This window comes from Chryseobacterium sp. GW823-FHT05E08 (assembly GCF_058795655.1).
Genome location: NZ_JBXAHY010000003.1, coordinates 604,567 through 790,173, shown reverse-complemented (window position 1 = coordinate 790,173; position 185,607 = coordinate 604,567). Strand labels below are relative to the sequence as shown.

The 185,607-nt window shown below is 34.3% G+C and carries 193 protein-coding genes, 1 tRNA gene, 1 rRNA gene and 1 pseudogene (1 of these 196 only partly in view); 61 read left to right on the top strand and 135 right to left on the bottom strand.

Going from position 1 to position 185,607, the window contains the following annotated elements; genetic code table 11:
• Positions 1–71 (top strand): 5S ribosomal RNA (gene rrf / locus AC1Q7L_RS14190); the annotation flags it as partial.
• Positions 72–385: 314 nt separating this feature from the next.
• Here the strand turns inward: rrf and AC1Q7L_RS14185 are convergent.
• Complete coding sequence (locus tag AC1Q7L_RS14185; RefSeq protein ID WP_492306486.1) at positions 386–844, bottom strand: VanZ family protein; 459 nt, start codon at positions 842–844, stop codon at positions 386–388.
• A 187-nt stretch (positions 845–1,031) separates the two neighbouring features.
• Positions 1,032–2,660, bottom strand: a complete 1,629-nt coding sequence (locus AC1Q7L_RS14180; protein WP_492306485.1) for an acyl-CoA carboxylase subunit beta — start codon at positions 2,658–2,660, stop codon at positions 1,032–1,034.
• A gap of 414 nt (positions 2,661–3,074) precedes the next feature.
• On the opposite strand from AC1Q7L_RS14180, the gene AC1Q7L_RS14175 reads away from it, so the two are divergent.
• Genes AC1Q7L_RS14175 through AC1Q7L_RS14165 form a run of 3 tightly spaced genes read left to right on the top strand, consistent with a single transcriptional unit; the run spans position 3,075 to position 5,804 of the window.
• Positions 3,075–3,950 carry a DMT family transporter gene (locus tag AC1Q7L_RS14175; protein ID WP_492306484.1) on the top strand — a complete coding sequence of 292 codons (876 nt, stop codon included), beginning with the start codon at positions 3,075–3,077 and terminating at the stop codon, positions 3,948–3,950.
• A gap of 17 nt (positions 3,951–3,967) precedes the next feature.
• Positions 3,968–5,050 (top strand): putative type IX sorting system protein PorV2, encoded by a 1,083-nt coding sequence (locus AC1Q7L_RS14170; RefSeq protein ID WP_410692687.1) that lies wholly within the window; start codon positions 3,968–3,970, stop codon positions 5,048–5,050.
• Positions 5,051–5,060: 10 nt separating this feature from the next.
• Positions 5,061–5,804 (top strand): hypothetical protein, encoded by a 744-nt coding sequence (locus AC1Q7L_RS14165; protein ID WP_492306483.1) that lies wholly within the window; start codon positions 5,061–5,063, stop codon positions 5,802–5,804.
• A gap of 89 nt (positions 5,805–5,893) precedes the next feature.
• Here the strand turns inward: AC1Q7L_RS14165 and AC1Q7L_RS14160 are convergent, their stop codons facing one another.
• On the bottom strand, positions 5,894–6,460 hold the full coding sequence (locus AC1Q7L_RS14160) for a fasciclin domain-containing protein (RefSeq protein ID WP_492306482.1): 567 nt from the start codon (positions 6,458–6,460) through the stop codon (positions 5,894–5,896).
• A gap of 265 nt (positions 6,461–6,725) precedes the next feature.
• On the opposite strand from AC1Q7L_RS14160, the gene AC1Q7L_RS14155 reads away from it, so the two are divergent.
• Both AC1Q7L_RS14155 and AC1Q7L_RS14150 read left to right on the top strand, forming a co-directional pair.
• Positions 6,726–7,235 carry an RNA polymerase sigma factor gene (locus AC1Q7L_RS14155; RefSeq protein ID WP_410692689.1) on the top strand — a complete coding sequence of 170 codons (510 nt, stop codon included), beginning with the start codon at positions 6,726–6,728 and terminating at the stop codon, positions 7,233–7,235.
• Position 7,236: 1 nt separating this feature from the next.
• Positions 7,237–8,055 (top strand): anti-sigma factor, encoded by an 819-nt coding sequence (locus AC1Q7L_RS14150; RefSeq protein WP_492306481.1) that lies wholly within the window; start codon positions 7,237–7,239, stop codon positions 8,053–8,055.
• 81 nt (positions 8,056–8,136) lie between these two features.
• Here AC1Q7L_RS14150 and AC1Q7L_RS14145 read toward each other — a convergent pair whose 3' ends face one another.
• The 4 genes from AC1Q7L_RS14145 to AC1Q7L_RS14130 all read right to left on the bottom strand — a co-directional run bounded on the left by AC1Q7L_RS14145 (position 8,137) and on the right by AC1Q7L_RS14130 (position 12,644).
• Positions 8,137–8,928 (bottom strand): T9SS type A sorting domain-containing protein, encoded by a 792-nt coding sequence (locus AC1Q7L_RS14145; protein WP_492306480.1) that lies wholly within the window; start codon positions 8,926–8,928, stop codon positions 8,137–8,139.
• A gap of 136 nt (positions 8,929–9,064) precedes the next feature.
• Positions 9,065–10,855: an excinuclease ABC subunit UvrC gene (gene uvrC, locus AC1Q7L_RS14140; protein ID WP_492306479.1), complete on the bottom strand. Its 1,791-nt coding sequence runs from the start codon at positions 10,853–10,855 to the stop codon at positions 9,065–9,067.
• Between the two features lie 59 nt (positions 10,856–10,914).
• Positions 10,915–11,778, bottom strand: coding sequence for a hypothetical protein (locus tag AC1Q7L_RS14135; RefSeq protein ID WP_492306478.1), 864 nt, complete (start codon positions 11,776–11,778; stop codon positions 10,915–10,917).
• A 101-nt stretch (positions 11,779–11,879) separates the two neighbouring features.
• Entirely contained in the window at positions 11,880–12,644 is a 765-nt protein-coding gene (locus AC1Q7L_RS14130) for a hypothetical protein (protein WP_492306477.1), read from the bottom strand.
• 128 nt (positions 12,645–12,772) lie between these two features.
• Between AC1Q7L_RS14130 and hutH the strand changes: the two genes are divergently transcribed.
• The 3 genes from hutH (at position 12,773) to AC1Q7L_RS14115 (ending at position 16,605) form a co-directional block, all read left to right on the top strand.
• Positions 12,773–14,260, top strand: coding sequence for a histidine ammonia-lyase (gene hutH, locus AC1Q7L_RS14125; RefSeq protein WP_492306476.1), 1,488 nt, complete (start codon positions 12,773–12,775; stop codon positions 14,258–14,260).
• A 266-nt stretch (positions 14,261–14,526) separates the two neighbouring features.
• On the top strand, positions 14,527–14,973 hold the full coding sequence (locus AC1Q7L_RS14120; protein WP_492306475.1) for a GNAT family N-acetyltransferase: 447 nt from the start codon (positions 14,527–14,529) through the stop codon (positions 14,971–14,973).
• Between the two features lie 123 nt (positions 14,974–15,096).
• The gene (locus AC1Q7L_RS14115) at positions 15,097–16,605 is read left to right on the top strand and encodes a S8 family peptidase (RefSeq protein ID WP_492306474.1); all 1,509 of its coding nucleotides are present in this window, start codon (positions 15,097–15,099) and stop codon (positions 16,603–16,605) included.
• Between the two features lie 208 nt (positions 16,606–16,813).
• Here AC1Q7L_RS14115 and AC1Q7L_RS14110 read toward each other — a convergent pair whose 3' ends face one another.
• The 3 genes from AC1Q7L_RS14110 to AC1Q7L_RS14100 all read right to left on the bottom strand — a co-directional run bounded on the left by AC1Q7L_RS14110 (position 16,814) and on the right by AC1Q7L_RS14100 (position 19,556).
• The gene (locus AC1Q7L_RS14110) at positions 16,814–17,983 is read right to left on the bottom strand and encodes a carboxypeptidase-like regulatory domain-containing protein (RefSeq protein WP_492306473.1); all 1,170 of its coding nucleotides are present in this window, start codon (positions 17,981–17,983) and stop codon (positions 16,814–16,816) included.
• Positions 17,984–18,054: 71 nt separating this feature from the next.
• The gene (gene ygiD / locus AC1Q7L_RS14105; protein WP_492306472.1) at positions 18,055–18,882 is read right to left on the bottom strand and encodes a 4,5-DOPA-extradiol-dioxygenase; all 828 of its coding nucleotides are present in this window, start codon (positions 18,880–18,882) and stop codon (positions 18,055–18,057) included.
• A 161-nt stretch (positions 18,883–19,043) separates the two neighbouring features.
• Complete coding sequence (locus AC1Q7L_RS14100) at positions 19,044–19,556, bottom strand: YceI family protein (protein WP_410692701.1); 513 nt, start codon at positions 19,554–19,556, stop codon at positions 19,044–19,046.
• 574 nt (positions 19,557–20,130) lie between these two features.
• Between AC1Q7L_RS14100 and AC1Q7L_RS14095 the strand changes: the two genes are divergently transcribed.
• The 3 genes from AC1Q7L_RS14095 to AC1Q7L_RS14085 all read left to right on the top strand — a co-directional run bounded on the left by AC1Q7L_RS14095 (position 20,131) and on the right by AC1Q7L_RS14085 (position 24,473).
• Positions 20,131–22,272, top strand: coding sequence for a S9 family peptidase (locus tag AC1Q7L_RS14095; RefSeq protein ID WP_492306471.1), 2,142 nt, complete (start codon positions 20,131–20,133; stop codon positions 22,270–22,272).
• Between the two features lie 16 nt (positions 22,273–22,288).
• Complete coding sequence (locus AC1Q7L_RS14090; RefSeq protein WP_492306470.1) at positions 22,289–23,365, top strand: acyltransferase family protein; 1,077 nt, start codon at positions 22,289–22,291, stop codon at positions 23,363–23,365.
• 85 nt (positions 23,366–23,450) lie between these two features.
• Complete coding sequence (locus tag AC1Q7L_RS14085) at positions 23,451–24,473, top strand: LLM class flavin-dependent oxidoreductase (protein WP_492306469.1); 1,023 nt, start codon at positions 23,451–23,453, stop codon at positions 24,471–24,473.
• A 181-nt stretch (positions 24,474–24,654) separates the two neighbouring features.
• Here the strand turns inward: AC1Q7L_RS14085 and AC1Q7L_RS14080 are convergent, their stop codons facing one another.
• From AC1Q7L_RS14080 to AC1Q7L_RS14055, 6 genes are all read right to left on the bottom strand, one after another.
• The gene (locus AC1Q7L_RS14080) at positions 24,655–25,161 is read right to left on the bottom strand and encodes a hypothetical protein (RefSeq protein ID WP_492306468.1); all 507 of its coding nucleotides are present in this window, start codon (positions 25,159–25,161) and stop codon (positions 24,655–24,657) included.
• Between the two features lie 95 nt (positions 25,162–25,256).
• Positions 25,257–25,517, bottom strand: coding sequence for a T9SS type A sorting domain-containing protein (locus AC1Q7L_RS14075; protein ID WP_492306467.1), 261 nt, complete (start codon positions 25,515–25,517; stop codon positions 25,257–25,259).
• A gap of 12 nt (positions 25,518–25,529) precedes the next feature.
• On the bottom strand, positions 25,530–26,174 hold the full coding sequence (locus AC1Q7L_RS14070; protein ID WP_492306466.1) for a pirin family protein: 645 nt from the start codon (positions 26,172–26,174) through the stop codon (positions 25,530–25,532).
• Between the two features lie 131 nt (positions 26,175–26,305).
• Entirely contained in the window at positions 26,306–27,034 is a 729-nt protein-coding gene (locus AC1Q7L_RS14065; protein ID WP_492306465.1) for a dioxygenase family protein, read from the bottom strand.
• A gap of 398 nt (positions 27,035–27,432) precedes the next feature.
• Positions 27,433–28,107 (bottom strand): LytR/AlgR family response regulator transcription factor, encoded by a 675-nt coding sequence (locus AC1Q7L_RS14060; protein WP_492306464.1) that lies wholly within the window; start codon positions 28,105–28,107, stop codon positions 27,433–27,435.
• Positions 28,108–28,112: 5 nt separating this feature from the next.
• A complete protein-coding gene (locus AC1Q7L_RS14055; protein ID WP_492306463.1) occupies positions 28,113–29,201 on the bottom strand; it encodes a sensor histidine kinase in 1,089 nt (362 codons plus the stop codon).
• 71 nt (positions 29,202–29,272) lie between these two features.
• Here AC1Q7L_RS14055 and AC1Q7L_RS14050 point away from each other — a divergent pair, with 71 nt between their 5' ends.
• From AC1Q7L_RS14050 to AC1Q7L_RS14040, 3 genes are all read left to right on the top strand, one after another.
• Positions 29,273–30,121: a hypothetical protein gene (locus tag AC1Q7L_RS14050; RefSeq protein ID WP_492306462.1), complete on the top strand. Its 849-nt coding sequence runs from the start codon at positions 29,273–29,275 to the stop codon at positions 30,119–30,121.
• 11 nt (positions 30,122–30,132) lie between these two features.
• Positions 30,133–30,384, top strand: a complete 252-nt coding sequence (locus AC1Q7L_RS14045; RefSeq protein ID WP_492306461.1) for a VF530 family protein — start codon at positions 30,133–30,135, stop codon at positions 30,382–30,384.
• A 111-nt stretch (positions 30,385–30,495) separates the two neighbouring features.
• Positions 30,496–30,996, top strand: coding sequence for an FKBP-type peptidyl-prolyl cis-trans isomerase (locus tag AC1Q7L_RS14040; RefSeq protein ID WP_410692712.1), 501 nt, complete (start codon positions 30,496–30,498; stop codon positions 30,994–30,996).
• A 39-nt stretch (positions 30,997–31,035) separates the two neighbouring features.
• Here the strand turns inward: AC1Q7L_RS14040 and AC1Q7L_RS14035 are convergent, their stop codons facing one another.
• Together AC1Q7L_RS14035 and AC1Q7L_RS14030 are read right to left on the bottom strand one after the other, a co-directional pair.
• Complete coding sequence (locus tag AC1Q7L_RS14035; RefSeq protein WP_410692713.1) at positions 31,036–31,413, bottom strand: YchJ family protein; 378 nt, start codon at positions 31,411–31,413, stop codon at positions 31,036–31,038.
• Positions 31,414–31,724: 311 nt separating this feature from the next.
• A complete protein-coding gene (locus AC1Q7L_RS14030; RefSeq protein WP_492306460.1) occupies positions 31,725–33,866 on the bottom strand; it encodes a M3 family metallopeptidase in 2,142 nt (713 codons plus the stop codon).
• Positions 33,867–33,924: 58 nt separating this feature from the next.
• Here AC1Q7L_RS14030 and AC1Q7L_RS14025 point away from each other — a divergent pair, with 58 nt between their 5' ends.
• Positions 33,925–34,740, top strand: a complete 816-nt coding sequence (locus AC1Q7L_RS14025; protein ID WP_492306459.1) for a head GIN domain-containing protein — start codon at positions 33,925–33,927, stop codon at positions 34,738–34,740.
• A 3-nt stretch (positions 34,741–34,743) separates the two neighbouring features.
• On the opposite strand, the gene AC1Q7L_RS14020 is transcribed toward AC1Q7L_RS14025, so the two are convergent.
• From AC1Q7L_RS14020 to AC1Q7L_RS14000, 5 genes are all read right to left on the bottom strand, one after another.
• Positions 34,744–36,627, bottom strand: a complete 1,884-nt coding sequence (locus AC1Q7L_RS14020) for a monovalent cation:proton antiporter-2 (CPA2) family protein (RefSeq protein ID WP_492306458.1) — start codon at positions 36,625–36,627, stop codon at positions 34,744–34,746.
• A 3-nt stretch (positions 36,628–36,630) separates the two neighbouring features.
• Positions 36,631–37,152, bottom strand: a complete 522-nt coding sequence (locus AC1Q7L_RS14015; RefSeq protein ID WP_066752300.1) for an NAD(P)H-dependent oxidoreductase — start codon at positions 37,150–37,152, stop codon at positions 36,631–36,633.
• Between the two features lie 496 nt (positions 37,153–37,648).
• Positions 37,649–38,455 carry a TPM domain-containing protein gene (locus AC1Q7L_RS14010; protein ID WP_492306457.1) on the bottom strand — a complete coding sequence of 269 codons (807 nt, stop codon included), beginning with the start codon at positions 38,453–38,455 and terminating at the stop codon, positions 37,649–37,651.
• Positions 38,436–38,864: a TPM domain-containing protein gene (locus AC1Q7L_RS14005; RefSeq protein WP_492306456.1), complete on the bottom strand. Its 429-nt coding sequence runs from the start codon at positions 38,862–38,864 to the stop codon at positions 38,436–38,438. Before AC1Q7L_RS14005 ends, AC1Q7L_RS14010 begins: the two co-directional genes overlap by 20 nt.
• On the bottom strand, positions 38,864–39,472 hold the full coding sequence (locus AC1Q7L_RS14000) for a LemA family protein (RefSeq protein ID WP_066752292.1): 609 nt from the start codon (positions 39,470–39,472) through the stop codon (positions 38,864–38,866). Before AC1Q7L_RS14000 ends, AC1Q7L_RS14005 begins: the two co-directional genes overlap by 1 nt.
• Positions 39,473–39,548: 76 nt before the next feature.
• Between AC1Q7L_RS14000 and AC1Q7L_RS13995 the strand changes: the two genes are divergently transcribed.
• Together AC1Q7L_RS13995 and AC1Q7L_RS13990 are read left to right on the top strand one after the other, a co-directional pair.
• Positions 39,549–40,043 carry a dihydrofolate reductase gene (locus tag AC1Q7L_RS13995; protein ID WP_066752289.1) on the top strand — a complete coding sequence of 165 codons (495 nt, stop codon included), beginning with the start codon at positions 39,549–39,551 and terminating at the stop codon, positions 40,041–40,043.
• A gap of 75 nt (positions 40,044–40,118) precedes the next feature.
• Complete coding sequence (locus tag AC1Q7L_RS13990; RefSeq protein WP_410692722.1) at positions 40,119–40,685, top strand: DUF2892 domain-containing protein; 567 nt, start codon at positions 40,119–40,121, stop codon at positions 40,683–40,685.
• Positions 40,686–40,876: 191 nt separating this feature from the next.
• Here AC1Q7L_RS13990 and AC1Q7L_RS13985 read toward each other — a convergent pair whose 3' ends face one another.
• The 3 genes from AC1Q7L_RS13985 to AC1Q7L_RS13975 all read right to left on the bottom strand — a co-directional run bounded on the left by AC1Q7L_RS13985 (position 40,877) and on the right by AC1Q7L_RS13975 (position 43,147).
• The gene (locus AC1Q7L_RS13985; RefSeq protein WP_410692723.1) at positions 40,877–41,509 is read right to left on the bottom strand and encodes a trimeric intracellular cation channel family protein; all 633 of its coding nucleotides are present in this window, start codon (positions 41,507–41,509) and stop codon (positions 40,877–40,879) included.
• A gap of 90 nt (positions 41,510–41,599) precedes the next feature.
• Positions 41,600–42,073, bottom strand: a complete 474-nt coding sequence (gene coaD / locus AC1Q7L_RS13980) for a pantetheine-phosphate adenylyltransferase (protein ID WP_072411746.1) — start codon at positions 42,071–42,073, stop codon at positions 41,600–41,602.
• 81 nt (positions 42,074–42,154) lie between these two features.
• A complete protein-coding gene (locus AC1Q7L_RS13975) occupies positions 42,155–43,147 on the bottom strand; it encodes a D-alanine--D-alanine ligase (RefSeq protein WP_492306455.1) in 993 nt (330 codons plus the stop codon).
• Positions 43,148–43,303: 156 nt separating this feature from the next.
• Here AC1Q7L_RS13975 and AC1Q7L_RS13970 point away from each other — a divergent pair, with 156 nt between their 5' ends.
• The 5 genes from AC1Q7L_RS13970 to murI all read left to right on the top strand — a co-directional run bounded on the left by AC1Q7L_RS13970 (position 43,304) and on the right by murI (position 48,648).
• Positions 43,304–44,386, top strand: coding sequence for a PASTA domain-containing protein (locus tag AC1Q7L_RS13970; RefSeq protein ID WP_410692727.1), 1,083 nt, complete (start codon positions 43,304–43,306; stop codon positions 44,384–44,386).
• 72 nt (positions 44,387–44,458) lie between these two features.
• On the top strand, positions 44,459–45,532 hold the full coding sequence (locus AC1Q7L_RS13965; protein WP_492306454.1) for an RluA family pseudouridine synthase: 1,074 nt from the start codon (positions 44,459–44,461) through the stop codon (positions 45,530–45,532).
• Positions 45,533–45,583: 51 nt separating this feature from the next.
• Positions 45,584–46,534, top strand: coding sequence for a PorP/SprF family type IX secretion system membrane protein (locus AC1Q7L_RS13960; RefSeq protein WP_410692729.1), 951 nt, complete (start codon positions 45,584–45,586; stop codon positions 46,532–46,534).
• A 50-nt stretch (positions 46,535–46,584) separates the two neighbouring features.
• On the top strand, positions 46,585–47,709 hold the full coding sequence (gene hemW / locus AC1Q7L_RS13955) for a radical SAM family heme chaperone HemW (RefSeq protein WP_492306453.1): 1,125 nt from the start codon (positions 46,585–46,587) through the stop codon (positions 47,707–47,709).
• A 108-nt stretch (positions 47,710–47,817) separates the two neighbouring features.
• Complete coding sequence (gene murI / locus AC1Q7L_RS13950) at positions 47,818–48,648, top strand: glutamate racemase (RefSeq protein ID WP_492306452.1); 831 nt, start codon at positions 47,818–47,820, stop codon at positions 48,646–48,648.
• 41 nt (positions 48,649–48,689) lie between these two features.
• On the opposite strand, the gene AC1Q7L_RS13945 is transcribed toward murI, so the two are convergent.
• On the bottom strand, positions 48,690–49,289 hold the full coding sequence (locus AC1Q7L_RS13945; protein ID WP_492306451.1) for a nitroreductase family protein: 600 nt from the start codon (positions 49,287–49,289) through the stop codon (positions 48,690–48,692).
• Positions 49,290–49,371: 82 nt separating this feature from the next.
• Between AC1Q7L_RS13945 and AC1Q7L_RS13940 the strand changes: the two genes are divergently transcribed.
• Positions 49,372–49,719: a winged helix-turn-helix transcriptional regulator gene (locus tag AC1Q7L_RS13940; protein WP_492306450.1), complete on the top strand. Its 348-nt coding sequence runs from the start codon at positions 49,372–49,374 to the stop codon at positions 49,717–49,719.
• Here the strand turns inward: AC1Q7L_RS13940 and AC1Q7L_RS13935 are convergent.
• From AC1Q7L_RS13935 to AC1Q7L_RS13910, 6 genes and pseudogenes are all read right to left on the bottom strand, one after another.
• A pseudogene (locus tag AC1Q7L_RS13935) lies at positions 49,716–50,306 on the bottom strand (RsmD family RNA methyltransferase); the annotation flags it as partial. The gene AC1Q7L_RS13940 and the pseudogene AC1Q7L_RS13935 overlap by 4 nt on opposite strands.
• Positions 50,307–50,331: 25 nt before the next feature.
• A complete protein-coding gene (locus AC1Q7L_RS13930) occupies positions 50,332–50,631 on the bottom strand; it encodes a hypothetical protein (RefSeq protein WP_492306449.1) in 300 nt (99 codons plus the stop codon).
• Between the two features lie 39 nt (positions 50,632–50,670).
• Complete coding sequence (locus AC1Q7L_RS13925) at positions 50,671–51,387, bottom strand: DUF3822 family protein (RefSeq protein ID WP_066752249.1); 717 nt, start codon at positions 51,385–51,387, stop codon at positions 50,671–50,673.
• Positions 51,388–51,405: 18 nt separating this feature from the next.
• Positions 51,406–51,900, bottom strand: a complete 495-nt coding sequence (locus AC1Q7L_RS13920; RefSeq protein WP_492306448.1) for a DUF8465 domain-containing protein — start codon at positions 51,898–51,900, stop codon at positions 51,406–51,408.
• Between the two features lie 74 nt (positions 51,901–51,974).
• On the bottom strand, positions 51,975–52,472 hold the full coding sequence (locus AC1Q7L_RS13915; protein WP_492306447.1) for a metallophosphoesterase family protein: 498 nt from the start codon (positions 52,470–52,472) through the stop codon (positions 51,975–51,977).
• On the bottom strand, positions 52,472–52,921 hold the full coding sequence (locus AC1Q7L_RS13910; RefSeq protein ID WP_492306446.1) for a hypothetical protein: 450 nt from the start codon (positions 52,919–52,921) through the stop codon (positions 52,472–52,474). Before AC1Q7L_RS13910 ends, AC1Q7L_RS13915 begins: the two co-directional genes overlap by 1 nt.
• Before the next feature lie 76 nt (positions 52,922–52,997).
• Here AC1Q7L_RS13910 and AC1Q7L_RS13905 point away from each other — a divergent pair, with 76 nt between their 5' ends.
• A complete protein-coding gene (locus AC1Q7L_RS13905) occupies positions 52,998–54,539 on the top strand; it encodes a serine hydrolase (protein ID WP_492306445.1) in 1,542 nt (513 codons plus the stop codon).
• 82 nt (positions 54,540–54,621) lie between these two features.
• Here AC1Q7L_RS13905 and AC1Q7L_RS13900 read toward each other — a convergent pair whose 3' ends face one another.
• Both AC1Q7L_RS13900 and AC1Q7L_RS13895 read right to left on the bottom strand, forming a co-directional pair.
• Positions 54,622–55,512, bottom strand: coding sequence for an archaemetzincin (locus AC1Q7L_RS13900; protein WP_492306444.1), 891 nt, complete (start codon positions 55,510–55,512; stop codon positions 54,622–54,624).
• The gene (locus AC1Q7L_RS13895) at positions 55,493–55,969 is read right to left on the bottom strand and encodes a SixA phosphatase family protein (protein WP_410692739.1); all 477 of its coding nucleotides are present in this window, start codon (positions 55,967–55,969) and stop codon (positions 55,493–55,495) included. Before AC1Q7L_RS13895 ends, AC1Q7L_RS13900 begins: the two co-directional genes overlap by 20 nt.
• 113 nt (positions 55,970–56,082) lie before the next feature.
• Here AC1Q7L_RS13895 and ruvX point away from each other — a divergent pair, with 113 nt between their 5' ends.
• The 6 genes from ruvX (at position 56,083) to AC1Q7L_RS13865 (ending at position 60,591) form a co-directional block, all read left to right on the top strand.
• Positions 56,083–56,499: a Holliday junction resolvase RuvX gene (gene ruvX, locus AC1Q7L_RS13890; protein WP_492306443.1), complete on the top strand. Its 417-nt coding sequence runs from the start codon at positions 56,083–56,085 to the stop codon at positions 56,497–56,499.
• On the top strand, positions 56,496–57,068 hold the full coding sequence (def, locus tag AC1Q7L_RS13885) for a peptide deformylase (protein ID WP_492306442.1): 573 nt from the start codon (positions 56,496–56,498) through the stop codon (positions 57,066–57,068). The genes ruvX and def overlap by 4 nt, the downstream gene beginning before the upstream one ends.
• 102 nt (positions 57,069–57,170) lie before the next feature.
• Positions 57,171–57,731: a DUF5606 family protein gene (locus AC1Q7L_RS13880; protein WP_123982996.1), complete on the top strand. Its 561-nt coding sequence runs from the start codon at positions 57,171–57,173 to the stop codon at positions 57,729–57,731.
• Positions 57,732–57,983: 252 nt separating this feature from the next.
• A complete protein-coding gene (locus AC1Q7L_RS13875) occupies positions 57,984–58,727 on the top strand; it encodes a bulb-type lectin domain-containing protein (protein WP_492306441.1) in 744 nt (247 codons plus the stop codon).
• 212 nt (positions 58,728–58,939) lie between these two features.
• Positions 58,940–59,713 (top strand): nucleoside triphosphate pyrophosphohydrolase, encoded by a 774-nt coding sequence (gene mazG, locus AC1Q7L_RS13870; RefSeq protein ID WP_492306440.1) that lies wholly within the window; start codon positions 58,940–58,942, stop codon positions 59,711–59,713.
• Positions 59,713–60,591, top strand: a complete 879-nt coding sequence (locus AC1Q7L_RS13865; protein WP_492306439.1) for a hypothetical protein — start codon at positions 59,713–59,715, stop codon at positions 60,589–60,591. Before mazG ends, AC1Q7L_RS13865 begins: the two co-directional genes overlap by 1 nt.
• Before the next feature lie 59 nt (positions 60,592–60,650).
• Here AC1Q7L_RS13865 and AC1Q7L_RS13860 read toward each other — a convergent pair whose 3' ends face one another.
• Positions 60,651–64,352 carry a metallophosphoesterase gene (locus tag AC1Q7L_RS13860; protein WP_492306438.1) on the bottom strand — a complete coding sequence of 1,234 codons (3,702 nt, stop codon included), beginning with the start codon at positions 64,350–64,352 and terminating at the stop codon, positions 60,651–60,653.
• A 38-nt stretch (positions 64,353–64,390) separates the two neighbouring features.
• On the opposite strand from AC1Q7L_RS13860, the gene AC1Q7L_RS13855 reads away from it, so the two are divergent.
• Positions 64,391–65,569 carry a Pycsar system effector family protein gene (locus tag AC1Q7L_RS13855; RefSeq protein WP_492306437.1) on the top strand — a complete coding sequence of 393 codons (1,179 nt, stop codon included), beginning with the start codon at positions 64,391–64,393 and terminating at the stop codon, positions 65,567–65,569.
• A 21-nt stretch (positions 65,570–65,590) separates the two neighbouring features.
• Positions 65,591–66,514 carry a bestrophin family protein gene (locus AC1Q7L_RS13850; protein ID WP_492306436.1) on the top strand — a complete coding sequence of 308 codons (924 nt, stop codon included), beginning with the start codon at positions 65,591–65,593 and terminating at the stop codon, positions 66,512–66,514.
• Here AC1Q7L_RS13850 and AC1Q7L_RS13845 read toward each other — a convergent pair.
• From AC1Q7L_RS13845 to AC1Q7L_RS13765, 17 genes are all read right to left on the bottom strand, one after another.
• A complete protein-coding gene (locus AC1Q7L_RS13845) occupies positions 66,511–68,817 on the bottom strand; it encodes a GAF domain-containing protein (RefSeq protein ID WP_492306435.1) in 2,307 nt (768 codons plus the stop codon). The genes AC1Q7L_RS13850 and AC1Q7L_RS13845 overlap by 4 nt on opposite strands.
• Positions 68,818–68,891: 74 nt before the next feature.
• Positions 68,892–70,271 (bottom strand): NADH-quinone oxidoreductase subunit N, encoded by a 1,380-nt coding sequence (locus AC1Q7L_RS13840; RefSeq protein ID WP_410692750.1) that lies wholly within the window; start codon positions 70,269–70,271, stop codon positions 68,892–68,894.
• Between the two features lie 99 nt (positions 70,272–70,370).
• Positions 70,371–71,864: a complex I subunit 4 family protein gene (locus AC1Q7L_RS13835; RefSeq protein ID WP_492306434.1), complete on the bottom strand. Its 1,494-nt coding sequence runs from the start codon at positions 71,862–71,864 to the stop codon at positions 70,371–70,373.
• A complete protein-coding gene (gene nuoL / locus AC1Q7L_RS13830; protein ID WP_066752199.1) occupies positions 71,864–73,777 on the bottom strand; it encodes an NADH-quinone oxidoreductase subunit L in 1,914 nt (637 codons plus the stop codon). The genes AC1Q7L_RS13835 and nuoL overlap by 1 nt, the downstream gene beginning before the upstream one ends.
• 2 nt (positions 73,778–73,779) lie before the next feature.
• A complete protein-coding gene (gene nuoK, locus AC1Q7L_RS13825) occupies positions 73,780–74,109 on the bottom strand; it encodes an NADH-quinone oxidoreductase subunit NuoK (protein WP_054512965.1) in 330 nt (109 codons plus the stop codon).
• A gap of 4 nt (positions 74,110–74,113) precedes the next feature.
• Entirely contained in the window at positions 74,114–74,611 is a 498-nt protein-coding gene (locus AC1Q7L_RS13820; protein ID WP_492306433.1) for an NADH-quinone oxidoreductase subunit J family protein, read from the bottom strand.
• Positions 74,611–75,168 (bottom strand): NuoI/complex I 23 kDa subunit family protein, encoded by a 558-nt coding sequence (locus tag AC1Q7L_RS13815; RefSeq protein ID WP_054512963.1) that lies wholly within the window; start codon positions 75,166–75,168, stop codon positions 74,611–74,613. The genes AC1Q7L_RS13820 and AC1Q7L_RS13815 overlap by 1 nt, the downstream gene beginning before the upstream one ends.
• Positions 75,169–75,230: 62 nt before the next feature.
• The gene (nuoH, locus tag AC1Q7L_RS13810; protein ID WP_492306432.1) at positions 75,231–76,295 is read right to left on the bottom strand and encodes an NADH-quinone oxidoreductase subunit NuoH; all 1,065 of its coding nucleotides are present in this window, start codon (positions 76,293–76,295) and stop codon (positions 75,231–75,233) included.
• A gap of 179 nt (positions 76,296–76,474) precedes the next feature.
• The gene (locus AC1Q7L_RS13805; RefSeq protein ID WP_054512961.1) at positions 76,475–77,473 is read right to left on the bottom strand and encodes an NADH-quinone oxidoreductase subunit G; all 999 of its coding nucleotides are present in this window, start codon (positions 77,471–77,473) and stop codon (positions 76,475–76,477) included.
• 41 nt (positions 77,474–77,514) lie between these two features.
• On the bottom strand, positions 77,515–78,399 hold the full coding sequence (locus AC1Q7L_RS13800; RefSeq protein ID WP_492306431.1) for a hypothetical protein: 885 nt from the start codon (positions 78,397–78,399) through the stop codon (positions 77,515–77,517).
• A gap of 5 nt (positions 78,400–78,404) precedes the next feature.
• A complete protein-coding gene (gene nuoF, locus AC1Q7L_RS13795) occupies positions 78,405–79,763 on the bottom strand; it encodes an NADH-quinone oxidoreductase subunit NuoF (protein WP_410692756.1) in 1,359 nt (452 codons plus the stop codon).
• A 65-nt stretch (positions 79,764–79,828) separates the two neighbouring features.
• A complete protein-coding gene (locus AC1Q7L_RS13790; RefSeq protein WP_054512959.1) occupies positions 79,829–80,338 on the bottom strand; it encodes an NADH-quinone oxidoreductase subunit NuoE family protein in 510 nt (169 codons plus the stop codon).
• A 120-nt stretch (positions 80,339–80,458) separates the two neighbouring features.
• Complete coding sequence (locus tag AC1Q7L_RS13785) at positions 80,459–81,682, bottom strand: NADH-quinone oxidoreductase subunit D (protein ID WP_066752182.1); 1,224 nt, start codon at positions 81,680–81,682, stop codon at positions 80,459–80,461.
• 74 nt (positions 81,683–81,756) lie between these two features.
• Positions 81,757–82,251, bottom strand: a complete 495-nt coding sequence (locus AC1Q7L_RS13780) for an NADH-quinone oxidoreductase subunit C (RefSeq protein WP_492306430.1) — start codon at positions 82,249–82,251, stop codon at positions 81,757–81,759.
• Positions 82,252–82,256: 5 nt separating this feature from the next.
• Positions 82,257–82,817, bottom strand: coding sequence for an NADH-quinone oxidoreductase subunit B (locus AC1Q7L_RS13775; RefSeq protein WP_047397471.1), 561 nt, complete (start codon positions 82,815–82,817; stop codon positions 82,257–82,259).
• A 71-nt stretch (positions 82,818–82,888) separates the two neighbouring features.
• Positions 82,889–83,260: an NADH-quinone oxidoreductase subunit A gene (locus tag AC1Q7L_RS13770; RefSeq protein WP_066752178.1), complete on the bottom strand. Its 372-nt coding sequence runs from the start codon at positions 83,258–83,260 to the stop codon at positions 82,889–82,891.
• A 388-nt stretch (positions 83,261–83,648) separates the two neighbouring features.
• Positions 83,649–84,782: a GTP cyclohydrolase gene (locus AC1Q7L_RS13765; RefSeq protein ID WP_492306429.1), complete on the bottom strand. Its 1,134-nt coding sequence runs from the start codon at positions 84,780–84,782 to the stop codon at positions 83,649–83,651.
• A gap of 106 nt (positions 84,783–84,888) precedes the next feature.
• Between AC1Q7L_RS13765 and AC1Q7L_RS13760 the strand changes: the two genes are divergently transcribed.
• Positions 84,889–85,599: a zinc metallopeptidase gene (locus tag AC1Q7L_RS13760; RefSeq protein ID WP_492306428.1), complete on the top strand. Its 711-nt coding sequence runs from the start codon at positions 84,889–84,891 to the stop codon at positions 85,597–85,599.
• Here AC1Q7L_RS13760 and AC1Q7L_RS13755 read toward each other — a convergent pair.
• The 7 genes from AC1Q7L_RS13755 to rbfA all read right to left on the bottom strand — a co-directional run bounded on the left by AC1Q7L_RS13755 (position 85,596) and on the right by rbfA (position 93,390).
• Positions 85,596–86,201 carry an IMPACT family protein gene (locus tag AC1Q7L_RS13755; protein WP_123983037.1) on the bottom strand — a complete coding sequence of 202 codons (606 nt, stop codon included), beginning with the start codon at positions 86,199–86,201 and terminating at the stop codon, positions 85,596–85,598. The two genes, AC1Q7L_RS13760 and AC1Q7L_RS13755, sit on opposite strands and share 4 nt — an antisense overlap.
• Positions 86,201–87,226 carry a bifunctional diaminohydroxyphosphoribosylaminopyrimidine deaminase/5-amino-6-(5-phosphoribosylamino)uracil reductase RibD gene (gene ribD, locus AC1Q7L_RS13750; RefSeq protein WP_492306427.1) on the bottom strand — a complete coding sequence of 342 codons (1,026 nt, stop codon included), beginning with the start codon at positions 87,224–87,226 and terminating at the stop codon, positions 86,201–86,203. The genes AC1Q7L_RS13755 and ribD overlap by 1 nt, the downstream gene beginning before the upstream one ends.
• Positions 87,227–87,287: 61 nt before the next feature.
• Positions 87,288–89,093: a DUF349 domain-containing protein gene (locus tag AC1Q7L_RS13745; protein ID WP_492306426.1), complete on the bottom strand. Its 1,806-nt coding sequence runs from the start codon at positions 89,091–89,093 to the stop codon at positions 87,288–87,290.
• Between the two features lie 76 nt (positions 89,094–89,169).
• The gene (locus AC1Q7L_RS13740) at positions 89,170–89,907 is read right to left on the bottom strand and encodes a shikimate dehydrogenase family protein (protein WP_492306425.1); all 738 of its coding nucleotides are present in this window, start codon (positions 89,905–89,907) and stop codon (positions 89,170–89,172) included.
• 60 nt (positions 89,908–89,967) lie between these two features.
• The gene (locus tag AC1Q7L_RS13735; RefSeq protein WP_492306424.1) at positions 89,968–91,773 is read right to left on the bottom strand and encodes an endonuclease; all 1,806 of its coding nucleotides are present in this window, start codon (positions 91,771–91,773) and stop codon (positions 89,968–89,970) included.
• 48 nt (positions 91,774–91,821) lie between these two features.
• Entirely contained in the window at positions 91,822–93,027 is a 1,206-nt protein-coding gene (locus AC1Q7L_RS13730) for an ABC transporter permease (protein ID WP_492306423.1), read from the bottom strand.
• A gap of 3 nt (positions 93,028–93,030) precedes the next feature.
• Positions 93,031–93,390, bottom strand: a complete 360-nt coding sequence (gene rbfA, locus AC1Q7L_RS13725; protein WP_066752154.1) for a 30S ribosome-binding factor RbfA — start codon at positions 93,388–93,390, stop codon at positions 93,031–93,033.
• Positions 93,391–93,482: 92 nt separating this feature from the next.
• Here rbfA and mce point away from each other — a divergent pair, with 92 nt between their 5' ends.
• The 3 genes from mce to AC1Q7L_RS13710 all read left to right on the top strand — a co-directional run bounded on the left by mce (position 93,483) and on the right by AC1Q7L_RS13710 (position 95,360).
• Positions 93,483–93,881 carry a methylmalonyl-CoA epimerase gene (mce, locus tag AC1Q7L_RS13720; RefSeq protein ID WP_492306422.1) on the top strand — a complete coding sequence of 133 codons (399 nt, stop codon included), beginning with the start codon at positions 93,483–93,485 and terminating at the stop codon, positions 93,879–93,881.
• Between the two features lie 62 nt (positions 93,882–93,943).
• Positions 93,944–94,017, top strand: a tRNA-Ile gene (locus tag AC1Q7L_RS13715).
• A 320-nt stretch (positions 94,018–94,337) separates the two neighbouring features.
• Positions 94,338–95,360 carry a tyrosine-type recombinase/integrase gene (locus AC1Q7L_RS13710; protein ID WP_492306421.1) on the top strand — a complete coding sequence of 341 codons (1,023 nt, stop codon included), beginning with the start codon at positions 94,338–94,340 and terminating at the stop codon, positions 95,358–95,360.
• A 73-nt stretch (positions 95,361–95,433) separates the two neighbouring features.
• Here the strand turns inward: AC1Q7L_RS13710 and AC1Q7L_RS13705 are convergent, their stop codons facing one another.
• From AC1Q7L_RS13705 to AC1Q7L_RS13630, 16 genes are all read right to left on the bottom strand, one after another.
• Positions 95,434–95,724, bottom strand: coding sequence for a hypothetical protein (locus AC1Q7L_RS13705; RefSeq protein WP_492306420.1), 291 nt, complete (start codon positions 95,722–95,724; stop codon positions 95,434–95,436).
• A 24-nt stretch (positions 95,725–95,748) separates the two neighbouring features.
• Positions 95,749–96,522: a GLPGLI family protein gene (locus AC1Q7L_RS13700; RefSeq protein WP_492306419.1), complete on the bottom strand. Its 774-nt coding sequence runs from the start codon at positions 96,520–96,522 to the stop codon at positions 95,749–95,751.
• A 38-nt stretch (positions 96,523–96,560) separates the two neighbouring features.
• The gene (locus tag AC1Q7L_RS13695) at positions 96,561–96,791 is read right to left on the bottom strand and encodes a hypothetical protein (RefSeq protein WP_492306418.1); all 231 of its coding nucleotides are present in this window, start codon (positions 96,789–96,791) and stop codon (positions 96,561–96,563) included.
• A gap of 304 nt (positions 96,792–97,095) precedes the next feature.
• Positions 97,096–97,635 (bottom strand): N-acetylmuramoyl-L-alanine amidase, encoded by a 540-nt coding sequence (locus AC1Q7L_RS13690; protein ID WP_492306417.1) that lies wholly within the window; start codon positions 97,633–97,635, stop codon positions 97,096–97,098.
• Positions 97,632–98,264 (bottom strand): hypothetical protein, encoded by a 633-nt coding sequence (locus AC1Q7L_RS13685; RefSeq protein WP_492306416.1) that lies wholly within the window; start codon positions 98,262–98,264, stop codon positions 97,632–97,634. Before AC1Q7L_RS13685 ends, AC1Q7L_RS13690 begins: the two co-directional genes overlap by 4 nt.
• The gene (locus AC1Q7L_RS13680; protein WP_492306415.1) at positions 98,227–98,640 is read right to left on the bottom strand and encodes a hypothetical protein; all 414 of its coding nucleotides are present in this window, start codon (positions 98,638–98,640) and stop codon (positions 98,227–98,229) included. Before AC1Q7L_RS13680 ends, AC1Q7L_RS13685 begins: the two co-directional genes overlap by 38 nt.
• The gene (locus AC1Q7L_RS13675) at positions 98,637–99,038 is read right to left on the bottom strand and encodes a hypothetical protein (protein ID WP_492306414.1); all 402 of its coding nucleotides are present in this window, start codon (positions 99,036–99,038) and stop codon (positions 98,637–98,639) included. The genes AC1Q7L_RS13680 and AC1Q7L_RS13675 overlap by 4 nt, the downstream gene beginning before the upstream one ends.
• Positions 99,039–99,074: 36 nt before the next feature.
• Entirely contained in the window at positions 99,075–99,545 is a 471-nt protein-coding gene (locus AC1Q7L_RS13670; protein ID WP_492306413.1) for a hypothetical protein, read from the bottom strand.
• A 10-nt stretch (positions 99,546–99,555) separates the two neighbouring features.
• Entirely contained in the window at positions 99,556–101,181 is a 1,626-nt protein-coding gene (locus AC1Q7L_RS13665) for a hypothetical protein (RefSeq protein WP_492306412.1), read from the bottom strand.
• Positions 101,181–101,477, bottom strand: a complete 297-nt coding sequence (locus tag AC1Q7L_RS13660; RefSeq protein ID WP_492306411.1) for a hypothetical protein — start codon at positions 101,475–101,477, stop codon at positions 101,181–101,183. The genes AC1Q7L_RS13665 and AC1Q7L_RS13660 overlap by 1 nt, the downstream gene beginning before the upstream one ends.
• Entirely contained in the window at positions 101,474–102,070 is a 597-nt protein-coding gene (locus AC1Q7L_RS13655; protein WP_492306410.1) for a DUF6712 family protein, read from the bottom strand. The genes AC1Q7L_RS13660 and AC1Q7L_RS13655 overlap by 4 nt, the downstream gene beginning before the upstream one ends.
• On the bottom strand, positions 102,057–103,481 hold the full coding sequence (locus tag AC1Q7L_RS13650) for a hypothetical protein (RefSeq protein WP_492306409.1): 1,425 nt from the start codon (positions 103,479–103,481) through the stop codon (positions 102,057–102,059). Before AC1Q7L_RS13650 ends, AC1Q7L_RS13655 begins: the two co-directional genes overlap by 14 nt.
• A gap of 14 nt (positions 103,482–103,495) precedes the next feature.
• Positions 103,496–104,179, bottom strand: coding sequence for a hypothetical protein (locus tag AC1Q7L_RS13645; RefSeq protein WP_492306408.1), 684 nt, complete (start codon positions 104,177–104,179; stop codon positions 103,496–103,498).
• Positions 104,179–104,769 carry a hypothetical protein gene (locus AC1Q7L_RS13640; RefSeq protein ID WP_492306407.1) on the bottom strand — a complete coding sequence of 197 codons (591 nt, stop codon included), beginning with the start codon at positions 104,767–104,769 and terminating at the stop codon, positions 104,179–104,181. Before AC1Q7L_RS13640 ends, AC1Q7L_RS13645 begins: the two co-directional genes overlap by 1 nt.
• A 15-nt stretch (positions 104,770–104,784) precedes the next feature.
• Entirely contained in the window at positions 104,785–105,885 is a 1,101-nt protein-coding gene (locus AC1Q7L_RS13635; RefSeq protein ID WP_492306406.1) for a hypothetical protein, read from the bottom strand.
• Between the two features lie 3 nt (positions 105,886–105,888).
• On the bottom strand, positions 105,889–107,097 hold the full coding sequence (locus tag AC1Q7L_RS13630; RefSeq protein ID WP_492306405.1) for an ATP-dependent Clp protease proteolytic subunit: 1,209 nt from the start codon (positions 107,095–107,097) through the stop codon (positions 105,889–105,891).
• A 222-nt stretch (positions 107,098–107,319) separates the two neighbouring features.
• Between AC1Q7L_RS13630 and AC1Q7L_RS13625 the strand changes: the two genes are divergently transcribed.
• Complete coding sequence (locus AC1Q7L_RS13625; RefSeq protein ID WP_492306404.1) at positions 107,320–107,505, top strand: hypothetical protein; 186 nt, start codon at positions 107,320–107,322, stop codon at positions 107,503–107,505.
• Positions 107,506–107,689: 184 nt separating this feature from the next.
• Positions 107,690–107,998 carry a hypothetical protein gene (locus AC1Q7L_RS13620; RefSeq protein WP_492306403.1) on the top strand — a complete coding sequence of 103 codons (309 nt, stop codon included), beginning with the start codon at positions 107,690–107,692 and terminating at the stop codon, positions 107,996–107,998.
• 7 nt (positions 107,999–108,005) lie between these two features.
• Here the strand turns inward: AC1Q7L_RS13620 and AC1Q7L_RS13615 are convergent, their stop codons facing one another.
• From AC1Q7L_RS13615 to AC1Q7L_RS13420, 40 genes are all read right to left on the bottom strand, one after another.
• On the bottom strand, positions 108,006–108,284 hold the full coding sequence (locus AC1Q7L_RS13615; protein WP_492306402.1) for a hypothetical protein: 279 nt from the start codon (positions 108,282–108,284) through the stop codon (positions 108,006–108,008).
• A complete protein-coding gene (locus AC1Q7L_RS13610) occupies positions 108,275–108,589 on the bottom strand; it encodes a hypothetical protein (protein ID WP_492306401.1) in 315 nt (104 codons plus the stop codon). Before AC1Q7L_RS13610 ends, AC1Q7L_RS13615 begins: the two co-directional genes overlap by 10 nt.
• Before the next feature lie 3 nt (positions 108,590–108,592).
• Positions 108,593–112,375: a phage tail tape measure protein gene (locus AC1Q7L_RS13605; RefSeq protein WP_492306400.1), complete on the bottom strand. Its 3,783-nt coding sequence runs from the start codon at positions 112,373–112,375 to the stop codon at positions 108,593–108,595.
• On the bottom strand, positions 112,372–112,746 hold the full coding sequence (locus AC1Q7L_RS13600; protein WP_492306399.1) for a hypothetical protein: 375 nt from the start codon (positions 112,744–112,746) through the stop codon (positions 112,372–112,374). The genes AC1Q7L_RS13605 and AC1Q7L_RS13600 overlap by 4 nt, the downstream gene beginning before the upstream one ends.
• Positions 112,740–115,337 carry a hypothetical protein gene (locus tag AC1Q7L_RS13595; protein WP_492306398.1) on the bottom strand — a complete coding sequence of 866 codons (2,598 nt, stop codon included), beginning with the start codon at positions 115,335–115,337 and terminating at the stop codon, positions 112,740–112,742. The genes AC1Q7L_RS13600 and AC1Q7L_RS13595 overlap by 7 nt, the downstream gene beginning before the upstream one ends.
• Positions 115,334–116,239 carry a hypothetical protein gene (locus tag AC1Q7L_RS13590; RefSeq protein WP_492306397.1) on the bottom strand — a complete coding sequence of 302 codons (906 nt, stop codon included), beginning with the start codon at positions 116,237–116,239 and terminating at the stop codon, positions 115,334–115,336. The genes AC1Q7L_RS13595 and AC1Q7L_RS13590 overlap by 4 nt, the downstream gene beginning before the upstream one ends.
• Entirely contained in the window at positions 116,236–116,664 is a 429-nt protein-coding gene (locus tag AC1Q7L_RS13585; RefSeq protein ID WP_492306396.1) for a hypothetical protein, read from the bottom strand. Before AC1Q7L_RS13585 ends, AC1Q7L_RS13590 begins: the two co-directional genes overlap by 4 nt.
• A gap of 32 nt (positions 116,665–116,696) precedes the next feature.
• Positions 116,697–116,906 carry a hypothetical protein gene (locus AC1Q7L_RS13580; protein WP_492306395.1) on the bottom strand — a complete coding sequence of 70 codons (210 nt, stop codon included), beginning with the start codon at positions 116,904–116,906 and terminating at the stop codon, positions 116,697–116,699.
• 9 nt (positions 116,907–116,915) lie between these two features.
• Positions 116,916–117,095, bottom strand: coding sequence for a hypothetical protein (locus AC1Q7L_RS13575; RefSeq protein WP_492306394.1), 180 nt, complete (start codon positions 117,093–117,095; stop codon positions 116,916–116,918).
• Positions 117,096–117,269: 174 nt separating this feature from the next.
• On the bottom strand, positions 117,270–117,767 hold the full coding sequence (locus AC1Q7L_RS13570; RefSeq protein WP_492306393.1) for a hypothetical protein: 498 nt from the start codon (positions 117,765–117,767) through the stop codon (positions 117,270–117,272).
• Entirely contained in the window at positions 117,764–117,982 is a 219-nt protein-coding gene (locus AC1Q7L_RS13565; protein WP_492306392.1) for a hypothetical protein, read from the bottom strand. Before AC1Q7L_RS13565 ends, AC1Q7L_RS13570 begins: the two co-directional genes overlap by 4 nt.
• A gap of 84 nt (positions 117,983–118,066) precedes the next feature.
• Positions 118,067–118,336 carry an Acb2/Tad1 domain-containing protein gene (locus tag AC1Q7L_RS13560; RefSeq protein WP_492306391.1) on the bottom strand — a complete coding sequence of 90 codons (270 nt, stop codon included), beginning with the start codon at positions 118,334–118,336 and terminating at the stop codon, positions 118,067–118,069.
• A gap of 163 nt (positions 118,337–118,499) precedes the next feature.
• The gene (locus AC1Q7L_RS13555; RefSeq protein ID WP_492306390.1) at positions 118,500–119,099 is read right to left on the bottom strand and encodes a hypothetical protein; all 600 of its coding nucleotides are present in this window, start codon (positions 119,097–119,099) and stop codon (positions 118,500–118,502) included.
• 64 nt (positions 119,100–119,163) lie between these two features.
• A complete protein-coding gene (locus AC1Q7L_RS13550) occupies positions 119,164–120,591 on the bottom strand; it encodes a phage terminase large subunit family protein (protein WP_492306389.1) in 1,428 nt (475 codons plus the stop codon).
• On the bottom strand, positions 120,581–121,156 hold the full coding sequence (locus tag AC1Q7L_RS13545) for a terminase (RefSeq protein ID WP_492306388.1): 576 nt from the start codon (positions 121,154–121,156) through the stop codon (positions 120,581–120,583). The genes AC1Q7L_RS13550 and AC1Q7L_RS13545 overlap by 11 nt, the downstream gene beginning before the upstream one ends.
• Positions 121,157–121,160: 4 nt before the next feature.
• Positions 121,161–121,343 carry a hypothetical protein gene (locus AC1Q7L_RS13540; RefSeq protein WP_492306387.1) on the bottom strand — a complete coding sequence of 61 codons (183 nt, stop codon included), beginning with the start codon at positions 121,341–121,343 and terminating at the stop codon, positions 121,161–121,163.
• A 3-nt stretch (positions 121,344–121,346) separates the two neighbouring features.
• Positions 121,347–121,745, bottom strand: coding sequence for a hypothetical protein (locus AC1Q7L_RS13535; RefSeq protein ID WP_492306386.1), 399 nt, complete (start codon positions 121,743–121,745; stop codon positions 121,347–121,349).
• Between the two features lie 45 nt (positions 121,746–121,790).
• The gene (locus AC1Q7L_RS13530; RefSeq protein WP_492306385.1) at positions 121,791–122,624 is read right to left on the bottom strand and encodes a hypothetical protein; all 834 of its coding nucleotides are present in this window, start codon (positions 122,622–122,624) and stop codon (positions 121,791–121,793) included.
• Positions 122,617–123,006: a hypothetical protein gene (locus AC1Q7L_RS13525; RefSeq protein WP_492306384.1), complete on the bottom strand. Its 390-nt coding sequence runs from the start codon at positions 123,004–123,006 to the stop codon at positions 122,617–122,619. Before AC1Q7L_RS13525 ends, AC1Q7L_RS13530 begins: the two co-directional genes overlap by 8 nt.
• Before the next feature lie 3 nt (positions 123,007–123,009).
• Complete coding sequence (locus AC1Q7L_RS13520; RefSeq protein WP_492306383.1) at positions 123,010–123,648, bottom strand: hypothetical protein; 639 nt, start codon at positions 123,646–123,648, stop codon at positions 123,010–123,012.
• Positions 123,635–123,922, bottom strand: a complete 288-nt coding sequence (locus tag AC1Q7L_RS13515) for a hypothetical protein (RefSeq protein WP_492306382.1) — start codon at positions 123,920–123,922, stop codon at positions 123,635–123,637. Before AC1Q7L_RS13515 ends, AC1Q7L_RS13520 begins: the two co-directional genes overlap by 14 nt.
• A complete protein-coding gene (locus AC1Q7L_RS13510; protein WP_492306381.1) occupies positions 123,903–124,331 on the bottom strand; it encodes a putative endonuclease domain-containing protein in 429 nt (142 codons plus the stop codon). The genes AC1Q7L_RS13515 and AC1Q7L_RS13510 overlap by 20 nt, the downstream gene beginning before the upstream one ends.
• A complete protein-coding gene (locus AC1Q7L_RS13505; protein ID WP_492306380.1) occupies positions 124,328–124,597 on the bottom strand; it encodes a hypothetical protein in 270 nt (89 codons plus the stop codon). The genes AC1Q7L_RS13510 and AC1Q7L_RS13505 overlap by 4 nt, the downstream gene beginning before the upstream one ends.
• A complete protein-coding gene (locus AC1Q7L_RS13500) occupies positions 124,594–125,016 on the bottom strand; it encodes a hypothetical protein (RefSeq protein ID WP_492306379.1) in 423 nt (140 codons plus the stop codon). Before AC1Q7L_RS13500 ends, AC1Q7L_RS13505 begins: the two co-directional genes overlap by 4 nt.
• Positions 125,017–125,019: 3 nt before the next feature.
• Positions 125,020–125,253: a hypothetical protein gene (locus tag AC1Q7L_RS13495; RefSeq protein WP_492306378.1), complete on the bottom strand. Its 234-nt coding sequence runs from the start codon at positions 125,251–125,253 to the stop codon at positions 125,020–125,022.
• Positions 125,253–127,016 carry a DNA cytosine methyltransferase gene (locus AC1Q7L_RS13490; RefSeq protein WP_492306377.1) on the bottom strand — a complete coding sequence of 588 codons (1,764 nt, stop codon included), beginning with the start codon at positions 127,014–127,016 and terminating at the stop codon, positions 125,253–125,255. Before AC1Q7L_RS13490 ends, AC1Q7L_RS13495 begins: the two co-directional genes overlap by 1 nt.
• 10 nt (positions 127,017–127,026) lie before the next feature.
• Positions 127,027–127,701 carry a DNA methyltransferase gene (locus tag AC1Q7L_RS13485; RefSeq protein WP_492306376.1) on the bottom strand — a complete coding sequence of 225 codons (675 nt, stop codon included), beginning with the start codon at positions 127,699–127,701 and terminating at the stop codon, positions 127,027–127,029.
• Positions 127,701–127,886: a hypothetical protein gene (locus AC1Q7L_RS13480; RefSeq protein ID WP_492306375.1), complete on the bottom strand. Its 186-nt coding sequence runs from the start codon at positions 127,884–127,886 to the stop codon at positions 127,701–127,703. Before AC1Q7L_RS13480 ends, AC1Q7L_RS13485 begins: the two co-directional genes overlap by 1 nt.
• Positions 127,846–129,234 carry a replicative DNA helicase gene (dnaB, locus tag AC1Q7L_RS13475; protein ID WP_492306374.1) on the bottom strand — a complete coding sequence of 463 codons (1,389 nt, stop codon included), beginning with the start codon at positions 129,232–129,234 and terminating at the stop codon, positions 127,846–127,848. The genes AC1Q7L_RS13480 and dnaB overlap by 41 nt, the downstream gene beginning before the upstream one ends.
• Positions 129,231–130,031 carry a DUF6291 domain-containing protein gene (locus AC1Q7L_RS13470; protein ID WP_492306373.1) on the bottom strand — a complete coding sequence of 267 codons (801 nt, stop codon included), beginning with the start codon at positions 130,029–130,031 and terminating at the stop codon, positions 129,231–129,233. The genes dnaB and AC1Q7L_RS13470 overlap by 4 nt, the downstream gene beginning before the upstream one ends.
• Before the next feature lie 24 nt (positions 130,032–130,055).
• Complete coding sequence (locus AC1Q7L_RS13465) at positions 130,056–130,379, bottom strand: hypothetical protein (RefSeq protein ID WP_492306372.1); 324 nt, start codon at positions 130,377–130,379, stop codon at positions 130,056–130,058.
• A 14-nt stretch (positions 130,380–130,393) separates the two neighbouring features.
• Positions 130,394–131,404, bottom strand: a complete 1,011-nt coding sequence (locus AC1Q7L_RS13460; protein ID WP_492306371.1) for a nucleoid-associated protein — start codon at positions 131,402–131,404, stop codon at positions 130,394–130,396.
• A gap of 10 nt (positions 131,405–131,414) precedes the next feature.
• Positions 131,415–131,876 (bottom strand): hypothetical protein, encoded by a 462-nt coding sequence (locus AC1Q7L_RS13455; protein ID WP_492306370.1) that lies wholly within the window; start codon positions 131,874–131,876, stop codon positions 131,415–131,417.
• A 25-nt stretch (positions 131,877–131,901) separates the two neighbouring features.
• On the bottom strand, positions 131,902–132,180 hold the full coding sequence (locus tag AC1Q7L_RS13450; protein ID WP_492306369.1) for a helix-turn-helix domain-containing protein: 279 nt from the start codon (positions 132,178–132,180) through the stop codon (positions 131,902–131,904).
• Positions 132,181–132,184: 4 nt separating this feature from the next.
• Positions 132,185–133,126 (bottom strand): hypothetical protein, encoded by a 942-nt coding sequence (locus AC1Q7L_RS13445; RefSeq protein ID WP_492306368.1) that lies wholly within the window; start codon positions 133,124–133,126, stop codon positions 132,185–132,187.
• Positions 133,123–134,010, bottom strand: a complete 888-nt coding sequence (locus tag AC1Q7L_RS13440) for a recombinase RecT (RefSeq protein ID WP_492306367.1) — start codon at positions 134,008–134,010, stop codon at positions 133,123–133,125. Before AC1Q7L_RS13440 ends, AC1Q7L_RS13445 begins: the two co-directional genes overlap by 4 nt.
• A 21-nt stretch (positions 134,011–134,031) precedes the next feature.
• The gene (locus AC1Q7L_RS13435) at positions 134,032–134,349 is read right to left on the bottom strand and encodes a hypothetical protein (protein ID WP_492306366.1); all 318 of its coding nucleotides are present in this window, start codon (positions 134,347–134,349) and stop codon (positions 134,032–134,034) included.
• A gap of 4 nt (positions 134,350–134,353) precedes the next feature.
• Positions 134,354–134,737, bottom strand: a complete 384-nt coding sequence (locus tag AC1Q7L_RS13430) for a hypothetical protein (RefSeq protein ID WP_492306365.1) — start codon at positions 134,735–134,737, stop codon at positions 134,354–134,356.
• 54 nt (positions 134,738–134,791) lie between these two features.
• Entirely contained in the window at positions 134,792–134,989 is a 198-nt protein-coding gene (locus AC1Q7L_RS13425; protein ID WP_492306364.1) for a hypothetical protein, read from the bottom strand.
• On the bottom strand, positions 134,986–135,243 hold the full coding sequence (locus tag AC1Q7L_RS13420) for a hypothetical protein (protein ID WP_492306363.1): 258 nt from the start codon (positions 135,241–135,243) through the stop codon (positions 134,986–134,988). Before AC1Q7L_RS13420 ends, AC1Q7L_RS13425 begins: the two co-directional genes overlap by 4 nt.
• Before the next feature lie 110 nt (positions 135,244–135,353).
• On the opposite strand from AC1Q7L_RS13420, the gene AC1Q7L_RS13415 reads away from it, so the two are divergent.
• The 7 genes from AC1Q7L_RS13415 (at position 135,354) to AC1Q7L_RS13385 (ending at position 142,258) form a co-directional block, all read left to right on the top strand.
• Positions 135,354–136,091: a hypothetical protein gene (locus tag AC1Q7L_RS13415; protein ID WP_492306362.1), complete on the top strand. Its 738-nt coding sequence runs from the start codon at positions 135,354–135,356 to the stop codon at positions 136,089–136,091.
• A gap of 20 nt (positions 136,092–136,111) precedes the next feature.
• The gene (locus AC1Q7L_RS13410) at positions 136,112–136,579 is read left to right on the top strand and encodes a hypothetical protein (RefSeq protein WP_492306361.1); all 468 of its coding nucleotides are present in this window, start codon (positions 136,112–136,114) and stop codon (positions 136,577–136,579) included.
• The gene (locus AC1Q7L_RS13405) at positions 136,580–136,855 is read left to right on the top strand and encodes a hypothetical protein (protein ID WP_492306360.1); all 276 of its coding nucleotides are present in this window, start codon (positions 136,580–136,582) and stop codon (positions 136,853–136,855) included.
• Positions 136,856–137,101: 246 nt separating this feature from the next.
• Positions 137,102–137,866, top strand: coding sequence for a type I methionyl aminopeptidase (gene map, locus AC1Q7L_RS13400; RefSeq protein ID WP_492306359.1), 765 nt, complete (start codon positions 137,102–137,104; stop codon positions 137,864–137,866).
• 191 nt (positions 137,867–138,057) lie between these two features.
• Positions 138,058–141,039 (top strand): DUF2135 domain-containing protein, encoded by a 2,982-nt coding sequence (locus AC1Q7L_RS13395; protein ID WP_492306358.1) that lies wholly within the window; start codon positions 138,058–138,060, stop codon positions 141,037–141,039.
• 129 nt (positions 141,040–141,168) lie between these two features.
• Positions 141,169–141,501 carry a 7(1) septoil knot domain-containing protein gene (locus AC1Q7L_RS13390; protein ID WP_492306357.1) on the top strand — a complete coding sequence of 111 codons (333 nt, stop codon included), beginning with the start codon at positions 141,169–141,171 and terminating at the stop codon, positions 141,499–141,501.
• Positions 141,502–141,775: 274 nt separating this feature from the next.
• Complete coding sequence (locus tag AC1Q7L_RS13385) at positions 141,776–142,258, top strand: hypothetical protein (protein ID WP_492306356.1); 483 nt, start codon at positions 141,776–141,778, stop codon at positions 142,256–142,258.
• Between the two features lie 535 nt (positions 142,259–142,793).
• On the opposite strand, the gene AC1Q7L_RS13380 is transcribed toward AC1Q7L_RS13385, so the two are convergent.
• Positions 142,794–144,266, bottom strand: a complete 1,473-nt coding sequence (locus AC1Q7L_RS13380; RefSeq protein WP_492306355.1) for a hypothetical protein — start codon at positions 144,264–144,266, stop codon at positions 142,794–142,796.
• 4 nt (positions 144,267–144,270) lie between these two features.
• Positions 144,271–144,609 carry a phage tail-like protein gene (locus AC1Q7L_RS13375; protein WP_492306354.1) on the bottom strand — a complete coding sequence of 113 codons (339 nt, stop codon included), beginning with the start codon at positions 144,607–144,609 and terminating at the stop codon, positions 144,271–144,273.
• A gap of 355 nt (positions 144,610–144,964) precedes the next feature.
• On the opposite strand from AC1Q7L_RS13375, the gene AC1Q7L_RS13370 reads away from it, so the two are divergent.
• Positions 144,965–146,425, top strand: a complete 1,461-nt coding sequence (locus AC1Q7L_RS13370; protein WP_492306353.1) for a tetratricopeptide repeat protein — start codon at positions 144,965–144,967, stop codon at positions 146,423–146,425.
• Between the two features lie 491 nt (positions 146,426–146,916).
• On the opposite strand, the gene AC1Q7L_RS13365 is transcribed toward AC1Q7L_RS13370, so the two are convergent.
• Positions 146,917–147,777, bottom strand: a complete 861-nt coding sequence (locus tag AC1Q7L_RS13365; RefSeq protein ID WP_492306352.1) for a DUF4822 domain-containing protein — start codon at positions 147,775–147,777, stop codon at positions 146,917–146,919.
• 174 nt (positions 147,778–147,951) lie between these two features.
• On the opposite strand from AC1Q7L_RS13365, the gene AC1Q7L_RS13360 reads away from it, so the two are divergent.
• From AC1Q7L_RS13360 to pelA, 3 genes are all read left to right on the top strand, one after another.
• Complete coding sequence (locus AC1Q7L_RS13360; RefSeq protein ID WP_492306351.1) at positions 147,952–148,785, top strand: AraC family transcriptional regulator; 834 nt, start codon at positions 147,952–147,954, stop codon at positions 148,783–148,785.
• A 93-nt stretch (positions 148,786–148,878) separates the two neighbouring features.
• Positions 148,879–149,529 (top strand): HD domain-containing protein, encoded by a 651-nt coding sequence (locus AC1Q7L_RS13355; RefSeq protein WP_410692771.1) that lies wholly within the window; start codon positions 148,879–148,881, stop codon positions 149,527–149,529.
• A gap of 282 nt (positions 149,530–149,811) precedes the next feature.
• Entirely contained in the window at positions 149,812–150,831 is a 1,020-nt protein-coding gene (pelA, locus tag AC1Q7L_RS13350) for a pectate lyase (protein WP_492306350.1), read from the top strand.
• A 445-nt stretch (positions 150,832–151,276) separates the two neighbouring features.
• Here pelA and AC1Q7L_RS13345 read toward each other — a convergent pair whose 3' ends face one another.
• The 13 genes from AC1Q7L_RS13345 to AC1Q7L_RS13285 form a co-directional block, all read right to left on the bottom strand.
• A complete protein-coding gene (locus AC1Q7L_RS13345; RefSeq protein ID WP_492306349.1) occupies positions 151,277–152,179 on the bottom strand; it encodes an alpha/beta hydrolase in 903 nt (300 codons plus the stop codon).
• A gap of 80 nt (positions 152,180–152,259) precedes the next feature.
• The gene (locus AC1Q7L_RS13340) at positions 152,260–152,601 is read right to left on the bottom strand and encodes a cupin domain-containing protein (RefSeq protein ID WP_492306348.1); all 342 of its coding nucleotides are present in this window, start codon (positions 152,599–152,601) and stop codon (positions 152,260–152,262) included.
• Positions 152,602–152,753: 152 nt separating this feature from the next.
• Complete coding sequence (locus tag AC1Q7L_RS13335; protein ID WP_492306347.1) at positions 152,754–153,491, bottom strand: rhamnogalacturonan acetylesterase; 738 nt, start codon at positions 153,489–153,491, stop codon at positions 152,754–152,756.
• Positions 153,492–153,754: 263 nt separating this feature from the next.
• Entirely contained in the window at positions 153,755–154,726 is a 972-nt protein-coding gene (locus AC1Q7L_RS13330) for a pectinesterase family protein (protein ID WP_492306346.1), read from the bottom strand.
• Positions 154,727–154,906: 180 nt separating this feature from the next.
• On the bottom strand, positions 154,907–155,821 hold the full coding sequence (locus AC1Q7L_RS13325) for an alpha/beta hydrolase (protein WP_492306345.1): 915 nt from the start codon (positions 155,819–155,821) through the stop codon (positions 154,907–154,909).
• A gap of 76 nt (positions 155,822–155,897) precedes the next feature.
• Positions 155,898–157,565, bottom strand: a complete 1,668-nt coding sequence (locus tag AC1Q7L_RS13320) for a glycoside hydrolase family 28 protein (protein WP_492306344.1) — start codon at positions 157,563–157,565, stop codon at positions 155,898–155,900.
• Between the two features lies 1 nt (position 157,566).
• On the bottom strand, positions 157,567–158,409 hold the full coding sequence (locus tag AC1Q7L_RS13315; RefSeq protein WP_492306343.1) for a rhamnogalacturonan acetylesterase: 843 nt from the start codon (positions 158,407–158,409) through the stop codon (positions 157,567–157,569).
• Positions 158,410–158,599: 190 nt separating this feature from the next.
• Complete coding sequence (locus AC1Q7L_RS13310; RefSeq protein WP_492306342.1) at positions 158,600–160,243, bottom strand: glycoside hydrolase family 43 protein; 1,644 nt, start codon at positions 160,241–160,243, stop codon at positions 158,600–158,602.
• Positions 160,244–160,456: 213 nt separating this feature from the next.
• Complete coding sequence (locus tag AC1Q7L_RS13305; RefSeq protein WP_492306341.1) at positions 160,457–161,713, bottom strand: glycoside hydrolase family 88/105 protein; 1,257 nt, start codon at positions 161,711–161,713, stop codon at positions 160,457–160,459.
• A gap of 61 nt (positions 161,714–161,774) precedes the next feature.
• Positions 161,775–163,190, bottom strand: coding sequence for a pectate lyase family protein (locus AC1Q7L_RS13300; protein WP_492306340.1), 1,416 nt, complete (start codon positions 163,188–163,190; stop codon positions 161,775–161,777).
• A 41-nt stretch (positions 163,191–163,231) separates the two neighbouring features.
• Positions 163,232–164,254 (bottom strand): pectinesterase family protein, encoded by a 1,023-nt coding sequence (locus tag AC1Q7L_RS13295; protein ID WP_492306339.1) that lies wholly within the window; start codon positions 164,252–164,254, stop codon positions 163,232–163,234.
• 94 nt (positions 164,255–164,348) lie between these two features.
• Positions 164,349–166,163, bottom strand: a complete 1,815-nt coding sequence (locus tag AC1Q7L_RS13290; RefSeq protein ID WP_492306338.1) for a RagB/SusD family nutrient uptake outer membrane protein — start codon at positions 166,161–166,163, stop codon at positions 164,349–164,351.
• Between the two features lie 13 nt (positions 166,164–166,176).
• Positions 166,177–169,197 carry a SusC/RagA family TonB-linked outer membrane protein gene (locus tag AC1Q7L_RS13285; RefSeq protein ID WP_492306337.1) on the bottom strand — a complete coding sequence of 1,007 codons (3,021 nt, stop codon included), beginning with the start codon at positions 169,195–169,197 and terminating at the stop codon, positions 166,177–166,179.
• Positions 169,198–170,089: 892 nt separating this feature from the next.
• Here AC1Q7L_RS13285 and kduI point away from each other — a divergent pair.
• The 9 genes from kduI (at position 170,090) to AC1Q7L_RS13240 (ending at position 180,607) form a co-directional block, all read left to right on the top strand.
• Positions 170,090–170,926 (top strand): 5-dehydro-4-deoxy-D-glucuronate isomerase, encoded by an 837-nt coding sequence (kduI, locus tag AC1Q7L_RS13280; protein WP_492306336.1) that lies wholly within the window; start codon positions 170,090–170,092, stop codon positions 170,924–170,926.
• Between the two features lie 8 nt (positions 170,927–170,934).
• Positions 170,935–171,717 carry a gluconate 5-dehydrogenase gene (locus tag AC1Q7L_RS13275; protein ID WP_492306335.1) on the top strand — a complete coding sequence of 261 codons (783 nt, stop codon included), beginning with the start codon at positions 170,935–170,937 and terminating at the stop codon, positions 171,715–171,717.
• Between the two features lie 18 nt (positions 171,718–171,735).
• On the top strand, positions 171,736–173,133 hold the full coding sequence (gene uxaC / locus AC1Q7L_RS13270) for a glucuronate isomerase (RefSeq protein WP_492306334.1): 1,398 nt from the start codon (positions 171,736–171,738) through the stop codon (positions 173,131–173,133).
• Positions 173,134–173,443: 310 nt separating this feature from the next.
• A complete protein-coding gene (locus tag AC1Q7L_RS13265; RefSeq protein WP_492306333.1) occupies positions 173,444–174,451 on the top strand; it encodes a sugar kinase in 1,008 nt (335 codons plus the stop codon).
• A 199-nt stretch (positions 174,452–174,650) separates the two neighbouring features.
• Complete coding sequence (locus tag AC1Q7L_RS13260) at positions 174,651–175,316, top strand: beta/alpha barrel domain-containing protein (RefSeq protein WP_492306332.1); 666 nt, start codon at positions 174,651–174,653, stop codon at positions 175,314–175,316.
• Positions 175,317–175,331: 15 nt separating this feature from the next.
• Positions 175,332–176,861 (top strand): MFS transporter, encoded by a 1,530-nt coding sequence (locus tag AC1Q7L_RS13255; RefSeq protein ID WP_492306331.1) that lies wholly within the window; start codon positions 175,332–175,334, stop codon positions 176,859–176,861.
• Positions 176,862–176,937: 76 nt separating this feature from the next.
• The gene (locus tag AC1Q7L_RS13250; protein ID WP_492306330.1) at positions 176,938–178,401 is read left to right on the top strand and encodes a tagaturonate reductase; all 1,464 of its coding nucleotides are present in this window, start codon (positions 176,938–176,940) and stop codon (positions 178,399–178,401) included.
• 6 nt (positions 178,402–178,407) lie between these two features.
• Positions 178,408–180,021, top strand: a complete 1,614-nt coding sequence (locus tag AC1Q7L_RS13245) for a UxaA family hydrolase (RefSeq protein WP_492306329.1) — start codon at positions 178,408–178,410, stop codon at positions 180,019–180,021.
• Between the two features lie 118 nt (positions 180,022–180,139).
• The gene (locus AC1Q7L_RS13240) at positions 180,140–180,607 is read left to right on the top strand and encodes a hypothetical protein (protein WP_492306328.1); all 468 of its coding nucleotides are present in this window, start codon (positions 180,140–180,142) and stop codon (positions 180,605–180,607) included.
• 372 nt (positions 180,608–180,979) lie between these two features.
• Here the strand turns inward: AC1Q7L_RS13240 and AC1Q7L_RS13235 are convergent, their stop codons facing one another.
• From AC1Q7L_RS13235 to AC1Q7L_RS13225, 3 genes are all read right to left on the bottom strand, one after another.
• Positions 180,980–182,008 (bottom strand): LacI family DNA-binding transcriptional regulator, encoded by a 1,029-nt coding sequence (locus AC1Q7L_RS13235; protein WP_410692794.1) that lies wholly within the window; start codon positions 182,006–182,008, stop codon positions 180,980–180,982.
• A gap of 346 nt (positions 182,009–182,354) precedes the next feature.
• A complete protein-coding gene (xylE, locus tag AC1Q7L_RS13230) occupies positions 182,355–183,776 on the bottom strand; it encodes a D-xylose transporter XylE (RefSeq protein ID WP_492306327.1) in 1,422 nt (473 codons plus the stop codon).
• Between the two features lie 692 nt (positions 183,777–184,468).
• A complete protein-coding gene (locus tag AC1Q7L_RS13225) occupies positions 184,469–184,732 on the bottom strand; it encodes a helix-turn-helix domain-containing protein (RefSeq protein ID WP_492306326.1) in 264 nt (87 codons plus the stop codon).
• 133 nt (positions 184,733–184,865) lie between these two features.
• Here AC1Q7L_RS13225 and AC1Q7L_RS13220 point away from each other — a divergent pair, with 133 nt between their 5' ends.
• Positions 184,866–185,582 (top strand): DUF434 domain-containing protein, encoded by a 717-nt coding sequence (locus tag AC1Q7L_RS13220; protein ID WP_492306325.1) that lies wholly within the window; start codon positions 184,866–184,868, stop codon positions 185,580–185,582.
• Position 185,583: 1 nt separating this feature from the next.
• Positions 185,584–185,607: the beginning of a tRNase toxin domain-containing protein gene (locus AC1Q7L_RS13215; RefSeq protein ID WP_492306324.1), read on the top strand. It continues 627 nt past the right edge of the window; 24 of the gene's 651 nt are visible here — the first part of the coding sequence; its start codon is at positions 185,584–185,586; its stop codon lies beyond the right edge, outside the window.

The following is a 185,607-nucleotide window of genomic DNA, read 5'->3' as shown; positions in this document are numbered from 1 at the left end:
TCCGAACACAGAAGTTAAGCCCACCAGCGCCGATGGTACTGCGAAAGCGGGAGAGTAGGTCGCCGCCAGTTTTTATTTAAAAGTCTCATACATTCATTTGTATGAGACTTTTTTTTGATCCAAACACAAAGTTTTACTTTTGCTAGAAGTTAGAAGTTAGAAGTTAGAAGCTAGAAGCTAGAAGATAGAAGCTAGAAGCTAGAAGCTAGAAGATAGAAGATAGAGGCGTTGCTCTGTCATTGCGAGAAACGTAGTGACGAAGCAATCTCAAATATCATTACATTACTATTTGATAATATTCACAGACATCTGTGAAAATCCGTGTGATCTGTGGTAAATCTTTATTAATAGTAGAAATAAGAAAGTGTAATTGGACTAATACATTTTAAGCCGTTTGTAATTTATGTTCTAGATCAAAATAAAATCTAATATTAGCTATATTTTTCCAAGTTGCATATTTGAATATAAAGTAACCCAATAGCATTCCTAGAGTATTTAAAAATACATCATCAATATCAGCTACACCTCTGCCTGTAAGGGATTGAGTTAATTCAATTAAACTTATTGAAATTATAAAAGATAGAGTGGTAGGAATAATTTTATTGAGTTTTTTAATACTTAATCCTAAAAATCCAAATGGACTGAAAACAAAGATGTTTCCAATTATGTTTATTAAAAATGATTGTTTGTAGATATGATCATCACAGAAAAAATGGTGAATCGTTTTAAATGGAATTAGCTGAAAATAACTTCTAGGTGATGTTTCTCTGCCACATCCGATAAACATCATGTATAAAAGCAAAATAGTATAAATAGTAATAAGTACTGCAAAAAATCTTTTCATAGGTTTCCTTTAGGGATTAGTAATAAAAAAGGTTATAATGCTATTAGCTTTTAAGCTTAATTTAATAACAAAAATTCTGCCCTAATGTAGAAGATTTTGAAACTTTATGCTTCTTTAATATTTTTTAACTCAATAAAAAAGCCTCACTTTTAAAGTAAGGCTTGATATTTTAATTGAAATCGATTTATCAGACTTGGATAACTCCCAAATTAAATTTCTCTGTAATAGGAGCATTATTTGCCGCTTCAATACCCATAGAGATCCATTTTCTGGTGTCTGTAGGATTAATGATTGCATCTGTCCAAAGCCTTGCAGCAGCATAGGTAGACTCAGTTTGTTTTTGGTATCTTTTAGAAATCGTATCTAGTATTTCATTGTGTTCTTCTTCTGTGATTTCTTTACCTTGCTTTTTCAATGTAGATTCTTGAATCTGTGCCAAAACTTTAGCAGCTTGAGATCCACCCATCACCGCTAGATCCGCCCAAGGCCAAGCAACAATTAATCTTGGATCATACGCCTTTCCACACATTGCATAATTTCCTGCTCCGTATGAATTTCCTGTAATAATGGTGAATTTAGGAACTACAGAATTTGCAACAGCATTTACCATTTTTGCACCGTCCTTGATGATTCCTCCATGCTCAGATTTTGATCCTACCATAAATCCGGTAACATCCTGTAAGAATATTAAAGGAATTTTTCTTTGATTACAGTTTGCAATAAATCTTGTCGCTTTATCAGCCGAATCGGAGTAAATAACTCCACCAAACTGCATTTCTCCTTTACCGCTTTTTACTAATTTTCTTTGATTAGCCACAATTCCTACGGACCAACCATCAACTCTGGCAGTTGCACAGATAATCGTTTTACCATAATCGGGCTTATACTCATCGTATTCAGAATTATCAACCATACATTTGATAATTTCCAAAGTATCATATTGGTCTGCTCTGGAAACAGGGACAATTCCGAAAATATTGTCTGGACTTTCTTTTGGTGGGAAACTTTCAATTCTATCAAAGCCTGCTTTTTCAGTACTTCCGATAGATTTCATGATTGTTTTAATTCTGTTTAAAGCGTCCTTATCATCTTTAGCTTTATAATCTGTAACTCCTGAAATTGAGCAGTGTGTAGTTGCTCCTCCAAGTGTTTCATTATCAATAGTTTCGCCGATTGCAGCTTTCACCAAATAACTTCCTGCTAAGAAAATTGAACCTGTTTTATCAACAATCATCGCTTCGTCACTCATGATAGGTAAATAAGCTCCACCAGCAACGCAGCTTCCCATTACTGCTGAAATTTGGATAATTCCCATCGAGCTCATTTTAGCATTATTTCTAAAAATTCTACCGAAATGCTCTTTATCAGGGAAAATTTCGTCCTGCATCGGAAGATAAACGCCTGCAGAATCTACCAGATAAATGATTGGAAGCTTATTTTCCATCGCGATTTCCTGAGCTCTTAAATTTTTCTTTCCGGTAATTGGAAACCAAGCCCCAGCCTTTACTGAGGCATCGTTGGCAACAACCAAACATTGTCTTCCGGAAACATAACCCATCATCACAATAACACCACCAGCTGGGCATCCTCCATGTTCCGGATACATTTCGTAACCTGCAAATGCACCGATTTCTATAGAATCTGAATCTTTATCAAGAAGATATTCCACCCTTTCTCTTGCCGTCATTTTTCCTTCATCACGAAGTTTTTGAAGTCGTTTTTCGCCTCCTCCTTTTTTTATTTCAGCAAGTAGTCTATTTATTTCGGATAGTTTTAATCTGTTCTGATCTTCTCTTTTGTTGAATTCAATGTCCATAAAATTTCAAATTTTTCCGTCTAAAGATACTCTTTTTATAAGAATTCTGAATTTAAATAAAACAAGCGTTTAATGGATTGGTTTTCAGATTTTTGTGAAATATTTAACAAAAAAATGTTTTAAATGTTTGATATTTTTTCTAACTTTACATAAGAGTTATAGGGATAATATTCTCTATGAAATACTCTAAGTTCCTAGTTTATTTTTTTAATAGTTTATTATTTGAAGGCCCTGAAAGTTTAACAGACTTTCAGGGTTTTTTATTTGGATGAACATTAATTTTAAAGAAAACTGAAGCCAGTATTAATATTTAATATAATTTCTTAAATTTAATTGAAGTAAATACGTATTTTTTATAAGATTTGTAAAAGCTATTTGTAAATTTGCATGTTAAAAAATAAAAGGAGATAGGATATGCATAAATTAGCGCTTTTCAGATTACACTTAATTGTCTTTTTGTGGGGATTCACTGCAATTCTGGGAAAACTGATTCAGGCTAATGCACAAATCCTCGTATTTTATAGAATGCTATTTGCCGCGATCTTCTTATACGCTTTTATCAGAGTCTATAAAAAAGAGAGTATAAAAGTTTCTAAGAAATTATTCTTTCAGTTGGCTGCGATCGGAGTAGCTATGGCTTTACACTGGTATTGCTTCTTTTATTCGATCAAAGTTTCAAACGTCTCGATAGCATTAAGCTGTTTATCATTATCAACATTATTTGCTTCCATTTTAGAACCCATTATTTTTAAAAGGAAGATCGATGCCTCGGAAGTTATCATGGGAGTGGTAATTGTTTCCTGTATTTTATTGATTTTTAAAACAGAGTTTCAATATAAAGAAGGAATCATTTACGGAGTCTTTTGTGCTATTTTTGGAACTATATTTTCTGTTTTTAATGGAAAAATGTTTGGGAAAACAAGCTCCGGGAACATTATTTTTTATGAAATCTTCTCTGGATGGTTCGTTTTATTGATATTTTATTTATTTAGTGGTCAAATTTTTCAAATGAATGAAATAAGTTACAGCGATATTGCGTTAATATGCTTATTGGCAAGTGTTTTTACAGCTTTCCCGATGTTGGAATCGGTGAATCTGATGAAGTATATTTCGCCTTTTACACTAATTTTAACAGTTAATTTAGAACCAGTCTACGGAATTATACTAGCTTTTTTTATCTTTGGAGAATCGGAACATATGAGCCCAATATTTTATATTGCATCTGGTGTTATGATACTGGCAATCATTGCAAATGGATTAATAAAGGCCAGAAAAACAAAAAAACTTTAACTAAGCATCAAACTTATATGATGAAAAAATATTTTTTACTTGCTTCTTTCGTATTATTTGGGACTTCTCAGGCTCAAATTATAAGGAAATATTCCAATGAATTCCTGAATATCGGAGCAGGAGCCAGAGGCCTTGCTATGGGAGGAGCTGTGATTTCCAATCAGGATGATGTATATTCTCCTATGTGGAACCCGGCAGGTTTGATGTCGATAGAAAGAGACTGGCAGGGAGCAGCAATGCACGCCGAGTATTTCGAATCGATTGCAAAATATGATTATCTGGCTTATGCAAAAGTTCTGGAAACAGGAGTTTTCGGAGTTTCTGTTGTGAGATTGGGTATTGATAATATTTTGAATACAACCCAGTTGATCGATCCTGAAGGAAATATCGACTATGACAAAATCACTAAATTTTCACAATCCGATTACGCGGCAATCATTTCTTATGCTTTTAATCCTGCTGGAAATACAAAGTTAGATGTCGGAGTAAATGCAAAAATCGTTTACAGAAATGTAGGTAAATTTGCAAGCGGTTATGGTTTTGGATTTGATGTAGGAGCAATTTATAAGGCAGACAACGGATGGAAATTTGGAGGGATGCTTCGAGATGCAACAACAACGGTCAACTTCTGGAGTGTAAACCAAAAAGAACTTTCCACAATTGTAGATGGTGAAGAATTTAACCCTGCACCAAAGGATAAAATGGAACTTACAATGCCTAAATTAAATGTAGGTGCAAGTAAGGTTTTCAATATTAACAGTAGTATTTATGTTTTGCCTGAAGCTGGTATTAATGTAGATTTTGCTAAAACGGCAGCTCTTGTTTCTACAGATTTTGCAAGTATCACACCTTACGCGGGAGCAGAAGTAGGATATCAAAAAATGATTTTTGTAAGATTAGGAGTAAACAGATTCCAAAATATTACAGATATCGAAGATCTTAAAAGAAAAGTTTCTTTCCAACCGAGTGCGGGTATTGGGATTAAATATAGAGGTCTTACTTTAGATTATGCAATTACAAACTCAGGAATTGGAGGTTCTAATTTCTATTCTAATTTCTTCTCTCTTAAATTGGATATGGGAACATTTAGAAATGATTAAAATTTTAAAAATGAAAAAACTATCAATACTTATACTTACAATTTGTTCAGTAATAGCTTTTGGGCAAAAGGTTTCTGATTATAAATATATTGCTATTCCAGAAAAATTCAAAGATTTTAAAGAAGATTTTGGGCTGAAAAATTTTGTAACAAAAGGACTGGCAGCTAAAAAGTATAATATTCTTCAAGGAGAAGAAGAAACCTGGCCAATGGAGGCTAAGGACGATAAATGTAATGTTATCAATGCGAATATATTGGATGATAGTGGTTTTTTAAGAAATAAAGTGATTTTACAGTTTAAAGATTGTAAAGATAAAGTTATCTTAGAATCAAAAGGTAGCTCAAGCATCAAAGCATTCGAAGAAGGTTTCCAGGATGCTTTAAAGCAGGCATTAGTTGCTGTTCCGGTTGCTAATCCGGTTGCCATTGTAGCTCAAAAAGAAGTTGAAGCACCTGTAAATAATACTGTTTCCAGCACTGTTGCTGTATCTTCTACAGAAAGTACGGCAAGTAAATACAGTAACGGAAAATTAGATGTACAGAAAGTGCAAATTGATAATAACCAATTTATTTTGGTTAAACCAAATAGTTCTTTACCATTTGCAACTTTTAAAGCAACTACAAAAAGAGATGTTTTCAGAGTAAAATTGGAAAATGGAGATTCTACAATCGGATATTTTGAAAACGGAAATATTGTAATAGAAATTCCTCAGGCGAATGGAGAATATTCTAAGGAGGTTTTTGCCGGAAAATAAAGTTTACAACATCAAAAAATAAAAAATAGCCCTTACCTGAAATTCAGGTAGGGGCTTTTAATAACAGCTAACCATAAAAACAAAAATTATTAAGGCATTAGAACAGTGTCAATTACGTGAATTACACCATTAGACTGATTTACATCAGATATCGTGATTTTTGCACTATTTCCTTTAGCATCTGTAACATACAGATCTTTTCCTTTTGTCCAGAAAGTAACATCTTCACCTTCAACGGTTTTCATCATACTTTTTCCGTTTCTGGCTTTTACCGCAGCCCAAATTTCTTTAGCATTATATTTTCCTGCAAGAACGTGGTACGTTAAAATTTTAGTAAGCATTTCTTTATTTTCAGGCTTTACTAAAGTTTCTACTGTTCCTTTTGGAAGTTTTGCGAAGGCAGCATCTGTAGGAGCCAATACTGTGAAAGGTCCTTTTCCCTGTAAAGTTTCAACTAAACCTGCTGCTTTTACTGCTGCAACTAGTGTTTTGTGATCTTTAGAGTTTACAGCGTTCTCAATGATATTTTTAGAAGGGTACATTGCTGCTCCACCTACCATTACTGTTTTTTCTTTCATTTGTGCAGTTAGATTTCCACTGAAAGCAAATGATAAAGCTACCATTCCTAGAACTGCGATTTTTGATCTTGTATTCATTTTTTTTGATTTTTTAAATTAAATATTGTTTGATTTCTTATTCTTACCTACCATTTACGATGTAGATTCTGTTTTAGATTTAAAAATTATTTTTTTATTTAAATTATTTTTCCTGAGTTAATAAAAGTTTGAATTCATTTCAAAATCATTTACGATATAAATTATTTTTTGGTTTTTCTTTGTAATACAGTTTATTTCATTACATTTGGATTGAAAAATATTCGTTATTAAAACAAACTATTCGGAAGAGGAACTTATCGTTTTATTGAAAGAAAAAAACGAAGCTGGTTTTCATTATTTGTATGACCATTACTCTGGCGCGCTTTATGGTGTGATATTCCGAATCGTACAATCAAAAGAATATACAGAAGAAGTAATTCAGGATGTTTTCGTGAAAATCTGGAACTCCATTCTTCAGTATGACTCAACCAAAGGCCGATTTTATACATGGATGATCAATATTGCCAGAAATACGGCGATTGATTATTTAAAATCAAAAGGCTTTCAAAACGAGCTTAAAAACCAACCACTCCCTGATTTCGTATATAACAGTGCAGAACTTTCAACAACTAATAAATCATCCGACTTTATCGGGTTTAAAGATGTTCTTGGAGGTTTGGAGACTGATAAGCTGGAGCTTATAGATCTGGCTTATTATCAGGGGTATACACAAAATGAAATATCCGAAAAACTGAAGATACCGCTGGGTACTGTTAAAACGAAAATGCGGAATGCATTGATAAAATTAAAGGATTTGTTAAAAGATTATCAATAAATTGAACACTAAGGAATACATATCATCCGGAATTATAGAATCTTATATTCTAGGTTTTGCTTCTCAAGAGGAAGCAGGCATTTTGGAGTGTGTGATGAAGAACAATGCTGAAGTTAAAGCAGCTTTTGAAGAAGCTCAAAAAACTTTGGAAGATTTGGCAACGGCTCAGGCCGTGACTCCTCCAAATGATTTAAAATCTAAGATTTGGAATAAAATTCAACAGGAACAGATTGTTGAAGAAGCGAGACCTGTAATTTCAGAAATAAAACCAGATCTGAAAGTTCAGGGAGAAATAAAAGAGATTAATACTCAGAAAAATAACAACTGGAAAACCTACGCTGTTGCAGCATCGGTGCTATTTTTAGTAAGTGTTGCCGGAAATTTATTCTGGATGAATACGCAGTCTAAAAACAAAGAAGTTATTGCCAAACTTGAAACCGAAAAGCAGTCTAAAGATTTAGCATATCAAAAAATGCAGCAGAAATGGCAAATGTTATCAGGTGCAGATATGCAGATGGTTGTTTTGAAAGGAGTGGAAAAACATTCTGACTCTAAAGCAATGGTTTTCTGGGATAAAAAATCTAAAGAAGTTTACTTAAATGCCGATAGCTTACCAAAAGCTCCGGAAGGAATGCAGTATCAGCTTTGGGCGATTGCAGACGGTAAACCTGTAAGTGCAGGAATGTACACAGAAGATAAAGACAGTAAAATAGCTCTTGCCAACATAAAAAATGCTCAGGCATTTGCGATAACTCTTGAGAAAAAGGGTGGAAGTGCAACGCCGACCATGGAAAATATGTATGTAATGGGTGAGGTCTAAAAATAATATTTAATATAATGTAAAATAAAATAAGCTCTTGAAATTCAAGAGCTTATTTCGTAGCAAATGGTTGATAAATAATTATTTTTTGATAAACTTAATACTCTGATTTCCTTTTTCACTTATAACTTTTGCAGTATAAGTTCCTGGAACAAGATCAGATAATCTTACAGATGTATTTTTATTATTTTTAAAAGATTCGTTTATTATTAATTTTCCATTAAAATCATATATTTCAACAGATTTTATAGCTTTGGTATCTTCAATTGTCAGAATATCAGAAACTGGATTTGGATAAATTTTAGCAGAAGATAAAGAAACTTCAGAGGTAGATAAAGGGCCTAAAACATTCACAGTATAGTCCGTCCAAGTTCCATAGGCATAAGTTGCACAGGCAGAATCGGCGGTAGGCATTCCTGCTCCGGCGTTGGCCAGACGGTTCCAGATTCTCATTCTATAATTTCCGGCCGTTACAGATGATGGGACCATAAAAGTTCCAGTATATGTCTGATTCTGATTGGCGATGTAAGCTGGTAAGAACAGGTTTTCTCCTGCATCGTCAAAATCTCCATCTTTATTGAAATCTATTGCCATTCCACAGGCAGTCCAGTTGGTTGTGGAGACATTGAGTGTATAATTTGTACCTGTATTTAAATTCATAATAACAGAAGTCCGGTCTCTTCCGGAAGTACAGGTTCCGGATGCAAATGAATTATTGAATCCTGCTTCAGGAACTGTTACTTGGGTAATTCTCCAAGAGCTGCATCCACTGGGATAACTCGGACTGCAATACGTTTGAGAATAAAGTGGAGCGGTAGTAGCTAACATTGAAAATAATGCAAATACTTTTGCTAAAATGTAGTTTTTTTTCATAATATCTGATGTTTTTTGTTGTAAAACTAAATTATGAAAAAATATGAAAATATCTAATTTTTATGTTTAATTGCTAATAAAAGTTAAATTTTTAGATTAATTTTATTTGAATATTGATTTTTAAATACAATTTTAATTAATTATTAAAGAAATCATGAATAACTTTCGCCTTACTTTTCCCAAGAATCTCTTCCAACGTCTCCAAATTGGATTCTTTTATACGTTTTACAGACTTTAATTTAGATAAAAGCAACTCAATTGTCTTTTCTCCGACTCCCGGAATTTCTTCCAACTCAGATTTTATAGTAGAATTTGTTCTTCTGGTTCTATGATGTTTTACCCCAAAACGGTGGGCTTCATCTCGAACTCTCTGAAGAATTTTAAGGGTTTCAGATTTTTTATCAAGATATAAAGGAATTGGATCTTCGGGGAAGAAAATTTCTTCTAATCTTTTGGCGATCCCGACGATGGTAATTTTTCCGTAAAGTCCTAATAATCTTAAACTTTTTACAGCAGAGGAAAGCTGTCCTTTTCCACCATCGATCAAAATTAATTGTGGCAAGGCATCACCTTCGTCCAAAAGTCTTTTGTAACGGCGGTAGATTACTTCTTCCATCGTTGCAAAGTCATTGGCACCTTCCACGGTTTTAGGGTGAAAAATTCTGTAATCGGCTTTGCTGGGTTTTCCATCTTTAAAAACAACACAAGCGGAAACCGGATTTGTTCCCTGAATATTCGAGTTATCAAAACCTTCGATATGTCTTGGCTCAACAGGCATTCTCAGGAGTTTTTGCATTTCTGCCATGATTCGGTTGGTATGTCTTTCCGGATCTATGATCTGAACTTGTTTTAATTTTTCTAGACGATATTCTTTGGCATTCTTCTCGGAAAGTTCAACGATTCGTTTTTTATCGCCCATTTTGGGAACGATCAATTTTACATTCGGAATTTCAACAGATAAATGGAAAGGAAGCAGCACTTCTTTAGAATCTGAATCGAATTTCTGACGAATTTCAATCAAAGCTTCTTCCATAATATCTTCGTCCGATTCTTCAAGAATTTTCTTAATTTCTGTCGTGAAACTCTGAATAATATTTCCGTTTCTGATCTTAAAGAAATTCACATAAGCAGCAGTTTCATCACTGGTCATTCCAAACACATCTACATCATCGATATTTGGGTTAACAACCGTATTTCTGGACTGATAATCTTCCAAAATATCCAGTCTTTCTTTAATAATTTGGGCTTGTTCAAATTGCAGATTTTCAGCATGTTTCATCATTTGATTAACCAAATATTCCTTTGCTTTTCGGAAATCTCCTTTTACAATTCCGCGGATGGCGTCTATTTTTTCATCATAATCTTCCTTGCTTTCCAGGTCTTCACAAGGTCCTTCGCAATTTTTGATGTGATATTCAAGACAAACTTTGTATTTTCCTTCTGCAATTTTGGTTGGAGCTAAATTTAAATTACAGGTTCTAAGCTTGTAAATATGTTTAATAGTTTCCAATAAAATCTTTGCAGGACGTACTTTTGCGTAAGGCCCATAATATTCTGAACCATCTTTAATCTTCGTTCTCGTTAAAAATATTCTTGGAAAATTTTCGTTTTTAATACAGATCCAAGGATAGGTTTTGTCATCCTTCAACATGACGTTGTAAAATGGCTGATGTTCTTTTATCAGATTGTTTTCCAATAAAAGGGCGTCATATTCACTGTTTACAATGGTCGTTTCCAATCGCTGGATCTTCCCAACCATTATTCTTGTTCTGTAACCCGGAAGATTTTTGTTGAAATAGGAGAGAACCCTTTTCTTTAAATTTTTCGCCTTTCCGACATACAATAAATGCTCATTTTTATCATAATAACGATAAACACCGGGTTCGGAAGGTAAAGTTTTGAGTTGTAATTCTAAAGAAGGATTCATATAACAAAATTACGGAATTTTGCTTTTATCTGTTGATACTAATATTTTTTTAACCTATTTTAAATTTTAGATAACAAATCTTTTCGGCCGTCGATATAAGATAAATGGTCGTCAAAGCTTATTTCTACGAATAAAATTTTATTTCCTTGTTTTAAAATTTTTAATGAGCCATAAATTTTTTCACCCTCAAAAAAGACTGAATGGTTGATAAGTCTTTCTTCACTTTCAAATAACTGTAATATTTTACGGTTTTCCCCTTTGAAATTTTTCCATTCTTCTAATGATTTTTTGTCATTTTTTTCAAAAGAGTAAACGGTGATCATCGCATTGTCACTCATCCAAATTTTATCAATAATAGGATTTTGAAGCGAAGTTATTTCATAAAAACCTTTCGGAACATGAACATTAAAACCATTTTTAGAATAAGTATAATTTTCGGACACTTCTTTATTATCATCTTTTACATTACCGTCCAAAATGTAGAATTTTTTCATTTTAGAAGCAAGCTTTACAACTTTAAATAGCTTTTTATAATCATGAAAATTAATGCTTTTAGCATGTTTTTCAATGATTTTTTGATACTCAGCTATTCTTTCGGAAGGAAGAAATTTTTCATCAATATTGTCAACTTGACTTTTTATAGACGGATCTTTCATTTTCAAATCATTAATAACTTTGTTATCAACAATTTCAGTGACTTCCAAGTTTCTTTTAAGTAAGATAGGATCTTTAATAACAGCCTCAGAAGTCAGATATCTCCCCATCGTTTTATAATTGGTCTGATAGGGAATATGATCAAGGTTTTTCACATAACTGCCAGCATGAGCTACATCATCCGCTTTTGAACAACCCTTGAAAACCCGTCCCAAAGCTCCCCAGAATAATAAACTGAAAATCAGTATTGTGTTGATGTAAAGTTTCATGATGATAATTTTAATGCAAAAATACACTTTCTAATTTTTCATTAAAAACAAAAAAGCTGCAGAAAATTTCTACAGCTTTGTACATGATATAATTGAATATTTTATCCGTTTGTCATCTGAGTATACTCGCTCACCAAGAAGCTGAAATAATCCCATTCAACAGATTTTTTAGGATATTTTTTCATGAATTCTGCATTATCTCCAAAAAGGAAATCATAGTTGTCTTCAAAATCATCTTTGTGAAGCCACATTACTTTATCACCTTTTTTAACGTAATAAGATTTAATAACTCCACCACCTAATTGAGGAGAACCCATCACAGAAAATCCGGTTGTTTCCTTTGCTCTAGGATCGTGATAAACAGAAATAATATTATCAAATCCAGGGTTGATAACCTGCATTAAGAATTCTTTATCGTCTTTTTTATTTTTAAGAGAAACAGTTTGGTTTACAAAATGAATACGCTCGTTCGTTGTATTCTTATTTAAACTTTTTGTTCCAAAATTTCTGATATTTCCCATGTACTTGGCTACTTTTGCATACTTTTCAGCGTTGCTTGGGTAAACATACATTTCGTCAATTTGATCAGCATTGAAAGTCGTACTCTTTTTCGAGATACTGTCTTTGATAGCAACCTCAAAAATTTGTCCTTTTTTAGTGTCGATTTTTCCACAGAATCCTTTGTAAGTTGTTCCATCCTTTAAAATTACGGTAGATGTTTTCTTAGGAGATGGCGTGTTGAATCCTTCATTAAAAAGATACATTTCCATTTTTTTGATGTCTTCTTTTGAGTATTTTACCTTGTCTTGGGCAAAAGTTGCAACACTTACAAAGCAGAATGCAAGCAGTAAAGCTTTAAATTTCATAGTTTATTGTTTTTATTTTCGGACGTAAAAGTAATGAAATAAATCACTTGTTTTGAAAAATAAATACTGCCCGAAATTTTACTTTTACAGTTATCGTTAAATGTGTAATTTTAAGCAAAATTAAGACAATGATATACGGGATAGATGTTTTCAGTTTCCATGACGTATTGGAAATCTGTAAAAATCCAAAAAAAGCGAAACTTAATAAAGCTTCAAAAGATCAAATTTTAAAATCACAGAAAAACGTTCAGAAAATTGTTGAGTCAGACAGATGCGTGTATGGAATCAACACCGGTTTTGGACCCCTTTGCGATACCAAAATTTCTGCTGACGAAACAGCACAATTACAATATAACTTAATTATTTCTCACGCGGTAGGCGTAGGAAAGCCGATTGATAAAGAATTTTCAAAGATCATGATCATTGCTAAAGTTCATGCATTGTCAAAAGGTTTTTCGGGAGTTTCTTTGGAGGTGATCGAGAGATTGATCACGATGTTGGAGAAAGATATCATTCCTGTAGTTCCTGAGCAAGGTTCTGTTGGAGCTTCTGGAGATTTAGCACCTTTGTCACACTTGGTTTTACCACTTTTAGGACTTGGACAAGTTTGGGTAGGAGATCAGATTTTCGAAACGGCTGAAATATTAGAAAAACATGACCTTGAACCGTTGACTTTAGGCCCAAAAGAAGGTTTGGGATTAATTAATGGAACTCAGTTTATTTTGGCTCATGCCATCAAAGGTTTAGAGAAATTCGAATATCTGTTGGATCTTGCTGATCTGACGGCTGCAATGAGTCTGGAAGCGTACAGAGGTTCTGAAAGTCCATTTAAAAAGGAACTTCATGACATCAGACCATTTGAAGGAAGCAAAAAAGTAGCTGCCAGAATAGTTAAATTTTTGAAAGGTTCTGAAAATATGAAGGCTCACGAAGAATGTGAACGTGTACAGGATCCTTATTCAATGAGATGTGTTCCTCAGGTTCATGGAGCGAGCAGAAATGCTTTTGAACATCTTAAATTGATGGCAAACACAGAATTAAATTCTGTTACAGATAACCCAATTGTTTTAAGTGCGGAAGAATCAATCTCAGGAGGAAATTTCCACGGACAATTAATGGCAATGCCTTTAGATTATGCAACATTAGCTGCGGCTGAATTAGGAAATATTTCCGACAGAAGAAGTTATTTATTATTGGAAGGGAAATACGGCTTACCAAGATTATTAACGGAAAGTTCAGGCTTAAATTCAGGTTTCATGATTCCTCAATATACTTCTGCGGCGTTGGTTACAGAAAATAAAACATTGTGTTTCCCTGCTTCTGCGGATTCAATTCCAACAAGTTTAGGTCAGGAAGATCATGTTTCGATGGGAAGTATTTCAGGAAGAAAATTCAATCAGGTTCTTGGGAATTTGGTTAATATTTTGTCTGTTGAATTAATGTTTGCAGCGCAAGGATTAGAATTCAGAAGACCTGCAAAATGTTCAAAAATTATTGAAGAAAACTTTGCAATCATCCGTTCTAAAGTTGCTAAGCTGGAAGAGGATAGATTGATCGGAAAAGATATGCTGGCTATTGCCGAATTGATTAATGATAGAAAATTTGTTGTGAATTAATTTTTCAAACATAAAATATATGAAGGCTTCCTTGAAAAAGGGAGCTTTTTTGTTTCCCACAGATTTCACAGATTTACACAGATGTTTACGCATATTTTTATTGATAATTGATAACATGAAAGAAATCTGTATAATATTTTAAGACAAATATTATTAATATTCTCATAAATAATTCCGAGAAATTTAAAACACAAACATCTGTGTAAATCTGTGAAATCTGTGGGAGTATAAAAAAACATTATTTTTGTAAAAGTAAAAACAACACGATGACAATAACAAAAACAGATTCCTCGAACGTAGATTTTCAAAATCTGGTAAAACTTCTTGATGCCGATTTGGCAATTCGTAACGGTGACGACCATGCATTCTATGATCAATTCAACAAAATTGATATGATCAAAAACTGTATAGTTATTTATATAGATGAAAATCCTGCGGCTTGCGGCGCTTTCAAAAAATTTGAAGATGATACAGTTGAAATCAAAAGAATGTACACCCATCCTGATTTTAGAAAAAGAGGATTAGCAGGAACAATCGTAAAAGAATTAGAAAGCTGGGCAAAAGAAATTGGTTATAAAAAAGCTGTTCTGGAAAGTTCATTAGAACAAAATGAAGCACTTTCTGTATACGAAAAAAGTGGCTATCAAAGGATCCCGAATTATGGACAGTATATCGGAATTGATAAGAGCGTTTGCTACGAAAAAATACTGTAAATCATAGCCTTATATTATTTTTAGCATAATAAAATTAATAAAAAATCATGTGAAATTAATTTTTAACGAACTGTAATTCAAGAGAAAGTGATATCTTGTATTACCAAATAAAAATTAATTTATATGAAAAAAAACGTATTTTATGTGATGTTTCTGCTTTTTGTGGCGGTTTCATGTAACAGGGACGAACTTCAGAATCAGGTAACCGAAATAGAGGTTGCTCAAAAAGATCCTCTCGACGCAAAACAAATTAACGGTAAAATTAATGAGTCTATTAAAAGTACCGGATCTTTCTCGTGGGCGAAATCTTCCGACCATTTTGTCTGGAGTGCTGTTTTTCAGGGGAATAAAGTAGCTTCTATTGGTTTTGGTTCTTCAAAAGAGGACTTTGACCGAAGTTTGTCTTCTGATAATGAACAAATTCAAAACGAAATTCTAGCACTTATTGAGAAATATGAAGGAAAAGAAAAAAGCAGAGTTTTACTTAATGCTGATAAATATTTGAATCAGATTGATGTTGCGATTGAAAAACAGGAAACTGTGATTGCTCTTCGTAAAATGAAAAACATTCGTTATCTAGAGCCTGCTGATTATCATTATTTCGAAAATGAAAATAAATTAAACGGAACCGCAAAATCTAGCGGAAGTTCTTCAGGATGCGGCTTTGAATCAACCGCTTTAAGTGCTGCTGACTATACAACCGTAACTCCCAACGCAAAAGCACCGTGGTCTTTTTACAAACATAATATTACAAACGCTTGGAGCTACAGTACAGGAGCTGGCGTGACGATTGGCTTGATCGATTCCGGAGTTTCTCCTGAACAAAGTCTGTTGGGAAGCAGTTTTAATAATGGACTGTCATCCGGAAGAGCAATCAGTAAAGTTGGCGTGCATGTAGATTCTGTCTGGCCATGGGCTACAGGCTACGATGGACCAAACGATCAGTGCGGACACGGAACAAGCATGGCTTCCGCAATGGCAGCTCCAAGAAATAACCAAGGACAACCTGTTGGAGTAGCTTATAATGCTAATCTAATCGCTTATCGTGCCGCAACCAATGTTGTTTTGGATGGATACCACGAACAAAACGGAGTGAAAATAGCTTTCACAGAATTAGCTAATAACAACAGTGTGAAAATTATTTCCATGTCAATGGGACACATTTTTTCTGTGGGTAAAATTGAAGATGGGGTTAAGTATGCTTACTCAAAAGGAAAACTAATTTTCTGTGCAGGCGGAACGTCTACAAGCTTCACTACTTTTGTCGGGGTTATTTTCCCTGCCTGGATGCCTGAAACACAAGCAATAACCGGAGTAAAAGAAAATACATCTAATCAAAAATGTGATGTTTGCCATTCAGGAGCTGAAATTGATTTTACCTATCAAATGGAAAGAGCTTCTGGAAACAATGTCCCGGTTCTAAGTTATTATAACGCACAAACCGATTATGTTGGAGGTTCTTCTGTTGCAACAGCTTCTACGGCTGGAATTGCTGCTTTAGTCTGGTCTAAAAATCCGTCATGGACAAGAGAGCAGGTCTTAAATAAAATGAGACAGTCTGCAACGTATTACCCAAGTCCGAATTCAGATTACGGATATGGAAATATTAATGTTTTACAGGCTGTTCAATAAGATTTAAACTGAAAATTTAATTTTAACCACAAAAGACACAAAAGATTTATGCTTAAATTATTTTTAAGTTTATCATTTCACTGTAATTTAAGAGCACATAAATTTGAAAATCTTTGATTTTTATGCTTTTATGAACTTTTGATTAACTCAAATGTACATGAATAAGATCTTTTGCAACTTTTGTGGTTAAATTTTTTACTGATTTAAATTAATCTCCCAACTGATAATCTAAAGGAAGCATATTTTCAATTTTATTTTTTGAAAAATCGCCTTCAGTGATGAGTAAATCGGGAGTTGTGATGTTTCCGTCTTTTGAAACTTCAAATGTTTCACCTTCGGGATGTAAAAAAGAAGATAAAATTACAGGAGTAGTATTTTTAACAAAGTCTTTTCCTTTTCTTTCAAAAAAATATTTGGGATAATTAACCTGAAGCATGTCTGCAAAGCTAAAAAGGACTTCTTCACCCGATCTTTTTACATAATCAGCATCAGGAATTTTTGTTTTTGTGATCGCCAGCGCGTAAGGTTTTTCATTATTTTTTCGTCTCATGATATCACTAATATCTTCGGGAATACTCATATTTCTTGAATTCTTCATCATTTCTGAAAAGTTCTTCAATGTTTTTAATTCTTCTTCGGTCGGATATTTCGGATTGGGGAATTTCACTACTTTATTCACAATAAATCCATCTTCTGAAACCTTATTGTTATAAATACTTCTGAAAAAGTGGAGTAAACTTCCATCAAAAGCATTCATTCTGTTAAGTTTTACTTTATCTGAAGTTTTTGTTTCTTTAAAAAAACTTGTCCCTGAATAATTGACCATTTTAGACTCAAAATCCGCAGAGTAACTGATGAGATTGTATTGTATTTCGTAGCCTAAATTTTTATTTTCAATAATTAAAGTCTGTGGAGCTTTTACTTTCAAGATCTTATTGGCTTTATCGTAGGCAAATTTTAAAGATCGCTGATTTTTAATTCTCACATTTTCTCTATCCGAACCAATGAATGTGTCAAGAAAATAATAGATATAATTTTTGTAGGCTTCTTCGGTATAAGGAATTATTCTGACCTCTTCAATCGTATTGGTCTTAATTAAAATAACCTTCAATGTTTTATTGATAACTTCAGAAAGCTTAGTTGTAAAAGTTTCATAATTTTCCTTTTGAAAAACCAGGCTTCCTATATTTTGTGAAGCTAAATTTAAAGTAAAACTACCATCTTCTTTTGAAGTAGTGCTGATTTTTGTTCCGTCCAGATAAATATTGACATTGGCAATTTTCTGTTCGGCATCATTCACGACCGTACCTTTAATGATCTGAGCAAATACACTATAAAAAGGTAGTAAAAATAGAAATAGTAATATCGTTTTTTTCATGGTAAAACAATATTACTATATTTATAGTGATAAAAAAAGTTTTTATTAAATATTTGAGAGCTGAAAAATATTTAACCGATTCTCACGCTCGTCATACTCAGCGAACCGCCAATTAATTCATCATTAAATAAAACTAAATTTTCTGCTTTATCTTTCAATCCTAAAGTATAAATTAATGGTAAATAATGATCCGGAGTGGGAACAGCATACTGTAAAAACGTTCCCTGTTTTTGATAATCAATAATAGGCTGGAAGTTACCATCCAAAAGCCAATTGTTGGTTTTCTCTCTGGCTTCGATCGCCCAATCCCAGCCAGCTCCAACGGTATCAATGTTTTTCCAGTCGATTAATCTTAAATTATGAACAATATTTCCGCTTCCGATAATAAGAATACCTTTTTCGCGGAGTTTATTTAATTTTTGAGCCAATTCAAAATGATATTGCGGAGGTTTTGTATAATCAATACTTAATTGAATCACAGGAATATCCGCATCAGGATACATATGTTTTATAACAGACCACGCGCCATGATCTAGTCCCCAATTATGATCTTCTTCAGCCAAAATTGGAGATAAAAGTTCAACTGCTTCCTTGGCTAATTCCGGACTTCCGGGAGCAGGATATTCTACATCAAACAACGCTTTTGGAAAGCCTCCAAAATCATGAATCGTTCTCGGCATATCCATTGCCGTCACAAAAGTTCCCTGTGTATACCAATGAGCGGAAATACACAAAATAGCATTCGGTTTCGGAATCTCTGTTGCCGCTTTTCTGAAACCCTGTACAAACTGATTTTCTTCAATAGCATTCATCGGCGAACCGTGCCCAAGAAATAAAACAGGCATTCTTTGTGTACGTTGAAAATTGTCACTGATGTTTTGTAGATCGTTGAGGTTCATACTATAATATTAAAAAAGAAAAAGGTTCAAGGTTTTTAGAAAATCCCTGAACCTTTTATGATTAAATTTTTTGGACGTTTGAGGTATTTTTTATTTTAATAGGATTGCATCCTATTCTTGAATATGTCGCCCCTTCGGGGCTCCCCAAAAATCCGTTTTTATTATGCTTGTTTTACAAACTGTAAATCTCCGGCTAATTTTACATCTTCGCTTACCATTACACCACCAGCTTCAAGAGCAGCATTCCAGTTTAATCCGAAGTCTTTTCTGTTGATTTTTCCTTCAAAAGAGAAACCAGCTTTTGTATTTCCCCATGGGTCAACATTGATTCCGTTAAAATCTACCTCAAGAGTGATAGGTTTTGTAATTCCGTTGATTGTTAAATTTCCGGTTACAGCACCATTCAAAGCCTGAGAATCGAAAGTGATTGTAGGGTTAGCTTCTGCATTGAAAAATTCTGCAGATTTAAGGTGATTATCTCTGTCTGCATTGTGCGTTGAAACAGAATCAGTCTGAATCGTTGCAGTTGTTTTAGCATTAGCGAAAGTATCATCATCAGCATCAATTTCTGCAGTGAAGTTGGTGAAGTTACCTTTAATGTTTGAGATCATCATGTGTTTTACTTTGAAAGTAATTTCACTATGTGTTGGGTCTAGGTTCCATTTTGTTGCCATTGTAATATATTTTTTATTGTTATTTATAGTGCAAATTTAGGATAAGGGACAGGTACAAATCATTGACGTAGGATAAGAAATAAATATGACAACAATTTTAACTTCAAATTAACATTACAACCTGTCATTTCGACGAAGGAGAAATCTATTACTCATTACCAATTACTCATTACTTATTCTTTAGGAGCTATTTCCCGCTTTCCACTACAATCTTTTTTTTCAAAAAAGGATTTTCATTGCAATCGGGGCTAGGGTATTGGTCGCCATCATTACGATTTGTCTTTACGGGGAATGAAGTTACGAAGCAATCTCAAAACATCAAAATATTTATTAACGAATCACCATACAGTTTGTTACCCCGTAGAAAACTCAACAATCATTATTAGAATATAAATATAGATTCCATGCTCCACTTCGTTCCGCTCTGAATGACAAAGACACCGCACAACCATTACTGACAAAGTCCCAAAAAACCAAAAACTAGCAACAATCAACCAAAAACTATTAAATCTAATTTAACATTTCTTAACGGTTAACTTTTATTTCTTATTTTTGATGGATTCAATTTTATACAATGAAATTACATAGATTTTCTTTATTGATGGTAGTTTTGGGCGGATCAGTTTTTGCTCAGACTCAGAAATTCACGATGGCGGAGGCTGTAAACGGGTTGAGAACGAACTTAGCGGTGAAAAATATCTCGCAGTTTTCATGGTCTGGAGATGGTAAATCTTACATTCAGGCAGTGAAAGGCGGATATTTGATTACGGATTTGAAGACATCAAAGCAAGATACTTTGGTTTCTTTGACGCAGTTGAACAGAAGTTTTTCAGACAAAAAATTAAAAGCGGTTCCACAGATCAAATTTATCAGTAAATCTCAAGGATATTTCAACGCGAATGATCAAATGATCTGGGTTGATAAATCCGGAAGCGACTGGAAAGTAAAAAGCTCAACATCTTTGGATGTAGATGCTGCCAACGTAAAAATGTTTAGCGATAATCAGACTTTTGCGTACACAGTAAAAAACAATCTATTTATTAATAAAAATGGAAAAGTCATTGCCGTAACGAACGATTCTAATGAAAATATTCTTAACGGTGCTGCCAATGTTCACAGAAACGAATTCGGAATTGATACAGGAATTTTCCCATCTCCAAATTCAGAAAGTGTAGCATTTTATAGAATGGATCAAACGATGGTTGCAGATTATCCTGTGATCGATTGGTCTGTGACTCCTGCGGTAAACCACAACATCAAATATCCGATGGCGGGGCAAAAGTCTCACGAAGTTACTTTGGGTGTTTATAATATTAAAAATCAATCGACTACTTTCCTTAAAGTTGAAGGTGAGAAAGATCAATATTTAACAGCAATTACCTGGAGCCCGGATTCAAAATACATCTTTGTTGGAGTGTTAAACAGAGGTCAGAATCATATGAAAATGAACCAGTATGACGCTGCTACAGGAGATTTAGTGAAAACTTTATTTGAAGAATCAGACAGTAAATATGTTGAACCACAACATCCGCTGACTTTCTTCCCAAATTCTAATACAGATTTCATTTGGCAGAGTCAGAGAACGGGATATAATCATTTATTCCATTATAGCTTAGAAAAAGGATTGGTTGCTCAGATCACAAAAGGAGATTGGCTGGTGACGGATATTTTAGGTTTTAATGAAAAGAAAAAGGAAATTTATTTCACTTCTACAAAAGAAACTCCTTTGGAAAAACATTTATACAGAATCAACTGGACGAACTTTAAATTACAAAGATTAGACAACGCAGAAGGCGTTCACACAGGAATTTTAAGCAGTGACGGAAATTATCTGTATGATGTTTACAGCAATTCCAACACACCAAAAGTTGCGAACATCATCAATACAAATACATTAAAATCCGACAATATTCTTACAGCTGAAAATACATTAAAAAATTATCAAAGACCTGAAATTAAAAATGTAAACCTAAAAGCTGATGACGGTACACCTTTATACGGTAAAATCATTCTTCCAACGAATTTTGATCCGAATAAAAAATATCCTGTAATTGTTTATCTGTACAACGGACCCCATTTACAATTGATAACAAATACTTTCCCTGCCTCAGGAAACCTTTGGTACGAGTATATGGCTCAAAACGGATACATCATTTTCACAATGGACGGAAGAGGTTCTGCCAACCGTGGAATGAAATTCGAGCAGGCTGTTTTCAGAAACTTAGGAACAACCGAAATGAATGACCAAATGAAAGGGGTAGATTATTTAAAATCTCTTCCTTACGTTGATTCAGAAAAATTGGGTATTCACGGATGGAGCTTCGGTGGATTTATGACGACAAGTTTCATGACTCGCCATCCTGAAGTTTTCAAAGTAGGTGTTGCGGGAGGTCCGGTGATCGACTGGAGCATGTACGAGATCATGTACGGCGAAAGATATATGGATACGCCTCAGGAAAATCCACAAGGATATGCAGCGGCTAATTTATTGGATAAAGTTCAGAACTTAAAAGGTAAATTATTAATGATCCACGGTGCTCAGGATGATGTGGTAGTTTGGCAGCATTCTATCAAGTTCATTAAATCTGCAGTTGATAACGGAGTACAATTAGATTATTTTGTTTATCCTGGACATCCACACAACGTAATCGGAAAAGACAGAGTGCATTTGATGCAGAAAGTAACCGATTATTTTGATCAGAACTTGAAAAAGTAAATATTAAAAATATAGAATGAACTTGGTAAAAGTAGATAGAGTCCACTTTCATACGTTTGATTCGTTAAGATTTCTATCTTTTTTATTAGTTTTCTTACATCATTCCCCCATTCCTACAGACAGTGTATTGCACTATTTTTCTAAGGGAGGGGGGATTGGTGTTTCTTTTTTCTTTGTGTTAAGCGGTTTTTTAATTACCTATATTTTAATTCTTGAAAAACTTAATAATCAAAATAAAATTTCACTTAAAAAGTTCTTTAAAAGAAGAATATTAAGAATATGGCCTTTGTATTATGCGATGGCTATTTTTGCATTTTGTACTCCTTTTATCCTTATTTTTTTTCATATTTCGTTTTCTAATGACGGTTATGAACCGAATTGGTTCTTCACCTTTACCTTCCTAGAAAACTATATGATGATGTACACTGGAAGCTTTCCAAATGTGGCTCCATTGCCTGTTATCTGGTCACTTTGTATTGAGGAGCATTTTTATATTATCTGGGGACTTATTTTCTATTTTATTTCATTAAAAAATATTCCGAAGCTTATTGTTGTAAGTATTTTGGTTTCATTTTTAACTAAGATCATTTATGAAACATATAATATTCAGTCTTTAGACATCTTTACCAATATTGATAATTTTGCTTTTGGAGCAATTCCTGCTTATCTATTTGTTTTTCATAAAGAAATCATTAAAAAACTAAATGAGATTCCGTCCATTTATAAATATTTTTATGCTGTATTTGTTTTATCAGCCATTGTGATAAGATTAAATACGACAGTAATTCCTGATGTGAAAATTAATTCGCTTTTCTTTGGAACGCTGTTTTCTTTACTGATTTTATTCACTTTGGGAGAAAAAAATGTATTTAAAATTTCAGATAAAAATATATTGGCTCGCCTTGGAAAATACACTTACGGATTATACTTAATTCATCCGATTTGCATTAGTTTATTTGTCAAAATGGGGGAGAAGTATCATTTGAATTGGTATTCTATTACTTTATTGGCATTTATTTTTACTGTAATTTTCGCCTATTTATCTTATCAACTTTTCGAGAAACAATTTTTAAAACTTAAAACCTCAAACTAAGTTTTCCTGCTGTTCGTTCTTACCATCGATCAATGTTTTTGAATATTGATAATCGTAATTTTGTTCTATCTAAAAATCAAAAAATATGGAATTAGGAATAGGAATGTTTGGCGACTTATCTTTTGACCAGACAACCGGAAAATATAGAGATGCAGGTGTAAAGATCCGTGAAATTCTTGAGCAGGTAAAAGTAATGGATGAGGTTGGAATTGATGTTTTTGCCATGGGAGAGCATCACCGTCCGGATTATGCGGTTTCATCACCAGAAATAGTTTTGGCTGCGGCTGCAAGTATCACAAAAAATATAAAATTGGCGAGTGGGGTAACGGTTTTAAGTTCATCCGAGCCTGTAAAAGTATATGAAGATTTTTCAACGTTAGATTTAATATCAGACGGAAGAGCAGAAATATTCGTAGGAAGAGGAAGTTTCATAGAATCTTTTCCTTTGTACGGATATTCTTTGAATGATTACGAACAGCTTTTCGACGAAAAATTAGAATTATTATTAAAAATAAATTCAGAAGAAAACGTTTCATGGTCCGGAAAGCTTCGTGCGCCGATGCAAAATCAAACGGTATATCCAAGAGCTAAAAATGATGGCAAATTGTCGATCTGGAGAGCTGTTGGCGGAACGCCACAATCAGTTTTAAGTGCAGCGCAATTAGGAATGCCATTAGTTGTTGCGATCATTGGTGGAATGCCGATTCAGTTTAAAAATTTAATTGAATTTTATAAACAAGAATATCAAAAAGCAGGACATGATGTATCTAAAATGCAGATCGCGATTCATTCTCACACTTTTGTAAGTGACGATCAAAATGTTGTAGACGGATATTTTAATAATTATAAATCTCAGATGGACAGAATCGGAGCTTCCAGAGGTTGGGCGCCTTACACAAAAGCGCAGTATGACGGAGGACGAAACAGAGATGGTGCTTTATTCATCGGAAGTCCTGCGGAAGTTGCAGATAAAATTGCATACATGAAAGAAATTTTCGGAATTACAAGATTTATCGGTCATATGGATGTTGGCGATCCTGCTCATGATGTGATGATGAAATCTATTGAACTGTTTGGTGAAAAAGTAAAACCTGCTATTCAAAATTAAAAGAGCCCCAAAGGGGCGACTTAACCGAGGGCAGGATATAATCCTGTCATACATATTGTTTAATTACATATTTAAAAATATGTATCCACAATCAACATAAAAACAAAACCTCCGTTGAAATTTTCAACGGAGGTTTTTCTTAAAATCATCTTATAAAAATGCCAAAAATGTGGCGAGTTTATTAATCGAAATCCGCATTGTAGTAAGCAATGGATACCTGCGGATGAAAAGAGAACATAAAAGTCTCAAAGCCGTTTTCTGGCTTACTATTTTTACTTAAAAGATATTTATTGTCGATAATATCAATTAATGCTAATTCAGGTGTGTAAAATGTAAGTCCGATCTTATGTTTTGACGAATCTTCTGTATTTGAACTGATGAGGTCTAATTTGAAACTTTCAACAGGGAAAAAAGTATTTCCCAAAACATCAGGAAGACTTTTGATTTCTCCGTTTAATTGAGAAATATAATTAACCACCGATGAGCTCAATAAAAAAGGGATTCTTTCTGCATGTGAGTTTTTAGCTAAAAGCTCCCAATAATTTTTCACGGAATCTTCTTTGTCATCAAAAACCTGATGCTGAATCTTATACTCAAAATAAGTATCTTCAAAAACATATTTATCCCAAGGCATCGTAGAATTCTGATCGATCACGATTCGGAATGCCAGTTTTATTTTTGCTTTCATGATATTAAAATTTTAATAAAATCAGGGCAGTTTTCCACGCCTGCCCTGGTACAAAACACAAATGATATGAAAAAATATCTAACACTTAAAGTATACTAATGAATTGCAACTTTAGTATTTTCTATAGATGTTCCTTTAGAATTTTCTATTATAATTTTCACGGAATAGATACCGGATTTTAATTGATTTTTAGTGATCTTAATTTCCTGTTTCCCCTTTAAAAGTCCCTGCTTATGAAGTATTTTAACAACTTGTCCTTCTTCATCAATTAATTCAATACTTACAACTGCTCTTTCGTTTAAAACAAGAGGAAAAATAATTTCACTAAGAAAGGGATTTGGGTAAATTTTTTTCACATTGAGTTTTTATCAGACTTCGAATAGTATAATAAGTGCATTTTCACTTAAAGCTTCAAATTCCAACGTTTCAATGTCATTGAGAATGATCGCATCTCTGGTTTCCATTAATCTGTTTTGAAACTCAAAAGCACCATTAATTACCATTCCGAAAATTGATTTTCCTTTCTCATATAAAGAATATTCCTGCTCTTTTCTGCCTTCATACAATCCAATGAAATTCGGACATTCTAAGTTTTTTGAGATTTGAATTAATGTATTTTTTTCATTCAAATTCAAGTTTTCAATCGAGAAAGAGTTTTCTGATGTTTTACTTTTTAATTCTAAGATCAAGATATCTGCTTTTTCGCTCGGAAGATTATTTTTTAAGGTTAAAAAACTACTTTCACTTGATTTTAAAGTAAAAATTTGTTCTGCTGAAATAGGTTTTTTAAAATCATTAATTACAATTTCGCCGTACAGAACGATCATCATAATAGTACAGTTTTCTTTATATTCAAAATTATAGCTTCCGTTTTTATCCAAAACAATTTCAGAAACTTTTCTCAGCTTAGAATTTTCTTCATTGAAATTTATTTCATTAAAAGCAGATGAATTTTCTTTCTTCCAAACAGAAAGATCTGATTTAAATATCCTTGACGGGCTTTGAACTAACATAATTTCCTGATTTTAAATATCTCCACATCGCACAGATCAACATCTGCTTTTGATTTTCAACACTTCACATATATAGTTTCTATCGATGAAAACCTGTGCTTTTGTGGAAACTAATTAAACAACCTCTAAACTTAAGCCGAAACTTTTATGGTATGGGTCAGAGCGAAACCTCCGCTTACGCTTCCTGAAATACTGGACATTTCATTGGAGGTTCCATCACTGAACACGTTATCATTCGAATTATAAGTATATCCACTCATGCCCTTGTAGCCAGTACTTGCGCCTACTTGCACAACCGCACTGTCACTTGCTTCCGGAAACGCAATTTGCGTCACCAAAAGAGATTGCCCTGCAGCATTATAAACATGAACATGAATATGAGTAGCTCTTCCATTATACCAACCCGGAAAAATAGAGGTAAAATTCACTTTACCGTTAGCATCCGTAGTCTGTCTTCCTCTTAAAAAGTGAACTGATGTGTAGTTGGTCGACTGCATTCCTGTTCCACCATATTCAGAATAATTTCCGTCTTTATCGCAATGCCAGATATCCACAAGAGCACCTTGTAAATTGGCACAGCTCGTATTAACATTCTGAATGGTAATGGCAATTGTAAAAGGAACTCCGGTTCTGTCGCTTACAATATTACTCTGAACCAAACTTGACGGCGTTTTTGTAGGAAACGGACCTTCTGTTTCAGAATTGGTTACAGAACATCCTGTAGATGATCCGGATGAAGTGCCGGAAGAATCCACAACGTCATCATCGCTTCCACAATGGATCAAAAGAGGAGCTGCAACTGCTGTTACGCCCGCTAAACCCAGACTTCTTAAAAAGGACTTTCTATTCATTGTTTTCATAATACGGGTTTTTAAGGTTAAAAATTAAAAGGATAAAGTCTGTCTCTGTTATCTTTTCAATTTTGATACACCAAATGTATTTTCAAAATACCCTCCCCGAAAATTTATGAGGTAAACGGATGAAATGTGTCGGTAAATACTGGTTTTTTAAGAAACGTTAAGAATTAATATATGCTTTGTGCATCATATTAGCAATGTGATTGTCATTCTGACGAAGGAAGAATCTCAACGGGGTTTTATTACTCATTACCCATTATTTATTACCCATTTTTCAGGAGCTATTTCCTGCTTTTCGTTACAATCTTTTTTTGCAAAAAAGGATTTTCTCTACAATCAGGGCTAGGGCTTTTGTCGCCAATTCAATCTTTCTTGATTATTAGATCTTTTCCAGATGAGAATTATTTATTCACAATCCTCATCACTTCTTCTTTGTAAGTTTCCCCAATCGGAATAATAAAATCCCCAATATGAATATTACGATTAACAATAGTTTTAATATTATTTACAGGAACAATATAAGAGCGGTGAACCCGCACAAAATCCTTCTCAGAAAGCTTTTCCATAATATTTTTCATGGAAGAACGTGCAGTGATTTTAGAATGATCTTTTAAATGAATCTGAATATAATCATCCAACCCTTCAATCAACAGAATATCATTAAAATTGATCTTATGAAGCTTATAATCTGCGCGGATAGAAAGATATTTTACCTCATCATTTTCTGTATTAATCTTTACTTTTTCAACAGCCGACCTGAATCTTTCAAAAGAAAACGGTTTCAATAAATAATCTACAGCATTAATATTAAAAGCATCAACCGCATATTCAGAATAGGCAGTTGTAAAGATCACTTTTGTGTTTTGGGAAATGTTTTTATAGAAATCCAACCCGTTTTTGGATGGCATTTCGATGTCTAAAAAGATGAGGTCAACAGGAAATTTATTGAGATATTTCTGAGCATCACTTTGTATATTGAAAACCTTTTCCAGCGAAAGATTTTCAATTTTTCCGGCATAATTCTCAATGATTTTCAGGGCAAGAATTTCGTCGTCCAAAGCGATGGCTTTTATCATATTTTTTATGTTAAATTAATTTTTAAATCTACTTCATAAGTCAAGACATTGTTCGTAATTGTCAGCGTATGTTTGTCAGGATAAACCTGATTGAGATGTTCAATTGTATTTTTTAAACCAACTTTTAAGCTATTTTCGTCTGTAATTTGATGATTGACAACATTATTAAAAACCGTAAAGCTTAATATATCTTCCTGAACAATCACTTTCACGGATATTTTCGAATTTTCGGCAGCGTTAAAGCCATATTTAAAAGCATTCTCGATAAAATTAACCAAGATAAAAGGTGCAATTTTAAGATCTTTTGTTTCACCGATTTCAGTGTAAGTAAAATCTAAACTGCTGTCTGTTCTCACCAATTGAAGTGCGATATAATCTTTTAAATACTCAATTTCTTTACTTAATTCAACAAAATCTTTGCTGCTTTCCTGAACAACATATCTCATCACATTAGAAAGTTTCAGAATTCCGTTGGGTGCATCGTCAGATTTTAATAAAGCTAACGAATAAATAGAGTTTAAAATATTAAACAAAAAATGAGGTTGTAGTTGATATTTTAAATTTAATAACTCGGCTTTGGCTTTAGATCTTTCCAGTTCTTTTTTCTCATTGTTTCGATAAATAAAAAGTGATGATAAGAAAGAAAATAAAAAGGGAAGGAGAGAGGAAAAGATCATCTGATAATAAGAACCGTCATTTCTGTGTCCAAAATTTTGAAATGGCTGTTGTCCATCCATTGGCGGTGGCGGCATATTTCCATTTGGTGGAAACATTTCATGCTGAGGCATCGGTAGAGCCTGTTGTGAATTCAACAAATTCTCAGAAGTAAAATAATAAGGTAAAAAAACCATAATGATAAAGCTTATCACCACACAAATAACAAAAGCTGAATATTTTTTCTTGCTGTAGAATTTAGGAAGAAAAATAAGTAAGTTTAAATAGAAAAATATAATAATTAAAACGAAACGAATAAACTCTCTCTGAAAAGGAGAAACCCTGAAAACAGACAACGTACCATCAAAATCCGGAGAAGAAACTATAGGTATAGTTAACAGCAATGGAATCAGTATAATATGCGGCCATAGTTTTTTCATTAAACTAAAATATAAAAAGTTTAAAGAATATTGAGAATATTAATGCTACTTTTGATTGAAACAAACTTGATATGAAAAATTTATGGGTCGTTTTCTTTGCTTTAATCGGAACATTAATAAATGCTCAGGATTTAAAAAAAACAGCAAAGGAAATACAGGAAGAGGGTATTGAATTATATCGAAGTGAAATGGCAAGTTGGTACGGAACGGATGTTTTGAAAGCAAATTATGATAAGATGGAAAATGTAAAAGGATATTTTTCCTACATTGATGGCGGAGTTCCAAAATGTATTTTCTTTTCTGAAAAGAGTAAAGTTTTAGCTACAGTTGCGTTTCCTGCGAATTATAATCCGAGAGATGCAAAGATAGATATGAACGAAAGAGATTTTACACCGAAAGAATTAGACTACTTCACGATCAGACAAAATGCGAACGAAAAAGTAAAAACTGATACCATTTTTCAGCAATACAATAATACGAGTATGAATTTGATTCCTATTATTGATAAAAATAATATTAAAAAAGTATATGCAGTTACAGGCCCTTCGGTGGACAATATTGTCATTTTTGGAAATGATTATCTGATCAGTTTTAATGACAAAAACGAAGTGAAAAATATTGAAAAATTGCATAAAGGAATTATTATTCAGGCTATGAAACAGGAAAAAATGGAAAATGCAATTTCCGGACTTCATTCTCATGTTTTGGAAAATCACCAGACCATCACGCCTACTGATATCTGTACCTTAATGCTTTACTATAAATTCACCAATTGGGAAGATTATTTTGTAGTTTCTAAAGACTTCGTAAGCATCTGGAGAAATAAATCTAACAATCTGGTTATTATAAAAGAAAAAGACTTTAAAAGAATGGCCGAGAGTGTTGAAAAATCTGACAAAAATAATAGTAACAAAAATTAAGAATAGAAAATATGCACGAAAAAGCGAAAGATCCTTTACACGGAAAAAGACTCGATGCTATTCTTGAAGAATTGGTAGAATATTATGGCGGATTTGAGAAGTTGGGGCAGCAAATCAATATCAAATGTTTCACGGATAATCCGAGCATCAATTCTTCCCTGAAATTTTTACGAAAAACAGATTGGGCAAGAACAAAAGTTGAAAGCCTGTATCTTTATGTACTAAGACAGAAAAAAAAGAACGAACCAAAAAGTGAAAACTAAAAATGCTAGGTTTTAGATACTTCTTTAAAGGTATTTCTTCGGTCAATAATTTCAAAAATAGTATATTTGTGCCGTTAATCGTGAAAAAAGCTCACGAAAAAAAGAGAAAATATGACAATTGAAAACAATCATGTTGTAGCTGTAAAGTACATACTTCACACTATCGAAGAGGATGGAAGTAAAATTCTTGTAGAAGAAACAACAAACGAAAATCCACTTACATTCTTATACGGTATGGGAATGATGATTCCTAAGTTTGAACAAAATATCCATGGTTTGAAAGCTGGTGATAAAGCAGCTTTTGTAATTCAGCCGGAAGAAGCTTACGGTGAAAAACAACCGGATGCTATTGCTCAATTGCCAATAGATATGTTTAAAGAAGCTGGAATTCCTCCTGTAGGAGTTATTTTGCCTTTATCTGATAATGAAGGAAATAATTTCCAGGCATTTGTAGTAGAGGTAACGCCAGAATTTGTTGTGGCAGACCTTAACCACCCAATGGCTGGGAAAGTTTTAGATTTCCAGGTAGAAATTTTAAATACACGTCCTGCGACAGAAGAAGAATTGTCTCACGGTCACGCTCACGGAGTTGACGGAAACGAAGCTCACTAAAATATAATATAAATGTCCGATTTCTTATCGGACATTTTTTTATTCTAAAAATTCTCCACTTACATAAAACCAACGGTTTTGAATCATTTTGAATTTTGATAATTCATGATGAACCTGCTTTTGATCGTCTTCGTCAGTATAAAAAGCTTTAAATTCAACCTTGCTGATTGAAGGTTTATCCACAATCTCCAGTTTTGTCCATTCATTGATCTCTCCCCATTCCTGCAAATCTTTTGTATTATGAAATTGTCTTTTGCTTGGAGATGTTGTTTCCATCAAATATTTTCCATTCGGAATTGCAAATGCAGAAAATCTTGAACGCATCAAAGCCTCAGCTGTCGGTGCATTTTTTTCTCCCGTATGATAAGGTTTACAACATTCTTCGTAGGTTTTTCCTGAGCAGCAGGGACAATTCATTTTATTTTAATTTTTGAAACACAAATTTACACGAATATTTTTTCACTAATAACACAAATCTTATATCAATAGGAACAGGCTTTAGCCCATTTAAACAATAAATTAATTCCAATTGGCTTTATCCAAAACTTATAAATTAATATTTCTCCCACAGATCGCACAGATTTTCACAGATGTTTGTGTTATATTTTATCATAATTAAAAAGATTATGCGCAATCATCTGTGAAAATCTGTGCGATCTGTGGGAAATAAAAAATATCTACCATTTAAAACAAAAAAAGCATCCAAATCAATGAATGCTTTAAAAAATTTATTTAATAAAACCTCTGTTTCTCAATAAAGGCTTAATATCCGGATCATGTCCTGTAAAATCTCTGAATGCCTGATTAAGATCAACCGAATTACCTACGGAAAGAATATATTTTCTGAAACGGTCACCATTTTCTCTTGTCAGTCCTCCGTTCTTTGAAATCCATTCCCAAGCATCATTATCTAAAGTTTCAGACCATAAATAAGCGTAATATCCAGCTGAATATCCACCTCCCCAAATGTGTGCAAAGTAAGGTGTGTGATATCTTGGTGGAACAGTTGCTAATGTAAATCCGTGTTTTGTTAACGATTGTTTTTCAAAATCTAAAACAGGGATTAACTGACTTTCATTCGTCACCGTATGCCAATCCATATCAAGTTCAGCAGCAGAAACCAATTCTGTTGTCATATAACCTTGATTGAATGTTCCTGCTTTTTTAATTTTATCAACTAAAGCTTGTGGAATAGGTTGTTTTGTTTCGTAATGCAGTGCATAATTCTTTAAAACAGTTGGATCTAAAGCCCAATGCTCATTAATTTGAGAAGGGAATTCCACAAAATCCCTCGGTACACTTGTTCCTGAAAGCGATGGATATTTCTGACTCGCAAACATTCCGTGAATCGAGTGACCAAACTCATGGAAAATCGTTGAAACATCATCAAAACTAATTAATGAAGGTTTCCCAGGAGCAGGTTTCTGATAGTTATAACAGTTTACAATAACAGGTTTTGTTCCTAATAAATAAGATTGCTCAACGAAGTTACTCATCCATGCCCCTCCATTTTTAGAATCTCTTGTGTAAAAATCCAGATAATAGATGGCAATAGATTTTCCATCTTGATCGAAAACTTCGTACGTTACCACATCTGGATGATAAACCGGAAGATCTGTTCTCTTTTTGAAAGTCAGTCCGTAGAATTTTTCAGCAGCGAAGAAAACTCCTTTTTCTAAAACCGTTGTGATTTCAAAATAAGGTTTGATTTGGTTTTCATCTAAATCAAATTTCGCTTTTCTTACCTGTTCAGCGTAAAAATTCCAGTCCCAAGGCTCAACTTTGAAACCTCCTTTTTGCTGATCAATAAGATCTTGAATATCTTTCGCTTCACGTCTTGCTGTTTCTACAGCAGGAGTAGCGATTTGGTTCATTAAGTTGGTCGCAGCTTCAGGTGTTTTTGCCATCTGATCCTGCAATTTCCATTCTGCAAAACTTTTCTTACCTAAAATCTGAGCTTTTTTAAGTCTTAATTTTGCCAGTTTTTCAATAGTTTCTCTGGTATCGTTTCCGTCACCTTTTTCAGCTCTTAACCAAGAAGCTTTAAATAATTTCTCTCTGGTAGCTCTGTTGGTAAGGTTTTGTAATAAAGGCTGTTGAGTCGTATTTTGTAAAGCTAAAAGATATTGACCTGGTTTTCCGGCAGTTTTTGCATCGGTTGCCGCAGCAGCAATTTCGTCAGCGGAAAGCCCGTCCAATTCTTTTGCATCAGAAAAGAAAACGCCACCTACTTTTCTAGCTTCCAATAGTTTATTTGAATATTGAGTAGAAAGTGAAGCCAATTCTTGGTTTACCTGCTTTAATTTTTCTTTATCCGCAGAAGAAAGATTCGCTCCAGCAATTTCAAAGTTTTGTTTGTAAAACTGTACCAACCTTTTGCTTTCAGGGTCTAAACCATCTTCTTTGATTGATTTTATTCTTTTGTAAAGATTGTCATTCAGATACATTTTATCGGAATGTGCAGCAAAAATTGGAGCATATTCTTCGTCTAAAGCCTGTAAAGTTGGGTTGGTATTCGCACTTGTAAGGTTTGAAAATACAATAACAGTTCTTTTCAACACTTCACCACTTTTTTCTAAAGCAACGATGGTGTTTTCAAAAGTCGGAGCTTCAGGATTGTTGGCGATTTTTAAAATTTCAGCGTCGTGCTGTTTTAATCCAAAATCAAAAGCCGGTTTAAAATGTTCATTCTTAATTTTATCAAATTCGGGAGCTTCGTATTGAAGCTTGCTTTTTTTCATAAAAGGATTTGATGAAAGAGAAGCGTCCGGTACAGGAATTTCCTGTTGATTATCGGTTTTTTTCATTGTAGTACAAGAGTAATTAAATGCTAATGCAGAAATTAATAATACCGATGTAATATTTTTCATAAATTAGTTGTTATTAAAGTATAAAGATATTAAAAACTTAATGTATAAAACGGTAAACATGAAATCAACAACTATTTTTATTTTTTCGGCCTTCGTCTTATTGTCCTCGTGTAATGATAAACATGAAAGAAACAGAGAAGACAAAAGCAATTGGGTAGATAAGGTAACCAATAAAGATCACGGCCCGGGCAAGGAAAAACAATATACAGGTGATTTTGATGAAATCGAAGTTTCTCAAGCCATCAGCGCTGAAATTATAAAATCTGAAACGGAAAGAGTAGTGGTTTATGCACCTGCCAACATTATTGATGAAATATTAATTGATAAAATCGGAAGCAAAGTACATATTCATTACAAATCCGGAATCAGAGTAATGAACGGGCATAATGTTAAAGCTAAAATTTACGTTAAAGATTTCTCTAAACTGATTGCTAATTCTGCAGCAAGTATTACAGTAAACGACAAATTTACCCAAGAAAAAACAGATATCGAAGTATCAAGTGCAGCAAGTGTGACTGGAGATTTAGAAGCTAATAAATTTGAAATTTCCGCAGATAGTAGCAGTAGTTTTGAAGGAAAAATCTGGGCAGTTGATTTAGATGTAGAAGCATCTTCTGCAGCAAGTATCAGTATTTCCGGAAAGGCTAAAAATGTTGACCTTAATTCTTCTTCGGGAAGCAGCCTTTCTGCAAAAGATCTTATTGCAGATAACCTTAAAGTTGAGGCTTCAAGCGGTGCAAGCGTTGAGGTAGGTGCAACATCAAGCATAGACGCAGAAGCTTCATCAGGCGGAAGTGTAAATGTTTACAAAAAAGGAAATGTTACAGACATCAAAAAAGATGAAAGCAGTGGCGGAAGCGTTACTATTCAATAAAAATTAAACAAGAGGTTCTTCATCTTCATCATCTGTAGATGAGGAGCCTTCCCAGTTTTTATTATCAAAATTAAGATTATCAAAAGCCAATAATTCCTCCTCTCGCTGGAGGATTTCTTTTGTGGTAAAAAGAAGAATTTCATCATCCTCTTTTGCTTTCGCTAATCTTCTGATAGACGCTTTATCGATTGCCATAAATCTCTGCCCGAGACGTCTTGCGGCATATTTTCTCATTCCTGTTTCATGAAGAACATCAACGGCCATATCAACGGCAGTTCCCAATGTTTCACGATAAATATTATCAATCCCGTTATTGAGATAAGTGTAAGCGTCAATTCTGTTTTTTGCCCGGACAAAGATTTTCACGTCCGGATAATGCTCACGCACAAGATCTGCAATGAATTTGTTGTCATCAGCATCATCAAGACATAGAACCAAAACTTCGGCGTCTTCAATTCCTGCCGCTCTTAAAATTGGAATTCTTGTGGCGTCACCGTAATATACTTTAAAACCATAACTTCTCAAAAGTTTCACACGGTCAGAATCTCTATCCAAAACGGTGGCCGTAACTTTATTGGCCTTCAACAATCGACCAACGGTACTTCCAAAATGACCAAACCCAACAATGATGATCTTCTTTTGCGTAATATCATTGTCCAGAATATTAAAAGCACTTTCTTCCTCAGGAATTTCTTTAATGAATTTTGGCGTAAGAAATTTATCATTAATAATTAAAAGAAAAGGTGTAATACACATTGTAATCGCCGTAACTGCCATCATTTGTGCATTAAGTTCCGGACTTAAAAGATATAAATTTGAAGCATAATTAATTAATACAAAAGCAAATTCTCCAACCTGAGAAAGCGCAAAAGCATAAAATAAAGTTTGAGGAGTATCTATTTTGAAAAATTTTCCAATAGCGTATAAAACTAAAAATTTCACCGCTAAAACCGCAAAAACAGTACTGAAAATAAAGAGAGGATCTTGTTGAATAATATTAAAATTCATCGTAGAACCCACACTCACGAAAAAGACGGCAAGCAATAATCCTTTAAAAGGATCGATCTGAGCTTCCAATTCATGACGAAATTCACTGTTGGCCAACATTACTCCTGCAAGGAAAGCGCCTAATGCGGGAGATAACCCAATCGCAACCATTAATTCCGAAACACCGATTACTAAAAATAGGGAAGAGGCAGTCAATAATTCCGTCATTCCGGATTTTGAAACATATCTTAAAAATGGAACGAAAACATATCTACCCAGTAAAATCAAAATTACAACACCCAGAATTACGGTTCCTGCCTGCAACCATTCCGGAAGTTTTTGAATTAAAATCTGGACTTCATTATCATTGTGTCTCGCTTTATAATTGGCAATAATCGGTAAAATTGCCAAAATTGGAATTACCGCAATGTCCTGAAACAAAAGAGTAGAGAATGATGCTTCTCCTGCTAAAGTTTTCAGATTGTTTTTTTCCTGTAAGGTCTGTAAAACAATAGCTGTGGAAGACAGTGCAAAACACATCGCAATGGAAATCGCTTTATCAATTCTCCAGCCCACACTTATGAAAACTAAAAATAATAACGAAATGGTAAGTAACATTTGCGTGAGCCCTAAACCGACTATTTTCTTTCGCATTTCCCAGAATTTTCTGGGTTCCAGTTCTAATCCAACCAGAAATAAAAGCATAATTACGCCGAATTCACTGGCGTGCATGATGTCATTAACATCTTTTCCGGTTAGTCTGAGAACGTACGGACCAATGATAATTCCTCCAAAAATATAGCCGATCACAGAGCTTAACCCCAATTTCCTAGCCAGCGGAACCATAATGATGGCAACGCCTAAGAAAATTAATGTATTCATTGCTAAGCTGGATTCCATATTTTATTGATTCAGAAGTTCTACAAATTCTTTTTTATGTAAAATGATCTCTTTTTTTGAGAGTTTATTGGCTTCGTAAACGATTTTGATATTTTTAATATCAGCTTTGAAAACATTCAACGAAACGATTAAACCGCTGATGAGTTCATCAATGGTATATTTATAAGTTCCTGTTTTGGTAAAAGATCTTTCTTTTCCGCCCGTGGTTACAAGGATGTAAACTTCTTTGCCCTCCAGTGGATTGTTCTCACCTTCTTTAAGCCAATCGCGGTCAAAAACTTCATCAACCCACAATCTTAATAATGGCGGAATTCCGAACCAGATAATCGGAAATTGAAAAATAAAGCGGTCATAATTTTTCAACCGTTTTCTTTCCCTGAAAGCTGCAATATGAAAATCAGGATATTCTTCGTAAAGATCTCTAAGGGTAAAGTGTTGGTGACGAACATAGAAATTAATGAGCTCTACATTTGAGTTTGAGTGCTCTAAATAAGGATGCGCAAAAACTACCAACGTCTTCTTCATAAAACCTGTTTTCAGTAAATATAATGAAAAAATATTGAATAAAAAACGTTTTTATAGTGGTTTTGTTAATTTTTTACTATGTAAAATTGAATTTAATGTTAAAATAAGACAAAGAAACGTCTCGTTTTTAGAATTTTAAATAAAAAAATAAATGGCGCGAGCGAAGCGAGCGTCAAAGCAGATAGTATTAGCGATGTTATGCTGAGTCTGTCGAAGCATCTTAAAATCAGAATAATTCAATCTTAAATAAACTAAACTTCTTAATAAAAACCTTATGGTTTAAATTCAATCATAAAAAAATCGGCCAAATAATGACCGATCCTATATTTTGCTTGAACTGAATTTTAAATAATATGTGGGAATTAATTCTCGAAAAATAGCCGTATTGTTTGTCATTCCGCAGGAATCTCAACAATTATATTTAAAAACTAAGTCTAGATTGCTGCGGAATGACAAACAGAGTAAATAAAAAATTATAATTTAATAAATCAAATTTTTACCATCCACCCGAAGCGCCACCACCTCCAAAACTTCCGCCACCTCCGAAGCCTCCAAAACCGCCGCCTCCGCCGGAACTTCCACCTCCAAAGCCACCTCCGCCAAAACTACCCGGGAAAGGAAAAAATCCACCAGGATAATTGCTACGACCTCTTCTGGAGAGAATTACGTCGTCATCGTCATTGTTTCCGCCTCTTCCGCCACCTTTATTTCCGAATAAAATGATGAGAATAATAAAAATAACAAATGCAATGAGCAGTATTTTTAAAGTACTTCCGCTTCCTCCACTTTCTGGAGCAGCAGGTTTAAATTTCCCCTGCACAGCTTCCATAATAGCTGAGGTACCACGATTGATACCTTCATACCATTGTCCTTGTTTGAAATTGGGAGTGACGATATAATCTAAGATCTGTCCGGCAACTGATGCTGTTAAATATTGTTCAACCGATCTTCCTTGCTGGATAGACATCGTGTGATCTTCTGTTGCAATTAAGAAAACTACACCATTGTCAACACCTTTTTTTCCGATTCCCCATTTTTCGCCAAACATTGTTGCCAGAAAATTCACATCTTCTCCTTTTGAAGAGCGAATAATAATAACTTCAATCTCTGTTGAAGTAGAATCTGCGAACTTTATAAGTTTGTTATTAAGCTGATCCTTTTCCTGTTGACTAAGGATATTAGCTTCATCAAAAACAGGATACAAAACCGCAGGCTTTGCTGGAATAGCATATTGTGCTGATACAAAACTGTAAAAGCAAATCAATAAAAATGAAAATACTATTTTAAGAGAACGTAATCTCATTAGAAAGTTGGTTGGGGTTTTCTCCTTTTATGGGAAAATATTTTTTTAGTTCAAGACCTGTTTCCAGAATGGCACTTTTTAATGCCTTATGGTAATTTCCTTTTGCAAATTCAGACGTAATATAATCGTGCAGATGATCCCAAAAAGATTGATATACTTTATCGTGAATCCCAACATCGCCAATAATGGTAAGATATTTTTTTTCGAAATTGACATGAAAAAGCACAGCATTTCTTTCAACAGTTTTATTCTGACAAAGCTTTTTGAAAACTTCAAATGCCGTTTTTGCATTCTGATCTTCAGTTGTAGAGTCTATATGCACCCTAATCTCGCCTGTCGAATGTTCCTCTGCTGATTGAATAGCTTCCACGAGGGAAGCTATTTGCTGATCTGTTAAGAAATTACCCATTATTCTTTGAATGCATCTGGTGCTTTCTGAGCTCCTGCTTCAGCTTTGAAGTAAGGTTTTTCTTTAAAGTTGGTAAAATTCGCCAAAATATTATTTGGGAAAGTTTTGATTGAAGTATTGTAATCCTGCGCCGATTCATTATAGTAAACGGTTTCAGATCTGATACTGTTTTCAATCGCAGTATATTCTCTTTGGAAATTGATATATTGTTGATCTGCTTTTAAGTTAGGATAAGACTCCACAACAGCCATCAATCTGCTTAATGATCCGGATAATTCTCCTTGCGCTGCTTGGAATTTCGCCATATCAGCTTCAGTCATATTCGTAGGATCGATGTTGATAGAAGTCGCTTTAGAACGTGCTTCAACAACTTTCGTTAATGTTTCCTGCTCAAATTTTGAATACGATTTTACTGTTCTCTCCAAATTAGGGATAAGATTGGCTCTTTTTTGATAAACAGTCTCCACGTTAGACCATTTTGTATTTACCGTTTGTTCTTTGGTAACGAAGTTATTATACCCGCTCTTTCCCCAAAAGAATAGAACAGCAACAATAATAAGAAGAGCAATACCGATCGTTCCGGCGCTCAGGCAACCTTTATTTTTCATAGTTTAATTTTTTTAAATATTTTTTGTGCTAACCAAATATACAAATTATGTGCTAATTTTGCAGAAAATTATTTTAATGACAACAATAGTGGTGGCAATGGGAGAGAAGAATGAGATTGGTTTTAATAATCAGTTACTTTGGCATCTTCCAAAAGATTTAAAACATTTTAAGGATCTTACCTCGGAACATCCAATTATTATGGGAAGAAAAACATATGAAAGTATCGGGAAACCTCTTCCTAATCGTACTAATATTGTTATTTCAAAAAAGAAAAACTGGTTTGAAGAAGGAATTTTAATTGTTGGAAGCATTAAAGAAGCCGTAAAATTCGCTAAGAAAATTGATGAAAATGTTTTCATCATCGGTGGCGGAAATATTTATGAGCAGACAATAGATTTAGCAGATAAATTAGAAGTTACTTTGGTGAAAGCTGATCTGGAAGCCGATACCTATTTCCCTAAAATTGATGCTAAGGTTTGGAAAAAAACAGAAGAGGTATTTCATGAAAAAGATGAAAAAAATCAATATGATTTCTATTTTCAGACATTTGAGAAAATTAAGAGCGAATAGTTATAGAAATTCTAGGCTCTAACTTCTAGCTTCTAACCTCTAAATTATTTATCTTTGCACTTCTAAATTTTAATAATGAATAAGTACATAAAAATTGTAATTGCAGCCCTTCTTATTATCGCAGGTCTTTATCTGATGATCTTTACAAGAAGTTTAGGATGGGGAATTGTAATATTTCTTCTTGCAGCATTGCCTATTTTTCTTTTCTTTAAAAATGAATATATCCTTTTGGCATTCTGGCAATTAAGAAAGCAGAATATGCCAAAAGCAGCAAACTATTTAACTGGTATCACCAATTATCAAAGTCAGCTTCACAAATCTCAGTATGGATATTTCCATTATCTGCAAGGTTTGACATTAGCTCAGGATCACCCTACGAAAGTGGAACCTTTAATGAAAAAAGCTTTGGAATATGGTTTAAATATGAAACACGACAGAGCAATGGCAACATTAAATCTTGCTGCTGGAGCCATTTCTAAAGGTAGAAGACAGGAAGGTCAAAAGCTATTGGAAGAAGCAAAAAGATTAGATACTGCAGGAATGATGACGGATCAGATCAAAATGATGAAAGATCAGTTGAAAATGCCTACAATGCAAAAGCATATCCACAATCCTCATATGAGACAAAGAGGGAAATTCTAAATTAGAATTTGCTTATAAATATAAATGCACTTGATTTTTTCAAGTGCATTTTTTTATTTTGAATCATTAGATTTTAATATGTTTCGCGGCATCACTAATACTATCTGCTTTGACGCTCGCTTCTCTCGCGCTGTTCTTTCATTACGAGAAACTATTCTTCACTTCTTAATTAAAATCTTAATGGTTTGAATCTACATTTCCGAGCTATGATCATGCCCATAAAATTTAGGGATCTGCCAATGGTATTTTACCGCTAATGTTCTTATTCCTACAATTAATAAAATGGTGAAAATCTGAATAAAAGTATAAGAAAGATTCGTGAATTTTGTCATTAACAAAAATGCAGAACCACCAACAATACAAGCTGTAGCATAAATTTCTTTCCTAAAGATCAATGGAATTCTATTCAGCAAAATGTCCCGGATAATACCTCCGAAACAACCGGTAATTGTTCCAAGTCCGATACATATTAAAGGATGGATATCTACATTCAAACCTTTCTGAACTCCGATTATGGTAAACAGTCCTAATCCGAAGCTGTCAAAAATAAATAAAGTAACCTTAAAGTTTTTCTCCAAAGATTTAAATATCATTGAAAAAATACTTGTAATGATAATCACAGCACAGGTCAAAAGATCGTGCATCCAGAAAACCGGAATATCCAATAATAAATCTCTCACAGTTCCGCCTCCAACTGAAGTTACGAAAGCAATAATAAGTACACCGAACGGGTCAAGACGTTTTTGCATCGCTGCAAAACTTCCCGACATCGAAAAGGAAATCGTTCCGAGTACTTCTATGGCAAAATTGAACTGTTCGTGCATATAATATAGGTGATAAATGATAATTAATGAATGATTTCTTCATAAGCAAATTTTCTACCATTGTATCAATTATCATTTATCGCTTATCAATTATTTTACTTTTTTCGGAACTCTAACTGCTTCGGGAACTAATAACTCATACTCGCCGCTGTGATTGATAATTTCCCTCACAATACTGCTGCTGATGAAAGATTTTCCTGATGAAGTTAATAAAAATACGGTTTCAAGCTTTTTATGAGCTAAAGTTCTGTTGGTGTGGGCAATTGCTTTTTCGAATTCAAAATCTGCGGGATTTCTTAGTCCTCGAAGAATGTACTGAGCATTTTTTTCAAAGCAAAAGTCAACGGTTAAGCCTTCAAAATAATCTACTTCAACGTTTGGAAATTCGGCAACGGAATTTTGAATGAATTCCATTCTTTTTTCCAACGGGAACATGTATTTCTTTTGAGAATTTTGTCCGATGGCAATGATTAATTTATCAAAAAGCGGAGCCGCTCTTTCTATAATATCATAGTGTCCTAAAGTGATAGGATCAAAAGATCCCGGAAAAACAGCAATTTTCATGCGTAATTAAATTATAAGTTATGAGTTATCAATTAAGAGGTAAAAAATCGTTATAAATTTCTAATCTCTATTATCTAACCTCTAATTTCTATTTTTATTTAATGCTTTTTCAACTTCATTTCCACAAAGATCTGTGATAGAAATTCCGTAGATTTTTGCCTGTTGAGGTAGAATGCTTGCCGGAGAAAATCCTGGATTTGTATTCATTTCCAACATATAAGGAATACCATCCATCAAAATAAACTCACTGCGCGAAAAGCCGCTCATTCCTAGAGAATCGTACGCTCTTTTTGAGATTTCTTCAACTCTTTTTGTCGTTTCAGCATCAATTCTTGCGGGGGTAATTTCTTCGGAAGCACCTTCGTATTTAGCTTCATAATCGAAAAATTCATTTTGAGGAACAATTTCTGTAATTCCCAAAACGATGGTTTCACCTTTAAAATCAATAACACCTACAGAAACTTCCATTCCGTCTAAGAAACTTTCAATTAAAATTTCATCATCTTCTTTAAAGGCAATCTCGGTTGCTGCAATTAATTCAGACTTTTCTTTCACTTTAGAAATTCCTAGAGAAGAACCGGACTGATTAGGCTTAACAAAAACAGGAAGTCCCAATTCATCAATGATCTTATCAATATTAATATCTTCTCCTTTTCTTAAATAAACACTTTTCGCAGAAGGAATTCCATATTTAGACAATACCGCTAACGTATCTTTTTTATTAAATGTTAAAGCACTTTGGTAAAAATCACAGCCTGTATAAGTTTGTCCGATGGCATCCCAATACGCCTGTAAGATTCCATTTTCGCCCGGAGTTCCGTGAATAATATTGAAACAGACATCAAATTTTAGCTGCTCATTATTATCTAATGTTACGGAGAAGTCACCTTTGTTGATGGCATATTTTTTATCATTTTCACCTAAAAAATACCACTCATCTTTAAGAATGACCACTTTATATACATCATAGAGGTCTCTGTCTAAAGAATCATAAATTAATTGACCGCTTTTCATGGAGACAACATATTCGTCTGAATAGCCTCCCATAACTACGGCAACAGTTTTTTTGCTCATAACCATATAGTATCAATTAGGGCAAATTTAATGATTTTATACAATGCAATAAGGGAAATTCGGAAAATTTGAAATCAAAAATGAATTGTGTTAAATAAAAAGGACTTTCTAAAATTATTAATTATATTTGCCGTTATAATTAAAGTCTTTTTAAGTATGCTTAAATCACTTTTCAATTGGAAAGTTTTACTGAACTTATTAGTAGCCATCGCAGTTTTTGTTGGGTTGGTGTGGCTTACGTTTCGTTGGTTAGAATACCATACGAAACATGGTCAGGAAACTCCGGTTCCAAATGTTGTCAATAAATCTGTATATGATGCTGTTAAGATATTAGAGGACGCAGGTTTAGAATATTCTGTAGACAGTGCTACGTATGATCCTAAATATAGAGCTTTTCAGGTTCTTAAAATGTCTCCGTTTGCGGGCTCTCGTGTAAAAGACGGTAGAGCTATTGAATTGAGAGTAAATCCTAGAACTTGGGCACCTGTTGCGATTCCTGATGTTATTAATAAATATTCAGGATTAGCCTTCCAGAGAATAACTCAGGTTGGATTAAAGGTTGGAGATACTATTTTTGAACCAAGTATTCAAAAAGATGCTATTATTCGAGTTTTATTCAAAGGAAATGCCGTAAAACCTGGAACATTGATTCCTAGATTCTCGACAATTGATGTTGTTGTAGGTTCGGGACCGATGAGAAATATCTCAATACCAAATGTGGTAGGATTAACCGTGAAAGAAGCAAGAGGAGTTATTGCAAGAAGTATGTTTGAAGTTGGTCTTGTAGAACATGAAGACGGAAGTAAAGACGAATCTGATATTATTTATTATCAGGATCCTGCTTCGGGTGATGTCAGGGATCAGGGAATGCAGATGGACCTCTGGGCGAGTAAGAAAACTCCAGCTGAATTAAGTGCTAAAATTGAACAGTTAAATTCGATATACCGTATGAAGGTTGATACATCATTACCTCCTGTACGTTACGAAGAAGTTCCGAATTATCAGTCAGCTCCGGAACCTGTACCTGTTGCTCCGGCGCCTGTACAAAGAACGGAACCTGTGAAAACAGAACCTAAACCGGCAACAACAAAACCTGCCGCTTCTACAACTGAAAATAAACCAAAAACTTCCGCAAGCACAACTAATGCGAATACAGGAAGTAATAATAAAACACCAGCTACAGGCACAACACAGCAACCTGCTCAAAAGCCGAAAGCTAAAAAAGTAGTTGTAGAATAATACCTACTTATTATAAAAATTAAGGCTTCAACTTTCATAATGTTGAGGCCTTTTGTGTAAAAAAATAAAACAATGACAGAAGATAACGAAGATTTTTTAGATGAAGAATTATTAGATTCCAACAGTATCGATTCTATTGATATTGATGAGGAAAATAGCGGGTTGTATGAGCATCTTAATCTCACTGTTGATAAAAAGCAAGAACCATTAAGAATAGATAAGTTTCTATTAATTTATCGTCAGAATTCTTCACGAAATAAAATCTCACAAACCTGCAGAGCCGGAAACGTTGTCGTAAACGGATTACCCGTAAAACAAAACTATCGTGTAAAGCCTGGAGATCAGGTTTCGGTATTGCTGGCACATCCTCCAAGGCTAAATGTTATTGTTCCGCAAAATATTCCTATTAATATTATTTATGAGGATGATGATTTGGTGGTTGTAGATAAAAATCCAGGAATGGTTGTTCACCCCGGATTCGGAAACTGGGATGGAACTTTAGTAAACGCTCTTGCTTATCATTTCGAACAAAATAATGAAAAATCTGATCTCGACAGAGTAGGATTGGTTCATAGAATTGATAAAGATACTTCAGGGTTATTGGTTATTGCTAAAAATGAATATGCTTTAAGTTTCCTTGCCAAACAATTTTTTGAAAGAAAAACCAAAAGATTATACTGGGCTTTTGTGTGGGGAAATGTGAAGGATGATGAAGGAACAATAACCGGACACATCGGAAGACATCCTAAAAATAGAATGCAAATGCACACCTATGTAGATGGAAGCCACGGAAAACACGCTGTAACCCATTATAAAGTCCTTGAAAGATTTAAGTATATGACTTGGGTGGAATGTAAATTAGAGACCGGAAGAACCCATCAGATAAGAGCGCACTTCAAACATATCGGTCATACGCTGTTTAATGACGAGAGATATGAGGGTCATACACCCTTGAGAGGAGTTAATCTACCTAAGTATAAGCATTTTATAAAAAACGTATTCGAGGTTTTACCCAGACATGCGCTTCATGCCCACACTTTAGGATTTATACATCCAACTACCAAAAAGGAATTGTATTTTGAGAGCCCAATGCCCCAAGATATGACGGATGCTGTAAAAAAATGGAGAAATTATTTAGAAAACTAAAAATATATTGAGAATTTTTTTATATTTGTTGAATTGAAATCAAGATTTGTTATGAGAAAACTATATGCTATCGTGTGTTTGGCTCTTTTGTCAAATGCATATAAAGCACAAGAAACATTACCATACTATCAACAATATCTTTTGGATGGTGAGTTCCTGTTCAACCCTGCACAATACGGTAAAACGGACTATGTTCAGCTTAATCTTAACTACCAACAACAATTTTCAAAGTTTAGCGAGTCTCCAAACGTACAGTCTGTGGGGATCAACGCGAACATCTTTGATAGAGTAGGTGCTGGTATTTCTGTTTTTAGAGATAGTAATGGACCTATCTCGGCTGGGGGTATTACAGCTGGTGCTTCATATTTCATTCCTCTTAGCAGTGAAGGAGACAGAAAAGATCAATTCTCTTTCGGTACAAGCGTAAGCTTTTACAATATGAATTTTGATTACTCAAAGATTAATACTGAAGATGCGTCTGACCCTCTATTACAGGGTAGTGAGAGTAATATCTTTATGGCTTATGCCAACTTTGGGGTAGCGGCTACCTATCACAATATCTTTGCAGGTGTTTCTGTAAACGATATCGCGTTAACAAATGATGAGTCTATTATCAACGGTCGTGAGCCTTCTCCAATCAAATTCTTCTTAAACTTAGGATATGACTGGCATTTTGCAGACAATATGTATGTAACACCATCTGCATTAATCAACCTTAATACAAACTCTACAAGAACAATTGATTATAACTTGTTGGCAACGTTCTTCAACGACATCAATTCATTCTCTTTCGGGGTTAACTATAGATCTGTTCAGAATAGATTCGATAGCCAACAGTTAAGTATTTCTCCAATCGTTAAAGTAAGATTTAACAAATTTATGATCGGAGCAAGCTACAACCTTGGATTATCTGATATTCAGGAATATGGAGGGAATAGCTTCATGATTGGTCTGGGTTATAACTTTGATAACTTCATTAATCATAGAGGTTATAGATATTAATCAATTTAATTTAAATAAATTTGAGCTCTGATTTTTTCAGAGCTTTTTTTATGATTTATATTCACATCCCGTTCTGTAAGCAAAAATGCAGCTATTGCAACTTTCATTTTTCAACATCTTTAAATTTTAAGGATGAAATGATTGTTGCCATGAAGAAAGAAATCTTTTTACGAAAAGATGAACTACAGAATAAAAACCTGCATTCCCTTTATTTTGGGGGTGGAACGCCTTCCATTCTCTCTGTTGATGAGATCAATTCTATGATCGATGAGGTGCTAAAACATTTCAGTTTTGAAAAAGATATTGAAATTACCTTGGAAGCCAATCCCGATGATTTAGATAAAAACTTTTTAAAAGGACTATCAAAATCACATATTAATCGATTGTCAATTGGAACTCAAAGCTTCTTTGAAGAAGATTTAAAGCTGATGAACCGCGCGCATAATGCTTCCGAAGCCGAAAGTTCTATCAAAAGAGCTCAGGATTTTGGCTTTGAAAACTTAAGTATTGACCTTATTTACGGTTCACCAACCTCCAATCTTGCCATCTGGAAGGAAAATTTAAACAAAACAATCGCGTTAGAAGTTCCTCATATTTCTTCTTATGCGCTAACAGTTGAGCCAAAAACAGCGTTGGAAAACTGGATCTCGAAAGGTAAAGTTGCCAATCCAAAGGAAGAAGAGCAAAATGAAGAGTTTTATTACCTCTCAGATTTTCTAAAAGACAACGGTTTTGATCATTATGAGGTGTCAAATTTTGCGAAACCCGGTTTTTATTCAAGACATAATTCTGCGTATTGGAAGTATAAAGAGTACTTGGGAATCGGTCCGTCTGCACATTCTTACAACGGTCATGATATCAGAAGTTGGAATATTGCCAATAATCAACAATATATTAAGAAATTAAATTCAAATATTTTAGCTAAAGAAACAGAAATTCTATCTCAGGAAGATCAATTTAATGAAATGATCATGATCGGTTTAAGAACAATTTGGGGTGTAGATCTTGAAAGTTTGAATAATAAATTCTCAAATAAGATTTTAGATACGTTTCAAAATGATATTAAATCTAAAGTTTCTGAAGGTATTTTAGTAGTTGAAAACAATCATCTTAAAATTCCTGAAAAGCATTGGTTTATGGCGGATGGGATTGCTTCGGATTTGTTTGTGGTTTAGATTGGAAGTAAGAAGCATGAAGTTGGAAGAGTTGTTTGTGAAAAACTTCCGGCATCCAGCATTCAGCATTCAACAATTTCACTATTTTTGTATAAAATTTCAGCTCACTTGAAAACTAAAAAAGTAAATTACTCGCATCTTTCAGCAAAACAGCCTATCGGAATTTTTGATAGCGGGGTTGGAGGATTAACGGTTGCTAAAGAAATAAAAAGGCTTCTTCCGAATGAAGATCTGATCTATTTCGGAGATACAAAACACCTTCCGTATGGTGAAAAATCAAAGGAAGCGATCATCGAATATTCTACAAAGATCACCAACTTTTTGTTGGCTCAAAATTGCAAAGCGATTGTAATTGCCTGTAACACGGCGACGGCGAATGCTTTGAATGAAGTGATGCAATCTGTTGCCGGAAAAGTTCCTGTGATTGATGTAATAAATCCTGTTGCTGAAAAAGTTTCGTACGAAATTCATAATAACGTTGGAGTTATTGCTACAAAAGCAACGGTGAATTCAGGTTTGTATAAAAAGAGCATTAGAAAGCATAACAAGTGGATCAAAGTTGATGAATTAGCAACGCCTTTATTGGTTCCGGCTATTGAAGAGGGTTTTAAAAATCATCCGATTACACATGCAATCATTTATAATTATTTAAGCAACAGTAAATTAAAAAATATTGAAACATTGATCTTAGGATGTACCCATTATCCACTATTGATCGATGAAATCAAACAATATTACGGAAATCGCGTTCGTGTAATTGATTCCCCGAATATTGTTGCCAATCATTTGAAGATTATTTTAGATAAATATAATTTGTTGAATGAAAGTAATCCAAAACCCAATTATCATTTTTACCTATCGGATCTCACTAAAAACTTTGAAAAAATTTCAAAAAAGTTCTTCGGAAAATCCATTGATTTAGAATTTAAAGTATTATAAAAACAAAAAGCTGTCTCAATTTGAAACAGCTTTTATTGTAATTAAAATTCTAAAATTACTTTTTCAACTTTTAATCTTTTCTTTGGATTTAATTTAGGTTGATTGCTGTCTTCTTCGGATTTCTCACCGATTGCTACTGCAAACAAAGTTTCATAGGCTTCATTTTTCAAAATCTCGTTGTATTTATCTGTTTCAATTCCTTCCATCGGTGTAGAATCAATTCCCATATCAGCACAAGCAGAAAGAAAAACTCCCAGAGACAGATAAACCTGATGTCCAAGCCATGATTTTATGGCTTCTTCACCTTTTGGTTTTACAAAGTTTTTGTAATAATTGATGGAACCTTCGGGAAGGTTTTCCTCAATCTGCTCTTCGAAATCCTTTACGTTTTTGATCACCTGAAATACAACTAATTGGCTGCTATCTACAATTTTCTCTTTGTTAAAATAAGAAGCTTCTGCCAATTCAGTTTTAATTTCAAGATTATTTACAAACACAAAATTCCATGGCTGGCTGTTGATGGAAGATGGACTTAAGTTTAAAATCTCTTTCAATTGTGCTACCTGTTCTTCGCTGATGATTCCTTGAGGATTGTATTTTTTTACAGTATACCTCGTTTTCATTTTGTTTAAAAAGTTCATAATTTTATACTATCATTTTTATAGTTACAAAATTAATTTAAGTTTATTAACTTTGCAATAACGGTAAAAAATGATAGTATAAATGTACACAGTAGATAACAAGCCATATCCTTGCTGCACTAGCGTCACAATGAGGTTTATAGGTGGAAAATGGAAAGCAGTAATTTTGTTTTATTTAATTGATGGAGCAAAAAGATATAACGAATTGAGGAAATTAATTCCCACAATAACGGAAAGAACGTTAAGTCTTCAATTAAAACAATTAGAAGAAGATAATATTATCGACAGAAAAGTTTTCACAGAAAAACCACCTTTGATGGTAGAATATTCATTAACGGATTTTGGAAAAACATTACTTCCTGTTTTAACTGAAATTACAAAATGGGGTCAGGATGCGGTAGAAATTTCAAAAAAAATAACCAAGAATTAAATTTCCTGGTTATCTATTTCTACTGTTTCTACAGTATTTGGTTTAAAAAAACTGAAACTCACGTTTCCGTATTTTCTGGTTTCTAAAAAGTTGGGATGATCGAATTTCAGTCTGCTTTGATGTTCAACAATCAAAACACCGTTTTCTTTTAAATATTTGTTATTCAACACTAAAGAAAGTAGTTCGTAGTATTTTTTTTCTTCCATCTCGAATGGCGCATCAGAAAAAACGATCTCAAAAGATTTTTTATTTCTGAATTTTTTTAACCAATCAAAAGCATCTCCTCTCTGAACACTCACCTGTACAGACATATCAAGCTCTGCAGCGGTAGAATTAAGGAAAGAAGTGTGTTTTGGATTCATCTCTACGGATGTTACGTCTTTGCAGCCTCTCGACGCAAATTCAAACGTAATAGAACCAATTCCTGCGAAAAGATCCAGCACGGAGATCGACTGCATATCATACGTATTTTCTATGATACTGAACAAAGCTTCCTTTGCAAAATCCGTCGTCGGTCTTACATCAAAATTCTTTGGAGCTGCTATTTTTTTGGCTTTCCATCGGCCGGATATTATTCTGTACATTTTTTTAGTTGAGTTGTTGTTTTATTTTTTAATAAAATTTTCCGTAAAAAGATTTTATATCAAAATAATATTTTAATGTTGTTCCGTCAGTTTTTTCTACAGTTATTACATCAAAGGGTTTCCCGTTGTGTTCAGTTAATGATTGTGATTTTACTTTACAATCATTACAGTTTTGTCTTATAAATAAATATTCGTTTTCTACACTTTTTGCTTTGACTGCCGTTTCATAAGATAGACCGTCTTTTTGATCACTGATATTAGTCGAGCCACAAGAAGTAATAACGAAACTACATATAGCTATTACAAAATAAAGAACAGATTTTTTCATGATAAATGGTTAAAGTTTTTAGTTGAAAACGAAGTTAGACTATACAAGTATAAAATTCTTATTAGGAATATTATCAAATACAATTTTCAGATTCTTTACAAATTTCTGTAATTCTGAAATAAAGGTTTCATTTTCAGTGGTTTCTCCGTAAGCAAAAAAGCTGGTTTCATTGATTCCAAAACCGATTTTGCTTAAAGTAAACATTACAAAATAAAGAAAATCTACCTCCGAATTTACATCCAGATTATTATATAAGATGATTTTTTTATTGTCAATGGCAAAAAATTCACACTGATTATGATATAAATTGATGTGAATTTCTTTATTATTTTTATTGTTGATCGAATTTAAAAACTTCTCTCCTGAAAAATTAAAATGAACAGGAATCGCCAATTCTTTTATTTTCTTGTAAAAAGTTTTCGGAAAAGTATAATAAAACTGAACCTTGAATTTTTTATTCACAGAAAGCATCAGTTCTTCGTTTTCCTTGTCTACAGGAGCGTTGAAAGCAATCAGTTCAAAGCCTGCATCATGCTCTGAAAATCCTTCAGGCATTAGGGTAAAATGATTCAGTGACGAGATTACATGAATTTCGTCAAATCTTTGTTTTATGAGAATGTCATCCAGTTGATCAGCAATGAAGTTTTCCGGAGTTTCCTCTGTAACGAAATAAGATTTTTCCTCCAAAATGCTTTTATTCTTAGCTATTTGGTAGATCAATCCGTCTTTGGTAAAAAGTAAATTAAGTACGTTCATATTACAATTGTTGCAAATTTAGTGAAATTCTACCATTACCGCACCCGATTGATGATGAAGTATATCTTTATTGTAAAAATCAAGATTACTTTGGCTTTCCAAAACATCAAAAACCATTCTCTGGAGAACGCCATCACCAATTCCGTGAACGATTTCCAATCTTTTTAAATTATTTTTTCTGCAAAAAGTAATACTTTGTAATAGTTTTTCCTTTTGAATAAACAGCCTTTCGAAACTATCATAATCATTAGGATTTTTAACTAAATTATGAAAATGTAAGTCTAAAACCAAAGCATTATTCTGATGTTTTTTTGAAACAATTTTCTTGGCTTCGGGTTTTCTTACAACTTTAATATTTTCATAAAGATCAGCATTTTTCGGAACTAATTTCTCTTGTGGATATTGATAGGTGAATCCATATTCATCTTTAAAAACCACAGTTTTTCCATGAACGGAAGTCACAATTCCACTTAAATCTTCGTCTACTACAGAAACTTTATCGCCTATCTTCATAATAATTTTTAAGTACAAACACAAAAGACACAAATAATATCAAGAATTTAAATAGTGATATAGTGTTTAAAACATCAAGTTTTTGATCCCAATTCTATAACCTCCAAATCTTTTATTTCTTCACCATCAACCACAAAACGCATCATTGTTCTCATTTTATGCCAACCCTGTTTTCCGCAAGCTCCGGGATTAAGGTGAAGAAGATCATTTTTTTTGTCATACATCGCCTTTAAGATATGAGAATGCCCTGAAATAAATAATTTCGGAGCTTTTTCTATAATTTCTTCTTTTGCTAAAGGTGTATATTTTCCGGGATAACCTCCGATATGAATCATTAAAACTTCCAGATTTTCACAAAAAAATCGGTTTACTTCAGGAAATTCAGATCGAATTTTAGCATTGTCAATATTTCCGTAAACGCCTTTTAAAGGTTTAATTTTTTCAAGTTCTTCAATAATTTCGAAACTTCCAAAATCGCCGCAATGCCAAATTTCATCAGCTTGTCGGGCATATTCTAAAATTCGGTCATCAATGTAGGAATGAGAATCGGAAAGGAGGAGAATTTTGGTCATTATCTAACAGTTCTTTCGGTAATATTTTCGTCATATTTTTCCTTGAAAATGGCAACACGTTCTGGGTTTAATTCACCTTCATTATTGATCACTCTTTCTTTTAATAGCCATTTGATCAACTTTTCCATTCCTTTTCTGGAGTTCATAAAATTGGCAATTTTTGAAATATCTGTTGTCTCTACTGTTACTTTTTCAGTCAGAAATTTCAGGATAAAATAATCGTCTTCCATGTATTTGGGAGTTTCGTTATCCATATATTTCCACATTAAAATTTCATCATCATCTTTCATTGTAAAGAAAGAATATTGAAAAACATTGATTTTTTCGGCCTTTAAAATCTGCTTTCCATCAAGAAGAACTTTATCATCCTTTATTACAACTTCTTGTGAGAAATAAAAATTAAAACTGAATATAAATAAAAAGAAAGCTAATAGTTTTTTTGTTGTCATTTTTTAGTGTTTAAATCGAAATGCAAATTTACTCAATAAATGCTGAATTGATTAACTTTGAGAAAATTTTAAAATAATGAAGCATAACTTTTCTTTGTTCTTTATTTTTCTTTCTCTGATGTCTTTTGCGCAGGTTGAAGAAAAAAAACTGGACGAATTGATCCAGAATACCTTAAAAACCTTTGACGTTCCCGGAATGTCTGTCGGAGTGATTAAAGATGGTAAACTAATCTATTCAAAAGGGTTTGGGGTACGTTCTTTAACAACAAAACAGCCAATGGACGATAATACTTTAGTAGGAATTGCTTCCAATTCAAAAGGTTTTACATGCACTGCATTGGCGATTTTAGCGGATGAAGGGAAGTTGAGCTGGGATGATAAAGTTTCAAAATATATCCCTGAATTTCAAATGTATGATCCTTATGTTTCTCAAAATGTAACGATTAAAGATTTGGTAACGCACAGAGCCGGATTAGGGTTGGGACAAGGTGATTTGATGTTTTTTCCTGAAGGGGGAAATTTAACGGTGAATGATATTGTTCATAACGTAAGATATTTGCAACCTGAAAATCCTTTCAGAACGACTTTAGATTACAATAACATCATGTTTATCGTGGCCGGAGAAGTGATTCACCGAGTTTCAGGATTAAGCTGGGCAGATTTTATCGAACAGAGAATTATGAAACCTGTTGGTATGACTTCAAGTTTCGGAAGTTATAACAGAGCAAAAGCCGTAACCAATAAAATTGATGCTCACGCTCCTGTAGAAGGAAAAGCGATCGCAGTTCCTCACGACTGGAACGAAACAGCCAACGCTGCAGGTGGAATTATGAGCAACATTAAGGACATGACGACTTGGGCAGAATTTTTACTGAATAATTTCACTACAAAAGGAGGGAAAAAATTAGTTTCAGATAAAAATGTTCAACAGCTTTGGAGTTTACAGATTCCGGATAAAGTAGCTGCAAAAAGTCCTTATGATACTAGCTTTTACGGTTACGGAATGGGTTGGTTTTTAAGCGATGTTAAAGGTCATAAACAAGTTCAGCATACAGGTGGATTGATTGGAACAGTAACTCAGTTTACATTAATTCCAGATTTGAAATTAGGAATTGTGGTCTTGACTAATCAACAGTCTGGAGCGGCTTTCAATACAATAACTAACACTGTAAAAGATTCTTATTTAGGTGTTGCAGACCGAAATTGGCTTAAAACTTACGGTGAAAGAATGATAAAAAACGAAGCTGTTTATGAAAAACAAAAGAAAGAAGCTTTTGCGAAATCTGATTCATTTAAAAAAGATAAAAATCTTCAACCAAAAGCAGAACAGTTTGCAGGAAGTTACAATGATATTTGGTTTGGAGATGTAGAAATTTCTCAGCAAGGAAATAATTATAGAATTTCATGCAAAAATTCTCCTAGATTAAAAGGTGAACTTCTTCCATATTCGAACAATTCTTTTATTATAAAATGGGATGATAGAAGCTATGACGCCGATTCTTACATTATTTTTAATTATGATGAAAATGGAAAAGCACAGTCTGCAAAATTGAAACCTATTTCGGACGTTACCGATTTCAGCTTCGATTTTGAAGATCTGGATTTGAAGAGAAAATAAAAACAGAATATTTATTATTAATAGGAACGGACTTTAGTCCGTTTTTTTGTTTTGTAGTCTAATATTTGGCTTTAGCCGAAACTTATTTTAACAATTTCAAATCCTGTTCAGTTCTTGTCAGTTCAGATTTTAAGTGTTGTTTTTCAAAGAATGTTTTTAATTCAAGCAATCGTTTCTTATTATCATATTTAATACTTGAATTCAGTTTTTGCTGGCAAAGCGAACATGCTCTCGCGAAATGAGAATCGGTTTCAGGAAGATGATTTGTTCCATTCATCACACAATTGGCATTCAGGCAATGGCTGATTCCAAACATATGTCCAATTTCATGGGAACTTATTTTTATAAGCCTTTCGAGACTTTTATTAAAATTTAGTTCGGTTAAATTTCCATCAGCAAATCGATACATTGAAGTAACGCCAACGCCATCTTGATAGGATGCTATTCCAAAAACATAGTTCCATTCAGGTTTCGGAAAAAGATCTCTTTCTGTTATTCCCATGAATGCAACGGCATCTTTTGGTTTTCTTTTAATTAAAATACTATCCAAAACATATCCTGCGAGAATTTGTTCTTGCCCATTTTTAAATATTCTTTTGACAGATTTTGGAAAAATAGCATTAGATAAAGTTGGTAAAACCTTAGTTTCAAGCTGAAAATAAATTTTTAAATATTCTTTAGTAAGTTCAATTTCTTTCTTTTGTAAATCATTAAAATCTCCAATTGGCTGTAGATAAATCGTATTTTTCCCAGCTTCAGGTTTAATTTTTTCCATTTTTTGAAAATCACCAAAAGTCTGAAATTTTTCATTTCGATCATATCTCCATTCACCTTGTTGTGGAGCCGAAAGTTTTACATCATTTAATGAAATGGTTTCAAAATAAGTCTTTTCCTTCTTTTCACACGAAAAAAAGAATATAAATATTGATAAGAAAAATGTTTTAAAAATGAAATTAAATTTTCCCCGGCTCATAAAAAAATAATAATTTCTTATTCGCGCCATCGAATTCAGACCACGAATTACAGTCGATTTCAAAACCTGCAACACCGCAAGTCGGAAAATGAAAAATATCGTCAGAAATGGAATTCGCAAAGTTAGAAATCCCATTATTATGTGAGAAAATTGCTACGGAATCATGATCGTTATCCAAGTCATAAATTACAGATTCAAAATTTCTTTCCGATGGATTATATAGTTTTTCATCAGTCATAATTTTGATCTGATAAGCTTGATTGAAAATTTTGCACGTATTCAAAGCACGGACTGCCGGGCTCGATACCAGGTAATCGATCGAAATTTTATTTGATTTTAAAAATCTGGACATATTCATAGCATCTTCTAACCCTTTGTCTGCCAGAGGTCTGTCAAAATCCTCTGTTTCTTCCGGCCAGTCGCTTTTTGCATGTCTTACAAGGATGAGTTTCTTCATAATTTCGTTTTTGGAAGATTAAAATTATAAAAAAAATAATGGAATGAAACATGATTTATAAAAAAAACTACGTGATGAATAAAATCATTAAAATTTACTAAATTTGCAAACTTATGGGACAGATCCTTGCAATAGACTATGGAAAGGCTCGCTGCGGTATTGCGGCGACAGATGACATGCAGATCATTGCCAGTGGTCTAGACACTGTACAAACTCCAGTTTTAATGGAATTTTTAAAAAAATATTTCACCGAAAACAAAGTAAATGACATCGTTGTAGGGCTTCCTACAGATTTGAAAGGAAATATTTCCGAGATAGAAACTGATATTCTAAAATTTATAGAAAATTTTAAAAAAGAATTTTCAGAGATACCCGTTCATCGTTTAGATGAAAGATTTACGTCCAAAATGGCTTCGTTTTTTATTTCTCAAAGTGGGAAAAGCAAAAAACAGAGACAGGAAAAAGGATTAATAGATAAAGTAAGTGCAACCATCATATTGCAGAATTTTTTAGAACAAAGAACAAGATGATTTTACCGATAAGAGCCTTTGGGGATCCTGTTTTGAGAAAAGTAGGCAAAGATATAGACAAGAATTATCCCGAATTACAAGAATTGATAGAAAACATGTTCGATACAATGAACAGTGCAAATGGCATAGGATTGGCTGCACCGCAAATTGGTCTGGATATCCGTTTATTTATCATAGATGTTTCTCCATTAGCTGATGATGATGATTATGAGGATATTAAGAATGAATTGGTAAACTTTAAGAAAGTTTTCATCAATGCTAAAATTCTTGAAGAATCCGGCGAAGAATGGAAATTTAATGAAGGATGTCTTTCGATTCCCGACGTAAGAGAGGACGTTAAGAGAAAAAGCAATATCCTTATAGAATATTATGACGAAAATTTCGTTAAGCATACGGAAACTTTTTCCGATATTAGAGCCCGCGTAATTCAACATGAATATGATCATATTGAAGGAACGCTGTTTACCGACCATTTAAGCTCTTTGAAGAAGAAATTGGTGAAAGGTAAATTGACAAAGATTTCTCAGGGTGATGTAAGTATCAGCTATAAAATGAGATTTCCAAAATAGGTAGAGAATAATTAAGTAAAAAAATAATAAACTGCAAAAAGCTGCCACGCTGAGCTTGTCGAAGCGTAAAAGCCGATTGCTACATTTAAAAAAAATAAAATTATGCTGTTAGAAAAAATAATTTCAATCTCTGGAAAACCAGGACTTTACAAATTAGTTTCTCAATTAAGAAACGGTTTTATTATTGAAGATGTTACTACAAAAAAGAAAGTTAGCATTGGAAACTCTAGTCAAGTAAGTTTGCTTGATAATATTGCGATGTTTACATTTGATAAGGAAGTTCCTTTGTTTGAAGTATTTGAAAATATTGCTAAAAACCAAGATTATAAAGAAACGATTTCTCACAAATCTACAGATGCAGAATTGAAGGATTTCATGGGTGAGTCTCTTCCAAACTATGATACAGAAAGAGTGTATGCTTCTGATATCAAGAAATTGGCTCAATGGTACAACATTTTACACAAAGCAGGATACATCACTCCTGAAAGTTTTGTAAAAGCTGAACCTGAAACTTTAGACCCAGTAACAGGTGAAGTAACTTTAACAGATAAGGAAGCTCCTAAAAAAGCAGCACCAAAGGCTGACAAACCTGCAGCACCAAAAGCAAAAGCGTCTTCTGGAGCAAAAGCAGCTACAAAAAGTACACACAGAAAAATGGGATAATTCATTCATTTGAATTAACCAATCCTGAAAAAATAATGCAGGATTAAACAAATAAAGTTGATTAAAAAAACAGTAAAGATTTTCAGGTCTTTACTGTTTTTTCTTTTTATAAATTCTAGATATTATGATTTTTGGTTGATACATTTGTTAAGGAATTAAATTGTTCCGTATTAAATTATTATATTTATATGGAAATTTTGCTGTTGTTTGGCATACTTTTAGAAAACTACAAACCATAAAAATAAATTAAAAATGAGCAGAAATTTATTAGCATTAATAGGCATATTCTTCGGTTTACTTATAAACGCGCAAAATATACGAAACGGGCAGTCTTTACAACAAGACAGAAAATATTGGTCGGATAATCAACAGTTTTATCTTCAATTTCAAAACGATGGAAATCTGGTCTTTTACAGAAGGTCAGGCACTCCCGTGTGGGAGTCTAAAACGGCGAATAGAGGCAGTAGTGCAATATTTCAGGATGATGGTAATTTAGTGGTGTATGGTTTAAGAAACCGTGCTGTTTTTAGCACAAACACAGCTGACCGTGGTGGAAATAAACTTACTGTTCAGGATGATGGAAATTTGGTGATTTATAACAATAATAATCCTTTGTGGGCATCTATTAATGGAGGAAATAATGGTTCAAGCGGACAAAGAACTGGGAATATTAATTTAGAACATACATTTCGCTCAGGAAATAAAACGTATTCACCTAACTCAAGATATTATCTATCTTTCCAAGCAGACGGAAACTTAGTATTATCTAGAAGTAATGGTACACCAATTTGGTCATCTGATACTAATAATAAAGGTGGACGTGCTGAATTTCAGAAAGATGGGAATCTTGTTGTTTATGATTCATACAATAAAGCTGTTTGGAAATCAAATACAAACAACAGGGGTGCAAGCAGATTGAGTGTACAGGATGATGGAAATCTTGTGATTTATGATAGAAATAATAATGTTCTTTGGGCATCAAGTTCTCAACAATAAATTAATTTACTTGAAAAATAAAGAATCCGTCTCACAATAATAAAAAGTGAGACGGATTTTCTGTTTTTAATGATTTTTTTTGAAATTTGTTAATATTATTTTTACCATAATATTTTAGTTGTAAATACTTAACTGCATTTTATTCAAGCTTAAGAACAGTAGTTCAACGTAAATATTTACCTTAAATTTGTACTACTTTGAATTTTCAAACTATGAATACCAAACAGGAAAAATTAGAAGCCTTCGGAAGATTATTGGATATTATGGACGATTTACGTGAAAAATGTCCGTGGGATCAGAAGCAAACGCTAGAATCTCTTCGTCATTTGACTTTGGAAGAAACTTACGAGCTTTCAGATGCCATTTTGCAGGGCGATTTGCAGGAGATTAAGAAAGAATTGGGTGATGTGTTGCTTCATCTTGTTTTCTATTCGAAAATAGGGTCTGAAAAAGAAAGTTTCGATATTGCTGATGTGATTAATTCTTTAAATGAAAAGCTGATCTTCCGCCATCCTCATATCTACGGTGATGTAGAAGTGAAAGATGAAGAAGAAGTAAAACAGAATTGGGAAAAATTAAAATTAAAAGAAGGAAATAAATCTATTTTGGGCGGAGTTCCGAAAAGTTTGCCAAGTATTGTAAAAGCGTACAGAATTCAGGATAAAGTAAAAGGAATTGGGTTTGAATTTCATGATGCCGAAGATGCATGGAAAAAAGTAGATGAAGAAATTCAGGAATTTCATGCTGAAACTGATCTTAATAAAAAAGAATTGGAATTGGGCGATGTGTTTTTCTCACTAATCAATTATGCGCGAATTTCAGGAATTAATCCTGATTCAGCTTTGGAAAGAACTAATTTGAAATTTATCTCAAGATTTCAAAAAATGGAAACTATTGCTTTAGAGAAAAATTTAAAGCTTGAAGACATGTCTTTGGAAGAAATGGACGTTCTGTGGGAAGAAGCTAAACTATTAAATAAAAACTAATGAAAATGTATATGTTTTGTGCGATAAGTTCGCTTTTGCTTGTTGGTTGCAATCCGAAAAACCAAACCGATCAGCCGAAAGAAGATACTTTAAAAGTAGAATTTTCTTTACCTAAAAAATTAAAGGAAGTTTCCGGGATTGCTTTATCTCAGGATAAAAAAACGATCTGGGTAATAGAAGATCAGGGGAATAAAAATGTTGTTTACGGATTAGATACTCAGGGTAACTTGATTGCCGATGTTTTGGTTGAAAATGCAGAAAACAATGACTGGGAAGATATTACAAAAGATTCTCAAGGTAATATTTACATCGGAAATTTTGGAAATAATGAAAATAACAGACAAAATCTTTCTATCTTAAAATTGGATTTAAAGGATGCTTCTCAAAAAACGGCAAAAGCTATTCAGACAACAAATTTCCATTATGAAGGGCAAACAGAATTTCCTCCAAAAAAATCAAATTGGTTATATGATTGCGAAGCTTTTGTAGAAATGGACGGAAATTTTTATCTGTTCACAAAAAACAGAAGCAAAGGGTTTGATGGAACTTTCTTAGTTTTCCAGGTTCCAAATAAAGAAGGTGATTTTGAAGCGAAATTGATAGGGAAATTGAAGCTCCAAGGAGGTTACAATGATGCTGCGATTACTTCAGCAACTATTAATAGTACAAAAGATAAGATCGTATTATTAACACATAAAAATATTCATGTACTTTCAGGATTTACGGTGAATAATTTTAATTCAGCTAAAATTCAGAAAATACCTTTAAATCATAATTCCCAAAAAGAAGCAATTGTTTTTGTTGATGATAAAACATTACTGATCGCCGATGAAAAGGATAAAAAAACAGGAGGGAATGTTTATAAATTCTCTTTTTAATTGAAAACAAAAAATCCGCAGAAATTATCTGCGGATTTTTTTATTATTTGTCAAGGAAATTAAAACGTCATTCCCACACCTCCGGAAATTCTTCCGCCATCCGAACCATAGAAATAATTCAGCCTTGCGGAGAACATTTCTACAACGCTGATCCAGAATCCAACTCCGGCAGATTGATGCCATCTGTTTGAATATTCGTTATCATTCCAAACTCGTCCAATGTCGTAACCAACCAAGACTCCCATGTTGGCAGGGATAATCGTATTTCTTATTCTCCCGAAATCCCAACGAATCTCCGAATTGTTAGTGAAATAGGATCTTCCTGAGAATCTGTCATTTCTGAAAGCCCTCATTCCATTACTTCCACCGATGGCTGCAGCTTGGTAGAATTCAAAATTATTATTGTTGATCCACATTACGTTACTCGAATTGGCAAAGACGAAAATTCCTCTTTTATCAAGTCTGTGATCAATGCCTAAAGTTCCGGTTAATGTTAAAAAGTTTTTATCAAAATTTGAAAGATTGGTTTTCCAGTCGGCGTTTACCAAGAATTCAAGTCCTAAAGTAGGAAAAGCATTATTATCTAAATTTTTAAAACTAAAAGTATAGTTTGCACCGGCAAATTGCTGACTTGTAAAAACTTCAGGTCTTACATCAGGCGACTGATCTACGAAACGATCATTATTGCTCTGTACTTTATTATTCTCAAAAGTAAGCTGAAATTTATTCTCCAAATTCATCCAGCTTTTCTTAGAAATAGACGGTGCAAAATTGATTTTTGAAATTCTCGCTCTGTTATATTCTCTTTCTACATTTTCTTTGTCATATTCATTTTCATTAGATAAACCGAAGAAATTTTCCGAAAATCTTGGAGTCGTAAATGATGCATCCAAATTAAAATCCCAATCAGAAATTGCCTTCTTGAAAATTCCTTTATAGACTAAATTAAATCCACCCGTTGCAGTATAAAAATTAGCTTTCAAACTATGTTTTTGAGTATAAGGATCGCGGATGAAATTATTAACCGTATAATTTGCCAAAACACCAATGATTAAGCCGTCATCAGGATTGTAATCAGCATTCGGATAACCTGCTACAAAATTATATTTAGGGTGTTTATAATTGTAAGTATTAACATCATAATCATCAGAAATATGTTTAGTTCCTGCGCCTGTGTACGTGTTTTTCTGAGATTTAAAATCATAGATTTTCACTTTACTTCCATTGGCAACATTGTAAACATCATGATTGTAACCTCCAATCAGTCTAATGTTGATTTTTGGTCTTCCGTCTCCCGAAACTTCATAGATATCATCATCTTCCAAACCGTAGATCCAAAGTTCTTTTGTTTTAGAATCATTATAAGTTTTTTCGAATACCAACTCGGGATTTTCTTTGTTTTTATCTAATTTATATTGTTTTACTTCAACAGAATTTCCGGTTTTGGTAATCACGAATTTATCGGGATTCATGGTTCCAGCTAACGGAACTTTTTCCTGTAAAACATCAAAATATCTGGCTGCGTAATCCTGTAATTTGGTTTTTCTTAGTTTTAATTTTCGTTGAATATCAGCAATTGTTTCATCTTTTACTTCTTTTGGAATATTATTGAAAGCTTCATCAATATCTTTATCAGTCAGATGTTCCTGAATGTATTTTGCCTGTGCGATCCATTCTTCCTCGGTAGAACCTTTTAAAAAGACCAAGTCTAGCGGATAAGGCTCCATATTCATCCATTTTACATTTTTAATATCATCTTTAAATGTTTTCATGTGACGAATTGCGGGAACATTCATGATGATTTTGAAAGCTGCTCCGTCATATTTACTGAACGCCTGATCTCTGTCTTTCGCGATCGGTTTGTAAATCACTTTGTCTCCATCCTGATATTCTGCCCATTTCCATTGGTCGGAATGTCTGTCCCAATCACCGATCAGCATATCAAAAATTCTCGCTCTGATGTAAGATTCCTGATCTACTGAATATTTATAATTTTTCGTGAAATTTTTCAAAACATCATCCGTCGAAAGAATGTCTTTTGCATTATCAAGAGACTGTAAAGTTTTTGGATCTGATGAAAAACGTTCTTCAATCATATACATTTCATCTCCATAATTGATGTTAAATTCACCTAAACCTTGTTGTTTGGGAATATAAAATAACCTTGGGTTACTATGAAAAATATTAATCTTATCAGCCATATTTCCAACAGAAAATGGTGTGAAAGGATGGTTGGTAGTATAAAAATCAAGCAAGAATTTTTCAGGAAAAGTATTGTTTAATTCATTTCCGAAAGTACTTTTCTTAAAAGCCATATTGTTCAGGAAACGAACGGCGCTTTTCTTAACACCTCTCATCACAAATTCCTGTCCGTCTTTAGCTTTTAATCTCAAACTATTGGATTGGTTTCCGCCGCCTTCTCTAAAAGGCGTGTAACCTCCATCCAACTCAGAAATATTGGCTGTTTGAGCTTCAATTGGCATTCCGTAATAATTTCTGTAATGCTTGCCCCAAAGCCAAGTATAAAATTTTCCTTTTTCGGTTAATTTCTTAGGATAAATTGTGGATGAAACATTAGCCGGAAAAGAAGTAGGATAATTGTTTACAAACACATCAGGTTTTGAAACAACCGAAATATGACTAAGCTTTTGAAATTTATTATCTTTTGTTGAAAAAAATTCTACATCAGAACTTTGATTTTTTCTTAGGTTTAAAACAGCAAAACCATTTCCTCCATATGAAAAATCACTTTTTTCAGCAATTGTTGCAGGATCGGTTTTCGAACCGGCTCCGCTGATGATTTGTCTGATATTTCTCTGCTCGTGATATTGCAAATTATGATCGTGCCCTGAAACAAAGATCACATTTTCTTTTTCCTGAACAATACTTTTCAATCTGTTAGCAAGATCTGCATAATGTTGATTGTTAATATCTTCTAAACTTGCGCCTGATGAGCTTCTCAACACATTAACCAAACTTGCCACTCCCGGAACTGGAACTTTACCTTTTAAAGGATAAAGATGAGATTTCGGAGAAGTGTAGCCTGCATGAGTTCCGCTACTGATTACCGGATGATGAAGCGCAACAATTATTCTTTTGTCCTGATTTTTATTAACTAAATCTTTAAATTCATCGAAAAGATCTTCACGGGTTTTGATGTTGCAATTTTTATTGATTCCCGGATATTTGTCCCAATTGACCAATGCCCATTCTGTATCAATTACAATTAGTTTAATGTCTTTGGTAAGGTTGATATCATCAATCGGGCAAGAGTTTTTGGGTAAAAAAGATTTTTTATCATTTAAATATGATTTAACGAAATCTTCCTGAGCCTGCAATCCGTCCAAACCATGATACCAATCGTGATTTCCGGGGATAACTAATGTTTTTCCTTTAAAATTCTTTGTGATCGCAAGCTGATTTTCCAGTTTTTGTTTTGCTAGAGCATACTCTTTATCAGATTCTTTCGGCATTCCTGACGGATAAATATTATCACCCAGGAAAATCAACATTGATTTTTCGTCTGCAGAATCTAATTTATTTTTAAGCAGGTTCAACGTATTCTGAGCCTGAGCTTCGTCTGCATTACCTGCATCACCGATTAAGAATATTTTAAAGTCATTTTCAGATTTTATATCAGAATTTTTAACTTCAAATAAGTTTTTCCCTTTTTTTACGTTATATGTTGCGCACGAATAGACAAGTCCTGCGAACAATAATAGTCTGAGGATAATCGGAACTTTTTTTAGATGATTTTTCAAGGATAAATTCATAAATTTACAATAACAAAAATTCAGGAATGAGCATTTTACACAAAGCCAAAGATTATGTTGAAATCTTATTCAAAGATAAGTTATCTTCGGTATATTTTTATCATAATTTTATTCATACCACATATACGGTAAACAAAGCTGAAGAAATTATGAAAAATACACCTGTATCCAATGAGGATCAGGAAAAAGTATTATTAGCGCTTTGGTTTCATGATACGGGCTACATTGAGTGCGCTCAGAATCATGAAGAAAAAGGAGTGGAGATCCTGAAAAATTTTCTACAAAAAGAAAATTATCCGGAAAATTATATTGAAGATGTTTCTAAGTTGATTTTAGCGACTAAAATTACGTATGAACCTCAAAATCTTTTAGAGAAAATAGCTAAAGATGCAGATTGCAGTCATTTTGCAAGTCATGATTATAATGATATTTCTGATTCTTTGAGAAAAGAGTGGGAGTTGACCAACGTAAGATGTTTTTCAAACGACGAATGGAATGAGGGAAATCTGGATATGCTTAAAAATAAGCACCAGTATTACACCGATTATGCCAAAGAAAACTGGAACCCTTTGAAAAAGAAAAATATCAAAAAAATTGAGAAGAAATTAGAAAAAGAAGAAGATAAAAAAGATAATTCCGAAAGCAAAAAAGAACCGAAAGAGCCAAAAGAACAAAAGCCGGACAGAAGTGTTGATACTTTGTTCAGAGTAACATTGAATAACCATACAAGATTAAGTGATATTGCCGACAGCAAAGCGAATATTTTACTTTCTGTAAATGCAATTATTATTTCGGTTTGTCTTTCTGTTTTGGTTCCTAAATTGGATACTCCGAAAAACTCACACCTTATTATTCCGAGTTTTGTTTTGCTTTTATCAAGTGTTTTGACAATCATTTTTGCTATTTTATCTACAAAACCGAACGTTACCAAAACCAATTTTACGAACCAAGATATTGCTGATAGAAAAGTAAACCTTTTATTCTTCGGAAATTTCCATCAGATGCTGTTTGGAGACTTTCACAATGCGATGAAAGATTTGATCCAAGACAGAGACTACATTTACGATTCTATGGTGAAGGATTTGTATTATTTGGGGAAAGTTTTAGATAGAAAATATAAGCTTTTATCGATCACGTATCAGATTTTTATGGCCGGAATTATTATTTCCGTTCTCTCTTTTGCGTATGCTTTTCTTTCACTATAATTTTTAATTTAATCTAAAAAAATGATTGTAAGACAGCGCACGAATTGGCTGAAAATGTTGTTCATATGGAAAGGTTCTGTATTGAAGAAAATTATTGTTCAGCTTGTTCTTATTACGCTGTTTTCTTTCGCAGTTTATCTTTTTAAGGGAAAAATTTACGATTATAAAGTTCATCTTAATCCTACAATTTTTACGTTGATAGGTTTAGCTTTAGCCATTTTCATGGGCTTTTGCAATTCCGCAAGCTATGACCGTTATTGGGAAGGAAGGAAACTTTGGGGACTTTTGGTTATTGAAACAAGATCGCTGACAAGACAGATTTTTTCATTAATTAATAATAATTCTCCCGAAGCTAAAGAAGAAAAACAAAAAATTGTAAAAATGATCTCTGCATTTTGCTGGTCATTAAATTATCAATTAAGAGATAAATCAGGCACTGAGCATCTTTCGCGATTGCTTTCTCCTGAGCAGGTTAAACAATTGGAAGGGAAAAAATTCATTCCAAGTATTATTTTGGGGTTTATTGCAGATTGGCTGAACGAGCAGAATAAAAAAGGAAATATTGATACGATTGTTTTGACTTCATTAGATCATCAATTGAACCAATTTTCTAATATTTCCGGTGGTTGCGAAAGAATTTATAATACACCTTTGCCTTTTGCTTATAGTGTTTTACTGCACAGAACCGTTTATTTATACTGTTTTTGGCTGCCTTTTGGATTGGTCGACAGTCTTGGCTGGATGATGCCTTTGATTGTACTGTTGATAAGTTATACTTTTATTGCTTTAGATGCTATTATTCAGGAGATTGCGGAGCCGTTTGGTGAAGAAGAAAATGATCTTGCCTTGAACAGTATCTGCCGAACGATTGAATTTTCTATTTTCGAACAGGCGGAAATTCCGCAAGGTGAATTGAAGAAACCGGATTCTTATTTTGTTGATTAAATTTGAACTAAAGATATTCTCAACGCCAATAATCCTGTAATTCCCTGCAAATCTTCAACCCTCAAAAATTCTACATCAGACTGAAGAATTTCTTTTTTCTGAAGTCTGGAAATATAATCCAGATATTCCTTTTGATTTTCCATTCCGAAATAGACGATTGTGATCTTTCCGGGACAGGTAATTCTTTCCGTTGAATCTTTTATGTGGGCTTTATCAAGACGTTTTTTGATGATTTCATAATACGAATTGTAAGCTCCGTCTACATCAAAACGTTTTTCATCCATTCGGAAACGGATGTCTATTTTTTCGTTATAAACAAAAATCAATGAAGCAATATCTAAAGAAATTGGCAGATCTTTTTTGAAACTTTGAAAATCCTGCTCCATTTTACAGACCGTTTTCAATTGCCAATATCTTAACTGATGAACAACTTTTGACGAATATTGAAGATCCGGAGCAATATTATGACCGGTGAATAAATTATGCTCAATTCCGTCTGACTTAAACCTCTCATAATAATGTGGAAAGATCTGCTGAGCTTTGACCTGACTTTCATCCAGAATATCCGCCAATTTTCTGTTGACCAAAGTGATAGAGTCGTCTAAACTTTTTCGGTTGGCATAAAACAGATCATTTTGAGTAAAAACCTGTGTAAAATAATCTTTGATCTTTGTTTTAATTTCTCCGCTTGACTGTACTTCCAGTTTTCCTTGCAAGTAAGGGTGAATTTCTTCTCTTAATAACCTTTGGAGACGTTGTTCTGTATCTGCTTTTATTTCGTTGTTTAATTCATTCTCAAAAACATCCAAAGCCAACAAATATTTTTCTGAATCTGAGTTAATTAATGAAAAAATTTCATGAAGACCATCAATCTGTTGATTAAGATCTTCAAGCATCAAATTAAAACGCTTTTCCGAAGACGAACGAATATCCGAAAAACCAAAAAGTGGCGTAAGATTTTTAAATGAAATCTGTTTTAAAGTGTATATTTTTTTACCCAATGAAGCGTTGAAATATTTTTCCGCTTCATTTCTGAATTTCCAAACAACACTGTCGTGAATGGAAGTATATTCTCGCTGAATAATGGCTTCGATCTGATAATTTTTCTCAAAACTGAATCGGTTGATTGAGAAAAGAATCATATCTGTAAAAAATGCAAGCTTTTTGAGTTTTAACCCGTTGAAACTATTGGCATGTGAAGACGTAAACTCCATAATCGCCACCAATTCATTATCTCTCATGATAGGAATTACCATGAAACTGTTGATGTTATTATCCTTTAAAATATTGAAAGAAGCTATATTTTTTACTTCCTCATCCAACTTATCAACATTTGAAACAACGATTGCTTTAGAATTATGATTTAAATTATCAAACGTATTTTTCCTTGTTTCTTCATCAAAAGCATTGATCCAGAAATCTAAAATATGATTGGTAAAAACGTTTTCATAAATCGGAAGCTTTTCAAGGCTTTGATATTTTTTATTGAAAAGCATTAACCCAAAATTAAGTTCCGGAACATCAAAATAGGATTTGAATATTTCGGTTAAATTTTCATCGGGATTCAAATTTTCAGGGTCGATCTGTATCATGCTTGATTTCAGATCTGACAGTGCAACTTCCGAGGTACAATCTACAAGGGAAATAATGGTAAAACCTTTCAATAACCAGGATTGCGACGGGAAATGTTTTTTCCAGAGTTTATAATCATCGATATTCTCTAAAAGCATATCAATCACTTCATCTGATGGTAAAGTTGCCTTATCTGTAGGAAAAAGTTCAGTAAAATCAGAATTTACCGTAATTTTATAATGCTTCATGATTCCCAGTTTGTTGGGAATGTCATAATAAAAAGGAAAGGTACTTTTTATATCTTTTTTGAAATAACTCTGTAAAATTAGACAACAACAGAATACGTAAAACTCATCGTCATCAATATTTCTAAGTTCTATTTCGAAATCTTTTCCGGCGTCTTTAAGTATATTTTTAAACCTTTCGGTATAATTAAACGTAATATCCGAAAGTGGAATACTTGCCGCTTTTATCTCATTATTCGTTAAACCTGTCGGGAATAGATCGGCCAATAAAAGCCTGATGAGCTCTTCATGCTTGTCTAATAATGCAGTATCCTGAAAACCTTCTTTAAGTTCTTTAAAGTTCTTGGTTTTTTCAATTAAAGATTCAGCGTAATTAACACGGTATTCTAATCTGTCGTTATATCGGATATGCTCAAGAACATCCAAATATTTTTTGAATGATATAAAAACCTGAAATGGAGCATCTTTTTTATAAAGATTTGACAAAAGCTGAAATTTAAAGTAAAGTTATGAAAAAAGCACAACTTGAAGGTTGTGCTTTTTATTTTTTATGTTGATTCTTACAATCCGAACTGCTTTGCAAACAGATCCGGGAAGACTCCTAACATAATAATTGAAGCGATGATGAAAACTGCAACAATATTATAAGTTAGGGTAACTTTTTCTGATGTTTTAAATGTTGTTTCTTTAAAGAAGAACATGGCAACAATTAGTCTTAGGTAAAAAGCAATTGAAATAGCAGAACCTAAAACGGCTACCAATACTAAGAAAGCTGCACCGTTCATCGCCTGAGAGAATAGTGCAAATTTCCCCATGAAACCTGCTGTTAAAGGAACTCCGGCCATTGAAAGCAATGAGATTGCTGCAACCGTTGCCAATAAAGGCTCAGATTTTGCCAATCCTTTGAATGCTCCAAAAGAAGTTTCTCTTTTTAATTTTTCTACCCAGATCAAACACATAAATACTCCTACTGTAGATAACGAATATGCAAATAAATAGAATGCTAAGTTATAGGTAGAAAGGCTTGTCATTCCGAAGAAAACCAAACCGATGTATCCTGCATGAGAAACTGATGAATATGCCAACATTCTCTTTGCATTGGTCTGTGCAAGACCCATTGCGTTCGCTAAGAATAAGGTGATGATTAAGAACACTCCAAATACATTGATCCAGTCATGAGTAACGCCTGCAAAACCAATCGTCATCAATCTGAATAGCGCATAGAATCCTGAGATTTTCACAACACTTGCCATGAAAGCAGTAATCAATGATGGTGAACCTGAATAAACATCAGGACTCCACATGTGGAAAGGTGCTAATGCCACTTTAAATGCCATTGCACAAAGCATCAACAGAACTCCCAGAATAAACATTACATTTTTAGGATTCTGTGTTCCGAAATCATGAATTTTATATAAATCGAAAGTTCCTGTACTTCCATAAATAAAGGCAATACCAAACAACAAGAATCCTGTTGCAAATGCACCCATTAGGAAATATTTAATAGAAGCTTCGTTTGATCTTAGATCAGTTTTGTTGGCACCTGCCATTACATATAAAGGAATGGAAAGAATTTCTACTCCTAAGAATAATGTTACTAAGTTTTGGAAACCGAAAAGGGTGATTCCTCCACAAAGAGCAAATAACATCAATGCATACAATTCTGACTGGTGGCTTCTGTGGTTGCTGAATGCAAAACCTCCCAAAAAGAATAATAATAAAGTAGTTACAATTGATATTTTTGTAAATAAGGCAGTATTTGCAGTATAGTCATACATGTGTCTGTACTTTTCGAAAAAAGCAAGTTCTGGCATGAAGCTTACATATAATGCGATGATTAATCCAAAAATCCCAATGTATCTTGCGAATTTTCCCTGTTCGAAAACTCCTGAAAATAACGCAACAATTGCCGTTAGGAAAACAATAATTAAAACACTCATAATATAGATTTGAGATTTGAGAACTGAGATTCAGAATAAAAATAACTTCTAAATTTCATACTCTCTCTTAATTTTTTAATTTTTAAATCTTTTAATTTCTTAATTAGCCATAGCCGTGTAGATAAACTTCACTGAGCTACTTACCATTGTAATTACCGGTTGAGGGAAAATACCTAGTAAGATCACAAAAACTGCGATACTTGCCAATACAGAAAATTCTACTGCAGATAGATCTTTTGCTGTGCTTAATACGGCATCATTTCCTTCTCCAAACATTGCTTTTCCGTAGAATCTCAATAAGTAAACAGCACAAAGAATTACCGTAAGACCAGCGATCACTGCTGCTAATCCGTTAAAATCATATACAGATTTCAACAAGATAAATTCTCCGATGAATCCGTTGGTTAATGGAACTCCCATTGAACCTAATACAATGATCAAGAATAATACAGCAAACTTCGGCGCCACTTTCGCTAAACCTCCCATTTGTCTGATGTCTCTTGATTTAAATCTCTTATATAAAATATCACAACAGTAGAATAAACCTACCACGTTGATACCGTGAGCAAAAGTTTGTACCAAAGCTCCTTCAGCACCTTCGATTGTAAATGATCCTCTTAATGTAACTACTGCAGAAGCAAAGATCCCTGCTACCATCAATCCAACGTGAGAGAAAGAAGAATATGCAATGATTCTCTTCATATCTGTCTGGATGATCGCAATTAATGCTCCGTGAACAATTCCTACGATCGCAAGAATGATTACAATTTGTCCTGAAATTCCTGCAATTGGAATTGGAGTAATTGGTAATAAATAACGAAGAACTCCGTATATTGCCATCTTTAACATAATACCAGATAACAACATCGATCCTTGAGTAGGAGAGTAGGTATAAGTATCAGGCTGCCAAGTATGGAAAGGGAATACCGGTAATTTCACTGCAAAAGCAAAGAAAATAAACCAGAAGACCACAGTCTGTTGAGTTTCGTTAAGTGAAGCGTTGTATAGATCTGTTAATGCAAATGATGCAGAATGATTGTAAACATAAATCAATCCAACCAACATGAATAAAGATCCAACGAATGTATAGACAAAGAATTTCGTAGTGAATTCCAATCTTTTATTTTCCTGGCCCCAAAGTCCGGCAATAAACCAAATTGGGATCAAAGTAACTTCCCAGAAAATGTAGAACAGTAAACCATCCAAAGAGGTGAAAACTCCTACCAATCCGAACTGCATAAGCAAGATCAAACCATAGAAAGAGTTTTTGTAACTCACATTTTCATTAAATGAAGATAAAATGATAATCGGCGTTAAGATGTTGGTCAATAATAAAAGCAGCAAGCTCATCCCGTCAATCCCGAAATGAAGAGAGCTTTTAATAAATTGTGACCAAGGATAATTGATCTCGTGCTGTAATACGCTGTCTACCGTTGGATTAAAATCGAAATCCGCTGCGATGTAAAACGTAATAAGCATTTGAACCAATGCAATTCCTAATGCCAGATATTTGCTGGATTTGTCTTTCCAGGCAAAAACCAGTCCCGAACCTACTAGAGGTAATAGTAATAATGTTAATAATAAACCAGACATTATTGTAATATAAAGTTAACAATCAGTATAATTCCCACAGCTAAAGACATGATAAGTATGTATGTCTCAACGTTCCCATTTTGGATACGTTTCATAGATCTACCGCTGTCTTCAGCGCCTTCGCCCACAAAGTCAACGAAACGATCTAGTATTCCCTTATCAAACATCTTTCCTCCACGTCCTAATCCTTCAACAGTTTTTACAATTAATGCATTGTAAAGTTCGTCTACATATAGTTTTTTAGCAGAAAGCTTTTCCCATCCGGTGTAGTTCTCTTCAGCAAGAGCCATTTTCTTCTTATTTACATAAGTATTTTTCACAATAAACCAAACAGCGAAGAACATTAATACTGTTGCTCCAAGAAGGATCATTTCAGTATTAAAAGGAACTCCTGAAAGGGTATTTTCCATTTGTTTGAAACTTTCCTCGGTAAGAACAGGTTTCAGCCATTCCATTAGTTTAGCATAATGACCGTGTCCGATGAAGTGAGGAAGGTTAATTAATCCACCCAATACAGAAAGAATAGCCAAGACGATCAATGGTAATGTCATGCTTGTCGGGCTTTCGTGTAAATGATGTTTCTGATCTTCTGTACCTCTGAACTCTCCGTGGAAAGTCAGGTAATACAGTCTGAACATATAGGTTGCAGTGATTGCTGCTAAAATGAATAACATTACCCAGTAAATAGGGTTTTTAGCATACGCAGCCACTAAAATTTCGTCTTTAGAAATCATCCCCGATAATAAAGGGAATCCTGAAATTGCCAATGTCCCGATAAGGAAAGTAGCGTGAGTAATAGGAATATACTTTTTAAGACCTCCCATGAAACGCATATCCTGCTCGTTGCTCATTGCGTGAATTACAGAACCTGCTCCTAAGAATAACAATGCTTTGAAGAAAGCGTGCGTCATTACGTGGAACATTGCCGTTGTATACGCTCCAAGACCTAAAGCGATGAACATGAATCCAAGTTGTGAAACTGTAGAATATGCCAATACTTTTTTGATGTCGTTTTGACGAAGAGCATAGAAACCGGCTAAAGCAGCGGTTAAGAATCCTATTAATAAGATTCCGTCCTGAACGGTTGGTGCTAAAGTAAATAAGAAGTTTGATCTTACAACTAAATAAATACCAGCCGTAACCATCGTTGCCGCGTGGATTAATGCTGATACAGGAGTTGGTCCTGCCATCGCGTCCGGTAGCCAAGTATATAAAGGAACCTGAGCCGATTTACCAGTTGCACCGATAAATAAACTCGCCGTAATAAAGATAATTACAGATCCGTCTAATTCAAATTTTCCAGCGTTTTGAGCTACTGTAAGGTAATCTACTGCATTGGTTTGAGAAGCGATCATAAAGATACCGATCAATAATGCTAAGTCACCAATTCTGTTCATGATAAAAGCTTTTCTTGCTGCTTTACCATATTCTTCGTTGGTATACCAAAACCCAATTAATAAATAAGAACACAATCCTACACCTTCCCATCCGATGAATAAGATCAGGTAGTTGCTTCCCATTACTAATAATAACATTGAGAAGATAAATAGATTTAAATAAGTAAAAAACTTATAGAAACCTTTATCATGACTCATATATCCGATAGAGTACAGGTGAATCAAAGATCCGATTCCTGTGATGACCATAATCATCATTAATGATAATTGATCGATCTGGAAACCAAAATTGATCTGAATTCCATTTACTCTAAACCATTCAAAAGCTTTTACAATTACAGGCTGGCTTTCAGAATCGAAATTCATGAAAAGGCTTACTGCGATACAGAAAGATCCGAAAACGGCAATCGTAGCCAAGCTTCCAACAACTATCTTTGGAAGATTTTTCCCGAATAAACCGTTAATAAGAAAACCTAAAAGTGGTAAAAGTACTATTGCATACACTAAATTTTCCATTCTTATCCTCTTAATTTATTAAATATACTTACATCCACAGAACGGGTATTTCTATATAGCATAGCAATAATTGCCAAACCTACTGCTACTTCCGCAGCAGCCACCACCATAATGAAGAAAACTAAAAGTTGTCCGTCGCCATTCCCTTTGTAGGCTGAAAATGCAGCTAATAAAAGGTTTGTAGAATTCAGCATAAGCTCAACACAACCCAAAATAACAATAGCGTTTTTTCTCAACAATACTCCCAATACTCCCAAACAGAACAATACTGAAGAAAGAATTATGAAATAATCTAGAGGGACGCTTTGTATAAATGTATTTACTTCTCCCATAATTTTATAAATCTTTTTTACCGATTAATACCGCACCTACAATACCTGCTAAAATAAGAATCGAGGCAAGCTCAAACGGCAAAACATATTCGTTAAACAAAAGTCTACCCAGATTTTTAGTAAGACCAACACCTTTGTCTACATTATTTGCAACAATATGGTTGTCTTGTATTCCTCTGAATACACCTAAAACTCCAATTAATAAAAGACCTGCTGTAAAAACACCAATAAATTTTAAAGTATTGCTCTTCTTACTTTCGTCTTCTTTATTAAGGTTAAGCATCATCAGTATATAAAGGAATAATACCATGATCGCTCCGGCATACACTATAATCTGAATAATTGCTAAGAACTGTGCATTCAAAAGAATGTACATTCCTGCAATGGAAAACATCGTGACAATTAATGACAAAATAGCATATAAAGGATTTCTTGCAAATACAAAATACACTGCACTAGCCACTGCTAAAAACGCCACCAAGAAAAATAAAAACTGATCCATTATTTTACCGCATTTTTTTGTTTCTCGGATTGTCTTGTAGTGATATCAATCCTTTCATTTATTTTTTCGACTAACTTTTCCTTTCCGTAGATGAAAGAACCTCTGTTGGTTTCCACGTCTACCAATCTGTCTGTAAGATAGATTGCAGATTTCGGACAAGCTTCTTCACACATACCGCAGAAAATACATCTTAGCATATTAATTTCATATACTGAAGCATATTTCTCTTCTCTGTAAAGGCCTTTTTCTTCTTTAGTTCTTTCAGCCGCAGTCATTGTAATTGCTTCTGCAGGGCATGCCACCGCACAAAGTCCACAAGCTGTACATCTTTCTCTGCCTTCCTCGTCTCTTTTCAAAACGTGCTGACCTCTCCAGATAGTAGTTCTCGGCTTCTGTACCTCAGGATACGAATAAACTGCAGGAGCACCTTTCATAACGGTTCTTACAGCATGCTTAAATGTAATCCCCATACCTTTGAAAATCGCCGGAAGGTAGATTTTCTCAGCAAGGGTCATTTCTTTGTTAGAAACAACTTTTGATCTGTTAGTAAGTTTCATTTATTTTATTTTTTTTAGGCCGAATTTTTATTCAGCGTTAAAAATATATTCTTATCTATTTCTTAGTTTGCAAATGCTAAAATTACAGCACCTGTAATAATTAAGTTCACCAATGCCATTGGAATTAATGTTTTCCAACCTAGGTGCATTAATTGGTCATATCTAAATCTTGGAAGCGTCCATCTGATCCACATAAAGATCAAGATTCCGATCACAGTTTTAGATAAAAATGCTACAATACTCAAGATTCCTGCGATGTTCTCACCCCAGTGCTGAGTTACCCAATCAATTCCAGGATAGTTATACCCTCCGAAGAAAAGAACAACCATAAAAGCATTTGAAATAAACATATTCACATATTCACCGAACATGTATAAACCTAATTTCATTGAAGAGTATTCTGTAGAATATCCTGTTACCAATTCAGATTCACATTCAGGTAAATCGAAAGGGTGTCTGTTGGTTTCTGCTAAAGCAGCTACGAAGAATATCAGGAAGGCAATTGGTTGGTAGAAAATATTCCAGTTCATACCGGAAACCCAAGGAATAACTCCCCAAAGTTTTCCTGTAGTTTGGCTTTCAGTAATTACTTTTAGATCTAAACTTCCGGTCATCATAATGATAGAAAGTAAAGCTAATCCCATTGCCAATTCATAAGAAATCATCTGAGACGAAGCACGGATGGCACCTAATAATGAATATTTGTTATTCGAAGCCCAACCTCCGATCATGATTCCGTAAACACCAATAGAAGCCATTCCGATGATAAAAAGTACACCAACATCAATGTTAGCAACTTGTAAATCAAAAGAAGTACCTCCAATATTTAAACTTTTACCCCAAGGAATAACCGCTCCTGTGATTAATGAAATAAACATTACCAAAGCCGGTCCTAATACAAATAGGAATCTCTCTGCATTGGCAGGTGTAAAGTCTTCTTTAAAGAAAAACTTTCCACCATCTGCAAGAGGCTGTAGTAATCCGAAAGGTCCGGCTCTGTTGGGACCAATTCTGTCTTGCATAATAGAAGCAACTTTTCTTTCTGCCCAAGTAGAGTAGGCTGCTATAGTTAATGATAACAAGAAAAGCGCAAGTACAAGTATAAGTTTAAATGTAAGTAAATCCATTTTTTAATTTAAATGTTTGAAGATGGGAGCTGGAAGCTGGAAGTTTATCACATCGTGGCATCAACTCTTCATCACATTACCAATTTTTTTATATTTTTTTAAAATGGTTGAAGTTAAAAGTGGACTGTAGGTTTTTGTGGTTAAAACTTCCAGCTCCCAGCTTCTAGCATCCAACTATTTTATTTTTCGTCTTTTTCACTGATTTCTTTAGCCATAGGATTGTCTAAAACTCTTAGCTCATCTTTAGGCTTTTCATAGTGATTCAATGAAATAACAGAATGTCTGTCAATATGTCTAGGGCCTTCAATATTCCAATCTGAAAGTTCTTTTCTTTCGAAACGACATGTATCACAGATGAATTCTTCAACTTCTCCCCACTGATCTTTTCTGGCAGTAACTCTTACAATTTCGTCACCTTTCATCCAAACAACAGCTTTTCCTGAACATTTTCCACATTTACAAGTAGCATTCATTGGTTTTGTGAACCAAACTCTGCTTGCAAAACGGGAAGTTCTGTCTGTTAATGCTCCAACAGGACAAACATCGATAATATTTCCGATGTAGTCATTATCTAAAGCTTTATTTAAATAGGTAGAAATTTCTGCGTGATCTCCTCTGAAAAGAATTCCGTGCTCTCTAGTCTCTGTTAATTGATTTGCCGTCAATACGCATCTTGCGCAAAGAATACAACGGTTCATATTCAACTTAATGTTCGGACCAAGATCGTCTGCTTCGTATGTATTTCTTTCAAACTCAGTTCTTGTCTGAAGATTTCCGTGCTCATATCCAAGATCCTGAAGATGACATTCACCAGCCTGATCACAAACAGGACAGTCTAGTGGGTGATTAACCAATAAGAATTCGGTAACCGCCTTTCTTCCTTCCTGAGCTTTTTCAGAAGAAAGATTTTTAACTTCCATACCGTCCATTACGTTAGTTCTGCAACTTGCAACTAATTTTGGCATAGGGCGAGGATCTGCTTCCGATCCTTTCGAAACTTCTACTAAGCAAGTTCTACATCTTCCTCCACTGGTTTCCAATTTGCTGTAGTAGCACATTGCAGGAGGTACAGATTTTCCACCGATTTGTCTTGCTGCTTCAAGAATAGAAGTACCAGGCAAAACTTCGGTAGTTTGTCCGTCTATAGTTATTGTGAATTTTTTAACTTCTTCGCTCATATCATATGCTTTAAGCTTTCTGCATTAAGCAATAGGCTTTGTTATTTATTTTTCTTAGTATTAAATGTATATCCGATTCCTGCCAGAACTTGTCCGAAAACAAAATCCTGTTGTGCTTTATCAGGCTTGTTATTTAATGTGGTTTTGATATCCCACATATTAATATAACCGGCTTTTCCTTCTACTCTGATCATCCAGTTTTTCCAGAAAACTAAGTTTAAACTGGATCTAATATCAGTTCCCATACCTGCAACGTGAAAACGATCACTTCTTTCATTTCCGAAAAGTTTTACATTACTTTTAGGAAACATTACTCCGATTCCGGCTCCATAAGACCATACTAAATCTATATTTTTTTTATGAATAAGATTTTTATATTTCTCAAGACCTAAATTTTCATAATTAAGTCCATCTGTATGCTCAAAAGTAAGAAACTGTGAATCAGATAAATCTACCTGTCCGTTCTGTACCATTCCTGCATATTGAGGATCTGAAATATGACCTTTAAAATCTACTGTCTGGTTCTGATCCATCACATATTTCATATGATCTATTCCGAGTACCAATGCTAAATTATCTTTAATAAAATATCCTAGTCTGAAATTATACTGCGTTACGGTAAACCAACTTGGATCAAAATAAACAATTCCAAATTTTGTAGGTCTGTCTTGCGCTGATACATTATTCAGTTGAAAATCATAACCGTTTCCTTGAAAATGGATATCAGAATTACTGTAAGCAGCTCTGTTCCAACCATAGAAAAGGAAAAACTGCCCCTTTTTGCTTAATGGTAAAGGTTTTTCCTTCTTTTCAATTTTATTCAAAGGAGCTACCTCCAGTTTATATTCTTTCTCTAATGTATCTTTTTTAACCTGCGCAAAAGCAAGTCCCGACATCATTAATCCAACAACTAATAACTTCTTCATTTTAACTAAGCATTTTTTTCAACAGCAGGAATTGGATCTGCGTAATTTGCCAGTCCGTAATTTTGTGTCTGAGACAATTCCGGATTTTTCACGTGCCATTCAAACTCGTCTCTAAAGTGACGAATTGCTGCTGCAACAGGCCAAGCTGCCGCATCGCCTAAAGGACAAATAGTATTTCCTTCGATTTTTCTCTGGATATCCCAAAGTAGATCGATATCTTCCATTTTTCCTTCTCCTTTCTCAATTTTCTTTAAGATTTTATGCATCCATCCCGTTCCTTCACGACAAGGTGTACATTGTCCACAACTTTCGTGGTGATAAAATCTTGCCAACGTCATGGTATGTTCTACGATACACTGGTCTTCATCTAAAACAATGAAACCTCCTGAACCCATCATTGTTCCGGTAGCAAATCCACCGTCAGCTAATGATTCGTAGTTCATGTATCTTGGTTCTCCGTTTACGGTTCTTAATAATAGATTAGCCGGAACAATTGGCACTGAACTACCTCCCGGAATACAAGCTTTTAGCTTTTTACCGTTCGCAATACCACCACAATATTCATCAGAGTAAATGAATTCTTCAACCGTAATGGTCATGTCGATTTCATAAACTCCTGGCTTATTAATATTCCCACAAGCAGAAATTAATTTTGTACCTGTAGATCTTCCAACTCCAATTTTAGCGTATTCAGCTCCTGTAATATCAATGATAGGAACAATTGCTGCGATAGATTCAACGTTATTTACAACCGTTGGTCTTTCCCAAAGTCCTTTTACAGCTGGGAATGGTGGTTTTAGTCTTGGGTTTCCTCTTTTACCTTCAAGAGATTCAAGCAATGCTGTTTCTTCACCACAGATATAAGCTCCACCCCCTCTTTGAACATAAATTTCACAATCGAAACCAGTTCCTAAGATGTTTTTACCTAAAAATCCTGCAGCTTTAGCTTCTTCAATAGCTTCTTCTAAAATATCCGGAATCCAAGAATATTCTCCACGAATGTAGATATAAGAAACATTTGAACCTAAAGTATAAGATGAAATAAGCATTCCTTCGATCAATAGATGAGGAAGAAATTCCATCAAATATCTGTCTTTGAACGTTCCAGGTTCAGATTCATCAGCATTTACTACCAAGTGTCTTGGTACGCCTTCCGGTTTTGCCAAAAAGCTCCACTTCATTCCTGTTGGGAATCCTGCTCCACCACGTCCACGAAGTCCGGAAGCTTTTACTTCTTCCAAGATTTCCTCGGGTGTCATTTTCAAGGCTTTTTCAGCTGCAGTGTAACCTCCCTGTTTACGGTAAGTTTCAAAGTAGCGAATACCTTCTATATGTGCGTCCTTAAGTAAAAGTTTTTTACTCATTTTAATATGCTTATTGCAATTGGCTTTTGGCTTCTTGCATTTAATTGTTAAAATTTAAATTTTTATTAGCCCAAATCAACTTGCCCTTCTCTACAAAGATCTAGGATTTCGTCAACTTTCTCTATTGTTAAATTTTCATGAAAGAATTTTCCTAACTGCAACATTGGTGCATATCCACAAGCACCAAGACATTCTGCCGGTTTTAGTGTGAACATACCATCTTCTGTAGTTTCTCCATCCTTAATGTTCAGTTTAGTTCTGATATGATCCAGTATTTTTTCGCTTCCGCAAACCATACAAGGTCCCGTTCTGCAAACTTCCAAGACATATTTACCAACCGGTTTCATATTGAACATGGTATAAAAAGTAGCTACTTCATATACTTCAATTGGCTTAATACTCAATAATTCTGCAACATAATCCATCACAGGAACGTCTAACCATCCTCCGAATTCTTTCTGTGCTATGTGTAGAACAGGAAGAAGAGCAGATTTTTGTCTACCTTCAGGATATCTCGCCATAATTTTATGTACCTGTGCTAAACTTTCCGGTTTAAAAGCTATTGTTTCGCTCATTTTTTATCTCTAATTAAAGACTAAAGAACCAAGGAAATATTCTAAAGTTCAATATTCTAAATTCGTTTTATATAAGGTGATGAAAGTCTTTTTTCTTTCATCTTTTTTCTAATATCTAAATTATGCGTCTAATTCTCCCGCAATAATATTCATACTACACATCGTTACAATCGCATCAGAGATTACAGAACCTGTAATCATCTCCGGATAGGCTTGGTAGTAGATAAAACATGGTCTTCTGAAGTGCAGTCTGTAAGGACTTCTTCCACCATCACTCACTAGATAGAAACCTAATTCTCCGTTTCCACCTTCTACAGCGTGATAAACTTCACCTTTAGGAACATCAGTTTCTCCCATTACAATTTTGAAATGGTAAATCAATGCTTCCATTTTGCTGTAAACATCAGCTTTTTCAGGTAAATAAAAATCAGGAACATCCGCGTGGAATGGTCCTTCTGGAAGATTATCGTATGCTTGATTGATTATTTTAAGAGATTCCCAGATTTCCTGCTGACGAACCATGAAACGGTCGTAAGTATCACCTGCAGTTCCTACCGGAATGATAAAGTCGAAATCTTCATAAGAAGAATAAGGTTGTGCAACTCTTACATCATAATCTACACCTGCTGCACGTAAATTTGGACCTGTAAAACCATAGCTTAATGCTCTTTCAGCAGAAATTGCTCCTGCACCAATGGTTCTGTCCATAAAGATTCGGTTTCTTTCTAATAACTGACCGAATTCTGCAAATCTTGCAGGGAAAGTTTTTAAGAAATCCTTCAGTAACTCATGGAATTTTGGAGTGAAATCTCTTTCAAAACCTCCAATTCTTCCCATATTTGTAGTCATTCTTGCTCCACAAATCTGCTCATACATATCATAAATACGCTCTCTTTCGATGAACATGTACGTAAGACCTGTAATTGCTCCTGCATCCATCCCGGTTACCCCATTACAAATAAGGTGGTCACCGATTCTTGCTAATTCCATCAAAATTACACGCATGTAATCTACACGCTTAGGAACTTTAACTCCAATTAGCTTTTCAACTGTCATGTGCCAACCTAAATTGTTGATTGGTGCAGAACAGTAATTCATACGGTCGGTAAGGGTAGTGATCTGAGAATAATTTCTTTTTTCAGAAATCTTTTCAAATGCTCTGTGGATGTAACCCACGGTCTGCTCTGCGTGAAGGATTCTTTCTCCATCCATCGTTAAGATATTCTGGAAAATCCCGTGAGTAGCAGGGTGGGTAGGACCTAAATTAAGGGTGTATAATTGACCATCAATTTGCTCCTTACTGTCGTACTGGTTTAGTATATTAGATAATGAGTTATCTTTCATAATTTAAATGCTTTAGGCTATAGGCGTTAGGCTTTAAGCTTATTGCTTACTGCTTACTGCTTATTGCATTAATTTTATCTTCCGAACATGCTATCGTTCTTGTCTGTTCTTGTGCCATCTTCAAGACGATATTCTTTCAACATTGGGTGGTATCCAAGATCTTCCATATTTAAAATAGCTCTAAGATCAGGGTGTCCTTTAAATTTAATTCCGTAGAAATCAAAAGTTTCTCTTTCCATCCAGTTGGCTCCTGCGTATAATTCTACAAGAGAATCAACTTCGATATTTTCTCTGGACATAAATATTTTCAAACGGATTCTGAAATTGGCCATCATATTATGTACGTGATATACAACGCCTATTTCTTTGTCCGGAAATTCTGGGTAATGGATTCCACAAATATCTGTAAGGAAATTAAATTCCAGCGATGAATCTTTAAGATAATGAATAATTTTCTTGATATCTTCTTTCTTCACTTCAACAGTCAACATTCCGTAAGGCTCTGAACTTGCGATTACAGATTCCGGAAATTCTCTTGTGATTGCTTCTAATACAAATTCGTTCGTCATTTCCGTTAGTTGCTAATGTTGTAAGAATCTAATAATTTTTGGTATTCAGGCATATCTCTTCTTCTGATGCTTTCGCTTTCTGCCAAAGCCTGAACCTGCATTACACCTTCAATAATCTGCTCCGGTCTTGGAGGACATCCAGGAACGTAAACGTCAACCGGAATGATTTTATCAATTCCCTGTAAAACAGAATATGTATCAAAAATACCACCGCTGGAAGCACAAGCTCCAACAGCAACTACCCATTTTGGCTCAGCCATCTGAGTATAGACTTCTTTTAGGACAGGTCCTAATTTTTTAGATATCGTTCCGCAAACCATCAACATATCTGCCTGTCTTGGTGAGAAAGAGTTTCTTTCCATACCAAATCTTGAAGCATCATAAGTAGGGTTTAGGGTAGCCATAAACTCGATACCACAACAAGAGGTTGCAAATGGTAACGGCCAAAGAGAGAACTTTCTAGCCATCCCGATTACACTGCTCAGTTTCGTTGCGAAAAAGCCTTCTCCTTCAAATCCTTCGGGAGCAGGTGCATCTGTTCTTATTACTGGTTTGTTATCTGACATTTCTTTTAATTTTAGATTTTGAAATATAAATTTTAGATTAAACTCAAAACTTATAATTCACAATTTGTTTTTTATTTATCCCAATCTAGTGCACCACGTTTCCAAACGTAGAAAAATGCTACGAAGAAAATTGCTACGAATGTAAGTACAGCAAAGAATCCTTCAAATCCGAATTCTCTGAAGTTTACAGCGTAAGGATAAAAAAATACTATTTCAATATCGAATAGTACGAATAATACCGCAGTCAAGAAATACTTGATAGAAAACGGTGTTCTGGCATTTCCTTCTACAGGAACTCCACATTCCCAGCTTTGGTTCTTAACAGAATCTCCTTTTTTCTGCTGTGGGCCTAAAAAATGCGCTCCAAGTAATGAAACTGCTACGAAAGCAACCGCAACACCGGCTTGGATAAGGATTGGAATATAACTTTCAGGTAAATTCATTTTTGCATTATTATCTCAATTTGCAAATTTACAGAATAAACAAGAAAGCATGAAATTAATAACCTTAAAAGTGGGATTAAAATTAGGAAAAGTGGTAATTTAGAATCAATAAAAATAGCTGTTATTTCTTCATTTTTTTGAGGAGAGAGTAGGCCATAAACGAAATGTAGGCAAACAGGATACTTGCATACATTATGTTAACTACGGTATTTGTTCGGTCGTCTTCAATCTTAAAAAACAAATTATAAGCGATAAAACCTGCAATTAAAATCGCGAAAATAATAAGATGTGGCTTCATTATTGGGGGGTAGGGGGTTGTGGGTTTTAGAGTTTGAGGGTTTTAGAGTTATTGAGTGTGCTAAAAATAGGTAAAATTACTTATTACCAATTATTCATTACTTATATCCAAAGAGTACGTTCTTCTTCTTTTATGGTTTGTAGGATTGTAATCCTGCCAAAGAACCTGTACGCTTTTGTTTTCCTCTAATTCTGGGTTGGTTTCTGCGAAATCAATTCCCATGCTTGTAAATCGAACGAATATTTCTTTAAAAATAATTGCCGTTACGCCGCGTCTCTGATATTCAGGGTGAATTCCGATAAGGTAGAAATTGGCACGGTCATTTTTCTTACTTGCCTGTAAAAAATGCCACCATCCGAATGGAAATAATTTCCCTTTAGATTTCTGTAAAGCTCTTGAATATGAAGGCATTGTAATCGCAAAAGAAACCAGTTCCTGATTTTCATCAACAACACAAATTACATAGTTTTTATCAATAAAAGGAAAGTATTTTTCTCTGTAGGTCTGGATTTGTTCATCCGAAATCGGAGTGTATGTTGAAAGATGTTTATAAGTTTCATCTAGCAATTTAAACATAGGTTCTACATACGGTAAAATTTCTTCTTTTGATTTGAAGTGTAATACTTTAAGCTTGTATTTCTGAGCAATTAAACCACTGAATTTCTCTACTTTTTCAGGTAAAATTTTAGGGAAATTCATCTCAAATTCTACCCATTCTTTTTCTTTTGTAAGTCCAAGTTCTTCAAGATGTTTAGGATAGTATTCGTGGTTGTAAATACCGATCATTGTTGCCAATTTTTCGAAGCCCATCGTTAGCATTCCTGCTTTATCAAGATTGGTGAAGCCCATTGGTCCTTCAATTTTGTCGATGTTATTTTCTTTAGCGTAATCAATTGCTTTTTGAATTAAAGCTGCCGAAACTTCCTTATCATCAATAAAATCGATCCATCCAAAACGAACTTTTTTAACGCCTAATTCTTTTTCTTCCTTATGATTGATAATGACAGCGATTCTTCCCGCTACCTTATTGTTTTTTATTGCCAGATATTGTTTTGATTCTGAATAGTTTAAAGCCGGATTTTCTTTAGCGTCCCAAATTTTAAATTCATCCTTAATAAAAGAAGGAACATAATAAGGATTGTTTTTATAAAGATCCATCGGAAATCTTACGAATTGTTTTAATTCTTTTTGGCTTTTAACTTCAATAATTGCAATTGTAGACATAGTTTAATAGGGCTAATTGTAAAGCAAATATAAATAAATAAAATGTAATACTTTGGCACAGTTTTTACATCTTAAAGGTTAAAAATTTACATTAAATCAAATAAAAATGATTGGTTATTACATAATTATTGGTATTTCAATGTTGGTAAGCTGGTATGTTTCATCAAAATTGAAATCCAAGTTTGCATATTATTCCAATGTACACCTTAGAAACGGGCTTTCCGGAAAGGAAGTTGCCGAAAAAATGTTGAGAGATAATGGAATTAATGATGTTCAGGTAATTTCGGTTCCCGGACAGTTGACAGATCATTATAATCCTGCTGACAAAACCGTCAATCTTTCGGAAGGTGTTTATATGCAGAGAAATGCCGCGGCTGCAGCTGTTGCTGCTCACGAATGTGGTCATGCCGTGCAACATGCAGTGGGATATTCAATGCTTCAATTGCGTTCAAAATTAGTTCCTGTTGTTAATATTAGTTCTAATTTGATGCAGTTCGTGCTTATTGCAGGTATTGGTATTATGGCTGCAACGAGAACTATACAGGATCCGAACGGAAATACAATAGTTCTGGCAATCGGAGTTTTGATGTTTGCCTTTACAACGCTTTTTGCTTTCGTAACACTTCCCGTGGAATATGATGCGAGTAACAGAGCAATGAAATGGCTGAAAGATACCGGAACTGTAACGACTGAGGAATATGTTGGCGTTCAGGACAGTCTGAAATGGGCAGCGAGAACTTATGTTGTAGCAGCGATCGGATCTTTAGCACAACTTCTTTATTGGGCATCTTTATTGATGGGAGGAAGAAGAAATTAATCAATAAATTCAAACGAAATATTCTGCATCTCGGACAATTTGTCTGAGATGCTTTCTTTTTGTGCTATTTTTAATGATGCAGTAAGAATACAGTTTTCATTAGCATCAAAATTTAAAACTTTAGCATCAAATTTAGAAAGCAAGGTGAAGATCGTGTTTTGTTGATTAAAACTGAATTGAATTTCTATTTCCGTTTCTAATTCTTTCGTAATAATATTGGCTTCGTCTAAAGTGATTTTTGCACATTCTTTATAAGCCTTAACCAAACCTGAAACTCCCAGTTTTGTTCCGCCATAATAACGAACTGAAATCACCAAAACATTCGTAATTTCATGTGCTAGTAACTGATTGTAAATTGGTAATCCAGCACTTCCGGATGGCTCACCGTCGTCATTTGCACGATAATTTTCACCATTTAAACCCATTCTGAAAGCGTAACAATGATGCGTAGCTTTTGGATGTTCTGATCTTATTTTTTCTAAAGCGGCTTTAAGTTCAGTTTCATTATTAACAGGAAAGGCAAATCCGATGAACTTGCTTCCTTTTTCTTTTAATAAAGTGTTTTCTATGGGTTTTTCTATGGTTTTGTATTCGAACTGCATTATCCTTGTTTCTTATAAAATTGGATTGAATTATCTCTAAAATCTGCAATTTTACTAGTTTTTACATCAAATTCAGGAGCTTTTGTGCCATTTTCCAGTTTCAAATTTTCATTTTTAATGACAATTGCTTCATCCCAAAGATTTTCATTAATGAATTGCTGTAAAGTAAAACTTCCGCCTTCAATAATTACAGATTGAATTTGTTCTTTATATAAAACTTTCATTAAATCTGATAGAAAATTTTCTTTTTCAATTTTAATAAAATGAATATTATTTTCAATTCCTTCTCGAGTTGAATTAAAAACTAACGTTTTTGCTTCGTCATTATATATTTTAAAATCTCTTGGAACTTTTAAATCAAAATCAATTAAAATTCTTACCGGATTTACGCCTTCAACATTTCTTACTGTCAAACTTGGATTATCATTCAAAGCAGTTTGTGTTCCAACTAAAATGGCATGTTCGTCAGCTCTTAATTGATGAACAAACTGATTCACCAAGGAATTTGAAATAGAGTAGGGCTTGAAATCTTTATCCATAAATCCGTCTCCGGATTCTGCCCATTTTAGAATAATGTAAGGTCTTTGCTTTTCGTGATAGGTGAAAAATCTTTTATTAAGTTCGATACATTCATTTTCTAAAACTCCTGAAACGGCTTCAATTCCTGCATCCTGAATGATTTTTTTTCCTTTTCCGTTTACTTTATCATGAGAATCCATTGCGCCAATCACAACTTTTTTGAAACCAAGTTCCTTAATTTTTAAGGCACAAGGCGGAGTTTTTCCATAATGAGCACAAGGTTCCAAAGAAACATAAATAGTCGATTCAGGAATGAGATCTTTATTTTTTACTGAATTAATAGCATTGATTTCAGCGTGATTTTCTCCAGCTTTATGATGATATCCTTCACCAATAATTTCACCGTTATGAACGATAACGCTTCCTACCAAAGGATTTGGGTAGGTTTTGCCTAAAGCTTTTTGAGCCAATTCAATACATCTTTTTATATAAAATTCGTCCTGCATAGTAAAGAAAAAAGCGAAGACAAATTTCTTTGCTCCGCTTTTTTTTAGATTTTAAATTATTTTATTCTCCAGCGATAATTTTGTGAAGATTTTGTTTTAAAGTTTCCAAATGAGCTTTTTTCTCGTCGATCGAATCGAAAGTATCCTTCAACATAAGATTTTCTCTTGACGGATTTTTGAAGAATGCCAAGTTGTTTTCCAATTTCACGATTTCAGATTCAAGGTCAGAAATTTGACTCTTGATTTTTCTTGCTTTATCGGTCAATTGGTTTTCGGAAAGACCTTCTTCTTTTAATTCAAGTTCGTTGATCTTATTCAGCTTCAATTTCTCTCTCAACGCTTTGTTGAATTCAGAATTGATAGCAATTTTATCTCTCGGAACTTTTCCAATATTGTTCCATGCAGATTTTATAGCTTCAATTCTTTCAATACTTCCTTCTTCGTTTGAAACGGTTTTTAAGTCTTCAAGAATTTCTTTTTTGTGCTTGTAATTTTCTTTCCAGTTATCTGTAGAAGCGTTGCTTTTTTCTCTGTAATTGTTGAAGAAAGTGTTGCAAGCATCACGGAATTCGTCCCAGATCTTGTTTGTCATGCTCTTTGGAACGTGACCAACTTTTTTCCAGTCTTCCTGTAATTTTTTGAATAATGGAACAGCGATATCCCACTCTTCATTATTCATATTGTCTTTTGCAGTTTGGATCAATTTTAATTTTTCATCCAGATTGGTCTGCTGAGAACCTTTTAATGACTTATAATAATTGTTTTTTGTTGTATTAAAAGCTCTTAGTGTTGTTTTAAAATCATTCCAGTTTTGGTTTGATAATTTTCTTGGAACACTTCCGGTTTTTAAAAACTCAGAACGAAGATCTTCAACTCTTTTGATCGAATTCTGCCAATAGTTGTGGTTCGGAGTATCAGAAGGCTCAGAAAGTTTTTTGATTTCTGTGATGATCTGATTTTTCTTTTCAAAATTTTCATTTTGTTCAGATTCAATCGCTGCAGAAAGTTCAGACTTTCTTTCGTGAATTTTGTTGGAAATTTCTTTAAATTCTTCCCAAGTCTTTTCACGGAATTCTTCTGCAACAGGTTCTGCTTCTTCCTTCCAAAGTTTATGAAGATATTGTAGTTCGTTTAATGCTTTTTGGATTACAGGCTCGTTTTCCAGTTCTTTAGCGCGAGCAATAATATGTTCTCTTTTTTCAAGATTGTGGCTGTATTCCTGCTCCAAAAATTCTTTATTTAAATCTAACATTTGATAAAACTGATTCAAATGGTGGAAATAATTGTTATTAAGAATCTTGAATTCAGATTTTGCAACCTGCCCTGCATGAGACCATTCTTCTTTTATCTCACGAATAGATTTGAAAAGATTGGTTCCGGGCTCAGAATTGGTATAAAGATTTTTAAGTCTTTCGATGATACTCTGACGGTGATCCAGATTTTTTTTCTGCTCTTCTTCCTGTCCTTTTTGGAAGTCGTCATGTTTTTCTCTGAAAATATTAACCAAAGCAGAAAATCTAGCTTGTGAAGGATGCTCGTAACTGAAATTTTCAGCCGCATTTCCGCCTTCTACATATTCATGCTTTTTGTCTTCCACTTCATCATGGATAAAATGACTTGCTTTTTCTTTTAATACATTGAATTTTCTAAAATCTTCACCGGCATTAGGCGTGTTGATGATTTTTTCCATTTCTTTCAAAGCCTCACTCAGTGTGATATCTGCAACAGCATGCTCCTCGTGATGTTCTGCATCATCTTCATGTGCATTTTCCTGAGCAGGTACGGTTTTCTCTGATGTTTCTTCTTGAGATACTTCGGTAGAAATTTTATTTTCTTCGTTTTCAGAAAGATTATTTTCTGTTGTCATAGCAAATCTATATTATGTGAATGGAGTTAATATCCTTTAAAAATAGCTTAAAAGCCAATTTGAGTACTAATTTATGTTATTTTTTTTGAAAATTCCAAATTTCCCAAGCTTTTTCTGCTTGCTGTTCAAGCATGTAATAACCATTCACGGTTTTTGCTCCTTTTTCTGAAGCTTTAATGATGAATTGCGTGTAATTCGGATTGTAAATAAGATCTATAATTAAATGTTCCTTTGAAAGACCTTCAAAAGGGAAGTTTAAACAGTCTTCCACATTCGGGAAAGTGCCTACAGGCGTACATTGCACGATAATTTTGTGATTTTGAACAGTTTCTTTATCCAGATTATCAAAATTAATTTCCGAATTTCTTGAGATGATCTTTGAAGAAATTCCATGCTTGTCTAAGGCATATTTTACAGCTTTTGCAGCACCGCCATTTCCTAATATTAAAGCAGAATCCTGATGCGCTTTTTTATGAAGAAGCAATGTTTTCTCAAATCCAACGGCATCTGTATTGTAGCCAATTTTTTTACCACCCTGAATTAAAACGCAGTTTACAGCGCCAATTTTTTCTGCTTCATCACTTAATTCGTCCAAATAATCAATGATCTTTTCTTTATAAGGAATTGTTACATTAAAACCCAAAAGGTCGGGTGTTGAAAATAAAGTTTCCACTTCATTAATTTCATTTAAATCAAAAATACTATACGAAAAGCCTTTTAACATCAGCTTTTGAAATTTATCTTCGAAGTATTTTTTGGAAAAAGAATAAGAAATATTTCTTCCTATTAAGCCTAATTTTTTATTGGAATCCATGTATCAAAAATAAAAAAAAGACCGAATAAATCGGTCTTAGTTTAAAAATATTTTTTTCTGTTATTCTACAATGAATTTTGTTGTAGCAATATCAGTTTTAAGAATGTAATTTCCTTTTGTAAGTCCTTTAAGGTTGATCTTATTAGAGTTTTTAAAAGGGTTTGCAATTGTTTCGATCAGTTTTCCTGAAAGATCATAGATCTGTGCTTTTGTGATCTTGTTTAGGTTTTCACCTTTTACAAAAAGCTCGTTGTTTTTAACCGGGTTAGGGTAGATGCTGAATGCTTTTTGTTTTGCAGTTTCAGCTGTTCCTAAAGCATTGTTGTAACAAGTCCAAGAAAGATCGTCGATAGCAACTCTGTTTGAAGTTACAGGATTAACGATTTTAATAACGATATCTCCGCTTACATTAATATTGTTAATTGTAATTGAAGCTGTTGGAGCCGTTGCCGTGTAAGGTATTGTTCCTACAGTTACACCATTTACCTGAACATTAAGATTTCCCGGATCTCCTGTAAATTTTAACTGAGCTTTTAAAGATAAGCTTTGAATACCTCCTGAAATGGTAGAACTTGTAACGTTACCGTTTCTGATTGTAATTGCTTTTCCTGTAATTGTTTGGTCAGTTCTTGCATCTGTTGCAGTCCATGTAATATTATTGTTTGTCCATGTTTGCACTGCATATCCTGATCCTGTAGAAGGAATTGTTTCAAAATCTTCAGTTCCACAGCTTGTATTTCCTCCGGATTGTCCTGCAAGGGTAGTTTCAGTAGCTGTATTACTTTGAGGAGAAGGGTTTCCAGAAGCATCTTTAGCAATAATATAGAAATTATATAATGTAGAAGATGATAAATTTGAAACAACAGTTGAAGTTGAAGATCCTGAAACGGTAGCTTTTAAAACTCCGTTTGCATAGATGTCATAAGACGTTACTCCGATATTATCTGTAGCAGCTGTCCAGCTTAAAGCAATAGAGTTTGAAGTTGGGTTGCTCGCAGCCAAGTTCGTAGCAGCTGTCGGAGCTTGTGTATCTACAACCGGTGTTCCCCAGATAAGTTCAGCAAATTCTGGGTGATCAATAAATGGATTTTTATTTGACTGATAGATATAAGTTGCATTATTTCTTGAAACTTCAGCAGGTGATACCGGATCTGCAGCATTCCAAGCTAAAAGCTGATTAAGCTCCCAAGTTTGCAATCCCGGATATGCAGTTGTTCCAAGCATGTCTCCTGTTCCGTTTGAAGAGGTAAAATTCCCCAGTTGAGATTGGTACCTTGTTACAAAATAAAAGATCATTCTTGCAACATCACCTTTAAATGCATCAATCGGTTCAAATACAATTCCTGAATATCCGGGAGAAACAGATGTTCCTAATTTTGAACCGTTTAAAGAAGTGAAAGAAGCTGAACCTACTTTTCCGAAAGGATAATTAGATCTCATTCCGTTTACTTTTCCGTCGGTTGCTCTGATGAAGTTTACATCCGCAACCATTGGTGAAGCCTCATTGAAAAGACTTTGAGGAACAATATGTTCTCTGTTGTAGCAGTTTCCTTCAGTTGTATAATTACCACATTGGTTGGTAACAATTGTATAATTATAAGGATCTGCTCCGGTTGGATTTTCAGAATAAATATCTAAAATAGAACCGTCGTTTTCATAGAAATAATCGCGGTCAGTTGTCTGATAAGCAGTCCATAAACCATTGTAGGTTTTAGCCTGATGACCGTCCGTAATAATTTGACTTAATTTGTTTTTTAAGGCAATGCCTGTTAATCCTGCAGTTCCATCGTAGTAGGTGGCAGGAGCTTGTGAAAATGCATTAATAAATGCAAAAATCATTAGAAAAGGAAGTAGAGTACGTTTCATTATTAAAAATTGGGCGATAAAGGTACAAAAAATTAAAAAAGTTGCTTATTAATTTTTAGTAATATACTCTTTACTGATCTTAGAAAATGCCCAAGAAATAATGAAACCGAATAGGGAAGCAGTAATAGCTACCGTGAAATAATTTTTGCCAACAATTCTTACCGGAAAAGGAAGTGTTTCATTAGCTTTAAAAAACTCAGTGTATAATTGGAAATAGCAAAGTGCCGTACCTAATATTAAGCCTGAAATTACGCCTAAAACCACAATAAGAATTCCTGTATAGAAATAAATTCTTCTTAAATGACTTAAAGGAAAACCTAGCGAAATCAATGATTTAGCTTGTTCTTTTTTGTCTAGTTGTAAAATAATAATCGCTCCGGCAAGATTGAATGTTGTAATGAAAATCACCAAAGCAAAAATCAGATAAATGAATAACTTTTCAGTGTTGATCATTTTCCAAAAGGCGGCATTCTCTTCTTCTTTGGTCTTGATTTCAACATCTTTTCCAAGAGAAGATAATAATCTTTGTTTTACCGAATCTGTGTTGTCGGGATTTTTTAATTTAATGACAATCTGATAGGCAGAATGTTTAGGTAAATTAAGCAATTCTTGAGTCAGTTCTATTGGTGAAATGATATAATTGTCTAATTGATCCTTTCCTGGGAAAACTCCGGTAATCAGAATATCTTTTTTATTGTAGATATCTTCTTCTTTATTAATAATTCCGGTTCCCGGTTTAGGCATAAAAAGCGTTGCGTAATCACCGGACGAAGCTATAGGAATGGATAATCTATTGTCTAAAGAGTTTTCCATTAATACTTCATTCGAGTATTCGAAGCTTGGATAAGATCCATAAAAAACATCTTTATCGATAGGATTTACCTTTGTGTAAGCAGAATCAACACCTCTTAAATAAGCGATATCTCCTTTTCCGTTATAGCTGATGTATATTTTTTCTTCAATAACTTTTGAAAAATTACTGATCTCTTTATCGTTTTTTAAAATTTTATCAACTTTATCGATATTTTTGATTGTTTTTCCAGTACTGCTTTTTAACGTTAAATCGGCATGAAGATTAGAAATAAGGTCTTTATTGAGGTCTTCAAGCCCTGAAAAAACGGAGATAATTACAAACATTGCAGTTACAGCAACCATCATTGCTCCTACCGCCAGCCACGTAATAAACGTAACGGCAGTACTCCCTTTTTTCGATAAAAGGTAGCGTGAAGCTATGTAAAATGCAATGTTTTTCAAAATCTATAAAACGGGATTGTCGCCTTCGCCTCTTAATTCTTTTTCAAGTTTTTCCACATCATCAAGGGCAGTATCCAAATAGAAATTAAGCTGTGGAATGATTCTCACTTGCTTACCCATTTTCTGACCGATAAAATTTCTGTACTGAGTTTTGTTTTCCTCAATTTCCTTCATGATAGAAGTTCTGAATTCCTGAGGGAATATGCTTAAATAAATTTTAGCGATACTCAAATCCGGAGTTATTTTTACATCCGAAACGGATACTAAAAAACTTTGCTTGCTTTCTGCAGCCTGTTTGCGGAAAAGTTCTGCGAAATCTTCCTGTATAATCTGTGCTACTTTTCTTTGTCTGTTACTTTCCATAAGTTGTGCAAATTTAGTACTTTTGTTTGAATTGCTATTTGAAATTTGATACCATTATCAAATTTATGACTTAATTATATTTATTTTTATTTATGAAGCTAGAACATATTGGCATCGCGGTGAAATCTTTGGGCATTTCTGATGAACTGTTTACGAAACTATTAGGTAAGGATTCTTACAAAAAAGAATCCGTAGAAAGGGAAGGAGTAGTCACTTCTTTTTATGAAACTGGAGAAAGTAAAATTGAGCTTCTGGAAGCCAGTAATCCTGAAAGTCCGATCTCAAAATTTATTGATAAAAAGGGAGAAGGTATCCACCATTTGGCTTTTGGTGTTGAAAATATCGTTGAGGAGGTAGAAAGATTAAAAAAAGAGGGATTTATTTTTATCTCAGAAGAACCTAAAAAAGGTGCTGATAATAAATTGGTTGTGTTCCTTCACCCTAAATCTACAAACGGAGTCTTGGTAGAACTTTGCCAAGAAAAGCAATAAAAAGTTTTGTAGTGAAAGAAATTTTACTATTTTTGCAATCACAAAATTTAACCAAATTTTGAGGTCCTATAGCTCAGTTGGTTAGAGCACCTGACTCATAATCAGGTGGTCCCTGGTTCGAGCCCAGGTGGGACCACTATCCGGAAACCTTTACCACAATAGGTTTCCGGGTTTTTAAATCAGCTTTAGCATGAGTAGAAAAGTCCGAAAGTGAACTTTTACGGTAACTTTTACTACATCATGAAAAAAGAAAGAAAAAAACTCTTAAACGGTTGTTCCAGAACCAGTGTTTTTGTAAGTCCAAAGAATTACAAAACATTTACAAGTAGATCCAAGTTTCCAAAACATTGGATGGTATCGTGTAGATTTTACGATCCTAATCACGAAGAAGATTATCCGGACGGATTTCAATTCAGAAAAAAATTTTCCGGGGAAAACCTTCAGGAACTTAAATTAATGGCTCAATTGCAAATTGAGGTTATGGAGGAAATGTTGGATGTGAAAAATTTCAATCCAATTGAGAAAGAATATATGACTGAAAAGGCAAATAAACTTCATCCGTATTTGCCATTTATTAAAGCTCTTGAAAAAGCACATAAAAATTTAGCCCCTGCATGGTCGCCTGAATATGCAAAAGAGATATTGCGATGTATAAACAGAGTAGAGCAAATAAGGGACGAATTAGGGTTTGTAAATCTATTAATTAATGAGGTCCGAACCTGGCACATCAAAACAATTTTAGATGCCTTAGAACTAACGGATAGCGTTTTTAATCACTCAAGAAGTCATTTGCAGTCTTTATTTAAAGAACTTACTCAATATGGGTGTTGCGAAAATAATCCGGTTGACAACATAATTAAAAAGGCTGAAGAAAAGAAAATTCGCGAAGTCCTTACAAAAGATGATTTATATTTTGTTCATAAATACCTTAAAGATAAATGTTATACATTTTGGCGTTATGGAAAAATATTTTTTTATTCTGGTGGTCGAACAACTGAACTTTTCAGAGTGCAAAAAAAACACGTTGATCTAAAAAATCAAGAATATGAAGTATTGATAAAAAAGGGAAAGCAAAAAGAATGGGTGAAAAAGGTAATTTTACCCGCAGCCGTTCCATTTTGGAAAGAGGTTCTTTCAGAATGCGAAGATGAAAATGAATATTTATTTTCAAAAGGGTTAGTTCCTGGAGAAATTTCAATCAGCCCTAAACAAATTTCGAGAAGATGGAAAAGACACGTTAAGGATTCCGATGATATAAAGAACGAAAAGAATGAGATATTAAAGGTAACGGCAGACTTTTATACTCACAAACATTTATTCCTTGATATTTTGGACGAAATGAGTGCTAAACAAACTATAAATATCGAAAGTCCGGCACAAAGAATGGCAAATCATAAAAGTGAAAATACAACGAGTATTTATACACATGGAAAATCGAAAAGAAAAAACAAAGACCTGAAAGGTTTAATGGTAGAGTAAAATTAATTTTATCAATGTAAATAATAAAAGCACCCCAAAATGAGGTGCTTTTTTTTCTTTGAATTTAATACGTTTAACAAATATCATAAGTTGAATTCACCGCGAAGGCTAACTCTCTAATAAATGCCGGGCTTCCGTCTGCGTTGTCTGACTGAAAGAAAACAGTATTTGTTGTCCCGCAAGCATTAGTATAAGCAACTGACCATGTTTGAAACATTAAAGCTAACGCTTCTTTTTGTTCCTGGGTAAGTTCCTTAACCTCTGTTGTTTTTTCTTGTTTTGCCTCTGGCTTTACTTCATCTTTTGTATTTGCAAAAGTAAATGTTGAAAGGGCTAATGCGCCCACAAAAAGTAATTTTTTCATAGTCGAAATATTTAAAATTAAAGTTTAATCAAGAAATGTGTTCATTTTTTTCAACCGATCAGACATGGTTTTTGTTCTGTCATTTCCGTTAGAATCAACAACTTTTAAATTGCCATTATACATTGACGGGTTTTCGGTGTAATTTTTTCTCGCCTCTAAAAACTGTTGCTTAGATTTTGTTTTTACATCGTTTCCGTAATTTAACGGTTCAATTAATTCATCGGATTTTTTAATATCAGTTGCGTAGATTTCTATTGTCTTATTTTTATTATAGACTTCAAGCACCAAGCCGGAAAGACCTTTAAATCGAAATGGTCCATCAGGAATTGTAATGTCATTTGTAAACCAGGCAAAATAAATATCACCCGTGTCGGTTGTTGCTTTGGCTAATCGGGTTTTAAAGCCTTTTATATCCTTTGTATCCTTTAAAATTTCCCATTGCAATTTTGGTTCCTCATAAGTAAATATGTATTTTCCAACCGGAAGCGACACAAATAAATTTTCGTTTGTTTTATAAACACTTCCAACCGATTTCGGGTATTTAGGAATTGCACCCGCACTTGTGCTTATCGTTTCTTTTGATGTTCCGTTGTAAAATGCTTTTGCCTCTCGACTGAAATAAACAGATTCCAAATTATTACATAATAAAGTAGAGGCGTAAATATTTACCTTATCCCTGTTTAGACTATCAGAAATCATTTTCGTTTCATAATTAACCTCCATTACTGCTTTATTGTTTTGGGCGGATAATAAAATAAAACCGGGAAATAATAAAAATGAATATAAAATCTTTTTCATTGTAAATTTCAATTATGACGCAATATACAATATAAAACTTATTCACCATTACGGGATTCCGTAAGTGTCAAAACTTTTTTATTATGTAAAATACAAGCCAAATGAAACATTGTATTAGCTTCATAAATTTCTCTTAATGTTTTTAATTTTTTCTCAAGAGAACTCAAACTATTAGGTTTAATATTCAAGTCCTGTAATTTCGCGGCTATCTGCTTTTGTGAAAGCCCGTCTTTCAGATAACCAATTATTAAATCATCTATATTTTCCATGCTGCAAAATTGCTTCAGATAATTATTTTTTCATTACGGAAAACCATATCTAAACGCTGTTTTATTCTCATACTTTTACAGAAAAAACATGAAAGATTTTATTTGTGACTGTATGTTATTTAAAAGCAATGACAGGGAATTAAGAATCATTGGAATTACATCGTGGATTTGTTTAATTGGAATGATCGCAATTTTGACCAACTATTTTATTTAAAAAATCCCGGAACTCGTCCGGGAATAGATAAAACACATCTCATTTTTTTTAATTACGGCGAATTTGCCATAATTGGTTAAACATTCAGTTTTATTTTAAAGCATCATATTTTTTCAATATTACGGCAACCTCTTTTAAAAGTTCACTTTTTTTTGGAATGTAGTTTTGCATATCGATCACGGAGGAAATAAAACAGATTTCCCACAAAACCGAAATGCCAGATCCCAAATTTAAAACGCCAATTCTTGAATGTTGGCTTGCGTTATCTGGTTTTACACCTCGATTGCGAATGCCTAATATTCTGGAGGTGGCTTTGCTTATTTCATCAGCCATTTTATAAGATAAAGAATTCTTATCTGCGAAATCCTTTTGATTTACATAACATTCGGTCCCCCCGGCTGTCGGGTTTCCTGAATTAAAATGAATATCAAAAACAACTGATCCACTGCCGGGTTTAATTCTGCTTTGATACTGTGAATTCGTTTCAAAATCTTTGTCCTGAATTACGTTTTTTAAATCTAAATTTGGAATGATTACGTTTCGAGCATCTTTTGTTAAGTCTCTTTCAATGTAACCATTGGCGACCGCTCCGGGGTCCGTGTTGTGATGTCCTGCTGAAATAAAAATCATCTTTTTTTATTTAATTGTTTTACAATAGCGTTAAACCATGCAGGAATGAATTTTTTAATTAAAGACCAGGTAATAATTCCGCCGATCGCTGAACAAATAATAATCCAAATTATAGAACCGAATGAAATTCCGGAACGTTCGGAATCTTTTGTTTTTGTTTTTTTCAGTTCCTCATTTTCTCTTTTCAGGGTTTTATTTATTTTGGTTTGTTCTGAAAGTTCCTGTTCGGTTTTCTTGAGTTTTATTTCGGTGGTCGTTTCGGTATTCAAATTGATTTCAGAATTTTCATTGATTGGTATAATTGCCTCATTTCCGTCCTTATCACGATAAGTAACATTTCTTACCTTTGGGCAATCGCCGGAATTTTGTTGAGGTTGTGTATTTGGATTTACTCCAGGTAAAACATTAGGATTATTTTTTATTGATAAACCTAATTTTGAAACCTCTTTTCGTTCGTTTTCAACCTCTGTTCTTTTAATATGAACATTGGTTTCACCCGTTTGGGTTTGTTCTATTTTTGAACGGTTTTCTTCGCTCTGAATGTTTGTGTTTGTCTTTCTTGATGAACAGGAAAAAAACAAAACAACCAAGCTAATCCAAATAAACCTTTTCACCATTTTGATATTCATAAATCCGTATTTTAAAATCATTTTTGTTTAAAAACCTGCCAATCCATTTACGGTGAATTTCCTCCCAATAAATTAGCCTTGTATTAGGTTTTAATGCCGTTTTATCATTTGCATACTTTATGACAACATTGTTGCTGTCAATCTTATATTTGCCTTTCTGAATAGCTTTAAAAACCAAACTTTCAATTTTCTTTTTCAATTGCTCGGTTCTGCTTTCTGCCTGTTTTAGTTTTTGATCTAAAATTTCAGATTTCTGTTTTTCTCTTGCGACTTCGCTCACCGCTTCTTTAATTTCCGGCGAAAGTCCTATTGTATCAATTTTAATCGGCTGTGAAAAAGCCAGGAAACCGATTAAAAAACAAATTAAAGTTTTCATTGTGCATTCTTTTCTAAGTTGTTGGCATATTTTTCAAGTTCCTTATTAAAATCATTCTGTTTTTCGAGGTCTTTTATTTTTCGTTGGTTATTTTTAGCAATTTCACCCTTAAAATGATTTACCAGGTCAATCGCTTTTTGCATCTGGTCCGCACAATCCGTTGAATCAATTTTTGATTGGAGGTTTTTTTTCTCAATTTTTAATTCATCCAACTGTTTGTTGAGGTTTGCAACGGTCAAACTGTCAATTTTTACTGCATCATTAAACCCTTTTTCATACCTTTCCGGAATAAGCCAAAAGAAAAAATATACAATAACCCCGATCAAGGCAACCCAACCTGAAAAGGGCTTTCTAACAAATCCGTATAACCAATCAAAAAGTCCTTTGGCTGTTTCCATAATCAAATTATTTTTTCACATCATAATTATTCAAAATTAGATTTGATCTAATTCTTTTTGCTTTGCTTTTATGAAACTATCTAAATAGGTTTCAATTAACTGAAGAAAGCCTATTTTATTATTTTTCATTAGCCAGATCATATATTTATAGCTTGAAACTTTTACAAGGTCTTTTTTTGTCTTGTCATCTTTCAATGAAAGCTCAATTGGTAAATTATTTGTTCCTCTCAAATAGGACCAAGTTTCCTTATAAACAATCCATTCAGGAGCCGGCAACTTAATATTGATTTCTTCGCCCGTTTCCTTGTCTCTCAAAACCTGCTCGTAAACAAAAACAATAAATTGTTGCTCTGATTTGGCTTCAATATTCAATACCCTGATTGTTCTGTTGAATTGCGGTAACTTTGGGTGTTCCTGCAATGGTAGTTCAGTAAAATTCAAATCAACATTTTCAATACTGTTGATGATAGTTTGAATTTCTATCGGTATGTTTAAGTGATCGTTCATAACTGTTTAATTAAATTTTTCTTATACTATTAATTTTTACATCGAAAGTAGCATTGGGAGTATATTGAAAATGTGTTGCAAATATTTTAAACCGTATATCAATAGGTGTATTATTGTCAATCACACTTACACCTATACTTGTTTGTCCGTTGCTTTTAAATATAGTTGTTGTGATATAATTTGCTCTTTTAGATATAATAAAACGCATAGTATCGCCGTTACCTAAACCAACACTATTATTCCCGGCACTAAATGTTGCATCAATAGGGGCGTTATTATATGTTGCGGCAGCTCCTGAAGCTCTTTCAGAAGACAATGTATCTGTATTTGATAGAGTGACACCAAAACCCACGGACCCACCAAATGGATTATAATTTTGACCTGTTTTTGTTACATCCCCTTCAATTACAAAATCATCGGTGCTGTTCAAATAAACTTGGGAATAATATGCTACTACAACAGCGTTGTAATTATTTCCTACTGCCGCATACAAATCGGCATCACTTGAAAAAGCAACTTCATTTGATGTTCTTATCAATTCAGCATCGAAAGGCAAATCCCCGGCAGTCACTCGCGCCCAGGTGTTTCCACTTATATCAACATTAGCACTTGAACTTGGGTCAATAACTGTAAATATTACAGATGTGGTGTATTCTGCCACACCATTCCATAAAACAACCCTGTAATCCCCTAATGCATAAGTTTGAGAATTAAAGGAAAAATTCAGCATATTCGCATTTAGTAGAGTAACTTTTGAATTGTTAATTGTTTCAACAACACTTCCTCCTGCATTGATGATTTTTACAGTGAAATTTGTAGGATTCAAATTGAGATTTGAGCCTATTAATGTCATGAAAGTAATATTATTGGGGTCAATAGCTTGGGGAATAATAGGCGGGTACATCAAACCAACACTCATCGCGTTAGTGGTCCACCCTCCATTCATAGCAGTTTTCCAAGTCGTTTTTTCAGTTTCAGTTAGTATTGTTGGCAATGCAACAAAAAGAGATTTCCCATTTGTTTTAAAAACTCTTCCGGATGAATTTTGCCCCAAAAACATATTCACCGTTGAATCATTCGATCCGTCACTTAAACCTGTAATTGAGTAATAAAATCCGGAAGTATTAATAGCCCAATTTGCACCTAATGTTAACCCAGCATTTGCAACCGATGTCAATGCAGAATTAGCAACATTTTTCCCCAGGTCCCCCGCCAACATCCTTCGTACATTATTGTTTTCATCAAAGATGTATGCGTACTTAAATGTTGAATCTGGAGCCGTGATCGTAGTCGTTGTTTTATCAACCTTATTTCCCAATGCGGTATTCGTTGAGGTTGCCAAATTATTAATTGCGGTTTGGGTTGCGGTTGAAACAGGTTTATTTATATCTGAAGTGTTGTCAACGTTACCTAATCCAATTTGATCTTTAGTAACACCGTGGGGATTGTTATTGTCGTTAATATGATTTTGTAAATTCTGATTCTGGTCAATAAGACTTTGAGCCACATCGGATTTATTGGCTTTTGTCTCATTAATATCGTCTAAAACATTCGCAACCCTTCCTCTTGTATTTGCAAATTCTTGAGTTTCCTGGCGGATTTCAAGAGACTTTTCGGAAATTGTTTGTTCGCTCATTATTCAAAGGTTTTATCAAAGGTTTTATCAAAAATTTTATAATCATCATCATCGTTGTTGGGATCGCAATAGCAGCTTTTATTGTAAACTACATCTTGCAATTCCTGTATATTTGTCATTGGATTGCCATTAATTAGAATTTCTTCAGGAATTAAATTGTCAAACAAAACGGACCCATCCAAGACACTTGAAATTTTAATTTTCCCGTTGCTTTTTTTTAGCACATAATAAGTCCGCTTATAAAAATCAATATCAACGGTAAACCGGGTATTTGTTACAATCTTAAAATTTTTCATTTTCCTATTGTTGAAAATCTAATTCCTTTCAATTTTTTGGTTTTCCCACATGAGCAAGATCCGGAACAGCCGCAATTGAGTTTACAATTGCAATCATCGAATTTTGGATATAAGTTTTTGTTTGCACATAAGTAGCTTTGAAGACTTTCAAACGCTTCCAATCCCATATTTCGATATTTGTCGGACAATGCCCGAATATCTTTCATGTCGGTAAAAGAAGAAAAGTCATTTTGTTTTCTCACTGTTCCGTTCGCTGTATCATTGAACTGATTTACTAATAAATACCGGGCGTATGCGTAATAAATCCAAACTCTTTTTAAACCAAGATTTTGTTTTAATTTTCCGCCGCAATCGGTATATGTTCCACCACAAATTATTTTTTGATAACTGTCATAGTTTAAATCTGTTTCGTTGAGATTCCAATTTTCCAGAACATCATAAACAAACTCAAAACAGAAAAGCGGTATAATATCAAATGTCTTTGCTTCCTCAATTGCAACACACAATTTTGGTAAACTACAATGCTGTGCAACTTGACCGATACATTCAAAATCAGTTGCCGTGATATAATTTGTTTGATTACTGCAATTCATTTCCGTCAATTTTTTCTGGGGTTCCAAGCATCCTGCGTGCTGTTTCTTCAGGAATTCCAAAAATTTCCTTGATGATTTCAACCGCCGAATTAATGTCGGTTGTTTTGGCTGCAACTGATTTTTGGATTTCTAACAAAGCGGTAACACCTCCAACACTTCCTTTTAATGCTGCTTGAGATTGTTTTCTTAGTTTTTCATCTTCGCTAACGTTTTCATCGGTCTTTTTTTCCTCAACAATTGGAACAAATGAAACAGTCAACCCGGTTAACATTGATAATGTAGTTTCAAGTTCTGTTCTTTCATCTTCGTTCTGTTCCCAATAAAATTCTTTCATTTCCGTGAAGGTGTCAGAATTCGGACCAAACAAAGCGGTTTCACTTGCATAAACCATTGATTCCGGAATATTATTAAAGTTCCCGGAAATGTTTTGTTTCAAAGTCTTTTTAGTACTGTCAAAAAGTTTGTCATCATATTGTGGCTTGAGCTGATCGACAACAAACACTTTGTTTACATCCTCAATATCTTCAGAATAGTTGATTACAAACATATCGGTTGAATTTTCAGCACCCATATTTTTTTTCAGAGTTTCATCAAATGCCTTATCTTCTTCTTCATCGCCGCCGATCTTTTTGATAAACGTCTTACCTAACCACCCGTTTCGGGATTGTAGGTTTGTGTAAGTAGATATTCTATATTCCGAATCCATATCATTATAAACAACATCCCAGGGCGGCAAAGCATAATGATATTCTGGAGTAAGATTGAGATAAAAAACTTGACCTCTGTAATTTCTTAAAAGATCCTGTGTTGTTGGCTCCTTAATACCTTTTAATTCGCAATCCTTTTTCATCTGCTGAATGATTACTTTAGGATCATTATTAAATGGATAAAACCATTTTGTTTTGTCGTCAACACGTTGAAATTTTCCTTTTGAATCCTGTTTTAATTGATAATATTTACCGGGAAAACCGTCATCATCTGATTTAGATTTTGCCATTGGCACGTAATCCAAAACTTTCAGATCGGTTGGTTTTAAAGTCGGTTGTAATTCATTCAATTGTTCGTCAATATCAACAGTCCAGGACGTAAAAAAGAATGCACCGTATTGTTTAGAAATAGAACTTGCAGCGATTCGGGCAACATTGTTCAGTGTTTGCCCTTTTCTATTAACAATAAGGTCTTTATTTTCCGCTACACCTTTACCGAAAATGAATTTCGCCATCATTCTCGATGATCTTTTTCCGGTAGGGGAGTTGTTGATAATATTTTCAATCCTTAAAGGATAATCATTGTCGAAATCCCTTAGATATATTTTTTTATCATCTTTAGTAACAGAAATATCCCTACTTTGCAATTCGATATTCGTAGCACGTAGGGATTTTTTTTTCTTTATGTTGTCAGATCCAGACATCTATGACAAATTTTTTATTGTTCTACAATTCCATCTTTCGCCGTATCTGAATTCTGATCTTTTGCATTATCAATTACGGGGTCTTTTGCGCCATCATTTTCGCCTTTGTCGGCATCGGTGATAGTATTTGTTGTTTCAAGTGCTTTCGCATCTAAATAAACAACCATGTCGGCTTTCTTGGTGATGTCTTTGTATTCTTCTTCCGGATAACCTTTTTCACTTGCAAATGTTTTCATGTCCGCAAGTTTTCCAGGATATGCAGGATCATTGGCATCTTTCGCCGTATCTGAATTTTCTCTAAACTTTGCCGGAAGTACACGGAATTGCTTTTTGCGTTTTGCGATTTCTTCATCGGTTCCGATCGTGAGATACTCTTCTGCGAATTGGTCTGTCATTAGGTTCCCGTAAACTCTTTTTCGGACAAGTCTTTTTAATTTTTTATCCTCAAAATCGTATGAGTAAATTATTGCGTTATTGATTAGCTCGAATGTTTTGTTTGACATAATGATTTGTGGTTTTGTGAATGTATCACCGTTTGCAAACGCCTTGAAAATATTCCAATCTTTCACGCTTCCGCAGGTAGGACATTCGGGTTTATATCCAAATTGTTCCTTAAACAATCTTTCGTATTCGGTCATATAGGTGGAGTTGTTTCTAACCCCACCCGGACCAATATTTATAATTTCTTTCGCCGTCATTATGCAGCCTCGAATTGCTCGTTAAAGTCTGCATTGGCATCGCCGCCCGTTTGCGGTTTGTAAACCAATGGTAACATTGATTCTTGCGCGTTTTCGTCTGATTGCAGAACAATCAAGCTGCCACCACCACCTTCAGCAATGTCATAGGTGTAATCCCCGGTAGATAAACCGTTTTCCCAACCGTAAATTTCAACCGTTCCGTCTGTCAATTGTACTGCAACCGCATAACGACCGTGATCGAGTTTATCCATTTGACATTTTGTTTCTTCATCCGCCCCAATCATAAGAATTTGGACCTGGTGCAAGTATTGAACAAATCCGTTGTCGGTTTTTGATTTTGCGGTGAACCCCTTGATTGCGTTTCCTGTTTCCGGCAATTTTACCTGAACCCCTTTTTTAAGGGATTTTAAAATCATTTGAACAGTGTAATCGCAAGTGGACCCGGCAATATTTCCAACAACTGAATTTACCTTATCAATATCATTTAGGTTGATAATAACAGCCTCCTGAAAATATTTTTTCGGAAAATTTCGCACGCAACTTTTATCAATTGCGCCTGTCAATTCTGAACATATTGAATTATTTGCCATTTTGTAATTGATTTTTTAGTTAGCGTAAATGATTTCGTTCACTTTTGGGAATGAAGCCCCGATATATGAACCACCTCTCATATAAATCTTTTCGTCATCCTCATTATGCCACATTTTGAAGAATGTCAATTGCGTTTCATCAGTTGAACCAACAAGCATATTTTCGTTTTTAGCGAGAATCGCTCTATTTGGGTCCACTCTTGGGGCGTTCGGAACATTATTCCCGTTTAATTCAGGGATTTGTTCAATAACCCTATCAAATGCAATTCTTGGTTTTACAGGAACACCATTGTAATAAAGGTTTTCCATTGTATAAACATTTGCCTTAACAACGCCTTCGGCTGAAATACATTGACAGTTTGCAGGTGCATTGTGTCCTAATTTATTCAACCATGAGGCATAAGCATTTGCCATCTGCCAGGTAACTTCAAACATGAATTTAGAGGCATCAAACCAGGTGTGCATATTTGCCAGGTCATACATATCACCCAACAAGTTGTAAACTTCTTCCCCTGTCATTCTTTGAGCTGCCGGGTTTGCCCCTGCATTTTTAGCAATCTCAACTTTTGTTTCACCTACAACCGTACCCGCATCAGCTTTAATAAAGAACCCGTTCGCCTTGTTTAGTAGTGTTGAAACTGAAGCGTTGTCCGCAAAATATGCACGTCTCCATTTTGCATTTTCCAAACCTTGTTTGAACTGTTCGCCCAAATACTGAAGTAACAACTGATCCATGTCCGGATTGTCGTCAAACTTTCTGTAAGTGTTGAAAAATCTCAAGAAATGTTTATCAAAGGCATTCAAACAGATTGGAACCTTACATTTAATTAATGCCAAATCCCAAATTTCCCCGGAAAAATTAACATTCAAATCACATTCCTCTGTTCCACAAGTGGTTTCTTCCGCCGTTGGGAACATGGTATAATCATCATTTTTTTCAATGATCGGAACGACATCGCCGTTTTTCACACCATAGATGACTTCCTTTTCTTTCTCGATTTCATTATCAACTGTAATGTCATTTACAATTGATTTGCTGAACTCTAACAAATCGGCATTGTCGAATGATTCAACCAACTCAACAACCGCCTCGTTATAATTTGTTGTAACTGCCATATCTTATTTTTCTTTTTTGAATTTGTTTAAGGCGTTGGAAACTCTTGATTTTCCTTTTTCCTCTGGTTTTGTTTTGGGTTCACGCTTGTCTTCCTCGTCATCATCATCAAACGCACTTCCTAAGTTTTGAAAGTTTTTAATGAGGGTTTTAGATTGCGAAAGTTGGTTGTTCAAAGTCGTGATCTTGCCGTCCTTTTCCTTGTTTGAGGTTTTAAGGTTTGCGATTTGAGTTTTCAGATTTTGAACTTCCTCGGTTAGTTTTTGATTTTCCGCTTGTAAGTCATCCGACTTATCTTCTGTTTTAGCGACAATTTCAATCAGTTCTTCACCGTCAAATTTGTAAGTTTCCCCGGAAGGCATTACATATTCACCGCTGTTACTTTCCCCGGCAGGTTTACCGTCAAACTTTGCTTTGTCTCCAGGTGTGTCCCCGTCTTTTGCTTTTGGGGTTTCATCATCGCTTAACTCATAAAAGTCAAGTTGAGAGTTATCAGCAGTAAAGACAATTTTGTTTTTTGTGCCTGTGCCTTTGAAAAAAGCCTCTGCTTCTTTCACGAGCTTATTCCAGGCACTTTGTTTGTTTTTATCAGACATATTGTTTTGATTTATTTTTCGATTTTGTTGATTTCGGGAAATGATAGAATTGAAAATCAAAGAGTTTTCAACAACATGAACATTTTCAAGCTCAGTATAAAAACCATGTTCAATACATTCATCTACTGTTAAATCCCTGCTTTCATTCATGAACTGAAGGGCGAGGTCTTTTGTAATTGTGGTTTCCTCGGAATACAGTTCGGCAATTTCGTTGTCAACAATATCCAGTTCCTCAAATATTTTTTTAGCCTCTTTTTTATCTCCTGAAAGCATCCAGGACCAAGCGTTATGAACAAATGGCTTTAGATATTTGCTTCCAACCCTCTTGTCTCGATCACCTGCTAAAAGAATGATAACACCAGATGAAGCGCAATAACCATCTACACGGGTTCTAATGGAAATGTTATTTTCCTTTTTGAACCTTTTCAAAAGATTATACATTGCGAATGCTGTTGTGGTATCGCCGCCGAAAGTGTGGATGTTTACCGTTAATTCGTCACCCTCTTTAATGGTTAAAGAGTTCAACGAATCGCGCAAGTCTTTTAAATCATACTCGCTACCATCATTTAGCCACTTAAACGGGACTATATCACCATAAATGTAAATTTCGTGTCTCATTGAAATTTTAACTTCCTCTAACACAAATATTTGAATAAAAAAGGCTAATTTTGTCGATACATCATAAGTGAGTGAAGGTTGTCAATGTGCCATTAATAGGACGTTTTCGGGGTTTACTTACGATTTTATAAGTATTGGAATATGTTTATACCATTGGTTTTGATCTTTATCGGCGGATTTCTGATATTGAAATTCATTTTTCAGCCCAAAAAACAAGAGGTTTTGGAAAATAAATACATTGCAGATCATGAGAAAAAGCTGAAAGATGATAATGAGTATAATGAGTATCTTGAATGGTGTAAAATGAAGGGTGAAATGGCTCTTGAAAAAGAGGGATATGATGAATACAGAATGAAAGAATACCATTTGTATAAAAAATTAATAAAACACGGTATTAGGGGGTTATGAAAATATTGATACTGCTTTCATTATTTTTATTTTTTTCATGTTCAAAATATGAAACTATAAAAAAAGAAAATGAAAATTTAAAAACAGATACCATGTTACAAAACAAGACTATCAAAAGACTTTTCAAGGAAAAGGATAGTTTGGAAAATAAAATTTTATTAGACAGTTTGAAAAATATTAAATAATGAAAAAAGTTTTTATTCTTTTTGGTGGATTATTACTAATTGGTTGCGGCGGAAATAATGACAAAGATTGTAATTGTTCTCAACAGCGTTATGAAAGAAAGGTTGTTAGAACAATCGGAACCGGATTAGAAACGCCTCCAGTTTCAACAACTGAATGGGAGAAAAAAGGAAATCCCGAAAACATTAATACAGATGATTGTAGTCGAAATGGAGAGGTTGCGGGTAAGGGTGTATCAGATAATTGGATAAATTCAGGAACTAACACCTATACAAATGTAGAGTACGAAAACAGAGTATCATGCCAATAATAAAATCCTACTGAAACGTAGGATTTTTTTTATCGGTATCTAAATTTTGGCTCATTAGGTAAATTGCTTTTTCTACAAATCCAACTGAAACTTTACACCGTGAAGCGGTTACTTCCTTTCGTTCCTTTTTACTGTCAATCCATTTGTATTCCTGATAGACATTAAAAACGTGCATTAAGTCAATAGCAGAACTGATTGACTTAACACCAATTAAATCAAGTTTAAAGAAAACTTCAAGATTGCTTGAAATCACATCTTTAACACAAAGTTTTTTTTCTATTTCCAAAATTCACAAGTTTTTATTGATTGTCTTAATTTATATGATGAGGTACATCCGCATAAAGAACACATCTTTCCAGATAGTTCCGGAATCTCTTTATCATTCACTTTTTCCGATTCTACCGGATCAGTAATAAAATATGCACATCCTGAACAATGATTTTTCAATCTTTCTTCAGCAATTTTTTTTGCTTTACCGGAACGAGTGAAAAAATTTGTCATTCCTGAAATGATCGCTTTTATATCTCGTGCAACATCAGGGTCCGATTCATTTTTCAAATTCTCTTGGTATCTTTTTATTTTTTCCCACATGATCTAATGATTTGCGCCGTTTGCTATTTTTCTATTTTGAGAAAGGTTTATAAAACCCTCTTGACTTCCCACGGATGTCCCTTGAGCTGAACCTTCAAGTACCTTTTCACCAATGACATTTGCCATTTCAGTAAAATCAATTGCTTTTGTAAATGAGTTCTGAACAGTTGCAAGGTTACTTCCAACAATTCCACCGTTCGCAAACTTAACACCTCCCCCGGCTTGATTAATTGCGGAAAGTTCATTGCGGTATAATGCAGAACTTCTTTTATTAATGATTACCTCGCCACCTTCTGCTTCAATCATCCCGTTTGGTGTCATAATGGGAACACCACCGTTCGAGTGTGAAGGTCCATTAATCATTAATCCTTTTGCTGCTTTAGTTTTTGTACCAGCTATTTTTGCCACTTGAGCAAGTCCCATAACGATTTGTACGGCTGACATAGCCCAACCGATAGGACCAGGGTATTCCGCCAATACTTTTGAAACACCTAAATAGGTATTGATTGATGCTTGTGCAATAGAAAGGGCTTTGTACGCTGCTGTGTGTTCCGCAAATAGAGATGCGGCTTGTCCGAGTGTATTGGAAATAGCTTGTAGTTTGGCTTGTTCCTTTGCTTTTTCGATGTCTTGTTGTATTTTGGCTGATTGTTTAGTCATTAAATCCAATTGATCTAATTGATTTTTAACCCTTAATTTTTCGTTTTCATCTTTTGCAAGGTTATATTGGTTTTGAAGCTCATCTCTTTCGGCTTGAATTTCCTGATCGGATATATATTTATCATTATCCAAATCCATTTTAATTTCATTTTGTTCAGCCCAGGTTGCCAATTCATCCTGAAACCTTTGATTTTCCTTTTCTTTCTGGATCTCAAATTCACTTGCTTCCTGGGTTTCCAGATCAAGAATTCTTTGCTGAAACTCTATTGCTTGAGACAGCCGCTTTTGTTCCTGTATTTGCTTTTCGTAAGTTTTATTAGCTTCCTTCTTTTTCTCATTGGTTTCATTATTGAGTTCAATTTCTTTTGTGTAGAATTCTTTATGAATATTTTGTTTTTCAAGATCAAGATTTCGCAGTTCGTTGATGTCATTTTCATTGAGCTGTTTACCAAGTTCTTTTTTCTTATTTATTTCATCAATTTTTTGGTCAATGGAATTTATCTTTGCAACTTCTTCAGCATTGTTTGCTTGTTGCTGTAATTTTTTTATATTGTCATAATAATCCAATTCCGACTGAAGCCTACTTTTATTTAGTGTCTTGTCATTTTTCAATTTTTCAGCATTAACAGCAATATAATTTGCAAGTTCACTTTTTGCGATTTCTGTTTTTTGGTCGGCTGTTGTTTTTGCAATTTCCAATTCTCGTTTTAATTCCTCTTCAAGGGCTTTTTTCGCTTCTTCAGCGGCTTTTTTCGCATCGGCTATCCTTTTGCTTTCAGCTTTTTTTGCATCGGCTTCGGCTTTTTTTCGCGCTTCTTCTGCTGCTTTTGCGGCTGCATCGCGATCCGCCTGGGTTGTACCTTTGTTTTTATCACTTGCTTTTGTGTCATCTTTTGGTGCGGGTGGTTCTTCGACAATTTGTTTATTTTTTTTAGAATTATTCAATGCAACAATCCTTTCTGCCTCCTTTCTGGCTTTTTCATATTCTTTGGAAATGTTGATATTTTTTAATTTATTTAATCCGCCTTCATAATCTAATCTCATAAATGCTTTGGCAGCATCAACAATTTGGGCGAAAATGGATTTTGCCGTAATAGCAAATGCCGTTAAATTAACTCGACTTGCCTGGATGATAGCAGAAAACATTTTTAATCCTAATGTTGCAGCATTGATTGCCAACTTGATTAAATTCAAAGGATTGGCAGCCTTTAACATTGTTTTAATGAATGAACTTGTTTCACCGTTGCTTAATCCTAACGCCTCAAATAGATCATTGAACACGTCAACAACAGATTGAACCGCGTCCCAAAGACTGTCGGCATATTCTGATACTGCATCCCACGTTTCACCCAAAATTTCGGATGTTCCTGTCATGTCATCAATCCAACTTACTGCATCTGTGATAAGACCAATAAACTTCCAAAAAATCGTTTCTGCTTTTATAATGAATAAATCCATATCACTCATAAATTCCATGAGCTTATCAGATTTCAACGCATCGTCTTTTGCTTTTCCTAATTCAAAATTTGCCTCACTTAATTCAAGGGTCTTTTGTTGAATTTTTGTTAAGGGTTCTTGTAAATTGTTAATACCCTCATATATGTTTTCAAACATCACTCTTGCGCCGCCAATATCTTCACCCGCGCCCTTGAATACATCAGCCGTTAAAACTCCGAATTGCTGAACGGATAAGCCTTGTTTTTTAGCCTCGGCAGCCATCAGAATTAAAGCATCCTTAACAGTGATAGCCCCGGAATTTACATCGTGGGAAATTTTGTTTGCGAACTCTGGACCAAAGGCATTTGAAATGGCATCGGATTGGGCTTTCGTAAATTCCTCAAGCGACAACCCGGCTTCTTTTATTGAATCCTCAAACTTATCACCAAACAAGCCTTGTTCTTGCGCCTGGATCTGGAGTCCAATTATTTCCTCAAGATTAAAGCCGTATTTATTTAATAAAGGTCCATATTCTGAAAGGCGATCAAGGAAATCACCGTTTGCGTTCGCGCCTCTTACATAACCCTGTTCAATTTTGTCAAATGCTTCCTCATAGGTTATACCAAGCTGTTTTGCAAGTGTGTTTGCTGTTTTTACAACTTCCTCGAAATCGCCGCCAAATGTATCGGCTAATGCTTGAGCCCTCACACGAATACTGTCGGCGGTCGCCCCCATTGTCCCGGTAAGGTCTTGAGTTAATTTAATGCTTTCCTTGATCGATTCGTTATAGTCGATCATATATTGAACACCTTTATAAATACCAACACCAACCGCCAGAATACCAACTAATAATGCAGTTAAAGGATTGGCAAGTAAGAAAGCGTACATTTCTGTTGCCGCGGTTTTTATTCCGTTGAACCCGTTTTTAATGGATTCAAACCCGCCTTTAATATCGCCACTTAACATTTTTGTGGCTCCTTCAGATATTTCAGAAAACGCGCTTGAAATCGCCTCTTTATAATTACCAACGTTTCTTTGGTTATCTCCAACAGAATTATCAATTGCGACAAATTGATCGTTCAATTCCCTTGCATTGGTTGAGGCTTCAGCAAACGCCGCTGCGAGTTCCCTGTATCGTTCGGGTTCCGTTTCCTTTAATCCGGACCTTTCCATCATCAACAGTTCAGCACCCAAATTTTTAGCTTCGATCTTTGCGGCGTTAAGCTCTTTGTTTAATTCTTTGTAAGCCCCTTCATTGCCTTGTATCTCGGTTCGCCCGGCGGAAAATAAATTGTTAAGTTCAGATTGCTCACGTCTCAACGAATTCAATTCATTTTGGGTTTTAGTAACCTCAAGGGCAAAATTGGCTTGGGTTCTTATTGCCTCTTGCTGCTGATCGATAAAGTCATCAATTACGCTGTTGCTTTTCTCAATTTCTTCATTATATTTTTCCTGGGTGATGTAACCTTTTTCAAGCTGATCGGACAATCGTTCCTGTGATCTTTGTTCAGATTCAATTTTCTTTTCAAGGTCCTTGATAGTATTTCCGGTTTGCTTAATGGTCTGATTGGCTTCTTTCATTACATTGGAAAGCCGTTGCATTTCCAAATAATTGGCTGCAATCTGATTTGATAATTTGTTATCATCCCAGGTAAATGTTCCTAATTCTATGTTTCTATTCGGGGTCATTTCAGAAGTTTTAATTTTTCATTTATCACTCTTTTCCAATAATCATCAACTTTTGGAAGTATATCATTGATATACCTTTTCATGTAAAAAATAGTTTCACATTTCAATCCGTTGATAATTACATATTCGGGCAACTCTTGTTCAATGAAAATGTCAACGCTTATTTCATCAATGATGAATGCACGTTTTCCGGAAAGCGAGAATTTGGAATCAGTTGAATATTCGGTATAATTTTCTAACCCGCTTAAATCTGTGACAACAATATCAATGTCTTTTGGTTTTACATCAATACCCTGTAACATCATGGCAACGCTTCCAACGAAAACTAAATTTTCTTTTTTAGCCAACTTATGTAACATTTTCTCTAACATGGTCCTTCCTCTGTTAATGTTCCATTTGTTGAAACTGTTCCTTCTCTTGCACAACGATTGAACTCATACCATTGACCTGTGCCAAATCCGTATTGTGATTCATATTGTGTAATTCCGTTGCAATCAACGTATTCAATCCAAAGGTCATCCCCAGAACCAAGGAACCTTGTTGTTCTGTAAATCTTACAAACGATTGCAGGGCAAGGGATAATTATTTGATTGATTAGAGTTGCACCACCCATACTTATTATGGCTTTTGCATCTATACTTTTTACTTCTGTTGAACTTGAAAAATTTAATGTTGTACCTGTTATTTGTCCGTTTAGATTGACATAATCAATCGTTCTGGGTAATGCGCTTAAACTTGTGAACTCAAATCGATAACATTTGTTAGGGTCTTGTTCGATCTTTCTTTCGTATGTGAGAATATTTGAGAAACCGGAAATAGATCCGTTTGTATAACTAATTCTCAAATCGTTCACACCAAACCCGAATTGATAATCATAATTCGTAACGTTCGGTGTAGCATCGACCCATGGTCCGTTATTAAAACGGGTTTGCCAAATGTATGTTGGGTTCCCCGTGATCGTTGCAACGGCAACGTAGTGGCTCCAGGTTGATGTGCTTCCGATATTTCCGTCAATCCAAGCTATTGTTGCACCAATGGTAATTAAATCGGAATTTGTTGATCTTTTTACCCTTACGAATTCCCCGGTTGCTTTTTTTTCATCATAGTTTATTTTATTCAAAAGGTAATATTGTTGCTCCTGTCTGAAATAGTAAAGTTTTTTAAAGTCCAATTGAATAGCATCAACAATATCTAAATCAAGCTCGATAGTGTGTATTCTGCTATCATTTAGAATTGCAGTATAATCACCATAATATTTACCTAAAATATTTTGCCAATCTAATCCGGTAAAGTTTCCAACCACGGCGTTGGTGATACTTTGTTGTTCATTGGTTGCATTACTGCCAATTGTAACATTATAAGTTCCGGTTGCTTGACGAATGAAATAAAATCTTTTCTCTAATCCTTTGTAACTTGGTGGATTATTAGGGTTATCATTAGGCTGCTTATCGTAGAATTTAAAAACATCACTGTCAATTTCCGTTGTGCTGTTAAGCCTGAATTTTGTCTTTACTCTTTCCGGTGCATAGGTTTTTGATTTGAAAATAGTTTTAGTTGCATCAATATTTAGATTTGATACGTCAATATAACCGTCATAATATGTACCCTCTTTATCGTTGTATTGATATTGGAAAAAATTTCTTTGTGCATAATTGGTTGCTACATATTCTTCATTTGTTCTTTCAATGAACTTATCAGACCAATCAACAATGTCATTTGATCGAACTCTTTCTTTAATGGTTTTATAAGTTAGTTCGTTTGAATTTTCTTCAGGAAAAATTGTCAATCCAAAGAAATTGAAAACCTCTTTTGTAAAATCAGTTATCAGGAAATCACCCAACCCGTCTTGAAAATCAACGGTTTCTTTGTTAACTTTTTCAACTTTAATATAATAGTCCGAATCAATCCATAATGTTCCCCCGAAAAATTCCTTTTTAAAGAATAGATTTAAAACAGATCCGGCAGTAAGAGGAATGGTTATATTGTTTGAGTTGGCTCCGCCGGGATTTGTTGAAACCAATAATAATTTATTGGTGATATTTTCCGGATTGATACCTTCCGAATTAATTCCCAGCCAATAATTCAATGTTCCACCATAAGACCCGGCAGGGGTTGACGTTGAAACCTGGAATGATATTTTATACATTCCATCTTCAACAATATCCAAATATTGACCGTATCGCCAAACAGCACTTCCGGGGTCAATGTTATTAACGAACAACCTCATGTGTTGATTCGCATTGTTTTCACCTTGAGCGGGTGGCAAATTATATCTTCGGTAATTTTGCCCTGAACTTATTAATTTATACAGGTCCGCAATGTTTGGAGCTTTGGGATATGTAATAAACAAGCTCTTGAAATCATCACTATCAAAAATGTTTCCCATATATGGGAAGTTAAATTTTGAGTGAATTTTATCCCATAAATATTTAACATTTACACTTGGAACCAGATAATCGATATTGATAATGTTCTGATTATTTAAAAAATGTGTTTGCCCGTTGTAATCGGCTAAAAAATATCGGTAAGGCGAACCAGGCAAATATGAATTGACAACGCTTATAACATCTTTGGTGTGATTGATTTCAGTCAAATCAAGATCATTACCCAATGTTTTATTCTCTATTGCTTTGAAAAAATTAACTAATCCGGAATAAGTATAAAAGTGATATTGTTCATCGGTTTCCGTAATATTAATCCATCCTTTTTTAATTAAATCAAAACCCTCATGTTTCATCTTACAATCAGGCTTTAAATATGGTATTCGTGATGTATCTGACGGTAAGCCCAAACCACCCATGATTTGAATGTTATTTGCTGTTTTAGGACCTGTAAAAGAATTGGTGAATGTCGATTGCCTGTTTGATAAGTTAGCAATGTCATTTACCTGAAATGTATATTTGATATTTGTATCTGAATACAAATCAATAACTTTCTTATCAACCCAAATATCAGTTCTCATATTGTTCTGTTCACATAAGTTGAGAATGAAAACTCAATTTTATTCTCATATTGTTGTGTATAATTATTTTCAATGCTGTCATTATTTTCAAGCATCAATCTTTGCCATTTTGATTCGTTGTCATTTCCGGCAGGGTCGTATAAAAAAACCTCTGGAGAAACAACCAATTCGGTAAATACATCTTGAATTTCAAAAGGTGTTTTGGTTTCAAATTCAATTGTTGTTTCAACGGTCAATCCGGTATTCCTGAAGTTGTCGGTCCTCAATTGCTTGGTGATCTTTGAAATGTTTTTCCCGGCTTTTGTTTTTGCTTTTTTCTGAAATTTTTCAAAAACATAAAATTGATACCCTCCTAAAGAATTTAAAAACTTTACTATACGATAATCGCAGTTTGCAACATTGTATAATATGTGAGTGTTTTCCGAATTTGGCACATAGTTTACAATTGCATTGTTTTGGATTCTCTTTGGAAATCCTGGCAAAGTAATTCCGCGCCAATCAATCCATTTACCAACAATCAATTCATGTGAGGCGGAAAGATACCATTCAGAAACCCCGTCTTTTTCCCTGCCACCACGAACAAAATACTTTGTAATTGTTGCAACTTCATCTGGAATGTTGGTGTCCTCAAATTTTACTTTGAAATCAAATTTGAACTCTTGTAATGAATTCACATTGATATGATCGGTAAGCGGAAATAAATATCTTACAGGAATACAGATGTTGAAATCATAATCGTTATTAGGGGAAGGGGAGGGGGTGAACGGCAGCAATGAAACGCCCGTTGTTTGATTTGTTACTGTAAGCTCCAAATAACTCGTGTCATCGGTAAAACCGTTAACCGTTATCCAAATATCATTTTGTGATAAATAGTAATTATTTTCTAATCCTGTTATTGTCATGCAAATGCTTTTTGGGCGTTTCTTATTAATTGTTCAGCAATTCTCACTTGAGCAATTACTCCTAATTCATCTTGAATGTATTGTAACGTTCTGGGTTCCTCTAAAACCTCAATTAAAGTTGAACCGCCTTGTTCATACCAGGTTGTTCCCTTTTGGAATATTTTCTCTTGGACCGCAAACGCTGTCGATTTCGCTGCTTCATCACTTAAACCAAATTTTGCTTTTGCCCATCTTTGCAGTGCGGGAATTGGAACCCTTACGCCTGGACCCAATCCATTTGCGAGTTGTTCCGAATATTGTCGTCCGATGATAGAACCGGAATCAAGATCAGCAACCGCATGAAGGTTTTCTTGCCATTCGCCCGTTGCTTTCATTCCTAATTCGTTGAAACGGGGCAAAACGAATAATTCGATTACCTTGTTCAACACACGTTCTATTTCATCCTTTGAGAAAAACATTATTTCAGGTTTAAAAGATCAAAAATGTCCTTAACGACTTTTCCCAGACTTTCATGATTAAAGTCGTTTTGCTTTTTATCAGTTCTTTCGACTTTGTGAAAAATCAATCTTTTCTTTACAATGTCCTCTGCGTGTTCCTCGCTATACGCCTCAACTTCGATTTTGTATTTCTTGCCGAATATTTCGACATATACCATGTATTTTTTCATAGCGTATATTTAACCCCAGATCCACCAACCAATTAAAATACCCGCGCCGATGAATGGTGAACCAAAAACCAACGCGATTAACGTAATGATAATCCAGGCGGTTAATTTTACCTTTAATGGTCTTTTCTTTTTCGGTTGACTTTCTTTGTCAACAATTTCAACTTTTTGGTTTGTATCTTTTTTTTCCATTATGAAATGATTTATGATATTTTGATTGTTTAGGTTTTACATTGATATACCTTTTAGGGCGAACAAAAGGAAAATAAGCATCAATGTTGCAACAATAAACCGGGCTGTTTACTATTTCAGCACCGCAATTGAAATCGCCTTTAATTTCTATTTCCTTGCAACCGTGTGTATTTTTCATTGTGTGTACTGTCTAAATATTCCAAGTATTCGCCAACCTGTATAATTTGCATCTTCTTTGTAGATTACCGTTTTCATGTTCCATTTGAATATTTCAAACTCATAACCCATTTCGCACAAATCGAATTCATTACCACAACCTAAACAATTCAACAAAGGTTCTAATTTTGTTTTCCAAAGGCTTTCATCAATTGGATGTCCTATTTGTTCATTGTAAACATTAAATCCCAAATTTGCTTGTTGAACAACGTACAGGGTGAAAATATGATCGCACCATTTTCGGTTGATTTGTCCGGTGAGATCATGTTTTGCATAACCTGGTGAAACCTCGTAATCAGTAACGAATATATGGTTGCAGCAAACAGAATCTTGAGCCTGAACAGATGAATTCATTCCGGCAATCGAAAGAGGTGCGCCAAAGGTCCAACAGAAATCACACTTGTTTTCCTCGTTCCATTGGGTTGCTATCTCTTGAAAGAACTTAACTACATTCATACTTGAGAATATTTTTTTAGTTCCTCATTTGATACAGGCTTCGCAATTCCCATTAACTTGTTTTCAGATACGGGGAATGCTTCGGGGTAATATCTACGGTCAACAATATGTCCGTTTGGTAGAATTCCGGCAAATCCTGAAGCGTTTAATAGCTCAAACCAAAGTGCATCGTATGCGTTCTTTTTTTTCAGGGTTTCGTAATCTTTAATGTTCATAATTTTCTTTTTAAAAACCCCGATCAAAATGATCGACCGGGGGAAATACTAACTATATAAATAAACTAACATGAGTTAAGTTGTTTAGCCTGTAACCGCTTTAACACCCCACATTGCCGCTTCCTCGAATGTGGTTTGAGCAATTGCGATCAATCTTAATTTTTCACCGCTTTGCTGTTTTAATGTTTCTGGTCCGGCTTCATAGGTTCTTGAAACTTCATCGTTTTTAACCCCATCCAATAAGTTGATTAATTCGGCGGTCTTTTGTTTAATCAAAGAAACCGTGTCATTGTCTGAAGGGTTAAATTCAACTCTTACTCTTTTTTCACCTAAAGTTTTTTCGTTTTCTGACATAATATTTTTATTAAGGTTTGTTCAATAAAATTCACACTATCGTAGTGAACACGCCCGTGTAAAATTTAGAAGGCTACGAAGTACATGAGCTAAACAGACCTTCAATCAATATTACTGTGTCTTACCCAACCATCTGGGTTATGGTACAAGGGTCATTCCCCATTTAGCCTTTATTTTTTTTATCCATGACTTTGGCATATCTTTTTTCAAAGTCCCGGATCTCTTTATCAATTAGCAACTTTTTGAATACTTTATGATATGGCATTTGCTCAATAAGATCATGTTTCAAAATGTCTCTTTGTGCCAAACTGTCAATTGTGATAATTTCACCGTGACTATTCAATTTGTCAATTCCGGCTGCGATCATTTCCGGTTCTGGTTCCGATGTCAAATGCTCTGTTTCCCGATCATGAATAAATTCCTGCTGTTCTTTAACCCAAATCAGGAATTGCAATATTTCATTTCCTGAAGCACTTGATAAATCCAGATCATCATATTGGCAACCAAGAATAAGTTCAACCGTTTCATAAACAAGTTCCCTTTTCTGGTATAATGGCAAATCCTTTTTTATAATCCCATAAGGCAATTCAATGAACGGTTTGCTTTTATAATGCCCTATGGTGTCATTTGCTTTACCGAACTTCACCATTCTTTGAAAGTCCTGGAATGTTACAGACTGCAAATTGAATTCGGGTTGTTGTTCCGGTTCTTGCTCAATTGCTACATTCTTGCCTTGCTTTTTTTTCCAAAAGAATAAGTTCATTTTCAAATGATTAATACAAAGATAATAAAAAGGTTTATCAATGATATACCTTTTTGAATAAAAATTATGTGATACGAGATTTTGTTTTTCTCTTTTTCAAACACCCGTTCACCGCCATAACCAAACAGTCGATAATTCCGTCTTGCTTTCCGTTTGGGAATGTTTTGATCTGATCTAAAAAATAATCGTTCCAATTCCCTCGAATGAGTTTCACACGCCTTGATTCGCATATTGGCGAAATGTCGGTTGCTCTTGCTGTTTTGTCTTTTATCGGGTTTTCTCCCTCTTTAATATTCAACCTTGAATCCCGTTTCTTTTGCTGAACCAATGATTTTCCACTTGCTTTCGGTTCAACAGTAATCATTGATTTGCTTGTATATCCATGAGCCGAAGCAAATGTTTCGACATATCGAACGAGGTCCGGGAATTCTTTGTAAACACCTTCCGCAAATCTTATCAAACATTCGTTGTTGAATTCTGCATACTGAAGCATTCCGGATTCATCGTTGTCGGTGTTATCAGTATATGCAGGGTCAATTGTCGTGTCCCATGTTAAGTTTGAAAATTCGGGTTTCCAATCAATGATGTCGAACCATTGAGCCTTTAATATCCCCCCTTCCGGTGGTGCTGTTTTCTGCTGAAACTGATTATTATATCCGTAACTACCAAGATCAATTTTTGCCTCTTTTAAAACGATGTGGTCCAATCTTACGGGGTCAAGAAGTCCGTTAATATATTTTTCTTTCAAACGTGAGGGCTTAACATCTTCAGACAATTCCGCAGGAAGACAAATGTGTTTTATCATTTCACCTTTTTTGCTCAACATAGATCCTGTTACATCGTTTTCATGTAACCTTTGCATTACGGTAATAGTCGGCGTATTCTTTTTGTTGATCTTTCTGGATGATAATGTTTGTGTTGAATGCGCAATCGCGGCTTTACGGTCCGCCTCACTACTTGCCTGTTTTGGGTTTAATGGATCATCATTGATAATAACGTGTGCGTGTTTCCCGGTAATTGCTCCACCTGTTGATGTTGTATTTCGGGTTCCACCATTTATATTTTCATAATTCTGTTTTGCTGATTTATCCGGTCTTAACTTAATATCTGGGAAAACCCTTTTGAACTTTTCCGATAAAATAATATCTCTTGACTTAATTGCGTGTTCGGTTGATAGATCAGAAGCGTATGAATTGGTGATAACCCTAATCGTTGAATCTTTTACCCATAACCATACCGGGAACATGATTGTACAGATTGTTGATTTTGATGTTCCTGGGGGAATGTTGATAATTAGATCATAAGGTTTTGGCAATCGGTTTATAATATAATGTGAAAGCTCTTGTAATTCATCACACAAATATGGAATGTGCCAATTATAAACGGGTTCCTCTTTAATAATTACATCCCAGAACAACCGAACAAAGTCGAAAAATGAATTTTCGCACCTTTCTTTTTGTATAGCGGTTAAAAGTCCTTCATTAATCTTCATGTTTTGCTTTTAGAGAAATATCAAAGAATAATTTCTTTTCTTTTTCAGAAAGATTGGAAAGGTCGTAATTCATATTATTGTTAGTTTGTTCAATAATCTGCCTTTCATTCCAATTTGCCCTTTGGCGATTACCCAACCAAAATTTAATTGCGTTAGTATCTGGAGGCAATTGTTCCTGTAATTCAACAACCTGAACTTTTTCAATGATCTTTTTGGTCTTTGTGTCTATTACCTTTACTTTAACCTCTTTTTGTTTCTTAATTGAAGCACCCAAACAGTTTTGAAATAACGAATTCGCAACCTGCATATCTGCAATTTCTTTTCCCGCGCGTATGGACTCTAAAAACACGGTGAAATTTTGTTTCCAATTATTTATTGTAGCTTCACAAACACCAAAGAATTCGGCTAACTGTTTATCAGTTGCACCAAGCAAACAATAATTATATGCTTGTTCGGCATACTCTGGTTTGTATTTCGTTTCTGCACCGCCTTCATTTCCTGCTGCTACCTGATTACCCTCTGTAAATTTTCCGTCTGGTGATCTTCCTTTATTTTGCTTTGCCATTTTATCAAGAATATATTTTAAACATTTCAACACAAAACCAAACGATCAATATTATTTCAAGTGATATTAAATACCCTTTCACAATCTTGATGTGAATTCCTACGTTTTCCAACCATTCCTTTTCAATCTGTTTTATGGCATCGTATTTTTTAATAATTTCTATGTTCTTTTGATTGTTTGTTTTCATGTCTTATTTAATATTTAATTCTTTTCCGGTTAATGCGAAATATAAATTTTGAACTTGATGAACATATTCTAATTCATAGGATAAACCAGGTTTTTCAACTCTCAAAACTTTCTTACCCCTGTGCCAAATTTGAATTCCCCCTTTTGAATAAGCATCATATGTATATTCCGAAGGTTCCATTTCCTCAAATCCAAGTTTTAACAACCATTCAAGAGTTAAGGGAATTGGTTCAATATTTTCAATTGGTGTATCAATCCAGCTTACGCCATCTAACAATTCAATTATCCACTTGTCGGAATACCTTTTATCCTTTAAAGGTTTTGGGCTTTGTATTCCAGAAACTATTAATTGCATCCCGTTATAGGCGACAATGTTTTTTATTTTTAGTTCTTCAGATTTCATGTCTCATTTTCAATTAATTGCATATACAAATATACTGAAAGTTTATCAATGATGTACCTTTTTAACGCAGGTTTGGGGAATATTGCGTTTAGTCTTTCGCGGTTTCATTTCCCAATTATAATTGAGGTCGTAATTGTGTGAGTTTCCCTCAAGATCATATTTATCTTTACTGAAAGAAATTTTAACAAAGGTCCTCATTCCTTCCTCGACATTATCGTTCACCTTGTGAATATTGAATTGGTTCAGTCTTAATATTGAACTATCCGGATAGGTGATTTCGTTTTCAATCAAGGCTTGTTGCTTCATTTCAATCAATGACAATTCATCATTCAAAGTAAGGTTGAATTTTGTCGAATTGAAAATTGTCGGGTTCTTATCACTCCAGATATAATTTATATCATTTGTTAAAAATCCATCAGAGTGATAACCTGGTCGGTTCATCTGCTTTTTCTTTGAAACAAATTGTCTTTTCGTGGTAAGGTAAATATATGAGTTGACAAATTCATCAAACCCGAATGTTTCCTTAAAATCCATGATGATTTTCAAAATCAATGTCGAAAATACTTTTAACCGTTCCTCGTAAATTATAAATTCACTTCCTTTCAGTTTGATCGGCAAGTATTGGTAAAACATCATTTCTTTGCATTCAGGCAAAAACCATTCGGTTGCAACTACTTTTGGAAGGTCGCCGTATGCTCTTATGAATTCCGCCTTTCCTGAAGTAAACAAGTTCTCGAATGTGATTATTGACATTCCGTCAATTCCTTTTGTCTTTGTGTTCTTAAAGAAAACTTTGTTCCCTGGAATGATTTGAGTGATTTCAAATTCGGTTCCGGAATATTTGAATTTTTCATTTGTTGTATAAAGTAGCTTATTCATGATGATCTAATGTTTTTTTGAATTTTTCTTTATAATGTTCAATCTCCATTCCTTCCGAGCAACATTCGATGAACTCAATTATAACATCTTTCATTTCGGCTTTCTTATCCTGAACAGTTACCCCAAACGATTTTAATTGCTGTTGGTAGTCATCTTTGTTGTTAGTGTACATTTCGATCATTTCATCGCATTCGGCAATATTCTCTTGCAATTCCTCAATTTTTTCATCCTGTTCAATTTCGCATTCTTCTTCTCTATGACATTTATCGCAGATCATAATGTTCGGATGCCACTTATCAGATCCGTAACCGTCATTCAAATCAAACCAATCACCACAATGTATGCAAGGTGTTGGCATTTCCATTTCTTCAAAATCGTCCATTTTCTATTTATTTAAAAGTTCGTCAATCTCTTTTGCACAAATATCAATCATAGATGAAGCCAGGTCCGAAGGACTTATATCGTTGTGAGCTTTCAGCAACGCCCCGGCTTTTATCAATTCTTTAATCCTGTTGTCCGGTGAGGGTTTCCAATGCTCCTTTGCAAATGGAAAACTTACCGGGGGAATTTCGGTCCCATATCCGTGTTCTCTGAATTTTTCGGCGGAATGATAACAACACGCTGCATGAAACAATTCATCGTTTTTGTATTGGGAATCATGTTCGGCGGTGTACCCCTCAACCTCAATTTGTCTTTGGCGTTCCTGATTGATTAGATCAATGCCTGATTTATTAATTTGAAATACTACTTCTTCTCCATGTAAATAAAGTTTTCCACGGTTGCTACAAGCTCCACGCCCGCTTTTAGAATGGTAGTTTGAACATTCTGATTTTTTGCATTCACCTCTGTCAACAACCTCGCCATCATAGGTACACCAAATAAATTCCGAAGTACGATCATCCGGGACCGCCTCAATAAGTTTCACCTCTGTCAAACCTTCTTCAAACGCCTCATTCAAATGATCTTGTAAAGGATAACAATGAGTACTGTCAATGCTGCTAAAATATAATTTAACTGTTTCCATAACCTATATGATTTTTTATATTTTGAACATATTTTTCATTCTTTGGCTTCAAATGCGATATTCTTTGAACATGAAATATTTTGATAGGGTAAGTGTCTATATCTTCAGCAAACATAAAATCCTCACCATTTGCAGCAATATTTCCGTTTTTATCAACCCATAGATATTTTTCCGACATTGGCAATTCGGGGATTGCACCAGGAAAAGAGTTGATCCAATGATTTTTTGAACGGATCTCAAAAACCAATTGTCCATTAATTTTTATTTCTGTCATAATTTTGTTGTTTTATTAATTGTTTTAAGTCGTTTTCAATTTCCTGGTAATTGTCGGCGGTGTATCTAAGAATTCGCCAACCTGATTTTGTGGCAAGGTTGTATTTGATAACATCCTTTTTATACCCGGATAATGTTGTATGTCCTGATTTTTCGGAAAATATACCTTCATATTCAATTGCAATCTTAAATTCAACGATCGCCCAATCAAACCTGAATTTCCGCACGTCATTAAAAATGAATTCCTCTTTAAATTCTAATCCTGAATTATTTAAAACCGAAATGATATGAAGTTTATATTTCCCGATTGATTTTGGTATCTTAACCTTGTTTTTAGGCTCTTTTGGTATTGAAACGGATTTGACCTTCCCCCGAAGTTTTTCGATGTCTTTTTTGGTCCATAATGTCATATTCCAATTGCTTTCCTAATATTATATTGAGCATCCAAATAACCTTTGTTTTTTGCCTGATATGCTGTATATGAAAATATTCCCGCAAGCGTTGAAAAATCGAATTGACAATTTTCATTATGCCCATAAAATTCATTCCCATCTTCATCGTACAAAACATAATGTGGTTCTTCATTAGCCTCACTAACATTTGAAAACTCAAATCCAAAAAGTGTATTAAGAATTTCATTTTGTTCTTCAATTGATATTTTTTCTGTAAGTTTCATTTATTTTTATTCTGATTTAATAAGTGTATTTTTTTAATCATTTTTTGCCAAGCCTTTTCAAATTCTAATTCTGAAATTTCTTGTTCAAGTGAATGAACATAACCTTTATCTTTTGTGTCGATGTTAACGCGACCGTATTTGTCTGTTTGAAAACTAAACCCTGAATAATTAGAAAGACATTCACCGGAATTTGAAACATATAAATCGCTTTCTCTTATGTCTGTAATCCTTACATATAAAAACCAATAGTCGGAGGGTTTTTCAGGGCATGAATAATTGTTTCTAATTTTAAAACACTTTCCAATCAATTTTTGAAATTCAGGAAAATGTTTTCTGATTATTTCCTTTTCTTCAAGTTGAATTGTTTCTTTCAATTCCTTTTGTAATTGCATTCTTTTTTCTGATAATGAATTGCTCATATTTTATAATTTTAAAAGTTTTTTGATTGTTCTGTTTAATCTTGCGTTTTCCGCCTCAAGGTCTTTTATTTGGCGGTCTTTTTCTTTAATTGCCTCGTTGTATATCCTTTTTTCAAATTGGGAGAAATTTTCGGCGTTTCTGCAAGTGCAACGGCGGGGACCATAGACAGCCGCTCCCATACACCCAGGAATATGAACCTTTCCCGCAATTTCATCATAGATATAATGACATTTCATCAAGCTGCTTTTCTTTGTTCAAATAACCTGTGTGCAGTTGCCTCGCATATTTTTCGAGCCATTGTAACTTCAACAGCATTTCCGATGAACTTTTTTTGATCTGCCTGGGTTCCGATAAGAACATAATCTTTTGGGAATCCCATGATTTCTTTTAGTTCCTGAATTTTTAACATTCTCATTTTAATATCCATCAATCCATAATGTGCCATGAATTCTTTTATTTTTTGCATCATTGGGGAATCTGTTTCATAAATCTCATATACTATCGTATTTTCAATGATTTTTACAAACGGGAGGATTGAACCGTATTCGGTTATTTCCATTAGATAAGGCGGCGTTTTATCCATTCTTGCAATAAGTGTGAAACAAGGTTGTTCAACATCGTTTCCAATTCTTTTATATTGTGCATCCATCAGATAATGCCATTTTCTGTTTGCCGTTATTGTGGGTGCAGGAACTTCAATACTACTGCCAACACTTTTGAAATTTGGGTTCATAATCCATTCGGCAGAAACTTTTGCATATTTAGGATTGGTTGTAATAGCACCAAGCACGGTTTCAATTGATGAAGGCTTACTATTTCCGAATTGCTGATCTATAAAGCTGCATTCAACTTTTGCAATCCTATCTTTTGTTGTAACGGTTGGGGAGGGTTCTTCCGGTGAATGTATTCCACCATTTCCATAATATGTTGTTAAAAATTTCGGCTGAACAAGTGCGTGACTATCAATTGTTTTAATTGTTCCCGCGGGTCCTTCGACTGTAATATTCTTATGTTCTGGTTTTCCAGAATAATATTTTGAAAGAAAACTTACACCCAACAACCCCAATCTTCCTTGTGTCGAAATAGTTGGGCAAGGTTCATCAATGCTTGGTGGAATGTGTTTTCTGGTTTTTCCATTAATTGAGTTGTATTTAAGCAACCATTTATCCTTTCCTCCCGCAACAAACTTTATTAACCCGTGATAAATTCTTTCAAGCGTTGCCTCTACTAATGGTTTTTTTCTTGTGAAAACACTCTCGCCTTCATCATCAAAATCTAAAACATCTTTAACGGGTCGCCATTTTTCAAGGCTTTCAAATAATCCGGTTATAGGGTTTTTGGAGTGAGTTGGTTCCGGGAATACAATCGGAAATCCTTTTTTATTAAATTGCGCGAAATACCTTTTGCGTGAGGTTAAAGCCCCATAATCGGCAGAATTTAGAATGCGGTAATCAAAATTATATCCGAAATTCTTAATATGATTTACCCATTTTATATACGATCTGCCTTTGTCTTTGCTGATCGGCTTTCCTTTTTCATCCAGGTCCCCCCAACTCATAAATTCCTCTACATTTTCAATTTGAATTGAATCAGGATCTAACGCCTCGATGTAACGGTCCAAATGTTCGGCGAGTGTTCTACTATCGGCATCACGAGCCAACCCGCCTTTTGCTTTGCTGAAATTCGTGCATTCAAGGGAAGCCCAAAGGACCAATTTTGCAAACGGATATTCCTTGCGCATTTTTGTAACATATTCAACCAATGGACCCAATTCAAGGGTTCTTATGTCTTCAGTGAAATGAAGCGATTCCGGGTGGTTTTCTACGTGTGAGGCGATCGCGTTGGCATCATGATTAACACACGCAACTACTTTTGCACATTTTTCTCCATTCACTTTTGCTGTTTCTACTCCTGTTGAGGTTCCGCCCGCACCACAAAATAAGTCAACATATAAGAGGCTTACAGCAAGTAACCCCAATTGTATATATTTATTTTTCATTTTAGTATTCTTAATTAAAAATTGAAACATTAAGTGCTGCATGATTTTTTATTCTGTTTACAGCAGAATTGTAATAACCCTCATTGATCTCACACGCGGTTAGATCAAAACCATACTCCAGACAGGCGATTGCGATTGAACCGCTACCAAGATGTGTGTCAAGTATTTTATCATCAGGTTTTGCAAATTTGTCTAAAATCCATTTGTATAATGCAACAGGCTTTTGAGTTGGATGAATTCGTTTTTCCTTGTTTTTCATATCTTCCTGGAGCATTCCGGACCACCTGTATTTGAACATTCGAACGGAATTATTGAATGATGTGTAAGCAAGTTCACAATCTGCAAAACTCACTTCGCCGTTATCCTTATTCCAAACTATCCACGAAGGACTGTCTAAGGCAATTTTTGAAATGAAATGATTTGCACCCCAGATGATTTGATTTTTTGAAACTCTTATGAGTTCTTTAAAATATTTTTCATCGGGACATTCCTGGTCCCATAGAGTGTTATTGTATTTTTTCTGCTTGGTAACGCCCCCGCCTTTGCCGCTTGTATAACCACCTTGAATATTTTTACTGCCGTACGGCGGGTCAACAATTGCTATATCAAAAAACTTATCCGGATAACGAGACATTAAAGTCATGTTGTCCTCATGAGATATTTTTATATTATTTTCTACAAACATTATTTTGACTTTTTGTAATTGTTATACTTTGAAATTCTGCTTCTGTTTTCCTGATAAGTTTCTTGTAAGGGCTTTAACCATTCCGTTTTGCTTTTGGCAACATCAACAATTTTGTTTTTATAATTTTTCTTGAAATCTTCCATTTCAGTAAGGGAAGGCATCGTTTGGGTTTCCTTTTGGCACATTGTAATAGTTTTGAATTGTGTTTAAATCTGAAAATTTTTGATATTCTGCACTCCAACCGACAACAAGGTCACTATCTCCGCAATGCCTGTTTTTAGCTGTTATCACGAGTGCTTTCCCCTCTGTTGAGGTTTCACCCTCTTCCTCTTCCTCCCAGGTCATAATACCATAATATTCCGGTCTGTATGGGAAAATGATGATGTCCGCATCCTGTTCAATGGCTCCTGATTCTCTCAAGTCGGATAATTGAGGTTTTTTGTTAGGTCTTTTTTCAACCTCACGACTTAATTGAGAAAGCGCGATCACGGGAATGTTGAGTTCCTTCGCTAACAATTTCAATTCCCTGGAAATGAATGTTACTCTGTCAACTGTACTCATTTTCTGTTTGGTGCTTATTAGCTGTAAATAATCAATAACAATCAGTTTTGTTTTTTTCTCACTTGCAACGTGTCTTGCCCTTGACTTTATTTCTTCCCATTGGAAAAGTGAATCATCATAGAAAAAGGGGATATGTTCAAGATTTCCGCAATTGAATATTTTCTCAATGTCTTCCTCTGTGAACCTTTTCTTTCTAATCCTGTTCGCGGAAATTCCCAATTCATTCGCGATAATTCTTTTGTGCAATTGAATGTTTGCCATTTCAAGCGAAAAGAAATGAACCGAATAATCGTTAATTGCTGCGTGTTTTCCAAGCTCTAATGCTAACGCCGTTTTCCCCATCGCTGGACGTGCCGCAATTATTATCAAGTCTGAATTTTGCCAACCCTGGTTTTCTTCCTGTAATTTTGAAAATGGGATAGGGACCCCCGGAACAGAATCAGAATGAACATATTCAATAAACTCTTTCTGAATATCAAAGAACGATTTGATTGGCTTTTGACCGCTTAAATAATTATGAATTTTATTGGTTTCTGAAGTTGTGAAATCAAGCAATTCAAAAACATCTGTATTATCATTGTAAGCCCTTTGTATCATTGTATTCCCCGCTTCAATAATCTTTCTTGTGATGTACTTTTCCCAGATCACACGGCAATGATATTCAATGTGTGCCGATGAACTAACCCCCATCGTAAGACCGATAACATAATGATCACCCCCGGCTCTCTCAAGCTCATTTGCTTTTTTAAGTTGCTGAATAACTGTCATAAGATCAACCGGAACATTTTTCGATTTCAACCAACATATCGCCCTGTAAATCTCTTTATGTCGTGGGTCGTAAAAGACTTCAAAATTGTCTCTAACAACCTTTTCGGTATGATTTAACCCCCTTGCATCAATTAGACACGTCCCAATAACCAATTTTTCAAAGTCAACTGCATTTGGTGGAATAATACCATGTGATGTACTCATAATTTTTTTCTTTTAGGTTGATACACAACACCCTCATTTGGTTGGTTCTTATTTTCATCTAAATTGTCTAACCATTTCGCTTCAAATCCACCCCACTGTTTTTTTGTGATGATAGCGAAAACTTCATCCGGGGACCGTCCTGTTTTCTCAATCTCGCGAATGAAATTATCAAAGGCAACTTTGGTGTTTACAAGCCGTTTTTTTCGGCGGACCTGCATAAAATGTTCAATAAGGTCTTTATCAAATCCATAATCCGTTAAAGATTTCTTGAATGAAAATTTATCGGTTTGTGGTTCCTCTGGTTGTTCCTCTGGAATTTCTTCAGGAATTGGAAGGTGTATATATTCTTTTGTTTCTTTTTTTAAAAGAATATCACTATCACTATCACTATCACTTACACTATCAGCGATGTTCGCGATACTTTTATCGCATTCGCGACCATTTGCGATATTTTTATCGCGTTTGCGATTTTTCGCGATCTGTTCACATTCCTCAAGTGTCAATTCATTTTCAACATACTTGTCATATAAATCAGGGTTCCATTTCTTTAGATTCCCGATTTTTCCAGATTCCGAGTTTTTTTGAACTTTACCTTTGTAATTTTTAAGATTTCTTTTTAAAGATTGCTTGATCGGTTCAAATGCAATTTCAACTGCGAAATCATCGGTCTGGGGGTCTAAGTCATTTACATACTCAAGGATATGAAGGAACAACTCACCTGCTTTTTCTTTGGGTAATTTTCTAACCGTATGAATGATGTCGGTGTATAATAAAAAACTGTTCTTTCCTTCTGCCATGATTACTTTTAAATTTTTTAGTTTCTACTTTTTCGCCTGGATTTCCATGAAAAGGACAGGTTTTGTTTTTACGATAGAAATTTTCTGTCTTTTACTTTCATCACTAAAAACACCTTTATGATCTCTTATGCCTAATATTTCGGTTATAATCATTGGTCTGCCGTTGTAGTCAAGCATATTTGCACCGACTTGAGGAAGATTGTTTTTTTCGCTTACTACCGAATGAGTGTTGTCCGGATATTTGAAAAGCCCTTGATACGAACCTTTTCTAAATTCCTTTTGCTTTTTTGCCAGATCATGCCCGTCTGTGAACTGTATGATCTTTTTTTCTTCTGTTGCTGTATCCATGATTTTGGTATTTATTATTGTTCTTTGTCGAAATAAAGTGCGTAGAATTTGCCCTTTTCATCTTCGCCCTGTTCCAATTTGTTGCGATCACCATGAATGTAGATGTGGAAATTTTTATCTAACTTGATAATGCTTTTAAAGTGTCGTTGAGCTTTTTTAACGGCGGATGTATTGATCGGGAATTCTTCGGAAATACTGATCTGCATATCCTGTTCATAATCGCTTTTAAAGTTTTCAAAACTTTCGATTACGCTTTCATCAACAAGGACTTCGTTTTTGAATTCGTCAAAATCAAATTCCTCTTTCTCTTTAAAAAAGTTGATTGATTTGTTGAGAAAATTAACTTGATCTACTTTTGTAACCTCAAATTCCTGAGGCAACTGTTTTGTAATAAAATCTTTGTAAACGGACAATGTTTCTTGTGTGTGGAAATATTCATCATCGCGCTGCCTAACTTTCAAAAAGTCCTCAAACCAATAGTAAACATCGCCGTTTTTGTTGTTGTCAATAACTGAAAGGACATACCCAGATTCTTTATTTGTATTATAAATCAAAGCTGCTTTATCAATTTTTGACAAACCAATTCCATGATCTTTTTCGATTTCAACCGATTCAAAATCATCACTGAACGATATTTTTAAGAACGGTTCTCTTTTTTCGGTTTTGAAAATTCCTATTTTATCAACACTTTCTGGAGTTCCGTCTCCCTCAAAATATGCGATGAATAATTCGCCGCCCTGAATTCGTGGGTTTTCCGCCGATTCGTAAAGGTGTTCAGCAATATGAACCGATTCATTAAGTAACTTGGATTGATTTTCAAAAATCTCTGTTACCGAATTATAGACCGGATTGTTGGTTAAATACGAATCACTATAAAACTGATATGTTTCTTCGTTTTTGAAAGAACCTAAAAAATAGTTTTCAAGTAATTCCGACATTTCTTCATTCAGTTGCAACGGTTCCTGGAAAAGAATTAATGATTCACCGTTGATTTTATTTCCGACTTTGTGTACTGTAATATTCATTTTTATGATTTTAGTTGTTTAAAAGTGTTTTTGCTACCTCTTCTTTTAAAAGTCCGTTTTCGTTAAGTTTTACAACCAATTGGGAAGCGAACATTAAATCGTATCGGTCTTTAAGAGTTTTACCATGAGCGGCTGCAAGTTTTTCAATTTGCTCTTTCGGGCTGTTCCAACCTTGATTATTCTCAAAGGTTTTCAAAATGTATTGCTCTATGGTAACAAGCTCTTTATCGTAACCGAATTTCACTTTTCCGTTTTTAAAAAAATCATTGATGAAGTATTGGATTTTTTGACAGTATTGTTTTTCAATTTCTTTGGCGACTGTTCTTACTATTTGATCTTCAACTTTATCCTTAATGCTTTTCCATACATTACTTGTAACTTCTTGTTGAATTTTTCTTTCCAAGGCTTCATTAAATCCTTGATCTTCATCTATATAAATATCTTCTAAGTCTACTGTTATGTTAAGTTTCATTATAATTGTTTTAAATGTTTATAAATTATATATACCAGACTTTAAATCTGTTTTTTTGAATTTCTTCCTTTATGCAACTAACTTTGTAAATGTCTTTCAGGTCCTTAATTCTTCTTCGTAAATCGCCAATTCCATATTTAAGCAATGCCGAAGCCGTGGTAAGCCTTTCGCCTCTCAATAAAGCCTCTATCACTATTTTACATTGACCTTTGAAATGTTCCATATTTTCATTCAAAATATTTTGAGAAAATGGATTGTTTTCAATGCGGTCAATAGGTTCTGTAAAGTCAAATTCAAGTTGCATTTCTTTAATTTTTTAAGGGTTGCAGTATTGTTTTTGAAATTGTTAATGTCAGATCATTTAAAAATTCTCTACATCGTTCTGTTTGCTCATGAAGCAATTCAATCTTTTCCTTTGAATATTCTGTTTGAAAAACTTTAATTCGTAATTCTTCAGGTAAAGGGAAAAAATCATCAAACCATTCTATTTGAATTAAAGATGATTGATTACAAAAATCTTTCAACCCTTGTTCTGTGTAAATCATTCCGGATATTTTTTCAACAACCAACGAAATACTTTCTTCTCTCACTTCGCCATCAAGCCCCATTATATTGTGTTTCCAATTCATTCGTCTTAATTCATCTTCAATAATGTTAAATGGGGTGTCTACAAGGCAATAAATTAATTCAGCCTCTTTTATTCCGGTTAGATCCATATAACCTTGCAATTGCCAATCATAATCTGAATTAGTTATTTCGGTGTCATACATTGGAAATGTTGAAAAATCAAATGAGGATTTAAAGTCTCTAACTTTACCTTGTATATTGTCTGGTTCCCCAGTCTTGTATTTATCCGAAAACCTTTGTTTGTTTTTGATTAAAAGTTTTCCAAAAACATTTGTATAAAGTGAAATTGATTTTTCTTCAACTGTAATACCTTTTTCAAGGTATTTACTCTCAATAGTTTTTTGACGTTTCATCATCACCTCACGGTGAAGCCCTTTTAAATAGGTTTTTGCAGTTTGAGAAATTTCCGGTTTTGCATCCCTTTTGGTAATAAGCTCACCCATTTGTTTGGTTTGAGGGTCGGAAAGGAATTTTCCTTTTGCTGAATACTCTTCACGTTTTGCATACAATGAAGCAAGTAATTCAGATTGTTTGTCCGTTAATCCTGGTTTCTCTGCTCCAATCATTATTTTACCAAGTGATGAACAACGGAATAAATAATTATTAAAATCTATTGCATTCATTTTTGCTTTGATTTAAATTGTTTTTCTTTTTGTGCGTACATTTCAGATAATTCAGGGTAATCGCTTAAAAAAGGGGCGCATTCCTCTAATTTTTCAAGGCTTTCCGCATTATTTATGAAACTTTCAATTCTTGATTGCTCTTCATTAACCGCCGTTACATCTACCGTTTTGGTATTATCTACATATTCAAAGCTGCCTTCTTCGACCTGAACAGATTGATCGGCTAATTGTGCAGTCTGCATTTCAATAGATACTGGAGCATATTGTGATAATGTATTTTTTAGGACTGTTTTTTTTGCCATTGCATCAAATTGATCTGCATCATTCCAGGGTGAAAAAATCAATTGATTATTTTTATTTTTCTTTCCATAGGTTTGACTATATTTTGAGGCGTGTTTCTTTACCTTTTCCACGCTCCAGAAAGACATTTTTTCAAACCCATTGATAAGACGGAAATAAGCAACATAACCAACAATATTACCCTCGCCCTCAATATCAAAATTCCCGATCAGTTCTTCGGTTAACCGATTGAAAGACGTGAATTGATTCTCATATACCTCGACTACATTAATTCGGGAAAATTGCCCACTCCTTTGAGCCAACTGAACAAAACCTTTCCAGCCTAATTGAAATTGTGCTTGTCCTTTATATGGCACTATATATGCAAGCCCTAAATTTGGGTCGATTGGTAGGTCCAATGTTGCTGCCGTAGCCGCTGCATTTAAAACAGTTTGTGGATTAGCCTGTGATAAAAGATTGTTTCCGTTTATAGTCTGCAATACGGAAGAGATAAATCCTTGCGCCTTTTTTCCTAGCAGTTTTTCAAATCTCTCTTGTATTGATTTTTGCTTAAATAGTGCTTGTGTTGTTAATTCGTTTGACATAGTGATTTTTTATTTGAGATATTAAGCAGTTTGAAGTTTTTCTAATTCAGCTTTTAGACTTTCAATTTTTTGTATTTTGGCTTCTTGTTCTTTCTCTTCAATCAATTGTAAAATATTTGAAAGTCTGTCATTTGGAATGCTTAGCTTCATAAAAGAATCGTGTTCATGAACACATATTAATGTCAGTTTAGGATTGATTGATAGATTGAAATCATAATCATCAATGTTTACTTTTATTTGAATCCATTCACTATTTAAAATGATTTCTTTAATTATAAATTCACAGGCTGTGATTTTGTTGATGAAGTAATTTTGAACTTCTAAAATTTTATTTTTCATAATCTTAAATTTTACCGTAACCATAGTTTTTGAATAATTCATCTTGTTCAGCTCTGTATTCTCTGAATGATTCGGCAGCCCTTTCTTCGGAACCAAGAAGCCATTCTCTTAAATCATCAAGTTTTTTTTCAAGATGTTTATCAATTACACATACTTTGACATCATCACATTCAAGATTATAAATCCCGTTTTCTGTTCTTACTATGGACCAATAAGCGTTGTTATCTGCCATGAATAGACCGAACCAATTTGCTCCGGATTTGCTGTTTTCATTTACATCAAATTCCTGAAATTGTAATTGGTTTGCCAATTGTGCGGCTTTTTGAAAATCTTTCCCGTTGAATGAATTTGATTTTTCAACCGTTTGTTGTACTTTTGTTGTAATCATTGGTTTAACATTTATTTGTTGAACATTAGCCGTCTGTTAGCGCAGGTGGCTTTTTTATTTGTATGTTGCCATTATTTTCGCCTTTAATTCGGCGTTCTTTTCAGCTTTTGTTTTTGGCTGCCCTTCTTGGGCAGTTACCACGCCACCCAGAAAGGCTTTTAAATCAGCTTTAACATGAGACAAATCCGTCTCTATTTTTTCAATGCTTGACAGAATTTCGATTGCTTTTTGTTCTGTCATTGGTTCTTTCATATCGCATCAATTATTGCTTGTTTGTCTTCTTCAAAAATTTCATCATCATCCCAACCCGTGTGTTTTTTAAAAGACTGAATAATGAAAATGTTCTCTATCATCTTTGTTTCTCGGTAAGCATTTTGGTAGAGGTCTTCTCTTTTTTCCCCTGTATCTTTTTCAATTGCTTCCCTCAATTTTCGATCTTGTCGAATTTTACGGTAAACCGTATTCTTGAGTTTACGAGGAATTGTTATATTTGCTTGCTCTTTCATTTTGAAATGTCATTTTGATATAGCAAAGATATAGCATTGCTATATAATATACAATAGCATTGCTATAATAGTTATGTTAAAATTTTGTTAAATTTTGAAATTTTATTTTAATGGACGTTAAAGAAAGGCTTAAAAAGTACCTGGAATACAAGGATATTAAGCATATAGATTTTACAACATCAATTGAGGCATCTGGTGGCTATATTAATGCTATAAGAAAATCAATATCCGCTGATAAGATTGCTATTATTAAAATTAAGTACCCAGACTTAAATATTGATTGGTTGCTGTATGAAGAAGGTGAAATGCTAAACAGGAACAATAGCAATGCTATACAGCCGAATTTTTCAAATGCTAAAATTCTAAATGAAGATGAGGACTTTGTTTGGCTTGAAACAATTAAAATTCCAGAAAAGGCAGCTTTGGGAGCGGCATCAAATTTTTTTGCTGAAAGCTACATGAATGAATTAGAAAGGGGTAGAGTGAGGGTTAAGAAAACCCACAAAGGCGATTATTATGAAGTTGAGGCAACTGGATATAGTATGGATGATTCGACAACAAAGGCACTTTTGGATAAAGATTGGTATTTAGCACGTGATATTCCACGAGACTTTTGGAAAAGTAAATTGCATTTGAATCATTGGAATGTGTTTTATTTTCTACACAATGAAAAAGGTAATTTAATTAAAGAGGTAATAGACCATAACCCGGAAACAGGTGAGGTTGTACTTCATTCATGGAACCCAGACAAAAAATTATATCCTGATTTTACAATAAACTTAAAAGATTGCTACATTGTCGGAAACGTAGTAAAATTGATAAGTCGGGATTTTAACATTTTCTATTAAATCATAATTAATTAAACAATATGAAAAAAACAATTTTATTTCTTACGTTAATATCCTCAACATTTTTATTTTCTCAATCGCAGGAGATAAAAACAGAAACAAATCAAGCCAAAAAGAAATATCCAGAATATGTTTTTTTGGTGGATATAAAAAAATCAGAGGAAGGAAATTTTTTAATTGAAAAAGAAACAATATTAAAAAATGGGAAAAAAGAAGATGTTAAAATTCCTTTGAAAGCAAATTTCGGAAACCATGAGCCAACAGAAAGTGATCTTGGGAAAATAAATATCAATTTAGATCAAACTATTTGGCTTGCTAAATTCAAATTAAAAAACCCTGTTACTTATGTTCCAACATCAGTAAATATAACAAAACTTGAATTATCTTGGAAAATTGTTCTTTGGTACTATGCAAAAAATGATTTGGGGATTGAAAAAGAAGGTATGCAGATTTATAAGTATGATTTAACTGGAAAGGAAATAAAATAAATGTTAATACCCGATCAACAAATATTAAAACTTCCTGAAATCCTTAAAAATGATGGGAAGATAGAATTCATTACAGATTTCTACAATCAAACAGGGATTTCAAAGTCATATTTTTCAAATGTGAGAAATCAGGATAAACGTGATCGATCTTTTCATTTTACTGTTGGTCAAATAGAAATAATATGTAAAAAATACGGTGTTGATGCAAATTGGATTTTCGGCATAACCGAGAATTTATACAGAAAACAGGAAATAGCAAAGGGAACTTTAAGGTGAACTTTCGATAACAAATAAACGCGTTCTTTAAAATATTAATTTCGTAAAAGTCTGATTATCAAATCGGTTCTTTTTTCATGATAAAGGGGGCATTGCCTCATAATCAGGTGGTCCCTGGTTCGAGCCCAGGTGGGACCACAATAATATCAACCACTTACAGCAACGTAAGTGGTTTTTTATTGCTATTCTTTAAAATTCTTAACTTTGTAATCTCCAACAGTTATTTAATAACAAAAAACCAAAACAATGTCAATAACAAACGAACATGAATTAATAGGAATGCAGAAAGCAAGTGAAGCTGTTGCATATACCTTAAAAGAAATGATTAATTATGCTCAGCCTGGTATGACGACAAAAGATCTTGATGAGTACGGGGCCAAAATACTTTCTGAATTCGGTGCAAAATCTGCTCCTTATCTTACCTATGGATTTCCGGGATGGACATGCATCAGTGTAGATAATGAGTTTTGCCACGGTATTCCTACAGATCAACGAGTTTTGAAAGAAGGAGATTTGATTAACATTGATGTTTCTGCAGAATTGAATGGCTTTTGGGCAGATAATGGCGGTTCTTTTATCATCGGAAAAGATATCAATCAACATCAAAAATTAGTTGATGCTTCTAAAGATATTTTAGAGAAAGCAATCAATAATATAAAAGGTGGCGTAAAAATAGCTGATATCGGATTCTTGATGGAAACTGAAGCTAAAAAAAGAGGTTTTAAAGTCATTAAAAACCTTGGCGGACACGGTATTGGAAGGAGTTTACACGAAGAGCCGAATGAATTACTAAATTATAGAAACCGTTTTGATAACAGAAGATTCAAAAAAAATTCTGTTGTTGCGATTGAAACATTTATCTCAACATCTTCAAATCTTGCCGTAGAATTGAAAGATGGTTGGACAATGGTCGGGAATAAAGGCGGTTACATGGCACAGCACGAACATACAATCGTTGTGACCGACGGAAAACCAATTATTTTAACTCAAATGAATGAGATATTGAACTAAATAACCAAATTCTATTTTTATAAATAGTTATTCCAATAAATACAAACACTTACAAAAATGTAGGTGTTTTTTTGTTTTTATAGTGTTGATTATTAATGATTTTTAAATTTTAATAAAATTATTTCCAACCTTTTTGGTTCACCAAGCATCTTTATAGATAGAGACAATTATTAACCTCAAATATTTAAAATATGAAGAACATATGCCTGAAACTTTTGCTGTTTTTCCCGATGTTATATTGGGCGCAAATACCGATTATTGAAACACCCGATAAAAAAGGAGGATTTGAGAATAATAATAAGGTTATTCTTCAGAAACTGAATATCGAAACCAAAATTACGGGCGGAATTTCCACCAACGTGATCACAATGGTTTTTAAGAATAATTCTAACCGATTGATGGAAGGGCGATTGACTTTCCCTCTTCCGGAAGGAGTAAATGTGAGCGGATATGCTTTGGATATTAACGGAAAACTGCGAAATGCCGTTCCTGTAGAAAAAGAAAAAGCAAAGGAAGTTTTTGAAACCATTCAAAAAAGAAATGTTGATCCGGGAATTTTAGAAAAAGTTGAGGGAAACAATTTCCGTACAAGAATTTATCCGATCAATGCAAATGGTGGTGAAAGAACAGTTCAGATTTCTTATAATTATGAATTGAAAAAACAGGGAAGTAATTACCAGTATTTTTTACCGCTTAATTATTCTACTCAAATTCCTGAGTTTACTATAAAGACAAGCGTTTTTCAGAATTCGGTTTCTCCACAGTTGGAAGAAAAGCCTGACGGAAGTTTTAATTTTGTTAAAAACGGAAACGTTTGGGTTGCCGAAACCCATAAACTGAATTATAAACCAACTCAAAATCTGAAAATTAATTTTCCTCAAAATGATGAAAATCAAAATGTATTAATTCAGAAAGCGTCGGATAATTCTTCTTATTTTCTTGCTAATTTAGGAGTCGATCCTAAAGAAAAAGCAAAGAAATTACCTAATAAACTAGCCATTATTTGGGATAATTCTTTAAGTGGATCAAAAAGAGATCATGCAAAAGAATGGAGCTTATTGGAAGAATATTTTAAGGTAAATAAAAACCTTTCCGTGAAAATTTATTTCCTTAATAATACGTTTGATGAAGGAAAAAGCTTTAAAATAAACGATGGAAACTGGAACGAATTAAAATCATATTTATCCCAAGTTACATATGATGGCGGAACTGATTTCGGACAATTAAAATCAGTAAAAGAAGATGAGATTTTATTTTTCACGGATGGACTGTCTTCTTTCGGAGATCTGAAATTGACTATAAAAAATCCGGTTTACACAATTTCATCATCCAACAATGCGAATTTTAATCAATTAAAATTTATTAGTAATAAAACTGGAGGTGAATTTTTAAATTTAATTGAAAACGATCCTAAAAAAGAAGTGCGTAAACTGTTGTATCAGTCTTTAAAATTCATAGGAATTGAAAATAATTCTTCATTAACGGAAGTTTATCCTTCGTTGTCACAAACAATTTCTCAGGATTTTGTGTTAACAGGTATTCTGAAAGGAAATCAAACAACCATAAAAGTTTTATTTGGTTACGGAAATGAAGTAACAGAGGCAAAAGCGATTTCTTTAGACGTGAATAAGCAATCCGTAAAAGATTGGGAAATTTCACAATTCTGGGCTCAGAAAAAGCTTAACGAACTGGAAATTTTTGAAAAACAAAACAAAAATGAGATCAAAAATATCAGCAGACAATTCGGTTTGGTAAGCAACAACATGAGCTTGATGGTGTTGGAAAATGTTCAGGATTATGTTCGATATGAAATCAGTCCGCCATCTGAACTGCGTGAAGAATACAATCAGATTGTAAAAAATAATCAGGCTAAAAAAGATGTTCGCGTCAATGATCTAATGGCAAAAGCTGAAGTAATGACTGAGAATCTAAAAAAATGGTGGAATACAGATTTTGAAAATAAGCCAAAATATTATCCTACACCCAGAAGGTCAAAAGATACAGCCAGAGTTATGGATATTGAAGAGGTTGTAATGGTAGGTTATTCAGCTAGGACAGTAAATAGATCAGTTGCGAGTGCGTCAAGTACTGTTGTTTCATCTCCGATAGCAAAACCTTCATTGCAGGACAATGTAGTACAGGCTCTTGAGGGTAGAGCTCAGGGAATATCTATCAGAGGAGCTGGTTCTGTGCGTGGAGAGTTAAAGAGTAAAGAGATCGCTGAAACAATCATTCAAAAAGGAAAAATCACAACGATAGATGTAAAATCAGACGCTGCTTACATGAAGTTTTTTGAGTCTGCTAAAAAATCAGAAGAGATCTATCAAATTTACCTTAATAACAGAAAAGACTACGCTGAAACACCGCAATATTATTTTGATGTAGCTCAGTTATTTTTCAAAATTGATGATAAAAAAACAGGATTAAAAGTATTAAGTTCTATCGCTGACCTTGATCTTGAAAATGAGGAATTATATAAATTATTGGCCTATAAATTAAAACAAGCTGAGGTTTACGATAAAGAACTTTGGATCAGTAAAAAAGTGTTGGAATGGCGACCTTTCGATCCTCAAAGTTACAGAGATTATGCACTGGCTTTAGAAGATAACAAATATTATCAGGGAGCTTTAGACAATTTATATAAAATTTTAAATCAGTCTTACACCCGCGAAATGGCCAATCGTGACCATGGAATTGAGGAAACCATCATCATGGAAATCAATGAACTGATCAGCAATCACAGAAATGAGCTAGATCTTAAAAATATCAACCCAAAAATCATTGCAGATCTGCCTGTGAACATCCGAGTGGTGATCAACTGGAACAAAGACAATACAGACATTGATCTTTGGGTAACAGATCCCAAGAATGAGCGTTGCATGTATTCTCATAAATCAACGGAAATTGGAGGAAGATTAAGCGATGATTTCACAGGAGGTTTCGGGCCGGAGCAGTTTTTACTGAAAAAAGCTATCAAAGGAAAATATAAAATTGAAACTAATTTCTTTAATGAAAACCAAGTAAGTATTGCAGGAGCAACGGCAATTATGGCTGAAGTTTTCATCAATTATGCTTCAGGAAAACAGGAAAGAAAAATCGTGGTTTTCCAAAATAAAAGTGAGCGTGATACAAGTAATCGTGATGGCGTTTTAATCGGAGAATTCGAATTTTAGATAAAGGATGTAATATGTTAATATGAATGTTAGTGTGGCAGGAGTCGGTTTTTTTACCGGCTCTTGCTTTTTTATTACTGAATTAGATCTAAAAATGATTATTTTTAAGTTGAATAAAAAAGATACAAGATGAAACAACTATTTATTTTTTTTCTTTTCGTTTTGGGCACTCAATTAAAAGCCCAGAAAGTTTTTTCAACCGAATATTCTAGTCAGGCGGATGTAAAAGTTTTTGTGGTTGAATATGAAAGTCAGGCCGATCTTAAAGTTTATAAAGTTCAGTATGACAGCCAGGCGGGAAGCAACGACGGGAAATGGTTTTTTACAGAATATGGAAGTCAGGCCAAAAAGAAAATCTTTTTTGTTGACTATGAAAGCCAAGCTGATCTTAAGATTTTTTTTGTAAAATATGACAGTCAGGCGGGATGGCGAAATAACAGTAAAAAACAACTGTTATATTGATCTTACTTTAGTTAAAACCTACAATTTCGACTAATTTTTTAATAGTATTAGAGATGTCATGTTGAGCCTGTCGAAACATCTTTTCAATCTAGTTAACTTTTTATAAGTAGATTAAAGAATTAATTTTTACTCCCTTTTCATTTCTATTAATATTATTCTTAAATTTCTAAAAATCAATTTCTATTTTCCTTAAAATAATTGATTGTCAATGTGTTTTGAGTTTTGTATAGTTTCGTTTATTATTTTTATATACATTTTTAATAAACACAAAACAATGAGCACAAACAATCAAATCAGTGTAGAAATTCCTCAAAATGTATTGGATGAGGTTTCTCAAAAACTTCAGGAATGTAAAACTTTATTAGCTCCTTACCTTCAGGCGTTAACTCCGGAGGAAAGGCAGTCTATTTTCAAAATGGGCGACAAAACCTTAGCAACTGTTGAAAAAGTAAAAGGCTATCTGGAAACCAATCCTGAATTTGCCCCTCCATACATGGACAAAGCCGAATTCCTGAAAGATGTGGCAGTAGCTGCGAACCTTACTCCTTTGAAGAATATTGCAAAACAATTATCTGCCGACCTTGAAGATACAGTAACCCTAGCCGGAAGTGAGGCATTAACGGCTTCTTTACTCTACTATGGCATCACAAGAGAAGCCGCAACAAAAGGAGTAACGACTGCCAAACCGGTATATGAAGACCTCAGCAAAAGGTTTAGTAAAAGAACGAACAAAAAAAGTATCGACAAAAGTCAATAGGACATCACCTTTCAAACAATAAGCATCTCTAAAAGGATGCTTATTTATTTTTTCAGGCTTCTGAACTTCATGGATGAGGTTCGGAGCTTTTTTGTTCAGGTTAAAGCTTGATATTTTAGGTTCGGAACCTAATATTTTATGTTGTGAGCTTGATTGAAGAAGTAAAAAGTGTATTATCTTAAATTAAAAGGTTCTTCGAATAGGTTATAAACTTAAAAGAACAGGTGAAAAGGTTCTTCAATGATGATAAAAGTAAAAAAGCCAAAGGGGAATCTTTGGCTTTCTTAAAAAATATTAAAAATTGAAAAACAAAATTACTTTCTATGATATAAAGTGTTTAAAAATGGCAGGAGAGTAAGTAGAATTGTATGAAAAATACCCCTGCCAATACAAACACTAAAATGAAATTCGTGGTTTAATAAATTTAAATTAAAACAATTTTTTTTCATCATGTTTCTTGACTTGAATTTTAGATAAGCCAAAGGTCAGCACGAGCAGCCTTTGGCTAAAAACTAACTATGAAAATCACTTAATCTTATTGTATTGCTCCTACACAAAAAGCAAAAAAACCTTTAACATCGATAGGATTAGAAAAGCTTGCTACAACTTCTATTTCATCAAACCATATACCTCCTATATTTACTGCTCCTGAAAAGCCATGACCGCCTCCATCATAGTTTTTTGTAATTTTTATATTACCTTGAGAAACATTAAAATATTGTGAACAGAAAGCGGATGTTTTAGTAAAAGTAGGAGTTACTATTGCTCCATTTCTTCTTAGGGTTACTTTATTATTAGCAGCTAAAGAATGATGATTAAATAGATACAATTTAATATTACTCACATTTTTGTTAAACTTAATTCTGATAGTACTGCTATATGATGAAGTTTCTGTTAAGAAATGACTCTGAGGACCTGTACTGCAGGAACGATATTGGTTAGATGATATAAAACTATTGCTAGAACCTTTTGCATTGATTAGCGTAACGGTCGCAGAAACAGCTACTCCATTTACTGTTCCATTAGATGTACCTGAAGTAGATAGAATTCTCCATCCTGTACAATTTGCAGTTAAATCTGGAGAGGGTGGATTTCCAGCTGTTACACTTCTTTCAAGAATACAAATCTGTCCGCCAATATTTATTGCAAAGCTTGCTGTTCCTGAAGAAGTTGGGGTTCCTGTAATAGTATAAGTAAGTGAGCCGTCTCCAACTGCAAAACTTCCAGGTGCTAAAGTTGCTGTCAATCCGAATACTCCTGTTGAGGTTACAGTTTGTCCATTATGAGTTCCTCCGTTTCCTCCTGAATAAAGTATTACTGAGCTTATATTATTTGCAGGTGAATTACTTACTAATGATCCATTATGAGTTGCTCCTGCACAGTTTAAAGTTTCAATACTACCAATAGGTGCAATTACAGTTCTTTCTAATGTACATGTTTGGCCACCGATATTTATATCAAAAGAAGCAGTTCCTGATGAAGTTGCTGTACCAGTAATTTCATAAGAAAGTGTACCGTTTCCGTTTTCAAAATTACCCGGAGCCAGCGTTGCAGTAAGACCTGTAACTCCTGTAGATGTTACAATTTGTCCGTTGTGGGCACCTCCGTTTCCTCCTGTATAAGAATATTCGGACGAAACTCCTGATGCTGCAATTTCACTGGTTAATGTTCCGGTATTGGAAACATTATCACAATCTAAATTTCCTATTGAACCTCCTTCTTCGCAGGCTGCATCACTCAGACAACTGCTCCATGTATTGGTTCCTTTATACAATCTCACACAGTCGTTGGTGCTGTCGTAGATTATCGTTCCGGGAACTACGTTTCCTCCCATAGGATTAAGAATATTATTTACATCAGCATTGGTAGGGAGTACCAATCCCATTGTATTGGTGTCGTTATCTTTATTAATATCCAGTGCTCCTCTGGGATTTGCTCTTCCGATTCCGATCTGAGCAGAAGCCAGGGCAGAATTGAATATAATAGCTAAGATTAAAATTTTTTTCATTTCCTTATTTTTTTTGTTCTTTTTCTGTTGAAGTTTCTTCATTATTTTTTAAAGCCACTGGCGTGGATGAAAATTTTATGCAGTTGCTCCAGGTTTGGGCTTTTTTATAAAACCTTACACAGTCTTTTGTTTTATCATAAATTACAGTTCCCGGTATTACGGTAAGACTTTCCGGTGATGTAATATTGCTGACATCGGTATTGGTGGGAAGTACCAGTCCCATATCATTGGTTGTGTTTTTATTAATGTCTAAAGCTCCACGCGGAGTGGGAGTGCTCATGCCAACTTGTCCGAAAGCTTTGCATCCTATGAGTAGGATTGTTGTTACAACAATTTTTTTCATTCCTTTAATTTTTTAGTGAATTTTTGTTTTTTTTTCGTGTCCTTAATTGTGTGTTTAGAATCATATCTCGATTTCGAAAAAGCTGACTAGTCCTGTTTCGTATTTACTTCGAAATTCTGGTGCAAATTTATGCCCATCGGAATAGAAAACAGGTACTTGAAATCTACTTAACTTTTAATTTGGTATTTGAAATCAGTTAGTTACTAGCTTTAGCGTAGTGGAAGTGTAGGGGTGAAGATTGTAGAATTATATTAATTAATTGCTCCCAAAAGGATATATTTTTAATTAATTATTAGATTTTATAACTTTTTTTATCTTAAATAATATATACTTTTGTTTTTATAAAACATTGTTTATGCTCCCAAACAATTTTCACAAAATATTCGTTTTGCTTTTCTTTTTGTCATGTTTCTATAATGCACAAAATCCATCTCTTTTAAAGTTGGATAGTATTACGGATGATTATATTAATGAAGGAAAATATGAGCAGGCGATTAATCTCAATATGGATAAGCTGAAAGCGTATCGGGATGCAGATAATAAAGACGGAATTGTTACGGTATATATTAATGTGGCAAAATTGCTTTGCTCTATCAATAAATATCAGGAAAGTTTACAGTATCTGGACGAAGCTAAAAAATATATAAATGACGTAGATGATGTTATATTAAAGGGGAGATTGTATTTTCAATATGGAAGAAATTATTCTTTTTTAGAATTATTCGGGCAGTCGAACAGCAATTATAATAAAGCGATCAGGTATTTAGAACAATCGGAAGACCATAAAAGAAGTCATCATTACTTATACCTTTGCTATGCCTGGAAATGGTCGGATTTCGATTATACGAAAGAGAAAGATTCTTCATTTAATATGCAATATAAATCTCTGAAATTATTTCCAGAAGAACCTTTGGTTTATACTTCTATTGCGTACCGGTATATGGGAAGCAATCCTAATCTGGATTCTATAAAATATTATTTGGATAAAGCCGTAGCCGGTGCTCCCAAAGCTTCGAAGATTCATCAGGCATCTGTTTTGGTTTCTCTTGGAGATTACAATGTGATAAAAGATGATTATCAAAAAGGACTGGATTATTATCTACAGGCTCTTGATATTTTCCAGAAACTGAATCGTAAAAATGATTTGAAATCAGTCTATCAATCCATTCAACAAACGTACGGAATGATGAATGACAGAGAAAAAGAGAAGGAATATTTTAAAAAATTTACGGACCTTAATAATCATCTTATCAACATACAGAAAAAGTCTTCGAAATATGCTGTAGAAAGACTTATTCAAGAAAAAGAAAATGAAGAAAAAACTAAAAGAAATAAGCTGTATATCATCATCGCTTTAATTATAGTTGTTATTATTGTATCGTTGTTTTTTGTTCGTAAAATCTATATTAAAAAACAAAAGAAAAAGGACGAAATTATTGACGTTAAAAATGAACTTCTAGAAAAGAAAGATAAGTTAATAGAGAAAAAATCTGTGGAAACGGATAAACTTAAAAAGAAAGTAAATTCTTCTTTTGATAAACTCATACAATTGGCAAAAGCAGGTGATCCTTTTTTTCTTATACGTTTTAAAGAATTATATCCTGAGTTTACTGAGAAATTAAGCGCTCTTCATCCTGATCTTACAGAATTGGAGACTAAAATTTGTGCCTACATCCGTCTTAACCTTACCAATCTTGAAATTGGAGAATATGAAAAAGCAACCCCACGCGCTGTCGAAACAAGAAAATATAGATTAAAAAAGAAAATAGGTCTTGCTCCTGAAGATGATCTTAATATCTGGATACAAAAATTATAAAATTTTCAACTTAAATTCCCGAAATTTATTTTTATTACACACTACATTTATACTACTTTTTTAGATTTAATTAATTGATTTTCATTTTATTATAAAAATGAAGTAGCCATGTAGTAATATTATTTTCATATTTCCGATGTACATTTGCAGTAGAAAATTCAACAAAACATAAATGATTGATAGAATTAAAAAAGCTTTGTTGAAATAAAATTTACATAGATGATGATTAAATAAATATTTTCCCCCTCAAATTGTTCCCAAAACAATTAGTACTACTTTTAGATGAAAAAAAATTATTAAAAAGAGGGGGAATATATTTTAATCACAAAAAATATAAGGTATGAATTTCCCCATATACTTTAGTGTTGTGTTTAAGCTTTTACATTTTTGTAGAAGCTTTTTTTTTGCTTAAATCTCGTTTTTCCATAAAAAAAACCTGCTCCAAAGAGCAGGTTTCCCCTTCATTATTAAAAAACTAACTCAACCATTCATTAAGGTTCCAAATGATTTACCTTCGTATGGATAATATCATAAAATACAGTTGGATCACTCGCATTAGGAGTAATTCTGTAAGTAAATTTGTCACTGTTTAGTTCAAGAATTTGTACATCACGTGTAAAAATAACAGCCCCACTGGTTGGATCTTTTGCCACAATAGTTCTTGTTTTTCCGTCTGCAGAAATAGACCAGTCACCTTGATTTCTCAGAACATCATTCAATCCATAAATGGCATATGTTCCACCAGCTCTGAAATATGCAAATCCTACATAACCAGCTACATTGGTATCAGTTAGATTCATTGCATTCCCGTCTTTATCTTTCGCTCCAGTAGTTTCCCAGGCTGTAGAAGCTAAAGTTCTCTGTCCATTACTTGGCTCTGCGTGGCCTGTCTTTGTGTGGATAATATCGTAATACACAGACGGATCACTCGCGTTGGTGTGAATTCTATACGTGAAAACATTTTTGTTCAACTCAAGAATTTCTACATCACGCGTGAAGATTGAAGTTCCGTCAGGACGAAGCGCTGTAATCGTTCTTGTTTTTCCTTGAGGATCTACAGACCATGTTCCCATTGATCTTAATGCATCAGTCAAACTGTAGATTGCAAATTTTCCGTCTCCATTAAAATAAGCAAAACCAACAAAACCGGCTACTGCAGGATCGGTTAAGGCAACAGATTGCCCGTTATTGTTTTTAGCACCCGTAGTTTCCCATGGAGTAGAAGATAGAACTTGCGAGGGAGTCAATTGTTCTTCAACAATTACTTGATCATCATCATTTGAACAAGATATTGTAGTGGCAGTCAGGGTGAAAGCCGTGAACAGATAACATAATTTTTTTAGTGTACTCATAATTTATATTTTTAAATCATTGCAAACATATCTGTTATTCAATTCAAAAGATTGTACGAAATATCTCTTTTGTTGTAAAAAATATCACTTATAGTTAATGTTTTCTTAAATATTTGATATAGCTTGTATAAATATTGATATTCGTAAATTTGAGAACCTAAGATTCTTATCATAATGCAACAAATAGCAACACTTATTCTTGACCGGGAAATAAAAGATTCTTTTCAGGTTTGTAAATTAAATAATACCTTATTTAATGCAGAATATTCGATAAGTGTGATTTATAATCGCGTATTTATTATTAATGAAGGAAAAGGAACTGCTATTATTGATGATAAAGAATTTGATATTAATGATAAAGAAATTTTATTAATTTCAAAAGGTCAGATATTTTCATTTTCCCTGCAAACAAAATTATCAGGATTTGAAATAAGCTTTGGAGACTGCTTTTGGGAAAAGGCTCCTGCAAGTGCTTCAAACTGTAAGCTTTTATTATTTAACGATGCGGTTCTTCATCAAAAAATATCTTTAGATCAAAAAGATTTTCTCGAGCTTGATCCTATTTGTGAGATTTTATTAAAAGAATATCTCAGCGATGATTATCCGAACAAGCTTGATGCAATGGCTGCCTATTTAAAAATTCTGATGATTAAATTAGCCAATCTTGCACCATCTTTTCACGAAGGGATTGATGATTTTGATAATCAGATCTATCGAAAATTTTTGGAGCTTGTAAGTACAGAATATCATCAGATGCACGATGTCTTGTATTACGCGGAAAAACTTTTAATGACACCCCGAAAGCTTTCAGATATTTCAAAAAAGAAAAGCGGAAAAGGAGCAAAGGAAATTATTGCCGGACAAATTATCGCAGAATCAAAGCGTTTGCTTCAGTTTTCGGCTAAAACAATTAAAGAAATTGCTTATGAATTGTCATTCAGTACACCGGAACAGTTCAGTCATTTTTTTCAAAAAATATACCAACATTTCACCTTTAGATTACCGTAAGATCTTTGTGAAAATTGGCAGGTAATGTGAAGATTCTGACATTCCTTTCAGTCTTAAATGAGCCTACTTTTGTTATAATAAAAATTAAAAAGTATGTCAGTTCAAAGATTACAAAATATTGCAGGAATTACCATTCCCGATAGTAAAATCGCAACCGAAGCCACAGAATTGTTACTCGAACACGGAACGGAATTTATTTACAATCATTCTTTGAGAGTTTTTCTTTTTTCTTCATTAAATGGTAAAAGAAAAAACCTTGAATACGATGAAGAGTTGTTGTATGTGAGTTCTGTTTTTCATGATTTAGGCTTGGTTCCGCATTACAGCAGTTCTGATTTAAGATTTGAAGTGGATGGAGCCAACGCAGCAAGAGATTTTCTGAAAAGCCATGGAATTCCGAAAGAAAAATTGCAGTTGGTTTGGGATACAATCGCGCTTCATACAACCATCGGAATTGCAGAACATAAAGAAAATGAAGTAGCTTTGATGTATTCAGGGGTTGGATTGGATGTGATGGGCGAAGGTTACGAACATTTAAGCGAAAAAAACAGAAATGAAATTATCGGAGCTTTTCCTAGAAATGATTTTAAAAATAAAATAATTCCAACTTTTTTTGATGGTTTTAAAAACAAAACGGAAACTACTTTCGGGAATATAAAAGCTGATGTCTGCGCTTTCATGATTCCTAATTTTGAAAGAAAAAATTTCTGTGATTGTATTCTTCATTCGCCTTGGAGTGAGTAGCTGAGGTTCGAAAAGATCTATAAATTTTACATAATAATATTTTTTTCTAAAAGTATTGTTAAATCCTTATCATTGATGAGGATTTTTTGTGTAGAACTGAAAATATTTTTTAATTTTGGCGAAACAACTCAATATGTTTATTAATAAAATTTCTCTTTTCGGGTTAATTAGCGCAATCGGTTGCATTAATATGAATTGTATCTACAAAAATCCCTTCAGAGTAAACAGTTTCAGATTATTGCCAATCTACTACTAATTAAGATTAAATAATAAAATACAATGATGAAATTTAAAATTTCGGTAATAGCAGCTTCTTTCATTACTACTGCATTTTCAGCCCAAATAAAAGATACGTTGGCTGAAAAAATGTTGGTGTATCAGCTTCCAAACGGAGGTTGGGGAAAACAGCTTGATGATAAATCTGTGGTAGATTATAATTTACCCATCGATAAAAAACTTTTAGCAAAAATAAAAGAGACGGGAGATGACCACGCAACGATTGATAACAATGCTACTTCACGAGAGATTAATGCGTTAATTAAGTCTTATAAAACCACAAACAATCTGGAATATTTAAAATCTGCAGAAAAAGGGATTAATTATCTTCTTTCGATGCAGTATAAAAATGGAGGATTTCCTCAGTATTATCCGAATTCAGGACTGTACAGAAAGCAGATTACGTACAATGACAACGCGATGATCAATGCATTGACAGTTCTATACAACGTTGCAGAAGGAAAAAATGATTTTGATGTTGTTGATTCTAAATTAAAAGAAAAATCAAAACTAGCCATTCAAAAAGGAATTGACTGTATTTTAAAAACTCAGGTTGTACAGAAAGGAGCTCCATCAATTTGGGGAGATCAATATAATGAAATCACGATGCAACCCGATAAAGCCCGAGCTTTTGAGCCTATTTCTTTGGCAACAGGTGAATCGGTAAATATTGTTAGATTTTTAATGATGCAAACTGCAACTCCTGAGATTCAAAAATCAATAAAATCTGCAGTAAACTGGTTTAAACAGAATAAAATTGAAGGCTACAGCTACAACGTTATCAAACAAAACGGAAAAGCAGTCAGAACATTAGCAGAAGATAAAAACTCCATCATTTGGGCAAGATTTTATGATATTAACAACAACAAACCGTTATTCGGAGATCGTGACGGAAGCGTGAAATATAACTACAATGATGTTTCCGAAGAAAGAAGAAACGGCTACAGTTGGTTTGGCGATGCTCCTGATAAATTGATTAACAAAGAGTTTCCAAAATGGGCGCAGAAGAATGGTGTGATGCTTTAGTTTGAGGGTTTTAGGTTTGGAGAGTTTTAGGGTTTGAGAGTGGGAGTGTTTGAGAGTGTTTAGGGTAGTGGAGTTGTAGTGTTTTTGGCGTCATTGCGAGGAGCGAAGCGACGAAGCAATCTCTTTTAAAACAAACTTGATGGTTAATTGCGACTTATATTGAAAAAGGCGACTGCAACCCTAGCCCCGATTGCAATGAAAATCCTTTTTTGAAAAAAAAGATTGTAATGAAAAGCGGGAAAAAGCTCCTAAATAAAAGTAAAATATTATTATAAATAGAAAATGACTGAGTACTACACTCAGTCATTTTTTGTCTATTTTTTATTTTCAAAGTATTGCAAATCAAAAATATCACAGCAAAATATCTGCAGAATCCGTGAAATCTGAGGGAGATTTGTCTTTTGTTAGAGTCGTAAAAACGTAATGATTAATTACTCATTACCAATTACTTATTGCCGATAGTCTTAAGCCAGTCGGAGCATAATTTTTTCCAGTTATCCGTCAGTTCAGATTTATTGGTGATACCGATTTTATGTTCACCTTCAGGGAAAATAAATAGGGCGCCTTTTACTTTATTTTTTGTCATTTCCTGATAGTACAAAATACTGTTCATCACAGGAACTGTTTTGTCGTTTTGGGCATGAAATAATATCGTAGGCGGCGTTTTTTCCGTCACTCTATTTTGCATTGAATATTCCTTGATTTTTTCCGGAGAAGCATTTTCGCCAAGCAAACTGTTTCTACTTCCGACATGAGCAAATTCGCCCAAATCAATAACTGGAGAAACTAAAATTGCAAAATTTGGAATGGTAGGAATGGATACCCAATCTCCTTTTAATTCTGTATAATCTGTAGGAATATTACTCACCGATGCAGCCAAATGCCCGCCTGCAGAAGTTCCGATTACGCCAATCTGTTCTGGTGAAATTCCGTATTGTTCGGCATTTTTTCTAAGATATTTTATGGCGGCCTGAACATCCTGTAACGGAGCGATTTCTTTCTGTTTCAAATCAGGAGAAGTCGGCAATCTGTAGTTTAAAACAAAAGCCGAAATTCCTTGAGTATTGAACCATTTTGCAATCTGATAACCACCTAAATCGTAAGTCAATTTGTAATATCCGCCACCGGGAATCACGATAACTGCCATCTGTTTTCTTTCTTCTTTTGGAGGTAGGAAAGCAAACATTTCGGTTTCTTTTATCTGTATAATTCTTCCGTCTTTTTCTTCCGTTTTTAATGGTAATCCTTTGGAATTCGGCATCTGACCTTTTGGCCAAACCATGATTTTTTCCTGCGCAGATATTTGAATGAAAAATAAAATTAATAATATGAAAACAGATTTTTTCATGGCCTTTTAATTAGTGATTATAGTAAAGTTTGCTAAACCTTCAAGGTTTCAAAAACCTTGAAGGTTTTAATTTTTAGGAATTAATCTTTAAGAAAATCCTCTCTAAACGGAGTAAATGAATCAATCAGCTGACCTTCTTCCAGACATTTTACACCATGAAAAATATTAGGCTGAGCGAAAAATCCGTCACCTTTTTGTAGAACTTTAACCTCACCATCAACAGTCACTTCAAATTTTCCCGAAGCCACATACGTGATCTGAGAATGAAAATGCTGATGCAAAGCGCCAATCGCATCTTTTTCAAATTTTACAATCACCATCATTACTTGTGAATTGTATCCAACGAATTGTCTTGATACTCCACCTCCTAAATCTTCCCATTCGGAATTTCCGTCAAAGAAGGGTTCTTTTTTGAACTTCATTTTTTTATATGTTTTTTAATTTTTAAAGTAAATTATTCACATTGACTCTGCCATTTCGACGAAGGAGAAATCTATCTGTTTACTAGATTCTTCACTGCGCTTTCGCTTCGTTCTGAATGACACACTTGCTGTTTGATTATTAAGATTAAAAACTATTTAATATATTTCTCCAAACCTATTTTCAAGCTTTTCAAATTCTTCACCGCCAGTTTTGCAATAGATTCTGCTCCAAGTGTCGACAAATGCGTGTCATCATCTTTCCCTTTTGGATAATAAGGATCTTCACCTTCTTTATAATGCAAATGTAATTTTTTTGAATTTTCAGGACCATAAGAAATTTCTAACTGTTCTGTCAATAATTGCATATCTACAAACGGAACTTTCATTTCGTTTGCCACCATTCTTACAACCAAAGGATATTCTTTGTGCGTATCAATTAAAACTCCGTTCTCATTGAAATCTCTTCTTACAATAGAAGTCATCAAAATTGGCGTTGCGCCTTTTGCTCTTGTTTCATTCACATATCTTTCCAGATTAGCTCTGTATTGAGTGTAAGGATTGGTAAATTTTGTAGAATCTTTCAGCTTTTGGTCATTATGTCCAAACTGAATAATTACAAAATCTCCTTTTTTCAGTTGTTTTTCAACTTTATCCCATCTTCCTTCCGTTCTGAAACTTTTTGAACTTCTGCCATTCATTGCATGATTCTGAATTTCAATTCCTGCTGTGAAAAATTGTGGCAAAACCTGTCCCCATCCATGTTCTGGATTTTTGTCGGGATTTTCCTTATTCGCCATCGTTGAGTCGCCAATAAGGAATAGAGTTGTTTTTTGTTGAGCTAGAATTAAATTTGAAATTGCTATGCTAAATATTAAAAGTATTTTTTTCATTTTAAATAAATTTTTAATTAATATTCTTTTGTCTTGAAACAAAAGAATCAAAAGTTCAAGACTTGGAAACTTCCACTAAAAATTATTTCTGTTCTCTAAAAATTCTAAAACTCGTGCGAATTTTAATTTTGTCCTTCGACTCAATATTTATGTCGCACTCAAACAGAAGAATTTTTTTAACGTTCACAGAACTAATTTTCTTAACGCTCCATTTTCCTATGTCAATTTAGCTGTGGTTATCATTACTCATTACCAATTGCTTATTAATTATGTTCAGGATTCCAATCATTAAAAATCTTTTCTAATGTATAATTTTTCAAGTCTTTTTTTGTCAATTGATGCGACCAGTTTACTCGGTTTGCGGTATTTCCGCCATCGCCTTTACTTCCGAACTCAGCATAGAAAGCTGTTTTTTCTTTATCGGGAAACATTTTGTCGCCTTTCCATGGATTCCAACCTTCAGGGAGGATATGTTTTCCCATTTCTGTGTTGATGAAAACCGTTTTCGCGTAAGGTCTCCAAGGTCTTCCCAAATACACTTTGGTGATACCTTCTTTTGCAATTAATTGACAGTCAAAAAAAACGAAACCATACTGTCTGTCAGCTTCTGTTGCAGCGGCGGTGATGTAAGAATCGGCTAAGCTTTTAATTGTACAATTTTTAAAAACAACCGTTGCTTGTCCGAAAATAAAATCGGTTGTTCCTTCGATATAACAGTTTTCAAAATACTGTCTGCTGTGATTGGTTGCTGAATAAATGGTATCCTGACAACCCAGAATTTTCGAATTTTTAATGATAAAACGATCACCTTCAACATGAAGCGAAACCGCCTGTCCTTCGTTGCAAGAACTGTTTTGAATCGTCAGATTACTGATTTTAATATCATCACCCATTACCAATAAAGTGTAGGAATTGAACGTTGTCATTTTTTCATTAAATGAATCCTGTTTTCCTGAAAAATCATTGTTGGTAATGATGGTATTGTCTTTATTTTCGCCTTCTAGTGTGATTTTATGTTTTGAAGATGGAATAGTAACTTTTTCATTATAAGTTCCGGATTTAATATAAACTAAAGCTTCTGCCGGACCTAAATCTCTTATCGAATTGATCGCTTTCTGAATCGATGTAAAATTTCCGCTTCCGTCTTTGGAAACAGTAATTTTAATGTACGGTTCATTTCCAGCAAAGAGAAATTGAGCCATCGGAATGAATAGAATTAAAAATAATTTTTTCATAGGTTGAATTATTTTTTTGACGCAAAGTTTTTTATAAAACCTCATAGTTTTTAGAGAGCAAAGGCAAATAAAATTTGCTTCGCGAAGCTATGACGATAACTTCATCAAATCAATTTATTGATTCATCTTTGATCCTTAAAGTTTAACATATTTATTAATAAAACTTTGCGTTTAAAATTATTATTTCAAAACTTTATCTAAAAAGTCAACCGTTAAATTTAAAGTTTCTGTAAACCAAGGTTCTGCCGACCAAAATGAATGCGGCGTATCTTTAATTTCATGAAACTCAGTCGGAATATGATAACTCTTCAATTTTTTCATCATATCATCTCGACCTGCATGAAAACGAGGCTGCGAACTGTTGATGAAAAGGGTAGGAGGTGTATTTTCATCTACATATTCCAACGGTGAGGCTTCTTTCCAGATTTTCGGATTCTCTTTTTGTGGATAACCAAGCCAATAAGCATCGTAAGTTCCTTCTTTTCCGGATTCTTCATGAACAAATGAAACAACGCCGTCTACATTTACGATAGCTTGTAATTTATTCTTTTTCTTAACTCCAACTAAAGTGGCGATTTGGGCTCCAGCGGATTCACCCAAAACCACCATTTTCTTTTTGTTTAAAGAATAGGTGGAGTGATTTTTCTTCAGCCATCGAATTCCTGTTTCAATATCTTCAACTCCGGCAGGATATTTTGCAACATCAGCCAATCGGTAACCAATTGCAATGACCACATATCCTTTTGAAGCTAATTCCATAGCCATAAATTTCTCATTTTCTTTACTTCCAGAAACCCAGCCACCACCATGAACCATTGCGATTCCCGGATATTTTTTTGATTTATCAAAAGGATAGTAAACGTCAGCTTTTAACGAAAGTCCGTTAATGTTGGTATATTCTACATCTTTATCAACTCCAATGTTTTGTGGAACTGCTCGGTCGATAGGCGTGATGAAAGAATATTTTTTCTTGAATTTTTCATACGTCGCTTCATTGGTATAAGGAGTAGCATTCGGTCGTGGAACTTGACCGAATGCTAATGTGCCTCCTAACCAAAAAATAGAAATATAAGTAAGTTGTTTGTTAAAAATCATTCGCTTGTGGAATTTTTTTAATACTGTTTTTTATTTTAAGTTGTTGGAAAATCTTTGCGTCTTTGCGATTTTTCAACTATTTAACTGCATTTTTAGCTACATCAGTGCCGATAGAAAGTGAATTTTTATCAGTTGTAACTTCTTTTGGTAACAAGACTGCTCCTGTTTTATTTCCTAAAATCTTAACCAATGGCTTATTTGAAGATTCAAATTTCACCGTTGAAAGGTTGATGTTTTTACTGTTGTAAATTGTTGCTCCGGTTCCTTCAGAATATTTCAGTTTTACATTTTTCAGTTGAATTCCGTCTGCGTCAACGATGGTTAAAGCTTTTTTTGTGTCGAACTGAGAATCTTCAATAACGATATTTTTAAGGTTCATTTCTGCTAAACCAAACAAAGTGATCGCTTCATAAGAATTAACGGCATTGATGTTTTTAAAGAAAATATTTCTGAAAATGGGAGTTTCTTCTGTTACAGGATAAACCTTTTCCGGGGCTTTGTTACCTTCTTGTTTTTGTCCGTCTTCCAAAACAGGAGAGGCTCCTTCATAGAACATATTGAAACCAATTGTCTGTGTAGGAATGTTGATCATATCAATATTTTTAATGTAAATATTTTCAACGATTCCACCTCTTCCACGGGTTGTTTTGAAACGAAGACCAATATCAGTTCCGATGAAAGTACAGTCGGAAACATGGATGTTTCTCGCACCACCAGACATTTCGCTGCCGACCACAAAACCTCCGTGACCATGGTAGACAACATTGTTTTTAATAATCACATTTTCAGTGGGCATATTTCTTTTTCTTCCGTCTTCATTTTTCCCTGATTTAATACAAATTGCATCGTCACCAACATCAAAAGTATTGTCGTAGATCAAAACGTTTTTGCAAGATTCTAAATCTACGCCGTCACCGTTTTGAGAAAACCAAGGGTTTCTAACCGTAAGATTTCTTAAAATGACATTTGTACACATCAACGGATGCAGGTTCCAGGCTGGGGAATTTTGGAAAGTTGGGCCATCTAATAAAACTTTGTCACAACCAACCAGACTTACCATCACGGGACGAAGAAAATCTTTAACCGTTGTAAGTTCTTCTTTAGAAATTTTATCAGGAACATTGAAGCTTGAACTGCTTTCAAATCCTTTTTTATAGCTTTCCGAAGGATACCAGTTTTTACCGTCAGAAGATAAAATTCCACCGGATTTTACGATTTCTTTCCATTCAGATTCTGCAACTTTGCTTTTTTTAATGGCTCTCCATGCATCACCGCTTCCGTCGATTACTCCTTTTCCGGTAATTGCAATATTGGTTGCGTTTCTTGCTGAAATTGGAGATTGACAACGGATTGTATTTAATCCCTCAAAACTCACATCAACCAACGGATAATCCGCTTTATCTTTACTGAAAACGATGAAAGCACCTTCTTCTACATGAAGATTGATGTTGCTTTTTAGTTCGATAGGACCTGTTAACCACATTCCGCGGGGAACGACCAATTTTCCGCCTCCTTTTTTACTTAAATCCTCGATTGCTTTTTTGAAAGCTTCTGTATTTTTTACATTTCCGCCTGCAACGCCACCATATTGTGTGATGGAAACAGTATTGGCTGCAAAAGAAGTTTCTGTAACCTGAGGCATTTTAAACTCAATGTTTTTATAAATATCCAGATTCTGAGCATAAATTTGCCCTGAAAACATCATTGCTGCTACTAAACCGATAACTTTGAGAGACTTCTTCATTTTATTTTTTTTGAGTTTTAATTACTTTTTTTAATTCTTGATAAACAATTGACGCCACTGTTTTTGCTCCTTCCGGTTGAAAATGCGTGTTGTCTTTTTGCCCTTTCGGATAGGCTTCATAAACATTCTCAGGAAGATTCATGAAATAATGGTTTGTGGTAAAATCCTGTCCTTTTTTTGTAAAATAATCCATTGATAATTTGTTTAAATCAATGTAGGGCACATTCATTTCTTTAGCGATATCAATCGGAGCCTGAGCGTATTCTCCGTGTGCATTTTCTAATTTTCCGTCTTTCCAAGGAAAGTTTCGGGCAACAGGTGTTAAAATGATAGGATTTCCACCTTTTTGTCTTGTTTGAGTTACAAATAACCTTAGAAATTCTTTATAACCTTCAATATTTACATAACGTTCTGTATGTTTTTCTGAGCCGTCGTTGTGGCCAAATTGCATGATCACATAATCGTTTGGTTGCAAATGTTCATACACATATCTCCATCTTCCTTCCTGAAAAAACGTTCTTGTACTTCTTCCGCCGTGAGCTCTGTCGATAACAGCAACAGAATCTGTTGTAATGGCTAGTTTTAGAGAAACTAAACTGTCTTTCACAAAAAATGGCTGAAAAACCTGTCCCCAACCTGTAATTGGATAACGGACTTTCATATAGTCTTTTCCGGGTTCGTAATTTCCCGTATAATCTGCCATTGTGGAATCTCCGATGAGATAAATATGGGTAACTTTTTTATTGTATTTTGATACTGACTTTTGACTATGAGCTTGTGATTGACATGCTGACAACAGCAAAACAACGAATAAAAATGAAACTATATTAAATTTTTTTTTCATGACTAATATATCTTGTTGGTAATCGCAAAGACGCAAAGTTTTTAATCTTAATTATGTTTTAAGGCGCAAGAAAATCAGAGATTTTCAGCAAAATATTCATTATTAAATTTTATCGAAGATAAAATCCTTGCGTCTTAAAGCATGTACCTTTAAATTTTCTTTGCGTCTTTGCGATTTACCAACTATAATTCTAGTTTTTAGTAATTCTAAACCAATCAAAATCTGCATAGCCACCACGAGGTGCTTTGGTTGTGCTTACGCTGTATAAACCAACTTTAGCTCCAATCCATTTTCCGGGTTTTGCTTGGAAAACGTCACCTACTTTTGTGAAATTTTTTCCGTTTTCACTGTAGCTGAACTGGCATAAACCATTCGGTTCGTTCACATTTACCTTTAAATATGCTTCGTTTCCTTTTAATTTTGTTTCAAATAAAACCTTTTCTTCACCGCCTTTATCTGCTTTTTCGGCTCTTCTTAATTGTAAATAAAATCCGTCGGGTTTATTGGTCACTACGATTGATTCATGATCTAATCCCATGATCAAAAGTCCTGCGGCTTTTCCTTCTTTGGCATCTTCGGGAGTTAATTTCACTTTTGTTGAAGCTGCAAAATTCGGTGCCGGGAATTTTTGAGTTAATAAATTTGGGACATTCCAAAGATTTTTTTCACCTTCAGGAACTTTCATGGAGAATAATCTTAAAAATTTTTGTCCGGGAAGTTTGGATGACCAGACGATATTTTCGTTCGCGCTCCATTGCCATTGAATTCCTAATTTTTCACCATCAAATTCATCTGTTTCAGGCGGAGTAACGATAGGATAGGATTGTCCTACGTTTGGTTTTTTATAGTTTAGAACCGGTTCTCCGATTCCGTTTTTATTATTGTCGATTCCGATGATTGGCCAGTCTTTTTCCCACTTCATTGGCTGTAAGTGAACAATTCTTCCGCCTGCGTCCACATCTTGGAAATGGTAAAACCAATCTTCTCCCGAAGGCGTATCTACCCAAGCTCCCTGATGAGGTCCGTTGATTTTTGTGGTACCTTGTTCCAACACAACTTTCTCTTCATAGGGACCGTAAATATTTTTTGATCTTAAAACTAATTGCCAACCTGTTGCGACACCGCCAGCAGGGGCAAAAATATAATAATAACCGTTTCTTTTATACATTTTGGGACCTTCGACAGTTGGATGTGCATCGTGACCGTCAAAAACGTGAACACCTTTATCTAAAACTTTTGTTCCTTCAGGATTCATTCTATTAAGACTTAAAATACTTTTCACTCCGGCACGGCTTCCCGCCCAACCATGAACTAAATAAGCATTTCCATCTTCATCCCAGAACGGGCAAGAATCGATCAGGCCTTTTCCTTCCATCACTAAAACAGGTTTTTCCCAAGTTCCAAGAGGATCTTTGGTTTTAATCATATAAATTCCGAAATCGGGATCGCCCCAATAAATATAGAATTCACCTTTATGAAATCTGATGCTCGGAGCCCAAACTCCGTCTCCTCTTTTTGGTGTTGAGAAATGTTCGCTCGGAAGGACATCCGGAAGGGCATAATTCACCAACTTCCAGTTGACCATATCTTTTGAATGAAGAATCGGCAGTCCCGGAGCTTCATTGAAACTTGAAGCCGTCATATAATAATCGTCACCAACACGAATGGCGTCTGGATCGGAATAATCTGCATACAAAACAGGATTTTTAAAGTTTTTCCCCTGATCTGCTGTCCAGACTTCGGAAACGTAGTTTTTTTCCTGAGCATTCAAATAACTTGATGCAATAGAGAAAATGGTTAATGAAAGTATATTTAAAATGTTTTTCGTCTTCATAAATCAGAGTTTTAGTCTGGCCTCTTTTTAACGCAAAGAGCGCAAAGATTTTTTTTAATGGCTTGCTGTATATTTTTCGTTCGCAAAGGCGTTTGACTCAGCAAAGGTTGAATGTTTTTCATCTTGTCATTTCGACGAAGGAGAAATCTATTATGTATTTATAGATTCTTCACTACGCTTTCGCTTCGTTCTGAATGACAGCTCTGTAATAATTTATTTTTCAAATTCTATACTTGCCAAGATAAATGGTCCTGTTCCTTTTGCATCATTGGAACGAATTTCTTCATTCACATAATATTCGTAAGAACCGTCTCTGTAAGGTTTTCCTCCTAAACCTGCGACTGCACAGCATTTATTTAAATTAACTACACCATTTTCGTCTACTGAAATAAGGTTTTTGATGATCCCATCATAGCCTTTTTTGGCAGCAGCTTTATAAGATTTTGGAAGATAACCGTTGTTAACTGATTTAATGATCGTGTACACAAACATTGATGATGCAGTAGCTTCGGTGTAATTTCCTTTTTCTCCTGCTTTATCCAACACTTGATACCAAAGTCCGTTGTCTTTATCCTGAACTTTTATTATGGCGTCTGTGTAAGATTTTAAGTAAGAAATTAATTTTGCTCTTCCCGGATGGTCTTTTGGTAAATAATCTAAGACATCAACCATTGCCATTCCGTACCAACCCATTGCTCTTCCCCAGAAATTTGGAGAAACTCCGGTTTCTTTGTTTGCCCAAGCCTGTTCTTTACTTTCGTCCCAAGCGTGATACAGCAATCCTGTTTTTTTGTCTACCAAATGTTTTTGAATTAAATCAAACTGCAAAACAACATCATCAAAAGCTTTTGTTGCTTCTGCACCTTTTGCAAAATCTTTGGTGTAGTGAGCATAAAATGGTTGCCCCATGTATAAACCATCCAGCCACATTTGGCTTGGATAGATCTTTTTGTGCCAGAAACCGCCTTCTGATGTTCTTGGTTGTCCATCAATCTGAGAACGAAGCATTTTCAAGGCTTTTAAATACTTTTCTTTTTTCTCTTTTTCGTAAAGATAAAGAAGTACATTTCCGCTGTTTAGAAGGTCGATGTTGTATTTATCTAATTCGTAGGTAAGGATGCTTCCGTCTTCTTTGATAAGTTTTTCTCCAAAACTGCTGATGTAGTCGTAATATTCTTTTTTGCCTGTTTTTGCATAAACCTGTTCAGCTCCATCCAAAACAATTGCTGATGGATAGGTCCATTTTGGACTTTTACTGAAATCAAGCATCCACGATTCCGGGAAACGGTTCATTTCGGAAAGTAGCATTCTTTCAGACCATTTCAAATTGGTTGGAACTATTTTTCCTGATTTTGAATTTTCTGTTGCAGGTCTTGATGCTACAGATTTAGTTTGAGCGCATGCAAGGAACATTCCTGAGCCTAAAATTGCGATTGCGTAAGCTTTTATTTTATTATTAATGAAATTCATGATTTTAAACTTTAAAGTTGATTATTTTTTTACCAGATTTAATAAAGAGTTTTCATGGTTATTAGAATTGTCTTTCGGTTATTTTTTTAACAATATCATTAAAATAAACTTCAATATTATCGTAGTTTTTATCTAAATCTCTTCCGTTTGCGTTGGCTACTCTTGGATTTAATTTATTTTTAATTTCCCATTCGTCGGGCATTCCGTCGTTGTCTGAATCGAGTAGAGGTTTCCCTTGTTTTAAGTCCGGAAATCCGCCGACATCTTTTTGAGAGTCGATGATTCCGTTGTTACTTCCTTTTGAACCTTTATAAGTGAAACTTCCGTTTTTGATATCTTTCAAAACATGCAGATCCACTGCATCTCTCACTAAACTTGCTCCACCGATCTGTAAAATTTTCTCGTAAGCTTCTTTTGCAGATTGCGTTTTCACATTATTCTGAATATCGTGTGGTTGGTTGATTTTTATGGAGTTTTTATCTTTATCCGTCAAATTATAAGAAGGTTTCATCTGACTGAAAACACCTTCCGTCCAATTGTCTTTTGTGACTTCAGTATTCCCTTCCACCACGTTTCCGTTGATGTAATATTTCCCCCAGATGTTGTAAACTTCGGTCTCCGGTTTTTCATTTTTATCGATGGCAACAATTCGTTGTTTTGTCATTGTTGCAGGGCCGGGTTTGTAGTAATTATTAACAATATTGACGTTCATTCCTTCACCGCCATAAACATTGTTGTGTCCCCAATTGTAAATGACATTATTTCTAAAATCGGTAAGGTCGGTCAATGCAAATTTACTTCCTGCATATTCTCCCAATCTCGGATTTCTGCTGTCGTGATGAGCGTAAATATTATGATGAAAAGAGGCAAATTTTCCACCTGCAATTCCGCCATATCCGTGAGCACCTTTTTGATGGGCAGAATTTCTCAGACTTTCGGCAATTACACACCATTGGAGTGTTGTATTTTCATTGACATAAATGGAAACCGTTTCGTCTGTAGACCAGCTCATCGAGCAATGATCAACGATCAGATTTTTGATGAATCTTGCGCCCAAAGCATCACCCTCAAAATTTTTCTGATCACCCATTCTGAAACGCATGTAACGTATAACCACATTATCGGAACCTATGAAAGTTTCGTAATTGGCAATGGTAATTCCGTCTCCGGGAGCGGTTTGTCCGGCAATGGTGACATCACCTTCTTTTATTTTTAATGGAGATTCAAGATAAATTGTTCCGCTTGTTTTAAAAGCAATATATCTCGAACCTTTTTGGTCTAAAGCGTATCTCAAAGTACCTTCTGAACCGTCATCTGTCAATTTCGTTACAAAATAAACCTTTCCGCCACGTCCGCCAGTTGTGTATCTTCCGAAACCTTCTGCGCCCGGAAAACTTAGTACTTCCTGAGCATTTGCTAATGTGGAAATACCGCATAAAATTCCTATCGCGAATAGTTTTGTGAAGTGTTTTTTCATGATTGAAAATTCTTTGGTGTTTGTGATGTTTTTGGTTTAAATTATTTTAAACTTTTTTTCGTGTTCCAGTTGTCGTTTCCTTTGAGAATATTTTCTGTGGTGTATTTTTTTCTTTCTTCTTTTGTTAATTGATGCGACCATGAAACTCTTCTTGAAATATTGGCTCCCGTTCCTTTTGAACTAGATTCTGCATAAAAAGTTGTTTTTTCAGCATCGGGTTTGCTCCAATTATGCCAACCTTCAGGTTTTATGGTTGAATTGATTTCACAATCGATGTAAACAGTTTTAGCAAAAGGTCGCCACGGTCTTCCTAAATAGACTGAATTTTCTTTAGCATTTCCGATGATTTTAGATTTAATAAAAACAAATCCAAACTCGTTTTCCTGTGGAGTAGAAGCGGCTGTTACATAACTTGCCGTTTCTTTAGAGTAAATTGTACAGTTTTCAAAAACGGCTGTTCCGGCTCCGAAAATATAATCGGTTGTACCTTCGATGTAGCAGTTTTTAAAATAATTTCTTGAAGGTTTTGTTTTATCAGCTAAATCCTGAGCTCCTTTTAAATATAAAGTGTCTTGATTTCCTAAGAATTTACAGTTTTCAAAAATAATTCTGTCGCCTGAAGTCAAAACAGCAACGGCTTGTCCGACTCTTCCTGAACTGTTTTCAAACGAAATATTTTTTGCTGTGAAATCGTTTGAATAAATAAAAATCGTTGAAGAACCTGTAGTTCCGATATCTTTTCCTTCTGAATTCTTTTTTGATGCAAAATCATCGTACGTGATGATTGTGTTTTCAGGATTTTCTCCTTCCATCAAAATTGCTCCTTTTGTATCGGGAACGGTAATTTTTTCTTTGTAAACTCCGGCTTTAATTAAAATTTTTGTTCTTGCTGAGGTTCCGTTTTCAACCGCGTCAACGGCTTGCTGTATTGTGGTGAAGTTGCCTTTTCCGTCTTTCGAAACCACGATTGTTTTATCATTAGCTTTGAAAGAAAGAAGGCTTAAAATTAATACAGAAAAAACAGAAAACAGAATAAAATTTTTATGAAAAGTGGAAGCTTTCATTGAATTTGATTTTGGATTTTTTTAAAAATACAGACTTAGCTCTTATTACGGAGTAAGTCTGTATCTAACTTGATATGAATGTATTTTTTATCTCCTAGTAACCGTAATCTTGGGTAAGATTGTAGTTAGATTGGATGATATCGCTATAAATTGGCAATAATTCTCTCTTATTTGGCTGGAAATACTGAGCAAAACCTTTTACCGGATCACTGATGTAAGTTGGTAAAACCGCTGCTCTCCAAGCAATTTTTGTATAACCTGTAGGCGTTGCATCTTGTGAAGCCATATAAAATACCTGAGATTTGTCTCCGCCAGTGTAATAAATATCGATGTCGTTGATATTTTGCTGTGCAGATTTTGTAGGATCGTAAACCGATTTTTTAAAGTAAAGGTTTAAAGGTACGTTTGCATATTGGCCAGTTCCGTTTGCGAAAGCTGTCAGTTTCTGTCTTGTTTCTGTTATTTTAGAAGCTAATAAATTCCAACGGATCAAATCATATTTTCTGATTCCTTCAGAACCTAATTCTAATAATCTTTCCTGTACAACATAATTGAAGAATCCTGTTTTATCAGTCGGGATTGTTCCTACCTGAGCTAAGTTTCCTGTGTAAGCTCTGTTTCTTACTGCTTTTACAGCATTGATTGCATCAGCAGAAGGCGCTCCGTGAATTTCATTATCAGCCTCAGCAAACATCAATAATACATCTGAAAAACGTAGCAAAGGCCAGTCTACCGCAAGGTTTTGAGAAGGTCCTGTGATATTCGTCCAAGATTTTCTGTATTTTGAATCTGTGAAAGAAATTGCAGTTACCAATTCTGCTTGGTTAGTATTGTTTACTTTGAAAATTCCAACGTTCATGTCTCTTCTTAAGTCATATTTAGTAAACTCATAGAAGTAAGTTGGAAGGGCATTGATACCACCGCCACCTTTCCAATTGGAGTTGTCATCATGTTTTAGACCATTATAATATCCAATTTTACTGTCTGTTCTTGCATTACCTCCAAAAGCTCCCACGCAGAAAATAATTTCGTTTGTAGTATCTTGAGAATTGCTGTGTAAAGCTTTGAAAACAGATTCATAACTAGGATTTAAGCTATGTTCTCCTGCATGATTCATGATGTCTTTACACTCGTCTAAAGCAATCTGATAATAAGTTTGAGGATTAGATCCCTGCGCCATTACCTGCGGACTTCTTCTTAAAGAGTATCCTGCTCTTGCCAATGCAATTCTTGCTCTAAGACCTTTTACAAAACCTTTGGAAATTCTTGCGTTGGTTGTACTTCCTTCTGATCTCCATGGAACTAATGCTGAAGCCTGTGCAAGGTCTGCAATCATTCTTTCGTAGATGATATCTCTATCTGTTTTTGGAAGATAAAGATCTGCCATATCTGCTGAAGGCTTATCCTGAAATGGTACATCTCCCCAGTTTCTGATCAATTCATAGTAAAATTGAGCTCTTAAGGTTAATGCTTCACCAAGATAGCGATCCATTAATTTTTTATCGGCATCAGAACCTGTTTTGTAAACCGGAGAAAGCGGAATGTTTTTAATACAAAGATTCGCTCTTTCTATTCCTGAATATAATTTTAAGAATGGTTTATTAAGTTCTGTATTGGTAGGACAAGATCCGAATGTAGCAATTCCTCTTCTGTCATTACAGTTGTAATCTCCTGAAGTCCTGAAATCGTCACTTGAGTGAGGATAGATTAATGCTAACCTTTGTCCATATCCGTCGTCACCTGCCAATTGGCTGTAAACACCAACCAATGCTGAAAATGTATCTGATGTACTGTCGAATTGTTGCGCTTCTGCTACACTTGAATAATTTTCTGCTTCCAGATAATCATTACATGAAGTCAGCGTAGTTAAGGAAAGGATGCAACTTAAAATAATTATTGTCTTTTTCATGTTTAAGTTTTAATTAAAAGGTTATATCAACACCTGTTAAAATAAATCTGCTTCTAGGATAGGCAGCGTAGTCTACCCCTGGAGTTAAAGGATTTTTTCTTGTACTCGCTTCAGGATCGTAACCTTTGTAACCTGTGATGGTAAATAGATTATTAACCGTAGCATACAATCTGAAATTCTTGATACCAAGGCTTTCTAATGAATTTTTTGGTAGGCTGTATCCTATCGTTACATTGTTTAATCTTAAGAAAGATCCATCTTCAATGGCATAAGAATGTAGAATGTAACTTCCCTGTGGTGGCGTCCACATTGTTGTATTAGCGTTCAGAGCGGCTAGGGCAGTAGGGTCGTTCACTTTAACACCGTTATTATCAAACCATCTCCATCTGTCTGCAACCTCTGCTGACATGTTGTTGTCTCTGTATAAATATTGAGTGGTAAACTCTACTTTATTAGCATTGTACACTTTATTTCCAACAGAGAAATTAAAGAATAAACTCATATCCCAGTTTCTGTATCTGAAAGTCTGGCTGAAACCTCCGAAAAATTTCGGCTGAGCGCTTCCTAGTTCTGTCTGGTCAGCTGCTGTGATCTGTCCGTCACCATTAAGATCTCTTAATTTAAGATCTCCTGGCTGGATTGGTTTTGAACCATTAGCCACGGCACTACTGCTCGCAACTCCTGCCTTTAAAGTATAGGCTTGTGTTGCTGTATTATAATCAAAGTCACTGATCTCGTATCTACCTTCTGTAACGTAACCGTAGTAAGTTCCTACAGGATTTCCAACTTTAGCAACAAAATCGAATAAATTGTTTACCCAACCTGAAGGTACAAGATATTGAGTACTGTTTGGCCCGTTACTGGCACCTAAACTTTTAATAACATTTCTGTTGGCAGAGATATTAAAATCAGTTTTCCAAGTGAAGTTTTCTTTGTTTACTATAACGCCTCCTAATGAAAATTCAAGTCCTTTATTCTGAGTTTTTCCTGAATTTTGAAATTGAGACTCATAACCTGAAGTCTGTGGAATTTTAGCTAAAACCAAAAGATCTTTTGTATCTGTAATATATCCATCTACACTACCGTACAATCTTCCATTGAAAAATCCGAAATCAATCCCTAAGTTTTTAGAAACCGTAGCTTCCCATTTAATATTAGGATTCGCTAAAATAGTTCCGGTAGTCGCTCCCGGCGTTACACCGCTTCCGAATGTATATCCGAAATCTGTAGATGTAGTAAAGAATGTATTGTATAAATAAGGGGTAATTCTGTTGTTTCCGGCTAAACCATATCCAAAACGAAGTTTAAGCTCATCCAGCCATTCTTTGTTTTTAAGGAATTTTTCTTCCTTCATTTTCCAAGCTACTGAAACTGCAGGAAATGTTCCCCATCTATTTTCAGGACCAAAAATATTAGAAGCATCGGATCTTACGGAAGCCGTTATGATATATTTGTTATCATAAATATAATTGACTCTACCAAAGAAAGAAGCTAATCTGTCCGGTGGTAATGCGCTTGTTCTCGGTGCATCCTGAATCATTCCTGATGGCGGACTTGCAGCCTGGATATTAGCAAATGCCTCGTTAGGAAGAATAGAAACAGGAAGCCATTTTGTGTAAGTACTGGATACTTCACCGTCAGTCTGTACCGTTTCCTGACCCAATAGTAAATCAAGTTTATGATTTCCGAATTTCTTTGTATAATTTAAAGTATTCGTATTGGTAATTCTTCTCGTTTGGTTTCTTGTTAATTGTACAATCGGCTGATTGTTATTCGCTCTGGCATCACTTGTAATAGTTCCCCAAAACTGATTCACAAAATTATCTTTCTGTACATAACCTACAACACTTCTGAAAGTTAAGTCTTTCGTAATATTATAGTTTAAATAAGCATTTAATAATAAGTCATTGGTTCTTGCGTCCTTTATTTCATTGTCATTCAACAATAAAGGATTAACCAAATTGGTGTTTGTTGCGTAGTTAGGGTCAAAATCATCGATAGGAACATTACTTCCTCCTTCGAATGGTTGATATCTTACCGCATTTCTCAGTCTGTTGGTATTCTGAGAACCTGTAGCAGAAGTTCCTGCTCCGGAAATCAACTGTCGGCTGTATCTTGCGTTGAATCCAACTTTTAATTTTTTAGAAATATCATAATCATATTTAAAGTTGGCCATACTTCTTCTGAAACCGGAATTTAGCATGATTCCGTCCTCTTCAACATGATTTAATGTTAATGAGAATGCAGATTTATCTGATCCTCCTGTTAAGCTTAAATTATGTGTAAAGTTGAAAGCTTCTTGACCGAAAAGTTCATTTTGCCAATCTCTTTCTTTAATATTCTGGTATTTGGTCGCAAGTTGATCGTAGGTTCCATATCTTGTATTAAAGGCTGTAATGTCTTCAGCTACACCGTTTTTGTTGTAAAGTTCATACTGATACATTACAAATTCATAAGGATCTAAAACCGGAATTGTATTCGTGATTTTTCTAACCCCTGTGTAACCGCTGTAGTTAATCGTTGTAACCGCTTTTTTGCGTCCTCCTTTTGTTGTAATTATCACAACCCCGTTTGCACCTCTCGATCCGTAGATAGAAGTGGAAGCAGCGTCTTTTAATACCTCAATTGATTCAATTTCTTTCGGCGAAATGATAGATAGTGCATTATCCATCTGGATTCCGTCTACGATATATAAAGGTGCGTTACTCTGTGTGATAGAAGTACCACCTCTTACTTTAATTTCAACTTCTGCACCGGGCGAGCCCTCACTTGCAGTAATCTGTACACCGGCAATTCTACCCTGGATGGCTTCTGCAGCGCTGTTCACAGGCATATCCTTTACAGCTTCGGCTTTTACAGAACCAACAGCGTTGGTAACGTCTTTTTTAGAAACTCTGGAATATCCTACCAAAACCACTTCGTCGATTTTAGTTTCTTTTTCTGCTTTCGTTTCTTTTTCTTGAGCCATTGCAAGGACAGGAAGAAGAAAGACAGTTAAATATAACCACTTTACTGATTGTACTCTTTTATCCATTATTGTATCCTTATAGTTTTAATTCTTTGGTTGAAAGTTTTTTTTCAAGCTTTGTTGCTTTTGTTTTGTGGATTTAGTAAGTATTCTATTCTTTTTAGTGATTAATATTTTTAAAAATTGTACGCTTTATTCAAGTGCAATCGATTGCGTAATTTTTCGTTATAAAATATCTTGGCTCCTAAACTAATATTATTTTCCATTACGCAAAGAAAAAAATATTATTTTTTCATTAATTTGATTGTTTAAGTTGTTAAATTTAACAGAACATTTGTTAGTTAGTTTGTTTTAATTAGTTGATAATTAAATATTTATTATTAAATTAAATAATATTGAAATATTTTTAAAATAGTTGAAATTTTTTGCTGTTTAATAATCAAAAACTTAAAATTTACTTAAAAAATGCCTGTTTTTTTGTTTTAAAAATTCCCAAAATTGATACTCAAACTCAAAATTTCAACTGTTTTCCTGATTTTTGTCATCTTTTTAGGTTGATATTTTTAACCATTTTTCTTTAATACTAAAGATTAAACTTAATACACATCATATGTATAGAGAAATGAAGTTATTATTAACGATTTTGTAACTCTGGTTTTGCTGCTTTATTTTGGCATGATTTTATTTAAAATTAATGGTTAGGATTAACTTTTGGTTAATTTTTAACCTTAAAATTCCATAAAATATTCTCTGTTTTTTTTGAAATTTAAAAATTATTAATCTGTTTTTCAGATATTTGTAAATTAAAATTAATTTTTTGTTAACTAATTAAAGAATAATTATATATTTATCCCAACAGTAATTCTATCAAATTTTAGTGTAATTTTATGCAATCGATTACGCAAAGTTTAACAGGTTTGAGAAAACCGCAAAAGAAAAAGTATAAAAATCAAGTAGTATGACACAATCAGAATTTCGTTACGCCCACCATCCCGAAGATGCAAAAAAGTATACAACTGAAGATCTTAGGAGGGAGTTTCTAATCAATGATTTATTTAATGAAGATAAGATAAAATTGGTCTATACCATGTACGACAGGCTGATTGTAGGAGGTATCATGCCTTCAACAAAAGCTTTGAAACTGGAACCGACAGACGATTTAAAAGCTGAGCATTTCCTTGACAGGAGAGAGTTAGGTATCATCAACGTTGGCGGTGCCGGAAAAGTAACAGTAGACGGTGAAGTATATGAGCTTGCCAACAAGGAAGCTTTATATATTGGTAAAGGAGCAAAAGAGGTAATTTTTGAAAAATCGGGTGATGCACAACCTTATTTTTACATTAATTCAGCGCCGGCACATCACACTTATCCGACAAAAAAGATCACGAAAAACGAAGCCGAAATTGTAGAATTAGGTGAAGAGAAATATGCCAACAAGCGTACGATCAACAAACTGATTGTAAATTCTGTTCTTGAAACTTGTCAATTACAAATGGGAATGACAGAACTTCACCCGGGAAGTGTTTGGAATACAATGCCTTCACATACTCACACCAGAAGAATGGAAGCTTATTTCTATTTTGATTTGGAAGAAGGTCAGACGATCAGTCATTTCTTGGGACAGCCTCAGGAAACGCGTCATATTTTTATGCAAAACCGTGAAGCTGTGCTATCTCCGGAATGGTCTATCCACTCAGGAGTCGGAACTTCTAATTATACTTTTATCTGGGGTATGGCCGGAGAAAATATGGACTACGGCGATATGGACGGTATCAAAACTAACGAACTAAAGTAATTTTTCTAATGAATTTATTTGATTTATCCGGTAAAGTAGCCGTTGTAACTGGCGGTACTCACGGATTAGGAATGGCAATGGCAGAAGGCCTTGCCGCTGCAGGTGCTGAATTGGCGATCACAAGCACAACGCCATCAAAATTAGATGCTGCTTTAGACTATTATCACGGAAAAGGATATAAAGCAACAGGTTATCTTTTTGATGTAACGGATGAACTTGAAGCCGCTCAGAAAGTAGCTTTAATGGAAGCTACCCATGGAAAAATAGACATCCTTGTCAATAACGCAGGAATCATCAAACGTGTTCCCGCTATTGAGATGGAGGTTGAAGACTTTAGAAAAGTAATCGATGTAGATCTTACAGGACCTTTTATCATGTCGAAATTAATCGGCAAACATATGATCAAAAGAAAATCAGGAAAGATCATCAATATCTGCTCGATGATGAGTGAGCTTGGACGTGACAATGTAGTCGCTTATGCTTCTGCAAAAGGCGGTCTTAAAATGCTTACCAAAAATCTGGCGACAGAATGGGCAAAACATAATATTCAGGTGAACGGAATCGGTCCCGGCTATTTTGCTACTTCTCAGACAGAACCAATCCGAGTGGATGGACATCCTTTTAACGATTTTATCATTAGCAGAACTCCGGACGGAAGATGGGGCAACCCGGAAGACCTTGCTGGAACGGCTATTTTCCTTGCTTCGGACGCAAGCAGATTCATCAACGGACAAATCATTTACGTGGATGGAGGAATTTTGGCGACTATCGGGAAACCGGCTAATGAGTAACAACAGAATTAGATTAGAATGAAACCTTTTATTACAGATAATTTTTTATTACAAAATAAATACGCGGAAGAATTATATTTCAAATACGCAGAAAAACAACCCATCATTGATTATCATAATCATTTGATTCCCAAAGATATTGCAGAAGACACGGTTTTCGAAAATATCTCAAAGGTTTGGATTGCAGGCGACCATTACAAATGGAGAGCTATGCGTACAATGGGTGTGAACGAAAAATTCATCACCGGAGATGCTTCAGATAAAGAAAAATTTGAGGCTTGGGCTAAAACAGTTCCGTATACATTGAGAAATCCTCTGTATCACTGGACACATTTAGAGTTAAAAAGATATTTCGGAATTGATGAATTATTAAATGCAGACAATGCATCTGAAATTTACGAAAATATCACCGCTCAGCTTCAGACGCCTGAAAAATCGACAAGAGGTTTATTAAAAATGATGAATGTAGAATCTCTGTGCACAACGGAAGATCCTACAGATATTTTGAATTACCATCAGGATTTGGCGAAAAGCGATTTCAGCATTAAAGTAAGTACCGCTTTCCGTCCTGATAAAGCAATTTTAATTGAAAATCACAATTTTGCAGATTATATTTCAAAATTAGGCGAATCAGCCGGAATTGAAATTAATTCTTACCAGACTTTGTGTGATGCTTTAATCAAAAGAATTGAATATTTCCACGAAAACGGATGTAGACTTTGCGATCACGGACTGAACAATATTTCCTTCGAAGAGTTTACAGAAGCAGAAGTAAGCACGATTTTCAATGATAAAATCTCAGGAAAAGTGATCGCTGAAAAGCAGGTGAATCAATTCAAAACAGCTATTTTATTATTCTTAGGCGAAGCTTATCACAAATTTGGATGGGTTCAGCAGTTCCACTTGGGAGCATTGAGAAATAATAACGAAAGAATGCACAGAATTCTTGGTCCTGATACGGGTTGGGATTCTATCGGTGACTTCGTTCAGGCTGAAACGTTGTCTAAATTATTGAACACTTTAGACGGTAAAGATAAATTAACGAAAACCATTTTATATAACTTAAATCCTGCTGATAACGAGATTTTTGCGACAATGATCGGGAATTTCAATGACGGCAGTATCAAAGGAAAAGTACAGTTCGGTTCAGGATGGTGGTTCCTTGACCAAAAAGATGGAATGATCAAGCAGATGAATGCCCTTTCAAACATGGGATTGATCAGCTGTTTCGTTGGAATGTTGACAGATTCCAGAAGTTTCCTTTCTTACCCGAGACACGAATATTTCAGGAGAGTATTGTGTAACCTTTTCGGAGAAGAAATGAAAAACGGTGAATTACCTGATGATATCGAACTGATTGGTAAAACCATTTCAGATATTTGTTATCATAATGCTAAAAATTATTTTGATTTTTAAAATTTGAAATAAATATAATTGACACAATTTTAAACCATTAAGTAGAATTAAGAAGTTAAGTTTTAATTAAGAAAAATCAAATTGATTTTAAATAATCTTAAGGCAAAGCCCAACTTAATTTTCCTAAACTCCTTAAATAAATCTTAATGGTTAAAAAAATATCTGTAATTTCTTCTATTTAAAAGTCTTTGAGATCTTAGCTAAGTGAAACGCCTTTGTGAACTTAAAAACAGTTAGTAGTCAAAAAAATCTTTGCGCACTTTGCGTTTAAAAAACAGATATTCAATAAACTAAGAACATTTGTAAAAAAATGAGCAACAAAATAGTCACATTCGGAGAAGTCATCATGCGACTTTCGCCACCCGGAAACAGAACCATGAAGCAAAGCCACGAAATGGAATTTTTTTTCGGCGGAACAGAGCTTAATGTAGCATCTTCATTGGCAACAATGGGTTGTGACGTAAGACATATCAGTAGTGTTTCTGATGATTTTGTAGGGGAGTCAGCGCTTTCTTTTGTAAAAAGCTTCGGAATTGATACCCATTTTATTTCTAAAAATGAACATCCTTTGGGATTATACTTTTTAGAAGTAGGATCATCAGTTCGTGCGAGCAGAATCGCTTACAACAGATTGAACGGTTCTTTCGCAAACATTAAATCTGAACAAATTGACTGGAAAAAAGCGCTTGAAGGCTGTCAATATTTTCATTGGACAGGCATCAGCCCCGGAATTTCCGAATCGGCTTATAAAAGTTTAAAAGAAGGGTTACAAACTGCCCGTGAACTGGGAATTGAAATTACAACCGATCCGGCTTACCGTTCCAACCTTTGGAAATATGGCAAAAATGGGAATGATGTTTTAAAAGAGTTGGTTTCATACTCAACGATTTTCATCGGTGGAGTGAATGAAATTAATGAAATTCTGGGAACTCAGTTTTCATCAGATAAAGAAGGTTTCATTGAAGCCTGTAAAGAATTAAAACAACAAGTTCCTTCTATTCATAAAATTTTCGACAAGATAAGAATTGGCGTTACAGCGAGTTCTCAGCAAACGCAGGGAAGAGCTTTGGTTAATGGGAATTATTTTGAAACTGAATTATTGGAAGTTAATCCTGTAGTCGACAGAATTGGGACAGGTGACGCTTTTGCAGCAGGTTTGATTTATGGTTTAATCAATTTTGATGACGAAAAAGCATTGAAATTCGCCAACGCAGCCTGTGCGATAAAACACACTATTTTAGGTGACATCAATTACAGCAGCGCAGAAGATATTCTGGAAGTTATGAACGGGGATTCCGGTGGACGCATCAAGAGATAATTAAAACCAGAACATTGCGGACTTGGTTAAGTGAAACGCCTTTGCGAACTTAAAAATATACATCAAGATTTAAAAATAAATCTTTGAGTCCTTTGCGTTAAAAACAAAAAATTAAGATAAAAAATCTTGCAAGTACAGCATACTAAAGGATGGATTTAATCCTATCAAAAATTATTTTTAAACAAGATAATTAAGCAAAATGACAAAAATTCAATCAGTTACAAATACGATCATCAGCCAAGGAGTTTTACCTCTGTATTATAATGCTGATGAAACAGTAAGTTTAGAAATATTGAGAGCACTTTACAAAGCCGGAATTCGTGCGGTAGAATATACAAGCCGTGGTGAATCTGCATTAAGCAATTTCACAAAAATGGTAGAAATCCGTAACGCGGAAATGCCGGAAATGCTTTTAGGAATCGGAACAATCAAGAATGTACAACAAGCTGAAGAATATTATAAAGTGGGTGCAGATTTCTTTATCAGTCCTGGTTTTGTAGCGGAAGTTGCCACATTTTTAATTCCGAAAGATATATTGTATAGTCCGGGTTGTATGACTCCGACTGAAATTATCGAAGCTGAGAATTCAGGAGTTACTTTCATTAAATTATTCCCTGGAAATTCTTTAGGAACCGGATTTATGAGTGCGATCAAAGATGTTTTTCCAAATCTTAAATTCATGCCGACCGGAGGGGTTGATACCACAAAAGAAAGCATTGAAAGCTGGTTCAAAGCTGGTGTTTCGGCGGTAGGAATGGGAAGCAAATTGGTAAGCAAAGAATTGATGCTTGCTAAAGACTATACAACCATAGAAAACGAAACTAAAAAAGTACTGGAAATTATTCAGACTTTAAACAATAACTAAATTCTGAATATTAATATGAGTTCAGTTAAATCTCTTAAGCCGACTACCTACAGATGGACGATATGTCTTCTGTTATTTCTCGCTACTACGATCAATTATTTGGATCGTCAGGTGTTGTCATTAACGTGGAAAGATTTTATCGCACCAGAATTTCACTGGAATAACAACGATTACGGAAACATCACTGCATTATTTTCTATATTTTATGCGGTAGGAATGCTTTTCGCAGGAAAGTTTGTGGACTTTATGGATACCAAAAAAGGTTTCCTTTGGGCAATCGGTGTTTGGTCTATCGGTGCAGTTTTACATGCATTTTGTGGAATTGCAACTTCAGGAATTCTTACAGGAAATTGGTTGGCTGGTTTTCATGGTTCAAAAGAATTGATCGGTACGGTTTCTAATACTTCTGCAATCATCAGTACAAGTGTTACGTTATTTGTGTTTGCACGTTTCGTATTGGCAATTGGTGAAGCAGGAAATTTCCCGGCAGCGATTAAAACTACGGCAGAATATTTCCCTAAAAAAGACAGAGCATTTTCTACAAGTATTTGGAATGCAGGAGCAACAGTTGGAGCTTTGGCAGCACCACTTACTATCCCTTTTATTGCAAAATCAATGGGTTGGGAATGGGCATTTATCATTATTGGTGCTTTAGGATTTGTATGGATGGGACTTTGGGTATTTGTTTACAAAAAACCGCATTTACATAAGAGAGTTAACGAACATGAATTAACGTATATTAATCAGGATCAGGACGATATTCCCAATGAAGATACTTCTGTTCCGGAAAAAGTATTTACATTCAAAGAATGTTTCAGCTACAGACAGACTTGGGCTTTTGCGTTCGGAAAGTTTATGACAGACGGGGTTTGGTGGTTCTTTTTATTCTGGACACCGGCTTATTTAAGTTCAGTGTACGGGATGGATTCCACACAAAGTGCATTACCATTATTTGTTCTTTATATGATTACTTTATTGTCGATCATCGGAGGTTGGCTTCCAAAATATTTTGTTGAAAAGAAAGGAATGAACGCTTACACAGGAAGAATGAAAGCGATGTTAATTTTCGCATTTTTCCCCTTATTAGCGCTTCTCGCACAACCATTAGGTACTGCAACATATTGGATTCCTGTTTTAATTATTGGTGTTGCAGGAGCAGCGCATCAGGCTTGGTCAGCAAATATTTTCTCGACAGTTGGCGATATGTTTCCTAAAAAAGCAATTGCAACCATCACCGGAATTGGCGGAATGGCAGGAGGAATCGGTTCGTTTATCATTAATAAATCTTCAGGAGTATTATTCGATCACGCTCATAAAGCTTGGTCAACCGTTGATGGAGTTCCTTTGTTGGAAAAATATCCTCAGTACATCAACGATCGTTTACCGGATGGTTTCTTTGAGCAATTAAAAAAGTCCGGAGCAGTAGTTTCAGACGGAATTGATAAAGGATACATGATCATTTTCTCAATCTGCGCAGTAGCCTATTTAATTGCATGGATAGTGATGAAATCATTGGTTCCAAAGTATAAAGTGATAAGTAAATAATTAAATCCAGTCTAAACCTTCAAGGTTTCAAAAACCTTGAAGGTTTGATTAAAATAAAATCATCGAGTTAAAAAAGATGGAAAATCAGACAAAACAAAAATTAAATCGTGAATTACATGGTTCTCAGGAAAAACTTCCAATCAAAATTGTACAGTTTGGAGGAGGGAATTTCATGAGAGGATTCACAGATTATGTGATTGATAAATTAAATAAAGAAGCAGGATTTAATGCAGGAATCGTAAACGTTCAGCCAACGGCGGGCGGTTCGGTTCATAAACTGGAAGAGCAGGATAATTTATATACGCTTTTCTCAAGAGGAATTAAAAAAGGGGAGATCATTGATACAAAACAGGTGATTTCTGCGATTCAGAAGTCGATCAATCCTTATACAAATTACGATGAATTTTTAGCGTTGGCGAAAGAAGAAGAATTAGAGTTTATCTTCTCAAACACAACAGAAACAGGAATTGCTTACGACGAATCAGAAAATGATTACGCGGGTCCGCACAAGAATTTTCCTGCGAAACTAACGGTTTTATTAAACGAAAGATTCAAACATTTCAATGGAGCGGAAGATAAAGGATTGAGAATTATTCCTTGTGAATTGATCGAAGACAATGCATTTGCTTTAAAAGAAATTATCTTAAAATATTCCCAACTTTGGAATTTAGAAGCTAACTTTGTGCAATGGATTGAACAAAGTAATTATTTCCATAATACATTGGTAGACAGAATTGTTCCGGGTTATCCGAAAGATGATTCAGATACGTATGAAGACCAATTACATTATGAAGATAAAATGATGGTTGTTTCTGAAACTTTCTTGCTTTTTGTCATTCAGGATGCGGCAAATTTAAACGAAAGAATTCCTTTTGATAAAATTGACGAACAGATTTTGATTGTTGATGATATTCAGCCGTACCGTTTAAGAAAAGTGAGAATTTTGAATGGTGGTCATACATTGATGTTGGCTCCGGCGATTTTATCAGGAAAAGAAACGGTAAAAGAATCTATCGATAATCAATTTTTAGGTAAATTTTTAAATGAAACGATTTTTAATGAAGTAAATCCTACATTAGGTTTAGATGAAAAAGAATTGAAAGATTTTGCTGAAGAAGTTTTCGACAGATTCAGAAATCCTTTTATCAAGCATTATCAGGCAAGTATCGCCTTGTATTTTGTGTCTAAATTTAAAGTGAGAATTCTTCCGAGTTTGTTAAAATATGTTGAAATTAACCATAAATTACCGCTTAATTTAACTTTCTCATTGGCAAGTTTAATCAGATTCTATCAAGGAAATTTTGGTGAAAAATCTCTACCGATAAATGATGAAGAAGCGATAGTAAACAGATTCAAAGAAATCTGGGCAAACGAAGATTACGAAAAAGTCGCAGAATTGGCTTTAAGCGAAACCACTTTCTGGGATACAGATCTTACAAAGGTTAACGGTTTGAAATCTGCAGTAGCAAAAGCATTGTGGGAAATTGATCACAACGATATCGAAACTGCATATCACAACTTTATACAATTTTATTCTTAAAAAATTATGCAAAAGAAAGTACTGAAAGTAAATCCCAAAGATAATGTAGCAGTGGCATTGGTTGATCTTACGCAGGGAGAAACTGTTACTTTGGGTGAACTTACTTATGATATTATAAAAGATACGAAGGCGAAACATAAATTCGTGACCGAAGATCTTGCGATTGGAGACGAGATCATTATGTACGGTGTTTTGGTGGGAAAAGCCAGTCAGCCGATCCAGAAAGGAGAGGTTATCACGACTGAAAACGTTAAGCACCAAAGCGCAAAAGTAGAAGGCAAAACAGAAACAACGGCTTGGACCGCTCCGAATGTTGACAAATGGAAAGATAAAACTTTCATGGGTTATCACAGAGAAGACGGGCAGGTCGGAACAGAAAATGTTTGGTTATTTTTTCCATTGGTTTTTTGTGAAAACAGAAATGTTGAGATTTTAAAAGATGTTTTTGAAAAGGAATTATTGTTTGAAAAAGCAACAAAACATCAGCTATTATTAAGATCATTAATCAATAATTCAGAAACGGAAACTGCGGTTGAAGAAGATCAAAACTCTAGAGTTTTTAAAAATATAGATGTAAAATTCATCACTCACCAAGGCGGTTGTGGCGGTATTCGTCAGGACGCAGAAGCATTGGGAAGGTTATTGGCAGGTTATGTGAATAATCCGAATGTAGCCGGAGCAACAGTTTTAAGCTTGGGATGTCAGAATTTACAGGTTCAGATTTTTACGGATGCATTACAAAAAATCAGTCCGAATAATAAAAAACCGATCATCGTTTACGAACAACAAAAATCAGGAACGGTTGATGAAATGCTAAACGGAATCATCAAAGATTCTTACGAAGCCATCAAACAAGCCAACGAAATCGAAAGAAAACCAGCCCCAATTTCAAAACTAGTTTTAGGATTGGAATGTGGTGGTTCAGACGGTTTTTCAGGAATTTCTGCAAACCCGGTTTTAGGACAATTATCAGATTTAATGGCTGGAATTGGAGGTTCAACTATCCTTTCCGAATTTCCGGAATTATGTGGAGTAGAGCAGGAATTGGTGAACCGTTGCGTGAATGAAGATGATGCCGAAAGATTTTTACAGTTAATGAAAGATTTTGAAGATTCAGTCGTTGCTGCAGGATCAGGTTTCGATATGAATCCATCGCCGGGGAATATTAAAGATGGACTGATAACCGATGCCATGAAATCTGCAGGAGCGGCTAAAAAAGGTGGTTCATCACCGATAAATGACGTTCTCGATTTTACGGAATACATCAAAGAACCGGGCTTGAATTTATTATGCACCCCCGGAAATGACGTGGAATGTACAACCGCCTTGGTTGGCTCAGGCTCAAACGTAGTTTTATTTACGACAGGTTTAGGAACTCCGACAGGAAATCCCGTTGTTCCCGTGGTGAAAATTTCGTCAAACACTTCTTTATCACAAAGGATGCCCGACATCATCGATTTCAATACTGGAGACGTGATTACAGGTGAAAAAACAATCGACGAAAAGGCAGAAGAGCTTTTAGAATTTATCATAGAAGTCGCAAGCGGAGAGGTAAAAACAAAAGCCGCAATTTTGAATCAAAACGATTTTATTCCTTGGAGACGGGGAGTAAGTTTATAATTGTTTTAATTATATAAATATTAGGGTTGAAAATGCTTTCTACATTTGTGGGAGGCATTTTCTTTTGGTTAGATGATGTAACTTTTTATATTTGTAAGTTTTACATAAACTAATTTGTATGATATTTAATGGAATTAATAAAACAGTCGAATTTCAATTATTACTTTTTGATCTAGATGAATGGGAGCTTATGACAGGTTTAAGAACTATAAGTGAACCATATAGTATTGGTCTTAGGTTGGATTATGAACATTTGGAAACGCTTACAAGTATACTTATTTCTGATGTAAAAAAAATGATTGATTGGTTTGAGAGTTTATTGTTGAATAAATTATTTGAACCTAACCTTTTAATTCTCCATAATCAATTGTCGTTTAATTTACTTCAAATTGATTCCAATTTTAATACTATCCAGATAGTTTATGATGGAACAATACCTGTTCCGGGGATGGGAGGAGGTTCGCGCGATATAGATGATTCCTTATTAAAGTACTCTGTCGAATGTAAAATGGATAACGAGGAATTGGAAGGAATTATAATTGAATTGAAAAATGAATTTTATCAGGCATTAGAAAGCTATAAGTAAAAATTGCAAAACTAACATCATTAGGAACGGGCTTTAGCCCGTTTAATAAATATACAATCCGGATTGGCTTTAGCCAAAACTTAAATATTTTTAATGATAAAGCTTAGATTCTTCCTTCGTCAGAATGACAAACTACACGGTGAATTGTCAAAAACGACATAGGAAAATGGAGCGTTAAGAAAAATAATTTTGTGAACGTTAAGAAAATCCCACTGTTTGAGTGCGAGACAAATATCAAATCGAAGAACAAATGTCAAATTCGCACGAGTTTTGGGATTTTTAGAGAACAAAAATATTTTTTAGCGGAAGTTTCCAAGTCTTGAATTTTTGTTTCTTTTGTTTCAAGACAAAAGAAATTTATATCAAAAAAACTTACTTCCTTTTCGAAGACTTCCTAATATAAAGCTGCGGCGCCAACACCACTTTTTTCTCAATAGAAACTCCAGAACCATTTTCCTTTACGCTTTCAATAAACACCTGTCCTGCCATTTTCCCCATGATAACAGGAGTTTGATCCACAGAACTCATCGAAAGCTCCATAAATTGGGTAAAAGGTTCGTTGGAGAAACCAATAACCGCTACTTCTTGAGGTATTTTAATCTTACGTTTTTTTAATTCCTGACAAGCGCCCAACGCTGCAAAATCACTGGATGAAAAGATCGCATCGGGAACAGATTTTCCGTCCCAAAGTTTTTTGATGGCATCAATTCCTTCATCAATCGAACTTCCTGTGATGATAATATTGTCTTCTTTAACCTGGAAATTATGGTCAAGTAATGCCTGTTTATAACCATTAAGACGGTTTTGATAGATCTCGAGATTAAGATCTCCCGCAAAATGACAAATATTTTTATAACCTTCTTTAATTAGATGTTCGGTAGCCATGTAACCGCCTCGGTAGTCATCAATAACGATGGTGCTGATGCCCGGAATATCCTTTTTTCTGTCAAAAAAGATGATCGGTGTGTTGGTTGTATCTAAAATACTCTGAATATGTTCCGTATCAATTGTCGTTCTTGAAACGGACATGAAAATCCCGTCAACCTGAGCATTTAACAAAGTATTCAAATGTCTTTTTTCAATATTAACATCTTCGTGACTCTGACAAATAATTACGTGATATCCATGCGGAGAAAGTTCTTCTTCAATTCCGCGGATAACGGAGGAGAAAAAGTTGGTATTAACGAAAGGAACGATAATTCCTACGTTTTTTGTTTCACCACTTTTTAGAGCTTTGGCAAGATTATTTTGCTTATAATTCATTTCTTTGGCGGTTTTCTTCACCAAATCTTTTGTTGCCTGACTTATCCTCGGATGATCATTAAGCGCCCTGGAAACAGTAGCCACACTCACATTAATTTTCTTTGAAATATCGTATATGGTGGCACTTTTCTTATTCATAAATGAGTTTTTCTAGCTGTTTTTTATATATCAAAACGATATACGTTGTTGAGGTAAATTTAATCAAATTATAACTATCAGAAAGGAAATATTATGTATTTTATATCAGGTTATGGTTGGTTATGATTAAATTAAAGATAAAACGTGTTTAAATGCTTAGTTATCTTTGTTTTAAGACTGTTTTCTATATGAGATAAAAAGCTGTACTTGCATATAATCAATGGTACTTATCATAAAAAATGACATTTAATGATGAATTTAAATACCAAAAATGGGTGGTTAATTTAACCAAAATAGGACACCAAAAAATCGATGCCCTATTTTACTAACTGATATAAAAAATACTTTACTTTTTCCAGATTTTTTCAATGTCTTCCAATGATCTTCCTTTTGTTTCAGGAACCATTTTCCAGACAAAGATTAATGATAAAACGCTCATCACACCGTAAAAACCGTATGTGAAAGCTCCACTGAATTCCATCATAAAAGGATAGGTTGAAGAGATCAAATAATTGGCTGCCCATTGTGCTGCAACCGCAATGGCAATAGCACTTCCTCTGATTTTATTCGGGAAAATTTCTGAAATCAAAACCCAGCAAATCGGCCCCCAAGACATCATAAAAGAAGCGGTATAAACAATAATGAAAACCAACGTTGCAATCCCTATAATATGATAATACGAGAAAATAGCGATCGCAAACATTCCGATTGCCATTCCGATGGAACCGACTATCAATAAAGGTTTTCTTCCCCATTTATCAACCGTGAAAATAGCAACAACTGTGAAAACCACGTTAACCAATCCCATAACAACAGTTTGCAGCATGGATGCATCTTTATGAACTCCCATACTTTCGAAAATCCTTGGGGCATAGTACAAAGCAACATTAATTCCTACAAATTGCTGAAAAACAGAAAGCAAAATCCCAATAATGATTACTGTTTTTCCGAAAGCAAAAATTTCACTTTTATGTTCTGCAACGGTTCCTTTTATCTCAGAAAATATCTCTTTTGCTCTTGCTTCGCCATTTATTTTGGTTAAAATTTTCAAAGCTTCATCATCTTGTTTAATCAATGTAAGATAACGAGGTGTCTCCGGAACGAAAAATAATAAGACTCCGAACAATACTGCAGGAATGGTTAATGATAAGAACATGTAACGCCATCCGATTTGGTTAATCCATTCAATGCTTTTTCCGTCGGCGATTCCCCAATTGACAAAATACACGACCAGCATTCCGAAAATAATAGCAAACTGATTTAAAGAAACCAATCTTCCGCGAACTTCGGCAGGGGCAATTTCTCCAATGTACATCGGACAAACCGCAGAGGCGAGTCCAACACCGATACCGCCAATAATTCGATAAAAATTAAAAGCCAGCAAAACTCCCATTGAATGTTCTCCGTGCTTAAAAAATAAAAATTCAGGATAAGCAGCTCCCAAAGCACTGATGAAAAACAAAAATGCAGCAAGCATCAATGATTTTTTTCTTCCTAGTTTTGTCGAAAAATACCCTGAAACAGCTCCTCCAATGATACAGCCAATTAAAGCACTTGAAATTGTAGCTCCATGCGCTAATGAACTTAATCCCAGCGGAATGATCAAATATTCCTGAATTGATTTTTCGGCTCCCGAAATTACTGCGGTGTCATATCCGAACAAAAGTCCGCCCAATGTGGCAACCAGCGTCAATACTGTAACGTACATCATGTTGATCTGCGCTTTTGTGCCTGAAGAATATTTCGGTCCAGAATCTATAATTTGCATAGTTTAGTTTTAATTGTGATTGATGGTTTTTATTAATTCTAATATTTAAATTCAAAAATGTAATCGATTGCATTTAATTGTAATTAAAATCGATAAATATGTTAAAAGTTAGAATTAACTATTTATTAACTCCTAAATGTAATAATTTTATGCAATATTCAATAAATTATTATGAATTCGTGAATTGTTATGGTAACTGTTTTCTTGTGTATTTATTTACAGGCATTTAAAGAATAGTCTTATTGTAAATTTTATGATAAGTATTATAAATAAGGGAACTTTTCAATGATTTTTTTCTCCTAAAATCGTATCCGAAGTTTAAATTTGGATAATTGATTGCACGATGTTGAAAATTGAATATACAAACAGTTTATTATTGATTCGTCACATCTTGGGTTCTTGAAAAAATCTAAACTTTATTCTTGAAAAATTAAATTTTGGCTAAAGCCAACCATCTTTCATTTATTTTTAAGCGGACTAAAGTCCGCTCCTATAGAGGAATTTTTAAACTGTCACGATCTTTGAAAAATATGACGGATTTTGATGTATTTTGATGTGTTTTGATGTGTTTTGAAGGAATCTACTGATAACTATTCGAGTGTTCTTCGAGTAATATCCGATAGTTCTTCGGAAAAAACATTTTTTTTCCGAAGAACTATCAAAGAATATTCAAGAATAAATAAAAAATGCTCTCATTTTTTGAGAGCATTATTAAAAAAAGATTTGGGATAAAATATTTTTCGTCCAATCCTGAGATGTGGGATATTCTGTGATTTCCTGATACGAAGCAGAGTACTGTCACTAATATTTAATAATCGTTTGACATCAGCATTGTCATAATAAGTTGAATCATTCACTTGTGTTTTTTCTAAAGTTTCTAAAATTTTAGAAAGATAAGTGATAACAGTTATCATTAACTGATCACCTTCTGGTTGAGAGTTTGTTTTGTTATTCATCATCTAATTGTGTGTTTTTGTGAGATGTTATCAAAATAATGCCTTATTTTTTTATTTTTATCACTATTAATTAAAATATTATCAATTTCAAAAGTCCATCTATTTATTTAGTGAAAAAAATCTATTTTTGACCATGAACAACAACAGAAACCGTGGCAAAAACACAGGCGACGACATACTATTCGAATCAGAAAAGCAAATTGACAAATTAAAATTGGCGGTTCAGGATATGAATTATCTTCTAAGCAGAGATTATGCTGAAAAAGCGAGTTCAGAATTGGTTGGGAATCGCTATAAATTAAAAACCAGACAAATTCAGGTGCTTCGTGGTGCTTCTGCATCGGAAAAGCAGATTAAAAATAGAAGATCCAAGCAAATTGAAATTTTAGATTTAAAAGATAAAGTCATTTATTTGGATGGCTTTAATATTTTGATTTTGTTGGAAAGTTTACTTTCGGAAGCTTATATTTTTAAAGGTCTTGACGGTTGTTGTCGCGATCTTTCCGGTGTTCATGGAACGTATAAAAGAGTTAATCAGACTCAAAAAAGTATAGAATTGGTTTCTCAATTTTTTCAAAAGGCAAAACTTCAAAAATTAGTCTGGATTTTCGATAAACCTGTGTCAAACAGCGGAAGAATCAAACAAATTATTCTCGAATTTGCTCAGGAAAACAATCTCAATTGGGAAGTTGATCTACAATTCAATCCAGATAAATTTTTAGCAGAAAATGCCGAAATCATAGCTTCTTCCGATGCATGGATTTTAGATCATTGCAAAAAATGGTTTAACGTAATTGATTATTTAATTCAGGAGGAAAAACTTTCTGTTAACCTGATTAAAATGTTTTAAAATGAATCTGTTCGAAAAATATATT

Coding starts and splice junctions, on each gene's coding strand:
- AC1Q7L_RS14185 (WP_492306486.1), bottom strand. CDS start 844: ATGAAAAGATTTTTTGCAGTACTTATTACTATTTATACTATTTTGCTT.
- AC1Q7L_RS14180 (WP_492306485.1), bottom strand. CDS start 2,660: ATGGACATTGAATTCAACAAAAGAGAAGATCAGAACAGATTAAAACTA.
- AC1Q7L_RS14175 (WP_492306484.1), top strand. CDS start 3,075: ATGCATAAATTAGCGCTTTTCAGATTACACTTAATTGTCTTTTTGTGG.
- AC1Q7L_RS14170 (WP_410692687.1), top strand. CDS start 3,968: ATGATGAAAAAATATTTTTTACTTGCTTCTTTCGTATTATTTGGGACT.
- AC1Q7L_RS14165 (WP_492306483.1), top strand. CDS start 5,061: ATGAAAAAACTATCAATACTTATACTTACAATTTGTTCAGTAATAGCT.
- AC1Q7L_RS14160 (WP_492306482.1), bottom strand. CDS start 6,460: ATGAATACAAGATCAAAAATCGCAGTTCTAGGAATGGTAGCTTTATCA.
- AC1Q7L_RS14145 (WP_492306480.1), bottom strand. CDS start 8,928: ATGAAAAAAAACTACATTTTAGCAAAAGTATTTGCATTATTTTCAATG.
- uvrC (WP_492306479.1), bottom strand. CDS start 10,855: ATGAATCCTTCTTTAGAATTACAACTCAAAACTTTACCTTCCGAACCC.
- AC1Q7L_RS14135 (WP_492306478.1), bottom strand. CDS start 11,778: ATGAAACTTTACATCAACACAATACTGATTTTCAGTTTATTATTCTGG.
- AC1Q7L_RS14130 (WP_492306477.1), bottom strand. CDS start 12,644: ATGAAATTTAAAGCTTTACTGCTTGCATTCTGCTTTGTAAGTGTTGCA.
- hutH (WP_492306476.1), top strand. CDS start 12,773: ATGATATACGGGATAGATGTTTTCAGTTTCCATGACGTATTGGAAATC.
- AC1Q7L_RS14120 (WP_492306475.1), top strand. CDS start 14,527: ATGACAATAACAAAAACAGATTCCTCGAACGTAGATTTTCAAAATCTG.
- AC1Q7L_RS14115 (WP_492306474.1), top strand. CDS start 15,097: ATGAAAAAAAACGTATTTTATGTGATGTTTCTGCTTTTTGTGGCGGTT.
- AC1Q7L_RS14110 (WP_492306473.1), bottom strand. CDS start 17,983: ATGAAAAAAACGATATTACTATTTCTATTTTTACTACCTTTTTATAGT.
- ygiD (WP_492306472.1), bottom strand. CDS start 18,882: ATGAACCTCAACGATCTACAAAACATCAGTGACAATTTTCAACGTACA.
- AC1Q7L_RS14100 (WP_410692701.1), bottom strand. CDS start 19,556: ATGGCAACAAAATGGAACCTAGACCCAACACATAGTGAAATTACTTTC.
- AC1Q7L_RS14095 (WP_492306471.1), top strand. CDS start 20,131: ATGAAATTACATAGATTTTCTTTATTGATGGTAGTTTTGGGCGGATCA.
- AC1Q7L_RS14090 (WP_492306470.1), top strand. CDS start 22,289: ATGAACTTGGTAAAAGTAGATAGAGTCCACTTTCATACGTTTGATTCG.
- AC1Q7L_RS14085 (WP_492306469.1), top strand. CDS start 23,451: ATGGAATTAGGAATAGGAATGTTTGGCGACTTATCTTTTGACCAGACA.
- AC1Q7L_RS14080 (WP_492306468.1), bottom strand. CDS start 25,161: ATGAAAGCAAAAATAAAACTGGCATTCCGAATCGTGATCGATCAGAAT.
- AC1Q7L_RS14070 (WP_492306466.1), bottom strand. CDS start 26,174: ATGTTAGTTCAAAGCCCGTCAAGGATATTTAAATCAGATCTTTCTGTT.
- AC1Q7L_RS14065 (WP_492306465.1), bottom strand. CDS start 27,034: ATGAAAACAATGAATAGAAAGTCCTTTTTAAGAAGTCTGGGTTTAGCG.
- AC1Q7L_RS14060 (WP_492306464.1), bottom strand. CDS start 28,107: ATGATAAAAGCCATCGCTTTGGACGACGAAATTCTTGCCCTGAAAATC.
- AC1Q7L_RS14055 (WP_492306463.1), bottom strand. CDS start 29,201: ATGAAAAAACTATGGCCGCATATTATACTGATTCCATTGCTGTTAACT.
- AC1Q7L_RS14050 (WP_492306462.1), top strand. CDS start 29,273: ATGAAAAATTTATGGGTCGTTTTCTTTGCTTTAATCGGAACATTAATA.
- AC1Q7L_RS14045 (WP_492306461.1), top strand. CDS start 30,133: ATGCACGAAAAAGCGAAAGATCCTTTACACGGAAAAAGACTCGATGCT.
- AC1Q7L_RS14040 (WP_410692712.1), top strand. CDS start 30,496: ATGACAATTGAAAACAATCATGTTGTAGCTGTAAAGTACATACTTCAC.
- AC1Q7L_RS14035 (WP_410692713.1), bottom strand. CDS start 31,413: ATGAATTGTCCCTGCTGCTCAGGAAAAACCTACGAAGAATGTTGTAAA.
- AC1Q7L_RS14030 (WP_492306460.1), bottom strand. CDS start 33,866: ATGAAAAATATTACATCGGTATTATTAATTTCTGCATTAGCATTTAAT.
- AC1Q7L_RS14025 (WP_492306459.1), top strand. CDS start 33,925: ATGAAATCAACAACTATTTTTATTTTTTCGGCCTTCGTCTTATTGTCC.
- AC1Q7L_RS14020 (WP_492306458.1), bottom strand. CDS start 36,627: ATGGAATCCAGCTTAGCAATGAATACATTAATTTTCTTAGGCGTTGCC.
- AC1Q7L_RS14015 (WP_066752300.1), bottom strand. CDS start 37,152: ATGAAGAAGACGTTGGTAGTTTTTGCGCATCCTTATTTAGAGCACTCA.
- AC1Q7L_RS14010 (WP_492306457.1), bottom strand. CDS start 38,455: ATGAGATTACGTTCTCTTAAAATAGTATTTTCATTTTTATTGATTTGC.
- AC1Q7L_RS14005 (WP_492306456.1), bottom strand. CDS start 38,864: ATGGGTAATTTCTTAACAGATCAGCAAATAGCTTCCCTCGTGGAAGCT.
- AC1Q7L_RS14000 (WP_066752292.1), bottom strand. CDS start 39,472: ATGAAAAATAAAGGTTGCCTGAGCGCCGGAACGATCGGTATTGCTCTT.
- AC1Q7L_RS13995 (WP_066752289.1), top strand. CDS start 39,549: ATGACAACAATAGTGGTGGCAATGGGAGAGAAGAATGAGATTGGTTTT.
- AC1Q7L_RS13990 (WP_410692722.1), top strand. CDS start 40,119: ATGAATAAGTACATAAAAATTGTAATTGCAGCCCTTCTTATTATCGCA.
- AC1Q7L_RS13985 (WP_410692723.1), bottom strand. CDS start 41,509: ATGCACGAACAGTTCAATTTTGCCATAGAAGTACTCGGAACGATTTCC.
- coaD (WP_072411746.1), bottom strand. CDS start 42,073: ATGAAAATTGCTGTTTTTCCGGGATCTTTTGATCCTATCACTTTAGGA.
- AC1Q7L_RS13975 (WP_492306455.1), bottom strand. CDS start 43,147: ATGAGCAAAAAAACTGTTGCCGTAGTTATGGGAGGCTATTCAGACGAA.
- AC1Q7L_RS13970 (WP_410692727.1), top strand. CDS start 43,304: ATGCTTAAATCACTTTTCAATTGGAAAGTTTTACTGAACTTATTAGTA.
- AC1Q7L_RS13965 (WP_492306454.1), top strand. CDS start 44,459: ATGACAGAAGATAACGAAGATTTTTTAGATGAAGAATTATTAGATTCC.
- AC1Q7L_RS13960 (WP_410692729.1), top strand. CDS start 45,584: ATGAGAAAACTATATGCTATCGTGTGTTTGGCTCTTTTGTCAAATGCA.
- hemW (WP_492306453.1), top strand. CDS start 46,585: ATGATTTATATTCACATCCCGTTCTGTAAGCAAAAATGCAGCTATTGC.
- AC1Q7L_RS13945 (WP_492306451.1), bottom strand. CDS start 49,289: ATGAACTTTTTAAACAAAATGAAAACGAGGTATACTGTAAAAAAATAC.
- AC1Q7L_RS13940 (WP_492306450.1), top strand. CDS start 49,372: ATGTACACAGTAGATAACAAGCCATATCCTTGCTGCACTAGCGTCACA.
- AC1Q7L_RS13930 (WP_492306449.1), bottom strand. CDS start 50,631: ATGAAAAAATCTGTTCTTTATTTTGTAATAGCTATATGTAGTTTCGTT.
- AC1Q7L_RS13925 (WP_066752249.1), bottom strand. CDS start 51,387: ATGAACGTACTTAATTTACTTTTTACCAAAGACGGATTGATCTACCAA.
- AC1Q7L_RS13920 (WP_492306448.1), bottom strand. CDS start 51,900: ATGAAGATAGGCGATAAAGTTTCTGTAGTAGACGAAGATTTAAGTGGA.
- AC1Q7L_RS13915 (WP_492306447.1), bottom strand. CDS start 52,472: ATGACCAAAATTCTCCTCCTTTCCGATTCTCATTCCTACATTGATGAC.
- AC1Q7L_RS13910 (WP_492306446.1), bottom strand. CDS start 52,921: ATGACAACAAAAAAACTATTAGCTTTCTTTTTATTTATATTCAGTTTT.
- AC1Q7L_RS13905 (WP_492306445.1), top strand. CDS start 52,998: ATGAAGCATAACTTTTCTTTGTTCTTTATTTTTCTTTCTCTGATGTCT.
- AC1Q7L_RS13900 (WP_492306444.1), bottom strand. CDS start 55,512: ATGAGCCGGGGAAAATTTAATTTCATTTTTAAAACATTTTTCTTATCA.
- AC1Q7L_RS13895 (WP_410692739.1), bottom strand. CDS start 55,969: ATGAAGAAACTCATCCTTGTAAGACATGCAAAAAGCGACTGGCCGGAA.
- ruvX (WP_492306443.1), top strand. CDS start 56,083: ATGGGACAGATCCTTGCAATAGACTATGGAAAGGCTCGCTGCGGTATT.
- def (WP_492306442.1), top strand. CDS start 56,496: ATGATTTTACCGATAAGAGCCTTTGGGGATCCTGTTTTGAGAAAAGTA.
- AC1Q7L_RS13880 (WP_123982996.1), top strand. CDS start 57,171: ATGCTGTTAGAAAAAATAATTTCAATCTCTGGAAAACCAGGACTTTAC.
- AC1Q7L_RS13875 (WP_492306441.1), top strand. CDS start 57,984: ATGAGCAGAAATTTATTAGCATTAATAGGCATATTCTTCGGTTTACTT.
- mazG (WP_492306440.1), top strand. CDS start 58,940: ATGAATACCAAACAGGAAAAATTAGAAGCCTTCGGAAGATTATTGGAT.
- AC1Q7L_RS13865 (WP_492306439.1), top strand. CDS start 59,713: ATGAAAATGTATATGTTTTGTGCGATAAGTTCGCTTTTGCTTGTTGGT.
- AC1Q7L_RS13855 (WP_492306437.1), top strand. CDS start 64,391: ATGAGCATTTTACACAAAGCCAAAGATTATGTTGAAATCTTATTCAAA.
- AC1Q7L_RS13850 (WP_492306436.1), top strand. CDS start 65,591: ATGATTGTAAGACAGCGCACGAATTGGCTGAAAATGTTGTTCATATGG.
- AC1Q7L_RS13840 (WP_410692750.1), bottom strand. CDS start 70,271: ATGAGTGTTTTAATTATTGTTTTCCTAACGGCAATTGTTGCGTTATTT.
- AC1Q7L_RS13835 (WP_492306434.1), bottom strand. CDS start 71,864: ATGTCTGGTTTATTATTAACATTATTACTATTACCTCTAGTAGGTTCG.
- nuoL (WP_066752199.1), bottom strand. CDS start 73,777: ATGGAAAATTTAGTGTATGCAATAGTACTTTTACCACTTTTAGGTTTT.
- nuoK (WP_054512965.1), bottom strand. CDS start 74,109: ATGGGAGAAGTAAATACATTTATACAAAGCGTCCCTCTAGATTATTTC.
- AC1Q7L_RS13820 (WP_492306433.1), bottom strand. CDS start 74,611: ATGGATCAGTTTTTATTTTTCTTGGTGGCGTTTTTAGCAGTGGCTAGT.
- AC1Q7L_RS13815 (WP_054512963.1), bottom strand. CDS start 75,168: ATGAAACTTACTAACAGATCAAAAGTTGTTTCTAACAAAGAAATGACC.
- nuoH (WP_492306432.1), bottom strand. CDS start 76,295: ATGGATTTACTTACATTTAAACTTATACTTGTACTTGCGCTTTTCTTG.
- AC1Q7L_RS13805 (WP_054512961.1), bottom strand. CDS start 77,473: ATGAGCGAAGAAGTTAAAAAATTCACAATAACTATAGACGGACAAACT.
- AC1Q7L_RS13800 (WP_492306431.1), bottom strand. CDS start 78,399: ATGAAGAAGTTATTAGTTGTTGGATTAATGATGTCGGGACTTGCTTTT.
- nuoF (WP_410692756.1), bottom strand. CDS start 79,763: ATGAGTAAAAAACTTTTACTTAAGGACGCACATATAGAAGGTATTCGC.
- AC1Q7L_RS13790 (WP_054512959.1), bottom strand. CDS start 80,338: ATGAGCGAAACAATAGCTTTTAAACCGGAAAGTTTAGCACAGGTACAT.
- AC1Q7L_RS13785 (WP_066752182.1), bottom strand. CDS start 81,682: ATGAAAGATAACTCATTATCTAATATACTAAACCAGTACGACAGTAAG.
- AC1Q7L_RS13780 (WP_492306430.1), bottom strand. CDS start 82,251: ATGACGAACGAATTTGTATTAGAAGCAATCACAAGAGAATTTCCGGAA.
- AC1Q7L_RS13775 (WP_047397471.1), bottom strand. CDS start 82,817: ATGTCAGATAACAAACCAGTAATAAGAACAGATGCACCTGCTCCCGAA.
- AC1Q7L_RS13770 (WP_066752178.1), bottom strand. CDS start 83,260: ATGAATTTACCTGAAAGTTATATTCCAATCCTTATCCAAGCCGGTGTT.
- AC1Q7L_RS13765 (WP_492306429.1), bottom strand. CDS start 84,782: ATGTCTACAATTGCAATTATTGAAGTTAAAAGCCAAAAAGAATTAAAA.
- AC1Q7L_RS13760 (WP_492306428.1), top strand. CDS start 84,889: ATGATTGGTTATTACATAATTATTGGTATTTCAATGTTGGTAAGCTGG.
- AC1Q7L_RS13755 (WP_123983037.1), bottom strand. CDS start 86,201: ATGCAGTTCGAATACAAAACCATAGAAAAACCCATAGAAAACACTTTA.
- ribD (WP_492306427.1), bottom strand. CDS start 87,226: ATGCAGGACGAATTTTATATAAAAAGATGTATTGAATTGGCTCAAAAA.
- AC1Q7L_RS13745 (WP_492306426.1), bottom strand. CDS start 89,093: ATGACAACAGAAAATAATCTTTCTGAAAACGAAGAAAATAAAATTTCT.
- AC1Q7L_RS13740 (WP_492306425.1), bottom strand. CDS start 89,907: ATGGATTCCAATAAAAAATTAGGCTTAATAGGAAGAAATATTTCTTAT.
- AC1Q7L_RS13735 (WP_492306424.1), bottom strand. CDS start 91,773: ATGAAACGTACTCTACTTCCTTTTCTAATGATTTTTGCATTTATTAAT.
- rbfA (WP_066752154.1), bottom strand. CDS start 93,390: ATGGAAAGTAACAGACAAAGAAAAGTAGCACAGATTATACAGGAAGAT.
- mce (WP_492306422.1), top strand. CDS start 93,483: ATGAAGCTAGAACATATTGGCATCGCGGTGAAATCTTTGGGCATTTCT.
- AC1Q7L_RS13710 (WP_492306421.1), top strand. CDS start 94,338: ATGGCTCAATTGCAAATTGAGGTTATGGAGGAAATGTTGGATGTGAAA.
- AC1Q7L_RS13705 (WP_492306420.1), bottom strand. CDS start 95,724: ATGAAAAAATTACTTTTTGTGGGCGCATTAGCCCTTTCAACATTTACT.
- AC1Q7L_RS13700 (WP_492306419.1), bottom strand. CDS start 96,522: ATGAAAAAGATTTTATATTCATTTTTATTATTTCCCGGTTTTATTTTA.
- AC1Q7L_RS13695 (WP_492306418.1), bottom strand. CDS start 96,791: ATGGAAAATATAGATGATTTAATAATTGGTTATCTGAAAGACGGGCTT.
- AC1Q7L_RS13690 (WP_492306417.1), bottom strand. CDS start 97,635: ATGATTTTTATTTCAGCAGGACATCACAACACGGACCCCGGAGCGGTC.
- AC1Q7L_RS13685 (WP_492306416.1), bottom strand. CDS start 98,264: ATGAATATCAAAATGGTGAAAAGGTTTATTTGGATTAGCTTGGTTGTT.
- AC1Q7L_RS13680 (WP_492306415.1), bottom strand. CDS start 98,640: ATGAAAACTTTAATTTGTTTTTTAATCGGTTTCCTGGCTTTTTCACAG.
- AC1Q7L_RS13675 (WP_492306414.1), bottom strand. CDS start 99,038: ATGGAAACAGCCAAAGGACTTTTTGATTGGTTATACGGATTTGTTAGA.
- AC1Q7L_RS13670 (WP_492306413.1), bottom strand. CDS start 99,545: ATGAACGATCACTTAAACATACCGATAGAAATTCAAACTATCATCAAC.
- AC1Q7L_RS13665 (WP_492306412.1), bottom strand. CDS start 101,181: ATGAGCGAACAAACAATTTCCGAAAAGTCTCTTGAAATCCGCCAGGAA.
- AC1Q7L_RS13660 (WP_492306411.1), bottom strand. CDS start 101,477: ATGAAAAATTTTAAGATTGTAACAAATACCCGGTTTACCGTTGATATT.
- AC1Q7L_RS13655 (WP_492306410.1), bottom strand. CDS start 102,070: ATGAATTGCAGTAATCAAACAAATTATATCACGGCAACTGATTTTGAA.
- AC1Q7L_RS13650 (WP_492306409.1), bottom strand. CDS start 103,481: ATGTCTGGATCTGACAACATAAAGAAAAAAAAATCCCTACGTGCTACG.
- AC1Q7L_RS13645 (WP_492306408.1), bottom strand. CDS start 104,179: ATGACGGCGAAAGAAATTATAAATATTGGTCCGGGTGGGGTTAGAAAC.
- AC1Q7L_RS13640 (WP_492306407.1), bottom strand. CDS start 104,769: ATGGCAAATAATTCAATATGTTCAGAATTGACAGGCGCAATTGATAAA.
- AC1Q7L_RS13635 (WP_492306406.1), bottom strand. CDS start 105,885: ATGGCAGTTACAACAAATTATAACGAGGCGGTTGTTGAGTTGGTTGAA.
- AC1Q7L_RS13630 (WP_492306405.1), bottom strand. CDS start 107,097: ATGAGACACGAAATTTACATTTATGGTGATATAGTCCCGTTTAAGTGG.
- AC1Q7L_RS13620 (WP_492306403.1), top strand. CDS start 107,690: ATGAAAAAAGTTTTTATTCTTTTTGGTGGATTATTACTAATTGGTTGC.
- AC1Q7L_RS13610 (WP_492306401.1), bottom strand. CDS start 108,589: ATGTGGGAAAAAATAAAAAGATACCAAGAGAATTTGAAAAATGAATCG.
- AC1Q7L_RS13605 (WP_492306400.1), bottom strand. CDS start 112,375: ATGACCCCGAATAGAAACATAGAATTAGGAACATTTACCTGGGATGAT.
- AC1Q7L_RS13600 (WP_492306399.1), bottom strand. CDS start 112,746: ATGTTAGAGAAAATGTTACATAAGTTGGCTAAAAAAGAAAATTTAGTT.
- AC1Q7L_RS13595 (WP_492306398.1), bottom strand. CDS start 115,337: ATGAGAACTGATATTTGGGTTGATAAGAAAGTTATTGATTTGTATTCA.
- AC1Q7L_RS13590 (WP_492306397.1), bottom strand. CDS start 116,239: ATGACAATAACAGGATTAGAAAATAATTACTATTTATCACAAAATGAT.
- AC1Q7L_RS13580 (WP_492306395.1), bottom strand. CDS start 116,906: ATGAAAAAATACATGGTATATGTCGAAATATTCGGCAAGAAATACAAA.
- AC1Q7L_RS13575 (WP_492306394.1), bottom strand. CDS start 117,095: ATGGAAAAAAAAGATACAAACCAAAAAGTTGAAATTGTTGACAAAGAA.
- AC1Q7L_RS13570 (WP_492306393.1), bottom strand. CDS start 117,767: ATGAATGTAGTTAAGTTCTTTCAAGAGATAGCAACCCAATGGAACGAG.
- AC1Q7L_RS13565 (WP_492306392.1), bottom strand. CDS start 117,982: ATGAACATTAAAGATTACGAAACCCTGAAAAAAAAGAACGCATACGAT.
- AC1Q7L_RS13560 (WP_492306391.1), bottom strand. CDS start 118,336: ATGTCAGAAAACGAAAAAACTTTAGGTGAAAAAAGAGTAAGAGTTGAA.
- AC1Q7L_RS13555 (WP_492306390.1), bottom strand. CDS start 119,099: ATGAACTTATTCTTTTGGAAAAAAAAGCAAGGCAAGAATGTAGCAATT.
- AC1Q7L_RS13550 (WP_492306389.1), bottom strand. CDS start 120,591: ATGAAGATTAATGAAGGACTTTTAACCGCTATACAAAAAGAAAGGTGC.
- AC1Q7L_RS13545 (WP_492306388.1), bottom strand. CDS start 121,156: ATGGCAAAGCAAAATAAAGGAAGATCACCAGACGGAAAATTTACAGAG.
- AC1Q7L_RS13540 (WP_492306387.1), bottom strand. CDS start 121,343: ATGAAAACAAACAATCAAAAGAACATAGAAATTATTAAAAAATACGAT.
- AC1Q7L_RS13535 (WP_492306386.1), bottom strand. CDS start 121,745: ATGAAATCTGAAGAACTAAAAATAAAAAACATTGTCGCCTATAACGGG.
- AC1Q7L_RS13530 (WP_492306385.1), bottom strand. CDS start 122,624: ATGAATAAGCTACTTTATACAACAAATGAAAAATTCAAATATTCCGGA.
- AC1Q7L_RS13525 (WP_492306384.1), bottom strand. CDS start 123,006: ATGGACGATTTTGAAGAAATGGAAATGCCAACACCTTGCATACATTGT.
- AC1Q7L_RS13520 (WP_492306383.1), bottom strand. CDS start 123,648: ATGGAAACAGTTAAATTATATTTTAGCAGCATTGACAGTACTCATTGT.
- AC1Q7L_RS13515 (WP_492306382.1), bottom strand. CDS start 123,922: ATGACAGAAATAAAAATTAATGGACAATTGGTTTTTGAGATCCGTTCA.
- AC1Q7L_RS13510 (WP_492306381.1), bottom strand. CDS start 124,331: ATGACATTATGGACCAAAAAAGACATCGAAAAACTTCGGGGGAAGGTC.
- AC1Q7L_RS13505 (WP_492306380.1), bottom strand. CDS start 124,597: ATGAAACTTACAGAAAAAATATCAATTGAAGAACAAAATGAAATTCTT.
- AC1Q7L_RS13500 (WP_492306379.1), bottom strand. CDS start 125,016: ATGAGCAATTCATTATCAGAAAAAAGAATGCAATTACAAAAGGAATTG.
- AC1Q7L_RS13495 (WP_492306378.1), bottom strand. CDS start 125,253: ATGAAATGTCATTATATCTATGATGAAATTGCGGGAAAGGTTCATATT.
- AC1Q7L_RS13490 (WP_492306377.1), bottom strand. CDS start 127,016: ATGAAAAATAAATATATACAATTGGGGTTACTTGCTGTAAGCCTCTTA.
- AC1Q7L_RS13485 (WP_492306376.1), bottom strand. CDS start 127,701: ATGTTTGTAGAAAATAATATAAAAATATCTCATGAGGACAACATGACT.
- AC1Q7L_RS13480 (WP_492306375.1), bottom strand. CDS start 127,886: ATGTGCCAAAAGGAAACCCAAACGATGCCTTCCCTTACTGAAATGGAA.
- dnaB (WP_492306374.1), bottom strand. CDS start 129,234: ATGAGTACATCACATGGTATTATTCCACCAAATGCAGTTGACTTTGAA.
- AC1Q7L_RS13470 (WP_492306373.1), bottom strand. CDS start 130,031: ATGGCAGAAGGAAAGAACAGTTTTTTATTATACACCGACATCATTCAT.
- AC1Q7L_RS13465 (WP_492306372.1), bottom strand. CDS start 130,379: ATGGATACAGCAACAGAAGAAAAAAAGATCATACAGTTCACAGACGGG.
- AC1Q7L_RS13460 (WP_492306371.1), bottom strand. CDS start 131,404: ATGAATATTACAGTACACAAAGTCGGAAATAAAATCAACGGTGAATCA.
- AC1Q7L_RS13455 (WP_492306370.1), bottom strand. CDS start 131,876: ATGAAACTTAACATAACAGTAGACTTAGAAGATATTTATATAGATGAA.
- AC1Q7L_RS13450 (WP_492306369.1), bottom strand. CDS start 132,180: ATGCAACTTGAATTTGACTTTACAGAACCTATTGACCGCATTGAAAAC.
- AC1Q7L_RS13445 (WP_492306368.1), bottom strand. CDS start 133,126: ATGAATGCAATAGATTTTAATAATTATTTATTCCGTTGTTCATCACTT.
- AC1Q7L_RS13440 (WP_492306367.1), bottom strand. CDS start 134,010: ATGTCAAACGAATTAACAACACAAGCACTATTTAAGCAAAAATCAATA.
- AC1Q7L_RS13435 (WP_492306366.1), bottom strand. CDS start 134,349: ATGAAAAATAAAATTTTAGAAGTTCAAAATTACTTCATCAACAAAATC.
- AC1Q7L_RS13430 (WP_492306365.1), bottom strand. CDS start 134,737: ATGATTACAACAAAAGTACAACAAACGGTTGAAAAATCAAATTCATTC.
- AC1Q7L_RS13425 (WP_492306364.1), bottom strand. CDS start 134,989: ATGAAAGAACCAATGACAGAACAAAAAGCAATCGAAATTCTGTCAAGC.
- AC1Q7L_RS13420 (WP_492306363.1), bottom strand. CDS start 135,243: ATGAAAGAGCAAGCAAATATAACAATTCCTCGTAAACTCAAGAATACG.
- AC1Q7L_RS13415 (WP_492306362.1), top strand. CDS start 135,354: ATGGACGTTAAAGAAAGGCTTAAAAAGTACCTGGAATACAAGGATATT.
- AC1Q7L_RS13410 (WP_492306361.1), top strand. CDS start 136,112: ATGAAAAAAACAATTTTATTTCTTACGTTAATATCCTCAACATTTTTA.
- AC1Q7L_RS13405 (WP_492306360.1), top strand. CDS start 136,580: ATGTTAATACCCGATCAACAAATATTAAAACTTCCTGAAATCCTTAAA.
- map (WP_492306359.1), top strand. CDS start 137,102: ATGTCAATAACAAACGAACATGAATTAATAGGAATGCAGAAAGCAAGT.
- AC1Q7L_RS13395 (WP_492306358.1), top strand. CDS start 138,058: ATGAAGAACATATGCCTGAAACTTTTGCTGTTTTTCCCGATGTTATAT.
- AC1Q7L_RS13390 (WP_492306357.1), top strand. CDS start 141,169: ATGAAACAACTATTTATTTTTTTTCTTTTCGTTTTGGGCACTCAATTA.
- AC1Q7L_RS13385 (WP_492306356.1), top strand. CDS start 141,776: ATGAGCACAAACAATCAAATCAGTGTAGAAATTCCTCAAAATGTATTG.
- AC1Q7L_RS13380 (WP_492306355.1), bottom strand. CDS start 144,266: ATGAAAAAAATTTTAATCTTAGCTATTATATTCAATTCTGCCCTGGCT.
- AC1Q7L_RS13375 (WP_492306354.1), bottom strand. CDS start 144,609: ATGAAAAAAATTGTTGTAACAACAATCCTACTCATAGGATGCAAAGCT.
- AC1Q7L_RS13370 (WP_492306353.1), top strand. CDS start 144,965: ATGCTCCCAAACAATTTTCACAAAATATTCGTTTTGCTTTTCTTTTTG.
- AC1Q7L_RS13365 (WP_492306352.1), bottom strand. CDS start 147,777: ATGAGTACACTAAAAAAATTATGTTATCTGTTCACGGCTTTCACCCTG.
- AC1Q7L_RS13360 (WP_492306351.1), top strand. CDS start 147,952: ATGCAACAAATAGCAACACTTATTCTTGACCGGGAAATAAAAGATTCT.
- AC1Q7L_RS13355 (WP_410692771.1), top strand. CDS start 148,879: ATGTCAGTTCAAAGATTACAAAATATTGCAGGAATTACCATTCCCGAT.
- pelA (WP_492306350.1), top strand. CDS start 149,812: ATGAAATTTAAAATTTCGGTAATAGCAGCTTCTTTCATTACTACTGCA.
- AC1Q7L_RS13345 (WP_492306349.1), bottom strand. CDS start 152,179: ATGAAAAAATCTGTTTTCATATTATTAATTTTATTTTTCATTCAAATA.
- AC1Q7L_RS13340 (WP_492306348.1), bottom strand. CDS start 152,601: ATGAAGTTCAAAAAAGAACCCTTCTTTGACGGAAATTCCGAATGGGAA.
- AC1Q7L_RS13335 (WP_492306347.1), bottom strand. CDS start 153,491: ATGAAAAAAATACTTTTAATATTTAGCATAGCAATTTCAAATTTAATT.
- AC1Q7L_RS13330 (WP_492306346.1), bottom strand. CDS start 154,726: ATGAAAAAATTATTTTTAATTCTATTCATTCCGATGGCTCAATTTCTC.
- AC1Q7L_RS13325 (WP_492306345.1), bottom strand. CDS start 155,821: ATGATTTTTAACAAACAACTTACTTATATTTCTATTTTTTGGTTAGGA.
- AC1Q7L_RS13320 (WP_492306344.1), bottom strand. CDS start 157,565: ATGAAGAAGTCTCTCAAAGTTATCGGTTTAGTAGCAGCAATGATGTTT.
- AC1Q7L_RS13315 (WP_492306343.1), bottom strand. CDS start 158,409: ATGAAAAAAAAATTTAATATAGTTTCATTTTTATTCGTTGTTTTGCTG.
- AC1Q7L_RS13310 (WP_492306342.1), bottom strand. CDS start 160,243: ATGAAGACGAAAAACATTTTAAATATACTTTCATTAACCATTTTCTCT.
- AC1Q7L_RS13305 (WP_492306341.1), bottom strand. CDS start 161,713: ATGAATTTCATTAATAATAAAATAAAAGCTTACGCAATCGCAATTTTA.
- AC1Q7L_RS13300 (WP_492306340.1), bottom strand. CDS start 163,190: ATGAAAAAACACTTCACAAAACTATTCGCGATAGGAATTTTATGCGGT.
- AC1Q7L_RS13295 (WP_492306339.1), bottom strand. CDS start 164,254: ATGAAAGCTTCCACTTTTCATAAAAATTTTATTCTGTTTTCTGTTTTT.
- AC1Q7L_RS13290 (WP_492306338.1), bottom strand. CDS start 166,163: ATGAAAAAGACAATAATTATTTTAAGTTGCATCCTTTCCTTAACTACG.
- AC1Q7L_RS13285 (WP_492306337.1), bottom strand. CDS start 169,197: ATGGATAAAAGAGTACAATCAGTAAAGTGGTTATATTTAACTGTCTTT.
- kduI (WP_492306336.1), top strand. CDS start 170,090: ATGACACAATCAGAATTTCGTTACGCCCACCATCCCGAAGATGCAAAA.
- AC1Q7L_RS13275 (WP_492306335.1), top strand. CDS start 170,935: ATGAATTTATTTGATTTATCCGGTAAAGTAGCCGTTGTAACTGGCGGT.
- uxaC (WP_492306334.1), top strand. CDS start 171,736: ATGAAACCTTTTATTACAGATAATTTTTTATTACAAAATAAATACGCG.
- AC1Q7L_RS13265 (WP_492306333.1), top strand. CDS start 173,444: ATGAGCAACAAAATAGTCACATTCGGAGAAGTCATCATGCGACTTTCG.
- AC1Q7L_RS13260 (WP_492306332.1), top strand. CDS start 174,651: ATGACAAAAATTCAATCAGTTACAAATACGATCATCAGCCAAGGAGTT.
- AC1Q7L_RS13255 (WP_492306331.1), top strand. CDS start 175,332: ATGAGTTCAGTTAAATCTCTTAAGCCGACTACCTACAGATGGACGATA.
- AC1Q7L_RS13250 (WP_492306330.1), top strand. CDS start 176,938: ATGGAAAATCAGACAAAACAAAAATTAAATCGTGAATTACATGGTTCT.
- AC1Q7L_RS13245 (WP_492306329.1), top strand. CDS start 178,408: ATGCAAAAGAAAGTACTGAAAGTAAATCCCAAAGATAATGTAGCAGTG.
- AC1Q7L_RS13240 (WP_492306328.1), top strand. CDS start 180,140: ATGATATTTAATGGAATTAATAAAACAGTCGAATTTCAATTATTACTT.
- AC1Q7L_RS13235 (WP_410692794.1), bottom strand. CDS start 182,008: ATGAATAAGAAAAGTGCCACCATATACGATATTTCAAAGAAAATTAAT.
- xylE (WP_492306327.1), bottom strand. CDS start 183,776: ATGCAAATTATAGATTCTGGACCGAAATATTCTTCAGGCACAAAAGCG.
- AC1Q7L_RS13225 (WP_492306326.1), bottom strand. CDS start 184,732: ATGAATAACAAAACAAACTCTCAACCAGAAGGTGATCAGTTAATGATA.
- AC1Q7L_RS13220 (WP_492306325.1), top strand. CDS start 184,866: ATGAACAACAACAGAAACCGTGGCAAAAACACAGGCGACGACATACTA.